Consider the following 193,305-nt stretch of genomic DNA (forward strand, 5'->3'; position numbering starts at 1 on the left):
TTTCGGTGGTATCGTTGTTGTCCCGCCATCCACTTTTCCAGGTGGGTTCGTTGGTTTAACTGGATTTACAACTTCGGTTTCACCTGGTGCTGGTGCGGCTGCCGTTAATGTGATTTGAACGGGTTTCGTCGTCCCCGCCGCTCTGCTCTGCATCTCGCTCGCAAACTGAATCACGCCTTCATAAACGCCAGCTTTCGGTGAGTCCCAATCCAGATTCGCAACCGTCAACGCGATGCCCAAATCATGTTGTTCCGTCTCGCCTTCCAACTGATAGTACCCGTGCGCCGCTAATTTTTCCAAGAGATAGCGTTCCTTCGCGCTTTGCCCCGGTTGTGCAACGAGTTCAGCTAAAGACAGCGAAATTTTATCCAAACTCTCAATCTTATTATGCTGCGGTATCACTTCAAAAATCGCTTCCATCGTATGCCCCGCCGTCAACGCTTCGAATGTGTAAGTGTCTCCTGAAAGCGTCACTGCTTTGCCGTCCACGAGCAGTTGCTGCACGCGATATCCAGCATCTGCTGTCACCTTATAGCTCGGTTTTTCGCCAGCTGCGTACGCCTGTTTCCCGCTCGGCGTAATCGTTCCACCAGCGCCCGCCGATGCTGTAATATCAAACGTTTCCTCCCCGTTTTTCAATACAAGCGTCGATAGTGCGCCAACTTTTACCGTGCTCGTCTCTGCCGTCAAATCGGTCGTTGTTTCGCCAATTCGCGTCCAATATTTATTCGTTGGAATCGCGACTTCTTTTTCCGCTTTATTCGCGTTGAAAAGAACCACATAGGACGTAGCGCCGTCTTTTAGCTCATAGGCCACGACATTCTCGTCTTGCTTGATAATCTTCATTTTTTGATTAATTTCCGCATAGTTCGTCAATCGGAAAAGTGGTTCGGAATTGCGGAGCTGCATCACTGCTTCGATTTCTTTCACCGAATCGATGTTTTCCGCATAGCGATCCCAGTCTAGTTTATTGATCGCATCACTCGATTGGTAGCTGTTTTCATCCTGATTTTTCGTTCTGAAAAACTCTTGTCCAGCATGAATAAAAGGCACACCTTGCGAAAGTAGCACCATGCTCGTCGCCATTTTCTCCATTTTCTTTTTATCCTGATCGGAGTCAGTTGGATTCGAATACGATAGCTTATCCCAAATTGTCAAATTATCATGGGCTTCGGCGTACTGAACCACTTGGCTCGGCTTCGTAAAATCATAAATGCCTTGTCCTTGATCTCGGAGACTCCCAGCCAGTAAATTTTTTGCAATAAGCGATTCTTTTCCTGTTGCTCCATTTACAAAACCAGGCTCTGACTCGTGTCCGCCCCATGTGCTACCTTTAATGGCATCGCGAATCGAGTCATTGAAATGCGCGATTTCTGGCATTTTGGAAGCATTTTTTTGGTTGGCCTTCGCGTCACTTGCAAGCGGCGTCCCCAAATCCCAACCTTCGCCAAGCACGATAATCGATGGGTCAATTTTGTTCAGTTCGGCCTTAATCGCGTTCATCGTATCGACATCGTGAATGCCCATCAAGTCAAAGCGGAAGCCATCCATATGGTATTCCTTCGCCCAATAAGCGACACTGTCGACCATGTATTTACGCATCATTGCGCGTTCCGACGCCGTATCATTTCCAACGCCCGTTCCATTGGCAAGTTTGCCGTCATCGCCATATCGGAAATAATAACCCGGCACCGTCTTCTCAAAAGAATGAGCCCCCGCGTCAAATACGTGATTATACACAACATCCATAATCACCCGCAAACCGTTGCTATGCAAGCCTTGCACCATCTGTTTCGCCTCTTGAATTCGCGTCACAGGATTGTACGGATTCGTGCTGTAGCTACCCTCTGGAACGTTATAGTTTTTCGGATCATAGCCCCAGTTATAAGGTAGCGCGCCCAACTGCTCCGAGGCACTATCATGATTTTCCTCATTCAAAGACGCATAATCAAACATTGGCAAAATTTGCACGTGCGTAATGCCGAGTTTTTTCAAATAATCGATTCCCGTCGGATCACCATTTGCCGTTTTCGTCCCCTGTTGAATCACGCCTAGGTATTTCCCTTTGTTCACCGTGTCCTTATTTGCAATCGAGAAATCCCGAATATGCATTTCATAAATAATCGCGTCAGTCGGATTCGTAAACGCTGGCATCCGATTCGTTTCCCAATTCGCTGGAATCATCACTGCCGGATCTAAAATAACCGAACGATTCCCATTCACCGTCGCCGCTTTGGCATACGGATCTTGAGACACCGTTTTCTTCCCGTCCGCAAAAACAAGATCATACGTGTACGCCGTTCCAGAAGGAATTTTTGCGGTGAATTCCCAAATACCTTGCGCTTTTGGCGTCATATCATAGCTTTGCGCCACCGGGCTGTTCGGCAAATTATCCTGATACGTCGTCAACTTCACGCTCGCTGCCGTCGGTGCCCACAGTCGCCACACACTTTGTTCCGCGTTATACGTTGCACCAAGCGGCTCCGTTCCCGTGTACGCATATTTCGCATCAAATTCCGGATTCCGAACAATGCTCGTCGTATCGACCAATTTCTCGCCAAATCCATCCGTCTTCACCGTCAAAGCCGCCTGAATCGGCAAATCTTGCGTCGTTTCAATATAAAAAACAGCAGGATTCGTCGCATCCCGTCGAATATTTGAAATCGCAACCGCGTTCCCATCCTCAGTAAGCGTCACGTCCGCCATCAAATCAAGCGCCGTCGCATCCCGATTCAGCGTCACTTTCACCTCTTTAAAACCAGTCAAACTCGCCGTCTTTATCTGCTTCGTCGCATCCGCAAAATTCGGATTCCGATACCCAGTAGAATCACCACTTACAATCCAAACCTCCGCCTTGCCATCATCCGTAAACAGATAAACAAAACGATCGTCCTGCGTCCCGTCTTTTTCCCAATTTCCGTTCGCGTTATTCGCAATAATAAAGCCTAGATTCGACAAACTCGCGCCACTAGCAGCGTTAAACGTCGCCTTCACAGACTGCCATGCACCATCCGCTTGCCCATCCGTAAAATTAACCGTCTGCGTTCCCGTCGCACCGTCCGCCCACGAATGAACAAACCAATTACTGTAATCGTTATCATCGCGATGGTAATAAAACGTCACTTCCAAATTCTCATGGCTCGGTAAATCCGCCAAATTCGCCGGTTTTGTCGCAATTTCCTCCTCGCCATAATTCAGCCAAACTTCTGTAATTCCCTCTTTTGTAGAAATATAACGGTCGCTACTAATATCACGATCGCCGCCCCAACCAGAACCATTTTTAATTAAAAAACCAAGCTCCGATTGCACGCCATCCACATCTAAAACCGCTACTTTTGAATAGTCACCATACGCACTCGTGTCCTCAAAAACGACCTCATGCCCTGCAACACCGTCATTGTTCCACACCCACATTTGCCAAGCTTTATTCGCCTGATCTTTCGGGTTGTAATGCACAATAACCTTCGTCTTGCTCTCCCTATTTTCCGATAAAACACTGTCATTCACGCTACTAACTGATGCTACCTGCTGCGTCACATCTGCTTTTGGTGCTACGGTCTCTTCCGCAAACCCTTGAATCCCAAAGCTAAAACTCTGTACAGCAAACAACACAATCATGATGGAGACTAAATACTTACGCCATATGTTTTTCAAATCTCAAACCCCTTTTCTTTTTATTAGAAAGCGCTTACTCAATCTAAAGTATAATCAAGCTGGATGGTGTAAATCAACCTAAATTTAACTGTTAACGATAACAACTTGTAACATCCCCCTATAATTCAGACTTTTCTTCACTCGTTTTAACAGACCAAAAAACCAGACGCAGCGAACACCACATCTGGGAAAAATCTTATTTACTTAAAAAATACACCGTTAACCTGCCAGCTATATTCAGCGTTATCATGATCATCAAAATCGTCCAAATCATCCGAACTGGCCATTGTCTCGGTATCGTTTTGCGATAGTACATCACGCTATAGACTCCAAGAATCAGCAACCCGCCAATCGTAACCATATTTAGAACAACTCCTGTGTAAATATACCACGGCGCACCATCGATTCCCTGATTTAAGTCAGCTTTCATCGTTTTAATAATAGTCTCCCGATTAACCACATCTCCATCCGCTCGCTTCCCCTCTACAACAAGTGCTGCAAAACCAGAAGCGTAAGCCGTCGCATAGGAAACACCAGTATCGAGTGTCAACTTATTATCGAAGTAAGTACTAGTCAAATCCTCCCCTGGCGCGTAAATATCCACTTTCTTTTCCTTAAATTCAGCCGCGTATATTTCCCCCTGCAGATTCAGCATACCCACAGAAATCACGTCAGGATATGCACCCGGATAAGCTTTAAACATATCGCCTTTTGCTCGAATATTTCCAGATGATGCAATGACGATAATATGTTGATTTATTGCCCTATCTATCGCTTTCTTTAATGCCTTATCTCCATCTCCAAACTCCAAGCTAATATTGATAATATCCACTTCTTGTTCCACTGCCCAGTCTAATCCTTTCATGAGCCCATCAAAGCTAACTTTTCCACTATCATTGGCGACCTTACAAATATAAAGGTCGGATTCCGGCGCGATTCCGATGAGTCCCTCCCCATTTTTACGCGCGCCAATAATCCCCGCAATTTTCGTTCCATGCCCATTTCTATCAGCAAAATCAGTCACTTCACCCGATGTGAAATTAATTCCTTTTTTAAATGTAATATCCTCATTCTTTAAATCAACACCTGTATCTAAAATGGCAATCTTGATCCCTTTTCCAGTAATGCCTTCCGTATGATATTTATTCACACTACCAGCCTCGTCCAATTGATTTACTTCTTGATTGACGTGGACTGTAGCAAAACTTTCCTTAGCAAAAATAACTTGACCTAGTAAAATAATGATAAGAATGACTATGGCAAAAGGTTTTAATCTAAACATATTGTTCCTTTCTTGTGCATAATACTTTAAACTTATCATAAACACAATAAGAATTCAAATACAATTAAAAACTCATTTTGTGTACTCGCAAAAAAACAGACGCAGTGATCCATTTGATCACCGCATCTGGTCATTATCTTTTTTAAACTTCCTCTACCTTCTCACTCGGCGTTTCCACCTCAACAACTTCCACAGGCTTCTGTGACTTCACGGCATCCGTCAAATCTTCAATGCTGCTCTTCACATTGCCTTTGCCAGAGAAATTCTCCAACAATTCGCGGATATCAAGGCCAGTCGTTGCTTTCAAACTTTCTTGCGCTGTCGCCATCAAATTGGTTGCATAACCGCTGACTTTATTTGCGCCACCGCCACTTTCACTGCTACCAGTGTCCACAACTGTAATCGAATCGATGTTCCCCATCGGAGCCGCCACTTGTTTCGCGTACTCAGGAAGCATGCTAACAATCATATCGAGCATCGCAGCTTGGCCATACAACTCGTATGCTTCGGCAATTTTGCGTTTCGCTTCGGCTTCGGCAAGACCTTGCAGTTTAATAACTTCGGCTGCTGCTGTACCTTGCGCGCGTTCGGCGTCAGCTTTTGCGATACCTTGCACGCGTACTTGCTCGGCTTCGGCTTTTGCAAGCGTTTCGATTCTGTATTGATTCGCTTCGGCCTCTGCGTACTCTTGACTCTTACGGGCTGCCGCGGCTTGCTCAATCGAGTAACGATCCGCATCTGCTTTTTTCTTCACTTCGGCGTCATATTGACGTTCGCGACGCTTAATTTCGCGATCTTCCAATTCGATTTGCTTCTCACGCTCGATGATTTGCACTTGCATTTGTTGTTCGATAACCTCTTGTTTCGAACGGGCGGATTCCAAGTCATACGCCTGATCGGCAATCGCTTTCGCCGTTTCTTGCTCGCTACGGTATTCCGCGACTTTCAATTGGTTTTGCTTCTCAGCTTCTGCGATTTCGGTCTTGCGCTCGAGTTCTGCACGCGTCGCTTCTTTCTCCGCCTCCGCACGTTTCATCCGAGTTTCTTTTGTCGCTTCGGCTTCGGCAACATCCGCATCACGCTTCACTTGCGCAATCCGCGGCTTCCCTAATGCGTCCAAATAACCATTGTTGTCACGCACTTCTTTTAGCGTAAACGATACGATAATAAGTCCCATTTTCGACAAATCCTGCGTCGCAACACCTTGCACCTCTTGGGAAAATTTATCCCGGTTTTTATAGATTTCTTCCACGGTCATCGAACCTAGAATCGCACGCAGATGTCCTTCCACGACCTCAATCGCTTCATTCTCACGCTCCTGCGTTGTTTTTCCTAAAAATTGCTCGGCTGCCGTCGCGATTTCTGAAATGGAACCACCAATTTTGATGATTGCCGTCCCGTCCGCCGTTACTGGAACACCTTGCTCCGTGTAGATTTCTGGCGTCCGCACTTCCAACTTGCTCGACAATAAGCTTAGCGGTGAAGACTGCTGGAAAACCGGCATCACAAACGTACCGCCACCGCGCACAATTTTCACCCGTTTGCCGCCCTCATCTGTGAAAACATTCTTTCTACCTAAATAACTCCCCGAAACAATCAACGCCTCATCTGGCCCAACTGTTTTGTATTTCGTAATAAATACGATCAAAAACAGTACCAGAATCGCGACCGCAATAATCACGATCATTGTCACACCATTCGTCAGTAAATCCATTTTTAGTAATTCCTCCTTGTCGTCTCTGTTTTTAAAACGAGGCCCTCTTTATTTCAAAAATGGCTCATACGGCACAACCGTCACGAAAGAATCCGTGGCATCGATAATCAACACCGTTTCATCCCGTCCGATTGGCTCATTTTCATCACTTTTGGCAGCCTTGGAAATATTGCCGGCATTCATTTCGACAATCACTTCGCCAAAACCGTCTTTTGGAACAGGTGTAATCACTTTCGCGACCTTCCCCTCTAAATCCTTCGTCTCATACGCAATCGAATCACTCTTTTTCGAAAGCGGCAGGAGAATTCCGAAGTAAAGAATCGATGAAAAAGCAATCCCCACTACAATCGCCACAATCAGAATACTCAGACTGGAAAAGGACGTATACCTCTCGCCACAATATCCCGTCGCCGATGCGAATCCCAGAAAATAAAGTAAAACAGAACCCGGAATTGGTAGTAAATCCAGCACAAAACTGATCATCCCAACAGAAAATATAAGCGCTGTCAAAACATCGATCAAAATAATAATCCCGACAACCACCAGCACTGTGAAATACACCGTCTCGATTGGATATCCAAATAGTGTCATCATCATACCTCCATTCCAATACAAGCACTATAGCCTCATTACTATCTTACCAAATACTCCCCTCACTAACAAGCTAAGTTTTGAGCACCTTCCAAATAAATCAGTAGAAAAAACAACTAAAAAAGCCGAACCATGGAAGATTCGACTCAGAATTTACTATAATAGTGCTTCGATTTTTGCTTTCATTTCAAGTGGGCTGTCTTTTGGTGCGAAGCGTTCGACGACATTGCCATCGCGGTCTAGCAGGAACTTCGTGAAATTCCATTTGATTCCGCCGCCTAGCAAGCCTTTTTTCTGCTTCGTCAGGATTTCAAAGACGGGGTTGATATCGGAGCCTCGTACTTTGGATTTCGCGAAAAGTGGGAAGGTCACGCCGTAATTAATTTTGCAAAATTCCTCGATTTCACCGGCTGTATCGAGTTCTTGGTTCATAAAGCTATCGGATGGGAATCCTAAAACCGTGAATCCTTTCTCCTTATATTCCTGGTACAGTTTTTCCAATTCTTCATATTGCGGGGTAAAACCGCATTTGCTCGCCGTATTCACAACGACCACAACCTCACCTTTATACTGATCTAGCGATACTTTTTCACCGTGAAGCGTTTCTTGTTCTAATTCAAAAATGGACATAGTCTTCTCCTCCTATTTCACTATTTCAGAAAATAAATACGCGTACACTAATTTCTCTGTGTGGTATAAAGAATCGCGGTGTGTCCGCTCGTACGCATGACTCGCGTCGATTCCTGGACCAATTAGGCCGTGCACAATGTCAAAACCGGCCTTGATCGCCGCACTCGCATCGGAACTGTAAAATGGATAAATATCGACTTTATAATCGATGCCATTCTCCTCGCAAAGCTGGACTAGATTTTTCCGCAAACCGTAGTGATACGGGCCGCTACCGTCTTTGGCACAAATCGAAACGGTGTACTCATCGGATGCTTGGCCATCTCCGAGCGCGCCCATGTCGATAGCTAGGTATTCAATGGTTTCTGGTGGGATATTCGAATTCCCGCCGTAGCCAATTTCTTCGTTATTTGAAATCAAAAAGTTCGTTGTATACGGTAACTCCGCGCCGTCTTGTTGTAATTTTTTCAAAAGTGTTAGCAAAATCGCAACGCTCGCTTTGTCGTCCAAATGACGCGATTTAATGAACTCCTCGTTGATAATTTCCACGCGTGGGTCAAGGGAAACAAAATCGCCGACACCGATGCCAAGCTTAGCCACGTCTTCGCGGTTAAACACTTTAGCGTCTAAGCGAATTTCGATGTTTTTTGCGTCACGCGCGGCCGTTCCAGCATCTTGATACACGTGAACCGACGTCTGGTGCATCAAAATAGTTCCTGTGTACCGCTTGCCATCGCTCGTTTCAATCGTACAGTACTCGCCTTCAATCGCGTTAAAGCGGTATCCGCCAATCAGGTTAATCGCCAAACGACCGTCTGCTTTCACTTCTTTAATCATCGCACCAAGCGTATCCACGTGCGCCGTCAACATCCGCTGTTTCGTGTCATCTTTTCCAGGAATGCGAACAAGTAACGCGCCTTTATTATTTCGCGTACTCGCGATTCCCACCTCTTTTAAGTAATTTTCGACGAAGGCCAGTACCTGCTCCGTGTTCCCAGTCGGGCTCGGTATCGATGTCAAATCCTTGATCAAGCGCATCGTCTCTAACGTATTTGGTTCAAACGCCATGCTTCCATTCCTCCTCACACATTCTTCTCACGTTCCATTATACCTCTTTTTCAAAATAATAACGGCTATCCTGCTTTTTCATTTCGAGTTATGTTATAATTTTAACGATGTGTGAAAGGAGTTTTTATCAAAATGGAAACAACGAATACAAAAAGAACAGCCGTCACGATTGCTGTTTTTGTGGCTACTTTTATGGCCGCGATTGAGGGAACGATTGTTAGTACGGCGATGCCTACGATTGTAAGCGCCTTACATGGCATCGAGCTGATGAACTGGATTTTCTCGATTTACCTCCTTACTTCGGCCGTTACTGTCCCAATTTACGGAAAATTATCCGATTTATTCGGCCGCAAAAAAATATTTATCATCGCGACCGTTATTTTCATTATTGGTTCCTCGCTTTGTGGCTTTGCGCAAACGATGGAGCAGTTAATTATTTTTAGGGCAATCCAAGGAATCGGAGCAGGCGGAATTTTACCGACAACGATGACGATTATCGCCGATGTATACCCTTTCGAAAAACGTGCAAAAGTGCTTGGTTTCATGGGTGCCGCATGGGGAATCGCTGGGGTTTTTGGACCATTACTTGGTGGTTTTTTAGTCGACCAGCTATCCTGGCATTGGATTTTCTTCATCAACGTGCCTGTTGGAATCGCCACGATTATCTTGATTTCAATGTACTTAAAAGAACATCTCGTCCGCGTCAAACTACCAATCGATTACTTAGGAACAACACTATTCACCGTCGCGCTTTTGAGCCTATTATTCGCTTTACAACGCGCTGGCGAGACGCTAAATTGGCTAGAACCACTCATCATTGTGTTACTCCTCGTTTCCGTGGCACTATTCATCGGTTTTTACTACGCCGAAAAACGAGCGCAGGACCCAATCATGCCCTTTGTTTTATTTAAAAATCCAGTCGTGCTGATTGGAAACTTGATCGGCTTCCTGGTGAGCGCGTTTTTGATTGGCATCAACGTGTACATTCCAATGTGGGCGCAAGGCATGATGGGGCACGGCGCCATGATTGCCGGTCTGATGATTGCACCGCTGTCGGTGAGCTGGATTATCGGTTCCTTTATCGGCGGACGGCTCCTCATGTCCATTGGGAATCGCCACACGGTTGGGCTTGGCGTGATTATCGCGACGGTCAGCGGACTTTTCTTAGCCCTGTTTCCGAGTACGACGCCGGACCTGTATTTCTATCTTGACAGCGCCTTGATGGGCTTTGGATTCGGAATTATCTTCACGACGACAACCGTCACCGTTCAAGACGCCGTGCGAAAAGATCAGACAGGAATCGCGACGGCTTCCAATACGCTATTCCGAACAGTCGGCCAAACGATTGGTGTCGCTGTATTTGGAACGATTTTCAACTCCGTTTTGGCGAATGGATTTAAGGATGCCGCAACTGGCGTGAATCGAGATAATTTGAATCAGCTTATCAGTCCACAAACATCTGGAAACGTTGACCCCGCCCTGATTGAACCACTGCGAGACGTTCTATACAGCGGACTCCACATGGTATTCTGGGCCATGTTCGCCTGCTGCCTACTCAGCTACGCGATTCATTTTATATTACCGAAAAAACACGTTTCGGGGAATTAAGCAAAAAAGAAGCGCTACAAAATCTAGGTTCAGATTTTGTAGCGCTTTTTTCATAGCACATCTAAAATAAAAGTATATCCTTTATATATAATAAGACCACATACGACAAGTAAAATAACGATAGTCAAAATATTTTTCAGTTTGCCTTTCGCTCTAGGTTTTATTTCCTCTTCCTCTGCTGTATACATGATTTGCAACAATTCATCAAAACTATCGCAAATCAAATCCACTTTTTCCGTTTCCGTACTTATGTATATCACTTTTGGATTCGTTGTTGTTCCTTCATAATCAAGCGCAATAAAAGCATGACCGTCGCCACCAATAATAATGATGTTATCCTTCTCAATGCCCCACTCAGCGCGCAAATATTCGGTTTCCATAATCCCCTCGTCCTGACTAATGCCGTAGAGGTGATCGAAAAGAATATGATCATCCGCCCAATCATTCACAAAATTTACTGGTACCGCATCTTTCTTTAAGTAACCGCCATTTCGTTCCATCAAAACATTCACATAGCTTGCAGGCAATGACACACCAAACGTTGCTTCTGCCATTGCAATATCTTCTTTCGTTAACTTCGGAATGCTTGCTTCATCTTCTCTAAAAATACTAATCTTATTTCCCCCTCAATAAACTGTTCTCCTGTATGATTCACTCAAAAATTGCAAAGCAAATCCCGATAAACCGCTTTTTCATAACGATTTACCGGGATTCCTTCCTTACTTCACCTTATAAATCCAACCTTCAGGCGCTTCTACATCGCCAAATTGGATGCCGCAAAGCTCGTCATATAATTGCTTCGTTACTGGCCCAACTTCTGTCTCACTATAAAACACATGGAAATCATCCCCATTCTGAATCCCACCAATTGGCGAAATAACAGCGGCCGTACCACATGCTCCGGCCTCCGTGAACTCGTCCAATTTATCGATATAGACATCGCTTTCCTCGGCCTTCATGCCTAAACGATGCTCCGCCAAATAAAGCAACGAATATTTCGTAATACTTGGCAAAATAGATGGCGAGAATGGCGTCACAAAACGGTTATCTTTTGTAATACCGAAAAAATTCGCCGCTCCTACTTCTTCAATTTTTTTGTGCGTCGCTGGATCCAAGTAAATGCAATCGCTGAACTCGCGATCTTTCGCAATTTTTCCTGGATAGAGGCTGGCTGCGTAGTTACCGCCAACTTTTGCCGCTCCGGTACCGTTTGGCGCCGCGCGATCGTACTCAGAAATAATGAAGTTCGTCGGATTTAAACCACCTTTGAAATAGGGACCAACTGGGCAACAAAAGACAGAAAACATGAACTTAGGTGCCGTCCGAACTCCTAGATTATCGCCAATTCCGATTAAATACGGGCGCAAATACATCGTTCCGCCTGAACCGTATGGCGGCATGTAAGCTTCATTTGCCGCAACCACCTGTTTACACGCCTCAATAAAGCGATCCTCAGGAAATTCTGGCATCAATAACCGATCACAACTGCGCTTCATCCGTTTCGCATTCTGATCTGGACGGAATAAATTAATCGATCCATCTTTACAACGATATGCCTTCAAGCCTTCAAAACACTGCTGTCCGTAGTGAATCGCCGTGGAGCCTTCTGCGATATGCACGACATTATCTTCTGTTAATGTCCCCTCATCCCACTTGCCATTTTCCCAAATAGACACATAGCGCAAATCCGTTTTAATATATTCAAAACCAAGTGTGCTCCAATCAATATCCTTACTACTCATGCGATTCCCACCCTTTTTCTTCTATTATTTGATTTGTTCATTATATCATAACTCTGCGCGATTTGAAAAAAGACACGCAATCTTTTGAAAAAAAACTGATTATTTAAGCAAAAGTTTCCCCATTGATTTCATTTTGTGGTAGAATGTAAATACGTTATCGAAATATGGTCGCATTGTCTTACTCATAAGTTATTATCTAATAATTCGGACAACGAATAAAGAAAGGGGACTACACAAATGACAGATGCAAAAATGTTGGAACAAAAGATTTGGAGTAATGTTTTAAACGAGGAATTGGACTTATTAATTTATTTACCGCCAACGTTTTCGCCGCTTTCAAAGTACCCTTTTTTCTTAGTACAAGATGGCAAAGACTATTTCCAGTTTGGCAAGTTAGCGCGTTTCGCGGATGAATTAGCGGAGAGCAAGCAGATTCAGGAAGCCATTTTTGTAGGAATTCCTTACAAAACGGTGGAAGATCGACGCGCGAAGTACCATCCTAATGGGGCGCAAAACGAAGCCTATATTCGCTTTTTGGCGCATGAACTCGTGCCTTACATTGAAGCTAACTTTCCGACCTATCATATGGGAGCGAGTCGTTTCTTGATGGGTGATTCCCTTGGTGCCAGTGTATCCTTGAAAGCTGCCTTGAAATATCCGCATACGTTTGGTAACGCGATTTTGCATTCGCCACTGGTGACGGATGAGCTGATGGAACTTGCGAATAAAGCAAACCCCGCACTCGTTAAAATTTTCCACGTGATTGGTAGTGAAGAAACAGAAGTTCCTACGACGGATAATGATGTAGCGAATTTTCTAGAGCCGAATTTGGCACTCCATCGCATTTTAGAGGCGCGCGGTTTTGAGTATTATTTCCAAGAGTTTGAAGGCAAGCATCGCTGGAAGTACTGGCAACCGTTCGTCAAAGAAGCGCTACAATTTATGTTAGATAAAGAGCAATTTGAAACAGAAGATATGACCGTTTAAGGAGGAATAAGGAGCATGGCAGTAAAGCAAGTAACAGATAAAAAAGGGAAACAAGATGCATTTGACATTCGAAATGAGGTATTTGTCCTCGAGCAAAAAGTGGATCCGGAGTTAGAGTGGGACGAGTTCGACGCGCTGGCTTCAACCGTTATGTTTGTGGATTACGACGAAGATGGCACGGCGCTTGCGACTGGACGATTCCGCGCATTGCCTGAATACGGAAAAGTAGAACGTATCTGTGCTCGCAAAGTGGCCCGCAAAAAAGGAAGTGGCCGCCGTATTATCGAAGCCATCGAGCAAGAAGCACGCGCGCAAAACGTTACTTTATTGAAGCTTGGCGCGCAAACAACAGCGATTCCGTTTTACGAGAAGTTGGGCTACGAAGTGTGTTCTGATATTTTTATGGATGCAGGAATTGAGCACAAGGATATGCAGAAACGATTATAATAATGACTATGAGAATTCCTTAGCGGGGATTCTTTTTTTTGAGCAAAATAGTTGAAAGTCAATATTGGTCAGAGTATAATAATGACATAAGGTCAAATAAAGTCAAAGTCAGACCTAATCTCAAAACTTATGGGAGGTTTTCAAATGAAATGTCAAAATTGTAATCAAAACGAAGCTACAATTCAACTATATATGAGCATGAATGGTCAGAAAATGGAGATGCCGTTGTGTCCTGATTGCTACGCGCAATTCCGAGCATCTGCTGGAACGCCTCGTGGACAAAATGATTTTTACTCGCAAATGGATGATTTCTTTGCGAATATCGCTGGTGGTCAACAAAAGGCGCAGCCGGAACGCAAAACAGCTGTGAAAACACAAACGGCTGGCGGCGGACGCGGTGGTTTGTTAGATGAATATGGTACGAATTTAACGGCGATGGCTCGGGATGCGAAGCTTGATCCTGTCATCGGCCGTGATGAGGAAATTCAACGCATGATTGAAATTTTAAATCGGCGCAATAAAAATAATCCGGTGCTTATCGGGGAACCTGGTGTTGGTAAAACGGCGGTCGTTGAAGGTTTAGCCAATGCGATTGTGGCTGGGAATGTCCCTGCAAAACTCCAAAACAAGGAAGTTATTTTGCTCGACGTTGCTTCCCTCGTTTCCAATACGGGGATTCGCGGACAATTCGAAGAGCGCATGAAACAACTGATCAGCGAATTGCAAGCCGATGAAAACACGATTTTATTTATCGACGAAGTGCATACCATTGTCGGAGCTGGCTCTGCGGAAGGTTCGATGGACGCCGGAAACATTTTGAAACCCGCGCTTGCTCGTGGCGAACTTCAAATGATTGGCGCTACTACTCTGAAAGAATACCGCAAAATCGAAAAAGATGCCGCGCTCGAGCGTCGATTCCAGCCGGTACTCGTCGATGAGCCTACGATTGACGAAACGCTTACAATTTTAGCTGGTTTACAGCCGAAATATGAGGAATTCCATCACGTGCATTACGCGCAAGATGCGATCGAGGCGGCTGCGAAACTGAGCGACCGCTATATTCAAGATCGCCATTTGCCAGATAAAGCGATTGATTTGATGGATGAAATTGGTTCTAAATATAATTTAACATTGGAGCACATCGATCCGAATACGATTAATGAGCGCATTATTAAATTAGAGGAGCAAAAAGATGCCGCGCTTCGCAATGAAAATTATGAAGAAGCTGCGTCGGTTCGAGATGAAATTACAAAACTGAAAGAGCGCAAAGCAGAAGGCACTCCGTCCGATATACCAACGATTCATGCGGCTGATATTCAAGCCTTGATTGAAGAAAAAACAGGTATTCCAGTCGGTCGTTTGCAAGAAGACGAGCAATCTAAGATGAAGAACCTCGAAGCGAATTTGAAATCTAAGGTCATCGGTCAAGAAGAAGCTGTTACCAAAGTAGCGAAAGCGATTCGCCGTAGCCGCGTTGGATTGAAGCAAAAAGATCGTCCAATCGGTTCCTTCTTATTCGTCGGTCCAACAGGCGTTGGGAAAACCGAGCTCGGCCGGACACTTGCCTCGGAAATGTTTGGTTCCGAAGACGCGATGATCCGCCTAGACATGAGTGAATACATGGAAAAACACAGCGTTTCCAAACTCATCGGTTCCCCTCCTGGCTACGTTGGTCATGAAGAAGCGGGCCAGTTAACGGAGAAAGTTCGCCGCAACCCGTACAGCATTATTTTGCTCGACGAAATGGAAAAAGCCCATCCTGACGTGCAGCACATGTTCCTGCAAATTTTAGAGGATGGACGTTTAACGGATAGTCAAGGTCGTACGGTGAGCTTCAAAGATACCGTGATTATTATGACAAGTAACGCTGGTGCGACGCTATCTGAAGCTTCCGTTGGGTTCGCGACAACCGCTGCTGAAGCCGTGAAAAAAGAGTCCGAAATCCTCGATAAACTGGGCGATTACTTCAAGCCTGAATTTTTGAATCGGTTGGATGCCATTGTGACGTTCCAAAGCTTGGATAAAGAACATCTCCTCGTTATCGTGGACTTGATGCTCGCTGATTTGAATGATATGTTGGCACCACAAGAAATCGATTTGGTGGTAGACACAGCAGTGAAAGAAAAACTTGCCGAGATTGGTTACGATCCTAATTTCGGAGCAAGACCATTACGCAGAACGATTCAATCACAACTAGAGGACGCGATTGCCGACTTCATGATTGAACAACCAGAAGCAAAAACACTCGTTGCCGTTCTGGAGGATGACGCGATTTCTGTCCAAGCCAAAGCATAATAAAAAGCGCCTTGAGAATCTCAGGGCGCTTTTTTGTGTTGGCGTTTCTTAAAGTAGGAAGCGATTAGTAACACGATTCCAATCAAAATAATCGTCTTTAGCATCGAAAGTCCGATACTTAAGGCACTACTAAAAGGTGCAGCATCAAATAGAAATAGCATGATAAGACTCAGTGCTATCACAATTCGGATACCATACTTTTTACAAAATAGGAGTACGCACCCAGAAGCTAAAACATATATTCCGACAGATATCCATAAAAGCATGAACAACAACTCTCCTAAAAAAATGGTTGATAAGAATCATCCTACCAACCATTTTGACTATCTTAAATTAGAACCCAATGATGTGATAACCACTATCCACATGGATCATTTCGCCGGTCACGCCGCGAGATAAGCCACTGAATAGGAATAACGCTGTATCGCCGACTTCTTCGGCTTGTGTTGCGCGTTTTAATGGTGCTTTTTCTTCTACTACTGCTAGCGATTCACTGAAGCTACCAACGCCACGTGCGGAAACGGTACGGATTGGGCCAGCTGAAATCGCGTTAACACGAACGCCGTGCTTCCCAAGATCCATCGCTAAATATTTCACGCTTGCGTCAAGTGCTGCTTTTGCAACGCCCATGATGTTGTAATTTTTCACGACACGCTCGCCGCCAAGGTATGTCAATGTCACTAAACTCGCATCGTCTGTTAACATTTCCAAATGCTTCGCCGTACGCGCAATCGCCGTGAATGAGTACGCACTAACTTCATGCGCCTGCAAGAAACTTTCACGATTGACTTCCAAATAATCGCCCGCCAAAAAGTCTTTATTAGCAAACGCGATACAATGCGCAATCCCTGAAATTTGGCCAACCTTCGCCTTAATCGTTTCAAAAGTCGCGACAATCGCCTCTTCTTTATTCACGTCACATGCTATGATAAGCGGATTTTGATTGTTCTCATTCAAAGAAGCCACCAGTTCCTCGATACTACGCTTCGAACGATCATCGGCGTATGTAAAAATCAGATTTGCTCCTGCTTCATTTAACGAACGGGCAATCGCCCATGCAATACTTCTTTTATTCGCTACGCCCATCACGACATAGTTTTTTCCCTCTAAAGATAAATTCATCTGTTTCATTTCCTCCTTCAAATTACGCGCTTATGTTCATTTTACACGAATGCTTGCTATTTTAAAACCGTTATTATTTATGCTCTGTCAAAATTGCCGCCAAATCGCTCGCTAATTCGCTGTCCCAAGCCATTTTTTCTTCGGTGAATGGGTGGATTAGCTCAAGATGGCAGGAATGTAGAGCATGGCGCTGCACTAATTCTGCTGGCCCACCGTACATACTATCGCCAACGAGTGGATGCCCAACATGTGCAAAATGAACACGGATTTGATGCGTCCGCCCCGTTTCCAGTTGAATTTTAACATGATCGAATGTTGGGTAACTCGCCAAAACTTCATAGTTCGTCTTCGCATATTTGCCGTCCGCAACAACCGCACGCTCAATCAAACTTTCCGGATTTCGACCAATTGGCGCGATAATACTCCCCGACCGCGTCTCCATATTCCCCGAAACAAGCGCCTGATATTTACGCGTCACATGCCCCGCCTGATGCAGCGTACTAAGCCTGCCGTGCGCATAACGCGTCTTCGCAATCAGCATCAAGCCTGACGTCTCCTTATCGAGCCGCGTCACAATATGAATCGCCGAATCGATTTTATTTTTCAGATAATGCCCCTTCAAGTGATTCGCGACCGAACCACTCGGATGATACTGCGACGGAATACTCGTCATCCCAGCCGGCTTATCCAACACCAAAATAAAATCATCCTCAAAAACAATCGGCAGCTCGCCATATTCCGCGATCAGCCGCTCATTCTCCTGCTCTTTCGGAAAAGTAATCCGAACATGATCCCCCGTTTTCACACGATAAAGCACATTCTCCTCTTTCCCATTGACCTCAATCTTACCATCCTCCGAAAATTTCACCGACGTCAGCAACAATTTCGAAACAAATTTCCCTCGCAAAAAAGTACGCAGCATCAGATTCTCCTCATCCGCCGCGACATTCCATTCTAAATACATATTTATACCTCACATGTTCTGTGTCACTGTTTGTGTTTGTGTTTGTGTTTGTGTTTGTGTTTGTGTTTCGCCTTTTATCCTTATCTTTTCCGCGTAATCTCTAAATTCTGCTACCAACAAATCTAACGAAAGCGTACTAATCCAAGTTTTAAAGATTGGTTTAGCGACTAATCTTAGACTTCTATTTGTTGGTTGACTCGCAATCATGTTTGCGGGAACGCTATGGGTTCAACGTATAAGCTTTTCGCGATCTAGCTTTGTTGTGGCTCTTATGAAGCATTTTTTGCTGATTTAGAGCCTCAATATGCAGTTGAATGTAATGAAACTGCCTTCCTTCTCCTCGCCCGTTCAGCTTTTCATTCTTCAATAAACGAGTCGTGTACCCTCTTCCAAAACGGAAACGATCGGAAACGTGCAAACATCACTTTTTGTTGTGCGACGTCATAGCGGATTTCGCGGACATCGCGATGTAGAATGCTCAAATGATCCATCGATACCTGAAAATCCTTATCGTTCACCGGCTTCAACGTCACCGAATGATGTTTTGGTAAAATGAGTGGCGAGCCAATCGTCCGGTACACGCGGTTATTAATCGATGCCATCTCGGTCAACTGCATCGCTTCAATCGATGGATGCATCAACGCACCACCGAGCGCTTTGTTGTATGCGGTAGTCCCAGAAGGCGTCGACATACACAAGCCATCGCCTCGAAATCGCTCAAAGTGGGCGTCATTAATCGAGACATCGACAACGAACGGGCCACCGGAACTTTTGACAGTGGATTCATTCAAGGCTAAATAAATCTTCTCTTTATTCCCACCATATTTGATTGTCGTTTTCAAAAGTGGATAAGCCGCTGTATCGTATTTCCCTTCGACAATCGCAAAAACCAGTTTTTCGGCCTCAGACGGGCGCCAGTCAGCATAAAATCCTAAATGGCCTGTGTGAATGCCGACGAATGTTACCTTGTCCAATCGGTGTTGATAATCATGAAAAGCCGCCAATAATGTGCCATCTCCGCCGATAGAAATCACAATCTCAGGCTCCGATTCATCATATACCATATCAAAATCATCAAAATAGCCGATCATTTTGAGCCGTAATAGATTGGACTTCTCATCCCCTCTAGAAGTGACTGCATACTTCATCATTACTTCTCCCCTATCCTCTACGCGATCTAATTTTTCGGTAATGTATGATGATTCGCGTTCTTGTCTTTTGGCACCTCTTTATTTTTTGTAAAGTACACTTGCGCTTCCTGTACTTCCTCACGAATCTCGCTCATCTCTTCATCCAACCGAAAAGCCGCCTCAGCCGCGCGTTTCAATCGAACATTGATGTCCTCTGGAAATTCACCTTGATATTTATAGTTCAGCGAGTGCTCAATCGTCGCCCAAAAATTCATCGCCAGCGTTCGGATTTGAATCTCCGCTAAGATTTTTCGCTCGCCTTGCACCGTCTCAACCGGATACTCAATCACCACATGGTACGAACGGTAGCCGCTTGGTTTCTTATTCGTAATATAATCGCGCTCTTCAATAATTCGAAAGTCGTTGCGTTGACGAAGGAGCGACACGACTACATTAATATCATCCACAAACTGGCACATCATCCGAAGCCCCGCAATATCCTGCATTTCTTCGACGAGTCTGTCCAGTGGGATATCCTTCTTGTTCGCCTTATCCAAAATACTCGAAACTGGCTTCACACGGCCGGTCACGAACTCAATCGGCGAATGGTTATTTGCAAGCTGGAATTGCGAACGCATCCCTTTTAATTTAATTTTCAGTTCTTCCACTGCTTGTTTATATGGCGCTAAAAAATCTTCCCAATGATTCAAAACACTCACCTCATATGTCGATTTTCATTATGTGATAAACTTGCTCGCCTTCTATTTTAGCATATTCGCACGCCTTTCTCTCCTATTTACATCTATCTTTTTTGATTTCATGTATTCTGCCAACTTGTGTTAAAATGAAGGAATACACAATCCTAGGAGGAAAACGATGATGAAAACAACAGAAATTCTTGCGTTACTCGAAAATGGACAGTATCAAGATGCCAAAGAATCCGCCAAAAATGCCTTGCTAACAGCGCCCGACAATGCCCTCTTAAACTACTATGCCGCCTGGAGTTGCGACGGTTTAAGCGATGAGACCGAAGCCATTTCCTACTATGAAAAAGCACTCGAAATCGGACTTCCCGAACATGATTTAGCCGACGCTTACATTGGTCTTGGCAGCACGTATCGCGCCATTGGTAATTATGCAAAAGCTAGCGAAACTTTTCAAAAAGCGCGCGTTGCCTTTCCAGAAAATCAGGCAATTACTGTTTTTGCAAGTATGGCCCTTTATAACGAGCAGAATTACAAAGAAGCGATGCAGCTTGCAATCAAGATTATCGGCGAAACATCGAGTGATCCAACCATTATTGCTTACAAAAAAGCGATTATCAACTACTCAGAAGATTTAGATGCAGTCTGGGATTAATAAAAAAGGAGTGCTTATCCATGAGCCAAGAATTAGAAATTGAATTTAAAAACATGCTGACTGCTAGCGAATACGATTTATTAGTGCATGAATTCCGTTTAGAGGAATCTGACTTTTTCACGCAAACCAATTATTACTTCGATACCGCTGATTTCCAGTTGAAGGATCGCCTCGCCGCTTTAAGAATCCGAAAACGAGAATTACATTACGAACTTACCTTAAAAACACCGGAGCAAATCGGCCTACTCGAAACGACACAAATCTTAGCGGAAGAACAAGTCACAGCGATTTTAGACGGTGCAAATATCCCTGTTGGTCAAGTTCGTGACGCGTTACATACGCTTAGCATCGACCACGAAGACCTCGTCATGTTCGGTTCGCTAACAACCACCCGCGCCGAAAAAGAATACAAAAAAGGGTTGCTCGTTTTCGATAAAAGCTTCTATAGTGACACGCATGATTTCGAATTAGAATACGAAGTTGCCGATTTTGAAAAAGGAAAAGTGATATTTCATCGTTTTTTAGAGGAGCGAGAGATTCCGCAGCGTCCGACAAAGAATAAAATATTACGTTTTTATGAAGCTGTTTACAAAGAGAAATAAAGTCATTGCTATCACTGGATGTTAACGCGTTCACTGGTAGACGCCAAAATCGTAATGTATGCGAAATGTTACGGTTTCGTCAAATTTGGGTAAGGAAGTTTTGCTTTTTTGATTGCAATCATTTGTTAATTTAACCTTCCACTGCTAAAATATAGTTATGGTAGTATGAATGATGTCATGACATATCCGGCAAACCTCCCGAGAAAAAATGGATCCATTCGCATATACTTTGTCTAATCAAGAGAGAGATTAGAATCTGAAAAACAGGTGATAGCAATGATAAACCAAAATTTATATCTTCAATCGGTCTGTAATAGCAAGCCTATTGAGATTTATCTATTTTTCGACCCGGCTTGTACGGATTGCTGGAACATGGAACATACGATACGGAGGTTGCAGATGGAATATGGCAACTACTTTAAGTTGCGCTATGTCCTGCATAATAACCTACAAACGGTGATGAATCGGCAAAAGCGAAATGCCTGCACGATTCCCCAACCTGAAATGGCACATATGTCTTATATTTCCTGTTTAGCGGTGAAAGCTGCGGAACTTCAAGGGAAGAAACAAGGCATTGATTTCTTGCGCAAACTCCAAGAATCCCATTTCATCGACGAAAAAGATATTTCTGAATCGAGCGTTCTATACGAAACCGCCAAAATAGTTGGCCTTGATTTGATGGAGTTCAAAAGTGACTTGCAATCCAATCTTGCCAAACGGGCCTATATCGGCGATCAGAAAGTAGCGCATGAAATGGAAATTGATGAGAATCCGACCGTTGTCTTTTTCAATCGGAATATTGAGGACGAAGGTTTGAAGATTAGTGGCTTGCATCGTTATGATGTCTACGTGCACATTCTTTCGGAACTGCTCAATCATTTCCCAGAACCAAAAGAAACGCCGACGCTTGAGGAATACATGGAAGAAGTCCAGATTTCGACAACGAAGGAAATAGCGAATTTATATGCTTTACCAGAAAAACAAGTCGAACGTCAAATGAAGAAGTGGCGTTTACAGCAAAAAGTAACGATGGTTGACTCGAAAGATGGTCAGACACTTTGGAAATACGTTGCCTTATAAAAAATAATCCTTGCCTATCCCACTTTCTGGAATAGACGAGGATTATTTTTTTGACTTCTACATTTAAACCGTTTTCTCTCTAACAGGAACAATCCGATTATTTCCCCAGTTGTTCTCGTACTCCCATCCTGTCAACTCTTCCACGACTTCTCTCGTATGCGGATCGACCGTCTCCATCGAACCACCTTCTTGCAAACGCTCAATTTCATTTAACAGGACTTTGTGATTCGCTCTCGTTAATTTAAACTTACTCGATATATAGAGGCCAAATAGCGCGAAGACAATCGTCCCAATACCAAACACAATGATAATCCCCATAATCGCGCTACTCGATTGCACCGTTTGCTTAGAAATAAAACCAAAGCTTTCTAAAAATGCGCCGACTAAAAGAATGGCTACAGATTGTACGAACTTCCGCGTAAATGTCATCATCCCTGCAAATATACCTTCTCGTCTTTTACCTGTCAGCATTTGATCGACATCCGCCACGAAACTATAAATATTCCAAGGTACATAGAAAGTCCCGCTTCGGCCAATCCCCATCAGAATCGATACCAAATAAAGCATGAGCAAAACTTGAGCGACAACAAAATAGTAAATCGCAATGAATCCCAATATCCCTCCAATAACCGCTGTTAAAGCAATCCTGTACGCAGCGCCATTTCCGAATTTAATACAGAACCACGCGAAAATTGGTACAAATATAATTTGAACGACAGCCATCGTGCTCAAAAGTTTAGACGCTAATACCGCATCTTGGCCAATCGCAAACGCAATGAAAAATGCAAACGTGGCGCCAAATATATCCTGCGCGAGAAAGGCACCCGTATACATAAGGACGTGCAGCCGGAATGTTTTCACTTTAAACGTGGAAATCAGTTCTTTAAACAGGTATCTCATGTCATTTTTAAAGGAATCCTGCTCCTGCTCACTCGCTACAACAGGCTGTTCCCAAGTGAATTTGTAGAGGCAAAACATAATAATCGCGTAAATAATCGAAAAGCAGATCCCCATCAATAGGAAGGACGTAGGAGAATCTTCCCCATAAATTTGGATTAACACGCCCGGCAACCAGGAAGCAAGGAAAGTCGCCCCTTGTGAAAATAGTAAGCGAACTGTTGTTAATTTGGAGCGCGTATTAAAATCTCTCGTCATTTCAGCTGGCAACGTCTCATATGGAACTGTTATGAGTGAAAATACAAAGCCGAACATCACGTAAGTAAGTAAATAGTACCAATAACCACCGAATCCAACCGTCCACATGAGGGCGTAACTCAAGGATAGCGGCATACCAATAAGGAAGAAAAATCCCCTTCTACCGAACCGTTTTCCTAATTTAGTTTTATAAAAATTATCTGTCACATAGCCCATCAATGGATCAAAGAACGCATCGACAAAACGACCAATGGCAACAATAGACGTCGCTTGTACAGGTGTCAGTCCCGCAATATTCGTATAAAAAAAGATTAACCATAAACCGGCGATAGCAAACGCTCCGCCACCAAATACATCGCCCGCACCGTAGGATAATACGGTCTTAAAACCTATTTTTGGATTTGCTGTTTTACTTATCATGTTCATAACTCCCCTTTTGTTTTGATGTGTCCATTAAACACCGGAATATGCTGAAAATCCGCCATCAACTGGAATAACAATGCCCGTTATAAAGCCAGATGCTTCCTCGTTCGTTAAAAACTCAAGCGTCCCTAATAACTCCTCTGGTTCACCAAAGCGTCCCAGCGGTGTATGGGTTACGATTTTTTCCGCGCGATCTGTTAATTGACCGTCCTCAGCGATGAGCATTTTTTCATTTTGCGAGGTTAGGAAGAAGCCTGGAGCAATTGCATTGACGCGAATACCGACTTTTGACATGTGAACCGCTAGCCATTTTGTGAAGTTACTGATTGCTGCTTTGGCGCCACTGTAAGCAGGAATTTTCGTTAGCGGTGTGTCGGCGTTCATGGAAGAAATGTTGATGATGGAACAACCGGACCTCCCAACCATGTCCTTGGCAAAAACTTGTGTCGGCAACAATGTCCCCATATAATTCAGGTGAAAAACCGACTCCACGCCCGCTTCCGTCAAGTCAAAAAACGTTTTTAGCGTAGTATCATGCACATCTTCTTCGGCAAAATATTCTTTCGAGGTCGTGCCGTCTGGATGATTGCCGCCTGCCCCGTTAATTAAAATATCGCATGGCCCGAATGTCTCCAACACTTGCTTGTGCGCTGTTTCCAAGCTCGATCGGTCAAGTACGTCGGCTGCTAAACATAGGACTTGTCCGCCATCTGTTTGGATTTCTTTTGCCAGCGTGTCTGCTTTTGCCAAATCGCGACAGAGAATCACTACTTTTGCACCGCGCGTTGCCATTCGTTTTGAAAAAGAAGCGCCTAGAACTCCTGATCCGCCAGTGATGACGACTACTTTATTTTTTACATTTGCTTGGCTCATTTTATGCCTCCATGTATGTTGAAATTTTGGAATCTAACGCTTTTGTTTTTTGCACGGCTTCCCATAAACCACCGAGATATACAGCTCCGAGTGCGCGATCGTATAGGCCGTAACCTGGTTTTCCGGTCTCGCCCCAAATCATTCTGCCGTGGTCTGGGCGAATCGGGCCTTTAAAGTCAACATCGGACAGGGCCTTCATAATTTCGTACATATCAATCGATCCGTAAGCAGACATGTGCGCAGATTCATGAAAATCTTGATCACCGGTTCGCTTAATATTACGGGCGTGCATAAAATGAATTCTCTGCTTCTCCCCAAAATAGCGAATCATTTCGGGTAAGTCGTTTGTCGGACTCGCTCCGAGAGAACCTGTGCAAAAACAAAGCCCGTTGTGATCGCTATCCACGATATTTAGGAAGCGCGTGAGGTTTTCTTTATTCGTGATAATGCGAGGCAATCCAAAAATCGACCACGGTGGATCGTCCGGATGAATCGCCATTTTGACATCTTCCTCTTCCGCGACAGGAATGATTTTCTTGATAAAATAAGCGAGGTTTTCCCAAAGCTGCTCCTCGTCGACGGAACGGTAATGATCGAATAGTATTTCCAAATCTTCTTTCTGATAGCTTTCGTCCCAACCTGGTAAACTAAGCTCGCCTTGCAGCGGATCCATTTTTTCGACGATTGCTTTTTCATAGCTAAGACATGTCGATCCATCTGGCAATGGGTGCTCTAAGGAAGACCTTGTCCAGTCAAAAACGGGCATAAAGTTATAGCAAATCGTTTGAATACCGCAGCTTGCCAGATTGCGAATCGTTTGTTGGTAGTTTTCAATATAGCGCTCTCTTGTTGGCAGGCCTAGTTTAATGTGCTCGTGTACTGGCACGCTTTCAATGACCGACAACACGAGGCCTTTCTTTGTTATTTTATCTACTAATGCTTGAATTTTTTCGACGGGCCAAACTTCACCAACTGGCACATCGTAAATCGCAGAAACAATTCCTTTCATGCCTGGAATTTGTCGAATATAATCTAGTGAAATCGGATCACTGTCTCCATACCATCGAAATGACATTTCCATCTTGTTACTTCACTCCCGTTCTCTTTTAAATGACATCATCGTTACAGCGCTATCTGAAAATAATTTTTTGCGTTATAAAATGAGATATCCTGCACGATTTGGCCGATAAACGCGTAATCTCTTGGTAACTCACCTGCTTCGATCCAGCCGCCAATGAGTTGGCAGAGAATGCGCCGGAAATACTCGTGTCGTGTATAGGATAAGAAACTGCGCGAATCCGTCAACATCCCGACAAATGTACTGATGAGACCGGCTTCGGCTAGCGCTGTCATCTGCTGAATCATGCCTGTTTTTTTATCGTTATACCACCAGCCAGAGCCGAACTGTATCTTGCCCTTTTGCCCGCTCGCTTGGAAGTTCCCGATGGTGCTCGCAATTAAATCGTTGTGCGTAGGATTTAACGTGTAAATAATCGTTTTTGGCAAGCAATCCTGCATTTCCAAGCTATTTAAAAGCTGATTTAGCGGTTTTGCAAGCTGGAAATCATTGATGGAATCAAATCCACTATCTGGCCCTAATGCGTCAAATCGTTTCGTGTTGTTATTGCGAATCGCGCCGATATGCCATTGCATCACCCAGCCTAACCTGCTATAATGCGCCGCCAAAAATTGTAGCAAGAACGTCTTGTATTGCTTTTCTTCCGTGAGGTTTAACCTGTCTCCATCACAAGCTTTTGCAAACAACGCACTCGCCTCAGCCAATGTGACAGCTTCATAAAAAAGAAACTCAAAGCCGTGATCCGCCACGCGACATCCTGCTTCATGAAAATAGTCGATACGTTTTTCCAGTGCTTCTAAAAAATCTTGGAATTGCGTAATCTTCTTGTTTGATACCGCGCCAAGCTCTTCCACGAACATTAGAAATGTCGGTTTGTTCATTTCCAAAGCCCTGTCTGGACGGAAAGTTGGCAGTACTTTTGCTTCAATAGCTTGATCGGCCGCTATTTGCTTGTGATAGATAAGCGAATCGACTGGATCATCCGTCGTGCAGATCACCTTCACTTGGCTGCGCTGAATAATGCTTTGCGGGCGAAGCTCATCGGACTGTAATTGCGCTTGACAATGCTCCCACAACTGCTCCCAATCCGCCGCCTGAACCACACCGTCAAAATTAAAATAGCGCTTCAATTCCATATGCGACCAGTGATACAGCGGATTTCCTATCGTATACGGCAAGGTTTCAATCCAAGCTCGGAATTTTTCCTTATCGCTCGCATCCCCTGTAATCAATCGTTCGTCAACGCCAAAACTGCGCATCGCTCGCCACTTGTAATGATCACCCGCCAACCAAATTTGAGTAATCGTATCAAAAGCCTTATTTTCCGCAATTTCTTTCGGGCTCAGATGACAGTGATAATCATAAATCGGCATCTTTTTCGCGTAATCATGATATAAAATTTTCGCGCTATCTGAATCTAATAAAAAATCTTCATCCATAAAATGCATCATTTTCCATCCTCACAATCGGATACACGTATGCAAAAACGATCGTCTTCTAACGCTAGTTCTTGCCCATTAACAACGAGTTTTCTTTTCTCATTCGCCGGTAAGTAGAAGGAAATTTGCTCATATGGTAGTTGGTAGCCGCCTGTTTTCGTCACACGTACATCGATTTGCGATTTCGCAACCGTCATCTTCAAATGGATTTTCGCGTTGTTTGTAGGTTTGAGCACAGAAACACCATCGTCTTCGAACAGCGTATACTCACTATGACCCTCGGCCGCGTGTGGAAATAGCTTGATTCCTCTCGTTTCTTTCCTTGTCGCAAATGTTGCAGCGTCATCATTGATTGGAATCATACTGCCCGCTTTTACGAGCAGTGGTGGCTTGTCAAAAGGCGCTGGCAACAGAACGATTTTACCGCCTTCATGCCATGTTTCCGCATGATAGTCATACCAACCGTCTGCATACTCCGGTAGATAGACCTGTCTCGTTGTCGCCCCTTTTTCGACGACAGAAGCAACGAGCATCGCGTCACCTAATAGAAAATCATCACTTGGCTCAAAAACCTTGTCATCCCCGCTAAACTCATAAAATACCGGACGGATAATCGGGCGATAATACGCGTGTGCTTCATAAAGCGCATTGTATAAATACGGCGTCAACTGGTAGCGAAACTTGATCAGATTTTTAATATCTTCCGCGACTTCCGGATACATCCACGGCACATTCACCGTCTGATCCGAATTCCAAGAATGGATTGTGAAACGCGGATGGAAGATCCCATTTTGCACCCAACGAACGAATAATTCGGGTTCCGGCGCAGGACCAGCAAAGCCGCCAACATCATGCCCAATATTATAAATACCGGATAAACTCAAGCCCAATCCCATTTTGATATTATATTTAAGCGCTTTCCATTCGGTATAATTATCCCCGGACCACGTCTGCACATAGCGCTGCATACCAGGACAACCCGAACGAGAAATGAGGTACGGACGCAAATCGGGCGCGTACTCTTTCTGCGCTTCATAGGATGCCTTCATCATCAACAACGGCTGAATCGCACGCAATTTTTCAAAATCAATTTCCGTTCCAAAACCGTTACATTTCGCATCCCTCGTCCAAATCTCGAACTCATTATTATCGTTCCACGTAGAATCAATATTTAACTTCAAAAGTTGCTCTGTGACTTGCTCTTTCCACCACGCAATCGTTTTTTCATTCGTAAAGTCTAAATAGGCGCCAGTTTCATCCCAAAATTGAGCCTTCTCCTCTTGCGTCCCTGCTGAATTTTGAATAAACATGTTCGCATCAGCAAGCGTTTGATACATCGGATGATCCGTTAACAAACATGGTTTGATGTTGGCACAGAGCCGAACTCCTTTGTCATGAAACGTTTGAAAAAGCTGTTCTGGGTCCGGGAATTTCTCTTTATTCCAGTGGAACACATAGCGCTTATCCTCAATCGACGTGTAACCCGATGAGAGCTGGAACGATTCGCAAATAATATCATGTTCTTCGCATAACGCAAGAAACTTATGTAACTGTACCTGCGCATCTGGTGCATCCGTATATGACATCGTTGAGCCCGAATAACCGAGACTCCATCTTGGCGCAAAAATCGTTTGACCTGTTAGCCATGAAAATTTTTCCACGACTTGTTTCATCTCAGGACCAAGGATAATATAATAATCTAAATCACCGTCAACCGCCTGGTAATAGCGATACAAGCCATGATAATTATCCATTTCATTTCCCATATCAAACACCGATTGCGACATATTGTCATAGAAAATCCCAAAAGAAATCTTGGTCTCCGGCTGATACGTCAAATAATACGGGATATGCTTGTAGAGAGGGTCTGTCGTTTCCGCATCATAGCCCATTGGATCTAAACTATGCATCCGGTAACGCTTTCCGTGCCGATCCATCTCCCCACTTTTCTCTCCTAAACCGTAATATTGCTCCTGGCGATTTCTTGCCAAATAATGATACACCCCTTCACCCAGCGAACCATCAAAATTATAAGCCTGTGTCGCCCGATCTTCGGCAAATTGTTTATATTCGCCATTCTGCTCCTCACGCGCGTACCAAGTCATCTGGAAGCCGTCCAAACAAATCACTACTTTTAGCTTCGCCGTTTCAATAGAAAAACTTCCCGCATCTTGCTCCGTTTTATACGCTGGTAAAGAAAATAAGCTCACATCGAAGCGATCTCGGCCCGCAAACGGAACATCCTCTAATCCAGGTGCCACGAGCCATGTTTTATCTACTTTCGGTTGCTCGCCTTCCGTCATAAACACCCGCACGATATCCTCTTCCAAAATATAGACACGCGCATACATATTATCTTCGTCTAACTTAAAAACGAGACAATTATCCTGCTCTTCTGTTAACTGAAATAAATAACTATTTTTTATAGACAAATTATTCACATCCTTCTTTCACTTAGTCATGCACGGCGCTAGCTAAAATTTCTTGCAACTGCTGGCCATATGCTTTCAAACCGGTGACGCCATCTTTTCGGTAAATCCGTACTAAATCACTGCCAATACCCACGCAATCCGCCCCAGCTTCAAACCAATCCAGTATATTTTTTTCATTCACACCACCTGTTGGCATCAACTGCACAGAAGGAATAACCGATTTAACCGCTTTCAAAAATGGTGCCCCAACAATGTTAGCCGGGAATATCTTCACTAAACTGTTTTGATATTTTTGCGTAGCCGCCACTTCCTTCATCGACATCGCCCCTGAAAAAACAGGAATCCCGAGCGCTTGCCCTGCTTCTGCCACTTCGTCAATCAAGTACGGCGAGACAAGAAAATCTGCCTTATTATTAAAACAGGCTGTCGCTTCCTCTTTCGTAGCAATCGTCCCAGCACCCACGAGCACATCCGCTTGGTATTTCTCTTTCAGTAAACCGATCAGTGCCGGCGCTTCCGGTACCGTCATCGTGACTTCAATCATTTTAATTCCAACCTCAATCATCGTCTCACTAATCTGCTGCGCCTCTTCAAAACTATCCGTCCTCACAACGACGACAATTTTCTCACGTACTAAACGCTCCTGTACATCTAACATGCTTTTTCCCCCTATACTTTAGCGATCTACCAATTCTAACTCACCTAAAACAGCTTGTACTTCCTCATAATACGGAAGGCCTTCGTTATCGCCTTTCACACTCACGACGATGGAACCCACAGCATTCGCAACATTTAGCGCCTGTTCAAAAGACTGACCTTTTAGCAAAGACGAAATAAATCCAGCATCAAATCCGTCTCCAGCGCCAACCGTATCGACTACCGCTCTTGGCTTGACGGCTGGTACATCAAAAATCGCTTGCTGATCCGAACCAATCGCGCCCTCTGCTCCTCTTTTGATGACGACTTGCTTCACGCCATACTGATGAAATGCGGCAATATAATCGTGCACTGCCATCTTGCCAAGTAGCATCTCCGCCTCTTCTTCACCCGTTAATAAAATATCCACATCCGGCAAAATCGTTGTAATAAATGCCTTGGCTTCTTCCATCGTCCACATTTTCAAACGAATATTTGGATCGAATGAAATGAGCAAACCGTGTTTTTTCGCGAGTTTCACTGCATATCGGACCATGTCTTGATTATGCCGATGAATCGATGGAAAAACCCCTGTGATATGCAAAACCTTGGCTCCATCAAAATAAGCGCTTTCAAAATCAGCCTCCGTCAACACTTCTGTCGGCGAGTTTTGTCGATAGTAGAACGATTTACTTGAACCATCAGAGAGCACTTCGCGAAAATAAACGGACGTCGCATAACCATCCACAAGCTCGACATGCGTCACATCCACCCCTTCTCCTCTAGCAAACGAAAGGATATAGCGACCAAAATCATCCTTGCCTAGCTTACTAATCCAGCCTGGTTTCACGCCTAAACGAGCGCAACCGATAGCGAAATTCAACTCCGCACCGCCAGCTTTTCTTTCAAATTGAGGACAAAGACGTAACGCTCCTTCCTTCATCGGATACATCGAAATCAACGCATCCCCTAACGTGATAACATCTAAAATAACAAACACCCACTTTTTTCATCATTACTAAACCGGTTTATGAAGTGATTTTACCAGATTTTATTTAGCAATGCAACACAAATAGTAAATATTTTTCATTTTTTCACAGCCATCACATTCTAAAAACAAACAGCAGTTCAATGGCACTTTACGGAAAAACAAAGTATACTAATGGGTAGTGGACTTTAGGAAGAGAGGAGTAGATGCTATGAAAAAAAAGAGCATAACGATTGGCGATGTGGCGAAAAAAGCTGGCGTTTCCAAAAGCACCGTCTCGCAATACTTAAATAAGCGCTACGAATATATGAGTCAAAGCACGCGCGAAAATATCGAACAAATCATTCACGAACTCAATTTCCATCCCAATGAATCTGCCCGCAATTTAAAAAATAAAAAAACGACCATTGTTGGGATTGTCGTCGCGAATATTCGTCATGCCTTCTCAACAGAAATGATTCGAATTATCGAGAATGCGCTGGAGGAACAAGATATAAACGTCATTATTTGCAATGCCGATGATAATCCTAAAAAAGAAGAACATCACATTCGCGCCTTGCTTTCTCGCAAGGTAGACGGGCTCATCATTTTTCCGACTGAAACGAATGCAGCCATCTACCAACAAATACTGGAAGAAGAAATACCCGTCGTATTCATTGATCGGATTGTCGCTGGGCTTTCTGTCGATACGATTCTACTGGATAATCAAATGGCCGCATCCCTAGCTGTTTCAACACTTGCTGCCAGTGGCCACACCAAAATTGCCATGTTAACCTTGCCAACACAGTCTGCGATTTCTCCTCGGATTGAACGTATCGAGGGCTATAAGACTGCTTTAATGGCTTGTGAGATTCCTTTCAATCCAGACTTTATCTGCTCAGCTGAACTACATACCTTACAAGCTGGCTTAACAAACATGTTCCAGCTAGCAGATAAACCAAATGCACTGATTGCAGGGAATGATCTTGTTTTACGTGAGGTTTTGCAGTTTTTAAAAGTGCAGGAACTAACAATCCCCTCGGACGTGGCGGTCATTGGCATTGACGACGTTTCCTATGCCGATATTTACCAGCCTAGTTTAACAACGATTGCGCAACCCACAGAAAAAATGGGGCTCAAAGTGGCGGCGCTTATTTTGAACCGCTTGCAGCATAAAAACAAGGAGGCTCCTCAGATTTATCGCTTTGCACCCGAATTGAAGAAACGAGACTCTTCTTTATAGCGTGCGTTATAAATGGGCTATCCAGTCTGAATTCTAATCAAACTTTCATTGAAATGATGTGGGATTTTCATGCACATGCTTTAATATAGAGAATGTAAAGCAAGGACAGCAATTAGTTTTCCCCCCCCCCCTTTTTCTAATTGTGGTGTCCCTTAACAAACTCCTTTTTTCGACCAGCCTCCCCTAGCTGGTCGTTTTTTTATGTCCACATAGATATTGACATCAATTATCATTCTCAATTAGATTGTTATTTTATCATTTAAGTTGCTTTATTTCTAATTTCAGGCTATACTTTAAGTAATAAATACGCAATAATATCATCTTTTCTCAGTCTATGAGGGCAGATTTTCGTGTTTTTAAGGTTAATGATAATAATTATCAATGGAGAGGAGTGAACTAACATGCTATTTTTAAAGCGTAATATCGAATTAATCGCGGCTATTCTGAGTGGACTCTTGATTCTTGCTGGATGGATGATTCCTGAAACGGCGGGCACACCTTACATTTTCCTTTCCGCTTTCATTATCGGCGGTTTTGCAAAGGCAAAAGAGGGCATTACCAGTACGATTCGCACGAAGAAATTAAATGTAGAATTGCTTATGATTATTGCCGCTATCGGTGCTTCGATTATTGGTTACTGGCTGGAAGGCGCCATTTTAATCTTTATTTTTTCACTGAGCGGTGCTTTAGAAACGTACACGATGAACAAGAGTACACGTGAAATTTCCAATCTGCTCCAAATGCAACCGGTCACAGCCTCCCTACTCAAAAAAGACAATACAACAACGAAAGTTCCGGTTGAAAATCTTGCTTTGGGAGACTATATTCTCGTTCGACCAGGCGAGACGGTTCCAATTGACGGCATCATTTTACAAGGGAGATCCACGCTTGACGAAGCTACTATTTCAGGTGAACCTATTCCAGTGGAGAAAAAAGCCGAGGATCACGTATTTGCAGGAACGATTAACTTGAGTGGCGCTTTAACAGTAGAAGTGACTCAAACGTCTGAAAACACCTTGTTTAGCAAAATCATTCAACTTGTTCAGCAAGCACAAGAAACACCTTCTACTACGGCGAGTTTTATTGAGCGCTTGGAAGACACCTATGTCAAAATTGTTTTGCTAGTGGTTCTACTCATGCTCTTTCTACCTCATTTCGCGTTCGGCTGGGATTGGACAGAGAGCTTTTATCGCGCGATGGTACTACTTGTTGTCGCCTCGCCGTGTGCCCTCGTAGCTTCCGTCACACCCGCCACCCTCGCAGCTATTTCTAACGGCGCACGTCACGGTATTTTATTCAAAGGTGGCGCTTATTTAGAGAATTTATACCAAATACCAGCCATCGCTTTTGATAAAACGGGAACTTTAACCCGAGGAAAACCAGAAGTAACCGATATCCATTTGGAGGCTCATGTTTCACCAGACATCATTGCGACAATCGAAAGTCAGTCCACACACCCGCTTGCACAAAGCATTCTTCATGCGTTAGATGGGGAGATTTTACCTCATGTCACCGTCACCGATGTACCTGGTTGGGGCGTGAAATCGATCATTTCGAATCAAGAATGGCGGATCGGAAAGGCAGATTTTGTAGGCAAAGAAGAGGCGATGCGCTACGTCAATCAATCGAATAAAAGACTCACCTCCCAAGGAAAAACACTCGTCTTCGTTTCCTGTGACTCCCAGGTCGTTGGTGTGCTGGCGTTAAAAGACACGGTTCAAAAAGAAGCACAAAACGCCATTGCATCGCTTCATTCTATGGCCATTAAAACGATCATGATTACCGGCGACTCCCAGCATACCGCAGATACAATAGGCAAAGAAATCGGAATTGGCAGCGTCATCGCCGAGTGCCTTCCTGAAAACAAGGTCACCCATTTACTTGCCCTTCAAAAAAAATACGGCGCTATCGCTATGATCGGTGATGGTATTAATGACGCGCCAGCCCTTGCCAATGCTGATGTTGGTATCGCAATGGGAGAAGGCACCGATATTGCGATTGAAACAGCCGATGTTATTTTAATGAAAAATGACCTATCCAAACTTGCTTTTGCAGTGAAACTTTCAAAGAAATTACACCGTATTGTATGGCAAAATATTATTTTCTCGATAGGCGTTATTCTACTGCTCATATTGTCCAATTTCCTCCAAGTCATTAACTTGCCATTTGGCGTCATTGGGCACGAAGGAAGCACGATTTTAGTTATTTTGAATGGGTTGAGAATGCTACGATTGAAAGTCTAATACCATTTTTCCAAAATAAAAACAGGACTCCGCACATTTTCATGTTGTGGAATCCTGTTTTTTCTGTACTGCTCGGAGTGATACTACGCGTATATTTGCTTATAAAATTGGTACGCTTACTGTTTGGATTTCGCCGCCCAGTGAGTCATAGGCTGTCAGTGAAACGATGTCTGCACGATTTTTAATCAGTGTCTTCGCGTAATATTGGAAGTCTGGTCCTGTTGTCGGGACGTTGATTGTTGTTTGCTTGACGTTATTTACCGTTAAGCAAATGCGTGCCACATCGCCGGTAAACTGGCCTTTAACATAACCGTCCGTTCCAAGCAAGAACGGATTGACCGTCACGTTACCGTTTGCCGATGTTACTGGTACTATTTTTGTGCTAACGACATTACCAGCTGTGTTATAGCCGACTAGTTCGATGATATCGGTCGTTTTTGTGATGTTTGTTTTGGCGTAGTATTTGATGGTGCCGTCTGTTACGTTAATACGTTGTAAGGCTACTTTGTTAATCTGTAGCTCGACTTTCACGACATCGCCAGTGAATGTTCCAGTGACATAACTATCTTTGCCGATTTTGAATGGCGCGATAGTCGTAATACTACCTGGTAAACTGATACCATTTAAAACGGTCACTGCTTTCGTATCAAGGACTTTGCCGACATTATCGTAAGCGGTCAGTTTAACTATATCGCTTACGTTGCGAATGACGTTGTTTGCGTAGTACTTGAAGTCTGGCGCACTCACGATGATTTTCGTACCTTCGACATCATTGACGGTTAAACTGATTTTCGCTACATCGCATGAAAATTGTCCGGTCACATAGTTGTCTTTGCCAAGGTAGAACGGGTTTAATGTGAGTTGTCCGACTGTTGGTTTCTGGACGTTTACTTTCGTTTTTTGAAGCTCATTGCCGTCTTTATCGTAGCCAATCATGTTGACTTGGTCGGTCACCGCGTTGATTTTACCTTTGGCGTAATATTGGTACGGGGAGCCGGTTGCGTTGATGATTTGTTGTAGTGTACCATTGATTTCAAGGGCGATTTTTGCGACGTCGCCAGTGTAGGTTCCTTTGACGTAGCTGTCTGTCCCTATGATAAAGTCGTTTGCTGTGATGGTTCCGGATGTTTTACCTCGGTTGGCGAGTAGTTCTTTGGCTGTGTTTAGATCGTTTTGTAAAACAGCTCTTGTTGCTACATCAGCGACCGCATCTACTGCTTTTTGGGCTACATCTATCGCTTTTTGGTTTGTTTCTTTTTTGATGCTTCCAGATGTAACGTCGTCATTGGTGAATAAGGCTTGGACTGCTTTTGTCGCGGCGTCCTCTTTTTGTGCTTGTTCTGCAAATGCACCGTTATCGATCATCGGACCCCAGTTGTTTGTTTTGAATGCGCGGATGGTCAATTTTATTTTTGCATCAAGAACTGTTCCATCGATATATTTCGTTGCTTGGCTTGATACGACGCCATCTGCTCCCATTGGATCGGTGCCGTCTGTCGTGTAGTATACGTCTGTTCCGGCATTAGGATTTTCTAAAATAACGCCTGTCCCGCTTGATACAACATTGACGCTTTGTAGTGTATGTGCCATGCCGTATTTCGTCCACATTTCTAGGTTGTATCGTACGCGGTCTGGGACTTGCGCTTGCGTTTTTACTTGGGCTGCCAACCAATCTTGGTATATTGTTCTTCGCGCGCCCATGTAAGCAGCATCGAGTTTGTACGCAGCGTCGAGTTGTTTCTGGTTATCTAGAATGAGTTGTCTCACATTTGCGACAGATAATGGAGCTCCGGATGCACCCGCGAAATCACCGTTTGCTGGACCGATTTGTTTCAAAACTTGGTCTTTAACGAGCGTTTTGAATTCGAGGTTTCCTGCTGTTGCAACGGTACTGCTATCTCCTGAAAAATTACCGAATAGCACGCCGGCGCCGCGTCTTGAGTTACCGTCTGCCCATTTGTAGCGATACGTTCCTCCGCCACCAGTAAAGGAAGAAGAACTCGTGCCAGTTCCGCCGTTATTGTAAAACGCGCCATCTGTGTCATTGATATTGAATTTCATCTTCGTACCACCGTTTCCAGTTAACACGCTATTGGAAACGACCGCATCTACTTCTTGCTCGGTATCAGTGAACATGAAGAGGATTTGCGTCTTAATTAAATCTTCTACATCCACATAGTTTTTGAATTCTTGGAAGCTTTTCGCGGCAGATACTGCTTTTACTTTTGTCAAAATGGCGGTATCTCCATCGCCGGTTTCTACGTGACCAGGTACAAAATAGCCATCTTGGAAGCGGATTTTCGTGTAATCATCACCGTCACCGCCGAAGTATTCTTCAAACATGTTTTGGCTGAAATTTTCACGCATTGTTTTGACGCCCATGTATTTGCCGTTGTAGTAGTAATGGACGTAGTTGGTGTGTAAGAAAATCTTGCCCATTTGTTCCGCGAGTGTTCCGGTTACTTTTTCATCGTAGCGATTGTAGCCAAGATTGTAAACGTCATTTTGCGGGCCGTCTTGTCCTTCCTTTAACTGCAATTTGCTGAACTTACCTACAACTGGGTATACTTCGCCAGGTAGTGGATCGAAAAAGTTGTATTTGGCTTTTTTGCCGTTAAAATCGCGGTGGAATTTAATCGCGACTCCAGAATTGAATTGAGATACGCTCGCTTGTCCGAATTTTTTAGAGCCGGCGAAGTTGAAGTAGTTTGTTCCGCCATTTCCCATGTGGGAGTCTAAATATTCGAATGTGCCGGCTGTATCAGTAGAACCATTCAGATTTGTGGCGTCGCCGGTAACAGACACGACTGGGAAATCATCAATGGCTTGGGCGTAATCATCGCTCGTGATGTTAGTCTTGTATTGCCACTGGGATCCTGATGTCACTTCGTTTTTATAGTTATCACGCAGAACGTAGGTGTTCGAAAGTACGCCTGTGTTTCCCGTTGCATCGTAGCCGTAAACTTTGACGACTGTTGTCTTGCCGATCGTGATTGGACCCGTGTATGTGGTACCTTTTGTTTCGCTTGGTGTAGTACCGTCTAGCGTGTATTTTAGTGTAATGCCAGGTTTGGAAGTCATCGTTAAGTCGAAAGCCGTATCATACATACCGCGATTTTTACTGAATTGCACGGCGTAGTTGGTTTGACCGTTGTTGTTTGACTTGCCGAACGTGTCAGAGCTGAATAAAGTGAGATTTTTACTCGCATCTGGCTGGCGTCCGAATGATTGATTGTACGCTTGTTTCGTATATTTGATTGAATCCACTGTTTTGAATTCAGAACCAACTTTTGCGGATAAAATGACGTCGCCGCTACCGCCGATTTCGAAGCTCAGATGATTGTTTCCGAGCTCGGTTGCTTTGTCGGAATACAGGACGCGGTAGCCTTTTGCCGGAATAACTAGGTTTGAAAATTCGAATTTGTCGAGTGTTTTTGCTTTGTCGCTCAAGTACATCCCTTTGTCTAAAATGACGGGGACATCGTTGTCGTTGTAAAGCTCGATCCACGCTTCTTTAGAGCTTGCTGTTCCCTCGGATGACAATTCGTTGATGAAAACGTTTTTGATTTTGTCTGGTGTTGTGAGTGCGCCGTCGATGCTTGGACCTTTGGCGTTGTTTTTGTATTGGATGATGAGTCTAGCTGCGTTTGCGTTTCCGCCTTGATAGACGCTGCCGATATAGTTGTCACCGTCAATGCGGAATGCCATGGATTGCCCATTTTTCCAGCCGGTTAGGCGATTTTCGTCGATGATGTCTTTTAGATTGGCGGTGCGCACGATTTGGTTTCCTGCTGTGAACGCTGGTTGATTGTATTTTACAGCTAACTCACTGTAAGCGCGAGATGTGATGTTTCCTGCTGTGCTTTTGTAAATTTCCGGATTGCCTAGTTCGGCGCGGACTTCCATGTTAGAGCTTACTTTTGCGGCATTGGTTGCATAGGTGGTGAACTCTAAATAGGCGTCTTCAATTTCTGCGGATTCTGGCAGTGTCACGTTGTTGAAACGAAACGCCGAAATGTCTTTGTAACCTGGTGTAAGCGTTGTCGAGTAGTAACCGCCGATTCTTAGATTGTCATTCAGACTCATTGCTTTTGCGGTTCCATATTCTTCGGCATCATCATTTGCTGTCGCGACTTGACCAGCGAAATCACCATCTCCTGAATAATATTCTAAAACTAATTTCGGAGCCATTGCAGCGCTTGACTCATAAGAACGCGCGATGTAGGAACCAGTTTTGTCACCGTCAACGCGAAATACGAGGTTTTTCATATCCGGGTTTCCTGCACGCATCTCATCAATAACTGCTGTCAAATCACCCGTGTTTACAAGATCATTGACGGCTACTTTGTCTGGTGTAGCCGATTTCACTGTCGTTTCTGTCAGTTTGCGGTTGGTAAAAGAAGCGACGGTGGACGCGAAGGCATCACCATTTCCAATTTCCCCAGCTACTGCCAAATTCGTTGGTGTGCTCGATGCTGTCAGTGTCGTGAACGTAAGATACGCTTTTGTAATCACGGCATCGGCTGGAATCGCAACGTTAGCAAAACGCACAAATGTCGCTTGAGGTGCAGCGTTTAGAAGTCCGTGTAAATTAAGCGCAGTACTTGTCAAATTGACAGTCGTTGCAGCTACTGCCGCGTCATCCGTCCCAGCTTTGACGCTATACTCTTTTGTCGCTAGCGGGATTTTGTCGGCATCTTCGCGAATGGCGTACGTGAAGGTTTGGACGCCGCTATTTTGTTTCGCATTGTACGCGAAGGCTTTAACCGTCGTGTTTTTGTTAATGGTGAACGGTTTTGTGTACGTTGTTCCGTTCGTTTCACTTGGCGTGGAGCCATCTGTCGTGTATTTGATTGTATTAACAGCATCGCTCGCAAAGGCTAAGTCGAAAGGTTTCGCGTATAATCCCGTTTTTTGACTTGCTGTAACCGACACGATTTGGTTTGCGTCATTATTCGAACTCTCATAGGTCCCTGGTTTAAAAGTCACCACGTTCGAATCGCCATCATTCAGACGCCCCATTGTTTCGTTAAAACTCATTGGCCGCACATCCATCGTGTCCATCGTGTGGAAGCTATCATCGTATTTTGTTGATAAATAAAGCTTCGTCGCGCGGTCACCTAACGTAAAATGAACGGATGCATTGTTTTGCGTACCATCTGCTTTCACGACACGATACCCTTTTGCGGGGATGTAGAGGTTTTTCAGCTCTGATTTCCCTAAAGTCGTTATGTCGTCTGATAGGAAAACACCATTTTCAAAAAAGACGGGGACATCATTATTGTTGAAAATCTCGATCCAGCCGTTTTTCTCGGCATCCGTCCCCGCACTTGCGACTTCGTTAATAAAGAGGTTTTTCATTTTCGCCGGGTTTTTTACGACATCAGCGGCAACGGCATCCTGCTCACTATATGTGTATTTAATAACAAGTTTCGGTTGGTACGCTACGGCTGAGCCACCTTGATAGATGCTACCGATATAGTTGTCACCATCAACGCGAAAAGCTAGTGCATTGCCGTTTTGCCATCCCATGAGGCGGGTTTCGTCAATGATACTTTTGAGATTCGGCGTTCGGATGACTTGATTTGCTGCAGTGAAACTAGCTTGCTGATATTTCACGGTTGATGCTGTGTAAGGACGCGAGCTAATGTTTCCAGCGACACTTGTATAGCCTAGTGGATTGCCTAGTTCTGAAGCGATAGACATATTGGAAACGCGATTGGCGACTGTACCGTATGTCGTGAATTCCAAATAGGCGTCATCAATTTTTGCGTTTTCTGGAAGGTTGACATTGGCGAATCGGAAAGCGGATATATTTCTATATGCCGGCGTTAATGTGGCAGAGTAATAACCACCGATCTCCATCGCCGAGTTCAGATCCATCGTTTTGTTCGCGCCATACTCTTTTGCGTCATCTGCTGTGTTCGCGATATTGGCTTTGTAATCAGCAGATGGCGACGTATACTCCACGATCAATTTCGGTGCCATGGTTGCGCTTGAATCATACGAACGCATCACAAAAGAACCTTTATTGTTACCGGCTATTTTGAATACATAGTTTTGGATATCCGTCTGATCAGCCCGCATTTCATTGAGCACAGAAGTAATGTCCTCTGTATTAAAAATCGTATTCGTCGCAACGACCGGGGTCGCCATACTCACCGAAGCGTCCGTAAAGTTTCGATTCGTAAACGAAGCAACCGTATTGGAAAATTCCGCTTGACTGCCGCGCTCGCCCGTTATGCTAATCGTTGTAGACTGGCTTGCCGACGAAGCATCACGCGTTGTGAATGAAAGATACGCGTTCGAAATTTTTGCGTCGCTCGGTAAGGTAACATCAGAAAATCGTAAATACGTCGCTTGAGGTACACCGCTAACAACGCCGTGTAAGTCTAGGCCAGTACTCGTTAAGTTCACCGCTGAAGCACTAACTTCCGCATCTTCTGTCCCTTTTTTGATTTGGAATTCCTTTTTCTGTGCGAATGTTGGCTCGCTTTTTAGTGTATTTTCAGTTGTCACCGGTTCAGCCGTTTCCGCAAAAACAGCGATATTCCCGATGGAAGTTGGTACCATTAAGGAAGCAACCATTGCCACCGATAAAATTTTTAATCCAAATTTCTTTTTCTTTTTCATTTTCATGTTTGTAATCACAACTACTTTATGCATAAAATCTCTATGATAAGCAGTTATTTCCTCCTTCTTCTGACTAAAATAATTTCTTTTTCATTGCACAAGTGTTGCACCATTATTTTACAAAAACAGTTTCCGCACATTTTCACTTCTGTCTCTATTTTTTTACGTTGCCACGTAATCCATCACGTATCCGGCTTAGAGTAATACCAATCTGTACACACCTCATTTGTCGTATTTTAATTATGCCTATGCTTTTTGCGCCTAACTATATCTTATCGCCATCTCGCATCAATAGTCAGCAAAAAATCCAACTTTTTTTACATGAAAAATAACTGTTCACAAAAATGCCATCTCTGTTTTTTCAGAAAAAGACGGTTCATCAACATACAATCATATGTATTTTTATTCATTCATCCATATAAAAAAACTAGGAATCCGCAGACTAGCTAGTTTTCACTAACAGTCGCTAAGTTTCCTAGTTTTGTGTTACATATGTTCCAAACGCTCAATTCTGCTTGCAATTGGCGGATGCGAGTCAAACATTCCGGCTTTCTCTTTCTTCTTCTTTTCACCTTTTGACGGCGTTGTGAAGTAGATCGATTCGGACGCTGCACTCGGCTGTTTCATTTTTGTCGTGTCGCCACCAATTTTGCGTAGGGCGTCGGCCAAGCCTTGTGGGTTCCGCGTCAATTCGATCGCTGTCGCATCCGCTAAATATTCACGGTTACGGCTGAGCGCGAACTGAATCGCCGTTGCAATGATTGGAGCTAAAATAACGAAAACGAGGGCTACGATGTAGATAATCGCTTGGGCACCGCCGCCACCATTGTTGTCGTTACTTTTCCGATTGTTGTTGCCACCAGTAATGCTACCCCAGAAGAGCATCCGCATCGCTAAATCGGACAAAATCGCAACGACAGCGACAAGCGCGATGGCAATCGTAGAAAGGCGGATATCGTAGTTCCGAATATGTGCGACTTCATGCGCGATAACGCCCTCTAACTCGTAGCGTTCCAACTTGTCAAGCAAACCTCGCGTGACAGCAACCGAACCTTTTTCAGGCGAGATTCCTGTTGCGAAAGCATTCGGACTTGGATCTTCTACAATGTATACTTTTGGCATTGGAATTCCTGCAACCATCGCCATACTCTCCACGGTGTCCCAAAGCACTGGTTCCTGATCTTTGGATGTGACTTCCTTCGCCCGGTTCATCGTCATAACGACCTTCGAACTTGAAAAAATCATAATCGCGATATAAATAGCACCAATCACAGCCGCCATAATGAGACCGTTCAAATAATTATTATAAACCAAAATCCCGATAGCACATCCGACCAACATCACAAAAATGAAGAATCCTAAAACAATGAACACTGTCTTACGCTTATTAGCCGCTATTTGCTCAAATAACATGGCGCATTCTTCCTTTCAGTGTTTTAGAATTGAACTTTTGGAACCACTTTTTCTTCTTCTGGTGTTGCAAGCATATCACGTTTTGTGAATCCGCCCATTTTAGCAACAATGTTAGAAGGTACTGATTCGATTTTTGTGTTATACGTCATGACTGTTGTGTTGTAAAGTTGGCGTGAATAAGCCACTTTGTTTTCTGTTGTTGCTAGTTCGTGTTGCAATTCGATAAATGATGTATTCGCTTTTAAATCTGGGTACGACTCTGCCAAAGCAAAAACGGATTTCAGCGCGCCAGTCAGCATGTTATCTGCTTCCATTTGTTCGCCACGACCGTCTGCAGGGGCTTGTGTCATCATGTTACGAGCTTCCACCACTTTTGCAAGCGTTTCTTTCTCGTGTGACGCGTAACCTTTGACCGTTTCAATTAAATTCGGAATTAAATCAAAGCGACGTTTCAATTGCACATCGATTTGCGCCCACGTTTCTTCTACTCTGTTGCGATATTTGACAAGGCTGTTATACATTCCAAAATAAATCAGAACAAGTATAACAACGACCGCAATAGCAATAATCCATCCTATCATGTTTATACAACTCCTTTTCGTGTTTAGCTACATTATAACATGTTTTAAGGCAGCTGGCTGGAATTGGCTCACTAAAAATAATTTTATGTGCTATGCTTTCACGCGTTTCTTAGCTTTGCGTTCTTCTTTTTTCTTGCGCATGAAGTAAAATTCTTCTACGGGATGGTCGACAGTCATTTTCACCGTCATCATCGCGTTTGGTGCGCGTTCAATTGGCTCATCGTGTTCGTTCCAGAGATCTTTCACGACTTGTTTAAATCCTACTTCTCCCGGGCCATAAAATTCAATTTCTTCGCCAACGCCAAAATTGTTTCGTTGTTGTAGTGTTGCGATTTTCGTAGCTGGGTCGTAGTCTAATACTTGTGCTGCGAACGCGTATTGTGGAATTTTGCGTGTTTTGCCGAATAGTTGCTCGTCTTCGGTCGGCTCTTGATAGAAGAAACCTGTCGATAGTTCGCGTTGTGCGACTTTCCAAAGTTCTGCTTCCCAAGCTGGATCGAAAACGAAATTATCTGGATCAGCACAATACGCGTCCACGACTTTGCGATACACGCTTGCCACCGTCGAAACGTAATGAATCGACTTCATTCGACCTTCAATTTTGAGACTATCCACGCCTGCTTCGACCATATCGGGAATGAAGCGGATCATCGATAAATCAACCGCGCTCATCGAAAACGGCTCCTCATCCTCATCGACCAAATTACGTGGCACGCCATTATCGATTTCAAAAAGGTCATATTTCCAGCGGCAACTTTGCGCACAGCCGCCACGATTCGCGTCCCGATTCGCCATATGATTCGATAGCGTACAGCGTCCAGAATACGAGATACACATCGCGCCATGAATGAACGCTTCCATCTCGACATCCGTATTTTGACCGATTTCCTGAATCTCGCTCATGCTCACTTCACGCGCCAAAACCACGCGCTCCAAGCCCTGCTGCTTCCAGAATTCAAGCGTCTTGTAGTTCGTCGCCGAAGCCTGCGTTGACAAATGCACAGGAAGTCCCGGCGCATCCGCAAAACAAATACTAATTAGCGCTGGGTCCGACACGATGACCGCATCAATCCCGATATCACGCAACGTCCGGAAAAACTCGCCGGCACCTTCCGTGTCCCCGTCATGCGCGACCATATTCGCCGCTACATAAACTTTCGCGTCACGCGCATGCGCAAATGCCACACCTTCTTGCATCTCCTCATATGAAAAATTCCCAGCACGCGAACGAAGCCCGAAAGCCTGTCCACCAATATATACAGCGTCCGCACCATAGCGAATCGCAATTTTCAATTTCTCCAAGTTACCCGCCGGCGCTAAAACTTCCGGCTTTTTCAAATTTTTTCTTCCAGTCATTGTCATGCCCTCCTCATTTTACCTCATCTGGCTGTTTCAAAAAGAATCCTGTTCCAAGCGTCCGCGTCTCCAGCTGTAATTTTGCTAAACGGTTCACAAATGTCTCCGCAACAAAATCGCCTGCCTCGAGCGCTTCTTTCGCCTGCACGAATAACGTCACAATCGCGACAAAATCCTCGCCCGGCAATAAAACACCATCCAACTTCCAAGTCCGCAAGCCCGCGTTATACACACGCTCCAAATAAGGCATCAACGACAAATCCTCCGTTGAAAAAATATGCGTCCCATTCTCGTCCTCATAAATCGGCAACTGACTATCCGCGTCATTCGGTTCACGCAAATAAAGCCCGCGTTCCTTCGACGTATCATCTTTTATCTCGACAATGTTCTGGTAATTCGTCACGAGTTTGCGCTTCGATTGGTGAATACACGTCGGGCCATACACCTGCACCTCAATCGGCACAGCCATCTTCGCCGTAATTGCTTCCAGCTCAATCAGCGTCAATTCACGAGCCATGACAGCCCCAACTGCCCCCTGTTTCACCCAAAAATCCACCTGTTCCGCGCTCGTCACAAACGTCTGCGCGTCATAGATAAACGGTAAATCAAGTTCCATTTCGTGCAACATAAAAACAACACCTGGATCCCCTACAGTTATGGCGTCTACTTTCATGTTAGCTATTTCACGTAAATAAGCAAGTAAATCCTTCAAATGCTCATTATGCATGAGCGCATTCACGGCCACTAAGACCTTCTTCCCTGCTTCGTGCGCTTTGTTAGTAATTTCACTAATATCGGCGAGCGTCAGTGATTGCGGCATGCGCAGTCCAAATCGACTTCCTCCGACGTATAGCGTGTCTACCCCCGCGCCCAACAACAATTCAGCTTGCAAAACCGACTCTGCCGTGGCAATAATATTCATGTTTTATCTCTCCTTTGATTTTTAAAACCTACTTGAATAGAGTAACACAGATGGCGCAACGCATCAAGCCTCTTTTAGCACAAAAAAAGAACCTATCCCAACTGCGAGATAAGTCCTCTATTCCTGTTCCTCTTCACGGTCCATCCGTTCAATCCGCAAAAGCCGCATCATCGGTCGGTAATTCTGGCTCACAAGTCCTAATACTTCCACGAAAAACTCCACAATCACGAGTAGTACCAAGATCAGCAGGAACGATCCCCAGAATGTCGACATCGTAAAAATAAGGGCAAATAGCGAGAATAACGCCGAAATCGCATAGATTAGAATCACGGTTTGGCGATGCGTAAACCCAAGCTTCATCAAACTGTGATGCAAATGCGATTTATCCGCCATCGCAATCGGAGTCCGGTGCACAATGCGTCTAATAATCGCTAAAATCGTATCGAAAATCGGCACGCCTAGAATAAGTACCGGCACAATCAGCGAGATAAACGTGACATTTTTAAAGCCCATCAACGAAAGAATCGCGATGATATAACCTAAAAACAGCGCGCCCGTGTCACCCATGAAAATTTTGGCGGGGTAGAAATTGTATGGTAGAAAGCCGAGCGTCGAAGCTGCAAGCACCGCCGTAATCATGATAACGAGTGGATCGCCCATCACGAAAGCCATGCCCATAATCGTTAAGAGCGCAATCGTCGAAACACCTGCCGCGAGTCCGTCCAGCCCGTCAATCAAATTAATCGCGTTCGTAATCGCCACAATCCACAGAATCGTCAGTGGAATCGACAGGTAACCGAAGTACACCTCGCCACCAAACGGCAAATTAATAAACGTAATGTTGACGCCACCCCAGAAAACAATAATGCCCGCCGCGAGCAGCTGACCAATCAACTTGTACCGCGCTTTTAATTCCAAAATATCGTCCAGAATACCCGTCAGCGCAATCACGCTCGCCCCAATGATAAGCGGCCATAATAGTGTTTTATCGATTGGAAGCAAGAACATCCCGATGAGAAAGGCGATGAAAATAGCCACCCCACCCAAGCTCGGTATCGGTACGACATTAATTCTTCTTTTATCCGGTTTGTCCGTAATATCAAATTTAAGTACAACGCGTCTCACCACAGGGGTTAACAGCAGCGAGGCTAAAAAACATATTAAAATAACAGTCCACATAATTCCTCGTGCTCCCTCGTGCCAAATTTATGTATAGATTCATACTCCTACAAGTATACCCACAAACCTGAAAAAAAACAATGAAAACCCATAGACAAGATTTCCTGTTCCGCATTTTCTAATCAAATACTCATGGAATTAACAGTGACTTATTTGACAGTTTGTAGTAAAATAGGAGGTGACAGAAATTCCACTAGAGAGGTTGAGAAGCACATGCGCGCTGAAAAACGCACAGCTACAAAGAAGAAAAAACGTACAGGTTTGAAGATTTTCCTATGGTCTGTTTTAGGTATATTTTTAATTTTAGGAGGCATCGTTGGTTATGCCGTATACCAAACAAAATCAACAATGGATAACATATATACGCCCGTCGAAGGTCGAGCGGCGAACCCCGTCAAATTGGATGGCGGCAACCCGTTCTCCGTCCTTATTTTAGGTATTGACGAACGAGAAGGCGATGTTGGTCGTTCCGATACAACCATGGTTGCTACCGTTAATGGGACAACGAACAAAGCACAGATGTTGAGTATTCCTCGTGATACGCGTACCGAAATTATCGGACACGATTCCACAAACAAAATCAATGCTGCCTATGCTTACGGTGGCGTGAAAATGGCCGAAGATACGGTGACTCACTTTTTAAATGGTATTCCGATTAACTACTACATCAAAATGAACATGGAAGGCCTGAAAGATTTGGTCGACGCTGTTGGTGGTGTTACGGTTTATAATGATATGGATATTAGCCTGAAAGATAAAGAGTTCAAAAAAGGCGAAGTGACGCTAAACGGTACCGATGCTCTAGCCTACACTCGTATTCGTAAAACCGATGCGCGTGGTGACTTCGGTCGTCAAATGCGTCAACAAGAAGTGATTCAAGCCGTTGTAGAGAAAATCGCAACGACGGAAACATTATGGAACTTCAACGATATCTTGTCTGCAGTTGGAAATAACATGCAAACCGATTTAACGATGACAGATATGACACGTATCGCTAAGAACTATCTAGGCGCGCGTAAAAACGTTGAGAACATGACAGTTGCCGGCGACGGTGGTAAGATGGATGGTATTTGGTACTACAACGTATCCGATGCAGAACGTCAGAAATTACACGATTCTCTAGCGAAGAACTTAGAATTGAAATAATGGATGAAAGGAGATTCCAATTTTGGAGTCTCCTTTTTGCATAGGACTACCACACCAACTTGAACATAGATCTCTTTGAAATAGATAGCTATTAGGTATTTCTTAATTTTTTCACAATCAGGGGTAAAATAATCATAAAAGCGTATAAACCGATCGCTGTGTAAAATTGCCAATCAAGCCGACCGAGCGAGGAACCGAGGAAATTGAGGACAAACGCGCCTGGAATAATGCCGAGATAAGTTGCCGCCGCATAATCGCGCGTCTGAACGGAACTGAGCCCCATCGAATAATTAATACTATCAAAAGGAAAAAGTGGAATGAGTCGCAAGTATAGTATGACTAAAAAGCCATTTTCGCCGATTTTATGATCAAATTTCTCGATTTTCTTGCCTTGGATGAGCCGTTCGATTTTATCTTTTCCAAGTTTGCGGGCGATCCAGAAAGCGAGAAGTGCTCCCGTTCCAGCGCCAATGACGTCCAGAATCGTGCCTTGAACCGCACCGAATGTGTATCCGCCAAAAAGCGTGAGCGGCGTTGCGGGAAACAGGACGAGTGGACGCAGAATATAGGTGATCACGTAGAGGATTTTGCCCCAGATTCCCATATCGCGCACGACTTGACTGAGCTCCGCGACGTTGAAACTATCCACAATTCCGAGCTGATAAATGACTAAAAAACCAGTGAGGACAAAAGCGACGAATAAAATAATGCCACGCCATTCTTGCCAAAATTTCTTCATGATAACCCCCTCCATTGGATGATTTTGCGTATAAGTCGTTGTAAAAACGGTTTTTCGAGCTTTTCTGTGAGTAATTGATCGGATATGTTTTTAAGAATTTCTGATTTCGTTGGGTACGGATAGATTGGTTTGGATAGGTCTGTGAGCTTGGCGCCTGTGGATTTGAGGAGCGCGACTTGCTGCATGACGGTGGAAATATCCGTGCCGATTGCCTCCGCGTGAACGATTTTCGCCTTGGCGTCGATGCCGATTTTGACGAGTGCTTCTGGTTCGTTATCGGTTTTGAAGCGGTCGATGTTGGCGCCAGATGCGGATAGGATTCGTGTTGCTTTTTGCGTCGCTGGGAGCTGGTAAATTTCTGGTTTTGTATAAATAACCGAAGCAAGCGTGCTGTAGTTTACTTTGCTAAAATTGCCGAACGCGATGTTCGTGAGTGCAGTTCTGGCTTCGGCGCCGCCTGCGTGCGTGAGGCTTGGGCTTTCGATCACGTCCCCGATGGCATAAATATGCGGTGCCGTCGTTTGCAAATAACGATTCGTATCGATTTTCGTGTCGTAAGCGATGCCAGCTCGTTCCAGTTCCAACGTATCGATATTCGCGATTTGACCCGCGGCAAAAAGGATTTTTTCGACGACTAGCGTTTTTTCTACCCCTGATTCTGTGATTTTAAGGCTGATTTCGTCTTTATTAAGTCGCGTCACTTCGATTAGTTCGCTATCTAGATGAATAGCCAAATCTAGTTTTTCCAAAGCAATATCCGCAATATCACGGCTAAAATGTTTTAAAAATTCAGTATTATGATCGAAAATCGTGATTTCAACGCCAATGTTTTGCAATGCCTGCCCGAGTTCGAGTCCCACAGGCCCAGCGCCAATAATCGCCATTTTGCGTGGAAGTTTTGCCATCTGGAATAGCGTCTCGTTTGTTTCATACATCGAAACATCAAGCCCCGCAACATTTGGAACCCTCGGTCGCGAACCCGTCGCAATAACGAATTTTTTCGCGCAGAGTTCCCGATCCCCGACCACAATCCGATGCGCATCCAGAAAACGCGCTTTTCCAATGTAAACCGTCGCGCCAAGCTCCTCAAATCGCGGAACACTGTCATGCACTTGAATCTCCGCAATCACGGCCCTCATTTTTGCCTGAATTTCCGTCCAGTCCGTCGTCTCCTGCGCCATATGTAGCAGCGTTTTTGAAGGGACACAGCCATAATGAAGACAGTCGCCGCCCATATTCGCGTCCGCATTGACCACCGCCACATCGACGCCAAGCCGCGCCAGCCCTGCCGTAGCATAAAGTCCCGCCGCGCCGCCGCCAATCACAATCACCTGATGATCCATTTTCATCGCCCTCATTCCTCCTTATCGAGCTGTCTGTGCGCTTCCATTAAACGCTGTATTGTCGAGATAATTTCGATGATAAAAAACAGTAATGTCGTCCAAAATAAGAAAATCGGCGCTGTTAATACCATCAAACTAAGTAAAATAAATCCTTCCGTCCGTTCCGCGAGTCCCGTTGCATAATGAAACGACTTCACGCCCTTGTTCTGCACAACGTTTCCAATCGTCAAAAATGCCGTAATTCCGAATAAAATCGACGCCATCAAAAGCAGCAAAATAAACTGCTGTTCCGGAAATCGTGCAGCGAGTGCAATAATTATTCCCGCTTCGACGACCCGATCAAACGTCACGTCCATCACTGTGCCAAAGCCACTTTGCTTCGTTTTCCGCGCCATCGTTCCGTCCACCGCATCCAGAAATCCCGAAAACCATAACACCAGAATCCCCGTCCACATCCATCCAAAGCCGACCAAAATCGCAGCGACAACCCCAACCACAAACGCTAAAATCGTCACCTGATTCGCCGAAAACCCGATTTTCAAAAAGAAATCCGCCGTCTTTTCCAATATCGGTTTCACATATGGCCTTGCCTTCGTATCAAGCATCTTTTTCACCCCTTACTGGCGCAATATAACCCTTTTCTATCGCATTATCACCCACGATAATAAACTTTTGCGTCCCGTCCTCTAAAATAACCGACCAATACGCCTGCCCGTAAAGCATCAATTGCCGCTCGACACGCACCGCCACACCAGCATCCGCCATCCCCCAAGCCCCAATCGGATAATATACATCGTTATACAAAAGCCCATCCCCGAAAAAAGCATCGATTGCCGCATCGCTCGCTTCACTCAAAACACCATGATCCATCAACAAAACCTGCTCACTAAACACTTTTGCCTCCTCATAATGATGCGTCACGAACACCGCCGCGATATCCCGCTCCTCAATCTGCGCAAACACCCACTGCCGCATATCGCGTCCTAAGCGCACATCCAAACTACTAAACGGCTCATCCATCAACAATAAATCCGGATTTCCAATCAACGCTCGCGCCACCGAAACCCGTTGCTGTTGCCCGCCCGAAAGCTCATAAGGATACGCATCCGCCCATTTTGCCAGTTCACTTTTCTCCAAGAAAACCCGCCCAATCGCCTCCCGCTCCTTCCGCTTCACCTTCTGGCATTTCAACGGAAAAACAAGATTTTCCAACACGGTCATATGCGAAAATAAGACAGGTTTTTGAGAGATATATGCGATTTTAACCCCTGCTTTCTCATAACTCCCCGAATCAAACGACAATAATCCCGCCAACACCTTCAAAAATGTCGTTTTACCACTTCCCGAGCCACCGAGAATCGTCACCGTCTCTCCGCGCTGCAACTCGAAATTAATCCCTCGCAGAATCAGCTCCTTTTCAAAGCCTTTCGTCACATTTTCAACCCTGATTATCGCCATTCGTCCATCACCCCCACCAATTTCACCATTCCTTTATACATCCATCTGAATAGAAACAACATCGCAAACGCCATGAAAATCGTGAAAAGCGCTGCCGCCGCAACCACTTGCAACTGCGATGAAGCAAAATACGGAAATAAAACCAGCGCCACCGTCTGAATAATCCCGCCACCAATCATCGACGTAATCGCGTACTGCCCAATCGAAATCACGACCGCAAACAATAATATCGTCTCATTCATCGGACGCATAAGCGGCAAATAGACATCCAACACGAGTCGCCACCGCGTTCCACCCATCAAATAAACATACTGATTCATATCCTGATCAAGCGCCAAATAAGCATTTCGCGCAATCCGAATCGAATACGGAAGCGTCGGCAAAAGCTGAATCAGCACCACATCAAGCACCGTTTCCGTCAAATCCATCCGTATAAACCAAATATCAAGCCCCGCTGCAATCACAAGCAACGGCACAATCAGGGGTAGCTGCAAGCAAACATCCAAAAACGCTAATTTCCGCCCCGTCACGCGCGCCAAATAATAGCCCACATAGTTCGCCACGACTAAATTGAGCACGACAACCAAAACCGCGACCACGATCGTCGTCCCAATCGCGGCCCTAAAATTCGGGTCCTCAAAAATCCCAACTTCCCCGCCACGCCAAGCGACAACGCCGAAAACAATAAGCATTATTCCATACTGAATCCCCACAAACTGCCTCATAATTGCCCACTTCCTTCACGCAAGAAGTCCCGATATTTTTGCACAGAAACGAATAAAACAAACGCTACCACAAGCAAAAACACCGACACAACAACCATCCAAAACATCGTCGCCACCTGCACGCTCACGTCCGTCGCATAATATCCTTGGTAAAACACCACCCCGAGAAACGCCGGAAAACTATTCCCCACCAAACTCGGAATTTCATACGCCGTCCAAATAAAAGCCAGCAAAATAATCGCCAATTCCGCGATTTGCGGCGCTATTTTTGGAAACTCCACATGTGCAAAAACGCGCCACGTCCCACCACCAGACAACCGAACCAATTCCACTTCCGCAAAATTGATTTTTCGATACGTCGTGATGAGATAAAAAACAACAAACGGCACTTCTTTCAACAAATACGTGATCAAAATCTCCAAAGTCCCGTAAATTTTATAATACTCACCGATATAAGGATAAATAAAAGCAAAAATGAGATACACATACAGCGCGACAACAAAATGCGGATAGTAAAAACTCACGTTCAACCGCTCTACAGATCGCGTCACCTTGGGATTCAGCAACACTTGACGCACAATCAAAATACCCAGCCCAATCGATAACACCGTCGCCACCGCACTGACCCCAAACGAGTACAACACACTCGTGAAAATCCGTTTTTGACGGCTAACTTCGAGAATCCCTTCCCAATTTGCCCCTAAAAATCGCATTTTCCAAACGAGCAACACAATCGACATCAAGCTAACCACGCCGAGCCCGACTGGTATAAGCCAGGCCACAGCTTTACGGATAGACATAACTGCCCCATTCTTTCTGGATCGCTTCCGCCGTCGTATCTGGGAACTCATTCAACGCCTGCCAATCATTATAAAATTGGTCTCCCGTCTCGCCAGCCGCGTCGAATTTCCCCTGCCAATCCTTCGTCATTTTAGACGTGAGAAGCGTCGTCCCATCGCCCCACACCGACGTTTTCAATTTCTCCGCCTGTGCTTCTTCTGACAGCAAATAATTAATCACGACAAGCGATGCCGCTGGTTGCTGCGTATTAAACGCCACTGAAAGATAATGCGCATTCGTCACAGCCCCATTATCCAGCGAAAAAGTCCGCGTCGATGCTGGAAACGTCCCATCCTTGATAAACGGCAACGCACGACGCTCGTTAAAGCCCATCGTGAAATCAACCTGACCTTGCGCATACAACTGATCCAGCTCCTGCAACGCTTTCGGATACGTTTTCCCGTCACGCCACAAATACGGCCCAATCGATTTCAAATACGCATACGCCTTCTCGCGATCCGCTTTTGTTGGTGCTTCGGTGAATTCCTTGCCCGGATTTTGCGCGTAAATCACCTGTCTCACAAACGCATCCCCCGTGAAATCCGCGACATCAGGATACGTAAACCGTCCTGGATTTGCCTTTACCCAAGCCGTCAATTCCGCTAATTGAAGCGGTGGCTTCGAAACTTTATCCGCATTATACTGGAATACAAAAGACGTTTTTCCCCACGGCGCCTCCATTTTATCGATCGCATTTCCCGCATCCTTTTCCGTCAAAAGTGGGTCAACAAACTTCGCCACATTCGGAATCTGATCGGTAATTTCACCATAAAGCAGCCCACCATCCTTCGCCGTTTTGAAATTCTGTCCGTTAATCCAAATCACATCCACACTGCCATTCTTCTTCCCAGCCTGCTTCTCACTGCTCAGCTTCTGAATAAATTTCTCCGTATCCATCGGCACCCGTTTCAGCGTAATATCCTGCTCCACCTTCAACTTCGGCGCCACAAAATCATCAATGTAAGCGTTAATATTCTTATCCCCGCCCCACATATAGAAATTCACCGTCTGGCCTTTCGCATCCTTCTCCAACTGCGCAAAATCCTTGCCCTTCAAGCTCTCCTGAGAACTCTCATTCCCGCACGCTGCCAAGACCAGCAACAATCCCATCACTACAAAAATCGCCAATCGCTTCATTCCAGTTCCCCTTCTTTCCAAATCGGTATAGCCAAAATAAACGTACTACCAACGTTCAGCGCACTTTCCACACGCAGCGTCCCACCGTGCAACTCCGCCAAATTCTTCGCAATATGCAGCCCGAGCCCCGAACCACCATGCGCCAAATTCCGCGATTTCTCCACACGATACAATCGCTCAAAAATCCGCTCCTGTTCCGCCGCAGAAATGCCCTGCCCGTAATCCCGCACCCGAAAAATAGTAAAAGCCTCCGTTCGCGCAACACCAATCTCAATCGATGTCCCCACATCCGAAAACTTCATCGCATTCTCCAGCAAATTATACAAAATCCGCGTCACAAACGTCTGATCCGCATAAACAAACTGGCATTCCGGCGCGATTTCCACATGCACATTCCGATGCTCCCGCTTCAACTGCACATCAAAAGCCTCCAACACATCGACCAACAGCTGATCCAGCCAAATCCGTGTCCGCTCCATCACAGGCTCCTTCTTATCAATCGCCGCGACATCCATCAACTCATCAACCAAATCCGTCAACCGCATCGTTTCCCGCTGAATCGTCCGCAAATACTGCTGCCGCTCCACATCCGTCGCAATCATCCCGTCCAAAAGCGCCTCTGAAAACGACCGAATCGAAGCAATAGGCGTCTTAATATCATGCGACAAATTCGCCACCAACTCATTTCGCGCCACTTCGCCATCCTTAATCTGCCGAAACATCTGATCCAATTTTGCCGACATCTCATTAAAATCCTCCGCCAACATCCGCGTCTCCAGAGGCCCCGTCACATCCACCTTCCCCGAAAATTCACCCTGCGCGATTTTCCGACTTTCTTTTCCGAGTTTATCAATCGACCGAAACGCCGGGCGCATCAACAAATAATTAATCACAAAAGCAAGCGTACTCGCACCGAGCGTAATCAAAATCGTGAAAATCACCAAATCCGTGTTAAAAATCATCCGATACGCGCTAAAACCAAGCACAACCGTCACAATAATCGCGCCAATCCCATAAGAAAGTAAAATAAGCGTCCGCAATTTCATGACTCCACCACCAATTCAAACTTATAACCAAGCCCCCAAACCGTCTTAATAAACACTGGAGCCTCGCCGTTCACCTGCAATTTTTCCCGTAAATGGTGGATGTGGACATTAATCGTGTTCGCGTCGCCATCATACTCATAGCCCCAAACACGCTCCAACAACTCCGATTTCGAGAAAACCCGTTTATTCTCACTCGCCAAAAGCCACAACAAATCAAATTCCTTAATCGTCAGCTCCAGCTCCTGCCCCGAAACCGACGCCACACGCTTCCCCTTATCCAGAAAAAGCGGGCCATGCGTCAACGTCTCCGGTTCCACAAACCGACGCGACCGCCGCAAAATATTCTTCACTCGCAACACCAATTCACGCGGACTAAACGGTTTCGACATATAATCATCCGCGCCAAGCGTCAAGCCATACAACCGCTCCTTCTCCTGCGTCAAAGCACTCAAATACAAAAATGGCGTATCCTTCCCACGCTCCTGCACCTCCATAATAAACGCGTGTCCATCCATTTTCGGCATCATAATATCGACGACCATCAAATCCACGCGCTGCGTATCATAGATCCCCAACGCCTCCTGCCCATTGCACGCCGTTAGAACCCGAAAGCCCTCCTTCTCCAAATAGCGCCGACACACATCGACAATCGTCTCCTCATCATCCACCAATAAAATCGTGTTCATCCGCGCCTCACCTCGCCTTTATTTTTTCTCAAAAAGATACAAGAAATCCCCGTATCCCGCATCTTTCATCTTCGCCTTCGGAATAAAATCAAGCGCCGCCGAGTTCATGCAATACCGCAAATGCGTCGGCTGCGGCCCATCCGGAAAAACATGTCCCAAATGTGAATCTGCGTGTTTACTCCTGATTTCCGTCCGTTTTTGCACCAAAAAATTGTCCTCTTTTTCATACACGTTATTCGGCACCAATGGCTTCGTAAAACTAGGCCAGCCCGTGCCCGAATCGAATTTATCCGTCGAACTAAACAGCGGCTCACCAGAAACTAAGTCCACATAAATCCCGTCCGCTTTATTCGCATCATATTTATTCTGAAAAGCCGTCTCCGTTTGACCTTCCTGCGTCACCCGATACTGCTCATCCGTCAACTTCGCCTTGATATCCGCGTCCGAATAACTCGCAGGATAACTCGGCAACTTCACATCTCTATCTTTACCCCAATGTTTGTCCAAGAAGGTATCACGCCCCGAACCATTCCGATAATACTCATAGCGCTTCGGATTTTTCTTATAATAGTCCTGATGATACGTTTCCGCTTCATAAAAGGCACCAGACGCAACAATTGGCGTCACCACCTTACTAAACCGATCCGTTTTCGCCAACGCTTTTTTCGAGGCCTCCGCTTCCTTCTTCTGCTCGGCATTCACGTAAAAAATCCCCGAACCGTACTGCGTTCCTCGATCCACAAACTGCCCCTGCGCATCCGTCGGGTCAATCTGATGCCAAAACACATCCAGCAACTGCTCATAAGAAATTAGCTTCGGGTCAAATTTTACCATAACCGCCTCCTTATGTCCCGTATTACCACTAGAAACTTCATCATAGGTCGGATTCCGCGTCGTGCCACCCGTATACCCCGAAATCACATCATTGACCCCTTTTAACTTCTCAAACGGCGGCTCCATACACCAAAAACAGCCACCCGCAAAAATCGCGACCTCCTGCCCAGAACCATCGTCCCCAACATTTTGATACTGTATATTCTCACTACCATGCGATTTCGCGTCCTGATGCGAGACATACGCATAAACACCCCACGCCACGCCAATCACACCAACCGCAATCAAACTATTCCGCAACCACTTCTTCATTTCATTCCGCCTCCAAATCATACGACAGTTACCGATAATATCTAATTCCCGATTTTACCAGATAGGAAACGATATTATCTTTCACACCTATCATACAAAAAAGAAGTTTTCTAACACTTAGCTAATTATTATGTAATTCTTAAGTTTCAAAATAAGAGTCTTGAGCATAACCCAAATAAATCGGCGACAAGCGCTCGCATTCATGGAGTTTGGCGGACTTCCGGTTCTCATGTACAGTCGTACACTCCGCTTCCGGCTTCCACCAAACTCCATGAATACAAACGCTTTCGCTCGATTTGTGTAAAGCATAATTTTCGTCTTACCCCAAAAATAAATGGTAAGGCAATTTTATCTTGTTTGGAGTTTTATCCCAAGAAAATAACTCATTCCGTAATCAACTTCAATTTTTGCCCTGACACGCTCACGCCACCTGTTTCCAAATAGAATTTCGCGCTTTTCTCACTAATTCCGAGCTGGTTCGCCGCTTCCTCCATCGTTGTAAAAACCTGGAGCGGATACCCTTCCTGATCAAATAGCAAAATAGGAACCATTCCCGTTTCCCCGTCCAGATAAATATCCAACGCCTCGCAAAGCTTCTTCCCGTCCCTAGTAAGCCCTTCAAAAACAATCGAGTTATCATCAAATAAAACATGCACTAAATTCGCTGATACGAGTCTTTGAAACGTATCGAACTCCGAAATCTCAAACCGTTTTTTGTTTTTCTTCCCTAATTCCAACAAGAATCGCCACTCTTTTTTCAACTCCGACAACAACGTCGCGTTACTTTCTTTCACCTGCATATTTATCATCCCTCCGCCAAGCATGTCTATAATGTACAGTATAATACAAGACCATAGGAACAATCTGGATATTTAGCGTACTTTTCACGACATTCTGCAAAAAGAACACATTCCACGAAAATCGTTTTACAATGCATCCTATTTCCCCACTAAAAAGCCAGATATGTTATACTAATAATACTTTCTAACCTAAAAGGAGGAACACCATTATGGCGCTTTTTTCAACACATTTCGTTTCAGCATCACTACAATTACGAACATCCCTACAAGTCTTCATACCCGACCAAATCGACACAGAAAAACCAATGCGCTTGCTCTACTTACTGCACGGTTTATCCGACGACGACACCGCTTGGCTGACCAACACATCACTCGTTCGCTACGCCGAAAACCGGAATATCGCGATTGTCATGCCGCAAGTCCATCGCAGTTTTTATACAGACATGCACGTTGGAAATCGGTACTGGACATTTTTGAGCGAGGAGTTGCCAAGCCTCATTCACAGCTGGTTTAAGCTACCTACCGAACCCGAAAATACATACGTCGCGGGCTTGTCCATGGGCGGTTACGGCGCGTTCAAATGGGCCTTACATTATTCCGAAAAATTCGCAGGCATGGCATCGCTATCCGGTGCGCTAGACATCGTTGCCCTGCGTGAAGCCAGACCAGAAGGCGAATCGGAAATGCAAGCAACGTTTGGCGACATCGAGACTCACCGCGGCTCAGACAACGATTTACTCGCCCTGCTCGACAAAGTCACGGCGAAACCTCGCGTCTTACAGCTCTGCGGCACCGAAGATTTTCTATACGACAACAACCTCGGCTTTAAATCGCGAATCGAGCAGACAGATTTACCGTACACGTACCAAGAATCGCCCGGCGAACATAACTGGGAATACTGGAATCGCGAAATTCAGACCGTACTCAACTGGATCGACCGAAAAGGAGATTTTGCATGACACATACGAAAAAAAATGCCCGCATCTTATTCGTGCTTAGCGCTATCACGGCTATAGGTTTCATCACGATGCTGATTGGTGTCGCAACGAACGCTGGCTTCATTCACAACTTCGACAACTACTGGATCGACATCATTCGCGTCAACATTTCGCCCGAAAAAACAGATGTCATCGCGTTTATCACGAACTTCGGCGGTGTCGCAGCGATTGTGATAATGAGCCTTGTGCTTTTATTCATCTTCATCCTGCTAAAACGCTACACCATCGCGATTTGGTTTGGCGGCGTTGTACTGATTGGCGGCGCACTGTTACCGTGGATTATCAAACAAATCATTGCCCGTCCACGCCCGAGCGATATGCTGATTTCCCAAGGCGGCTACAGTTTTCCGAGTGGTCACGCCACAGGCTCGACGGCTTTTTACGGCATGATTGCAGTGCTTCTGATGATTGCTAGCTCTAAATTATGGCATCGCATCCTCATCGGACTGATCGCGTTCGTCATCATTTTGACGATTATGTACACCCGCGTCTATCTCGGCGTGCATTATCCATCCGACGTCACAGCTGGATTACTACTCGGCAGCACCGCCGTTCTTTGCGGAAGCGCCCTGTTTCTATTATATAGCCAAGCCTGCCATCGCTATTTACTAGCGCGAAACTGGAAAGATGTCTATTTGAAAAATTTTAGTTAATACAAAAGAGGCTATACGTTCCAATCCAGATCCGGACAGAACGTATAGCCTCTTTCTATCTTATTTACGCTTATTTCTAGCGCTTTGAATCAAGTTCCAAATAACCAACACGAGAACGACTACCAATAAAATATTGATCAGCGCTCCACCGATATGGAAAATTAGTCCGATCACCCAAAAAGCGAACAGAATAACGATGATTCCCCAAATGATACCAAGCATGTGTAAAAACCTCCTTGCTTTGTGCCATCTATATCTTTACCACAATGAAAAATCGGCAAACATCCAAAAATTAGAAGCTAATCACGATTTTCCCTTTGGCATGGTGGGTTTCACTCAAAGCATGCGCATCATAGACCCCTTGTGCAGAGAATGGGAATGTTGCCCCGACAACCGCTTTAACCTTGCCAGCAGCCATTAAATCTGCAAACGCTTGTAGTTGCTCCCCGTTAGGCGCCAACCAAATGCTTTTCGCCAACACGTTTTTCGCCTTCGCTAATTCCGCGTCAGGTTCCCCAACAATCGAGATCAGACGCCCCGTATTATCTTTCAACACGCGGAAACTATCCTTCTGAATGTCTCCACCCATCGTATCAAAAACAACATCCACACCCGTCAAAACGTCCGCGAAATTCGTTGTTTTATAATCAATCACTTCATCCGCGCCAAGCTCCTTCAAAAAGGCAGCATTCTTCGCGCTCGCCGTCGTAATCACATACGCGCCAGCATTTTTCGCCAACTGAATCGCCAATGTTCCAACGCCGCCAGCACCCGCATGAATCAAGACTTTTTCGCCCGCTTGCAAGTTTGCATGATCAAACAACGCTTGCCACGCCGTCAAACCAGCCAGGGGAATCGAAGCCGCCTCGTCGAACGACACATTATCTGGAATTTTGGCAAGTAATGGTGCATCCACCAAAGCATATTCCGCATACGTTCCAAAACGCGTTGTTTCAGGGCGCGCAAACACTTTGTCCCCGACTTTCCAATCCGTCACGTCCGCGCCAACCTCAGAAATCACACCAGCCGCATCCCAGCCAAGAATAATCGGAAACGGCCAATCCATCATTTGTTTTAAGTACCCTTCGCGAAGTTTCCAGTCAATCGGATTAATCGAAGTCGCCTTCATTTCGACAACAACCTGCCCCGCTCCCGCTTTTGGCGTCGCAACCTCCGCCTCTTTCAATTCCTCTTTACCACCATAATTTTCAATAACAACTGCTTTCATCATTCATTTCCTCCTCTAAATTTAACGCGTGATATTCGCCGACATCCGTTCTAAAATATCCGCAAAACCCGCCAATTCTTGTTTTGATAAACCATCTAGCAACTGCCTCTGAAAAGCCTCTTTTTGCGCGATTAATTCGGTCAATCTCGTTTCCCCAAGTGCCGTCAACCTGATAAAAGTTGCCCGACGATCCGGCGCCCGCTTTTCCCGGATGAGCAGACCATCTTCTTCCAGCTTCCGCAAATGCCTTGTAATCGCCGCAGCATCAAGATTTAGCGTCTGCTGTAACGCCTGCTGATTTTGCTCATGCGCACAAGATATGCGGTACAGCAATTCCACTTTAGTTCCACTCATTTGCAGCGTCGCCTCGAACGTTTGATTCATATTTTTGCATAAACCGTGCATTTTCGCGACTAGCAGCGCACGCTCCGAACAGCCATCATCCATCCCAATCCCCCCGATCCACCAATTAATTGACCCATCAATTGATATATCAACTATCTTACTCCTTTTTGAAAAATTGGCAAGGTAACTGCTCAAATGGTATACTTTCTAATAATAAAGTACTATTTCATACTAAAATGGGGGTGTAGAAAAATGACAACGCAAGATCAAACATTTATTTCACTGATTTCAACAATGGGACGCGTTTTACTCGCCGAAAGTGGCGAAGGAACCATCATGATAGAAAGACAGTTACATCAAGTCGCTGCGACATACGGCTATCGGCTGAACACGCTTTGCTTGAGTGAATATTTAGAAATAAAGACCTACCGTGACGCGGAGCAGATCGATCATTTGATTGTACAAGCAACGCCCGGAATCGCCTCACTGTCCCGCATTTCCGCCGTCAAAACATTACTTCATGCGGTGGAACAAGGCTTGGCATTAAAGGTGGCGGACGACAAAATGCAGGAAATTGCGACGGCGCCCGCGATGTATCCCGGTTGGTTACGCGTCATCGGGACATCCTTTTTCGCGATGGGATTCGCACCGCTCGTGATTGCGACATGGACAGAAGTGTGGATTAGCGGCGTTTTAGGAATCCTTTCGGGACTTCTATGCGTCGTTTTGGAAAAAACACGATTCGGCATCCTGTTCCCACTCATCGCATCCTTTGCAGTCGGCATGATCACGCTAACCTTTTTCCATGACACCGCGATGAGCTATGGGCCAGTCTTTCTGATGATTCCGGCGCTCTTCATCTGCATACCAGGAGACACGATGTCCGCTGCGGCAGGTGAAATTTTTTACGGAAAATTAACCGCAGGATCGGCGCGACTAATCTCCGCATTCATGTGTTTGCTACAAATGGTGATTGGCATTTTGTTAGCGATGGAAGTCGCGAATACAACGCTTCATACACTAGAAAAAGGCGACATTTCGAATACCATGAATCCGTTCGTGATTCTGCTCTTCGTCATCGTTTTCTGCCTCGGATTATGTTTAACATTTAACGTTCCAATGGCCTATTTGACGTGGTTATCCATTTTCGCCATCCTGACTTACGCCGTACAAATCCTCGTGAGCCAGTGGACCGGAGATTTAATTGGCACCTTTGTTGCAGCGATTGTAGCAGGCGTTTTGGCGAATCTTGCCACCCAGTCCCCGTCGCAACCGCCACGCGTCATCCTTTTCATCAGTAGCTTTTTCATTTTGACAGTTGGCGCGAAAGGCATCGAAGGGCTATCGAGCATCATTGGCGGCTACGTTGTGGAAGGCTCGCGCGAAATAATGGCGATGATCATCCTCTTCCCGACCGTGACCATTGGCATAGCACTCGGCTACTTAATTTCGACACAAAAGAAACAATTTCCACAAAAAAACTGAAAATCCGCTTTTCATCTAGCTCGCAATGATTATATAATGGAGATAGCTTCACAAAACAAGGTAAGAGGAGAGATTCAAAGAAATGAAAAAAGGCATCGGGATACTGCTTTTAGGCCTACTATTACTTTTAGCAGCATGCGGAAGTAACGAGAAAAACGCAGAAACCTCCAACGAAAAAATGATGATCCAATTAGATGAAAAAAACGTAGCAGCGGACGCCAATGACATTTTCACAGTCACAGGAAAAACAACACCGAGCGCGACAGTAAGCATCGGCGACGTCTCCATTGACGCAAATAAAAAAGGCAAATTCGAGTTAATGCACGTCTACGAAAGCGATAAATCCTATGAAGTCGTGGCCAGCAAGAAAGGCATGACAGAAGTCCGCGCAACCGTTCACGTGACACAACCGACCGCGATTAAAGAGGAAAAGAAAGAACAAGAAGAAGCCGCGAAAGAAAAAGCCGAAAAAGAAGTAACGGAAAACGCGAAACCGAACGCAGCGAAGATAACTTTTGCGATGTTGAGCGGAAATCCAGATAAATACGCGCGAGAATCGTATTATTTAAAAGGCCAAATCGCAGAAGTCGTGGATGGCGGCGCGACGAAATATTTGAAGGTAAACATGACCCAAGCTGGTGACACGTGGAAAGATACCGTGATGGTGATTTACACAGGGACTACCGACGCTAAAAAAGGCGATATCATCGAGGTTTATGGAACGATTTACGGCACATATGCATTTGATGACGCGAATGGCACGACGATTACGATGCCAGGTATTACGGCTAGTTCGATTAATGTTGTGAAATAAAGCAAATAGAAAAGGCATGTTCCCGATAATTAAGGAACATGCCTTTTCTATAATTTATGGAGCGTAGGGGGATCGAACCCCTGACCTCTACACTGCCAGCGTAGCGCTCTCCCAGCTGAGCTAACACCCCTATGTCATGAGAAGATTGTAGCACAGCGTTTTTGGCTCTGTCAACTGCTTTCCCTTTACAACATAAAAATGGCTCTGTGGGCAGAGCGCGGGTAGAGATGTCGAAATAATAAGTTACCCACTAGTTCAGACACTCATTTAGCCTATCAAAAAAGCTTGCGGTCGTGGCGGAATGACATACGCGCAGGACTCACAAACTTATTGATATTACAGTATTCTTAATCCAAAATGATGCGGCCGAGAGGACTTGAACCTCCACGGGTTTTACCCCACTAGGCCCTCAACCTGCCCTTTTTTTGAAATTAAGATACTGAGCTTATACCAATGAGTTTGGCTAAATGAGCTGAATTAGCAGTATAAGACTATATTAGATTGAGGGGGAGGTTTTGTCAATATAATATTTTTAAAACTAATTTTCAACTTAATACTAAAAAATATAAACTTACTTAACTAGCATTATCATTAGCTAGCTTGTACTTAAGACCGTCGTCAACAGCTTTATTCCCGCATCACACGTTTTAATGACATCTGGTAATAGCCCAAATAATGTACGCGCACGTGATTTCTTTTGACAATCTACAGCTTCGCTAACATTTGCAAGATCTCCCAGAGCCTCTGTCTTTTCCTGATTAGTTAATTCTTTATTATTATTTATAAAATCTCGTAAGTCCCCGAAAATTTTATCATATTCTGAATTAGTACTCATGTTCTGAACAATCATCTTACCATCATTTTGATACGCGATATTTGAATTATTAACTTCAGCATTAAAATGAATATCATTTTTCACAAGTATTGCCCCTTTCATTAAGCCGTCTTCTATAACCCGTTCACAGCTCCTATATTCACCAAGGAAAGATATTCTACCACTTTTTTTTTTTCATCTGTAGAAGCATGTTTCCGAGCATCTTGTTGATAATTGTCGCTAAATGAGAATACAAAAACCCAAAATGGGTCATAGTCTTCCTCCTCACAAAACATACAATCTGTATAAATTTCTGATACATTCGTATCCAAATCTACAACCTGATTTTTATGTCCATCTGGGCATAAAAGCATCTTTTTCAATTCTAACTCATTTCCCACCTTATTGCGTAAAAATAAAAATACAGCTTCATAGTCATCATCTGGAAGGGAAAGTGCTGATAAAATATGCTCTACAGTGAAATTTTGTAATCCAACTTCTCTTTTAGCCCAATCTTCAAGAAGTCCATTCACCTTAACCATAGAGAAATTGCTCATAATTTCCCCTCCTTTCTAAATTAAACGTTTTCTAAAAGATCGTCCTGCTCTTCCTGCTCAGCGAGAGTAAGTGCTTCCCAAAAATAATCAAAGATAAATTCCGGCATCTCTTTATCAAATTTGTAAAAACCTCTTTTATAATTAATATGGAACTTAGTCTTTATGCTAAAACCTGTTGTTGGATCTTCGGAAATGAACATACAAGTCTCGGAATTATTATTATCTGTAGGCAAACCCGCTTCATTCAAAGCATCTGTTACCCTCTTACATTCCTCATTTGAATTTAAATCAGTTCCTTCTGCGCTATTTAAAGTAATGCTACCTATACTAGACGGTGTATCAATATCTCGAGATATTACCCCTGCTGATACCAATTCACATATTCTTTTTGCTGTTCTTTTTGTTGTTTTTGGAAAAGTATATGGCTCTATGTCTGATGATAGTAACATTAAATCTTTAATAAATGATGTATATTTCTTCGTATATGAGAATGCACACCTATGTTGAATCAGTTGATCTGTACCAAAATGAATCACCAAAGAGGTAAGCTTTGCAGATTCAAGGCTCTTTAATCCATATGCTTCCTTTACTTTTCTGGAATTTTTCTCCACCACAGTTATAAAGACATTCTCTCCTACCATGTTAATAGCACAAATTTGAGGTCTATTCAGCAATGGCGGTTCCCATGCTGTGTCTATGTCATCTTTCCCGATTATGCCTCTTTCTACTAAACTATCAATAAATTGTTGCGCTGTTCTTAATTTATCTGGAAAGCCATCGGGAAACTTCCACAAGGAAATATGCTTGCTTGAAAACTGATATTGTTTATTTAAAAATTCTAATTCCTTTTCTTTACCAATTTTATGTATCTCTTCTATGACATCTTCTCGCGTTTTCCGACCCGTTGTCACGCCATGTAACTTAGCAAATCGATTGATAATAGGGGTTTCTAAATAAATGTATTCCATTAACTCTCCTCTATTCTGTATATAATATATTCCATATTTCATTATATACAAAAAAGGAATTTTTTTCAATGTAAATATTTTATATTTGCTATATAGCTATATTAGCACAAAAATTTACTATTGTACAGAACGTACGTTCTTTTTCGATATTTTTTTGTACAAAGTAGCTTTTGGAACTCCTGTCATCCTGACTATATCTAAAACTGATAATTTATTTGCATCCCTGTTCTCCATCAGTTGGATTGCTTTCTTTATCTGCTCTTCTGGTTGTCCTTTGCGTCCTAATTTCTTCCCTGCTTGCTTTGCTCTAACCTTCCCTTCTGTCGTCCTATTTACTATCATATCACGCTCAAACTCAGCAAATGCACCTAGTACATTAAATAGTAATTTCTGCATAGGATTGCTCTCCACGTCCGCCCCAAAGGTCATATTATTATCTATGAAAACGACTGTAACTCCCTTTTGAAGAAACTCGCCCATAACATTATTTAAGTCAATAATGGATCGTGCCAAACGATCTATTTTAGTGATGTACACAATATCTCCTTCACGAGAATGCTTAATTAATTCTTGTAATGCTTCTCTGTTTCTTGTAGTCGTACCAGTCTTCTTCTCTATAAATAAATTATCACTTGCCACTCCGAAGCTGAGTAGTTTTTCTTGTTGGGTTTCTAAATCTTGTCCCACAGTGCTTACACGTGCATAACCTAGTTTCATGTCATAACCTCCGTCTATAATACACAATAATCGATACTTTTATTATAGACTATACAAGAGACTTAAATCAAGTGCTAGTTTAGTAATTCTGAGGTAGAAAAATCGGAGTCTCTATTTTATGAGTTCGAGACTCCAAATTTTAGTATCGTATGCGGAATAATCATACCCGACTATTACATACGTCTTCCAACAATTTTTTTATCCTTTAATACGTCCATATGGTAAATTACTTCCGATAAATCCCTAGATTGATTCAATACCTTATAATATATTTCGCTATTTTTAAGCTTAGATATAATATACTTGCGTTCACCCCATTTTGGATCAAACAAAGCTTCCTTCCTGCTCTTCTGAGCTTCCGCGATTAAATACTCCGTCTTCGCTAAGTACTTAGATTTTAATAGCACTATTTCGAACTCTTCCTCAGACTCTCCTCTGTACTCGAAACTGTTTAAAATAATATATCTACGTAACTTATTGTGTTCAATAGAATTTATATCAGTCCTACTTTTTAATAAAAATAATGAACGTACTATATAACAAAATAAGAACACCAGATTTAATGAGAAAAGATAATCTGCTAAATCTCCACTTTCTATTATTAAAGGATTGGCAAGAAATGCAGTGTAGTGAGATGTTAAGAAGATAGTATTTAAAAAGAAATAATAAACCCAGTAATATGTAATTAAAAGCACAATAATGCTCAATAATCTTCTTATACCACTGTAAATATTCCAACTCTCAGTAGTATTATCTGCAAAATCTCTTTCTTTTGGAGTTACCTTCCACCAAGGTAAATATGATACTAGAGATAACACAAAAAATAAAACAATTAAAGCTCCTAGTATCACTACAAGATTATCATATACATAATTTATTGGAATTAGCACAATGTTTTGTAATTTTTTCGGAATCCATTCTGATACGTTTAATAATTTATTATATTCAGGACAATAAAATAAAATTATTCCTATTAGAAAAATAACATAGGTTAATGGTATATTAACTGTTTTATCCGTATACTCCCTAATCATCTTAATGTACAGAAATACATCTTTCATAATTCACTTCCCCCCATAGTAATCAGATTCTTAAATTTATAGCTTCAACGCCCTTAGTGACTTATCGAACAGTATCGTTGAATTTACAAACGCTCTCTGATTGTATTGTTGTTCTCTTGGTTTTTCAAATTTAAATGCTAGTCCATATAGTATATTTACGAGTGTCCTACTATATAATTACAAAAAAATTGTAAGGCTCATTAACCTTACAATTTCTTAAAAATAACAAAATATAGCAGGATAATAAAGCGCAACTTAAATCAAGGTTAATTAGATTAATTTTCATGCAACATTAAATAAATCATCCCTCACTATTCTTATAATGAACCAAATCGTAAGGATAGAATGGAACGCCTTTTAGTACGTCATCATCTAAATCCATTATCTTAGCTATTGCCCCGCTCTCAAAACTCCAATACCCATAATACAGCTTCTCTTTCTCATTATGAATATCAAACCAACCAGAATCCGCATTTCCCTCATACCATTTTTCTGTCAGGTAATTTTTCAAACTAATCACAGCAGTATTCTGATCCTTGTTTATAACATCTCCCAAATACATATATGGTGCTTCATGTAAAAATTGACTACTCATAAAATCAACATCTCTATCTCGATAATGTATTAAATAACGAAGTAAAAAATCTTGCTCCTCACTTTGCAATACCAGATCTTTCAATAAATCAAAAGAATTGTCATCTATCTCAAGCATAATACCAATCGATAGCATCCATAAAATATCCGAATAACTAGCATCGACATCCCAAAAATCAGCCATATTAGCAACAATTTCCTCATACTGCCCTTTCAAAGTACCAAATCTTTCACCGCTAGAATAGCCTGCAACGAGTATTTGGAATTTTAGCGCCTCTATCTTCTCTTTGACAGCAAATACACGATTTTCTGCTACTTCATTAGCATCCAGCTTTAATTGAAATTTCTCAATCCGCTGCTTCTGCTGTGCAATGTATTCTTTAAAATACAACTCATCTTTAATATAATCTCTAATCATTGCTTAACCACCTCTTCTCACTTTATAGCATTGCCTTTCGAATCGAGCTTAGTAACAGTAATTGAGCCATCTGGTGCAATATTAACTAACTCTCTGTTGTAACCTTCTAGAAGAATATCATCTGCTTTATCAATTCCAACTGATTTTTCGAGTCTAACACCCGTTTTCCCACCGTTAGTCCAACTATCACTCATCTGTTTACCATCTTTTGTTTTTCTTAATTGAGAAGTTCCATACTTAGCTTCCGCAATAACATACTTTGGTGGTGGACTTGAATTCTCATACACGCCATCAATACCTTTGACAATTTTATCATTCAGCCCTGTTACACGATCTCCACTAATTCGCTTGTACGTAGTACTCTCAAAATAAACGTCCATTTTCATCTCGCCGTAGTTACCCTTGCGCTTGTTTGTAACTAACTGCACTTTACCACTTTCCACCTTCTTAATGATATTGAACTGCGTTGTATGGACATTTGGAGGAATCGTATTCATTTTTATCTTTAAATCAGACTTCACACTATTTAGATTATCTTTGGAAAAAACGCGCCCGCGAGCACGCACAGCCACTAGACTTGTTGCTAAACCAGCTATGATAGAAAAACTCTGCGCTCTAGTAATTGGCTCATCTGTGAAATAGTATCTACCTTCTATTGCGGCTTTTATGATTGCTGCATCAATGTCTTCTTGCTCACTCTTCACTTCTTTAACCGAGCCGTCTCTTAATCCGTCATTATACGCAATCGTAGCTTCTGCACAATCCGCATCCGTCTTACCATTCTTCGTTAGTACCCAGTAGTTTCCTTGCAACGTCTTTTCATACTTATCGAAATTAAACGTCTTCTTCGCTTTTTTCGGTGCCAGCGCGCCTAATTTTATCTTAGACGGCTGGAACATATGAGACGAAGCATTAAACGCAACGCCACTCTCAATCTGAGCCAGACTTTGCTTCACTTGATATAAATCTGTCAATACATCACGTAGCATGTTACGATGTGTCGCTTCAAAATGCTCATACTTCTCCAATATCTCTTCTTCTTTACGGAATTGCCCCATCGCTGTCTCCATACCTAATTGTAACCCAATATTTTTCCCAATGGAAGCCATGCTATTGGCCGCGGAATTAGTATCTGCTTTCAACGCCTCTATTTTGTTCTCATACTTCCGCATGTCTGCTTGTAATTCATACATCCGTGCCAAATCCAGCTTCGCATTCATCGAAGCATCTACTTGGGAATAGAAATCCGAGACATACTTTTTCAATCTTCTCTCGGCATCCTGCAGGCTATTTTTCGTAGCCTTAATAAGCGGATAGTAAACGTCTCGATAATATGCCTTCGCTTGATCACCGATTTCTCCTTGAATATCTGAATCTGATAAAAAACTTCCAATTGCCGTTTTACGCAGATCTAATTCTTGTTGTACTCGCTTGGACTCGGCAATAAACACCGACACAAAATTATGTACTTCTGCAATATCAATGCGCGCCATTTTTCGGATTCTCCTTCAACTTATCCAACTGGATTCGAATTTGTCGCTTTTCCTCGATGATTTCGTCTTCTAACGCATTCACGTATTTGCGTGTCTCACGCCATTCCTCTTCTACCGCATCTTCCAGTCTACTCATCGTTTGATCAGCTTTCTGCCCTTGCCACGCCTCACTAAAGTTCACAAGAATATTAGCTTTATCCCGATTCAGCTGAATCAATCCTATCTGAATGTCTTCTAATTTCCGCCGTTTATTGATGCTTTCTTCTAATCGTTTTTCTAGTAGTCTTCTCTCTTTTTCCATCTTCCTTATGCCCCCTACATGATTATTTCTTACTGACAAAATCCAATCCTGATTGCAACATTTGTCCCAGTGCTTTTTCCGATGCCACAAAAGCTTTCTCTACATTCTTCAAGTTCTGTCCGTCCTTTACAAACGCACTCGGAAACGCTTGCAAAAATTGCGTCATTTCCATACAATCATAGACTAACTCTTGCGCCGTGCCTGTGGAATAGGCAACATTCGGACGTAATTTGAATGCCAATGCATCTGGATTCTTTCCCATCGCCGTTGCATGTTCCGATAACCTACCACTTGGTAGCTGTATTTTCTTTGCCACTTGATGCTCATTCCTTCCTTTATCTAGTCTTCATGGAAATATTATACCATAGCTTAGTGATACGGAATAGCCTGTTTTATCCAACTACATTACTTATTCTCAATTTTTACTGAAAAGCACTATTAACTGTATCCCTTCTCAACATACTCACTAAATGTTGCTAGAGAACAATGCAGTTTCATTACTCTATATTCTGATATTCCTGAAACAATTTATTCATTTTATTCAGCAACCTACGCTTCGCTTGTTGATAGCTTTTTAATGTTATACCTGTTTGCATAGCCGCTTGTTCATCTGAATCCACTAAAAGCATAGTACAAAAAATATTAACCTCGTTATCTGTCAACAATTTATTCTCATCAATATGAATTAATGCCGATTCTATAGTCAATATAAGATCTACTTCATTGGCTATATTCCTACCCGGTATCTGATTTATTAGAGCTAAATCAGCATCAAATTTATTTGGTATTTTAACCTTATAGTTATTGTCCACGACGCCCTTTTCTGATTTTTCGTTCTCTCTTTCCTTTTCACTCTTTCGCACCCGTCCAAATTCTTCCTTCAATGTTAATATAATGGTATCTCTTTCCGCGCTCCTCAATATGTTTTCAGTTAGCATTGACCCTGACAGATTTGGTATAGCACTCTTGTTATTAATCAGTAGTTCATAAAACTCATTAATGTTCATTTCTCTTTCCTTAGCTTTATCCAGTTCTCTATGAATCTGATTGTATATCTCACGTTGGAAATCCATTAATAGATTTTCATGTATGTAATAATAACGTTTGCCTTTAAACTTATTTTTAAGCCTTATCTCTAATTTACTAATTCTCTTTTGGTTTTTTTGTAAAAAGTAATCCAAAATTTCTTCCTCTGTATAAATTTTTATATCCTCATTCAAAATTTTTCCTCCTTAGGTGAAGCAATAGGCTATTACAATGTGCATATATACTATGATATAAATAATTCTATTAATAACTTAATTTAAAAATTAATAAATAAATTACTTAATTAAAAAAGGGACTACTTTCTAGGACACAAACGAACGCAGTGAGTTAGTGGAACTAGAAAGTAATCCCCCCCGTTGAGCTGGGTAAGCTCATGGAGGGAATCTTTTCGAGGGCACGACGTGCCCTTGAATAAGAGGGCGGGCATCCGCCCCATTACTTTTACTTACAAGTAAGTAATTTTATTGATACATAAATTAAACCTGTTTTCACTTTAATACTATAATAATCAGATTCCTAATCAAGCTAGTTTAACAGATTCAAATAATCTCTATTAATTATTAATCCCACCTATATAATACCATAATTATGCCCTTTTTTGTCAGAAATAAATTTAATCAGTAAACTATTAAATAATAGGTTATCAGGATATGTATGTGTATTTTCAAACTAACTATTTAATACTATAATTTAGAAAAACACCACTGAATAGTACTGTTTCTACTTTAGTTCATTTTTATCATCAAGGTATATATTGATGATTCTATATCAGGAAAAATAGTATTTTATCTTACTATTCAGTTATTTTTTTGCTATACCTTGATCAAAAAAATTTTAATTATTGTTATAGCTTTTTAACTAAAAACACACCCCTTAAGCTGTATATCAGGAGTATATAAGCTACGGGGGTGGTGTATAGCGCTATATGAACGGGGTGGGGTTAACTAATCAATTCTTTTGTATACGCCCATCTCTTTTTCTGATCCGTCATCATACTGAATCATCATAGTCAGCTTGTTGTTTCTGTCTGACAAAACAAACCTTACGTCTACCACAGAATCAATATAATTATTGTATACATCATCTTGGTCTATAATTAAATTCTTACCTTTCTTTTTATATTTCAGCAAATCGTTACCACTAATTCTCGTCTGTATCAGATTATTATCTTCAATCTTTATTTGATAACGTTGCTCACCACTTAGACTATACTCATTTCCTACCAATTGATTATTTGAGCACTCTTTTACTGTAAAGATTACGCCAACTACAATTAAAATGATCATAAGCACTTGTTTAAGCATTCCCGATGTATACTGATTGATAAGTGTTCCCGCAATAACAGCAAGTGCAATTGTTATAATAATATTCAGCAAATTTATTCCTCTTCTCTCTTTTTTATGAATGCCTCTTATTTTCCGATTTCTCAATTGCATTATTGTAGTTCAGGATCATTGCCTTGTTTCGTTTTAAGTGCATTATCCGCATCCAATAAATACATATCTACATCCTCTTTTACGGATGAAATTTCTATCAACATACCTTGATTATAGTTAAACGCAGCATCTACTACATTCTCTGTAATAAATAATATACCTTCTGATGCTTTATTTAAGTTATCCTGTACAATATCGTAGCCTTTTGCTGGGCGCAAATTCTGAACTTCTAGTGCACATTTCTCTAAATCACTTACTGCCTCTGAAAATGCTTCTTGCCATTCTTTGCTAGTGATAACATTATAAACCAAAAGATCATAGTACCTATCGTAAGCACGCCTTAATGCGCCAACCTTAACAGATACTGCTTCTTCATACACTTCTGGACTAGGTGGCTTATCCACATTTTCATCATCAGAAACTGTAGCACACGCAGTCATATTTAAGATTAGCAAAATCATACCAAAGCTGATTATCCAACGTTTCATAGTTCTATCCCTCCCTCTTCGCCTTTATAAAAAGCATCTTGAAATATTATTTCCTTCTTCACTCCAAAAATACCTTCAATTTTTTGCATGTAATATGGAGATGGGCTTGTTCTCCCTCTCTCCCATGAGCTAACCGTCTGTTGTTTAATATTCAGCACATCTGCCAAGCTTTTCTGAGATAATCCCATGCTTTCTCGTAATTTACCAAGTTGATTCATTCTTTCCCCTCCCAATTTCATTATATAACTACAAATAGTTGTTATCAACTCTTATTAGTAGTATTTAATCTTTTTTATTTTTTTATACAACAATTCGTTGTAATGTATAGTATGAGGTGTTAATTATGAATGTAAAATATAGTGACAAAATTAAACACGCCAGACAAAAGAAAAGGTTATCTCAAGTAGAGTTAGCTCGACTAATCAATGTATCACAACAAGCTGTTGCAAGCTGGGAAGTTGGGCGTACCGAGCCAAAGTCAGAAAACTTTCATGCCCTTTCTAGAGTCCTAGAACAGCCTATCAGCTATTTTGTAGACAATGAAGAGGAATACCGCCAGTTGTCTTTTAACAAGCTCTATGAGTCTTTAAATGCCTCTGATAAGGAATTAGTAATTAACTACATGCGCTTGTTAAAAAAGCAAGAAGAAGAACGTCAAAATTTCCTTAATTAACCATGCTCACTCTGCCTTGTTGGTCATGGAATGTCTTAAAATAATTTGCTATAATCCTTTTTCAGTTTGGACTGCCCTTTTAGATCATTCCCCCATATCTGGACATATCTCTTCGTGACCTCTAAGGATGAGTGCCCTAACAAAGTAGCAAGTGAAAAAGCATCCATACCTGCCAAAATTGCATTTTTAGCGTAAGTTCTCCTACAAACATGAGGACTTACTTGTTTTTGCACCTTGCACGCCTTACCAGCTTCTCTGAGATTCTGCTGAAACGTATTTTTACTATATGGAAGCTGATCTCTATTAATAAATACTTTGGTATGCGAAATATCTCCTCGTATTTTTAAATAGGAGTCTAATTTCTCCTTCATTCCCTTCGAAATATAGACTATTCTCTGCTTAAGGTTCTTTGATTCGACAACAACGATATAATCATTATGAATATCTTGTATATTAATACCGACTGCTTCCGAAATACGCACTCCCGTATCTAATAACAATTGGAAAATAACCAAATCTCGATAAGAACTAAACGTTTCTTTTTTCTTGAAATGGTTAGCTATTTTCTTAATTTCATCAGAATTTAAAGTCTCTCTTATTTCTTCTCTGACTCTTAATAAACTAAGATTTTCACAGGGGTTTACCTTTATAAAACCTTGCTGATAAAGATAGTTATAATACGCCTTAATAGCCTTTATTTTGCTATTAATTGTATTAATCCTCATAAATCCTTTCCAATACATAATCATGTCCTCAAGGTCTCTCTGCGACAGATGCATGACAGGCTTCTCAACCTGAATATAGTCCCTATCTCTTTTGAGAACATTAATTGCATCCACATAGTACTTAATAGTCGTTTCCCGTACATTTCTAATCCTTCTTGATCGTATAAATTCCTCTAATACAAAATTATCGTCAGGCACAATCGTTTGGTAAACGATTGCCTTCTCTTCTGCACTTAATCGATTACTTCTTCTCATAAAAAAAATGACCTCCCCACTAGACTTACCCACTAGGTCAGAGACTCATTTAGCCTATCAAAAAAGCTTGCGGTCGTGGCGGAATTGACATACGCGCAGGACTCACAAACTTATTGATATTACAGTATTCTTAATCCAAAATGATGCGGCCGAGAGGACTTGAACCTCCACGGGTTTTACCCCACTAGGCCCTCAACCTAGCGCGTCTGCCGATTCCGCCACGACCGCTCTATCAACACTAATTAATATTATATTATTGGAACCCCACCATGTCAATGATTATCTCAAAAAACATGAATATTTATTCAAAACCGACACTCACACCACAAAACCAGCACAATCAAATACAAAAAAAACGCCCAACCCATCTCTTTTCTTTTTCAGGTAGGACGAAATCTCCGCTTTACACAAATCGAGCGAAAACGTTTGCATTCCGCCAGTTTTGTGGAAGCCGGAAGCGGAATGTACTTACGTACATGAGAACCGGAAGTCCACGAAACTGGTGGAATGCGAACGCTTGCCGCCGATTCCTTTGCGTATACACAAAATAATGCTATGACCCGTACGGGATTCGAACCCGTGTTACCGCCGTGAAAGGGCGGTGTCTTAACCGCTTGACCAACGGGCCGTGATGCGTAGCTCTAAAGCCAACTTTTTTATTATAGCATACTCCCCAAAACTTGCAATACTTATTTCAAAATTCTCAAAAAAAGTCTCTGCTTATTTCTAAACAGAGACGCTACTCTTTCTTCCTAGGCTTGTCTTCTTTTCCAACGTAGCAGTAGTAGCACACCTGTCATGCTAACGACCAATCCCAACACAATAGCTAAATCCATCGACTTGTCACCGGTTGTTGGCAACATGCCTTTATCTGTACTCGTTTCATCGGGACTTTTCGCTACTTTTTCCACAGATGGTGCTTTTTCTGGCTGGTTTGGCACGATTTCTTTCTCTGGCGGTATCACGATTGTTCCATCTGGTTTTGGTGTTGGATCTGGCGTTGGTTTCGGTTCGGGTTTTGGTGTCGGCTCTGGATCAGGTTCTGTTGGCATGACTTCCTCTGGGTCTTTCGTATAGCTCACAATGACCGTCTGTGCTTGATCTGTGAACGTTCCGCTTGTTTGCGATGCTTTTTGTGTGTAGCCTGCAATCGCTTTTATTTCCGCCGCAAAATTTTCACCGACGTTTCCTTTTAAAATTTCTGGTGACGCGATTTCTCCACCATTCTCATCTTGGTATAAAACGGTCACATCAGCGCCTGGAATTTGGGCGATAACTGGCGCGGATTCATTGCTGGCCGCGTCAAGTGCGGTCACGACATAGGTGCCGGATTCGCTAATTGGATAGCTGAATTCGGATGCGTCGCCGCGCCAAATTTTGGTGACGATGTTGGCTGGGTTGGCAGTGATTTCTGCGGCTGTTCCTGTGCCTTTATAAACGACATAGTAGCGCGCGGAATTGGTGGTTGTGTCTGACCAAGTGAGGGCGTCCGCGGTTTGCTTGACTTCCACCGGTGCGGCAATCGCTTGGTGCGCCAGCCATGGTTTACTCGGTGTTAGAGAAGGTATCGCGAAATAGGTCTCTTTTAAAAGATCAATCGCGTCGTTTTTTGCTTGGTTTGTTGGGGTTGCGATATCGCTTTTTTTGATGTCATTATAGCTGAACAGAACGCTTCCGGAAACTTGGCCTAGTAGCTGATTGAAACGCATCTGATTCGGAATTTCGGCTGGGTTCATCCACGCAGCTTCCCAACCGCCGTTTCCGACGTGTTTATAGTTCGCATGCCCAACGTAAATCTGTACGTGCGTCCCTTCTGCGGCCTTGTTCCACCATCTCGCTAAATCGCCATAAGGTGCGGCTGCTTGGTCAAAACTCCAGTAAATTTGCGGGGTCATATAGTCCACTTTCTCGTCTTTAATCCACTGATAGGTGTCCGCGAAAATGCTTTGTGAATAGGACTGCGAGGAACCTGTCGGCGTGTTGGAACCGAGCGGATTATTCGCTTTGTGCTCCCAAATGCCAAATGGACTGATCCCGAATTGAACGGCGGTTTTCTTAGCATGGTTGCTCGTGTCGATGGTATTTTTCACCTTATCAACGAGCGTCGTAATATTATCGCGGCGCCAATCATCAATCCCTGCTTTTGTGTTCGGATAACCGGCCGGAATGCCGTATTTGGCAAAGGTTGCCGCGTCCTCATCTTTATCGCCGAACAGCACATTTTTTCCATCTACTGTGATGCGATATGGGTAAAAATAATCATCGAAATGAATCGCATCGACATCATAATTAGTTACGACTTCCTCGATGGTTGCGGCTACATGATCTTGCACTTCCGGAATGCCAGGATTGAGAAATAGCTTTTCGTCAAAACGCAGCACGCTCTCCGGATGCAAAACAGCGTAATTCGTATCTGCTAACAGTCCCGCCTTGTTCCATGCTACGATTTGCTCTGGAACCGTCATCGCAAGCGCTTCCTCTTTGGTCGCGCCGATTTTAGTCAAAACGCTTTGTGTCGTCAGCTTCGTATTCGTCACGCGATATGGATTAAACCAAGCGTGATATTCCATGCCGCGTTTGTGTGTTTCCTCGACCATGATTGCGAGCGGGTCATATCCTGGATCTGCGCCCTGCACACCACTTGCGATGAACTCTGACCATGGATTTATTTTAGATGGATAGTACGCGTCAAGGAGTGGCCGAACTTGGAAAATAACCGCGTTCATATTCCACGTTTCAAAATCATCCAACACCGTTTTATATTGTGCACGGAAAGCCGATTCTGATGCCACTTTTGCGAAGTTCAGATTGGCAATCGTCGCAACCCAGGAACTCTTGAATTGTTCCTTATCTTGCGTGTAAGTCGTTGGAATCTGGACTTGCTCGCTGGAACCGTTATAGTAGAAAACTGGTGTGTTGGCGTCATAGCCATAGGTCCCATCCGCTTTTTTGATGAATTTTGTCAGTCCCTCTGTTGTCTCATCCGCCTGTACTGCAACGGAGAAAACGGATACACTTAATATAAGTATGAATAACATTGATGCCCACTTTTTCATTCTTCATCCCCCTTTTTAATATCGCCAAATTTTATAATATTTTCCAGATGACGATTACGGGTTCAATATATCATCTTCACACATGGATTTCAACTTATTTTTTAGAAAAATTAATTATATTCAGCTTTTACACACTGCAAAAAAAAGCCGCCAGACCTCTGATAGCAAGTTATTTCATGTTTCAAACCAACTGAAATAAATTTTTAAATATTTTTTGCAAGCGTTGACATTTTATTTCAAATGAACTAGAATACACCTTGAGAACTATTTTATGCTAAAAGGAGGTTTTTCATCACCATTTTCACAGCAGAGCTAATACATAACTAACTAAATAAAAAGGGAGAATCATTATGCAAGCATTTATGAATTTTTTAGAGAAGTATTTGTCGATTCCAATGGCAAAATTGTCTGAACAGCGACATCTACGCGCGATTCGTGATGGTGTTGTTTCGTCGCTACCGTTTATCATTGTTGGTAGTATGTTTTTAATCGTTGCTTTTCCACCGGTGCCTGAGAGTACGGCGCTTTATCAATGGGCCCAGGAGCACGCTTTTGAAATTTTAATTCCTTATAGGATGACGATGTTTATCATGTCCCTCTATATCACTTTTGGAATCGGTTACAATTTAGCGAAGAGCTACAAACTTGATCCACTATCTGGCGGACAAATTGCTGTTGCTTCGTTTCTACTTACCTTGACGCCTATCGCACTTGATAAAGTCGGTTTTGTTCTACCAATGGCAAACTTAGGCGGTCACGGATTATTCATGGCAATGATTGTTTCAATTTTTTCTGTTGAAGTGATGCGCTTCTGTAAAACGCGTAATATTACAATCAAAATGCCAGAACAAGTTCCACCTAGCGTAGCAAGATCGTTTGAAGCACTTATTCCCGTAGCTTTTGTTGTTGTATTTATGACACTAATCACGGTTGTCCTTGGCATCGACCTGCATTCACTCGTCGACCAAGCCGTTTCACCTATTGTAAAAGCTGGCGATACCTTATTCGGTGTCCTCTTACCAGTATTTTTAATTGGGTTCTTCTGGTCCTTTGGTATTCACGGAATTTCCGTTATTGGAGCCGTTGCAAGACCTCTTTGGGAGAAATATTTGGGCGCCAATGCGGAAGCTGTCGCGGCTGGTAATCCACTTCCTCACGTTGCTCCTGAGACGTTTTTCCAATGGTTCGTATGGATTGGCGGTTCTGGCGCGACACTCGGTTTAGTCCTTGCCATGCTGTTCTTTGCCAAATCGAGTTATTTGAAAGCGCTTGGCAAAACAACACTGGTTCCGAGTCTTTTCAATATCAATGAGCCCGTTATCTTCGGGACGCCGATTGTACTCAATCCGATGTTGATTATTCCGTTTATCTTCATTCCGCTTATCACAACAACGATCGCCTATTTCGCGACTACGCTTGGTTTCATTTCACCAACCTATGTCATGGCGCCGTGGACTTTACCCGCCCCGATTGGAGCATATCTGTCTACAGGTGGCGACTGGCGAGCCATCGTTCTCGTCCTCGTCAATATCGCGATATCGTTTGTCATCTACATCCCATTCTTCAAAATGTACGATCAAAAACTACTGGATGAAGAACAAGCACAAGCAGATGAAAATAAAGAAACGCACAGCAATGAGCCGAATTTGGCTTAACACGAAACACAAGGAGGGGCAGCATCGTTGTCCCTCTTCATTTAAATAGGAGGTTTTACCCGCATGGAAACGAATAGTAAATGGATCAAGTTTAACTATAAAAGCGCGATTATCTTTTTCGCAATCACGATTTTAGCCAATCTTATTTTCCTTCCTGTACTTACCGGCCTTGGCGTCTCTAAGGCTCTCGCTTTGTTCCTACTTACGAGCCTCGGTAGTAGCGCTGGGCTATCTTACATTTTACTCGCGAAACACGGTTTTTATAAATCCAAGAAACAGGCGGCGATTTTTACAACGGTCGTTACGCTGGTCTGCACGGCGAGTTGTTACTTTTTAATGTATCTGAGCTAAAATGAGGAGGTTCAAACGATGTATGTTGTTGGATTAATGTCTGGTACGTCACTCGATGGCGTGGACGTGGCTTTGCTTGATATCAAAGAGCTTGATGGGAATTTGTCGACAAAACTGATCGATTTCAAAACGGTGCCCTTTCAACCTGGAATCGTGACGGAAATTCGTAAAAGTTTGAGTATAGAGGAATCGGATTCACAGCTGATTTGTAGTTTAAATTTCAAATTAGGTGTGCTTTTTGCGGAAAGTGTGAAAATGATTTGTAGTAAAAACGGGATTGCGGCGTCAGAGCTTGGCGTGATTGGCTCGCATGGCCAGACGATTTTTCATCAGCCAGAGCAAGTCGGTGATTTCGCTGCTTCGACATTGCAAATTGGGGAGCCTGCGGTGATTGCGTATGAAACGGGCGCGACGGTTGTCTCGAATTTCCGCACGATGGACATGGCTGCCGGTGGTCAAGGCGCGCCGCTCGTGCCGTTCACGGAGTTACTGCTCTATCGGGACACGCACAAAAATCGCTTATTGCAAAATATCGGCGGGATTGGGAACGTGACAGTTTTGCCTAAAAATGCGACGCTGGATCAAGTTTTTGCGTTTGATACGGGCCCTGGAAATATGATTATCGATGATTTGATGCAGCGCTTATTCGGGCGTGGCTACGATGATGGTGGCGAAATGGCGGCGCACGGCGTGGTGAACGAGGAGTTGCTCGCCTATTGTATGGATGACCCTTTTATCACCGCTGCGATTCCAAAATCCACTGGGCGCGAGCTTTTTGGGAAGGAATATACCGATGAATTGCTGACTACATACGGGCATTTGGCGCCGGAGGATTTGATCGCGACAATGACCATGTTTACAGCCAAAACCATCGCTTCCAACTACGAACAATTCGTCTTTTCAAAAATGGCGATCGATGAAGTGATTGTCAGCGGTGGCGGAAGTTATAACAAGACGTTATTGCGCTATTTGGCGGAACTTTTGGAGGGGCGTTGTGAGGTATTGACGCAGGAAGACATTGGCTATTCCTCCGACGCAAAAGAGGCGGTCGCGTTTGGCTTGCTGGCGTATGAAACATTGCATGGTCGGCCGTCCAACGTTCCGATGGCAACCGGCGCTCGCGAACACGTCATTCTCGGTAACGTCACGTATCCCCCGCTAAAATATAAGGAAGAAGGTACGATTCATGCATAAACTTGGCATTTCGATTTATCCAGAACACGCGACACCTGAAAAAGATAAGGCTTACATTAGTTTGGCGCACAAATACGGTTTTACACGGGTGTTTACGTGTTTATTGTCGGTGAGCGGCGATAAAGAACTGATTTTACGCGAATTTAAAGAAACGATTAGTTATGCGAACGAGCTCGGCATGGAAGTCTTGGTTGATATTTCGCCACGCATTTTCGAAGCGCTTGGCATTTCTTACGATGATCTGTCCTTTTTCCACGAGCTCGGCGCCTACGGGATTCGCCTAGATATGGGCTTTACGGGCAATGAAGAAGCTGCGATGACGTTTAATCCGTACGGTCTCAAAATCGAGATTAATATGAGTAACGACACGAATTACTTGAATAATATCATCGATTTTCAGCCGAATCGTGATAATTTGATTGGTTCCCATAATTTTTATCCACACCGTTATGCTGGTCTTTCCTATGATTATTTTGTGAAATGCAGCGAGCGTTTCCGCAGTTTTCAGATTCGCACCGCCGCGTTTGTTCATTCGAATGACGCGACGTATGGTCCTTGGCCAGTGACGGAGGGCTTGTGCACGCTTGAGATGCACCGCGGTTTGCCGATTGATACGCAGGCAAAGCACCTTTTAGCGACCAAGCTCATCGATGATATTATCGTCGCGAATGCCTATGCTTCTGAGGACGAACTAGCGCGACTGAGCGCCGTGCTCCAAGCAGAGAAATTCGGCTTAAAAATACAACTTCACGACACCATCACTCCATTAGAGCGCAAAATTGTCACGGAAGAGCCTCACTTCTATCGCGGCGACGTATCCGATTATTTCATTCGCTCGACACAATCACGCGTCAAATATCGCGGCGAAGATTTCAAACCTACCTTCACACCAAATATCAAACGTGGCGATATCTTGATTGAAAATGAGCTATACGGCCAATATAAAGGCGAATTACAAATCGCTCTAAAAGACATGGAAAACCGCGGCAAAACCAATGTTGTTGGACGGATTCTGGATGAGGAAATTTTCTTGCTGGACTACATGGAACCGTGGACGAAGTTTGAATTTTTTGTGGAGTAACTATACAAGCAGGCTGGTCATCTAGACTGGCCTGTTTTTGTGTATGAAAAAAACGATACATTTCTGCATCGTTTTGAAAGTTTATAATATGGCGGAGAAGGAGGGATTTGAACCCTCGCGCCGCGTTAACGACCTATACCCTTAGCAGGGGCACCTCTTCAGCCACTTGAGTACTTCCCCATATTTGAATCGTCAGCTCGCATAAAAAGAACTCCACAGGCAAGACTCGAACTTGCGACCGATCGGTTAACAGCCGATTGCTCTACCAACTGAGCTACTGTGGAATAGCGTCATTTTGTTTTGCTGACTCTTTACATTATAAGCAGGAATACTGAAAAAATCAAGCTTTATCTGGTTATTTCACTAAAACAATTTTTCACCTGTTCACAAGTTCTTCATTCTTATACGCCAATCGTCCATTACAGCGGCCACAACGGTATTTTTTCACATCGAAGCGGCGCTTGCGTAGAAATTCTGTTTGGCATGATAAACACGTGTAGCGGTGCATTTTTTGCGTCGTCGGAATCGCTTGGCAAAACCGCGGGGCATCGACTTTTGCAAGCAGTGCTCGAAAATCCGCATCACGATGTTGGTAGCCTTTTCCCTCAAGGTGTAGGTGATAGTGACACAGCTCGTGTTTCATAATCCCGATGAAATAATCCAAGCCGAAATTCTCCAGATACCGCGGATTCATTTCGATATCGTGACTCTGTAACAAATAACGCCCACCAGTCGTGCGCAGGCGCTGATTAAAGCGGGCTTGGTGCTGGAACCTTTTTTGGAAAAATTGCAACGACACGCGTTCCATATGCCGCTGCAACTCTTGTTCTGTCATCATCTGCTTACTTCCCTTGATCTGGACTCAGCATCGTCAGCGAAATCCGGCCTTTTTTCTGGTCGACATCATCCACCCAAACCGTCACAATATCGCCCACCGAAACAACATCCATCGGCTTGCGGACGAAAGAATTGCTCAGCTTCGAAATATGAACGAGCCCATCCTGCTTCACTCCGATATCGACAAAAGCCCCGAAATCAACGACATTCCGCACCGTTCCTTGCAACTCCATCCCGCTTTTCAAATCTTCCATCGAAATAACATCTTGCTTCAAAAGTGGTGCATCGAGCTCATCACGCAAATCGCGTCCTGGAGCCACGAGCGAATCCACGATATCCTGAAGCGTCTCTTTTCCGACTTCAAGCTCTGCTGCCATCTCGGTTAGGCTGAACTGCTCCAATGCTTTTTTCAGCTCCTGTGAACCGAGATCTGTCAATTGGAATCCAGCCGAAACAACGATTTTCTCTGCTGTCGCGTAGCTTTCTGGATGGATTGCCGTGGCGTCAAGCGGGTGCTTTCCTTCCAAAATACGCAAGAATCCGATACTTTGTTCATATGATTTAGCGCCTAGACGCGGTACTTTTTTGAGTTCTTTGCGTGATGCGAACGGTCCATTTTCCTCGCGGTATTTGCGAATGTTCCCCGCCACCGTTTTATTCAAACCAGCGACATATTGCAAAAGAGACGCCGAGGCCGTGTTCACGTTGACACCAACTTGGTTTACCGCTGTTTCAACGACAAATGTCAGCGTGTCATTGAGTTGTTTTTGCGCCACATCATGCTGGTATTGCCCTACACCGACGGATTTCGGATCGATTTTTACGAGTTCGGCAAGTGGATCTTGTACGCGACGTCCGATGGAAACCGCGCTTCGTTGTTCGACTTGGAAATCTGGAAACTCTTCGCGCGCAATGTCACTCGCGGAATAAACGCTAGCCCCAGCTTCATTCACGATACAATAATACGCGTTCAAGCTCTCTTCCTTGATTAGTTCGGCGATAAATTGCTCGGATTCGCGTGACGCCGTTCCGTTTCCAATCGCCACAACTTCGACATCGTACGCCTTCATCAACTGCAATACTTTTTGCTTCGCGTCTGCTTTTTTATTTTGAGGCGGATGTGGATAAATCACGTCGATCGTCAACACTTTCCCCGTTTTATCAAGCAATGCCAGCTTACATCCCGTCCGATACGCCGGGTCCAGTCCTAAGATGATTTTTCCCTTCAACGGCGGTTGCAAAAGTAATTTACGCAAGTTCTCCGCAAAAATATGAATCGCCTGCTCCTCCGCGGCTTCCGTCAATTCCGCACGAATTTCACGCTCAATGGCTGGGCCGATAAAGCGCTTGTATGCATCCTCTAACGCCGTCACCACATAGCTTTCCGCGATTGATCCAGGTTTCTTAATCACCTGTTTGCGTAGATATTCGATGATTTTAAGCGGATCTACCACGACCGAAACGCGTAAGATGTCCTCTTTTTCGCCACGATTGAAAGCCAACACGCGGTGACTCGCCACTTTTCCGATGATTTCTTGGTAGTCGTAATACATCTCGTACACCGATTTCTCATCCAGTTCGACCTTTTTACCGACCGATTGCATCATGCCAAATTTCCGAGTAAATTCGCGAATCCATTTTCGGTATGTCGGCTCGTCTGAAATGACTTCCGCGATAATTTCATGCGCCCCTAAAAAGACATCCTCGATCGTCGCTACTTCGTGTTCCGCGGAGATATATTTTGCCGCTTCCGCCATCACGTCCCCTGACTGCGGGAATGTCAGCAGCCAAGTCGCGAAGGGTTCCAAGCCTTTTTCTTTAGCAATCGTTGCTTTCGTACGCTTCTTCTGTTTGTACGGGCGATATAAATCCTCCAACGCTTGGTGTTTCTCCGCCTTCGTAATCGCCGCCGCCAAATCCTCCGTAAGCTTGCCCTGCTCCTCAATCAATCGTAAAATTTCTTCCTTGCGCTGCTCCAATTTTTCCACATACGCGTAACGTTCTTCAATATTTCGAATCTCGACCTCATCCAGGCTACCAGTCATTTCCTTCCGGTAACGCGCGATAAACGGCACGGTATTTCCCTCGTTTAGTAGGCCAATAACCGCGTTAATCTGGTTTGGGCGATATGGTAGTGATTTATGTACTAGTTTTAAAATTTCTTCCATTTTTATCTTTGCCTCCATAAAATTCATCTGTTTGTATTGTACCATAGAAATTGGGGTTGAGGGGGAATCACGAGCATAAGGAAATAAGGATTTATCGACTGGGTTGAGTGGATAAATCCTTAGAGTATCAGTATGTTGTAGCTCTTATGAGGCATCACTTGCCAATTTAGAGCCTCAATACGAGTACGAACAGAGTGAGCATTCGTTCCTTGCATTCTGTCGAGGTTAAACGGGCTCTTTCAGCACTTCATTTGATCCGGCTTCGGAAGCCAGACCCTCGAAATTTTCGTGCCCTCCGCAAAAACCAAGAACGGGTTTTCACTGCGGCCCCTAACAAATTTTTTCGGGTCTAACGGGCTTCCTCAGCACTTCATTTTCCCCATCAAAAAAGTCACATCATCTTCCGGCACTTCAACAACATTGCTCTCAATGCAGTGGCCTGTGTTTTCTATGTTGGCGCTCGCGTAGAGGTATTTCTTTATCCCTGCTAATGTCAAGCCATCGGAGTGCATCAAGAATCTGGAGCCTGGGCGGTAGCTGAATTCTTGTGTCCGAATTTTTTGCCTTCTTCCAGATAGAAATCCTGTCGATGATATCGGATAGACCAACTCGTCGTCTTCTCCTACCATAAAAAATCGGATATTCCCAATTCCGCAATAAATCAGTTTTTGCTTAGCCCAATCTGTTCGCCAAATCGCAATCGCGGCGCCTCGTAGTCCAGCTACTGCTTCGTTAGAGCGCGCCACGATGTCCGCTAGTGACTTTAATGAGCTATTCGCATCAATAGCTTCCACAACCGCTTTTGCGGCCTTCTCGGCTTCCTTACCGCTTCCAAGGCCATCCACTAGTGCGCAGAGAATTCCCGACGCGTCTTCTTTTATAAAAAATTGATCACCACAATGTCGCTGTAAGTGTTTTGCACGCTGGAAAACATAGATTTCCGTGTCTAAATCCGACTGCCACATCGCCTGCATCTATTCTAAATCCTCATCTTGCAATGCCGCGCGTAACTTCTTAATCGCTTGGCGCTGAATCCGCGAAACGTGCATCTGCGAAATATCCAGCAAGTCACCGGTCTCTTTTTGACTGCGGTTCTCAATGAACGTATATTGCAAAATTTTCTGCTCCCGCTCATCTAGCGCTGGCAATACCTTCTCCAGCAACATCCGCTGATTCACTCGTTCAAAACCATCGTCCTCGCCGCCAACAACATCCAGCAGCGTGATTGTGCTTCCGTCCGAATCCGCCTCAATCGAATGATCCACAGACAAAGCCTGATAACTTTTGCCCATTTCCATAGCTTCTAAAATTTCCTCTTCTGTCGCACCGATAAAATCCGCGATATCGCTAATTTGTGGTGAGCGTTGCAGTTCGCGCGTCAACTCTTCCACCGCGTTTTTTATCTTCGGACCCAGTTCTTTAATCCGACGTGGCACGTGAACACTCCAAGTTTTATCTCGTAAAAAGCGCTTGATTTCCCCGACAATCGTTGGTACCGCAAACGCTTCGAAACTCTTACCGAACGTTGCATCATATCTGCGAATCGCACCTAGCAAACCGATATTTCCAACCTGCACTAAATCTTCATGAAATGATTTACCTTGAGAATACTTGCGGGCAATGGATTCCACCAAATTCTTATAGTGAACAACAAGCTCATATTGCGCTTCCTCATCGCCGGTTTCTTGGTAATCACTAATCCATTTGTAGACCTTTTCTTTGGCCTTCTCACGGGCTTCTTCTCTTGCCGCTAGTTCCTCAGGTCGAGATAATTTTGGCATTCCCCTCCACCTGCTTTTCCTCTATATATTTAGTCATAACAACCGAAACTCCGTTATCATAATGCAGCTCGACATCATCCATCAATGCCTCAATTAAAAATAAACCTAACCCTCCAACGCGCAACATATCCGCATCGCTTTCCTCTTCATACGGGCCAATTTCAGCCTTGCGCTTCTCGAGATCAAAGCTCTTGCCTTCATCCGTGACACGCACCTCTAACTTATCTTCATAAATGGAGAAAGTAATCTGAATTTCACCACTATCCTCTTCACTAAAAGCATGTTTTACAGCATTCGTGATCGCTTCACTAATCGCAATCTTCAAATCTTCAATTGCTTCAAAAGAAAATCCGATTCGGCTTGCGACGCCTGATACTGCTAATCGTCCTAAGCTTACGAACTCAGGTTTTGCCGGAATTTTTAGCTCAATCGTGTCATACATTGTTGCCATTCATTTCACCCTCTACATTTTTGATTTCAATAATATCAGTCAAACCAGTAATCTCGAATAAACGATAAATACGATCCGACAATCCAACCAATTCCAATTCACTCTTCTTCGCACGCAAGTTTTTAAACAGGCCAACAAAAACGCCTAAACCCGTGCTGTCCATGTAACTCACACCAGCTAAATCAATCTGTAACTTGAAATTATCTTGATCCACAAACTCGCTCAAGGCCTCTTTTAATTTCGGTGCCGTGTACGCGTCAATCTCGCCACCCACAACTACTTTCGCATGATTACTATCAGTTTCTCTGATCTCTACTTTGATATTCATCATTTCACCTCGCCCATTTTGTATATCCAGAATACTTACCCTGAATACCATTACCCTAAACACGTTTTAAACAAATGAGTGTAAAATCGTCGCGCAATTCATAGTCCTGGACTTTACACAAGTGATCATACACCTCCTTAACCAACCTCTGAGGCGGCAAATCAATGCGCTCTTCAAAAACAGCAATCAAATCCTCACGTTCAATGAATCCATCCGCTGTCCGCGTTTCCGTCACACCATCCGACATAATAAAAATCATATCGTCCAACTCCACTTCCTTCTCAAAAGCACGATACGTAGCGCTGCGATCAATACCAAGCGGTAAACCACGCGCATACAAATCGGTAAACTGTCGCGTTTTTGCGCTAAAATACAGTCCCACTTCATGCCCCGCCGACGCAAATTCAAACAAGTGGTGCGCCGTGTCATACAACCCATAAAACATCGTAATAAACATATTATCCGCAATGTTCGTTTCCGCCACTGCATTCAGATTCTGCAACATCTCACTCGGCGTCTTCGTATCACCGCCATAGCTATCCGCTGCATATTTCAGCATCGACATACTAAACGCCGCTGGAATACCTTTTCCAATCACATCCGCAAGCGTCACACTGATTTTATCCTCGCCCTCATTCGTAAAACTGTAAAAATCACCACTCATCTGACGCATCGGCACGCTCACCGCACCAACCTCAAGGCCTTTAACCATCGGGATGTCCGATTTCATCATCGTTTTTTGCATGTCCTCAGCCTGCGCAATTTCACGCCGAAGCGCTATCTGCTCCGTCCGCAAGCTAAGATGCTCCATGTGCGCCAGCCCGTAGCCGACCATCATCTCAAGTAACACGTCAAACGAAGAAGAGACATATTCCGGCAAATCCGCATCATATTCCTCTAAAATCGAGCGATGCAGATTCACCACTTCCTCTGGCGCCACCCGATTTTCCATCGCTTCACGCGTCAATCTTTCGCATGAATACAATATTTCTTCATCTTGATGTTCTAAGTATTTCAGCATAATGTCACGATATTTCTCTTTAAATTCCTTAATCTCCCTATCTTCCATCTAGCGTCGTCCCCCCTAGCGGACCCACTTATGTGTTGTAATAATGGTTCCCTGTGCCCCTTCTTCCACGTTAGATACTAAATCAAACGTGTCCATCAACCGCTTCACGCCTGGCAAACCTGCACCCAGACCACCAGATGTTGTGTAACCATCTTGCATCACTTGTCTGACATCTTTTATTCCTGGGCCTTTATCTTTCGCTATAATTTTCAGCCCGTCTTTTCCTGCTTCTGCTACCTTTTCAATACATATCTCTCCAGTTCCCGCATAGAGAAAAATATTTCGCGCAAGCTCACTAATTGCCGTCGTGATTCTTGCTTGGTCCACCGTACCAAAACCGATTTCCTTCGATACTTTTCGTCCTAACTGGCGAGCGGCGACAATGTCCCACTCATTGATAATCTTGACACAGGATTGGAATTCCATCTCTATTCCCCCAATTCCTGTTTTAATTTTTCCAAACCGCTTTCTAGATCCATCGCGGAAAGGACACCTTCGAATGTAATACCAAGCTCAATCAATGTAATCGCAACTGCCGGCTGGATTCCCGTCACAACCACTGTCGCTCCCATCAATCGAGACATGCTGACAACATCGCCTAAAATTTTTGCAATGAAGGAATCAATAAAATCAATCGACGTAATGTCAATCACGACTCCCCTTGCAGATGTTTCATGGATTTTGGCAAGCAGATCCTCTTGGAATTCTACCGCCGTATGGTCATCGAGTTCACTCTGGATGGAAATTAATAGACATTCTCCCAATTTCAAAATCGGAATTCCCATTCTCTCACTCCTCTTTTTCTACAATCTCTCTATTCGTCATCGCGAGTGCCTTCTCCATGCCTTTTTTCATCGTGCTCGTCGTGATAACTTGATCTAATTCTATCCCTAAATTCACAATCGTCTGCGCAATCTCCGGTCTGATTCCAACGAGCATCGCTTGGCATCCCACCAACCTGACCGCATCACTGGCTTGAATAATGTGATGCGCCACCATCGTGTCCACAATTGGAACCCCGGTAATGTCAATCAGCACAACATCCGAGCGATTCTTCACGACGCCAATCAGCAAATTCTCCATGATCAGCTTCGCCCGCTCCGTATCAATCGTTCCAATAAGCGGCATCACCGAAATCCCATCAAAAATCGGTAAAAGCGGTGCCGAAAGCTCCTGTAACGCCGTTTTCTGAATCGACACCGTCTTCTCCCAAGAATCGGCATACGCGTTCACAACCACATTATACATCGAGGATAACCAATTCTCAAAATGATAATAAATATCCTCATCCGCATTCTTTTTCACAGTACTAAACAACCCTTGCCGCTTCATTTCGCTATACACCAGAAGCCCAAACGTTCGCAAGCCCGCCGTCACAAAATGAACCGACCAACCGAGATGCACCACTTTTTGCGCGAAGTCATCCAGTTTTTCATTAAAGGAACCATCTTTCGTCCCCAGCACATTAGCAACAATCAAATCTAAAAATTCGCGACTTGTATCCTCATATAGAATATCACTCGTCACCAGTAGAATTGCTGGGTCCGCCTGCTCCTTCATCTGTTCCATCCACTTACCTAGCAACACATCTTTGTTTGTATGGATAAAATTCGCAAAATCTCTATACATATCTCTATTTCCAACCTTTCTCCTTGATTGAAGCCTAGTCTAATCTTTCTAAAAAAAAGAGACACAAGAAAAGCAAGGGGGGGAGCAAAATGGGGTTTGCCACAGCCTAAGAAGCTTTTCTCATGTCGGGTACTAAAAGCCAGACATTATATTCTAAACTCAAGTAACATCTAATATGTAATTCTTTTTTTGTTCCTTTGAATCTTCGCGAAACCTTCACGTACTGACTCATCATTCACCTAGTAAAGCCGTCCCTAATCATCAATTATGTAAAAGATACATCCGCTCTACTACTCATAAATATTCGCAATTTTAAAAATCTACTAAGCCCATGCTAATTTCTAACGCCTTGTTTACCTGATTCATCAAGTTATCGTCCAAATGCGTAATCTTGTCCGTCAAGCGTTGTTTATCAATCGTTCTCACCTGTTCTAACAAAATAACAGAATCACGATCAAAACCATGTTTTCGAACTGCCTCAACGTGAGTCGGCAATTTGGCTTTAGAAATCTTTGCCGTAATTGCCGCCACGATGACAGTAGGACTAAATCGATTGCCAATATCGTTTTGAATAACGAGAACAGGCCGTATTCCCCCTTGTTCACTTCCAACAACAGGAGATAAGTCCGCGTAGTAAACATCCCCACGCTTCACCATCGGCTCATTCATCCTCCTAAAACTTGTAAATTTTTATCCTCGGCTTCCGATTCTACATGTGTACATTCACATGCAATCGAAAAGTTAATAGAAGCCATTTCAGTATACCCACGTTCCATTTCGTCACGCAAATCGCGTGCTTTTCTTTGACGTAAAAACTGTTGTGTTGCTTCCATAATCATTTCACTCCGCCCCATTTTTTCTTTTGCCCGAGCCTCATCTAAGTCGTCCAATACCTGCTGCGTCATTTCTACCCAGATTTCTGTCGTGTCTGTCTTTTCTAACACGCGTCACACCCCCAGCTGTGTATTACTCCATAACATGTATATCGTAACACTATAGACGCGCGATTGAAAGGCTTTTCGGAGTGTTTTTCACTAAAAATACGCTATTAGACCTGATTCCCTATCTTTTAGGCTAGACTGAATACCTAAGGGTTAGGAAATATGGTGTGTACTTTCTCATTATAATTCCTAATCAAAAACTATGCACGTAAAAAACCCTCAATTGATGTATTTTTTTGGTACTCGTTCCGAAATAAGGCATGTAATTTCATAATTAATCGTGTTCAAGTGGCTTGCCGCAACGTCTGCCGAGTTTGGCCCACCAATGAGCGTCACTTTTGTCCCAACTGGATATTCGCGCGGTAATTTAATGATACACTGATCCATACAAACCCGACCAATAACCGGCATCAAAACACCATCCACCGACACCTGAAATCCTGAATACGCACGTATAAAACCGTCCGCGTAACCAACAGGCAATGTCGCAACCCATTCACGTTCTTCCGCTTCATACGTGGCGCCGTAGCTCACATGATCTCCAGGCATCAATTCCTTCACCTGCACCATTTCCGTGTATAGCGATAAAGCTGGGCGTAGCTCAAACGGTAAAGCAGGAACAATTTCCGGTGACGGCGTTAATCCATACATCGAAATCCCGAAACGCACCGCATCAAAATCCGCCTGCTCATGCAATAAAGCCGTAGCGCTATTCGCACAATGTACTAAAGTCGGGCGTACCTCCATCGAACCTACAACCTCCCGAAAACAAGCCAGTTGCTTCTCGAAATAGGATGTTTCCAATTGATCCGCCGTCGCGAAATGTGTAAAAATACCTTCTATCGTGATGTCCTCTCGTTTAGCGATCTCCGCCTCTATCTCACGCACTGCTTCCATAGAACGCAATCCTAACCGTCCCATGCCCGTATCCACTTTCAAATGAACATCCAGATTCGTTGGTAACGGCGCTAATCCGGTTAACCATTCGATGTCAAAAACTGTAACGGCAATCCGTTTTTGCGCGGCAACTCCTGCAAACGCCTGCGGAACTGCCCCCATCACCAAAATAAAATCATCAAATCCCGCTTCTCGCAACGCCAAAGCCTCATCCAAAATCGCAACACAAAAACCTTTGGCACCAGCTTCCTTCGCTGTTTTTGCGACTTCCACCATCCCGTGCCCGTACGCATCCGCTTTAACAACAGCGAACAAAGCTACATTCTCTGGTAAATGCGTCCGCTCATTCTGAATATTAGCCCTGATCGCCGCACGATCCACTTCCGCCCAAGTCGGGCGATGCCATCCTGTTACTGCCATTCTTTCCGCCCCCGATCTATTTCTTCAATGATGACTTGCGCTGCAGCACTTCTCCCCGTATGCGTAATGCTGACAAAAACCTGCTCATCCAAACGCTTTGGCTTCGTTAAAATCGGCCGCCCATTCGGCAATGTCAAAATTTCCACATCCGTAAAACTGAGATCCTTCCCAAATCCCGTCCCGTTCGCCTTTGCATAGGCTTCCTTCGCAGAAAAACGTCCCGCCAAAAACTCCACCTTGCGCGAACCACTATACTTAGCGAGCAACTTCTGCTCCTCATCCGTCAGAATGCGTTCCACAAACCGCGGATTGTGCTCCAAAACCTTCTCCACACGATCTAAATCAATCATATCTAACCCGACACCCTTTATCATGGCATCACCTGCTCCAAAAGTTGACACGCCTCATCTGCCGCTGCTTTCCCAGCCTGAATACAGTCTGGAATTCCTACGCCACGATACGACATCCCCGCTAAGAACACAGTCGGATGGCTATGCTTCAACTCTTTCTCCACAAACGCGAGTCGCTCTTGATGTCCCACCGTATATTGCGGCATTGCTTCCTTCATTCGGCTTACTTCATAAAATAGTGGTTCCCCTGTGAGCCCAATCATTTCTCTCAGGTCCGCCTGCACTTTATTTGCCATTTCCTCATCTGTTTGGTCTAATAACCCAACTTGTCCTGCTTTTCCCAGAAACCCGCGAAGCAAAATTTTCCCTTTTGGCACCATATGCGGCCATTTTTCATGTACCCATGTGCAAGCCGTAATATTATAATCCCCCGTTCTTGCTACCAAAAAGCCCGTGCCCTCTGGAATCTCCGGAACTGCGGCCTTATCAAAAGCCAGCGAAATCGTCGCCAAACTTGTCATCGGTTGCTCCGCTAGTGGTTTAACAGCCGGCGTATCAAGCAAAGAAAGCACCACATCATGCGTCGCAGCAATAATAATCGCATCTGCAACAATCCGCTCGCCACTCTCCAAAACAACCGTCGTATTCTCAATCGCCTTCACTTTCGTACTCGCATGCAATCGCTCCGCTGGAAGAGAATCCACCAAAGCGTCCGTTAGCGTCGATAAACCACCAGAAAGCGTCCGAAAAGCCCCTATTGTTTTAGCCGTTCCAGTCGTATTCACCGTCTCCGGTCGATGACTCTTCAACCCATACATCAAACTCCGATGTTCCTTCGCCACCTGCTCAAACTGCGGAAACGTAGCGCGCAGACTCATCTCATAAATGTTTCCCGCATAAATGCCAGCAAGTAGCGGCTCAATTAAGCGAACAACCATCTCTTTACCAAAACGTTGCTCAAAAAAGTCACCAATCGACTGGTCCTCATCTGTCACGTTCGAATCCAGCATCAATTCCTCTAACGCTCTGATTTTGCCGTCTTGCGTTAATAAATCACTCTCTAAAAGCGCCCGAATATCTGTCGGAATCCCCATCACAGAACCTTCTGGAATCGGGTGTAACGCCGCGTCATGATAAATATACGATTTTCCCGTCGCATTCGTAATCAATTGATCCGTCAATCCCAATTCCTCAACAAGCGCCAGTCCCGCAGGCTTACGTGCTAAAAAAGAATCCGGACCTTTTTCAATGATAAAACCGTCGCGATGCACCGTATGGAATTTCCCGCCAAAATGGTCATCTGACTCGAATAACTGCCAGTCCACCGCTTCCTGACTTGCCTGCTTATTGATATAATGCGCTGCGGATAATCCAGTGAGACCGCCGCCGATAATGATGACTTTTTTCATAATAGGTTCCTTCTTTCTAAATAAAGCTTTCTTATTTTGATGGCTGATACCAATGATACAGTCGGTTCGCATCTTGCTGAGCAATGTAGTGCACGCCTGCATTCAAATGCGTTTGCCCCGACTTCAAAAGTACTGTAAAGTGAACAACATTCCCTTTTTTCATCCAAATACTTTGCGCGTAGTCCACCGATTGAACGCGACGCTTTAGCATGAAATTCGTCTGTCTAGAAATGAAAGCACGCCCTTGCATCACAAGCTCGGTCTCCGTCGTGTAAAAGCCTGTGGCACGATACGCCGCGTACGCTTTCCAAGTAAACAATGGCACCAATAACAAGCTGAATAATCCCCATGGGAACAGTAAAATGCTGACGAGTAAAATGACAGGAATCGTCCAGATCAGATTAATAAAGAAAAACCGTCTCAAGCTCGTTTTTGGCGCTCGCTCTAGCTTTTCTATTGGGAATTGATAATCCTCCAGAAACTGCGGTAATATCTCAAGTGCCTTCGCTTTTTTCACAATCGGCAAAATCAGAATGTCACCAGAATGCTCATCATCTCCCGAACTTCCTGCTGTCACAACACGCACCGATGCCAACTTGAGCATTTGACGAAGCGGCGACTCGATTAATTTAACAGATTGAATCCGCTCAAATGCAATCGACGTATGCTCCCGTTGCAGTAGTCCTTTTTCAATGACGATATGGTCGTCGAACTTCATGAGCTTGAACTGGAAATACTTGAATAGCGTAGCGACAATCGCGACTCCCCAAAGAATAAGTAACACGACAAATCCAATGATAACAAGGATTAACACGCCATAACGAAGTATCGTATCGAACTGCTCTTCCACAAAATCGGCTGGAATAAGGTCACGGAATTGCTGACCGAATGCCAAGATGATGAAGAAAATCCCAAAGACGCCACCCGATGTTACCGCCATAAGCAATAACTCCTTGACCTCTAACTGAAATGTAAGCAGTGGTTTCGCATTCTTTTCCTCGACAACAGGAATTTCTGCCGTTTCTACGCTCTCCTCTTCCGCCAATTCCGCGACTTTTCCAGCGCGTAAATCCTTCAATTCCTGTGCCACGCTTGCCGGAACTGCGCTCAAATCTGCCTCGGCTTTCCCACCACCAGCTGTTTCAATTAGAATTTGAACGACATGAAACGGCATATAGAAAAACCATTGCTTCTGCTGAACCGTCTGAATTCGCTCGTATGGGATAAAAATATTTTTCTTAAAAAACAGGCCGTACTTCACGCGAATCCCCTTATCATCCATGCGATAACGGTATGTAAAATACTTGATCAAGGCAGGCGCTAATAACAAAATAATCAAAGCAATCACGAGTAGCGGATACATCCACCACGATAATATCCCCGTGTCATTCAAATTCCGAAACACCGCAAAAATAACAACAGCAATCGGGATAATGCTCTGTCTCACACTAACAATTAATTCCTTAATAAGCGCAATCGGATGCAGACGTCTATCTTCATACATCTTCTTTCGCCACCTTTACAAGCTCTAAAATATGGTGTCTGAGCGCATCCGATTCCTCCGCTTGGACAGCCTCAATCGTATGTACCGTCGCCGCAGTGGAAATGGACACACTAACTAACTTCTGCTTCCGTAGCAATGGTCCCTGATCCGTCTCCACATGCTGCACCCGAATCATCGGAATCAACACCCGACTTCTAAAAATAATCCCATGTTGAATCTCAATCTCGTCGTGTCGAATTTGATAACTCCACCTTGCCCAACGAAAAGGTACAATCAAGAAAAATGTCAACACAAAATATAAAATCGTAAACGCAAAGCCAATCGCGCTCCACCAAAGTGACACATCAATGGCATAAAATAAAATCGCCGCTCCAATCGATATCGCTAAAAATATCAAAATGGCAATCGCATACCCTTGACGCCACACTGTTTTAATCTTCTCTGGTAATTTCTGCGCTAAATTCTCAAGTTCCATAAAACGCCCTCCCTTTTCTTTTAATAATACCTGAAACCCGTTGAAAAATAAAGCTTTATCCCCTGCTATTTTGCATAGGAACCAAGCATATTTATCCCCTTATTTCTCGATTTTGTGTATACTTAGTTTCCAATCAAAACTTCTTAAACTAGTCGTTTTTCGTTCACAGTTTGTTCATTTATCCGTTTTATAATGAGAGATAGAAAGGTGGTAGTAAGCATGAAAAAACGATTTTATGGATTCCTATTATTTATTTTATTCTTTTCAACGAGCATACATATGCCAGTAAACGCGGCCACAACAAGTCCTACTACTTCCGATGACAGCGCCAATGACTTCATGGAAATGTTCGAAATTGACACATATACAGCGGCAAACCCATATATTTTAGTGAGTGGAAATACGGCTACTATCATGTTCACCACGGATGAAGACGCCAAAGTGAGCATTCGCAGCGGTTCTATCTATGTGAAAACAACAGACTACACGCGCGATCAAGAACTATCTATCAATCCATTACAAGAGACAAATCAGCTCATTTTAACCGTTACAACAAAAGCAAGCGTCAGTACTTCCTATCCAATAACGATCAAAACAACACCGGAACCCAAGCATAAAGTCGTGCCAAGAATCACCGAAACATCACTTTCCTCCTCAAGAAGAACACATTCTTAGAAAACTCTCCCACGATTTTCATTTTCATCTCACCTTTATCCTGTAGTATGGACTTAACCACTACTGGAGGGATGGACAGCCTTGAAAAAGAAAATCGGATTTGGTGCCTTATGTTTCCTGATTGCATTGGGTGTCAGTATCTTACTCACACGACCTGATGTAAAAGACACGGCCAGCAAATTAAAAACGGACTATATAGAAGCAACTACCGTCGAAAATGTAAGTGATCCGTTCTCAGAGCTCGTAGAAGAACAGAAAGATTGGTTTATTAAGAAATTAAGCGGATCATAAAAAAAGCATGATAACAGTCGCGATTTAACGACTTGTCATCATGCTTTTGACGTTCTAATTGATAATTTTCTTGAAATCGATGCGTTTGTTGATGTAATACATAATCGGTGCACCGACAGCTAAAACGATGAATTCGCTGATAGCCAGTGTTAGCCACGTATACAAAAACGGAAATTCTAAAACTAGCGCCAGTTCCCAAGCAATGATAAACATCGTCACAGAGAAAACAAGCGTCGTCAGGACCATTCGTACCTTCACATTCGCCACATAGCGACTTAGCAAAATAACGATGGCTAGCGAAATCGCGGACTGCCCGACACCAAATACCCAGTCATACCAACCGAGTGGCGAGAAGAAATTCGCAATCAATACCCCAACTACAATTCCAAAAAAGTATTTCTTATCAAACACGATTAAATGATTGAACATCTCCGACAAACGAAATTGAATATTCGTAAACCCGAAAGGTGCCACAACCAAAGTCACGACAACATAAAGCGCCGCAACGATCGCATTTACCGTCAACGTTTTTATTTTCATTTTATATGAGCTCCCCTTAGTTTTTTTACGTAGGATGGTTTCGAACTACGTTTTCTCATCTATGTTACCTTAAAAACCCCGCTATATCAAGGTCATTTCAACTTTTTTCGCAAGTAAGCGATATCTTATGATAAAGTACTTGCTTTTTTTCGTAAATGGGTGTAAATTCAATTATAGACTTTGGTTGTCCATGATGAATTTATTTTCAATAGCGATAAACTATATCCATAATGAAAGGGAGGTGAACTCGAGTATGCAATTAACGAAAGGCGTAGAGCAAGCGATTTGTATTATCGTTCTGCTGTCAACCCAGGATAACCACAATCCGCTAGCATCCGACGCGATTAGTGAGCATTTGCAAGTATCTCCTTCCTATTTAAAGAAGATTATGCGCAAACTCGTTGTCCAGAATATTATCCGCTCCGTGCCAGGCAATAACGGCGGTTTTTCACTAGCGAAAAGCCCGGAGCAAATCACGTTGCTGGAAGTCGTGGAATCGATGGAAGGCCCAATTTCGATTTATCCAGATACAGGCCTAATCAACAAAGTTTTCCGCGATGGCGAGCACACTTCTAAAGGGGAAGCGGTGTTACATGATGTTTTTAACGGCGCCAACGACCTGATTCGCGACTACTTATCTAAACAAACAGCCGCAGACTTACTGAAACGCACGATGGAACAATCCGAAATACCAGTACTTAACTGGAACACAATGAATCTAAGCAATCAAAAGGAGAAAGAGTGAGTTTTATGAATATGTTAAAGCAAGAATGGAAACGACTTTTAAACAACAAAATCCTGCTCGTTTCGACGATCGTTATTATGTTTATCCCGATTTTATACGGCGGCGTTTTCCTGAAATCTGTTTGGGACCCGTACGGCAAAACAAGTGAGCTTCCTGTTGCGGTCGTCAATGAAGACCAAGTGGCGAATTACGAAGGCCAAGAGCTCGATGTCGGGAATGAACTCGTCAAAGAACTGAAGAAAAATAACGATTTAGACTGGAATTTTCTTGATGCGAAAACCGCCAATAAAGGTTTAAAAGACGGCAAGTATTACATGGTCATCACGATTCCGAAAGACTTTTCCAAAAATGCCTCTACCGTTCTTGATGCGACACCTAAAAAAATGAATCTTTCTTATGAAATCAACCCCGCGCAGAACTATATCGGGGAAGTCGTCACTGGCCAAGGCGCATCAGCCGTCAACGCCAAAATTTCGAAAAAAGTAACGGAAAGCTATGCCAAAGCCATTTTTTCACAGATAGCAAAAGTTGGCGATGGCTTCGAAACAGCCGCGGACGGTTCTAAAAAAATCGACGACGGCACGATTCAGTTGAAAGACGGCAGTAAAACACTGACTGCAAAACTAAACGAACTCGCAGCAAGTACGCCGAAACTGGCAGATGGCGCGAATAAAATCAACGTAGCGCTCGGCACAACGGTAGCAGATGGCGTGGACAAATTAAACGCCGGCGCTGGCAAACTAAACAGCTCACTCGGCCAATATACGGCTGGCGTGTCACAAGTCCAATCAGGTCTGGGAAAATTGCAAGATGGAACGGCGCAACTAAACGCGAACTCCCCTGCCCTACTTGCCGGAAGCGGTAAATTAGCAGAAGGACTCGGCACGCTAAACGCAAGCACAGAAACACTTGCCGCCAAAGTTCCCGAACTAAACAACGGCCAACAATCCCTAAACAACGGTTTGCAAAAATTACAAGCCGGAAGCACCAAGTTAGACGCTGGTCTTAACAAATTGGCGAACGGACTTCCAACCGCGGACAACGTTAAAGAACTAACATCCGGATTAAACGCGATGAAAGCCGGCATCAACACGATTAACTCGTCCCTACAAGCAGGCGGCGACCTAAGTGCTTCGATGAAAACATTACAAACCAATTTAAAAACAATGGAAACAGCCATCACCGATCTAGGCACTTCCATCCAAAATAACGGCAAAAACACAACGACCGCCGTTGCTAGTACGAGCGCGTTCCAAAGCCTAACACCAGCACAACAAAAAGAAATCACAGACGCGCTCGGCACAGAATTAACGAAACAAGCTGGACAACAAGTAGCTATTGCACAAAAACTCGGCGCTAATTTATCCAGTACCGCAGACATTTTACAAAATAAATTACAACCCGTGGCAGGAAGCTTAGGTACATTAAAAGCTGGCGTTGCGGAACTAGATAGCAAAGCATCGGTCGGCATCCCTGTCGCAGTCCAAGCAATCCAAGGCTACGACACCATCCGCAGCGCGTTCGTTGCTAACAATAGCATTTTAGACGGATCAGCAGCCTTAAAAGCAGGTCTTGATTCAGCCGTATCAGGAAGCAACCAACTCGCATCCGGAACAGCCACGTTGAACAATAGCGTTCCCGCCCTAGTCGGTGGCGTATCGCAACTCGCAGCAGGTTCTGACACATTAAACAGCGGTTTGCAAACCTACACGAACGGCGTTGGCACCGTGCATGACGGCATCAACCAAGCGAGCAGCGGCGCAACCCAATTAGCCGAGAACAACCCAGCCTTACTCGCAGGTTCATCCGCTCTCGCAAACGGAACAAACACACTAGCAGGCGGTTTACCAGAACTCATCAACGGAACCAATGCCCTTGCAAGTGGCGCGACACAAGTAAGCGACGGCTCAGGCAAACTCGCAACCGGATCAGCAACCATCGCCTCTAATCTCGTGAAACTAAACGACGGCACAAGCGAACTAGCAACCAAACTAAAAGACGGCGCAGCGGAAGTCGGCAAAATCGATCCTTCATCGAAAACGTATGACATGATCGCACAACCAACCGACCTCACCGAGAAAAAACTAAGCAACGTACCAAACTACGGACACGGTTTAGCTCCTTACGTCCTATCACTTGGCCTATATGTCGGCGCATTGGTATTTAACTTTATCTTCCCAATTCGTCGCCCATCGATGACACCATCATCTGGCGTATCATGGTGGTTAAGTAAATTCTCGATTGGCTTTGTTGCCGCGATTTTACAAGCATTGATTCTTGATTTCGTGATGTTAGCGCTCGGCCTTGAAGTGGCACATTTAGGAGACTTCTTCCTAATCTCGATTTTGACGTCGCTCACTTTCATGTTCCTTGTTATGCTACTCGCAACAGCATTCGGAAACCCAGGTCGCTTCATTGCGATGGTCATCCTCGTGCTACAACTCGGCGCAAGTGGTGGAACATTCCCAATGCCACTCACAGACGGATTCTTCAACGCGCTTAACCCATTCCTACCGATGACACATTCCGTTTACGGCTTCCGTCAAGCGATCTCATCAGGACTAGGAAATCATCTTTTCGTCGTCAGCGCGTGGGTATTAGTCGGCTTGATTGTCCTATTCAACGCCCTACTCATCCTGACACTAACGATCAGAAAAAACAAACGCTTCCCAGTGACAACATTACAAGAACAAACAGTATAACCCAAAATACCGCGAAAATCCGGCTCTTTTAACATGCCAGGTTTTGCGGTATTTTTTGCGTATCGGAGGTTCTTCCTTGCCTTTGTCCTAACTCCAAGGTTTATAATGAAAGTATCATTCGGAGGTGAACAAAGATGAATATTAAGCAAGCGGCGGATATGTTTGAGTTAACCGTCGATACGCTGCGTTATTACGAACGAGTTGGCGTTATTCCCCCAGTTCATCGCAATGCGAGTGGCTATCGGGATTATGCGACGAGCGATTTGAACTGGATTTACCTCGCGAAAAATTTGCGCAGAGCCGGTCTTTCCGTGGAATCCCTCATCGAATTTGCTACGCTCGCCCAATTACGTGAAACGCAAAATGTCGAAGAGGCTCAAAAACAAGTTTTGCGAGATCAGTTGAAAGAACTGGACGACAAACTAGCCGAAATGAACCAAGTGCGCGATTTGCTCGTCTATAAAATCGAAACGTACGACGAACATATCGCGAAATTTAAAACAGGTGAACTGAACGCGGAGAACATCGAAAAACTCTGGGAACGAAAACAGGACTAAAATATTTGCTATGGAGTGCACTTCAGGGTTTATAGTTAGCATGAGAGCTATCACTAAAATCTAGGAGGAGTTATGCATGAAAACTGTTACATTGAACAATGGTGTGGAAATACCGATTTTAGGATTTGGAACGTTTCAAATTACGGACCCTGAGCAAGCAGAAACGGCTGTGCAGGAAGCGATCCAAGCCGGTTATCGTCACATCGACACCGCGCAAAGTTACATGAACGAAGAGACGGTTGGTCGTGGCATCGCTAAATCCGGCGTCGCACGCGAAGAGCTGTTTATCACAACAAAAATTTGGGTCGAAAACGCTAGCTACGACGGTGTTCTTTCCTCATTTGATCGCTCGTTGCAACGCCTTGGCTTGGACTACATTGATTTACTGCTGATTCACCAACCGTACAGCGACGTTTACGGTGCTTGGCGAGCCATGGAAGAATTACAAGAACAAGGAAAAATTCGCGCCATCGGGATTTCCAATTTTGCAGTGGATCGGGCTGTGGACTTAGCTGAATTCAACAAAGTTACGCCACAAGTCAACCAAATCGAAATCAATCCATTCCAACAACAAACGCAAAATATCGCGGCGCTAAAAGCAGAAGGCATCATGCCAGAAGCCTGGGCACCGTTCGCGGAAGGTAAAAACGATATTTTCCACAACCCAATTCTCGTGAAAATCGGTGAAAAATACGGCAAATCCGTCGCGCAAGTGATTACTCGCTGGCTGGTGGAACAGGACATCATCGTCTTAGCGAAATCCGTGAAACCTGAACGAATGCAGGAAAACCTCGATGTCTTTGATTTTGCGTTGACAGATGCGGATAAACAGGAAATCGCGACGCTAAATGAAGGAGAAAGCCAGTTCTTCTCGCACGCCGATCCAGAAATGATTCGCTGGATGGCGAGCCGGAAAATGGGCGTTTAACAAAGAAAAGCTTAGTATCACATGATTGAGGCAAAACCTCACCGTGGTACTAAGCTTTATTTTTAGTTCTCAAGTTCTTCTAATTTTGATTCGCTTATTTCAATACTAGTTTCAGCCTGCTCTGGCGCTACGTATGCCCCATTCTCTTCCACATACATTCCTTGTGTAGGGTTGACAATACTAGAAGGTGAGCCCTCATAATCTTGTAAAAAAAGTAAATATTCATTCCCAGTTTCAAGCAACACTATCCCAGATTCCGAATAGGGGTAGAACCAGCATCTCCGAGTAAATCGGACATTACGTAATATTCTGACTATAATACTTAGAATCTTTTGTAAATCGAGTTTCTTCTATGATATATTTCACCATAATAAAACACCCCTAAATTTAGATTTTTGGTCTAACTTTTGGGGTGCACATCAAGTTTGGGAGGAAATTTTTTTAGGTAGTAAAAATATATCCCATTTCAAGTTTAAGGTACTCTACCCGCGTACTTGTACTTTTACATACAAAGTATTTATTACTGGACCATTCTTTCTACAGATGCAATCTCCTTAAACGGTACATAAACACCATCACCCTCTGTTCTAGCGACAACTTTTACAACATCGCCAGCATTTAATGATAAAGGCTTGGTATACAATGTTTTTGTTGTATAGCGGTCTGATAATGGAGCTGGAACTTGCTGAATATACCTTCCGTTTACATAAATAGCATAGGATGCTGCTCCAGGTAGTTGATTACCAGAAATATAATGAATTCCTGAAATTAATGGATCGATTGAAAAATCGGTTCCGGGCTCTGGCAATGGAGCTACTACACCCTGTGTTACGGTCGTTTTAGCAGAACCAATTTCTTTAAAAGGAACATATACTCCGTCCCCTTCTGTACGAGCTATCACTTCCACAACATCGCCAGCATTTAATGATAAGGGATTGGTATACAATGTTTTTGTTGTGTAGCGGCCTGATAATGGAGCTGGAACTTGCTGAATATACCTTCCATTTACATAAATAGCATAGGATGCTGCTCCAGGTTGTTGATTACCAGAAATATAATGAATTCCTGAAACAAGTGGATCAATTGTCAACTTGTCACCTGCTGAGTTTGTTTCTGCCTTTACTGAAAGTGTGCTTGAAAACAAGGATCCAGAAAACATTAAAATTACTAGTAAAGATTTAAATATTTTTGTCATCTAATTTACCACCTTTCTTCTTAATACATCTTAGTATACCTAGAAAATATTAACTGGTCCTTAAGCCAATATTAAAATTTTTGTAACTACAAGTATTAAATTTTAGTACGATATCTCATTACTTATTATAATCTTACTCTGTTTTTTGTTTATTTATGAGCAACAGGTATGACTACTTTACCATACACATATGAAATCACGTTTGTTACTCACTACTTCTCTATATTTCTATCAACTCGTACAAGACAAGCAACTTCCAGAATTCATCCAAGCTATCGGCACTTTTCAACGCTGGGAAACAGAAATTATCAATGCCTTACCCACACTTATCCAATGGCTTCGTAGAAGGCATCAACAACCGAACCAAGGTTATCAAACGTACTTCTTATGGCTACCGTGACTTTTCACGATTCCGCGCCAAGATACTTGCCCAGCACTTTATCAAAAATTTTGACATTTCTGTAGGCTAAAAAGAGGCACAGGCTATTGTTTCCCTAGCTTGGCCTCGATATTTTACCTCAACAATTGACAAAGAGCCATAAAACATTCATAATCCATATAGTTTTGTTACAAACATATTTCTAAGAAGGTATTTCTCTAACGAAAAACATACAAAAAAAACTCCGAATCAGCTGATAACAACTAATTCGGAGTTTGGTTTTATTATTTAGCGTTGCCGCCTTTGTTTCCGCCGCCAGAGCCAGCTTTGCGATCGTTGCTGTAACGACGTCCGCCGCCATTTCCAGCGCCTGAACCGCCTTTGCCGCGATAACCGCCGCCTCCGCCTTTGCGATCTCCACCGCCAGAGCCGCCACGATAGCCGCCTTTGCCGCGATAGCCACCGCCACCTTTGCCTTTACCGCCTCCGCCTTTTCCTCCGCGATGAGGTAATGGACGTTCTTCGGAAATGTGGACTGGTGTTTGGTCTGGTTCTTTTGATAACAGTTTCAACATTGCTGCTGCGATATCTGTTGGATCGTATTCTTCTAGTAATTTCGTTGCTACTACTTTATAGTCAGCTAGGCTGTCTTCGCGAACAATATCGCTAATTTTTTCAGTAGCTACGCGCAATTGACCTTCGAATGCTTCGTCCCATGTTGGTGGTTGAAGTGGTGTCATGCGTTTTTTCGTAGTATCTTCCACGATTTTTAGGTAACCCATTTCACGTGGTGATACGAATGTTACTGCCATACCTTCTTTGCCGGCACGACCAGTACGTCCAACACGATGGACATATGACTCTGGATCTTGCGGGATATCGAAGTTATAAACGTGTGTTACGCCAGAAATATCTAAACCACGTGCTGCTACATCTGTCGCAACAAGGATGTCGATTTTTCCTTCTTTAAACTTACGCAATACGCTCATACGTTTCGCTTGGGTCAAATCACCATGAATACCTTCTGCAACATAGCCACGCATGTCAAGCGCGCGAGATACTTCGTCAACACGGCGTTTTGTACGACCAAATACGATCGCAAGTTCTGGTGCTTGTACGTCTAAAAGTCTTGAAAGAACGTCGAATTTCTCTCTTTCGTTCACTTTTACGAAGAATTGCTCGATTAATAGAGCTGTCATTTCTTTTGCTTTTACTTGTACCAATTCCGGATTTTTCATGAAACGTTCTGCGATGCGTTGGATTGGTTTTGGCATTGTTGCTGAGAATAGCAACGTTTGACGCTCGTCTGGAACTGTTTTTAGGATCGACTCGATATCATCGATGAATCCCATGTTTAGCATTTCATCTGCTTCATCCAATACTAATGTTTCCACGTTTTCTAGACGCAACGTTTTACGGTTGATATGGTCTAAAATACGTCCTGGCGTACCAACAACGATTTGTGGATTTTTCTTTAATGAACGGATTTGGCGACTGATGTCAGAACCGCCATATACCGCTAAAACGTGAAGGCGTTTGTCAGATGCTAAGCGATATAGCTCTTCTGAAACTTGAATCGCAAGCTCACGTGTTGGCGCGATAATTAGCGATTGTACGCCTGTTTTTTTAGTGTCAATTTTGTTGATAAGTGGCAAACCGAATGCTGCCGTTTTACCTGTACCTGTTTGTGCTTGTCCAATAATGTCTTTACCTAAAAGACCTAGTGGAATCGTTTTTTCTTGGATTGGGGTCGCTTCCTCAAATCCCATTCTGTTTACTGATTTAACAATTAGCGGATCTAAACCGAACTCCGAAAACTTTGTCAATGTCATTTCTCCTTTAAAAATAAGTTTTTTTGGGAGAGCACTTTCTCATCTTCATCATCTTTACTCATCGTTTTAATTCATCTGGTTAATGCAAGCAAGTTGTTATACTTCGAAACTAACGCCCGCATATTTCATTTTTCTGCAATAGAAAAGCTTGGATAAACCAAGCATATGATTCACGACATAATGGAGGCTGGGAGCAAACATCAACGCCGACAAGCGATCGATTCAGTCCACAGTCTCTTACGCAAAAAATAAAAAAGCCCTCTAATAATAATGTAGGCTTATCGTAAAAACCTAATTAACTTCCACAAACCATCATAACATGAATTCCTTGTGTTTTCAATGATTATACTCGATTTAAGCGTGATATTTGCTTTTTATTTTCAAGTATGCGCATACATATGAAGTAGCTACACAAAGTTGCCCAGAAAAAAAAGTAGCCTCCAACATCCGAAATGGTTGAAAGCTACGATCTGATTAGTTTGTCGTATATTTTTTTATCATTTTGACTAGAAGTATGATGATTAGTACTCCTGTAAAAACAATCAGTGACTGGATGGCGCCTAAGAACAGAGCTCCCAGTATATCTGAAACTTTAGTATCCATGAGTAGCATTATATCTACAAAGCTAAACACGACAAAAAGAGAAATGAATAGTATCCACATGCTTTTTTTCATATAGTTTCGCTCATCAACGCCTCTACAATATCCTTTAATCCCATGCCATAAGAGCCTTTGACCATGATGTATTCTTCGCCGGTAACTTGAGCTAGTAGTTCTGCTTCGAGCGCGGCTTTTGTTTCAAAATAGAATACGTTCTCTTCGCCAATTTGTTCTGCGGCAGCTTTTGTGAAGGCTTCGATATGATTTCCATATGCAAAAACTTTATCAATGCTACCTTTTCCGATGGATTTTCCAGCGTTATAGTGGAAAGTGTCTGCGTCTGCTCCAAGTTCTAACATATCTGCTACGACGACGAATTTCTTTTTGCTCGGTGCTTCTAGGTGCATGAATGTTTTTAGAACGGCCATCAAGGCGGTTGGGCTCGAATTGTAGGCGTCATTTAAAATATCGCTACCTTTCGCGCCGACAAGCCATTCGAGACGGCTATTCGAGCGTTCCATATTCGCCAAAGCTTCTTTTACATCGCTCGCCGAAATGCCGAGTTCTTGTGCGGCTAACATTGCGGCCATCGTATTAAACACGTTATGTTCCCCGACAATCGGCACGAAAATTTCCACATCTGGCGCGGCATTCGTCGTGAAGGATGTACCTTCCATCTCGGTTCGCATCATTTCAGGACGCAAATCGCCATCTTCCCCAAAAGTAGCTACGCGATAGTTGTCCGTTACGAGCGGTTTTAGAAGTTCTTCCTCACTCGGATAAATGAGCAGACTCGACGCATCAAGCCCAATCGCGATTTCCATTTTTGCCTTGGCGATCTCTTCTCTGGAACCTAAATGCTCCAAATGCGCCTCGCCGATGTTCGTAATTAGCGCGATATCTGGCATCACAATCTTCGTCAGCACCTCGATTTCGTGACGATGATTCATCCCCATCTCAAGCACCGCAACCTCTGTATCCGCGGGCATGCTGAGAATCGTATACGGCAAACCGATATGATTGTTAAAATTCCCACCGGTTTTGTGCACGCGATATTTCGACGCCACGATCGCGGCCATGATATCCTTCGTCGTCGTTTTCCCGTTGCTTCCGGTAATCGCGATTGTTTTTGGATGCACCTCTTTTAAATACGCCTTCGCCAAGTCCTGCAGCGCAGTCAACGTATCTTCCACCATCAAAACTGGCACGCCCGCAGGAGGATTTGGCACATCTTTTTGCCACAGCGCCGCACTGGCACCAGCATCGTACGCATCCTTGACAAACGCATGGCCATCACGCGATTCGCCGACAAAAGGAACGAACAAATCTCCCGCTTGGATTTGGCGCGTATCGAAGCAAACACCAGTCAGCACAACGTCCCGCCAAGCCTCCACATCATTAAAAACCGAAATCATTTCTGCCATTTCTGCTACTGTCTTTTTCAAATCTTGCTCCTCCTAAAAATCCCGAGAAAAAAGCAGCCCGCATTTGGCACTGCTTTCCTAACTCGCTTAGTCCTAGTCTTCTAATGTATATTTTAAGCTATTCTTCGCTTCATGGCGTTCTTTTGCAAGATCTACCAATTTCACAATCAACTCGGAATATGGCAAACCACTTTCTTGCCAAAGTAGCGGGTACATGCTGTATGGTGTAAATCCTGGCATCGTGTTGACCTCATTTAAGAAAATCTGGTTATCCCCCGTCACAAAAAAGTCTGCACGCACGAGACCGCTACCGGAAAGCCCCAGGAAAGCCCGTTTCGAGTAGTCTACCAATTGCTCGTACACAGCGGGATCAAGCTCCGCTGGAATCGCCATCACCGTGTCATTATCTTGGTACTTCGCCCTGTAATCATAAAAAACCGCCTCCGCACCTTTTGGAATAATCTCACCCGCAACAGAACAAGCCGGCGTGTCATTTCCAAGAACCGCAATCTCCACCTCACGAGCTACAACGCCCTGTTCTACAACGATTCGGCGGTCATAACGAAGCGCCTCCACCATCGCCGCAACAAGCGTCACACGATCCGTTGCCTTACTGATTCCCACACTCGAACCAAGATTCGCAGGCTTAACAAAAACCGGATACACAAGCGCCGTCTCAATTTTTGCAACAATCTCGTCTTGCGTTTCTTGCCACTCAATCGCGCGAACTGGCACAGCTGGAACCTGCGGAATGCCCGCATCAGCGAACACCATTTTCATCACAATTTTATCCATTGCCGCTGCCGAAGCCAAGACTCCCGCGCCAACGTAAGGCAAGTTCAGAACCTCTAGCAAGCCCTGCACTGTGCCATCTTCGCCGTTTGGTCCATGCAATAATGGGAAAACAACCATCTGATCCATATCGCCCTCTTCACGTAAAGAAGCCGGACTAACCGCCAAGCCATGGGACGCCGATTCCTTCGTTTCCGTGAGCCGCAAAACATCCTTCTGTTCAAAACGCAACTGCTCCACAAAATCCAATTTTCCAGTCAAATCCGGGCCTTGCACCCAGTCACCCTCGTTCGTTATGTAAATGGGTTTTACTTCAAATTTATCAAATTCCAGCGCATTAATCACCGAAAAAGCAGTCTGCAAAGAAATCTCGTGTTCCGCCGATTTCCCACCATATAACAGCACTAATTTTGTTTTCATGATACCCCTCCGTTTACTACCTAAATCAATACAATCTATTTTAACACGTTTTTGCAGGAATAACAGAAAAAGCACTGAAAAATTTCTCAATGCCCAAATCTTTTATATATAGGTTTTAGGTTTTAGGTTTTAGGTTTTAGGTTTTAGGTCTAATCCCTAAACCCCCGATGGCCCGCCGAGTCCTAAACGTGGCGACAAATGCTTAGATTCTAGGCAAAGCCGAGCATCGGAGCAGAATGTACTAAAGTACATGAGCACCGAAGCACAGGCTTTAACGACGAAGATGAGCGTTTGTCGCCACGTTTAGAGACCACTGGTGAGTTTTAGGCCAATAACCCCAGCCACAATCAGCGCAATAAAGAATAATTTCAACACACTCTTCTTCTCCTTAAAAAGCACCATCCCCATCACAACAGAGCCGACTGCACCAATCCCGGTCCAAATCGCGTAACCCGTCCCAATCGGAATCGTCTTTAAAGCAAGCGAGAGCAAGAAGAAACTCGCAATCATAAACACGACCGTATAAATAGAATAATTCAGCTTTTTAAACCCTTCCGAAAGCTTCATCATCACGACAAAAGCCATTTCGCAAAGTCCAGCAATCAATAGAAAAATCCATGCCATCATGCGTCACCAGCCTTTTCATCCGACTTCGCGCCGCCATCTACCAATTTCAGACCGATAATCCCTGAAATCAGAACAATCAGCGAGATAATTTTCCAAAGGTTTGCCGATTCATCCAAAAATAACATGCCAATAATCGCCGTTCCAGCCGCACCAATCCCCGTAAAAACAGCATACGCCGTCCCAATCGGAATCTTGCGCATCGCCCGCGCGAATAAATAAAAACTGACAATCAAAAACGCAATCGTTAACAGACTCCATCCTAACCTACTGAAGCCGTGCGCTTCCTTCAAACCGAACGCCCAAACGATTTCAGACAATCCAGCGAGCATTAAATAAATCCATGCCATCACTATTTCCTCCTAGATACTGGGCTGTCCCAAATTTGTTAAAAATACGAGCTATCACGTATCCGAAAGGTCATCCTCTCTCGTTCTTACAACAATGCTGCCAGTGCTTCCCATGCTGCGTCGCGCCGTTTCGCAAAATCCTCGGTATCATAGATTTCATGCTCCAAGCTCAAACCATCGAGCAAACAATAGAACACATAAATCCACTTCTCCTTCTGCGCCGCGTCTAGCTTTTGGCCTAAAATCTCACCAATAGATTCAGACGTCATCGCTTCATACGTCGTCATTTCTTCACGCATCTGCTTTGCCAGTGACTGTGGCGGAAAGAAAATCGCCCGCTGGAAAAATCGTTTCACATCAGGATCCACACCGAAATCAGTTACTCTTATAGAAGAAAGCGCGCAATTCCGCCTCCATCGTGCCATGCTTTTCCTTCGCAACTTCCTCCAACATCACCAATTCATGTCGCATCACATCGCGATAAATCTCCAAAAACAACGCTTCCTTCGAGGCAAAATGTGCATAAATGGATGGTGTCTTAATCCCGACTGCCTTCGCAATCTCCGACAACGCCGTACCTTCATAGCCCTGCTCCGCAAAAAGTGGTAATGCCGCCTCTTTCAAACGCTGACTTGACATAAGAAACCTCCTAACTAACATTCATTAGTTTTATTATAGCAAAAAAAATAGCTCACGTAAACCTAGAGAACCTAGTTTTACGTAAACTGTTTCATAATTATTCAAAAAATCATATTAGCCGTCAATAACAGACCATTCATTTTGCTTCATATCGTAGATTAAATGCGCGACCACGTGCTCATATTCGATTAAATCACTCGAGCGCAGCAACTCCTGCATATCATCTTTCAAATTCAAACCAATCGGCACCTCAATCTGATTCCGCGACTTCACCGCATCATCAAACGAAATACACGCGCCTTCTCGGAAATATTCCGCGAACTTCTTCAGCAAGTCCACTGGAATATCCGCAATTTTTTTCCGTTTTACAAAAGGAAGCACGATTTTCTCCGTCGTCATCTGCATCATATTTTTCCAAATCGCATAACCAAGCACATGATAAAACTGGTCCAAATTGCGATAATAAACCTTATTGTAGCGCCCATCTTCCTTCGTTAAGTAGACGAAATTATTTTGTAGTTTATAGTAAAATGGGGAGCGTAAATGTCTACCAGTATGCGCCAAATAAAGCAACTCCGCCACTTCCTGCGCCGTTAGCTGATTGACCAAATCGATATCTTCAAAATCCACCCAGCAAAAATCAGCGTACTGCGAAACCGGAGCCTTCTTCAATTCCGATAAATCACTCACTTCGCTATAGTGGAAAGACGTGTGCGCATTGAAAGACGCTTCTGGAAATTGATGCTTTAACAACAAAACATTTTGAGGCGGAGACATCACACCGTTCATAAAATCGCAAAATGTAATACCACTCGTCACAACATTATTTATCACATTATCCATATGTACATAAATCGTTTGCTGCTTCAATATCTCTTTTTTCATTGCCTCACTCACCCAATTTCTCATATTTCTGTCCACTTTTGCACAACCTTATGTCTATCATACAACACTTATGCCAAAATGTATGTGTCAATTGATTCAAATATTAGTTACTAATTGATGACAATGTTGTGGGACTTATTGTTGTGGCTCTTATGAAGCATCCCTTGCTGATTTAGAGCCTCAATATGCATGCGAACGCAGTGAGCATGTAATCCACCAGCGGCTCTTCTACGCCAAGCTCTGAATCATCACGACTCAAATATTGAAACGCCCTGTTTTAAAGCATCTGATCATGCGTAACGTCATGTTTCACGCTTCTGATCCAGTTTTTTTCGGAGCTGAACGAGCCGTTTCAGCTTTTCATCTGATTTAGTTTCAAGAGCCAGACTAATAATAATTCAGTAGTTATTCCTAATATAGCAATCACGTCTACGGGAACGCGCCGATTTTTGACGTATCGTCGTTTCCAGATCTAGCTTTGTTGTGGTTCTTGGAAAGCGTCGTTTGCTTTTTTAGAACCACAATATGAGTGTGAGCAAAGTGAGCATTCGTTCCTTATACCCTGCCATGACTTGCACATCTGTATTTAGCTCCAAGAGCCAGACTAATATTAATTCGGTAATTATTCCTATCTTAGCAATCACGTCTGCGGGAACGCGCCGATTTTTGACGTATCATCATTTCCAGATCCAGCTTCAACGGCCAGACCCTCGAAATTTTCGTGGCCTCCGTAAAAGTCAAAAGAGGACTTTCACTGCGCCCCCTAACAAATTTTTTCGGGTCTAACGGGCCGTTTCAGCTTTTCATATAAAAACGCCAGCATCCTCAGATACCAGCGCCAAAAAGTGTCTATGTAATTTATCGTATGCCTAGCTTTACAATGTTCAAATTGTTTTTTTGTAGGTTGTGCCAAATGTCGTTTCTGGATTTGGTCTTCTCTACAAAAATACCTTTCTTCTCTAATTGTTGGATTACCTTATTCAATACATCTTTATTTTCTTGCAAATGGTATCACTCCAATCGCTTTTTACAAATTATCCCGTTTGTATTTTCTCTATAGGTTCACTTTAACACAAAACGGCTGACAAAAATACCCCTTTTTCAAAAAATATCTCTTATTTACGAATTATTTTTTATTTCTAAGTCCTGTAAACGGTTTAAAACCGAATATTATACGCCAAAAGAGACTATTTCAGGAAATTTTGTTACAATTAGAAAATACGAAGGAGTGATGAACATGGCAATTTCACAGGCCAAGAAAGCGCGAATGAAGCGTGTTAGAGAAGGAAAACTCGATCCAGCGGTTCATAGAAGTTCTTTTGCGACATTGGATTTACGCACGAAACGAACAAAAACCAAGCAGGAGAAATTGAATCAGAAAAAATACAAGCCCTCTTATTCCAATGCGGAACAGGATAGCTTGTATTTTTTATTTATCTAGCCTTTTAGATGGCCGTCTTCTATTCTTACTACGCGGTCAACTAAGTCCAGTACGCGTTCGTCATGCGTTACCATAATGGCTGCTTTGTTGTTGCGCTTCACTTCTTCGGCGATCATTTGTACCACTTTGTGTCCTCGATTCGCATCTAGACTGGCTGTCGGTTCGTCGGCCAAAATTACATCCGGATTATTCATTAGCGATCTGGCAATTGCGACACGCTGTTTTTCACCACCCGATAAGCTTTCCGGGTAATTATGTTGGCGAGCCGTTAGTCCTAAATCGCGGAGCAATGTATCGGCTTTCTGCTTCGCCTCGCTACCTCGATGACCCGCCAACTCGGCAATGAGTAAGAGTTGGTCGCGGACGTTTAAATAAGGAATCAAGTTCGCGCCTTGGAAGATAAAACCGACTTTTTCAAGCCGAATTTCTGTCAGCGCTTTGTTGGAAAGATCGCTTAGTTCTACGCCACCAATCGTGATTTCTCCTGCTGTCGGTGATAATAGCGCGCCGGCAATCGATAGAAACGTGCTTTTCCCGGCACCCGATGGACCGACAATCGCGACGAATTCTCCTTGTGCGACTTCCAGAGATACATTTTTCAAAACTTCTACAATCTGATCTCCGTCTTGATAACTTTTTGAAATATTTTTCATCGTTAATGTCATTAGATTGCCCTCCCAATTGCTTCTAGTGCGTCTACTTTAGCCACGCGGTAGAGTGATAACATCGATCCAGCTACGGCTACGACAAGGAATAGGACCGAGCAACCGATGGCGAGTAGTGGGCTGAGTGTGAACGGCATGCTGGCTGGTAAAATCGCTGCGAGCCCAAATGTTAGGGCGTTACCAATGAGCAAGCTTACAACCGATAGAAAAATGACTTGGCTCACGATGCTGCGTCCAAGATAGGCGGTTCTCGCTCCGACAGCTTTTAAAACGCCAAATTGGTTGATTTTTTGAATCGTGATGACGTAGAAAAAGGCGGCTAGAACAAAGGCGGCGATGACGAATAAAAACGCGATCATCATGAGTAGCGAGCCTTGCTCTTCGGAATATCCTGGAATGCCTTGAAGTACCTCTTTGCTCGATGCAAGTTCTAGTTTTCCGAGCGATAAACTCTCGGCTTTACTTTCTGAAACGTTGAGCGCGACTGCTGTATATTCGCCTTGCGCTGCTTGATTTGTTTGGTGAATCAGTTTCCAAGCGTCCCAATCGACGAAAATAACCGGTGAATGGCTGAATGTATTGTTTTTCGTAAACGCCGTGATGGTGAATATGTTTCCTGTTGCGCTGTCTTTAATCTCACTTTTCAGCTTGTAACCGGATTCTTTCAATGAAATATCCGCTATCACCTCATTTTTGCTCTGAGGCGCTGTTCCTTCTGTGATTTCTGGTTTCATGAAGCTATTCTTATCGATGCCAAAATAAGTAATGTCTGTTTTCTTGTCTTTTGCGGGTGGCGTGACCGTCCCCATTTGTACGCCGAGATTCGTACTAGCCGATTTCCCGACTTGTTTCGCGATTCCTTCCGTCTCTGTCGCGGTCAAATTCGACCTCGTTAAGCGGTTATCCGAGTCTTTTTGCAATACATAATAAGTTGCTTGGTTCGATGAAATCGCGGCTCCGTTATCGTTTGCGAGCCCATTTGCTAAACCCGTGACAAACAAAACAAGCCAAGCGATCAACACCATGATGAGTCCTATTAAAAAATAGCGTAGTTTTGCGTGTTTCAATTCTCTTAATGCCAAAAACATTCCGTCCAACTCCTCTATAAGATCTTACACTTAGTTTAGAGGAGTTTTGTAAACGGAATGTGAATCGGATTTTACAAATTTAGTTTTTCGGAAGGATCACGGTGAATGTTGTGCCTTTTCCTAGTTTGCTTTCGACAAAAATGGTGCCGTGGTGCAGGTCGATAATTTTTTGGCTGATGGATAGGCCGAGACCGCTAGATCCTTCTTCGCGCGACCGACTTTGATTGGCTTTATAAAATCGACGGAAAATGTTCGGGATTTCTGCGTCGCTTATTCCGATGCCGCTATCCTCGACTTCCACACGTACCTCGCTGGCTGTTTCATGCAGTCGAATCCGGATGGTGCCTCCTTTTGGTGTAAACTTGATCGCGTTCGTCAGCAGATTCGACCAAACTTGATATAGCAATTCCGCGTCGCCGGTGTAGGTTACCTCTGCTAGCTCCATGTCCATCGTCAACTCCTTGGCACGCCAGCTCCATTCCGTCATTTGCAATAGTTGTCGCCACTGCGTTTCCAATTGGAACACGTCTTTTTTGCGCAATTCGGCTTCTTGATCTAGTGACGCGAGGGTTAGCAGTTGCTTCGTCAAGGATGATAAGCGCTTCGTTTCCTCTGATAAAACGGCTAAATATTCGGCTCGTTCTGTGGCAGTCAGCGTTTCTGAGCCTAGCAATGTCGCGAAGCCTTGCATCGATGTAAGTGGTGATTGCAGTTCATGCGAGACATTGGCCACGAACTCTTGGCGCGCAGCCTCCGATTTTTCCAGTTCCCCAGCCATTTTTGCAAAGGAATCGGCGAGCTGGCCAATCTCGTCTTTACGCCGCACTTGTAAGCCCACATCATAGTTCCCCTTACGAATCTGCTTCGTCGCGTTCGTCAGTTTCACAATCGGGTTCACGATGTACCGCCCGCTAATAAGCACGAGCAAAATGCTGATAATCGATGTAAACGTTAGAATCATCGCAAAAAAGATTCGCAACTCGCCAAATTGCCGTTCTGGGTCTTGCCGTAAAAACAGCGCCATCGTTTTCCCATCTGATTCGACCGGTACACCAATCGTATTTCGAACATCATTATCGAAAAATCCCGTGATAAAAAGGCCTGTCTGAAATGTATCGATGCCGTGATATGTTTCACCGGCCAGCACCTGTTGCACCGTTTTCTCCGGCAAATACGTTTCGCGGAATTCCCCGCCAAAATAACGAGAGTTCCCGTCACCATCTGTGAGATATAACTCGTAGCCAAGCGTGCCAACGTTCTCAAGGTAGCTGTCTAGGGGCACCGACTCATTCGTTTGATAGAACTTTTGCACCGCTTTTGCCATCTCCGTTATTTTCTCGTCGTTGAACGGTTTTAGCTTCACTTGATAGTAAATATTCGCGAAAAAGAAGCCCAGTAAGCTGCTGGAAAGAATGACGACAAGCATCGTGATGACGATTCGCGTGTATAGCGACTTCATGTTATCTCCTCCAATTTGTAGCCGACACCGCGCACCGTTGTGATTCGAATGCCGTCTTTTTCTTCGTCAAAATGGTCTCGTAACCGCTTAATGTGCACATCTATCGTGCGGTCACTGCCATCGTAATCTCGTTGCCAAATCCGTTCTAGCAGTTCTTCCCGCGTGAAAATACGCCCTGGATAGCTCGCAAGTTGGTAAAGTAGCTCGAACTCTTTGACCGGAATCATTCTTTCGCGATTGCCAATCGTGATGCCGTAGCTTTTTTGGTCGATAGAAATGTTGCCAATCTTAATTTTCACTTCGCTTGATTGGTTGGAACGCCGTAACAAAGCGCGAATCCGAAAAACGAGTTCTTGGGGTTCGAATGGTTTCGTGATATAATCATCGGTCCCGACCTCAAATCCGCGTGCTTTATCGGCGAGCGCGTCTTTGGCGGTCAGCATGATGACAGGGATATCTGGATAATTCGTATGCAGTTTTTGGCACAGATCGAAACCGTCCATGTTGGGCATCATAATATCGATTACCGCCAGATGGACTTGCTGCTTTTCGACCATCGCCGCCGCTTCCGAACCGTCCCCCGCCTCCAATACGTGGAACCCTTCCGCGCGTAAGCAAAGCCCCACCAATTGGCGAATATTCCGATCATCATCTACTACTAAAATTTGTTTCATCGTCTTCCTTCACCTATCCCGTCCTACTTTTACTGCATCATATCAAAAAATCCGCGCCAATGCCAAAATTTCGCGAAAAAAAACCATGCCCCGCTGTATCGAGACATGATTTTCAAGCTTATAATACCTTTTCTAAAAAGCTAATCGTACGTTCATGTTGTGGCGCGTCAAACACTTGCTCTGGCGTGCCTTCTTCGACGATATAACCGCCGTCCATGAATATAACGCGGTCACCAACTTCTTTTGCGAAGCCCATTTCATGCGTGACAACCATCATCGTCATGCCTTCTTTCGCCAAATCCTTCATAACGCCCAAAACTTCACCGACCATTTCTGGATCGAGTGCGGAAGTTGGCTCATCGAAAAGCATGATATCAGGATTCATCGCGAGCGCTCGGGCAATCGCGACACGCTGTTTTTGCCCGCCGGAAAGTTGACTTGGTAGCGCATCTGCTTTGTCAGCTAAGCCGACACGTTGCAAGAGCGCCAGACCGGTTTTACGCGCTTCTTCTTTGGATTGTTTGCGTAATTCGGTCGGAGCAAGCGTGATGTTTTTCAACACCGACATGTGTGGAAAAAGGTTGAAATGCTGGAATACCATGCCAATATTTTCGCGTACTTTGTTGATGTCGGTTTTTTTATCGGTGATTTGGAAGTCGTCCACAATCACGTCGCCTGCTGTGATTTCCTCAAGGTTATTCATGCAGCGCAAAAAGGTACTTTTCCCGGAACCAGATGGGCCGATGACGCAAACTACTTCGCCTTCTGCCACTTCGAGATTGATTCCTTTTAAAACTTCATTGGTGCCGAAACTTTTCTTCAAATCGGTTACTTTTAGTTTAGTCATTGTTTACCCTCCGTTCCATCACGTTCGATAGTTTCGTCAAGGCAGTGATAACAATCAAGTACATGATTGCAACGATCAGCCAAATAGTAGACGATTCGAATGTACGCGCGATGATTATTTTACCAGATTGTGTCAGCTCAACAAGACCGATAACACTCATGATCGACGTATCTTTCAAAGTGATAACGAATTGATTGATGAACGACGGAATCATGACGCGAATCGCTTGTGGCAGAATAATTTTGATCATCGTTTTGCCGTACGGTAAGCCAAGGGAACGACCTGCCTCCATCTGACCTTTATCGACCGCTTGAATTCCGCCGCGGATGATTTCGGTAATGTAAGCTCCCGCGTTTAGACTCAAGGTGATGACGGCGGCGACGGTAGCGTCCATTTTAAAGCCCATTGCTTCGGGAATTCCGAAATAGATGAAGAAGGCCAGAACGATTAGCGGAATACCGCGGAAAATGTCGACGTAAACCGTTGCGATACCGCGCAATACTTTGCTGCGACTCACTTTTAGGAAGCCGAAAACCAGTCCTAGAATCGCTGCGAAGACAAGCGAGATAAGGGTTAATTTAATCGTATACCAAAGACCGAGTAGTAAAGCTGGCGCGCTTTCAATGAGTAAATCCCAGAATGATTGGGGTTTAACGTCGCTACCAATGTACCGATCGATGATTTCTTTGTATTCCCCGCTTGCTTTGATGTTCGTTAGCCCAACGTTGAATTTCTCAAGGAGTTCTTGGTTTTTGCCCTTGTTGACTGCAAAACCGTATGAGTTTCCTTTTTCTTTTTCTGTGACGATATCGAGGCCATTGCCTTGTTTGACGCCGTAAGCGAGGACAGGATAGTCATCGAAACACGCGACAGAATTGCCGGTTCTAACGTCTGCATACATGCTCGCAGAATCGTCGAATGGCACGAGTGTGTAGCCGTATTTTTCTTTATTGGCATCTGCAAAAGCATAGCCTTCCGTTCCCGTTTTGACAGCGACTTTTTTGCCGCGTAGGTCTTCATAGGATTTAATCGAATCGTCGCCTTTTTTGATGGCCATAACGATGCCGGATTCAAAATAAGGATCCGAGAAATCGAATTTTTGCTTGCGTTCATCAGTGATACTCATGCCCGCGATGACGCCGTCCACTTGGTTACTCGTCAGCGCTTGAACCGCCGCATTAAAACCGAGTGGCTTGACATTGTACTGAAAATCTTGATCTTTGGCGATGGCTTTCAGGATGTCCATATCGATCCCGACTAGCTCGCCTTTCTTATTTTGAAATTCAAACGGAGCAAACGTCTCGTCTGTCCCGATTTCATACACTTTCTGTTCTGCTGCCTGCGCCTGTGGTACAAAACTACCTGCAACCATTGCGAATACTGCCATAAATGACAAAAGTAAAAATAGTATTTTCGTCTTTTTCATTGTTTCCTCCCCATTTTGCAAGTATGTATATCGGTAAATTCCATCTGTAAAAATTGCTTTCCAAAATTAATATGTGCTCCATCTTCAGGAGAAGTCACGCATTGATAAGGATGACAGGCTCACTTTCGTTCCCCTACATATTGGTGATGTATCTCGTTCTACTTCGAACAACACCAACAAACATGACACATTCTCGATTTTATCATAATGTAACCTTATTGAAAATACCCAATTCGGATAAGGTTAGTAGAAGACAGCAGAAAACCTCGGAATAATCGCGCTATTCCAAGGTTTTTTATGGCATTTCGACTTTATAAATTTTATTAGGCTTCGTCGCCCCATACATCTTTTGCAATCGCTACAACGTGTGCTAATTTTGCCCATTGTTCGTCTTCGGTCAGGATATTTCCTTCTTCTGTCGATGCAAAACCGCATTGTGGGCTTAGGCAAAGTTGGGAAAGTGGGACGAACTCGGATGCTTCTTTGATTCTTGCTTTAATGGCTTCTGGGTCTTCTAGAACGCCATTTTTTGATGTGATGAGGCCGAGGATGATTTTCAAATCTGGACGTTTGACGTAGCGCAACGGGGCAAAATCGCCGGAACGATCGTTGTCATACTCTAGGAAAAAGCCGTCGATGTTTAGGCCGCCAAATAGCGTTTCGGCAACGGGTTCATAGCCACCCGAAGCAATCCAAGTCGAGCGGAAATTACCGCGACAAATGTGCATCGTGATCACCATGTCTGCTGGTTTTTCGGAGATAGCTTCGTTGATTAAATGTTTGTATGTTTCTTGCAGAGCATCTGGGTCAAAACCGCGCGAACGAACGACTTCCCGCTGCTCATTGGAACATAAATAACTCCAAGATGTGTCGTCGAGTTGCAAATAACGGCAGCCCGCATCGTAGAAAGCCTGAATCGCTTGTTTGTAGGCATTCGCCAAATCTTGAACGAACAGCGCGTTGTCTGCCAAATATGGCGCATACTCCATGTCCCCGCGGTAATGCAACATTGCTGGGCTTGGAATCGTCATTTTCGCAATGGCATCGTCTCCCGCAATGCTATGTAAAAACGCATAATCTGCGAGCATCGGGTGATTTCCGAATTGGATCGGAGCTACAATTTTGACAGAATGTGTCTTCGTTTGGACGTTAGCAAACTGAATGCCGTCCTGCGCGTCGTACCCTTCTACGCCATCCAACCCTTCCAGAAAATCGAAATGCCACCAAGCGCGGCGGAACTCGCCATCCGTCACCGCTTTCAAGCCCGCTTCTTTTTGCTTCGCCACGATGTATTTAATTTCTTCGTCCTCAATCGCGCGCAGTTCCGCGTCATTTATTTTGCCCGCTGCCTTGTCCAGACGTGCCTGTTTAATCGCTTCCGTTCTCAAAATACTGCCGACCTGATCTGCTTTAAATGGTGCTTTCATCATGATTTCCACTCCAATCCTCAAATTTGAAAAAACCGAACCCTTTTTACGAGGCTCAGTTTTCTAATCTTATGCTTCCGCGATTACTTCGATTTCGATATCCGCGTCATTCGGCAATTTAGCCACTTGAAAAGCGCTACGTGCCGGGTAATCTCCTTCGAAAAACGACGCATAAATTTCATTGACCGCGATAAAATTACCAAGATCTTTGAAAAGTACCGTTGTTTTAACGATTTTATCAAGGCTTGAGCCGCCAGCTTCTAGCACCGCTTTGATGTTTGCGAATGCTTGCTTCGTTTGCGCTTCCACGCCTTGTACCATTTCACCCGTCGCTGGATCGATACCAAGTTGCCCCGATGCATAAATAAAACCGTTTACTTTCACCGCTTGGGAATATGGCCCCAACGCTTTTGGTGCTTGATCTGTGTGTATAATTTCTTTTGTCATGTTTAAATCCTCCTAAATTATGTTTATGTTAGTATTGTATGCCAATTCAGATAGTTTTGCAATTTTCAGCGTCGGAGCCTCGATTTCAACGTGTCTAGCCAGTTGACGACGGCTTGGTGAATTTCTTGCGTTAAATCGTGGATATTCGATGTGAAAATTTGGACGAGCAGAATCATTCCTTCAATCGTGATAAACGCTACTAAAACAAAGACGAGTAGGCTAATCCAATACACGTCCACTCGCGATTTCTCGTAGTGTCCAATGATAAAATACATCATCGAAAACGGTAAAAATAGCAGAGCGACAATGCATAATAATACAGAAACAAGCGTCGAAATATACCATGTTGCCAGTAGCGAAAGTATCATTAGAACGAGCGGAAACGTCATCATCCCGCCGACACCTGCCGCACATTTTAGAAAACTGACTTCTTTTATGCCCATGACATAGCGCACTGCCAGCCAAACGACCGTGACATTTAGCAACATCATCACCAAAATATAAAGCATCACCTGTCCCGATGAAACAAAAATCGTCACGATAATCCGTTGCAATATCGGGTAATCTTGAAGTGAGTTTAAGATTAAGTCTCGCATATTCCACGCATATTGAAGTGTTAGCCCAAACACGAATAAAAGCATATGTATCAATCCAAACGCCCCATGTCGCTGTTTTTCCGCTTGCATACTTGTTCTCACTGGTCGCACAATCGTCATCCCAACAAAGGTTGCATAATCCCGAATCATTTTGTAAAACCTCCCTTATTTTTAATATGCTATAATTATAACGTGTTGCCATCCATTTGGCACTTTTAAAATGTTTTTTGAAATGAACAGGAGGATTTTATGCTTATTTTACTCGCCTCGGCGTATTACTTAATGATGAACGTCATTGGCTTTGCAACCATGGCTATCGACAAAAATAAAGCCGTCAAACACCAATGGCGCATTCCAGAAGCGACACTTTTGCTCGTTGCCTTTCTCGGCGGTGGTATTGGTTCCTGGCTCGGTATGCACACCTTTCACCACAAAACGCATAAATGGAAATTCAAATTCTGCGTCCCTTTTTCGATTGTCCTGCACATCGGAATCATCCTCTACCTCATCACTTATTTTAAGTAGCTTTATCACAAGCGCGGAAGTTGTTTCTGCCCCCGCTATCCTTTAAAATAAAACTATTCGAGAGGGGTTTTTAGCTATGAGTTTTAATCTTATTTCCGTGGAAGAATTAGAAAATCGTTCGGCAGAAAACATTATCGACGTACGCGACACGGCCGATTTCAATGCCGTTCATATCGAAGGAGTCCGCAACATTCCGCTGATTGGCTTGCCAAATTTTGTAGAAGAACTGGACCCAAACACGATTTATAGCGTGATTTGTTATTCTGGTAATCGCTCCACGCAAGCTTGTGAATACTTGAGTGCCCGCGGTTTCCAATGCGAAAATGTCGTTGGTGGGATGAACGCTTGGCTGGAAAAAGAAAACTAAAAAGAGGTACGCCAAATCCACAGAAAAACGGGTCTGGCGTGCCTCTTTATTTTGCGTTATTTTCCTTTTCCAATTCGACTCACTAGTTTGCCGAGTTCCATCAAAATCACAGCTCCTAGTGCTAGTCCCGCCGCAATTCCCCACTCATTTAAACCGAATGATGCTGGAATCGAGAAGACTTCACGTGCGCCTGGAAGAATTGTCACGCCATAAAGCACGAAACATACCAACACAGCGTAAATCACATATTTATTGCTGAAAAATCCTGCTTCGAACGCGGTTTGTTTGTTAGAACGCGCCGCAAATGTTTGCAATGTACGAGCCAAGATCAACGTCGTAAATGCCATCGCCACACTGATTTCAGGCGAATGTTGCAACCCGATATATTGCGAAATAATAACCGCAACCCCAATCAAAGCACCACGCGTAATGACCGCCTGCATCGTTCCACCCGCAAAAATACCTTCTTTAATATCCCGCGGTTTGCGCTCCATCACGTCTGGTTCCGCTTTTTCCATTCCGAGTGCAATCGCTGGTAAAGAATCATTGACCAAGTTGATAAACAAGAGTTGCAACGCTGTAAACGGATTAATCCAATCAAAAATTAAGGCAAATAAAATCGCAATAATCGCGCCTAAATTCCCAGCAAATAGGTACGCAATCGATTTTTTTATGTTATCAAAAACAGTTCGGCCAACTTCCACCGCGCTCACAATCGACACGAAATTATCATCCGTCAAGACCATCGCCGAAGCATCTTTGGCAACATCGGTCCCACTTCCCATCGCGACACCAATATCGGCTTGTTTCAAGGCCGGCGCATCATTCACACCATCACCCGTCATCGAAGTAACTTTGCCTTTTTTCTGCCACGCCTTTACGATTCGAATTTTATTTTCAGGAGAAACACGGGCATAAACCGAAATATGTTCCAGTTTTTCATCCAATTCTGATTCCGATAACGCGTCCAGTTCTTGCCCTGTAAGCGCAATGTCATCCGGTTCCATCAAGCCAATATCGCGACCAATCGCCTGCGCCGTCGTCTTGTGATCCCCCGTAATCATTACCGTGCGAATCCCAGCCTTTTTCGACTCCTCAATCGCCGCATACACCGCTTCACGTGGCGGATCAATCATCGCTGTCAAACCAACGAGCACCAAATCATGCTCATCGTCCAAATCCACATCTGCCTGCGAACCGTCCAAGCGCTTATACGCATACGCCAAAACCCGTAACGCCTGATTCGAAAAGTCCTCATTCGCCTGCATCAAAGTCGCCTTCAATTCATCCGTCAGCGGCTGCTCCTTGCCATCCAAAAACACCTGGCTACAGCGCGCAAACACGACATCCGGTCCACCTTTTGTCAGCATCGCTTTTTGCCCATCAAACGTATGCACCGTCGACATCAACTTCCGCTCCGAGTCAAACGGAATCTCCGCCTCCCGCAAATAACGCTCCCGAATCTCGTTATAATTCTTATTGTTCTTATTACTAAACGCAATCAGCGCAACCTCCGTCGGGTCACCAAGCTCAAGCCCCTCCTCATTGATGTTCGAATCATTACAAAGCACCGCGATATGAATCAAACGACGCTCGCCCTCCGACCACGTATCCGGCGTATTCGGAAAAACTTCCTGCGTCCCGTCCGGCAAATAATAATCCACGACCGTCATCTTATTCTGCGTCAACGTCCCCGTTTTATCCGTACAAATCACGCTCGTCGAACCAAGCGTCTCAACAGCCGGCAGTTTGCGAATAATCGCGTGCCGTTTCGCCATCTTGTTCGTCCCAACCGACAACACAATCGTCACAATCGACGACAACGCCTCCGGAATCGCCGCAACAGCCACAGCCACCGCAAACATAAACGCGTTCAAAATCGCCTTCGTCATGTCTCCACTTCCGCCGCCAAGCCAGGCACGCCCAGCCTCAATCGCGAAAATCAAAATACACAACAGCAAAATCCCGACGCCCAGTTTCTTACTAAAGCTCTCCAATTTTTGCTGCAATGGCGTCTGTTTCGCCTCCGCACTCTCCAACAAACCAGCAATTTTACCGATTTCCGTGCCGCCGCCCGTTCCCGTCACGACAAAAGCACCACGGCCGTAAACCGTCAGCGCACCACTGAAGACCATGTTTTTCCGATCCCCAAGCGCCACATCCTCCGAAATCGCCCGAACGTGTTTCTCAACCGCCTCCGATTCCCCCGTCAGCATGCCCTCATCCACTTTAAGCGAACCACTTTCAAAAATCCGTCCATCCGCCGGAACAAAATCCCCAGCATCCAGTAAAACGATATCGCCAACAACGAGTTCCCGCGCCGCAATCGTCAACTTCTCGCCGTTCCTGATCACCTTAGCCTCAGGCGCCGACATCTCCTTCAAGGCATCGAGCGACCCCTCCGCCTTGCGCGTCTGCACCACACTAATCACCGAGTTCAGAATCAGCACCGCAAAAATAATCAACGACTCTACAACCTCGCCAATCAAAATCTGCACAAGCGCTGCGGCAAGCAAAACGATGACCATCGGATCCTTAAACGTCTCTAAAAACAGTTTCCACAACGGATCCCGCAACTTATCTTTCAGCTCATTATAACCATCCCGATCCAACCGTTTCGTAACCTCCGCCGTCGTCAAGCCAGTTTTCGCAGAAGTTTCTAACTCTTCTAAAACCTTATCCGCTTCCTCTTGATATCTCTGCATCCCTAAACACCTCTTTTTTCCCAATATACTATCCATTATACCCGAAAAACCCCATTTTCAAATCAAAAAACCACGAAATCCAAAAAAATCAGGATTTCGCGGTCCATTTTCTATAAAATCATACTCTACCACTGAACCTCAGCGGAGCGTACCGAGGTACGATGACTGAAAACAGGGAGGGAGTCGTATCCCCGACCATGTGAGAAGTTATGCGAAACGTAGTGTAGAAGAGCACTGGAACGGAGCTTTTAACGACGAAGATGAGCGTTTGTCGCCACGTTGAATTACTCGCGTAGGTCGGACATCTTCGCCTTGCCCATCAACAGCATCGTAAAGAATGCCAAGCTTAGCGGAATCAGCGTCCACAAGAATGTTTGCGCGATCGAGCTACACAATACGTCGGTCACCTTGTCCAAAATGTCAGTTGGAATTTTTGCACGTAGTTCTGGAGATAAAATCGCGCGGCTATCGATGTGCTTAAACATAGCCGGAACCCCGTCTGCAAACAGGTTCCGCTGCACCACGCCATAAATTGTAATCCCAACGGTCATCCCGAACGAGCGGATAAAGTTGTTCGTCGCACTCGCCGTTCCGCGCTCACTCGGATTAATTTTATACAGGCTCGCCGTCCCGAGAATCGAGAACGATGGGCCAATCCCAACGCCTAGCATCACCATGTAAATCGTCAACATGTAGCGCGGCGTATCCGGCGTCAGCGTCCCGAACAAAATCGTCGTGACAAACGTCAAAATCCCAGCGCAAATCATAATCGAGCGGAAACTAAAGCGGTTCGCCAAATTCCCCGAAACGGCCGCCATCACGCTCGTCCCAACCATCATCGGCAGGAGTAACAAGCCCGAATTCGTCGCCGTTCCACCATCCACACCTTGCACATAAAGCGGAATATAAATCGTCGCCACCATGAAGACGCCACCGTACAGCATCCCCGTCAGCACCGTCCCCAAGTAAACGTTTCGCTTAAACAAGTAAAACGGTAAAATCGGATCCGACGCGCGGCGCTCCACGAAAATCAGCACAATCATCGCGACCACAAACAACGCAAACAGACTCAAAATCTGCACAGAATCCCATGCATATGTCTGCCCACCAAGCTCTAGCCCGAACATCAAAGCAACCGTTCCACCAACAAGGAAGAACGCGCCCAGCCAATCAATTTTAGCTTTATTATGTTTCGGCGATTCTTTATAAAAAGTACTAATTAAAAATAAGGCCACAATTCCAATCGGTATATTGATATAGAAAATCCAGTGCCAGCTAATGTTATCCGTGATGAACGCGCCAAGTAGCGGTCCAACAACGCTTGATAGTCCGAATACCGCACCAAACCAACCGCCGACGCTCGCTCTTTTTTCTAGCGGCAATACGTCCCAAATAATTGTGAACGCAATCGGCATCAACGCACTACCACCGATACCTTGAATCGCTCGGTAAATCGCGAGCTGCGTCATCGATTCCGCCGTCCCACATAAAATCGATCCAATTAAAAATAAAGTAATCCCGAACACGTAGAACCGCTTCCGTCCATACATATCCGATAATTTCCCGAAAATCGGCATTCCTGCCATTTCTGCCACTAAGTATGCCGACGTAATCCAAACATACTTATCAAGTCCCCCTAAATCCCCTACAATTGTGCCCATACTTGCCGCAACAATCGTGTTATCAAGAGAAGAAACAAAGATTCCGAGCATGAGCGCTACCAATACCGGAACTATTTTCGTTTCTGTTTTTGCCATTTTCCTCACCCTTCTTGACCCCAACCATGTATAATAGAGTTATCACAGTTCGCCTTCTTAATTTAACACTGTTAAATTATATCCCTATTCCCCTGAAAATAAAATCAGTCTAAAGGAGTATTTTTAGTGAGCAAAAAAAGGAATCTGACCAAAGAAAAGATCATTCTGGCCTCATTAGAAGTTTTACAGAAGCATGGTATACAAAAATTGTCGATGCGTAAAGTGGCCGAAGCGATGAACGTCCAAGCCCCTGCGATTTATTGGCATTTTAAGAACAAACAGGATTTGCTTCAAGGGTTGGCGAGCTACATGTCATCCCAGATTGAGCTCCCTGATTCGACGCTCTCTTGGCAGGAAAAAGCGCGTATTATTGCGATCCGAAGCCACGATATGATGCGCGAAATCCCAGACGGCGCGGAAATCATGATGAAAACTGTTCCTGTGGATATCCACCGTTTGACGCTGATTGATTGCTTGTTCCGCGCTTTTTCGGACGCTGGATTCAGTGAAGATCAGACGCTTGCTCTATGCAATTTGATCGATAATTATGTGACGGGCATTGCGCTGGATGAAACGTCACAGGACCGGACGCTGAGCGAAGTTGGGCCGGATAAAATACATGGACTTTTTGCCTCGATGTTCGAACGGGAAGATACGCAAAATCTCAAAGTACTGCCAGCTATGAAAAAGCACGCTGCATCTGGCAATCGTTTTGATTTGAATTTTCTATTTGGACTGGACGTTATTATCGCTGGTGCTGAGAAGTTGCTGGCGTCAAATGAAGGAGTGTAAACTATGCGCAAAGATAAGATATTACAAGGGGAACGCGTTTTCTTGCGTCCATTGAATGCAGACGATCAAGATACATACTATACGTTATTTTTTGACAAGGATGTGCGCCGCCTAACGGGAACAAAACAGGCTTTTACGTACGCCCAAATCGAGCAATACATCGCGAATAAATGGCAGGACAGTAGCGCGGTGTTGTTGCTGATTTGCTTGCAAGATACGGAGGAAGTGATTGGCGACATTGCGCTACAGGATATCGACACGACGAATCGCAACGCCAACATACGGATCGCGATTGGAAAAGCGGAACATCAAAGTAAAGGCTACGGCTCAGAGGCGATGCGACTCATGCTCGATTACGGCTTCGGAATTTTGAATTTGCACCGCGTCGAACTAAACGTATTTGCCTACAATAAACAAGCCGCCCGCGCCTATGAAAAAGTCGGTTTCACAATCGAAGGCGTGCAACGAGAAGCCTTGTTTTACGACCACGCGTATCACGATTCGATTGTGATGAGCATACTCGCTCGGGAATATCGCGAAAAATATCTAAAATAACCTCAAAAAAGGATGGAAGCTGATGTATTTGAGTCAGCCTCCATCCTTTTCCTATACTATTAACGTTTTCTGCGTGTGTATAACATCGTGCTCAGAATCAAGAATCCACCAGCAAACAAGAATAGCCATTCCTCTGCCTCCCCGGTATGCGGCAATGTCTGATTCCCTTTTTTCACACCTTTTATCGTCGTGTCACTGCCATGATTCATCGGTGTTGGTGTATTCGTGTCCGGCTTATCTGGCGTGCTTGGTTTGTTTGGTTTATCTGGTTTATCTGGATTCGTTGGTGGTATCACAATTTTCGCATCGGTTACGACAACTGTGATTGGCTTCGTACTAAGCTCTGGAATCGCTACCTGCTTCGGTTCTGGGTCAACTGTATACCCTTTTGGCGGCTTCAGTTCCTTGACATAGTACTTACCTGGAATCAATTTAGGGAAATGCACTTTACCGTCTGCCTGCGTGATTCCTTTGGCAACCATTTTTTGATTTGCGTCTAGAATGCTGTAAGAGGCGCCTTTTAGCGATATCTTCTCGTCATCCCGATCGACTTTATGAACGATGATGCTACCATAATCTTTTTGGTTTGTAAATGTTACTTCTTTCACCGTGGTTTGGTTTTCATCAATCGTGAACGGTATTTTTGTGGTACCCAACAGATAACCTTTTGGCGCTGTTTTCTCTTGGAAATAATAATCCCCTGGTGCTAAATCCGTCGCGCCTAACTCACCCAAATTATTGCTCACGAGATTTTCTTGAATGCGCGTTCCACCATCTGTATATAAGTCAAAAATGGCACCCGCTAGCCGTTCTTTCGTCTCGCTAGCCGTTTTCGTCAATTTGACCGAGCCCGGAATAAGCGTATTTGGCATCGTTACCTCTACTTCTTCTTGTTGAGACGGAACAATCGTGAACGGTACTGGCGTTGGATCGAGTTCATAGCCAATCGGTGCACTCGTCTCGATAAACTGATAATCCCCTGGCAATAAATCAGCCGTTTCAATTTCACCATCCGCATTCGTCGTTAAATCCGTCTGAATAACGTTGCCGTTCATGTCCTCTACCTTGAAAACTGCTCCAAACAAGTGATCATCAGGATTGACGCTATCTTCCTTCATCAGCATCGCCTTACCACGTATCATCTCGTTCGCATAATTAATCGTCAAGGTTTGCTGCTGCCCTTTCACCACGGTAAATTTGAGCGGAATCGTCGGTAAGCGATAATGCGTCGGCGCTTGTGTTTCCATCAATTCGTACTCACCCGGCGCTAAGTTATCGATGTAGATATCTCCCGTTTCATCCGTTGCAGCCGTTTCTCCAAGCGAGATATTCAAGCCCAACGATTTCAATCTAAATTTAGCACCCAACAAACTTTTCGATGGATTCACGCTATCCGCTTTATGCAACCGAATCGATCCTGTCAAAAGTGTATTCTTCGCTTCCAAATACAGCCCCTCTTGTTGCGCTTTTACAATCGTAAACGGTATTGGCGTGCTATCTAACTGATAAAATTCTGGTGCTTGCGTTTCTTGCAAAATATAATCGCCTGGATCAAGATCCGGTATCGTTATCTTCCCGAAGACGTCCGTCACTAGGTTTTCTTGCAACGTCACACCTTCACCATCTGTCAGCTTAAACACTGCTCCCGGCAATGCTTCGCCAGACACACTATCTACTTTATCCAACGATACAGTACCCGGAATAATCTTATTCAGCGCTTGAACCGCCACAGCCTCCTGTTGTCCTTTTGCAATCGTAAAGTCTACTGGCGTCGCGTCCAAATAATAACCATATGGCGCGGCAGTTTCAATAAACTGATAATCTCCCGGCGCCAAATCGTTCACCCGGATAAGCCCGTCTTCGCTGCCAGTCAAATTATCCTGCACCAAGTCACCGTTACTATCCACCACTTTAAAAGTAGCACCATCAATCGGCGTTCTTGTTTTCTGATCCAGCTTCGTTAAGACTGCACCACCTTTTGTCAGCGTATTCGTCGTCGCAACACTCGCCTTCGTTTGTTGCGATTTAACAATTGTAAACGGAATTGGCGTCGCATCCAGCATATAGCCAAATGGTGCCGCGGTTTCCACAAACGTATACGCGCCCGGCGCCAAGTCTTTCGTTGTGATTTGACCACCTTGATTCGTCACTAAGCCCGATTGCACCACTTCTCCTTGTGAATTTTTCACGTCAAAAGTCGCGCCCTCAATCATGAGCAGTGGATTCACGCTATCCGTTTTCGTCAACATCGCCTTCCCAGTCAATAACGTATTCGTGTAAGCAATCTCCAAAGCCGTCTGCTGTCCTTTCACAACCGTGAATGCAATCGGCGTCGTTGGCAGTTGGTAATCCGTTGGTGCCACCGTTTCCATGAGTTCATAATCCCCCGGTGCCAAATTATCGATCGAAAGTTTACCATCTTGATCCGTCGCTACCGTTTCGCCAAGGTCTGTATCCGTCGTCACCGATTTCAGTGAAAACTTCGCCCCTGCCAAATTCACAGCCGCATCCACATCATCCGTTTTATGCAAGGTCACAGCACCCGTTTCCAGCGTATTCGTCGCCGTTAACTGCACCGCCTCCTGTTGTGCCTTCACAATCGTAAACGGAATCAGCGTACTATCCAATTGATAATATTGCGGCGCTATCGTTTCCTGCAACGCATAATCACCTGGATCCAAGTTCGGAATCGTTATTTTACCAAACGCATCCGTCGTCAAGTCTTCCTGCAACACATTATCATCGCCGTCCAGCAACTTGTAAACCGCGCCCGGCAAAACTTCTCCCGACACATCGTCCGTTTTCGACAACGTCACGGTACCCGGTATAATTTTATTTGGAGCACTCACCGAAACAGGTTCCGCCTGCCCTTTTGTAATCGTAAATGGAATCGGCGTTGCATTTAAATAATATCCCGTCGGTGCCGCCGTCTCGATAAACTGATAGTCCCCCGGTGCCAAATCATTCACGCGAATCACACCATCAGAACCACCAACCAAGTCCTCCTGCACTAGGTCGCCGTTACTATCCACCACTTTAAAAGTAGCACCATCAATCGGCGTATTGGTTTTCTGATCTACTTTCGTCAATATAACATCGCCCGGCGTCAGCACATTGCTCGCGTCCACTTTCACCGCCGCCACTTGCGACTTACCAATCGTAAACGGAACTGGCGTCGCGTCTAGAATATAGCCAAATGGCGCGCTCGTTTCCACAAACGTATAATCACCCGGCGCCAAATCCTGCGTCGTAACCACACCATCAGCGTCCGTCACTAAGCCCGTTTGCACCGTGTCACCATCCGCATCCAACACATCAAACGTCGCATCCGGAATCGTAATCAGCGGATTCACACTATCCCGTTTCGTCAACTCCGCCTTGCCTTTAATCAACGCGTTCGCATAATTCACATCCAGCGCCGTCGTCTGATTTTTAACAATCGTAAAATGATACGGCGTCGTCGGCAACTGATAATGCGTCGGAGCCTTCGTTTCCATCAAGTCATACTCCCCAGGCGCCAAACCATCGATGTACAAATCACCATTCGCATCGACCTCAAGCGATGCATCGACCACATTCCCCGTCGCGCTATCCGTCAACGTGAACTTCGCGCCAGCCAATTTCTGCGCGGCATCCACACTATCCACCTTATGGAACATCATCGCGCCCGTTTTCAGCGTATTCTTCGCCGTCAACTGCAAAGCATCCTGTTGCGCTAGCGTAATCGTAAATGGAATCGGCGTACTATTCAGCTGATAAGCAACCGGCGCCCCCGTTTCCACCAAAGCATAATTTCCTGGATCAAGGTCTGGAATCGTCAACTTCCCGGACGCATCCGTCACAAGCCCCGTTTGCAGCTCATTCTGATTCCCATCCAATAATTTAAAAGTAGCACCAGCAAGCGTTTCCCCACTCACATTATCCACCTTCGTCAAAACAACCGTCCCCGGAATCACCTTATCAAGCGCGTTAACCGTCACTTCCTGCAACTGCGATTTCACAATCGTAAACGGAATCGGCGTACTATCCAAATAATAACCCGTCGGTGCCGCCGTCTCCACAAACTGATACGTTCCCGGTGCCAAATTCGTCACATGCACTTTCCCAGCCGAGTCACTCGTCAAGTTCGCCTGCACCAAATCACCGTTACTCTTTTGCAACGAGAAAACCGCTCCTGCAAGTACCGCTCCCGACTTCTTATCCTTCTTCGTCAACGTGATCCCGCCCGTTTTCAGCGTATTTGTCATCGTTTTAGCAACAACATTCGTGCTTCCCGTCGCTTTTGAAATCGTAAACGGAATTGGTGTCGCATCCAACTTGTAATCCGTCGGAGCCACCGTTTCCACCAATGTATAATTTCCAAGCGGCAAGTTCGGAATCTCCAGCTTCCCTTGAATATTCGTCGTCAAATTCGATTGCAACGTCGTCCCCGCACTGTTCAGCAATTTAAACACCGCACCAGCGAGCGGCACATGCGTCACACTATCCTCTTTCGTCAGTGAAATCGTGCCCGGAATCAGCGAATCGTAAGCACTCACCGCAACCGCCGTCGTCTGTTTTGCCGCAATCGTGAACGGAACTGGCGTCGTGTTCAGCTGGTAACCCGTTGGCGGCGTAACCTCCACAAACGAATAACTGCCCGCCGACAAATTCGACACTTTAATTTTCCCGTTACTATCTGTTGTCAAATTGTCCTGAACCACCACATTGCCCTTTTTCAACTGATAAACCGCACCAGCCAAGGCCGTCGTCGTACTCGTTTGATATTTCGTCAGCGTCACTTCTCCAACAAACAGCGCATTTTTCACTGTCACCGCTTTTGTCGTCGCCGCAATGTTCACCGCCATCCCCGTTTCCAACGAGTCTGAAATAACATAACCAGTTGGCGCCACCAGCTCTTTTATCAGGTAGTTCCCGTACCGCAAAGCACCAAAAACAACTTGACCATTGCTATCCGAGACGCCCGAACGCAACACAACCGTTCCCGTCGAATCATAAAGCGCGAGTGTAGAACCAGCAAGCGGCGTCGTTCCACTATCCGTTTTCGTCACCGTAATCGTCCCACGAACACCGGTACCACTACCGCCACCGTCCGTCACTTTTACAACAACATTCGAAGTCGTTTCCACTTGTTCCGTCGTGATATTCGCACCGGCTAGTTTAATCGAATTACTAGCAGTCTCTTGGTTATTCGCATCGATAAAAGAACTGTACTTCAAGATATAAGCCGTTGAAATCGTATTAGCAAACGTAATTTTAAAAGTTTGGGCACCCGTCGTATTATTCGTTGTAATCGCTAATGTATAGTCCTGTCCCTGCACGAGTTCCGCTCCTTGTGTAAAGGTCCCGTTCACAGCCTCCACTGTCTTATACAAATGGAACGAAGCTGGAATCAAAACTTGGTTACTCGTTGGCGTATCTATAAGCGTCGCATTCGAAACCGTTGACTGCCCTGCATTAACAGTAGCCGTCCAATCAATATTGGCTCCATTTTGAACACCCGTTTTTCCGACATAACTACCACCACTCGGAATATTCACGTTACCTGTCCAAGAACCAAAATCCTGCGTCCCGTCTTTTAACGTCGCCGTATTGGTGTACGTGGACACGATGAGTTTATCCGCCAGACTCGTTTTATACGTAATATAGTAAGCCGTTTGAATACTATGATTGAAATGTACCGTAATAATACCGCCCGTTGTGTCTAGCGTGTACTCACTACTCGGTACAATCCCACCATCCGAATAGCTATTCTGCCCCGTGCCAAGCGTCATTTTATGCACTTCAATCGAACTCGGTATCAACGCCTGATTCGCTGTCACGGTATCTGTAAAAATAGGATCCGCCACAGGTAGTAAATTATAGTTCATGCCAACCGTCCACGTGATAAGCTTCTGCTGCGCGTCATACGTCCCCGATTTAAAACCATTATTTTTCGTATAATCACCCGGATTCACATTAACAACGACCGAACTCGTATCATCACCATTAATTTCCGTCCAAAAAATTGAAGCCACATTTTCAAAATTGTTTGGCGCCGTTACCTCCGAATAATTAAACGAGGTACTGTATGTCAATCGCAGCGTATGTGTCATATTTTGTTCGTAGTTTCCAATTAACTCAATCGTGAAGCCTTTTCCGTCCCCGTATTGCGTTAATATATAATCAACACCCGCCACTAAAACACTATTCGCATTATTTGTGTCCACAAGTCTCACCGTACTCGGAATCAGTGTTAAACCATCCGATGTAAAACGGTCCTTGATGAAAACATTGTTCATAATATAATTGTTATTGTTGATAACCTGTTGCCACTGCATAACCTTCGTATTATAATTCGTACTCGTCACCGTTTTGCTAATATTTCCTTGGGTGACACTTCTCGTTGATGATGCAGTACTCGTTGTCGAACCATTTGGCGTCGTTACGGTATTCGCAACACTAAGATTTGTTGTTATAATATTCGTCGGCGTCGTATCATACGTAATCACATACGCCCCAGTGATCGCTTGATTAAACTGCAAATTAAAACCATTTTGTGTCCCCGTTGATGTAGGCGTCACCGTATACGCACTAGCCGGTACTGTACTACCAACCGTCGCCACGCCTGCCCCATCAATACTTACATTTTTAACAACAATCGATCCTGCCACAAGCCCGTATGTGTTTGTAAATAAATCACGAATAATGGCATTGGGTTGCGTGATAGGCGCCGTATCGTAGTTATAATTTATCGTCCATGAAATTTTTTGCGTTTTAGAATCATACGTACTTGATTTATTCAGACGTTTCCCGCGATTAACCGGCACTGTAGAAGAGGCAGTAACCGTAGGATTATTCGTACTCGTCAGATTCGCCGTATTCGTGAAAGTTGTCTTCGTTAAATCCGTAATATTAGTCGAGTACCTAACCTCGTACGCCTTAATACTACTATCCGCAAAATCAATTTCTAGCGTATTGTTCGCATTTGGCACAATCGTGTACTCAGAAGGATCCGCTAAAGCTCCCACCGCGTTTGTCCCATTCGTAAAAACATTCAACTTGTAAACTTGAATAGACGTTGGATCAAGTGACAGCCCTGTTGGAATCGGGTCTCTCAGAATACTCTTTTTAAGGAGCTTCTGATTTCCGTTCACCTGGACTCTCCAGTTAATAGAGGTCGGGTTATACGTAGCATTCGCTGTCCCCGCTTTCGTAATACTACTCCCACCACTCGGTATGAAATTCAATGTAAAAGTAGCACCTTCATCTACCGGAAAAGTCACTGTCTTCGTTGTAATACCAATGATCTGCTGCTGATCAAAATACGTGGTAAAATGCTCTTCCCCCTGCACATTAGAAGATGTTTCTGCATTTTCATTGAACGTCATCACGACAGTATGATCTGTATTCACAACAAACGTTCCATATTCGCCAAATGTTCCCGTAATTGGGCTAGTAACCGCAAAAAGGGTTGGAATCGAGAACGTATACGTATCTCCGTTCTTTACATTTAAAGAATCAGGAAGTTCCCAATTAATCTGAATTTTCGCCTGTGAATCTATCGTTGGTCGGTTTTCATCTGTAAACGGATTCCCATTAAGGTCTGTTAACACGACACTTGTTAAAATATTAGAAGTAATCGCGGTTCCTTCAATCGACGCCACAGATGCATTCGACTTCGCTTTTGATTTTACCGTTGCCTCTTTCTTTGTGTCTTTCTCAGGCTCTTTTGTAACCTGCGTTCCATTATCTGTCTTTTCATCCTGTAAAAGCGGCACATCAACCGTCACTAACTGCGTACCAAGATTAAATTTCAGCGGCAGAAGCTTCTCTTTCGTATCACTCTTAAGCGTCGCATCTAAAACGATTTCCCCCTGTTTATCCTCCGTAAATCCCGTTGCCTTCTCATTAAACGTCAAATGCAACGTATGCTTCGCGTTATCCATTACCAATGTCCCGTACGTCACACCATCAATTTGGAAATCCTCACTCAAATTCTTCTCCAAATTCACGTTTTCCGGCATCGTCAAATAAACCTCTTTGCCAGCCAAATTTTCCCCACTAGCAATCGTCCAGCCGTACCGAATAGCCACCTTGCTTTTCTCCAATTGCAGCGGTTCCGAATCCGCCGTTATCGCCTTACCAGCCCCATCCTCCACAACAACACCTGTAAAAAAGTCCTTTTCCACAGCGTCCAGATTCTCAGATTGAGCCGGAATCGCCGTCAAAACCGTGAACGCCACCAACATGAAAGTAAGCACCGAAGCCAGTATTCTCTTCATCATTCTCTCCCCCATTTTCTAATACAAAAAAAACAGCTACTTCTATCTCTCCGAAAAAACCGAACTACTTTCCTATCGGATTATATATGTACCTAAAGTAACCACAAATTTCGCATTATAATTATCTAATAAGTAATTTTTTTTACACAAAATTACTCTAGAAGTATTTAATACCACTATCTACTATTTCCAAACACGATAAAATTCTAAATATGGGAAATAAAGCTACATATAAAGAACAAAAGATTTACAAAACAGCGTCAAATAAGACACAAATACACATTATTCCCGTTTCAAAAAAATTTTTTCACTATAGTTAATACACCCTTTAATATAGATTTATTTTCCATTATTAGATGAAAAAAAGGTAAGGACTCTAACAATAAAATCCCTTACCTCTAAAGCTAGTATTATTCATTTCTTGAAAACTGTGCATCATGCAAATTACGGTACGCGCCATTCCTTGCCAGCAACTCCGCATGCGTTCCCTGTTCCGCAATTCCAGACTCGTTCACCACAATAATCCGGTCCGCATGTTTAATCGTCGCCAATCGATGCGCAATAATCAACGTCGTCCGCCCCTTCGCGAGCTCGTCTAACGACTGCTGAATCACCAGTTCCGTTTCCGTATCAAGCGCTGATGTCGCCTCATCCAAAATCAAAATCGGCGGGTTTTTCAAGAACATGCGCGCAATCGCCAGCCGCTGCTTCTGTCCACCAGAAAGCTTCACACCCCGCTCCCCGATAAGCGTATCCAAACCATTCGGCATCTCATCCACAACTTTCTCCAAATGCGCCAGTTTCACCACATATTGAATTTCCTCATCCGTCGCATCCAATTTTCCGTACGCAATGTTCTCCCGAATCGATCCCGAAAACAAGAACACATCCTGCTGCACCACACCAATTTGCGCCCGTAAAGAAGCCAGCGTCATCGCCTGAATGTCCATCCCATCGATCGTAATCGCGCCCGCCGTCACATCATAAAACCGCGGCAACAAGTTACAAATCGTCGTTTTCCCAGCACCAGAAGGCCCAACAAACGCAATCGTCTCGCCCGCCTTCACCTGCAAATCAATCCCATCCAGCACCATTTTTCCTGAATCATATTGGAACGACACATTCTTGTACGAAATATCACCATGCAAATGCGCCACGTCCACTGCATCCTCCCGGTCCACAATCGCCGGCTTCGTGTCAATCACCTCAATAAACCGCTTAAATCCAGCAATCCCTTTCGGATAACTCTCAATCACCGAATTAATCTTCTCAATCGGCCGCATAAACACATTCGTTAGCAAAATAAAGCTCACAAACTGCCCGTACGAAATCTCATCATTAATCACAAAATACGATCCAAAAAACAGCGCAAATAACGTAATCAAGCGCATCAAAAAGTAGTTAAACGAGAAACTAAATCCCATCACCTTATAAAACATCAATTTCGATTGGCGATACGTCTGATTCAGCAATCCAAAACGCTCCCGCTCAAAACCTTCATTCGCAAACGCCTGCACCACACGCACACCACTAATCGCGTTCTCCACGCCCGCATTAAAACTACCCAAATCCTTAAAGATCTGCGTATTCACACCCGTCATCTTTTTGTTAAACAGAATAATCAAAACGCCTAAAATTGGCACGAGCACAATCGTCATCACCGCAAGCTTCACATTAATCGTCATCATCAACAAAAACGCCCCAACAAGCGACATAATCGAAATGAAAATATCCTCCGGTCCGTGATGCGCGACCTCTCCAATCTCAAACAAATCCGTCGTCATCCGCGACATCAATTTCCCTGTTTTCTGATTGTCATAATACTCAAACGGCTGCTTCTGCAAATGCGCAAACAAATCCCGGCGCATATCCGTCTCAATATTGAGCCCCAACATATGCCCCCAATACGTCACAATATACTGCATAAACATATTCAAAAAATAGAAAAACAACAACGCCAAAGCCGCCGTCACAATCAATCCCCAGTCTTTATTCGGCAACAACTTATCAATCACCTGATTCACAGCCACCGGAAACGCCAACTCAAGGAGCGCCGCAATAACCGCACACCCAAAATCAATTATAAATAAAAGCTTATAAGGCTTATAATAACTAAAAAATCGTCTCAACATCATCTTACCTCCCCTTTCTGTCACGGAAATTCTATTATAACAAACAAACGCGCACCTGCCTAGTTGAGAATCTTTCTCAATAAAAAAAGTTCCCGCTACACGCAAGAACCTCCCCCTCAAAAAATCACATTTTCCTGAATCACATCGAGCTTTTTAATAATAATATACCGATTCTGCATCGCTATAACGCCCTCCGCCTTCAACTGCTGAAAAATCCGATTCACACTACTCGCCGAATTAATCCCGCAAAAATGCCCAATTTCCTCATTGCTCACCAAAAAATCAATCAAAAACTGATCCTGTTCTATCTCCACACCAAACAATTTATACAACTCATAAAGCTGCGTACAAATAGCCCCTAATTTGCCATTCATCAACATTTGCTGCATCTTCTTAATCGACTCCAAAAGCCGCGTCCGGTAGTAATCCTTCACATAAATCTGCAAATCACCATTCCCATTCACATCCCTCCAAAACTGAACCCGATCAATCCGATATAACTCCGCACTATCCGACTCCACCCGAATATTAAAAGGCGCATTCGCAAACTGAGAATACTCATCTTTTAGTAGCGACACAATATCCATCTTATTAATATAACCCAGATTAAATTCGCGACCATCCCTTGAAATAATACTCGTCTTGATAATCCCACTTTTTAAAATATACACATACGAATCTTCCAGTCCCTCATACGTTAAATATTTGCGGCGCGCCCTCGTAACAATCGGAAAATCATTGGCACTGACATATTCACTAAGAATATCCTGATTCATTATTCCATCCCCTTTATCCAAAATCCCGCTTATCTATCTCCATCATACAGAATCCCTCCACATTTATTCACAACATTTGTTATACATTTTTGTATATATCATACTAGATTACCAAATTAAAAAGTACGCGGACAAAAAAAGCTCTATACTAATGCTTGTTATCAAGAAAGGGAGTTTTATCGCATGAAAGAAAAATTATTCAACAAAGGTTTCATTTTAATCACACTCATTAACTTCGTCGTGTACCTCGTCTATTACTTATTAATGGTTATCATCGCCGTCATCGCCCAAGAAAACTTGAACGCATCACTTGGCGAGGCTGGTTTTGCATCTGGCATCTACATCATCGGTACATTGCTAGCCAGACTCTATATGGGAAAGAAACTAGAATTACTCGGTCGACAACGCGTTCTGAGATACGGTATCTTGTTCTTTTTATTCACCACAATCGCTTACATATACATGCCCTCTATTTCCGTCATGTTCCTCATTCGCTTTTTAAACGGCTTTGCTTACGGAACTACCTCCACAGCCACCAATGCCATCGTCACATCCTATATCCCTAAATCAAGAAACGGGGAAGGCATCAATTATTACGGACTTAGCACAAGTTTAGCCGCAGCAATTGGTCCCTTTATCGGCATGATTATGCTCAGTCAAACAAGTTTTTATACCATCATTCTTTTCTCCAGCATCCTTGTACTCCTAACAACCCTTCTCTGCTTCTACCTCCCTGTGAAAAATATCGTTTTAACAGACGAACACCGCAAAGCATTGAAAACCTGGACTCTATCAAGCTTCGTGGAATTGAAAGTACTGCCAATCGCTTTCGTCGCCTTTTTGATGGGCATCTCTTATTCCACCGTACTCACATTTCTTGCTTCTTACGCCAGAGCCATCGATCTCGTCAGCGCCAGCACCTTTTTCTTCGTTGTTTACGCCTTAGTCATAACCTTCACCAGACCCATGTCCGGCAAACTATTCGATGTCAAAGGTGAAAAATTCGTTATGTATCCAAGCTATTTCTTCTTAGCCGTGGGATTATTCGTTCTAAGCACCGCCTCGACCAGCTTTGTCTTGCTTCTTTCCGGCGGCTTAATCGGCTTAGGCTACGGAACATTTATGTCCAATGGGCAAGCCGTCAGTTTAAAAGTTTGCGAACCACACAGAATCGGCATCGGCTTATCCACCTACTTTATCGGGCTTGATCTCGGCTTAGGAATCGGACCCTACATCATGGGCGAAATCCACCACGTCCTATCCTTCCAAGGCCTCTACATCATTGCCGGAATCATCGCCTTCGCCTGCATTTTCGTCTATATGTACTTTTCAAAAAGATATGTCACCATGCCCGCACCAAAAAATTTAAAAGGAAGTGAAGAAATATGAACCATCTACTTTTAGTAACAGCAGCCGGCTACATCATCGGCCATCAACTTGCAGATAACGAAAAAAATCAATCCATCACGCTCGGAGACGTTCATATCAACAATACCGCGCAACGGTTGATCGACCATTTTGAAAGCTTAGAAATCGCGAAAGAACACATTATCGGCTATAAAGCCCTATCCACCGACGACACACAAAACCTCATTGCAAGATGGCAAGCCGATTATTTTACCACTTCATAATAGACGAAAGGTTTAGGATATAACTCCAAACAAGACAAAATCGCCTGCCCCTTTATTTTTGGGTAAGACGAAAATAATGCGTTACACAAATCGAGCGAAAGCGTTTGTATTCAGGGGATTTGGTGGAATGAGGATGGCAAACTCATTCCATTCTTTTGCATATTGAGGTTCTAATTCGCCTTGCTTCAAAGAACAACAACAAAGCGGAGCATACTGGTGTATGTGATGACTGAAAGCAGGGAGAGGGTAGTTTCCTCGACCATGCAAGAAGTTAAGCGAAACGGCTCTTGTATAGCAGAAACGTAAAGATGTACCGCATCCTTGTTTTAAATAGCTAGAAGGAACGCCTATTTTCGATGCTTATAGGTACAACTCATTTCGAACAGCCGGGAAGGATTACATGCTCGCTTTGCTCTCATGCATATTGGGGCTGTAACTCATTACATTTCGAACAGCCCCAACAATGCGAACGCTTGTCGCCGATTTATTTGGGTTATGCATCAGACTCTGTATTCTTGGTTCGCCGTCCAAATGGTATCATCGCAATCGCGCCGAAAATCGTGCAACTATAATACGTAATCAAGCGCCATAAAATCAGTCCAATCACCAATTTATCTGGGCTCAGCACCATTCCAAAAAACGAGGTAAAGCTATATTCCGCGCCACCACTACCACCAGGCGTTGGGATCGAGGACGACAATTTCATCACAAATGCATGATATGTCATCACTGTCATCAAACCAACATCCGTCACGCCCATGCTAAGTAACACAAAATAAGGAATACTCAAATAAAATAGGAGCTGAACAGTCGTGTACCCGACACATTCCCAAATCAATCGTTTATTCCCACTAAAACGCACACTCTCCTCATGAAACGAGAAAATCTTGCTATCCGCGCTTTCACGAATCCCCTCACGCTTTTCCTTTTTAACGAATAAAAGCGCTGGCTTCAACAGAAGATGTACAATTGCCGCAGCCACACGTTCGCTTTTAGCCACCGTCATCAGAAAAACAATGACTCCTAAATTAATCACAAATCCAATCAAAATCAAGTACTTAATTTCAAATGTCGTGTGTCCAAGCAACGGAAAACCGACGATCAAAAAGAAAATAAACGTGCCGACAATCACCGCTTGATAAATAATAAACTTGATGAGTAAGACCGAGCTCGCAAGTCCGATATCGATTTTCCGTCGCGTCAATAAATAAAGCTGCGCGGGCTGTCCACCACTCGCAAACGGCGTCACCGAATTAAAAAACTGCCCAATCATCGTGATTCGAAACGATGTTCGAAGCTTCAATGTAGGATCTGCTTGCTTTCCAAAACGATGCAACACAACCGCTTCCAGCCACCAATACAAAAACATCGCCAAACAAGCAATCCCAATATAAACTAAATTCACATGCTTCAGAACATCGAAAACCGTACTCCATTTGACATCACGAAATTGGAAATAAATAAATCCAACACTAATCGCAACGACTAGCAAAATACTAATCAGATGCCGGCTCGTATTTTTACTCATCTGCCTCTATCCTTTCAAAAGCCCATCATAAAATTCCTGCCACAATCCTGTCAGTCTGGCTTCTGAATAATACGCCGCACCTTTTTTCGCGCCTTCTTTGGCCGTTTCTAAGTAAGCCTTATCGGTCGCCATCCGTTCTAATTGTGCTTTAAACCCAGCCACATCAGACGCTTCCATGTAATTCCCCGCGAGAATCCCTTCGTAAAGCTCTAAATCGCGAAGCAATACCGAAAGCCCGCTACTCATTCCTTCAAGAATCGCCATCGGGAATAATTCGTTAAAAGACGGCAAAAAGAGCACATCCGCCATATTATAATACGCATTCATATCCGCACGCTCGACAATCCCAGGAAACTGTACATTCGCAGGCGGATTATCATAAATTTCTTTCAATTCCTTGTAGCCCGCCGTGATTTTCCCAAACGAAAAACCGCCAGCCCAAATAAACTGCATCTCCGGCAACTGTTTCGCGACCTCAATGAAATCCAGAACGCCTTTACGATGCTGTACTTGCCCAACACCAATCGCCACAAACGCGTCCGGCGCAATACCATGTTCCTTGCGCAGCGCCATTTTTTCAGTCGTCTCCATTGGGTAAAACGTATTCGCGGACACGAAATTCGGAATGTACTTAATTTTCTCTTCTGGTATACCGTACGCCACCAATTGCGGAATAAACGACGGATTCACCACAACAAGCACGTCCATCCGCTTATAAAATAGAATCACATATTTATAAAAAACTTTTTTCGCAATCCACGGAAGCTCTAGACTCTCATCTAGCGTCTCCGGCAAAAAATGCACATAACCGACCATCACGCCGCGCCGTTTCTTCGCAAATGTCGATAAAAAGAACGGGAAATCAATCGTATGATAGTGTGTTATCTCAGATTTGCGATATGTATTAATAGCCACGTCGTACTTATCCGCATGGTGTGTCGTCATTAAATTAATTAATTCTCGGTAAGCAGAAGCTACCCCCTGTCCTTTTACTTTTTCCGCAGAGGATAGCATCGTAATTCTATTCATGATATTTTCTCACTTTCTTCTCTCGTTTTTGGAGAACCGCCGACGGAATGCTTAAAACATAATTGCTCACCGTATACTGATCAAGCGGCTCATACGTTCTTTGCCCATCGACCCAGCCATAATTCTCGCATACTTCCATGTAAATTTGTTCAATATTAGCACCAAACCGTTCCGCGGAAAAACTACCAATATGTTGTAGCGCATTCGCTGCCAAACGTTCTGCCACCTCAGGCTGTTGCAACATATCACACATCACCTCAGGCAACTCCCAATCCGCTCTAAAACTACGACCCGTTTTCCGATTCAAAATCAGATTCTCATTACTGCGATCCGCTTTTGCAATCACCGGAATTCCCGATGCCATCGCTTCAATATATGTCATACCTTGCGTTTCCGATGTAGACGCGCTCACAAACACATCGCCCAATTGATAAAAACGACCAATTGTTTCCCAGTCTTGTTCTCCCGCAAAGATAACCGATTTCGAAATATCTTCCGTAAACGCGAGTTCTTCAAGCTCCGCACGCGCAGGTCCATCACCAACAATCAGCAATTTCGCATTAGGAACCTTCGCCAAAACACTTGGAAAAGCTCTCACGATAATGTCGATACCTTTTTCTTGCGCTACACGTCCCACCGAAACGACCACTTTATCATCAGGTAAAATACCTAAATCCGCCTTGGTCTGCGCTAAATCTGCTTGCTTAAATCGATCCGGTTCAAACGATTTAAATTCCGTACCAGTCGGGATAATCCGAATATGATTGGCGATGCCGTAACTTCTAAGCGACGTCTGTACTTTCTCCGTTGGCACGATGACCGTATCCATCGAATCACAGAACGCACGACTTAACTTCTGCACAACGCCTTGCCCAATCAGTTTCCCCTTACCAATATAGTGTAAATAATCTTCATACATCGTGTGATACGTATGCAAAACAGGAAGATCGAATTTTTTTGCCATCTTTTTCCCGATTAGCCCCATCGAAAATTCCGTGTGGGTATGAATAACATCAATTTCGAGACGCTTAATTAAACGGGCCACCTTTTGCGTTCCAGCCATTGCGATTCGTCGCTCAGGAAAAAACACAAACGGAATGCTTGAAAAACGGAATACTTTTCCTCGTTCCGCCTCCAAGTCAGCCTGTGGGTCTGAAGTTGTAAATATATACACATTGTGTCCTCGTTTGGTTAACTCTTTTTCCATCGTCTTAATTGATGTTGCTACACCGCTAATCTGCGGAAAAAAAGTATCTGTAAAAATACCTATGTTCACTGTTTTCGCCTTCCCTCCACACCATGATACAATACCATCGTGCCATTACCCAAGCTTGTTTTCCAGCATATTTTCGTCATTAAAAGCTCCGTCCCATTGCCGTGCACCCTAGTACATCCCGCTCTGGTACTCACTTTCGCCTAGAAACTAAGCATTTAGCGACGCGCTGGTTTTTCTTGTCCATCCTTATTATAACAAAAATTCAGCCAAAAAATCATTTTATTTTTCTACAATGTCGACACATTTGGTACTTATAATTACATTATGCTACATTGGTGCCTAAATTACCTAGGCCTATGGTTTGATTTTTCCTCATACCTACGTCTTTATTATGAGAAGATGACTTTTTCGATAATCTCGATTTTTGGATCTAAGGACATCGCAACTGGGCATGATTTTTTCACGAGATGTAGCGCTTTTTCCGCCTTTGCTTGGTTTTCTGGCGCGACTTTTAAGGTGAAGGTTACTTCGATTTTCTTTAAAACACGGACGACCGCTTCTTGATCTTGCTCAAAATCAGCATGGATATTCTCAATTGTGTAGTCAATCCGCTTTTTTTCTAAAATAGAATCATATACATAACCGCTGCATGCTGCTACGGCCGCGACCGTCGCTTGTGTTGGCGAAAAACCTGTATCGCGATTTAGCTGCCAATTTCCGTTCTCATGAATCACGTCAAAACCGTTTGTACCTCTTACTATATCCATTTTCTAATTCCTCCTAATACACTTCGTAATTCTGACCAGTTTGGCCTCCAAGGATACTTTTCACAAATGCTTGCGCCACTCGCTCGGCAGGAACTGGGTTGAAACCTACGAAAAAGTCTGCGTATTTATCCCAAGATTCTTGCAATACGTTTGGGCTTACACTGTTAATTCGAATCCCTCGTGGCATCTCAATCGCCGCTGATTTGACGAATGAGCGAATCCCACCGTTCACCATGGCAGCAGAGGCGCCTTGTTTAATTGGATCATCCATCATGATTCCCGTGACAAGTGTAAAACTACCACCATCGTTCAGATATTCGAGTCCCAACAAGACGAGATTCATTTGTCCTTTTAGCTTGCCGTCGATGGATTGCTCGTTGTTTTCCGGCGTCATCGTCGTGAGCGGTCCGAAATAAGCAGCACCCGCAGCAACGACCAGCGCATCGATTTTTCCGACTTGCTCATACATCGCTTGGATGCTCGCGGGAGACGTCATATCCACCGCCACATCCGCACCCTTACGACTCGCCATAATCACCGTGTGTTCCTGCTCTAATTTTGCGACAATCGCTTTGCCAATCGTCCCCGTTGCGCCGACTACTACTATTTTCATCTAACATTCCTCCTAAACCTAATTCGTGTCCCGCCGCAGCGTCTTCGTATTAGCAACAAAAAGGGATATCAAAAGTACAAGAATCGCGCCGGACAAAAACAGCGTCGCCAGTGCACTTTCATGATCGATAATAATGTAGCGAACAATCGCTGTAATCCCGATGTAAATAAAATAACGTAGCGGGAAATGGTACTCCATCTCAAAATATTTAATAATCAAGGCTAAAAACTCAAAATAAAGAAAGAATACCAAAATTTCTTCGGTAATCTGATAAAAACTCTCGGAAGTATCATAAAAAATGCTGTGAAAAATTTCCCAAATCTCTTTAAACATCGCAATGACAAGTATCACCGCCACTAGAATCAATGCTAGATTTAACGCAGCCCGCAATAACCGTGGTGTTTTATCCGACCATTTTTTAATGGATTCTATCATCTGTTTGCCAGCTCCTCTCGTGTGTTTATCTATTGTACCAGATTTTGCCCTAGAATTCATTTGCTGTACTCAATTATTCGCTTCTACTTTTTGAATGAAGGTTTCGAATAAGGCGCACATTTCATCATCCTGCTTCACCATAATTTCAGGATGCCACTGAACACCAACGACGAATAAATCTCCTTCGCGTTCCAGCGCCTCAATCACACCATCCGATGCCCAAGCCGTCGCATGAAATTCTGCCGCCACGTTTCTAATCACTTGATGATGTAGCGAGTTCACCATCGTCTTCTCACCAAAAATGGCCCTCAACTCCGAATTCTCTTTTGTGGTGACAGAATGAATCGGAAAAGCCGGATCGGTGTGTTGTAAATGTTGCCGCTCAATGCCTGGCGCGTAACTAATATCTTGATAAAGCGAACCACCAAACGCCACATTCATCAGCTGTACACCGCGGCAAATCGCTAACACCGGTTTATTTTGCGCAAGTGTTTCTTTCAATAATTCCATCTCATATAAATCGCGATCTGGTAGCGTCCCACTCAGTCGTGCCAATGGTTCTTCCCCATATAAGAACGGCGAAATATCATCACCGCCTGTAAGTATCAAGCCATCGATATGCGCAACGATTTCCTTCGCATAACCCGTTTCTGTCACCGGCAAAATAATCGGTGCGCCTCCTGCTTTTGCAACAGCTTTGACATACGTATCATTCACTGTCGCGCGGTCCTCAAATATATTTTGTGGGAACTCCATACTGCGGCGTGTCCCCGAAATTCCGATAATGACTGTCATTTTCCATCGCATCCTCTCAAAGCTTACTTTCTACTATAGTACATAACCGTTTTTCAAAATTCGAATCATCTGCCTTGCGAAATACGTCTTCGTTCTCTATAATGAACTATACCAATTAATATTATATGGCTTTTATAAAGGGAGGAATTATATTTATGCAAGCAGACCAATTTAAGTATTTACGTTTGTTGTCTCGTAACTATCCTACCATCGCAAGCACAGCCACAGAAATCATTAATTTAGAGGCCATTCTCAATTTACCGAAAGGCACGGAGCATTTTCTGAGCGATTTACACGGGGAATATGAAGCTTTTGAGCAAGTCATCCGCAACGGTTCCGGTGTTGTCAAACGAAAAATTCATGATGTGTTTGGGAATCGGCTGACCGACGCCGAGATTAATAGTTTGGCAACTTTAATCTATTATCCGGAACAAAAGCTCGATTTGGTCACCGAAACGACGGAGAATCTTGATTTGTGGTATCGCAGTACGCTGTTCCAATTGATTGAGCTCTGCGTCCACGTCTCTTCTAAGTATACCCGCTCCAAGGTCCGCAAAGCAATGCCTGCCGATTTTGAATATATTTTGCAAGAATTACTGCACGAAAATCATCTCGTCATGGATAAATCGCTCTATTATCAGGAAATTATCACGAGTATTATCGCGCTTGATCGTGCCGCTGAGTTCATTGGCGCGCTTGCCCGACTGATTCAGCGCCTCGTGGTGGACCATTTACATATTGTTGGCGACGTCTATGACCGCGGACCTTATCCTGATAAAATTATGGATTCCTTGATGTCCTACCATTCCATCGATTTTCAGTGGGGCAATCATGACATGCTCTGGATGGGTGCTGCGAGTGGATCGCGCGTTTGTTTGGCCAACGTTTTGCGGATTTCGAGTCGGTATTTGAATCTGGATATTATCGAGGACAGCTACGGCATCTCGATTCGTCCGCTTGCCCTTTTTGCCGAGGAAAATTATGGTGAAGATCCTTGTACCGCCTTTTTGCCCCAGAAAACCGCGATTACCGAGCAAAGTACGACCGAGATCAATCAGATTGCGCGGATGCATAAAGCGATTGCGGTGATTCAGTTTAAGCTGGAAGGTGAAATCATTGCTCGCCATCCTGAATTCGAGATGGAGCATCGGTTGTTGTTGGATATGATTGATTATGAAGCTGGGACGGTGACCATTAAAGGAAAAACCTATCCGCTCAAAGATCACCATTTTCCAACGATTGACCCAGCTAATCCATACGCCCTTACGCCTGAAGAGCACGAACTGATCGACAAACTCGTCTCCTCTTTCAAAAATTGTGAAAAACTGCAGCGTCATGTTTCGTTTTTATACGCCAAAGGAAGCATGGTTTTGACTTACAATAGCAACCTGCTTTACCACGGCTGTATTCCGTTGAACGAAGATGGTAGTTTTATGGAGATGACGCTAAAAGGGCAGAAATACGCTGGGCGGGCTTTGCTGGAACAATTTGAGCAAATCGCACGCGAAGGCTATTTCCGAACAAGTGGCACCCCTGAAAAGAAATATGCACTCGATATCGTTTGGTATCTCTGGACCGGCGCCGCCTCTTCCTTATTTGGAAAAAGCGAAATGACGACGTTTGAACGCTATTTTGTGGAGGATAAAGAAACGCATATTGAAAAAAAGAACGCGTATTATAAACTGCGAAACGAAGAAAAGGTTTGCCATCAGATTCTAGCGGAATTCGATTTAGATTCCAGCGGGCACATTATCAACGGCCACACACCTGTCAAAGAAGGCAAAGGCGAGAGTCCGATTAAGGCGGGTGGCAAGATGTTAGTCATCGATGGTGGTTTCTCCCCTGCTTACCAAAAAACAACAGGTCTGGCGGGTTACACGTTGCTATACAACTCCTTTGGCCTGCAACTCGTGTCCCATCAGCCGTTTACTTCGACAGAGGACGCGATTCAGCAAGAAACCGACATCCTCTCGACACGCCAAGTGATTGAAACCGAAACCGAGCGGAAACTCGTTCGTGATACGGATATTGGGAAGGATTTATTGCAGCAAATTGATGAATTGAAATGCTTATTGGGCGCGTATCGGCAAGGCTTGATTAAAGAACGGCACGGATAACTAGACCAAAAGTAGAGGTTCCTTTCCACGGAACTTCTATTTTTTTCATCTAAATAAATTCCAATAATTCTAAAAACATATTGTTTTTTCTAGCAAAAACGGTCATAATGGATAGATAATACAGGCTAGGCGTTTTTAGGAATCTCGTTAACAGAATACTTAGCCAAATGAATGAAAGCAGGAGTGTGAAAAATGAAAGTTATTAAATTCGGCGGAAGTTCGCTGGCTTCGGCTACGCAACTACAAAAAGTATACAAAATCGTGGTAGAGGATTCGAAGCGAAAATTCGTTGTTGTATCAGCTCCTGGTAAGCGTTTTGCAGATGATGTGAAGGTAACGGATTTATTAATTGATTGTGGCGCGAAACATCTTTTAGGGGAAACGGCGTCGGATTTGGAGCAGGAAGTCTTGGCTCGCTATGCCTCGATTGCGGATGAGCTTGGACTAAGTGAGGAAGTGATGGCGCGAATTACGCGAGATTTCAAGGAGCTTCTGAACTCGGATAAAGCGAACCCCGACCGCTACATGGACCGGATTAAAGCGAGTGGCGAGGATAATAATGCGAAATTAATTGCCGCGTTTTTCCGCAGTCAAGGCACGGAGGCGCACTATGTGAATCCGAAAGATGCGGGATTGTTTGTGACCGATGAGCCAGGAAATGCCCAGGTTTTGCCGGAGAGTTACGATAACTTGTATAAGTTGTTGGAACGCGACGGGATTGTTGTTTTTCCAGGGTTCTTTGGCTATACGAAGGACGGCGAAATCAGCACATTTTCGCGCAGTGGCTCGGATATTACGGGGGCGATTGTGGCGAACGGTGTGAAGGCGGAGGTTTATGAGAATTTCACGGATGTCGATGCGGTTTATGCAGTGAATCCATCGATTGTGCATAAGCCGAATGCGATTGTGGAGCTGACGTATCGGGAAATGCGCGAGCTGTCTTACGCTGGTTTTTCGGTATTCCATGATGAGGCGCTCGTTCCGGCCTTCCAAGCTGGGATTCCTGTACAAATTAAAAATACGAATCGTCCGGAATTGCCTGGTACGCGTGTGATTCATCATCGTGAAAATACGAATGGACCTGTTGTCGGGATTGCGAGTGATGGCGGTTTTTGCAGTATTTATATTACGAAATATTTGATGAACCGCGAGATTGGATTTGGCCGCAAAGTGTTGGAGATTTTGGAGGATGTGGGCTTGACGTATGAGCATATGCCTTCTGGGATTGATGATTTAACGATTATTTTGCGAGAAAACCAGATGGATCGCCAGACGGAAACGACTGTGTTGGATCGCTTGAAAAATGAGTTGGCATCTGATGAAGTCATTATCGAACACGGCATCGCGCTTGTGATGGTCGTTGGTGAAGCCATGAAGCATAACGTCGGAACTACGGCGCGCGCTTCGAAAGCTCTGTCCGAAGCTAAAATCAATATTGAGATGATTAACCAAGGTTCGTCGGAGGTCAGCATTATGTTCGGCGTGAAGGAAGAACAGGAGAAAAAAGCAGTACGTGCCTTATATAATGAGTTTTTTGACGCAAAATGAGCAAATGGATCGACCCGAGATTACGGAGTCGATCCATTTTTTTGTGTGCCTTAATCTCTTGCGCCAGCCCAGCCAAAACGCATGATGGTATGGCGAATGAACCAATAAAGTGGGCCACATGATACCAGTAGTGGTACATAGATAAGCATCATTTGCCAATCGAAAATCGATACGAGTGAGAAGAATTTGCCGCCGAATAAGAATAAGCAGACAAATGCGGCCATCATCGTTGCTACAAGTACTTTTGTTTTGCGTCCGAATGGGTGTCCAACGCTGATTAAGGCGACGAAACATGTTGCGCCTGTTAGCATCACGTTCATTGTCGATGTTTGCGCGAAACTTAGACCTAGCATGTTTCCGAACCCAAGGATAAGCATAATATACGTGATAACGCATGTCGCTGCGGGCACGGATGTTTGTAGTACTTTGTGTAAGAATTGTCCTTTAATGCGGTCGTAGTTCGGTTTTAAGGCTAAGAAGAAGGACGGAATCCCAACAGTTAGCGCCGAGATTGGGCTAAGTTGAATCGGTTGGAATGGGTACGCGCCGGCTAGAAAAATGAACGCGAGCGCGAGTACCGTCGAATACATCGTTTTGATGAGGTAAAGCGATGCCACACGCTCAATATTATTGACAACACGCCGACCTTCCCGCATAACGCCAATCATCGAGTCGAAATTATTCGATAGCAGGACAAAATCGGAAACGCTACGCGCGGCGTCACTACCTTCTGCCATCGCGATGCTACAATTGGCTTCTTTTAAAGCGAGCACATCATTGACACCATCACCCGTCATCGCAACGGTATGTCCCTGATTTTTATACGTGTTAATCAAATCTTTCTTTTGATGCGGGGTTACGCGACCAAAAACCGTATACGCTTCGATAATCGGCAAGAGATCGGCGTCTTCCGCGACTTCGCTCATATCAATGTATTTATCACCATTCGCAATGCCCGCACGAACCGCGACATTGGAAACCGTCACCGGATTGTCTCCCGAAATAACTTTAATCGACACACCTTCCGCCGCGAAAAATGCGAACGTATCTGGCGCCTCCGCACGAATATTATCCGCAATCAAAATGAAAGCCAACAACTCACATTGCTCCGGCAAAACGCTTTCTGTCAATGTTTCCAACGAATGCGCCACGGCCAAAACTCGAAAACCTTGATGCGCATAATCATCCAATTCCTGCCGATTTTCCGCAGATAAATCTCTGAAAATAAACTCTGGCGCACCGATCAAAAACGTTCCTTTTTCCGTAAAACTACAACCGCTCCATTTGCGCGCGGAAGAAAACGGGATACGCTTCTCGATTTGCCAATCTGGATTCTCCGTGAAGTGCTTTCCGAGCGCGATACTGGTCGCGTTATTATCCGAAAGCGAACCAACAATGGCACCAACACTAGCGTCGATTTGCGAAGACGTCACACGCGGATGCTTCAACACGATATCCGTCACGTCTAATTTTCCATCTGTAATCGTCCCCGTTTTATCCAAACAGAGCACATCCACACGCGCCAATGTCTCAATACACGGCATCGATTTCACGAGCACTTTCTGCTTCGCCAAGTTAATAACCCCAACAGCCAGCGCGATACTCGTCAAAAGCACGAGCCCTTCTGGAATCATCCCAATCATCGCAGCCGCCGTCCCGAGCACCGATTCCTTCAGCGGCAATCCTTGAAAATACTTCGAGAAAAATAGTGCCAAACCAATCGGAATAATGATAAACGTCAACACTTTGATAATCTTCTTAATCGAGCGAATTAACTCGCTATCTGGCCGCTTCTCCTGCTTCACTTCCATCGAAATTTTCGACACAAAGCTGTGCTCTCCGACAGCGGAAACCTTCACGTACGCCTGCCCACTGACGATATAGCTGCCCGACATCACGTAGTCATCCGCACGCTTCACGACTGGCTCAGCCTCACCCGTCAACTGCGATTCATCGACCTCCAAACCATCCGTCTGAAAAATCATGCCATCCGCACAAATCTGATCTTCGCGATTCAGAACCATCACATCCCCAAGCACGAGCTCGTCCTGCTCCAGTTCACAAAGCTTGCCATCCCGCATGAATTTCACCTTCGCCTGCGTCAAAATTGTCAACTTATCGATATTCCGCTTCGCCCGGATCTCCTGAAAAATCCCCATCGCCGTATTGCAGAGCGCGACGCCCAAAAACAGCAAGTTTTGATAGCTTCCCACAAGAATAATGAAGCTCGCGATGACCACATTTATCATATTAAAAAGCGTAAACGTATTATCCCGTATAATTCCAAGCACACTACGCGTTAGTGGCTTCAGCGCGTGATTGACCTGTCCATGTTTTACTCGCTCGGCAACCTCACTAGAAGTTAAGCCTGCTGGTGTTTTCATTTTATTTTCCATCTCACCAGATCCTTTTCGCTTTAGAATGACACTCTCTTAAAACTAGCAAATGAAGCAATCACTCCATCTATTTAATTCATCTCCAGATTATATCAGAGAAAAATAAAAATATGATGAGATTCTTGGCTTTTTTCATAATTTCTCCGACTTTTATCACCTATTATATACTACCCTTTTTTTCGACATTAGATTCCATAAAAATCAATTTTTTCATTTCTGTCCATTTCGATGACAATAATGAATGTCGCAAAAATCGTATTCATGGTTTAATGGTTATAGAGGCAGTTAACGAAACGCCAAAAAAAATCATAGGAGGAGATAATATGAACACAAATACATTAGATACAAAGATACAAGCTGGGAAGTTTCTTACGTCATTACTCGAGTCAGATATCGCCAAGGAAAGATTGGAATTAAAAAAGAACGACAAAATCGAATTGACTGCAACGAACAACACGCCTTATATCTTTGTGATTGTAGCTGGTGTTGCCGGTATTTTCTCCAATAAAAATGTAGCGATTGATTTTGCTGGCGAAGGTGATTTACTAGATTACAACGTCTACTCTAGCCAACTATTCGGAAAAGCTTTGACAGACGAATTAACGGTTTGGAGATTTGCACAAAGCGATGTATTTAACAAAATTGCAGAGAACGCAGAGATTCAATTACAGCACTATCACATGTTACAAACGATTCAACGTCGTTTAGAGAAGAAGCAAATCCAAGCAACTTTAGACACGAAAAATATGATTGCAGCGTTCATCCACACCTTGGCGACACGTTATAACCCGAAAGCCGATGACCAAGGTATGATTGAATTACCAAGATATTTTTCAAGAAAAATGATTGCGAACTATGCTGGCGTTAGTCTTAGTACGCTGATGGCTCATTTACAACAATTGATGGAAGAAGGCCGCATTATCTTTAATGCCCGCGTACTTCTTATCGGTGAAGAGAACGAAGCCTAAAAAATAAGTCGAATAAAAAATCATGCCTAGCGCTGGACTAAACATGACTTTCTATTCGACCTATTTATCTGTTACTACAATATACGTAACGCTAATCGGGCCATGAACACCGACAACAAGCTGCATCTCGATATCGCCGGAGTTTGACGGGCCTGAGATGAAGTTGATGGAAGAACCGATTTCCTGACCGCTCGCAATACGCGCATCATAATAGTCTGCGGCTTGTGTGGAACGCGGTACAATCTTGCTTTTTGGAACAATCGCGATGTAATGCACTGGTAAAAAATGAAGCGTCCGGCCTTGTTTCGGACTCGACTCCACAACGACCGATCCACTCTCAGCAAGGAGAAACTCTGCGAAGGCAATCGCAATATTCGCGTCTGCCGCCGTCGCAATATTCGCCGCACGATTCTCACGCCCTTCTTTCCAAATCGAAACCGCGCAATTGTCCCATGCATTATCCGCTAAATTTTGCAATCCGAATTCCGCGAAACGTGGATCATCCGCAATAAGCACCGACTCGTTACCATAATTGGTAGCGATTTTTTCGATGTGCGCCGCAAGTTCTGCGACGGGCGTTTCCACCACATCGGTATGAATCCGCGAACAAGCTTCTTTCGCAATCGCAAGCAACTCGTCCTGCGGTTTCCCAGTGAGCGTCGTATCTGCAATCGTGTGCACGCGCTCTGGTCTCACCACACCTGTCCGACGCCGTTCCCGGCCTAATTTCTCCGCAATCCCATTCAAAAATGCTTCCCGATTATCCGTCGCTGTCATTTCGCTGCACCTCCCTGCTCCCGATTTTTATACCATGATCGGAAATTATCGCGCTCTTTCGGCGGTCTCGGCAAATCGCGCACACTCGTCCAGCCTTTAATCAAACCAAATCCACCGTTAATAAAACCGCCATACTGATACAAATTTTCCGTCGTAGTAGACGGTTTCGCACCAAGTACACCCAGACCAACATGTCCAAATTTGAGCGCCTGCTTAAACAAGAACGGCGACGAGGTAGCCTTAGCGATAAAGCGCATTTGCTGATCCACGAAACCGTGTCCCATTTTCAGCTCATCCGTCATCACCCGCCGATGCTCGATCAACAAACCGTGAAGTGGAATTTTGACAGGGCACGTATCCGTACAAGCACCGCACAAACTCGACGCGTAAGGCAACTCGCCAAACTGTTCGTAACCGCCAAGTACAGGCGAGAGCACCGCGCCAATCGGACCCGGATAAATCGAGCCATAACCATGTCCGCCAATCGTCCGATACACCGGGCACACATTCAAACACGATCCGCAGCGAATACATTGCAACACCGACTGAAACTCCGTACCCAGCGCCTCCGAACGTTTATTATCCAAAATCACCACATGAAAATCATCTGGTCCATCCGATTCCTCCGTCAATTTTGGCCCCGAAAAAGTAATGTAACTCGTCAAACTCTGCCCGACCGCACTGCGCGACAACAAGTTATCCATTACTTCCGCGTCCGCCATATTCGGCACAATGCGCTCCATCCCCATCAACACAATCTGCGTATCCGGAATGCTCTCGCACAAATCCGCGTTCCCCTCATTCGTCACCAAATTCACCATGCCACTGCTCGCAATCGCAAAATTACAACCCGTAATCCCGACATCCGCATCCAGGAAAAATTCCCGCAACACCTCACGTGCAAACCGCGCCATATGCTCCGGCTCATTGTCCCCGTCATACCCCAGCTTCTCCTTAAAAACCAGCCGAATCTGCTCCCGGTTCTTATGTATATCCGGAAAAACAATATGCGACGGCTCATCCCAATCATCCATCTGCAAAATAAATTCCGCGAGATCCGTCTCCATCACCGAAACCCCGTCCATCTCAAGCAGCAACCGATCCAAATCAATCTCCGTCGTCACCATCGATTTCGACTTCACGATTTTCTTCGCATTTTTCTGCCGAATCACGTCTTTCACATAATCCGTCGCCTCCTGTTCTGTCGACGCAAAAAACACTTTTCCACCGTTCTTCGTCACATTATCACTAAACTGCTCCAAATAAAAATCCAAGTTCTCAAGCGTATGCTGCCGAATCTGCTCCCCGAGATCACGCCACTCTTCCCAGTTGCCCAAGTTCTCCCGCGACGTTTCCCGTTTCACCCACTGGTCATCCTGCGCCTTGGCAACCGCTTTTTGCATAAACGCGTCGTCCAGACTCTCCTTCACCCGCGTATCAAAATCCTTCGTACTCGTCGATAGTCCCATTTTCAAAAATCCCCCTTAAACAGTCGCCCGAACAGGCTTTGTGACGTTACTATTCAACACTTCCGCGATATGCATAATCTTGATTTCCTTACCCTCACGATTAAACTTTCCGCCAATATTCATCAAGCAACCCATATCCGCGCTGATCAAAATCTCCGCATCCGTCGCTACAACATCCGCCATTTTTTCCTCCACCATCTGCTCCGAAATCGCCGGCATCTTCACCGAAAAAGTCCCGCCAAACCCGCAACAATTTTCCACGTGTGGTAACGGTACTAATTCCAATCCGCGCACCTCCGCAAGCAACGCATACGGCGCCTCTTTCTCACCCAAAATCCGCGTCATATGGCACGAACGATGATATGTAGCCTTGCCCTCAAGTGTCGCGCCAACATCCGTCACGCCCAACACATGATATAAAAACTGCGAAAATTCATAGGTTTTTTCGCCCAGTTCCCGCGCCGCATCCGCATATTCCGGATCACCCTTAAAAATCTCCGCATACTCACGCATCATACCAACGCACGATCCCGATGGTCCAACGACATATTCCGAATCCTTAAACGCCTTCAACTGATTAATCAACGTAGCCCGCGTCTTCTCCATGTAACCGCTGTTATAAGTAGGTTGCCCACAACACACCTGCGACTCAGGGAAATCCGTCTCACATCCCAGCCGTTCCAAGCATTCCACCATCGCAACCCCAACATTCGGAAACATCATGTCCACAAGACACGTCGAAAAAATACTGACTTTCATCTTATACGCCTCCATTATCTTTTACATCTTCTTCTACCATTAAATTCTAGCATAAAAAATAGCGAAAAACGAATGGAAACCCTTGAAAAATAACGACTTATCGAACACTTGCGATAGAAATCCAGTCAGGAAGCCACTTCCCAATACATTCATTACCAAAACAAAAACCACTAATATGTGAGGTTTAAAAGTGGTTTCCCCTGTATTTCATCCAATTTTCCCAACATCAAAAAACAGCTTTCCAATGCAGTCCTCCCACATCAAAAAGCCGTTTTATCTCCAAATTAAATTTTTCCTAACAAATCGAATTTTTTAATGGCATTATCTCGCCGAAAGCGCTACTATTAAAAGGAGCAAGCCTAATCGACCAACAAGGAAATATAATAATGATACAATTGCTGCACAACACTGATTGCCCGCTCGTAATCGCGATCTTCCAGCGCAACCAAAATAAGTTCCACAGCTTCAACCGTACACATAGATGACGTCAACAAAAACTTCTTGCCAAATATGTCATCAAACGCGGTTAACTGCTCATTGATTGTTCTCAAACTTTTACCTAAAATGCTCATACTCGCCTGTTTGCAAAGTTCTAAATAGAATCCCTCACATGCATCAATATAAGCTGTATAATCGCGATTCTGAACCCCGTCCTTCATCGCCTCCACATGTATAATGAGTGGACTTTTTACAATCGGAACATTCGTTTCTTTCAATCGCTGGATAATATATTCCATATTCAAAAACATGATTTGGAACCGACCTGAGTAATAAAATTCTTTGGTATGCGTTTCCTTCACGTCATACATATCGGTCGTAAGCTGATTCAGCAGTCCTCTTTGACATAATAATTGGAGTGCCTGCTCTGCAATATGACTCGACACGCCAAATTCAGCTGCCAAATTCTGCACCTCAATCGTGTCACCAATTTTATATTTTTGGCAAAGAACCGCCGTTTTTATAGAAGCATAAATCTCATCTGCTACGCGATCATTGTTTAAAATCATAGTTATTACCTGCTTTTTTCGCTTATTGGTATCTCTATTCATTGTAAACCATATAAACCAACTAAAAAAGAGGATACTCTCTCAAAGTTGACTTTGAAGAACAGCAAAAATAAGAAGTTTGATAAACCGAGGAAGGATGATGTCACCATGAACGGTATTTTAGAAAAAGATAAAGAACGCCAATTACGCATCATTAAAGTCCTTTTATCTGACCATAAAATCTGGGATCGCCAAGAAATTTGCAAAATCGTGCGCTGTTCCAAAAAACACTCGCTCGCGATATTAAAAATCTAGAAAACACGCTACCCGAAAAATGGCAACTTATCAATACAACCGAGGGCATCCTATTAGAAAAACCAATAGATGAGAACTTTATTCACCTATTTTCCGCCTTCTTCTCAGAAACCTATTTATTCCGGCTTTGCTATGATATTTACGATGAAAAAGAGATTTCACTCGCGGCTTGGTGTCAAGAAAATTTTGTAAGTCCAGCAACCATCTACCGTAAATTAACGCCTGTTCACCGCTATTTAAAGTCGATTCACCTCCAACTCGAGAATAAGCCACTCCACCTCATTGGCAAAGAATCGCAAATCCGTTTCCTATTTTACGACCTATTCTTTAACGCCTACCCCGCCCAAGACTTGTTTTTCATGGGCATCCACTGGGAAATTATCGATGGCTTTATTGAAGATATTATGCGAAAATTAGATATCTATTTCTCCCCCGCTGCCAAAATTCAATACGCGGCTTGGGTGGGACTTTCCTTGACTCGCATCAAACGCGGTTATCCCATCGACCCGCGCGGTGAAAGAACGACGCGCACGTGGGAAGCATATAATAAACGCAACAATCTCGCGGAAGCTTTTCAAATCTTGGCCGATACGACACATATCGAGATTTCAGAATCCGAATCGATTTTCATCTTGTCCTGCATTTTCTTTTGTTCTAAATCCTACAATTCTGAAAAATCTAGAACAGCGCGCATCGAAACATGCAAAGAAATCAATCCAGTAACGTATCGGCTTGTGGAAACAATTTTCAATATTTTGCCGAAGATTGGCTGGGATGCGGACGATTTAATGGTTAGTCTCATTGATACCTTTTCCATGTTTCATGCCGTCGAAAGTCCGCTTTTCCTAGCACAAGAGCGTTTTTTGATTAAGGAAGAGCACATTTTATCCCCTGATTTAGAGAAGCAGATTGCGACTATTTTTCAAACGTTTGCCAAGGAATCCATTTACGCCTATTTACGCGAGAACCATGATGTCCTGATGTATCGCATTGGAATTAGCATCCAAACCGCCATGGAACGCACCACGCGGCCAGCAAGTTTAACCGCGAAAATTTTCTCACAGAACGGTTTTTTATGGGAGGATCTTGTGAAGAAAACGATTCGCTCACGCTATTCCGCGCAGCAACTTATCATCGTTGGTAGCGGGCATCCACAAGCCGATTTCATCATTACGGACCTGCCGCTACCTCATAGCACCGTCCCACAACTCGTCTGGAATACCAACCCGACATTGCGCGACTGGCAGATGCTCGACGCCTATATTAACGAAAGAACACATCAAAAAGAAGAACTACTGTAAACCAAAAAAGGAGCTGATATCCACATGCTACAAGTCAATAACGTGTCCAAACAATTCGGCGCAAAAACAGCCGTCGATGATTTACATTTCCAGATTAATGAAGGCGAAATTCTCGGTTTAATCGGCCAAAACGGAGCTGGAAAAACAACCACATTCCGCCTTATTCTTAATTTTTTACGTCCAAATAGCGGCGAAATTCTCTGGGACAACCAGGACATCACCAAAATAAACACCGACATCATCGGCTATCTTCCAGAAGAACGCGGCCTTTATCCAAACGTCACGATTGAGGATCAAATCACCTTTTTCGCAGAGTTAAAAGGCTATTCTCGCGCTAAAATCAAGCCAGAAATCGATCTTTGGATGGAACGCGCGGAAATCGTCGGCAAAAAGACCGATCTCGTCAAAACGCTATCCAAAGGGAACCAGCAAAAAATTCAACTGATCAGCACAATTATTCACCGTCCCAAGCTAGTTATTCTCGATGAACCATTCAGCGGCCTCGATCCTGTCAACGCCGAAATCCTGAAGAAATTCGTTTTCGATCTCAAAGCAGACGGCGCAACAATTATTTTCTCAAGTCATCGCATGGAAAATGTCGATGAATTATGCGACTCGCTCGTGATGCTAAAACAAGGCAAAACCGTGTTACGCGGCAAATCCAAAGACGTCAAAAACAGTTTTGGGCGCAAACGCATCATGCTTGACGCACCGCATCCAACAGAAGCGCTAGCCGCCTTACCTGGCGTCACGCAAATCGAGAACCACAAAGGCATTCGAATCGTCCACTTAGCAGAAGAATCCGATGCCAATACCGTGTTCGATTTTGTCACGAAAGACGGCTTCATTCCAATGTTTAGCCTAGAGCCACCAACACTCGAAGAAATTTTTAAATGGAAAGCAGGTGAGACGAATGAGTAAATTCTGGGTCATCACATCACAAGTCTACAAACGCCGCGTCAAAACGAAATCATTCCTAATCTCCCTACTTCTCCCACTACTTATCGGCGCGGCAATCTTTGCCCTGCCAAAAATCGTCGACTACTTCGGCGGCGGTGACGAACCTACAAAAATCGCCGTCATCTCTGAAAATCCAGCTTTCTCCATGGCCATTGCCGCAGATAAAGCCAATTTCAAAGTCGACAAAAAAATCGAAACCGAGAAGGCAGCAAAAAAAGCACTGACAGCTGGTGATATCGAAGGCTTCGTAACGATCGCGCCACTGGGCAACGAAGTCAAAGCCGTTTACACATCCCAAGAAACCGCAGGAAACGCCCTCATCACCGCCTTACAAAACGACATAACCAGCGTGACCTTGCAGCAGAAAATCAAAGAATACAACATTACAGAAAAACAACTCGCGAGCCTCACCACACCAGTTCCAGTCAAGAACGAGTTGCTATCCAACGATCAATTAACCAACAGCCAAAAAGAAGCGATGAGCGCAGCGATTTTGATGCTGACACTCGTGATTTTTATCTTCGTGATGAGTTACGCCAGCATTGTGGCAGCAGAAATCGCGAACGAAAAAGGCACACGGATTATGGAAATCATTTTATCCAGCGTCTCGTCAACCACCCATTTAATGGCGAAATTGACCGCGATTCTACTCATGTTGCTCACCCAGATTGCCTTTTACGGACTCTGTATTGCGGTCGTCATGATTGGCGGTAAAAACACCGAGATGATTCAAGGAATTCTGGACCAACTCGCCCAGTTCCCGACGTATTATCTCATTCTAAACCTGCTATTCGTCGTCCTTGGCTTGCTACTCTATATCCTGCTCTCTGCGATTATCGGCTCGATGGCACCAAATGTCGAAACCGTATCGCAGTTCATGTATCCGATGACAATGTTTGCCATCATTGGCTACTGGGGCTCGATTGCAGCCGCTAATGCACCGAATAACATGCTCGTCGTGATCGGTTCTTACGTGCCGACGTTCTCACCGATGATGATGCTTGCCCGGATGGACCTGCTCGCCGTTGATGCCACTGGTATCTTCATCTCGCTCGGCATCCTTGCCCTAACCAACGCCCTCGCGTTCTGGCTAGCGATCCGACTTTACCGCGGCAACGTACTTCTTTATACAAACGACGGCCTATTCAAAACTTGGAAAACATCCTTAAAATATGCGAAACGCGACTAGAAAAGAGGTTTTATTATGTTAATCAGAAAATCAACGAAACAAGATGCTGCGGGAATGATTGAACTCGAGCATCTCGTTTGGACAGCCGAAACAACACCCGGTGAAACCCATTACAATACCGAATCCGAATACCTACTAAAAAACCCACCAGCATCCAAAGTCGTTGCCGAAATCGATGGAAAAATCGCGGGCATTCTAGGCTATCACTCACCGATTCCACTAAAAAGTAACGAACATGTTTGGACACTGGACATCGCTGTACATCCCGATTTCCAAAAACACGGCGTCGGCTCTGCACTCATGAAAGAACTGTACCGCATCGCCAAAGCCGAAAACAAGAAAAAAATCTCTTTACGCGTCCTATCGACAAACGAGAAAGCCATCCAATTTTATACGAAACATGGTTTCCAAAAAGAAGGCCAGCTTCACAACGAATTTATTATCAATGGTGAGTATGTAGATGACATTTTTATGGCGGTTTTCCTCTAATTTCGATTACTTTCGTCCATAAAAATTAGCTCATTTTTCCATCCGTAATCACTTTAGCATATTCCGAATGTATCATTTTTTACTATTTATGTTTTAACTTTGCGAAAAGCGGTTAATGTATAGTATCAAAGCGATAGAGGGTGATTGGATGACAGAATCGCATAGACTGAAAGAAAAGCTTATAGGTGAAAAGGACAAATTAGCCACACGAGCCAAAGGTCAGTTTAGTAAGTTAACCAATGACATTGTCGGAGCAGCCCGTATTTAAGATGGATGTTTGAAACGTAGTAAGAAATTCGATTATCCAACGATTATTGTTTGCACAAGTTATTCGTTTCTCCTTTTTCCCTATTCTCGTTAACGAAAGCGGTATTTGTTTTCAATGAATATCGTGCGAGAGAGTCTATATGTTTTGTCTCACTTTTAGTGCATATAGACGGTATGGATGGAGTTACCATAACTTTGCTATAGTCGGATATCGTCTGGTGAAGGAAGTTTTTAAGTAATTGGTCAGTTTTACGGGAGCTTGAGGAAGACCACGGTAAATGAAAAGGTCGCGTCAAGAGATTTATCCACTCGTAAGGCAAGGAATACGGAATCTCGATACGTCGCTCCAACTATATTAAAATATTGTTTTACCTCACTTTTTAGTATAGCTAGCGAAAAAGTTTCGTATTCAACCATTGAATTCTAAACTTAGTTACACGGTAGTCATATCTACTAGTCCAAAGTTGTCTAGTAAATATCTGGATTTTCCAATTCTATCTACCAACTATTTTTAGATATTCTATCGTATTCCGATTTATTTAAACCAATTACTCAGGCAAATTCCGGCACATCACGAGGAAAGAGGATGAATAGGTTCTGGCCCTTTAACAGGTCACTTCCTATTTCATCCTCTTTTTTTGTTATTCTAATTCGACTCGTAAATCCCCGCTCCGCAACCAAGACGAACGCAAAAGGAATGGCCGAGCAACGAGTGCAATCACTGCTGGTATCACAACAGCGACGATTAAGAAAGCACCGAAAGACAACCAACCGTAATTCGCAATCAAGAAAAGTGGTGCAACAAAGGCGCATAAACCAAGCCCTGCCACCTCTGCCGATGCTTGCAAATGGAAAACAAGGACGCCGATTGGGCTCGCAATCACCGCCGAAATAAGTGGCACAATCATCACCGCCGGCCGCTTAATAATGTTTGGCGTCTGCAATTTTGGCGTGCAAATCAATTGTGCAAAAAACGCGCCCCAATTATTATCCCGGAAGCCTAGCACTGCAAAAGAAACAAACTGTACCGAACAGCCTATCAATGCCGCTGCACTCGCCGTCGGATCGAGCTGCAAAGCAATCGCCAGTGCCGCCGATGAAGCTGGACTCAGAATCAAAATCGCGAACACTAACGCGATTACCATCGACGAAAGAATCGGTGACCCGTCCACAAGCGACGTAATGCCACCACTCACCGACGTCAAAACCGGCGCCATAATCTTTGAAAACAACAATCCGCTAATCCCGCCCGAAAGCAGAGCCGCCGCAGGAATTAAAATCATATCGAAATTCGTTTTCCCAGTCACACGTTTACCGACCCAAACCGCCACAATAACAGCCAGAATCGCGCCAATTGGCTCCCCGCCAATAATCGAAAAACCACCATTTTCAAGCGCCAATATCGCGCCTCCACCAATAACCGACGCAGCAGCCGCGCTAATCACGACAAGCGTATTCGCACCAAGACATATCGCAATCCCCACGCCAAGCCCAGGAATCAATAATAATTTTCCGACAGCTCCAATTTCTGTTAACCATGTAAAACCGATCATCTGCCCAATTGTCTGCAATAATAAACCCATGCCAAGTGTTACTAAAACCGCGTTCGCTATCCCCATCGACGCCTTGTAAGAGCGGTCCACAATATAATCCTTCATGCCTTATCCCCTTTTCTCGTTTAATCCTTTCCATCTTACCGAGAATACAGACTGAAAGCAAAGAAAGTTTTAATTACTAAACAAAAATGAGGAAGAATCGCTTAAACTAACACCGAAAGCTTTATTATAGACAAAATAGCTAGCCCCTGTTTAATATCTTGTTTAGTCTATTAAATTTTTGATTTCATGACAAAAGTCTCTTAATAATTCTTACTTTTTTCGCTATAATAGATTACATACCTACATAAAGAAAGGAGTTTTTGAATGAAACTTATCGGTTTAATCCTGCTTGTTTTAGGCATCGTTGGTGTTGGCGTATCGTTCAGTATCGTTGGAATCATTGGCTTTATCGTTTGTCTCGCATCCATTGTTCTCTTCGTGCTAGGCATCCTATTCATGATTCGTTCCAAGAGAAAAAATAATCGTTCTTATTCATATAGATAGTTTATCGCATCACCAAATATTGTTTGCTACGGAGGATTACGATGATTGATACACGCTTTATTGTTTGGGATAATCAGTATCTTGAGGATGCAATCCAGTTATATATCGATGTTTTTACCGATGAACCTTGGAATGATGTATTGACCTACGAAGAAATAAAGCTTTATTTTGATCGCTTACTCGCTATGAATACCTTTGAGGGCTATCTTACGCTCGACGCTACTGGTGCAGTTATCGCGGCCTCCCTCGGCTTCATTCGTCCGTGGTTTCGCGGTGTACAGTATCATTTAGATTCCTTTTATATTGCTAATGCCTTTCAGAGTAAAGGGATTGGTGGCGCCTTTTTGGATTTTGTAAAGGCTGATTTGGCGCAAAAGGATATTCCAAATATCGCATTGGATACTGAGATTGGCTATCCATCTGACTTTTTTTATCGCAAACATGGATTCAGTAGTAATCCAGATTCCGTCACTATGTATGGAAATACGAAACTAAAAAAATAACAACTCTACATCTAAAAAACCGAGAGATTGTATAAAAAATCTCCCGGTTTTTCTTATGTTTCAATTCCTTTTTTATCGTGCCGTTACTTTTTCAATATTTATCAGTCGATCTAAATGTTCTCCTGCCATGCTCGTTCCAAGCGCTACGGACTCGAACGGTGCTGGTGCCATATGAACCGGCACCATAATTTGGCTATGCAACCAATCGGATAAACCTTCCAGTAGTGAGCCACCGCCTGTCAGCGTTACGCCACTTGCACGGATATTACCGCTCAGTTCAGGAGGACTCGTTTCTAGTGTCGATTGAACCACGCTCAAAATGCGTTTCAAAAATTCATCAATCTCTTCTTGGAATTCAGTAGCTGGTACTTCAATCGTGATTGGAAAACCTGTCACTAAATCACGCCCCTCAATCTCGATCGACTTCTCTGCCACCAACGATGTGTCGCAATGCAACTGCCACTTCACCTGTTCCGCCGTTTCTAAACCAATCAATACATTATATTTATTGCGAACCAGTTGGGCGATATCACGGTCGAGTTCGTCACCCGATTTGCGCAATGTGGCACTCGTAACGATGCCGCCATAGGAAACGAGCGATGTTGAAATTTTGCCAGCGCCGATGTCTACAATCACGTTTGCAATCGGTTTCTCGAACGGTAAACCCGCGCCCATCGTTGCAGCGAGCGATCCTTCTATAAAATAAAGCGACTTGACTCCCAGTGAAAACAAGATGTCTCCAATCGCTTGACGTTCAATATTCGTAGCCCCAGGAAGTAGTGCTACAATCAAATCCATTTGTTTAAAACGCTTACCGGTAACCGCGCTAACACGGCCTTCCACTTTCTTCATCAATCGTAATGTCATATCAAAATCGGCAATAATACCACCTTGTAACGGACTAAGCACAACAATCGAGCCCGGTGTCTTTTCTGCTAACTCTTTCGCTTCATGGCCAATTTCCAGAACTTTATCTTTTTTCGTATCATATGCTAAAACTGTAGGCTCATGAAAAATCATTTTCTCCATGTCTGAGTAGATACTAATATTAGCCGTGCCAATATCAATACCAATTGTTACTTTCCCCATATTTCTTTTCCCACTTTCCTAAATGTTGATTTTCAGATTCGCCTTATCGTTTATAGCTATCCTCTTCTAGTATATCAGGTCTAAAAAATATAATCCATGACGAAGCCGTGAACATTTCCAAAAAAAAAGTAAAAAAAGACAACAAAGAGTACCTTTTTGAGTCAGATACTCTTTGTCGGATATTTCCTTGCATTTTTCGCCAGCTTATCCTGTACGATTGTTTCCACGCTGACATCCATCGCATCAGCCATCTGAATCGCATAAATAAAAACATCTGCCAACTCGTCTAAAATTTCCGCGCGATTCGCCGTCACAGCCTCCTCACTCGTTTTCCATTGGAAACATTCGAGTAGTTCGCTTGCTTCTAGCGTCAGAGACAAGGCTAAGTCTTTTTGCAAGGCATATTGCCCTTCCCAGCCACGCGCTTCGACAAATTGACGCACTGTTTGCTTTAATTGCTCCACTGTTGCCACCCCCTCTTTTAAAAAGAGTGTATCATATCGCACAATATCAAGCTAATTTTAAATACGAATCTTTTACTTTCTCAAATAATTTGGAGTAACTCTCGATTCCTGTCACGTCCGCAATCGCTTTCTCAAGTCCTACAGCGGCAACAAGTGCTTGTAACTCTACAGCTTCCGTATCATCTGGATCGTTGAATCGCAGAGCCGCTGCAATCGCATCTGCGAGTGCTTTTGGTGTTTCGTTAAAAGCTTCGACAAATTGGCGCGCAGGCTGCACAAAACGGTCATTTGGGCCTAATTTGCGCATTGGCGAACGACCAACACGGGATACATAGTCCGAAATGTGAGGATTTTTGAATCTTTCAATAATTTTGTCAATATAAGCTTGATGTTCTTTATGCGCAAAGTCGAATTTCTTTTCTAGTAACGCACCAGTTTCTTCGAGCGCGCTCCGAACAGCGAATAGCACTTTGTCGTTATGAATGGCCGCTTCAATGGAATCAATATTTTTCATATGACCGATATAGGCCGTTACCGCGTGACCCGTGTTTACCGTGAACAATTTGCGCTCAATATACGGCGTTAAATCGGCCACGTAAGTGATTCCTGGAACGTCTGGCGCCGCGCCTTTAATCGCACTTTTCTCAACAACCCACTCATAAAACGGCTCTACTAGGACAGTCAGCGGGTCATCGTGCGTTTGGTTCGGCACAATCCGGTCCACCGCAGCGTTCGGGAATGACACGAATTCGTCCGCATATTTTTTCTCAGCATCCGTCAACTCCGCGTAAACACGCTCTTGAAGCGACGCCGAGGCACCGATCATATTTTCACACGCCATAATAATCAATGGTTTTTGAATCGCCGTTCTTGCTTTTATTGCAACCACCAAAGTCTTCGCAATAAACGGTAAAATCGTTGGTCCAACCGCCGTCGTTACAAGCTCTGTTTCCAAAATGGCAGCGATGACCTGCTCCGGATTTTCCTGGCTATTAATCGCGCTCACATCTGTGATCAAATCCACTTGCTGCGAATCATCCGCTAAAATCACATTGTATTGCTTTTTCTCGTTCAGCGCGTTCACAACCGTCTTGTTCACGTCCACAAACGTGACATGGTATTTCGCCTCATGCAGCAGTTGCCCAATAAAACCGCGACCAATATTTCCAGCTCCAAAATGTACAGCGATCATGCGCTTTCGCTCCCTTCAAAGAAGTCAATAATCTCCTGCTTCGACTCCGCAGCAACGATTTGCGCCACGTTTTCTTCCTCCGAGCACACAATCGCGATACTGCTCAGTAAATCCATATGCTCGCCGTCCGCACCCGCAATACCAATCAAAACCTTCACCTCATTGCCATCAAACGAAACACCATCCGGCACCTGCAAAATCACGATTCCCGAATTTTTTATCATATCCCGCGAATCATCCGTACCATGCGGAATCGCCACCATATTCCCGATAAACGTCGTCGTCATCGCGTCACGCTCTTTCATCTTCTCAATATAAGGCACATCCACGTAACCCTGATCCACCAACAATTGTCCCGCGGCCGTAATCGCCTCTTCCTTCGTGCTAAACGCCTGTTTCAACGCAATATCTTGATTATTCAATGCTACCATCCCTATTTCCTCCTCATATCATCTAAAAATTGGTTCAATCTACTAATCACAAAAGCCGTGATTTCCGCACCATTCCCCGATTCCAACAACCGCGTCGTGTCCTCATTTTCAATCGCCATCGCACTGATAAAACTCATCACTTCGAGTCCCTGCGGCGCCAATTTTTCCGGTGCTAGCAAAACAAGTAAGGTCGTCGCCGCCACATTTCCGCCACCCATCGCCGGTACATCGACCGCATCCTGCAACGAAAAAATCTGAAAAACCGGCTGATGCACAAACTCATTTCGGACATGAAACAACGCAAGCCGCGTCTCTGGAATGCCGAAACCACTCCACTTTTCCCGTTCCAACAAAGACCGGAGCAATATCTCGACTTGGATATCCCGCTCCTGCTCAAACATCGCCATACAAACCGCGCGCAACGTATCTTCCAAATCGTGTTGCGTCTCCTCCATTTTCGCGACCTGAAACCCTTTCAAAATCGCCAAAACCGTGTTCACATACTCCTGCTGACTTTCCAAACGATGCACCGCCTCAAGCAACGTCATCTGCTCCTCTTGCTCGCGCGGCGCCTTTTGTGGCACAAACATTTCCTTCTGCTTCAAAAAAACCTCGACCTGCGAAATTTCCCGATCCGTCAACATTGGACTCACTAAGAAATATTCAAAATCCACTTTTCCTAAATCAATCGTCGACACAATCACATCAAAATGGCGCGTATTCCGCTGATTCAACACCTCAAACAATGACACATTCTGCAAATCCTTGAGCTGCGGTAACGCCTGTTTCAAGCGCGTCGCCAACATTTTGGACGTTCCAATCCCGCTCGAACAAACGACCAGTCCAGAAAATACCCGATTCTCATTTTTCTGCAACAACGCCGCCCCGAAATGCAACACCAAATAGCCAATTTCCTCATCCGGCACCTCCGCTTGCTGGTAAATCTCACGAAACGCCACCCGCACAATTTGGAAAAGTGACGGATAGTCGTGCTTAATCGTTTTAATCAATGGATTGTGAATCCGCATATTCTGATCCAGTCTGCGTAACGCCGGCCGCAAATGCGCAGTCAAGCCACTTAGTAACGCCGCTTCCTGAAACGTACTACCAAGCTCAGCCTCCACTTTTGAAATCAGTCGTTTGGCAATCGTCACCGCCTGCACATTCTCATTCCCCGAGAAAATCCCCGACTCATCCTGCGCCTTGGCCCCGCGAATATGCATCGTCACGTAAAGCGCTTCACCATCCGGCACGACAAACGGCTCCATTCCCAAGCAAGCCGCCAGCAATTCTTTCGCCACTGAAAATTCTGGAAAATTCCGAAAATACTCCTGTTCCGGCTTCATCTCCTGCAAATAATTCCCGCTAATCATCCGTTCCACCGAAATCGAAATGTGCACGACGAGCGTCAAATACGCCTCATCCGTAATCTCATACGCCAAATCCTTGCGCCACGTCCGCACATTCTCCTCCACTTTTTGAATCAACGCATTATCAATCACACCAAGCAAACGATCATCCGCCAGCGTTTCGATTTCCCCCTGCTTTTGTTGCTGAAACAATTGGAACAGTGAATTTTTAGAACCCGTCGTCGCGATTAAATCACTAAGAAGCGCCCGTTTTATCACTTCATCCGCCATCAATTTCACACCGTATCCACGTTTGCGCTCAATCTCCGCACGCCCAATTAGCTCGTCCTCTAACTTCGTCAAATCACTGCTGACCGTCGATATCGTCACATTGAGATCATTTGCCAACGCGATCAATTTTACCGGTTCATTTTCCTTTAATAACGTTTTTAAAATAAACTGCTGCCGTTCCATCGGTGTGAATTCATTGTAAGAAAGGTCGAGCAATTGCCACTTGAAAGCTTGGCGACTAGATTCCGAGCCAAACACCGAAAGCTTCGCATCCTTGCGCTCCAAAGCCAACTGGTACGACCCAAGAACAGCCTCCACTTCTTTCAAATCGCGCCTAATTGTCCGCTCACTCACATCCATATATTCCGCCAAATCCGCCGTTGCTACAGGTTCATGGCTCATTAAAAGCTGCTCCAAAATAAGTCTCGTCCTTGCCGAAATATACATCTAAATTCCCCCAGTTATTTCTGGTCAGCCAAATTCTGCACTAGCTCATCGTATTTATGACTATTCAAGAAATTGTCCACCGAAATATGATAGGCCTTTGGTAGTTTTTCCGTCGCACGAGCCGTCAAATCTTGATGCGTCACGACAATATCAGCGTCCGGAGGCAACTGCGCAATCGCAAAATTCACAACTTCGATATCCAGCCCCGCCTTCTTCACCTTATTCCGCAACACCGACGCGCCCATCGCACTCGAACCCATACCAGCATCACACGCAAAAATAATTTTTCTAGTGCCAACCGGAATCCCGTCCGCAGCAAGTTCCGCATCCGTCGTCCCAACAACCGCACTAGCTACCATCGCCTTCTTACCTTTCATTGTAGCCATTTTTTGCTCCGCTGTCCTCAGTTCCGCATCATCTGTCTCTTTCGACGTTTTCAACACCACCGCAGACACCGTAAACGAGACAATCGTCGCGAATAGAATTCCTGCGATAATACCGATATAATCCCCTTGGGGCGTCAATGCAAGTATTGCGAAAATACTACCCGGAGAAGCCGTTGCAACCAAACCGACATCAAATAAGTTAAATGTAATAATCCCTGTCATCCCACCAGCAATAGCACCTAAAAGTAACGCAGGTTTCATTAGAACATATGGGAAGTAAATTTCATGAATCCCACCTAAAAACTGAATAATAATAGCGCCAGGAGCTGTTTGTCTCGCAGTTCCTTTACCAAATACCGTATAAGCAAGCAAAATCCCTAATCCCGGTCCTGGGTTTGTCTCGATCAAGAATAATATCGATTTCCCCGTACTTACTGCCTGATCAATACCTAGCGGAGATAATACACCTTGATTAATCGCATTATTCAAAAACAATACCTTGGCAGGCTCTACAAAAATACTAACCAGTGGCAAAAGATGATTATCAATTAGGAATTGAACACCCGAAGCCATCGCCTGATTCACGGTTTGCAATGCAGGCCCAATCGTTTTTAAAGATATAATGGCCAAGGTACCTGCCAAAATACCTGCTGAGAAGTTATTAACTAACATTTCAAATCCAGCTTTTATTTTTCCTTCGATTAATTTATCAAATCGCTTAATCAACCAAGCCGAGAATGGTCCTAATATCATCGCACCAAGTAACATTGGCATTGATGTTCCCACAATAGCCCCCATGGTCACAGCCGCACCAACGACACCACCACGAGTCTCATATACCAATTTCCCTCCAGTATAAGCAATTAGAAGGGGCAATAAATATTTAATCATTGGATCAACAAGTTTCGCAAACTCCGCATTTGGAATTCGACCAGTCGGAATAAATAATGCCGTAATAAGTCCCCATGCAATAAACGCCCCAATATTGGGCATAATCATACCACTTAAAAAACTACCAAAATGCTGAACCTTCACACGAAAGCCAGACTTTTCTTGTTGTTGCTCCATTTTTATGTCCTCCTCCATTCTCTCCTAATCATCCAGAAAAGAATCCCTTTGTTTTCTGCTCCAAAGCAATGCCTCGCCCGTTCCACTACTAGAAGTGCGCCCTTCCAAACCCTAGCTTCACATATCGACTCAGCTCTTAACTACATTGTATGATAGCGGTAACAACATAGCAATACAATCAAAATTGGAATTTGTCCTCGAGGTGTGGACAAGATTGGAGAACGAGAAATTGATTATGTAGTAAAACTTAAACAACCATTCCAGCAAGTAAAACTTAGCTGAAATGGCATTTATAACAGATGATACCGTTTAATAGGATTAACTTAAATGATTTATTTACTATCTTTAAATAAAATTTTACTATTCACGATAGGGGAAAATTTTCTTCTATTCTCTCGGCTAACATCGCCCTTATGACAGAGTAATTCATCCTGCACTACCCGTTTATTTTGAAGGTACCTATTATGATTTCCTCTATTTAATTCAAATTTACCTTCTGCGTCATAATAATGCAATATTACGTGGGTACTTGTCTCTTCTGCCTTTGTAATAATACTTTCCCACCACTTCTTATCGGTAGCTCCAAAAGACATTCCAAACACAATAATTATAGAGCTATCCATAATTATTTTCTCAATTTCCGCTATTCGTTCATCGTCGTATTCTTCTATACTTCTGGGCTTTATTAAAATATCTAATTGTACCTCATTAAACTTTTTTTCATCTAATTGACTCACATCATTAACCCCTAGAAACATTCCCCCAGCGAGCGTCTCATGTATGTGAATATGCTTTCCCATCTCAGCATTGATATTAATTCCTCGGCCCCCTGTGACGGTATTAGATATACCTTTTCCCACACAATCCCAATCAACTTTCTCTAAACTTTTTGCCAAGGTGTCAGTATAGTTAAAGTTAATAAAATTATAAGTAATTGGTGTCAGAGCAATTTTCCCTCCGCCTTGACCCATTTTATAACCTCTTGGTTGCAAGGTTTGCTTTATTTTATCTTGTGCCTTATCGTCTAACTCAGAATGAAACTCACTAAGAGTTCTTTCAATTGAAGGAATTTCGAATTTACCGATTTCTTTTTCTATGTATCCCTTAAAATCTCTACTAAATTCTTCCAGACATAATAAAAATTCTTCACTGGTTAGCGACCCCTCTGCTATTTCATACGTTGCTTGTCCCATTTGAAGTTCGAAATCGGACCATTTCTCCGTATCCATTTTTATTTGATTATATAAAAAGTTATTTTTGTCAAATCCACTACTATTTATCCAACTATAGAATTGAGAATACGATGTATTTAAACCGTGCATTTTATCAAACCCGTTACCTACTAAAAATGTTATTTCCATTCTCTAGTCCCCTTTGTTAGTTTTGCAACACCACAATACAATAATACTTTTTTATTTGGAGTAAGGCCTAAACTTATGCTTCACACAAATTGAGCGAAAGCGTTTGTATTCGGCGGATTTGGCAGAAGCCGGAAGCGGAGCATACTTGTGTATGTGAGAACCGGAAGTCTGTCAAATCCGCTGAATGCAAGCGCTTGTCGCCAATTTACTTGAGATAGGCATCTATTCTTAAGCCTCTTGAGCCACAACTGCTTCCTCAATATGCTCCGGCGGAATAAATCCATTCAATCGTGAAACCTCTTCGCCACCCTTATACAACACCAATGTCGGCGTTTGACGAATATTCCGATCAAAAAAGAAATTTTCCCCAACTTCTTCTAATTTCACTTTCAATACCTTCACCTTATCTGCCATCGATGAATTTTTAAACTCTTGGAATGAGAGATCTAACATCTTGCAATTTGGGCAGTTGTCTTTCCAGTAATCCACGTATACTAGTTCTCCAGCTGCTATATGTTGTTCGAATTCTTCCATTGATTTAATTTCGATACTTGTCATTTTACTACCCCTTCTCTCATGGACAATACTTCCGCGACCCATTCCTGAATCGCCACATGGTCCCGTTCATTATTCGGCATTTGCTCAATCTTCAACCGCGGATACTCCGATGCAAAATACGTTGCCATCCGATCGACTGCCCCGCAAAAATAGGCCATGCTCCATTGTGTCTCACCCGTCCCAAAAATCGCGACGTGTGGCGGTTTCGTTCCTAATTCTGCGATAAAATCCTTCATGTCTGGCGGTGTCCTACCTAAATCAGCTGTCCATGCCCCTAAAATGAACAAATCGTAGTCCGTCTCAAGTGGATACTGGGCTCCGGGATGAACGCGGAAACTTGTCACATCATGCTGTGCTCGTACAAGTTCCGCCTCCACTTCCTCTGCGACCATCTTCGTATTACCACTCAAAGAATCATACGCCAAGAGGATTCTCATAGATCGTCAAAACCGTTGTCAACATTTGTTTTTTTGTAACTACTATTGCGCATTTCGAAAAAGTCCGTTTTCGTCTCGGTAAAATTATCTGCATACGCCTTAATCCACGACATCTTATTCTCGCTGTGACCTGGATAAAGTTCAGGAATCCCAAGCATACCAAGCATCTTATTGGCGCGATATTTCACGTAATCCACCATTTCCGATACATCGATACCTTCAATTCCGTCCAACACTTCCTCCGACCAAATCGTCTCAAGTTCCACGGCGTGGCGGAAGGCCTCATGCGTATATTCCACAAGCTCATCTGTTTGCAATTCCGGATTTTCACCAAGAATCGCGCGAATAACTTCTGAGATAAACTTAGAATGTGCCAATTCATCACGATTGATAAAACTAATAATTTTCCCAGTTCCCGTCATTTTATTTTGACGAACCAAGTTATAAAAATAAGCAAAACCACTATAAAAATTAATACCTTCTAAAATAGAAGATTGAATCAACGCTTTGACTAAATTCTCGCCCGTCTTATTGTTCATAAAATCATCATAAGACTTCATAATCGGCTCATTACGCTTCACAATCGTCGGATGCGTCCGCGCCAGTTCAAAAATACGTTTCTGCTCTTGCAAATTCGTAATCGAAGCAAGCACGTAAGAATAACTCTCATTATGAATTACTTCTTGCTGTCCAATAATCGCGGTATTCGCGTGCACTGCTGGATCTGTAATATATTCCGCGACATTATAAATAAACCTTGTTTGCGGAGAATCAAGTGTCGCAAGCAAACCAATAATCGCATCAAAAGCATATTTCTCTTCTTCTGAAAGCAACGGATATTGCTTAGCATCACTCTTCATATCGACCTCATCAGGAATCCAATAGTTCGTCGATAACTCTTTATACGCACGATAAAACGATGGATACGGAATATCATTCCAATTCAAAATGCCACTCGTGTCACCATTTATAATTGCAGTTGAGCGATTCGGGCTCAACGGTTCCAAAATTTTAATACGGTGCAATTCTTCTTTTTGATCCGTCATATAATAACCTCCTTCAAGATATGTAAAACACGAGCAAAGACAATCGCTTTGCTCGTTTCGCTATTTAGTTATCAGCTTGAGCACCATTCGCACTCTTCTACATCGATGTCATTCGAACGGACATAATACGTCGTTTTCAGACCTTCACTCCAAGCCAACATATGGAGTTCTAGCAATTTACTTGCTTTAATTCCACTTGGCACATAGAAGTTGAAGCTTTGTGATTGATCGACATGGCGTTGACGGCGACCGTTTTGGCGGACACTTGCGAATTGGTCCACTTGATACGCGCCTTTGCCATAGTATGGGTATGTTTTAAGTGAAAGATCCGGCGCAATAACTGGACGGCGATAATCTTTCTTCTCTTCATAATAAAACGGACTGAAAATTGGATCGATGGATGCCGTTGAGCCCGCGATTTGTGCTGTACTCATGTTTGGAGCAACAGCTAGCAGATACGCATTCCGGATACCATTTTTCGCAACGTCTGCTGCAAGTTCTTGCCAAGCATCTGATGTGTAACCGCGACGTTCGAAGTATTCGCCAGTATTCCAATCACTGCCTTTAAAGACGGAGTACGTGCCTTTTTCTTTCCCTAAAGCCGCGCTCGCTTTGATCGTTAGGAAATTGATTTGCTCATATAATTCATCGGCAAAAACTTCCGCTTCTTCGCTATCCCACGCGATATTTTTAAGGGCGAGCAAGTGATGCCAGCCAAAAGTTCCAAGACCAATCGAGCGGTATTTCTTGTTCGTAATCGTTGCTTGTGGTACTGGAAGCTCGTTCAAATCGATAACATTATCCAGCATCCGAACTTCGATTGCAATCAAGCGTTCCAACGTATTTGGATCTTCCGCCGTAACAGCGCGACCTAGATTCACGGAAGACAAGTTACAAACAACGAAATCGCCGGCTTGCTTCGTAATCACGATTTGGTCGCCACTAATGATTTCTTGAATCATCCGTGTCGGACTCATATTTTGCATAATTTCGGTACATAGATTACTCGAATAAACCATTCCCGCGTGTTTATTAGGATTCATCCGGTTGACTTCATCGCGGTAGAACATGAACGGATTACCGGTTTCCAGTTGACTCACCATGATGCGTTTCATGATATCAATCGCCTTCACGATTTTTCTGCTCACCGTTTCATCCATTACTAACTCTTCATATTTCTCGCGGAACGAACCGTCACCTTTTTGCTCATCGTAGAAATCTTGTAGGTACCAGCCTTTTTTCTCTTTGACTTCATGTGGATCAAATAAGTACCAGTCGCCACGACGCTCGACAGCTTCCATAAATAGGTCTGGCATACAAACAGCTGTGAACACATCATGTGCGCGTAAACGTTGGTCTCCGTTGTTTAGACGAAGATCTAGGAACGCTTCGATATCTTTATGGAAAACGTCCAAGTAAACCGCAATCGCGCCTTTACGTTGGCCTAATTGATCGACACTAACCGCCGTATTGTTCAGTTGCTTAATCCAAGGAACAACGCCACCACTAGCGCCACGCACGCCGCGAATTGCAGAACCCGAAGAACGTACATAACCAAGATAAGCACCAACGCCGCCACCATGCTTACTTACCCGCGCCACATCAGTATTACTATCGTAAATCCCTTGCAAACTATCATCCACCGTATCAATGAAGCAACTAGACAATTGTCCGCCGACTTTACCAGCATTGGCAAGTGTTGGCGTCGCTACTGTCATATATAAATTGCTAAGCGCCCAATAAGCTTCGCGAACTAAATCCATCCGCTTTTCTTTCGGCTCATCTTGCATCAAATAAAGCGCGATGGTAAGCCAACGTTCTTGCGGCAACTCATACACATTACGCGCTTGATCCGTCGCTAGGTAACGCGTTGCCAATAAGTACAAACCATTATATGTGAAAAGTTTATCTTTCTCTGGATCAATCATGTCACCAGCTTCGATTAACTCATCTTTCGAATAGTTTTTCAAAATGCTACCAGAATAAATGCCACGTTCGCCAAGGCTTTCTTGCAAGCCAACATACGAACCATATTTGTCATCGTCATTATAAAAACGATTTTTACTCGCTTTCTTGTATAACTTGTTCAAATAAAGTCGTGCCGCGAATAATTCCCATGCAGGAAGGTGAACATCCGTACGCGCCTCTGCTTCGCGAATCAAGTAATCCACAAGCTCATCCGCCGCGTAGTCCTCTTTCTTCTCAATAAACGTAAACACTTTACGCTTGTAATCTTCCATCTCAAGTGCTGGAAATTCTGCATGAATCGTATCCAGATATCTGTTTAGTCGTTCCTTGTCGAAAGGTAGTTTGCGATTCCCTCCGTCTTTCACTATGTAAGTCGTCATTTGTAATCCCCATTTCTTCCCAATATTTCAAGTTATACCTGGTCTCATTCATCCATCGAAACGAGCCTCATCCGAACAAAAAAATTAACTTTTGCAAAAGTCTGATCCTTTGTAAAAGTTAAAATAGCATTTCATGTTTTAACGGCTTTCGATACTATATATAGTACCTCGTTTCGAATGTGAATGCAAGATATTGTGTCTCGGCTTTTTTCCTAGAATCGATACGAAGCGTTTCATTTCAAAGGTTTTCGGATTTTAAATTTATTTTTAAGCAAAATTCTTTGTGAATGAGACCACAAAATTCACGTTTGTCAACCACTACAAGTTGTGATTAGAGCAACATCTTATACCACATTTAGTAGCAGGATTTTTATGGTTTATTTATTTCACAAACATTAGAAAATCCATGCCGATAAAGACACGGATTTCCTAACTTTATTATACTTTGCCGAAAATATGCTTGCGTCTCGCGTATATCACGATCGACAAGGCCACCACAGCTTCTGAAAGTGGAATCGATGCCCAAACACCTTCTGCTCCGAAAAACGGCGGTAAGATGATCAGGAAGGCTACCATGAACAGCATTTCGCGCGCGACCGTAATCCAAATCGCCATGCCTACGCGGCCACTCGTTTGGAAATACGTCATCATCACGAAGTTGAAGCCCATAAATAGGTAACCCGCAAAGAAAACCCGCACAGCGACCGTCGCCAAATCCACAATCTCCTGGCTAAATGTACCGAACATCGCTACGATATGGCCTGCTCCGAAAAAGCCACCGACGAAGAAAACAAGCCCTGTGCCAATCGCCGTTATAATCGCAAGCCGCATTGTTTGCTGCTCCCGATCTTGTTGTTTCGCGCCACGATAGTAACTGATCAGCGGTTGAATCGCCGAACTCATCCCGAGGAACAACATCAAAATCACACTATGCGTATAGTTCAGCACAGAGAATGCCGCGACGCCAGCCGTTCCCGCCACCGCTGCAATTGCGATATTGTAGCCCATCGTGAACACCGACAAGCCAAGCTCCGACAAGAAACTCGGCAATCCAATCGAGAACGTTTTGGCAAGCGAATTTTTCGTAAAGCGGAATTTCACGAATTTTAAGCGCGAGGTTTTTTTGAAAAAGTGTATCGATAATACGCCGATTCCAACCGTAACCGCAATGATTGTTGCGCCTGCTGAACCGCTCACACCCCAGTCCAAAATAAACAAGAAACAATAATTCAAAATCACATTCACGATCGCCGTCACAATTAACGCGATCATAGAAAGGTTCGGATCACCATCATTACGTACGAAAATACTCAAAATGTTTTCAATCGTAAACGCAAAACCGAACATCAGCAAAATCGTCATATAATCCATCACGTACGGCAACGTCTCCGGATTCGCACCCAGCACATTCGCCAGTGGCACCCGGAACACGAATGCAATCGCCGCCAGCGTAATCGTGATGACAAACACCATTATAATAGAACGAGTAAAGATGCGCTGCGCCTCCGGAATGTTCTTCTCACCTAGAGCGAACGAGTATTGCGTCGCGCCACCAATCCCAATCCAAAGCGAGATCGCCGTGAAGATCGAGAACACCGGCACCGCAATATTAATCCCAGCAAGCGCTACCCCACCGAGTCTATGTCCTACAAAAATCCCATCCGTCACAATATTCACCGACATCAGCAACATCCCAACGAGCGAAGGAATTAAATACCTCAGAAAAACCCTCAAAACCGAGTCCGTTTCCATTCTTGTGTCCATTTCTTTCATAACTTCTCACTTCCTAACCTAACGTTAATTAGTCAACTATACCATTTAATCACATTATCGTAAAAATTGCAACATGACAGCCAACATTGCAAAATTGTAAGGTTCGGCATCCCTTTTGTTAGTTAAGAAGCGGGAACCAAATCTTTTTGCACGCTATAATAAATGTATCAAGTAAAGGAGTTGACATCCCATGAAGAAAGCAATGATTGCACTCATCGTTATCGTTATTATCATCGGCGGCGGATTGCTGGCCATGCGTTTTGTGAATTTTAATCGAATCGGCGCTGATACCTATTATATAAAAGTAGAAACAGACGGTAAAAAAACAAGCGGCCAAGCAAGCGATGGTTCCACTTATACAGACTATAATTACGATTTCACCGGTTACAACGAAGATGGTAAAGAAAAACAACTCGAGCTTATCGCCCAAAAGAACTTACGAAAAGGCGCCTACCTCGAAGTATTTGTAAAAGGTGATAAAGGCGTGACGTCCTATCAAGAAGTTAAGCAGGCGGACGTTCCAAAAAAAGCCGCTGATCAATTAAACAAGTAAAGAAAGGTTGAGGAAAATGAAAAACAAAAAAGGATTATTACTCGTGTTAGCAGGATTATTGATTGCACTATGTGTCGTATTTGAATATGGTATGCCCTCAGATGCTGCTGCCAAGGCCTATTTTGTAGATGTGAATACGAACGGGGAGAAAATCCAGAAAAACCATTTTTCCGGCTATAAATACACATTGAAAGCCTATAAAAAAGATGGAAGTTCGGAAAACATCACATTTTACTCACCTGATAAACTAGCGAAAAACAAGAAATTCAAAATTCATGTTGCGAATAACCAATTTGTCGCGAACTACAAACAAGTAAAAAAATTACCATCCACGATTCAATATTATGCAGAGCAATAAAAAATGGTGTTACATTGGAGGGCAGTCGCCTTTTATGTAACACCATTTTTATTTTGATATGCTCCTATCCAGTGATAATGTCAGCTAATTTCTTCTGAATACCGATTAATTCCGTTTCATTTAATCTCGCAAAAGTCAGTCTAATCGACGGCTCTTTAATACCAAATAAAAAGGCTGGCATCACTAGTAATTTATGTTCTAAGAAAATATCAAAATCCCGATTCATCCACATTTTAGTGTCAGGTAAATGGCACCATAGATGAAATCCGCCTTCTGGGATATGGTACGTGAGTCCCTCCGGTAAATGCGCAATAAGTGTATCCCTTTGCCTCCTTAATGTTTCTTGTAACCAAACAATATGTTTGTCAAAACCAAGATCATTCAAAACGTGATTCGCCAAAACTTGCGGGAAAATACTGAGTCCAAAATCCATTTCTTGGCGCGCTTCGGCAAGCCTCGTCACGACAGCCGCAGGGCCAAGAAGCCAACCAATACGCGTCGTGGAGCCCATGACTTTTGATAAAGAACCGATGTATAGAACGTTGTCAGGGTCTAATTTTTTTAGAAGTGGCGGCATCGGCTGGTCGGTGAAGGCTAGCATACTGTATGGATCGTCCTCTACGATTGGAACTTGGATTTTGGCACATAATTTCACGAGTGCTTCCCGGCGTTCTGTGCCCATTGTCAAACTTGTTGGATTTTGAAAAGTTGGATTGACAAATACCATTTTGATGCGATGTTTGCGGTAAAGTTGCTCCAGTTCGTCTAATTTCACGCCAGTTTCGTCCATCGGTAACGCATAGATTCGTAAGCCAGCCGACTGAAATATCGAAAGCGCATAAAAATAAGATGGTGATTCAATGGCAATCGCATCCCCGCTCGTTAATAGGCATTGCGTAATTAGGAACAAGGCTTGTTGCGCACCAGATGTGATAAAAATTTGATCTAGGCTCGTTTTGACATCGTGATCTCGCGCAATCATGTCGCGAATCGTTGCTTTTAGTGGTTGATAACCTGCCGTGTCTTCGCTATCTTCTTCCGCTAAGAAACTTTGCCAAGATAGGGCTGGGGTCGAGATTTTTGGAATGAGGTGAACTGGGAGCTCTCCAGAAGCAAGATCGATGACGTCATCCGGCGATTCGCGCAGGAGTTGCTTCATTTTATCCATGTAGGGCGTTGCTTGCAAAAAGGAACCTTGCGTGACGTAATGACGCCAGTTAGTTTTCTGACCGGTGAAAACGCCCCATTTATCCTCGCTGATTCGGGTGCCACTGCCTTGTTTACGCGTGATAATACCACGTGCGCTGAGTTCGTCGAGAGCTTTGACTAGCGTGGAACGATTGACGTTTAGCATGGCTGCGAGTTCGCGCTCTGCTGGGATTTTGTCGCCGGGGAGTAATTGGCCTACTTCGATGCAGTCTTCGATAAGCGTTATGATTTGTTGGTAGATTGGGAATGATTCTGTTTTTGTGATTTTCCACATGGCGATTCCTCCTTGTTTTGTTGTGGCTCTTTGTTGTGGCTCTTATGAGGCATCACTTGCCGATTTAGAGCCTCAATATGAGTGTGAGCAAAGCGAGCATTCGTCCCTTGTTCTGCCTCATGACTTGTGCCTCTAGATTTAGTTTTAAGAGCCGGACTAATAATAATTCGGTAGTTATTCCTCATCTAGCAATCACGCCTGCGGGAACGCGCCGATTTTTTACGTATCATCGTTTCCAGATCTAGCTTTGTTGTGGTTCTTGAAAAGCGTCGTGTGCTTTTTTAGAACCGCAATATGCAGTGGAATGTAATGAGACTGCCTTCCTTTTTCTGCGTCATGACTTGTGCCTCTGGATTTAGTTTTAAGAGCCGGACTAATAATAATTCGGTAGTTATTCCTCATCTAGCAATCACGCCTGCGGGAACGCGCCGATTTTTTTACGTATCATCGTTTCCAGATCTAGCTTTGTTGTGGTTCTTGAAAAGCGTCGTGTGCTTTTTTAGAACCTCAATATGCAGTGGAATGTAATAAAACTGCCTTCCTTTTTCCGCATCATGACTTGCGCCTCTAAATCTAACTTCAAGAGCAAGACTAATAATAATTCGGTAGTTATTCCTCATCTAGCAATCATGGTTGCGGGAACGCTCCGATTTTTGACGTATCATCGTTTCCAGATCCAGCTCCAACAGCCAGCCTCTCGGAATTTTCGGTGCCTCCGCAAAAACCAAAGGAGGGTTTTCACTGCGCCCCCTAACAAATAAAAGGTTGTCAGTTTCACTTTGTTCAACTGCCTATTGATTCACTAAATCAAACCAAACAACGGTTTGAAAGTTCATCAACATAACGGGCTTCCTCAGCTTTTCATAATTGGACCACCATTTTCCCCTCCAATTGGCTGTTTCTTAAAATTTGGTTTTAGCTTACCATAAGGTGGACAGGTTTCCAAGGCAGAAGTTCTACATATATAAAGGAGGAATGGATCAAATGGAAAAGCAAACTGGTAGTGATTTGGTAAAAAGAGGTATGGCGCAGATGCAAAAGGGTGGCGTTATCATGGACGTTATTAACGCGGAGCAAGCGAAAATCGCGGAGGATGCTGGTGCTGTGGCTGTTATGGCGCTGGAACGGGTGCCCTCTGATATTCGTGCCGCGGGTGGCGTCGCTCGTATGGCCGATCCGCGTATTATCGAGGAAGTGATGAATGCGGTTTCGATTCCAGTCATGGCGAAAGCTCGGATTGGTCATATTTCTGAAGCTCGCGTATTAGAAGCGATGGGCGTCGATTATATCGATGAAAGTGAAGTTTTGACCCCTGCTGATGATGAATTCCACCTTCTAAAAAGCGATTTTACCGTACCTTTCGTGTGTGGTTGTCGCGATCTTGGCGAAGCGCTCCGTCGTATCGGCGAAGGTGCCTCAATGCTTCGTACAAAAGGTGAGCCTGGAACTGGTAATATCGTGGAGGCCGTTCGCCACATGCGCAAAGTGAACAGCCAAATTCGCAAAGTAAGCGTGATGAGTGACGATGAACTAATGACCGAAGCGAAACTTTTAGGCGCTCCTTATGAACTTTTAAAAGAAATTAAAGCGCTTGGTAAATTGCCGGTCGTGAATTTCGCGGCTGGTGGTGTCGCGACGCCTGCGGATGCTGCCTTGATGATGGAACTTGGCGCGGATGGTGTTTTCGTTGGATCGGGTATTTTCAAATCGGATAATCCGGCTAAATTTGCGAACGCGATCGTGCAAGCAACGACGTATTACACAGACTATGAACTGATTGGCAAACTTTCCAAAGAACTCGGTGCAGCAATGAAGGGAATCGAGATTTCTCGTTTAAACCCTGAAGATCGTATGCAAGATCGAGGCTGGTAACATGAAGAAAATTGGTGTTTTAGCACTTCAAGGTGCTGTATCGGAACACTTAGACGCGATTTCACGGACTGGTACCACTGCAGTTGCCGTGAAGCATCCCGATCAGTTGCAGGATCTCGACGGGCTCATTTTACCCGGTGGCGAAAGTACTACGATGCGCCGGCTCATGAAGAAGTACGATTTATTCGAAACGATTCAGGCATTCGCGAAAGCTGGAAAAGGTGTTTTTGGGACATGCGCGGGATTGGTTTTGACGGCACGCGAAATCGACGGTAGCGACGACGAAACGCTCGGTTTAATCGATACCGTTGTAATGCGAAATGGTTTTGGTCGGCAAAAAGATAGTTTTGAAGTGGCGATTGCGATAAAAGGTTTGGAGGGCGAGCCGTTTCCAGCGGTTTTCATTCGAGCGCCTTACATCGCCTCGATAGGTGAACAAGTGGAGGTTCTCGCGACTGTTGATGATACATGCGTCGCGGCAAGACACGGAAAAATTCTCGTCACCGCATTTCATCCTGAACTAACTGGTGACACACGCTTACTAGAGCTTTTCATTGCGTCACTCTAAATAAAAAATACCGATTGCGAAAATAAGTCCGCAATCGGTATTTTTGTATGCAATTATTCTGCTACAGCTTGTGCCGCAGTGATTAGCGTTAAATTGTAAACATCTTTCGTATTACAGCCACGAGAAAGATCGTTCACTGGCGCGTTCAAGCCTTGTAAAATCGGGCCAACCGCTTCAAAATTACCGAGGCGTTGCGCAATTTTGTAACCAATGTTTCCTGCTTCTAGACTTGGGAAAATAAATACGTTCGCGTCTCCTTTAAGAACGGAGTCTGGTGCTTTGCTCGCTGCTACAGAAGGAACGAACGCTGCGTCGAATTGGAACTCGCCGTCAAGTACTAGATCAGGCGCTTTTTCTTTCGCGATTGCCGTTGCCTCAGCCACTTTCTCGGTTTCCTCAGACTTAGCCGAACCTTTTGTCGAGAAGCTAAGCATCGCAACGCGTGGGTCGATGCCGAATACAGATGCTGTTTCCGCACTGACAATTGCATTTTCTGCCAAATCTTGCGCAACAGGTGCAATGTTGATCGCTACGTCACTGAAAACATATTTTTCGTCGCCGCGTACCATGATCATCGCGCCCGCTACTTTTGAAATGCCAGGTTTTGTTTTGATAATTTGTAGCGCTGGGCGAACCGTATCCGCTGTAGAATGCGCTGCGCCACTCACAAGGCCATCCGCTTTTCCAGTATAAACCAACATCGTGCCGAAATAGTTCGGGTCAACGAGGATTTTGCGCGCGTCTTCTTCTGTCGCCTTGCCTTTACGACGTTCCACAAACGCTGCAACCAACTCGTCAAAAAGTGGATCTGTTGCTGGCTCATGAATTGCGATGCCATCAAGCGATACATTCAGTTCCTTCGCAGCCGCCGCAATCGCCGTTTTATCGCCTAAAAGAATCGGTGTTACAATACCATCTTTCAAAAGCTCCACCGCTGCGCCAACAATACGCGCATCTTCGCCTTCTGGTAAAACAATGCGTAAACCTTTTCCTGCTACTTGCGCTTTTAACGTTGTAAATAAATCACTCATAATTTCCTTTTCCTCCAATTAAATAATAATATGATATCTCTATTCTACTATGAATCCGAGCACTTTGACAGCAATACAAACCGACTGATACAGTTTAAAATGAGTAGCCTTTGTATCAATACAGTAGCCCACTGTTATTCAAATTGCTTTATCGAACTGTAGCGGTCAACTAATTTCCGCGACTAGTACAGTTTACTTTTCAAATGTCGTCAAAGCGGCTAACTCATCCAGCGTTAACGGGCGGTATTCTCCGAGTGCAAGCGTTTCGTCTAAATGCAACGCCCCCATCCGCAAACGTTTCAAGTACACGACCTGTTTATCGACTGCCTCAAACATCCGCTTCACTTGGTGGAACTTCCCTTCTTGAATCGTCACTTCCACATCAGAAAAACCATTTTCGACCTGCAAAATAACTAATTCCGCCGGTTTACACGTGTAATTATCCGAAATCGTAACGCCATCCATAAAAATCGCGATATCCGCTTCCGTCACAACGCCTTCGATTTTCGCAAAGTACGTCTTATCCACATGCTTTTTAGGAGACAATAAATTATGCGCCAAAACACCGTTATTCGAAATAAGCAGCAATCCTTCTGTATCTTTATCCAAACGCCCGACTGGAAAAAGTTTTTTCAATCGATCCCGCTCCTCTAACAAGTCAATGACCGTCTGATCCCAATTGTCCTCTGTCGCACTGACAACGCCCGGTGGTTTATTCATCATCAAGTATGTAAATTCTTCGTACACGACCGCTTCCCCGTAAACTTCTACCGAGTCTTGTACCACATCCACCTGAAATTTCGCTTCTTTTTGGCGCACATCATTCACTGTAACCGCGCCATTTTTCAGTAGATGTTTCACTTCTGTTCTACTTCCAAAGCCACTGTTCGCAAGCAGTTTATCTAATCTCATTCCCTCAAACGCCTCCATACCCGATTTTGCATTTCTTCTATATAACCCATTCTACCGTTTATTTCGAATCCTGACAATTGCGCTCGTTCTGGTTTTACTTTTCAGAGTGGATTTTATATGCTAAAATAGAACCAATTGATAATGATAATCATTATACATACGATCGGAGGCACCAGTCAAAATGAAACAACTAAATGAAGTAGCTATTGGGGAGCACGTTACGATTACGCAACTAAATATCGCAAATCCTAAGCTTGAAAAACGGCTTTTATCGCTTGGTTGTAAAATCGGTTGTGAAGTTTGTATCAAACAAAAAGGTTTATTTGGTGGGCCTTGCACATTTGAGACGAAAGGGCAGTATATTAGTATTAGAAACTGTGATGCGTGCGCTATCATGGTCGAGATACGATGACGACGGTTTGTTTACTTGGAAATCCTAACACAGGGAAAACCTCGCTTTTTAACGCGCTTACTGGTTCGTATGAAACGGTCGGCAATTGGAGTGGCGTGACCGTGGAGAAAAAACTCGGGACGCTGCGCCAAAAAGCTGGTAAGATTATTGATTTGCCAGGCATCTATGATTTGAGTCCGCTCTCACGTGACGAAACCATTGTCACCCGTTTTTTGCTTGAGGAGCGTTTTGATTCGATTCTAAATATTGTGGACGCCTCGCAATTGGAGCGTAATTTACAGCTCACCGTACAACTACTCGAGCATGGCGCGCCAATCGTGATGGGGCTAAACATGGTCGACGTCGCTGCTAATCGCGGTATTCGCATTCAAATTCCTGCCATTGCGCGCAAACTACATATTCCAATTTTGCCTGTCGTTGCTAGAACTGGAAAAGGCACGGATGAAATTCTTGCGGCTATTACCGAAAAAAGCCCAGCGCCCGCACGTGGCCTCATTTTGCCATATGGAGAAGCAGTGGACAAAGCGATTTCGGAGTTAAAACACATCATTGAGCCGCATATAAAACCAAAACAACAGCGCTGGTTTAGCGTCCAATTTTTCAGTGGAAATGAGGCGATGACTGATTTCTTGAAACGCCATAACTTGCTCACAGATGCCCTCATTATTCGGGGTCGCTTGCAAGAAAAGCTGGAAACGCCGCTAGAACTGCATTTCTATCAAATTCGCGAAGCTTTTATTGCAGATATTTGTTTGGAAACCGTCGAGTATACGAAAAAACATAATATCCCGCTTTCCGATAAGCTTGACCGCGCGTTTACGCATCCATGGCTTGGCATTCCGTTGTTTCTGCTCGTGATGTATCTCATTTTTCAAGTTACATTTACGTGGATTGGCGTGCCCCTTTCCGATTTGCTGGATGGCTTTTTTGGCGGTACTTTATCCGATTGGGTGACTTCTGGCTTGACGTTTATCGGCGCTTCCCAGTTCATTATCGACCTCATTGTTAGCGGAATTATCGCGGGTGTTGGCGGCGTCCTTGTTTTCATCCCGCAGATTTTGGTGCTGTTCTTCTTCATTTCACTATTGGAGGACTCCGGCTACATGGCGCGGATTGCGGTCGTGATGGATCGCGTGATGGAGTTTTTCGGTTTAAATGGCAAGGCGTTCATACCGATGATTATCGGCTTCGGCTGTAACGTCCCAGGAATCATGGCCGCGCGCTCCATTGAGGAATCCAAAGAACGAACCTTGACGATTCTCGTGACGCCGTTCATGTCCTGTTCCGCGCGACTTCCCGTTTACGCGCTTTTTGCCGGTGTATTTTTCGCCCAAAATCAAGCGCTCGTCGTACTTTCCTTTTACGTGATCGGCATCGTGCTCGCCCTACTCGTGACAAAAATTCTGTCCGTGACACTGCTCAAAAAAGACAATTCGGTATTCGTGATTGAGCTCCCGCCTTACCGCGCCCCGTCTTTCCGCACATTGTGGCGCAGCACATGGGAAAAAGGCCGCGGCTTCTTGCGAAAAGCTGGAACCTTCATTTTCGCAGGCTCCGTTATTATCTGGCTGTTAAACTACACTGGCCCAACCGGATTCAACGTCCCAATGGGTGAAAGTTTTCTCGCCATGTTCGGCAGTCTGCTCGCTCCAATTCTCGCACCACTCGGATTCGGAACTTGGCAGGCCGGCGCGACACTCATTCCCGGTTTTTTAGCGAAAGAAGTCGTAATTTCCACCATGTCGATTATTTACGCAACAAAAGAAAGCACGCTCGCATCCGTGGTCGGCATGCATTACACACCGCTATCCGCCTACTGCTTCATGCTTTTCATTCTATTATACATTCCTTGTTTGGCGACAGTTGCAGCAATTCGAAAAGAAATCGTTTCCTTCAAATGGACAGCTTTTGCGGTGATTTATCCACTCGTAACCGCCTATGTCCTAACACTTTTAGTCTATCAAATCGGACGTTTATTCTTATAAAAGGAGGCTGTGAAAAATGATAAATATTGTAATCGGTGGCCTCATATTCGGCTACACAATCTATGCGCTCGCTCGCTACATCAAGAAAAGCAAACAAGGCAAATGCGGCGGCTGCGATCTGGAAAAATCCTGCGATAGCGACAAGTCAACACCATTCTGATACGAAAAAAGTCCACCTAATTTGATGTGGAATTTCGTTATGTATACGGTCGATATTTTTTCCGAAGCGACACTTGTTCATTCTTCCGCGCTTCCAAATCATCTCTAAAAAACAAACTAACTTGCCCCTTTTCCACGCGCTCTATTTTCCCGCGCTTCACTAGTGATGACAGGGCTTGTTTGGAAATTCCTAAAAACATAGCGGCTTCTTCCGTCGTAAAAAAATAGTTTTCCAGTAGGACGATGGCTTTCTTTTTATCCATGCGCGCTCACCTGCTTTCTATCGTTATTTTACTGGAAGTCGGATGCTTTTTTCAACTCTTAGCCTAAAAATACTTTCATCTAATTCTAAAAAAGGCTATACTTAGTCTGTTAACAGTATCGAAATGGAGGTATTTCCTATGAATCCAATCATAGACCATCTGCGGAATCACCGTTCTTTCCGTAAATATCAAACGGATAAAACGATTCCAAAAGCGCAATTAGACAGCATTATTCGTTCTGCTCAAAGTGCCCCATCGTGGATTAACGGTCAGCAATATTCGATTATTGCCATCCAAAATCCAGAGCGCAAGGCTAAAATAGCGGAGCTCTGCGGCAACCAACCTTACATAGCGGAAAGTTCGGTTTTTCTCGTGTTCGTCGCTGATTTCTACCGCACACATCTGGCGAGTGAACAACATCAAGGTTCTCATTCCGCGGTTCAAAATGTGGACGCTTTACTCGTTGGGGCGACCGATGTTGGACTTGCATGTGAAAATGCGATTATCGCGGCAGAATCCTTTGATTTAGGCGTTGTTTGTATCGGCGGTATTCGTCGCAACATGGCAGAAGTCATCGATTTTCTAAAACTGCCAAAACACGTTTTTCCGGTTGTCGGGCTTTGCATCGGTTATCCTGATGTGGAAATGCCGATTAAACCCCGTTTCCCGAAAGAAGCCGTATACTTTGAGGAGACATATCAAACAGACGTTGCGGACTTGATGGCGGATTATGATGAAACGATTATCCTTCAATCGCAGAAACGCTGAAACAACAAGGTTTTTTGATGAAAGATGTATAAAAATTAGGAGGCAAATACAATGACAAAAGCTTTATTTTTAGATTCGGTTTTTCAAGATCGCATATGGGGAGGCACGAAATTACGTGATTTCTTCGGCTACACGATTCCAACAGAGACGACTGGCGAACATTGGTCGATTTCGGCACATCCGCACGGCCCTTCTACAGTGAAAAACGGTGAATTTGCTGGAAAAACGCTGATTGAATTATGGGCGGAACAACCTGCTTTATTCGGCAATCCGAAAGAAGCCGTATTCCCATTGTTGACGAAGATTTTGGACGCGAACACGGACTTATCTGTGCAAGTTCACCCAAATGATGCTTATGCGAAAGAGCATGAAAACGGCGAACTTGGCAAAACGGAATGTTGGTATATCATTGATTGCGAGCCAGGCGCCGAGCTTGTTTATGGACATAATGCAACGTCGAAACAGGAGTTGATTGAGTGGACGCGTGACGGCAAATGGAGCGAGTTGCTTCGTAAAGTCGCAATTAAACCCGGCGATTTTTTCTATGTGCCGAGCGGTACGATTCACGCGCTGTGTACCGGGACGCTCGTTCTGGAAACGCAGCAAAGCTCTGATACGACTTATCGTGTGTACGATTACGATCGCGTTGACAAAGATGGCAACAAGCGCGAACTTCACTTGGAGAAATCCATCGATGTGACGACCGTTCCTCATCATGACGCCGTTTTAAATATCACAACAAAAACAACTGGTGCTCTAACAGAAACCACGTTTGTAGACAGTGAATTTTTCGCGGTGTATAAATGGGACATCAACGGAAAAGCAGATTTCACGGCTACCGCTCCCTACACATTAGTCAGCGTCCTATCAGGCGAAGCAACGCTAACCATCGACGGTGAAGCAACACCCATCAAAAAAGCAGACCACTTCATTCTACCGTCCACATGTAAAAACTGGACCATTGATGGTGATGTGAGCTGCATCGTTTCGACACCTGCAAAATAATCTTTTGACTAGCCTTCACATCTTTTGTGGAGGTTTTTTTCACAAACAAGTTGCCAACAAATTTTACGTTTTTATGTTACAATTCAAGTAATACATAGGAAGGAAGTGCTTTATGATGAACGAAGCTGTTAAAACATTAGATGGTTGGTTTTCGTTGCATGATTTCAGAACGATTGACTGGCCTGCTTTAAGAGAAGTTTCCTCCACTGAGCGCGATGCTATGCTCAATGAATTACAAAATTTCTTGGGCGATATGGACATTACGAAAAAAATGGGGGAAGGCGAGCATACGATTTATTCCATCGTTGGGCAAAAAGCGGATTTGCTATTTTTCACGCTGAGACCAACACTTGAGGGCTTGAACGAAGTCGAGAATCAATTAAACAAACTCCGGATTGCGGATTACTTACTGCCAGCCTATTCGTATGTTTCCGTTGTGGAACTTAGCAATTATTTGGCGAACCATATGGCAAAAGGCGGAGATCCTTACGAGAATAAGCATGTGCGTGAGCGTTTGTATCCAGAGTTGCCAGCACGCAAGCATATTTGTTTTTATCCGATGACAAAACGACGTAGTTTATCCGATAACTGGTATATGTTGCCGATGGAAGAACGCCAAACGATGATTCGTGACCATGGCGCGATTGGCCGTACGTATGCTGGGAAGATTAAGCAAATCATTGGCGGGTCGATTGGTTTAGATGATTTTGAATGGGGCGTGACGCTGTTTGCAGATGATGCGCTTGATTTCAAACGCATTGTCACAGAGATGCGATTTGATGAGTCCAGTGCTCGGTTTGCAGAGTTTGGCTCGTTCTTGATTGGGAATTATGTTGCAGCAGACGAGTTGCCGAATTTTTTTAGGATTTAATGATGGTAAAATAAGATTTAGAGCCCACCCCCTTGTGATGAGGGGGTGGGTTTTGTTGTTGTGGCTCTTATGAAGCATCCCCTGCTGAATTAGAGCCTCAATATGCATGAGAACGCAGTGAGCATGTAATCCACCAGCGGCTCTTATCCCCGAACCATCACAACTCAACTATTGAAACGCCATGTTTTAAAACACCTAATCATGCGCAGCGTCATGTTTCACGCCTCCAATCTAACCTCAATATACAGTGGAATGTAATAAGACTGCCTTCCATTTAGCCAAACCCTCGAAATTTTCGTAGCTGAACAGCGGACTAATAATAATTCAGTAGTTATTCCTAACCTAGCCATCACAATTGCGGGAACGCTCCGAATTTTGACGTATCATCATTTCCAGATCCAGCTTTGTTGTGGTTCTTGAAAAGCGTCGTGTGCTTTTTTTGGATAGGTTATACTAAATTGGACAATTAAATAAGGGTCTTTATAATAGATACTATAAAGAAGTAAAGGATGAAGTTTACAATGACAAAAAGAACGACGCGCACCTTCACACCCGAATTTAAAAAAC

Annotated in this window: 176 protein-coding genes, 5 tRNA genes, 2 pseudogenes and 1 riboswitch (1 of these 184 cut by a window edge); of the genes and pseudogenes, 52 read left to right on the forward strand and 131 right to left on the reverse strand. The window is 44.1% G+C overall.

What is annotated here, in order from left to right:
* The 6 genes from pulA to DUK53_RS07635 all read right to left on the reverse strand — a co-directional run.
* Positions 1–3,654: the 5' portion of a type I pullulanase gene (pulA, locus tag DUK53_RS07610; RefSeq protein ID WP_052165004.1), read on the reverse strand. The gene continues 180 nt to the left of window position 1, outside the view; only the first 3,654 of its 3,834 coding nucleotides appear in the window; its start codon is at positions 3,652–3,654; the stop codon falls past the left edge of the window.
* Positions 3,655–3,850: 196 nt separating this feature from the next.
* Positions 3,851–4,936 (reverse strand): S8 family serine peptidase, encoded by a 1,086-nt coding sequence (locus tag DUK53_RS07615; protein ID WP_052165005.1) that lies wholly within the window; start codon positions 4,934–4,936, stop codon positions 3,851–3,853.
* A gap of 142 nt (positions 4,937–5,078) precedes the next feature.
* Positions 5,079–6,623, reverse strand: coding sequence for a flotillin lipid rafts scaffold protein FloT (locus DUK53_RS07620; protein WP_483306205.1), 1,545 nt, complete (start codon positions 6,621–6,623; stop codon positions 5,079–5,081).
* A 75-nt stretch (positions 6,624–6,698) separates the two neighbouring features.
* Positions 6,699–7,241, reverse strand: coding sequence for an NfeD family membrane protein (locus tag DUK53_RS07625; protein ID WP_036091504.1), 543 nt, complete (start codon positions 7,239–7,241; stop codon positions 6,699–6,701).
* Positions 7,242–7,397: 156 nt separating this feature from the next.
* Positions 7,398–7,871 carry a glutathione peroxidase gene (locus tag DUK53_RS07630; RefSeq protein WP_036132843.1) on the reverse strand — a complete coding sequence of 158 codons (474 nt, stop codon included), beginning with the start codon at positions 7,869–7,871 and terminating at the stop codon, positions 7,398–7,400.
* A gap of 12 nt (positions 7,872–7,883) precedes the next feature.
* Entirely contained in the window at positions 7,884–8,936 is a 1,053-nt protein-coding gene (locus tag DUK53_RS07635) for a M42 family metallopeptidase (RefSeq protein ID WP_036091501.1), read from the reverse strand.
* 132 nt (positions 8,937–9,068) lie between these two features.
* On the opposite strand from DUK53_RS07635, the gene DUK53_RS07640 reads away from it, so the two are divergent.
* Positions 9,069–10,544 (forward strand): LM6179_1298 family efflux MFS transporter, encoded by a 1,476-nt coding sequence (locus tag DUK53_RS07640; protein WP_036091499.1) that lies wholly within the window; start codon positions 9,069–9,071, stop codon positions 10,542–10,544.
* 50 nt (positions 10,545–10,594) lie between these two features.
* On the opposite strand, the gene DUK53_RS07645 is transcribed toward DUK53_RS07640, so the two are convergent.
* Complete coding sequence (locus DUK53_RS07645) at positions 10,595–11,158, reverse strand: SMI1/KNR4 family protein (RefSeq protein WP_368665718.1); 564 nt, start codon at positions 11,156–11,158, stop codon at positions 10,595–10,597.
* A 105-nt stretch (positions 11,159–11,263) separates the two neighbouring features.
* Positions 11,264–12,286, reverse strand: a complete 1,023-nt coding sequence (locus DUK53_RS07650; RefSeq protein ID WP_036132844.1) for a branched-chain amino acid aminotransferase — start codon at positions 12,284–12,286, stop codon at positions 11,264–11,266.
* Between the two features lie 237 nt (positions 12,287–12,523).
* Here DUK53_RS07650 and DUK53_RS07655 point away from each other — a divergent pair, with 237 nt between their 5' ends.
* From DUK53_RS07655 to DUK53_RS07665, 3 genes are all read left to right on the forward strand, one after another.
* Positions 12,524–13,273 (forward strand): alpha/beta hydrolase, encoded by a 750-nt coding sequence (locus DUK53_RS07655; RefSeq protein WP_036132845.1) that lies wholly within the window; start codon positions 12,524–12,526, stop codon positions 13,271–13,273.
* 15 nt (positions 13,274–13,288) lie between these two features.
* Positions 13,289–13,720, forward strand: coding sequence for a GNAT family N-acetyltransferase (locus DUK53_RS07660; protein WP_036132846.1), 432 nt, complete (start codon positions 13,289–13,291; stop codon positions 13,718–13,720).
* Between the two features lie 144 nt (positions 13,721–13,864).
* On the forward strand, positions 13,865–16,015 hold the full coding sequence (locus DUK53_RS07665; protein ID WP_036132847.1) for an ATP-dependent Clp protease ATP-binding subunit: 2,151 nt from the start codon (positions 13,865–13,867) through the stop codon (positions 16,013–16,015).
* Positions 16,016–16,035: 20 nt separating this feature from the next.
* Here the strand turns inward: DUK53_RS07665 and DUK53_RS07670 are convergent, their stop codons facing one another.
* From DUK53_RS07670 to yjbM, 5 genes are all read right to left on the reverse strand, one after another.
* Complete coding sequence (locus DUK53_RS07670) at positions 16,036–16,281, reverse strand: hypothetical protein (RefSeq protein ID WP_036132848.1); 246 nt, start codon at positions 16,279–16,281, stop codon at positions 16,036–16,038.
* Positions 16,282–16,348: 67 nt separating this feature from the next.
* Entirely contained in the window at positions 16,349–17,137 is a 789-nt protein-coding gene (gene fabI, locus DUK53_RS07675) for an enoyl-ACP reductase FabI (protein ID WP_036091487.1), read from the reverse strand.
* A 73-nt stretch (positions 17,138–17,210) separates the two neighbouring features.
* A complete protein-coding gene (locus DUK53_RS07680) occupies positions 17,211–18,101 on the reverse strand; it encodes an RluA family pseudouridine synthase (protein WP_036132849.1) in 891 nt (296 codons plus the stop codon).
* Between the two features lie 356 nt (positions 18,102–18,457).
* Positions 18,458–19,249 (reverse strand): NAD kinase, encoded by a 792-nt coding sequence (locus DUK53_RS07685; RefSeq protein WP_036091482.1) that lies wholly within the window; start codon positions 19,247–19,249, stop codon positions 18,458–18,460.
* 29 nt (positions 19,250–19,278) lie between these two features.
* Positions 19,279–19,941, reverse strand: a complete 663-nt coding sequence (gene yjbM / locus DUK53_RS07690; protein ID WP_036091480.1) for a GTP diphosphokinase — start codon at positions 19,939–19,941, stop codon at positions 19,279–19,281.
* Between the two features lie 166 nt (positions 19,942–20,107).
* Here yjbM and DUK53_RS07695 point away from each other — a divergent pair, with 166 nt between their 5' ends.
* The 3 genes from DUK53_RS07695 (at position 20,108) to yjbH (ending at position 22,272) form a co-directional block, all read left to right on the forward strand.
* Entirely contained in the window at positions 20,108–20,590 is a 483-nt protein-coding gene (locus tag DUK53_RS07695; protein ID WP_036091478.1) for a tetratricopeptide repeat protein, read from the forward strand.
* Positions 20,591–20,610: 20 nt separating this feature from the next.
* Positions 20,611–21,192 carry a CYTH domain-containing protein gene (locus tag DUK53_RS07700; RefSeq protein ID WP_036091476.1) on the forward strand — a complete coding sequence of 194 codons (582 nt, stop codon included), beginning with the start codon at positions 20,611–20,613 and terminating at the stop codon, positions 21,190–21,192.
* A 276-nt stretch (positions 21,193–21,468) separates the two neighbouring features.
* Positions 21,469–22,272, forward strand: a complete 804-nt coding sequence (gene yjbH, locus DUK53_RS07705; protein WP_036091474.1) for a protease adaptor protein YjbH — start codon at positions 21,469–21,471, stop codon at positions 22,270–22,272.
* Between the two features lie 63 nt (positions 22,273–22,335).
* Here yjbH and DUK53_RS07710 read toward each other — a convergent pair whose 3' ends face one another.
* Genes DUK53_RS07710 through DUK53_RS07740 form a run of 7 tightly spaced genes read right to left on the reverse strand, consistent with a single transcriptional unit; the run spans position 22,336 to position 31,308 of the window.
* Positions 22,336–23,847 (reverse strand): MFS transporter, encoded by a 1,512-nt coding sequence (locus tag DUK53_RS07710; protein ID WP_036091472.1) that lies wholly within the window; start codon positions 23,845–23,847, stop codon positions 22,336–22,338.
* 33 nt (positions 23,848–23,880) lie between these two features.
* On the reverse strand, positions 23,881–24,723 hold the full coding sequence (locus DUK53_RS07715) for an SDR family oxidoreductase (RefSeq protein WP_036091470.1): 843 nt from the start codon (positions 24,721–24,723) through the stop codon (positions 23,881–23,883).
* A gap of 1 nt (position 24,724) precedes the next feature.
* Positions 24,725–25,804 carry a mannonate dehydratase gene (gene uxuA / locus DUK53_RS07720; RefSeq protein WP_036091468.1) on the reverse strand — a complete coding sequence of 360 codons (1,080 nt, stop codon included), beginning with the start codon at positions 25,802–25,804 and terminating at the stop codon, positions 24,725–24,727.
* Between the two features lie 41 nt (positions 25,805–25,845).
* On the reverse strand, positions 25,846–27,252 hold the full coding sequence (gene uxaC / locus DUK53_RS07725; protein ID WP_036091466.1) for a glucuronate isomerase: 1,407 nt from the start codon (positions 27,250–27,252) through the stop codon (positions 25,846–25,848).
* Entirely contained in the window at positions 27,249–29,672 is a 2,424-nt protein-coding gene (locus tag DUK53_RS07730; RefSeq protein WP_036091464.1) for a glycoside hydrolase family 31 protein, read from the reverse strand. The genes uxaC and DUK53_RS07730 overlap by 4 nt, the downstream gene beginning before the upstream one ends.
* A 22-nt stretch (positions 29,673–29,694) precedes the next feature.
* The gene (locus DUK53_RS07735) at positions 29,695–30,330 is read right to left on the reverse strand and encodes a bifunctional 4-hydroxy-2-oxoglutarate aldolase/2-dehydro-3-deoxy-phosphogluconate aldolase (RefSeq protein ID WP_036091462.1); all 636 of its coding nucleotides are present in this window, start codon (positions 30,328–30,330) and stop codon (positions 29,695–29,697) included.
* An 18-nt stretch (positions 30,331–30,348) separates the two neighbouring features.
* Positions 30,349–31,308 carry a sugar kinase gene (locus DUK53_RS07740; RefSeq protein WP_308738472.1) on the reverse strand — a complete coding sequence of 320 codons (960 nt, stop codon included), beginning with the start codon at positions 31,306–31,308 and terminating at the stop codon, positions 30,349–30,351.
* A 199-nt stretch (positions 31,309–31,507) separates the two neighbouring features.
* Here DUK53_RS07740 and DUK53_RS07745 point away from each other — a divergent pair, with 199 nt between their 5' ends.
* Positions 31,508–32,518, forward strand: a complete 1,011-nt coding sequence (locus DUK53_RS07745) for a LacI family DNA-binding transcriptional regulator (protein WP_036132850.1) — start codon at positions 31,508–31,510, stop codon at positions 32,516–32,518.
* Positions 32,519–32,919: 401 nt separating this feature from the next.
* Positions 32,920–34,761 (forward strand): heavy metal translocating P-type ATPase, encoded by a 1,842-nt coding sequence (locus tag DUK53_RS07750; protein WP_036132851.1) that lies wholly within the window; start codon positions 32,920–32,922, stop codon positions 34,759–34,761.
* Positions 34,762–34,860: 99 nt separating this feature from the next.
* Here DUK53_RS07750 and DUK53_RS07755 read toward each other — a convergent pair whose 3' ends face one another.
* From DUK53_RS07755 to DUK53_RS07780, 6 genes are all read right to left on the reverse strand, one after another.
* Positions 34,861–41,427, reverse strand: coding sequence for an immunoglobulin-like domain-containing protein (locus DUK53_RS07755; RefSeq protein ID WP_036132853.1), 6,567 nt, complete (start codon positions 41,425–41,427; stop codon positions 34,861–34,863).
* A gap of 453 nt (positions 41,428–41,880) precedes the next feature.
* Positions 41,881–42,807, reverse strand: a complete 927-nt coding sequence (gene htpX, locus DUK53_RS07760) for a zinc metalloprotease HtpX (protein ID WP_036132855.1) — start codon at positions 42,805–42,807, stop codon at positions 41,881–41,883.
* Between the two features lie 23 nt (positions 42,808–42,830).
* The gene (locus DUK53_RS07765; RefSeq protein WP_036091453.1) at positions 42,831–43,388 is read right to left on the reverse strand and encodes a LemA family protein; all 558 of its coding nucleotides are present in this window, start codon (positions 43,386–43,388) and stop codon (positions 42,831–42,833) included.
* 90 nt (positions 43,389–43,478) lie between these two features.
* On the reverse strand, positions 43,479–44,744 hold the full coding sequence (locus DUK53_RS07770; protein ID WP_036091451.1) for a peptidase U32 family protein: 1,266 nt from the start codon (positions 44,742–44,744) through the stop codon (positions 43,479–43,481).
* Positions 44,745–44,757: 13 nt separating this feature from the next.
* Positions 44,758–45,666 carry a peptidase U32 family protein gene (locus tag DUK53_RS07775; RefSeq protein WP_036091449.1) on the reverse strand — a complete coding sequence of 303 codons (909 nt, stop codon included), beginning with the start codon at positions 45,664–45,666 and terminating at the stop codon, positions 44,758–44,760.
* A 117-nt stretch (positions 45,667–45,783) separates the two neighbouring features.
* On the reverse strand, positions 45,784–46,845 hold the full coding sequence (locus tag DUK53_RS07780) for a glycosyltransferase family 4 protein (RefSeq protein WP_373862719.1): 1,062 nt from the start codon (positions 46,843–46,845) through the stop codon (positions 45,784–45,786).
* Between the two features lie 213 nt (positions 46,846–47,058).
* Here DUK53_RS07780 and DUK53_RS07785 point away from each other — a divergent pair, with 213 nt between their 5' ends.
* Positions 47,059–47,991: an LCP family glycopolymer transferase gene (locus DUK53_RS07785; RefSeq protein ID WP_077917858.1), complete on the forward strand. Its 933-nt coding sequence runs from the start codon at positions 47,059–47,061 to the stop codon at positions 47,989–47,991.
* A 91-nt stretch (positions 47,992–48,082) separates the two neighbouring features.
* On the opposite strand, the gene DUK53_RS07790 is transcribed toward DUK53_RS07785, so the two are convergent.
* The 11 genes from DUK53_RS07790 to DUK53_RS07840 all read right to left on the reverse strand — a co-directional run bounded on the left by DUK53_RS07790 (position 48,083) and on the right by DUK53_RS07840 (position 57,911).
* Positions 48,083–48,730 (reverse strand): TVP38/TMEM64 family protein, encoded by a 648-nt coding sequence (locus DUK53_RS07790; protein ID WP_036091445.1) that lies wholly within the window; start codon positions 48,728–48,730, stop codon positions 48,083–48,085.
* On the reverse strand, positions 48,727–50,079 hold the full coding sequence (locus DUK53_RS07795) for a dihydrolipoyl dehydrogenase family protein (RefSeq protein WP_036091444.1): 1,353 nt from the start codon (positions 50,077–50,079) through the stop codon (positions 48,727–48,729). Before DUK53_RS07795 ends, DUK53_RS07790 begins: the two co-directional genes overlap by 4 nt.
* Positions 50,080–50,084: 5 nt before the next feature.
* Positions 50,085–50,678: a CDP-alcohol phosphatidyltransferase family protein gene (locus DUK53_RS07800; protein ID WP_036091443.1), complete on the reverse strand. Its 594-nt coding sequence runs from the start codon at positions 50,676–50,678 to the stop codon at positions 50,085–50,087.
* Positions 50,671–51,531 (reverse strand): ABC transporter ATP-binding protein, encoded by an 861-nt coding sequence (locus DUK53_RS07805; RefSeq protein WP_052165007.1) that lies wholly within the window; start codon positions 51,529–51,531, stop codon positions 50,671–50,673. Before DUK53_RS07805 ends, DUK53_RS07800 begins: the two co-directional genes overlap by 8 nt.
* Positions 51,522–52,256: an ABC transporter permease gene (locus tag DUK53_RS07810; RefSeq protein WP_036091442.1), complete on the reverse strand. Its 735-nt coding sequence runs from the start codon at positions 52,254–52,256 to the stop codon at positions 51,522–51,524. The genes DUK53_RS07805 and DUK53_RS07810 overlap by 10 nt, the downstream gene beginning before the upstream one ends.
* Positions 52,253–53,056 (reverse strand): ABC transporter permease subunit, encoded by an 804-nt coding sequence (locus DUK53_RS07815; protein WP_036091440.1) that lies wholly within the window; start codon positions 53,054–53,056, stop codon positions 52,253–52,255. Before DUK53_RS07815 ends, DUK53_RS07810 begins: the two co-directional genes overlap by 4 nt.
* Positions 53,043–54,233 (reverse strand): ABC transporter substrate-binding protein, encoded by a 1,191-nt coding sequence (locus tag DUK53_RS07820; protein ID WP_036091439.1) that lies wholly within the window; start codon positions 54,231–54,233, stop codon positions 53,043–53,045. Before DUK53_RS07820 ends, DUK53_RS07815 begins: the two co-directional genes overlap by 14 nt.
* Positions 54,230–55,279, reverse strand: a complete 1,050-nt coding sequence (locus tag DUK53_RS07825; protein ID WP_036091437.1) for a sensor histidine kinase — start codon at positions 55,277–55,279, stop codon at positions 54,230–54,232. Before DUK53_RS07825 ends, DUK53_RS07820 begins: the two co-directional genes overlap by 4 nt.
* Complete coding sequence (locus DUK53_RS07830) at positions 55,276–55,965, reverse strand: response regulator transcription factor (protein WP_036132858.1); 690 nt, start codon at positions 55,963–55,965, stop codon at positions 55,276–55,278. Before DUK53_RS07830 ends, DUK53_RS07825 begins: the two co-directional genes overlap by 4 nt.
* 18 nt (positions 55,966–55,983) lie before the next feature.
* Positions 55,984–57,111 carry a peptide-methionine (S)-S-oxide reductase MsrA gene (msrA, locus tag DUK53_RS07835; protein ID WP_036132860.1) on the reverse strand — a complete coding sequence of 376 codons (1,128 nt, stop codon included), beginning with the start codon at positions 57,109–57,111 and terminating at the stop codon, positions 55,984–55,986.
* 383 nt (positions 57,112–57,494) lie between these two features.
* Positions 57,495–57,911, reverse strand: a complete 417-nt coding sequence (locus tag DUK53_RS07840) for a hypothetical protein (RefSeq protein WP_036091431.1) — start codon at positions 57,909–57,911, stop codon at positions 57,495–57,497.
* A gap of 209 nt (positions 57,912–58,120) precedes the next feature.
* Here DUK53_RS07840 and DUK53_RS07845 point away from each other — a divergent pair, with 209 nt between their 5' ends.
* Both DUK53_RS07845 and DUK53_RS07850 read left to right on the forward strand, forming a co-directional pair.
* A complete protein-coding gene (locus DUK53_RS07845; RefSeq protein ID WP_036132862.1) occupies positions 58,121–58,870 on the forward strand; it encodes an alpha/beta hydrolase in 750 nt (249 codons plus the stop codon).
* Complete coding sequence (locus DUK53_RS07850) at positions 58,867–59,562, forward strand: phosphatase PAP2 family protein (RefSeq protein WP_077917855.1); 696 nt, start codon at positions 58,867–58,869, stop codon at positions 59,560–59,562. The genes DUK53_RS07845 and DUK53_RS07850 overlap by 4 nt, the downstream gene beginning before the upstream one ends.
* A gap of 60 nt (positions 59,563–59,622) precedes the next feature.
* On the opposite strand, the gene DUK53_RS07855 is transcribed toward DUK53_RS07850, so the two are convergent.
* The 3 genes from DUK53_RS07855 to DUK53_RS07865 form a co-directional block, all read right to left on the reverse strand.
* Positions 59,623–59,784 carry a lmo0937 family membrane protein gene (locus DUK53_RS07855; RefSeq protein ID WP_103034833.1) on the reverse strand — a complete coding sequence of 54 codons (162 nt, stop codon included), beginning with the start codon at positions 59,782–59,784 and terminating at the stop codon, positions 59,623–59,625.
* A 70-nt stretch (positions 59,785–59,854) separates the two neighbouring features.
* Positions 59,855–60,790 carry an NADP-dependent oxidoreductase gene (locus tag DUK53_RS07860; RefSeq protein WP_036091777.1) on the reverse strand — a complete coding sequence of 312 codons (936 nt, stop codon included), beginning with the start codon at positions 60,788–60,790 and terminating at the stop codon, positions 59,855–59,857.
* Positions 60,791–60,811: 21 nt separating this feature from the next.
* Complete coding sequence (locus DUK53_RS07865; RefSeq protein ID WP_052165008.1) at positions 60,812–61,237, reverse strand: MarR family winged helix-turn-helix transcriptional regulator; 426 nt, start codon at positions 61,235–61,237, stop codon at positions 60,812–60,814.
* A 150-nt stretch (positions 61,238–61,387) separates the two neighbouring features.
* On the opposite strand from DUK53_RS07865, the gene DUK53_RS07870 reads away from it, so the two are divergent.
* Positions 61,388–62,620, forward strand: a complete 1,233-nt coding sequence (locus tag DUK53_RS07870; protein WP_036132864.1) for a threonine/serine exporter family protein — start codon at positions 61,388–61,390, stop codon at positions 62,618–62,620.
* 82 nt (positions 62,621–62,702) lie between these two features.
* Complete coding sequence (locus DUK53_RS07875; RefSeq protein ID WP_052165009.1) at positions 62,703–63,434, forward strand: hypothetical protein; 732 nt, start codon at positions 62,703–62,705, stop codon at positions 63,432–63,434.
* A 57-nt stretch (positions 63,435–63,491) separates the two neighbouring features.
* Here DUK53_RS07875 and DUK53_RS07880 read toward each other — a convergent pair.
* From DUK53_RS07880 to DUK53_RS07945, 14 genes are all read right to left on the reverse strand, one after another.
* Positions 63,492–63,564: transfer RNA gene (locus DUK53_RS07880), tRNA-Ala, on the reverse strand.
* A gap of 465 nt (positions 63,565–64,029) precedes the next feature.
* Positions 64,030–64,353 (reverse strand): hypothetical protein, encoded by a 324-nt coding sequence (locus tag DUK53_RS07885; RefSeq protein ID WP_124892670.1) that lies wholly within the window; start codon positions 64,351–64,353, stop codon positions 64,030–64,032.
* Positions 64,354–64,382: 29 nt separating this feature from the next.
* Positions 64,383–64,805 (reverse strand): hypothetical protein, encoded by a 423-nt coding sequence (locus DUK53_RS07890; RefSeq protein ID WP_052165010.1) that lies wholly within the window; start codon positions 64,803–64,805, stop codon positions 64,383–64,385.
* Between the two features lie 20 nt (positions 64,806–64,825).
* Positions 64,826–65,773: a hypothetical protein gene (locus DUK53_RS07895; RefSeq protein WP_036132866.1), complete on the reverse strand. Its 948-nt coding sequence runs from the start codon at positions 65,771–65,773 to the stop codon at positions 64,826–64,828.
* Between the two features lie 117 nt (positions 65,774–65,890).
* Positions 65,891–66,490 carry a recombinase family protein gene (locus DUK53_RS07900; RefSeq protein WP_036091421.1) on the reverse strand — a complete coding sequence of 200 codons (600 nt, stop codon included), beginning with the start codon at positions 66,488–66,490 and terminating at the stop codon, positions 65,891–65,893.
* A gap of 173 nt (positions 66,491–66,663) precedes the next feature.
* The gene (locus tag DUK53_RS07905; RefSeq protein WP_036091419.1) at positions 66,664–67,551 is read right to left on the reverse strand and encodes a hypothetical protein; all 888 of its coding nucleotides are present in this window, start codon (positions 67,549–67,551) and stop codon (positions 66,664–66,666) included.
* Between the two features lie 301 nt (positions 67,552–67,852).
* Positions 67,853–68,563: a PoNe immunity protein domain-containing protein gene (locus DUK53_RS07910; RefSeq protein WP_036091417.1), complete on the reverse strand. Its 711-nt coding sequence runs from the start codon at positions 68,561–68,563 to the stop codon at positions 67,853–67,855.
* Between the two features lie 17 nt (positions 68,564–68,580).
* On the reverse strand, positions 68,581–70,056 hold the full coding sequence (locus tag DUK53_RS07915) for a T7SS effector LXG polymorphic toxin (protein ID WP_052165011.1): 1,476 nt from the start codon (positions 70,054–70,056) through the stop codon (positions 68,581–68,583).
* Entirely contained in the window at positions 70,043–70,357 is a 315-nt protein-coding gene (locus DUK53_RS07920; RefSeq protein WP_036091415.1) for a hypothetical protein, read from the reverse strand. Before DUK53_RS07920 ends, DUK53_RS07915 begins: the two co-directional genes overlap by 14 nt.
* Positions 70,358–70,379: 22 nt before the next feature.
* Complete coding sequence (locus DUK53_RS07925; RefSeq protein WP_036091413.1) at positions 70,380–70,673, reverse strand: hypothetical protein; 294 nt, start codon at positions 70,671–70,673, stop codon at positions 70,380–70,382.
* 181 nt (positions 70,674–70,854) lie between these two features.
* Entirely contained in the window at positions 70,855–71,577 is a 723-nt protein-coding gene (locus tag DUK53_RS07930; protein ID WP_036091411.1) for a hypothetical protein, read from the reverse strand.
* A gap of 771 nt (positions 71,578–72,348) precedes the next feature.
* On the reverse strand, positions 72,349–72,780 hold the full coding sequence (locus tag DUK53_RS07935) for a hypothetical protein (RefSeq protein WP_036091409.1): 432 nt from the start codon (positions 72,778–72,780) through the stop codon (positions 72,349–72,351).
* Positions 72,781–72,839: 59 nt separating this feature from the next.
* Positions 72,840–73,328, reverse strand: a complete 489-nt coding sequence (locus DUK53_RS07940; RefSeq protein ID WP_036091407.1) for a hypothetical protein — start codon at positions 73,326–73,328, stop codon at positions 72,840–72,842.
* Complete coding sequence (locus tag DUK53_RS07945) at positions 73,325–73,546, reverse strand: helix-turn-helix transcriptional regulator (protein WP_036091405.1); 222 nt, start codon at positions 73,544–73,546, stop codon at positions 73,325–73,327. The genes DUK53_RS07940 and DUK53_RS07945 overlap by 4 nt, the downstream gene beginning before the upstream one ends.
* Before the next feature lie 125 nt (positions 73,547–73,671).
* Here DUK53_RS07945 and DUK53_RS07950 point away from each other — a divergent pair, with 125 nt between their 5' ends.
* Positions 73,672–74,001 carry a helix-turn-helix transcriptional regulator gene (locus DUK53_RS07950; protein ID WP_036091403.1) on the forward strand — a complete coding sequence of 110 codons (330 nt, stop codon included), beginning with the start codon at positions 73,672–73,674 and terminating at the stop codon, positions 73,999–74,001.
* Between the two features lie 35 nt (positions 74,002–74,036).
* Here DUK53_RS07950 and DUK53_RS07955 read toward each other — a convergent pair whose 3' ends face one another.
* The 4 genes from DUK53_RS07955 to DUK53_RS07970 form a co-directional block, all read right to left on the reverse strand.
* Entirely contained in the window at positions 74,037–74,981 is a 945-nt protein-coding gene (locus tag DUK53_RS07955) for a tyrosine-type recombinase/integrase (protein WP_036091401.1), read from the reverse strand.
* A gap of 144 nt (positions 74,982–75,125) precedes the next feature.
* A tRNA-Leu gene (locus DUK53_RS07960) sits at positions 75,126–75,209 on the reverse strand.
* Between the two features lie 328 nt (positions 75,210–75,537).
* Positions 75,538–75,609, reverse strand: a tRNA-Glu gene (locus DUK53_RS07965).
* 124 nt (positions 75,610–75,733) lie between these two features.
* Complete coding sequence (locus DUK53_RS07970) at positions 75,734–78,037, reverse strand: family 10 glycosylhydrolase (protein ID WP_052165012.1); 2,304 nt, start codon at positions 78,035–78,037, stop codon at positions 75,734–75,736.
* Positions 78,038–78,387: 350 nt separating this feature from the next.
* On the opposite strand from DUK53_RS07970, the gene DUK53_RS07975 reads away from it, so the two are divergent.
* The 4 genes from DUK53_RS07975 (at position 78,388) to DUK53_RS07990 (ending at position 82,318) form a co-directional block, all read left to right on the forward strand.
* Positions 78,388–79,692 (forward strand): PTS sugar transporter subunit IIC, encoded by a 1,305-nt coding sequence (locus DUK53_RS07975; protein ID WP_052165013.1) that lies wholly within the window; start codon positions 78,388–78,390, stop codon positions 79,690–79,692.
* 63 nt (positions 79,693–79,755) lie between these two features.
* Complete coding sequence (locus tag DUK53_RS07980; RefSeq protein WP_036091312.1) at positions 79,756–80,043, forward strand: hypothetical protein; 288 nt, start codon at positions 79,756–79,758, stop codon at positions 80,041–80,043.
* A gap of 18 nt (positions 80,044–80,061) precedes the next feature.
* Positions 80,062–81,237 (forward strand): anhydro-N-acetylmuramic acid kinase AnmK, encoded by a 1,176-nt coding sequence (anmK, locus tag DUK53_RS07985; RefSeq protein ID WP_036091310.1) that lies wholly within the window; start codon positions 80,062–80,064, stop codon positions 81,235–81,237.
* Positions 81,230–82,318 (forward strand): DUF871 domain-containing protein, encoded by a 1,089-nt coding sequence (locus DUK53_RS07990; RefSeq protein ID WP_036091308.1) that lies wholly within the window; start codon positions 81,230–81,232, stop codon positions 82,316–82,318. Before anmK ends, DUK53_RS07990 begins: the two co-directional genes overlap by 8 nt.
* An 89-nt stretch (positions 82,319–82,407) precedes the next feature.
* Here the strand turns inward: DUK53_RS07990 and DUK53_RS07995 are convergent.
* From DUK53_RS07995 to DUK53_RS08085, 19 genes are all read right to left on the reverse strand, one after another.
* A tRNA-Ser gene (locus DUK53_RS07995) sits at positions 82,408–82,498 on the reverse strand.
* Between the two features lie 31 nt (positions 82,499–82,529).
* Positions 82,530–82,602: transfer RNA gene (locus DUK53_RS08000), tRNA-Asn, on the reverse strand.
* A 92-nt stretch (positions 82,603–82,694) separates the two neighbouring features.
* Entirely contained in the window at positions 82,695–83,153 is a 459-nt protein-coding gene (locus DUK53_RS08005; protein WP_036132949.1) for a SprT family protein, read from the reverse strand.
* A 7-nt stretch (positions 83,154–83,160) separates the two neighbouring features.
* Positions 83,161–85,323, reverse strand: coding sequence for a Tex family protein (locus DUK53_RS08010; RefSeq protein ID WP_201740721.1), 2,163 nt, complete (start codon positions 85,321–85,323; stop codon positions 83,161–83,163).
* A gap of 362 nt (positions 85,324–85,685) precedes the next feature.
* Positions 85,686–86,288: a PP2C family serine/threonine-protein phosphatase gene (locus DUK53_RS08015; RefSeq protein WP_036091703.1), complete on the reverse strand. Its 603-nt coding sequence runs from the start codon at positions 86,286–86,288 to the stop codon at positions 85,686–85,688.
* A gap of 9 nt (positions 86,289–86,297) precedes the next feature.
* Complete coding sequence (gene sigB, locus DUK53_RS08020; RefSeq protein ID WP_036091304.1) at positions 86,298–87,104, reverse strand: RNA polymerase sigma factor SigB; 807 nt, start codon at positions 87,102–87,104, stop codon at positions 86,298–86,300.
* Positions 87,082–87,555 (reverse strand): anti-sigma B factor RsbW, encoded by a 474-nt coding sequence (rsbW, locus tag DUK53_RS08025; protein ID WP_036091302.1) that lies wholly within the window; start codon positions 87,553–87,555, stop codon positions 87,082–87,084. Before rsbW ends, sigB begins: the two co-directional genes overlap by 23 nt.
* Positions 87,539–87,883, reverse strand: a complete 345-nt coding sequence (locus DUK53_RS08030; protein ID WP_036091300.1) for an STAS domain-containing protein — start codon at positions 87,881–87,883, stop codon at positions 87,539–87,541. Before DUK53_RS08030 ends, rsbW begins: the two co-directional genes overlap by 17 nt.
* Positions 87,884–87,938: 55 nt before the next feature.
* Positions 87,939–88,952, reverse strand: a complete 1,014-nt coding sequence (locus tag DUK53_RS08035) for a PP2C family protein-serine/threonine phosphatase (RefSeq protein WP_036091299.1) — start codon at positions 88,950–88,952, stop codon at positions 87,939–87,941.
* A 15-nt stretch (positions 88,953–88,967) separates the two neighbouring features.
* Positions 88,968–89,378: an anti-sigma regulatory factor gene (locus DUK53_RS08040; RefSeq protein WP_036091297.1), complete on the reverse strand. Its 411-nt coding sequence runs from the start codon at positions 89,376–89,378 to the stop codon at positions 88,968–88,970.
* 2 nt (positions 89,379–89,380) lie between these two features.
* Positions 89,381–89,737: an STAS domain-containing protein gene (locus tag DUK53_RS08045; protein WP_036073255.1), complete on the reverse strand. Its 357-nt coding sequence runs from the start codon at positions 89,735–89,737 to the stop codon at positions 89,381–89,383.
* A 4-nt stretch (positions 89,738–89,741) separates the two neighbouring features.
* On the reverse strand, positions 89,742–90,581 hold the full coding sequence (locus DUK53_RS08050; protein ID WP_036091295.1) for an RsbT co-antagonist protein RsbRA: 840 nt from the start codon (positions 90,579–90,581) through the stop codon (positions 89,742–89,744).
* 312 nt (positions 90,582–90,893) lie between these two features.
* Positions 90,894–91,238, reverse strand: coding sequence for a type II toxin-antitoxin system PemK/MazF family toxin (locus DUK53_RS08055; protein WP_036132951.1), 345 nt, complete (start codon positions 91,236–91,238; stop codon positions 90,894–90,896).
* Positions 91,239–91,246: 8 nt separating this feature from the next.
* Positions 91,247–91,525 (reverse strand): hypothetical protein, encoded by a 279-nt coding sequence (locus DUK53_RS08060; RefSeq protein WP_036079655.1) that lies wholly within the window; start codon positions 91,523–91,525, stop codon positions 91,247–91,249.
* Between the two features lie 216 nt (positions 91,526–91,741).
* Positions 91,742–92,839 carry an alanine racemase gene (alr, locus tag DUK53_RS08065; protein ID WP_036091292.1) on the reverse strand — a complete coding sequence of 366 codons (1,098 nt, stop codon included), beginning with the start codon at positions 92,837–92,839 and terminating at the stop codon, positions 91,742–91,744.
* Entirely contained in the window at positions 92,830–93,213 is a 384-nt protein-coding gene (gene acpS / locus DUK53_RS08070; RefSeq protein WP_036091290.1) for a holo-ACP synthase, read from the reverse strand. The genes alr and acpS overlap by 10 nt, the downstream gene beginning before the upstream one ends.
* Positions 93,210–94,598, reverse strand: a complete 1,389-nt coding sequence (hemG, locus tag DUK53_RS08075; protein WP_036091288.1) for a protoporphyrinogen oxidase — start codon at positions 94,596–94,598, stop codon at positions 93,210–93,212. Before hemG ends, acpS begins: the two co-directional genes overlap by 4 nt.
* A gap of 31 nt (positions 94,599–94,629) precedes the next feature.
* The gene (locus DUK53_RS08080; protein ID WP_036091286.1) at positions 94,630–96,102 is read right to left on the reverse strand and encodes a PH domain-containing protein; all 1,473 of its coding nucleotides are present in this window, start codon (positions 96,100–96,102) and stop codon (positions 94,630–94,632) included.
* Positions 96,095–96,577, reverse strand: coding sequence for a PH domain-containing protein (locus DUK53_RS08085; protein ID WP_036091283.1), 483 nt, complete (start codon positions 96,575–96,577; stop codon positions 96,095–96,097). The genes DUK53_RS08080 and DUK53_RS08085 overlap by 8 nt, the downstream gene beginning before the upstream one ends.
* 219 nt (positions 96,578–96,796) lie before the next feature.
* Here DUK53_RS08085 and DUK53_RS08090 point away from each other — a divergent pair, with 219 nt between their 5' ends.
* Together DUK53_RS08090 and DUK53_RS08095 are read left to right on the forward strand one after the other, a co-directional pair.
* A complete protein-coding gene (locus tag DUK53_RS08090; protein ID WP_036132870.1) occupies positions 96,797–97,252 on the forward strand; it encodes a hypothetical protein in 456 nt (151 codons plus the stop codon).
* 81 nt (positions 97,253–97,333) lie between these two features.
* On the forward strand, positions 97,334–97,543 hold the full coding sequence (locus DUK53_RS08095) for a hypothetical protein (protein ID WP_036091278.1): 210 nt from the start codon (positions 97,334–97,336) through the stop codon (positions 97,541–97,543).
* A 54-nt stretch (positions 97,544–97,597) separates the two neighbouring features.
* Here DUK53_RS08095 and DUK53_RS08100 read toward each other — a convergent pair whose 3' ends face one another.
* A complete protein-coding gene (locus DUK53_RS08100) occupies positions 97,598–98,083 on the reverse strand; it encodes a QueT transporter family protein (RefSeq protein WP_036132873.1) in 486 nt (161 codons plus the stop codon).
* A gap of 10 nt (positions 98,084–98,093) precedes the next feature.
* Positions 98,094–98,138: riboswitch (PreQ1 riboswitch) on the reverse strand.
* A gap of 198 nt (positions 98,139–98,336) precedes the next feature.
* On the opposite strand from DUK53_RS08100, the gene DUK53_RS08105 reads away from it, so the two are divergent.
* The 4 genes from DUK53_RS08105 to DUK53_RS08120 all read left to right on the forward strand — a co-directional run bounded on the left by DUK53_RS08105 (position 98,337) and on the right by DUK53_RS08120 (position 103,015).
* Positions 98,337–98,828: an RrF2 family transcriptional regulator gene (locus DUK53_RS08105; RefSeq protein ID WP_036091275.1), complete on the forward strand. Its 492-nt coding sequence runs from the start codon at positions 98,337–98,339 to the stop codon at positions 98,826–98,828.
* Positions 98,829–98,833: 5 nt separating this feature from the next.
* Positions 98,834–101,530, forward strand: a complete 2,697-nt coding sequence (locus tag DUK53_RS08110; protein WP_036132875.1) for a YhgE/Pip domain-containing protein — start codon at positions 98,834–98,836, stop codon at positions 101,528–101,530.
* Positions 101,531–101,664: 134 nt separating this feature from the next.
* Positions 101,665–102,087: a MerR family transcriptional regulator gene (locus DUK53_RS08115; RefSeq protein WP_036091271.1), complete on the forward strand. Its 423-nt coding sequence runs from the start codon at positions 101,665–101,667 to the stop codon at positions 102,085–102,087.
* A gap of 76 nt (positions 102,088–102,163) precedes the next feature.
* Positions 102,164–103,015 carry an aldo/keto reductase gene (locus tag DUK53_RS08120; protein WP_036091269.1) on the forward strand — a complete coding sequence of 284 codons (852 nt, stop codon included), beginning with the start codon at positions 102,164–102,166 and terminating at the stop codon, positions 103,013–103,015.
* Between the two features lie 520 nt (positions 103,016–103,535).
* Here DUK53_RS08120 and DUK53_RS08125 read toward each other — a convergent pair.
* Positions 103,536–104,210 (reverse strand): hypothetical protein, encoded by a 675-nt coding sequence (locus tag DUK53_RS08125; RefSeq protein ID WP_036091265.1) that lies wholly within the window; start codon positions 104,208–104,210, stop codon positions 103,536–103,538.
* Between the two features lie 230 nt (positions 104,211–104,440).
* Between DUK53_RS08125 and DUK53_RS08130 the strand changes: the two genes are divergently transcribed.
* Positions 104,441–104,680, forward strand: a complete 240-nt coding sequence (locus DUK53_RS08130) for a transposase (RefSeq protein WP_236637288.1) — start codon at positions 104,441–104,443, stop codon at positions 104,678–104,680.
* Between the two features lie 193 nt (positions 104,681–104,873).
* Here DUK53_RS08130 and cshA read toward each other — a convergent pair whose 3' ends face one another.
* The 8 genes and pseudogenes from cshA to DUK53_RS17925 form a co-directional block, all read right to left on the reverse strand.
* Complete coding sequence (cshA, locus tag DUK53_RS08135; protein WP_036091262.1) at positions 104,874–106,415, reverse strand: degradosome RNA helicase CshA; 1,542 nt, start codon at positions 106,413–106,415, stop codon at positions 104,874–104,876.
* A 677-nt stretch (positions 106,416–107,092) separates the two neighbouring features.
* A complete protein-coding gene (locus tag DUK53_RS08145; RefSeq protein ID WP_036132878.1) occupies positions 107,093–108,466 on the reverse strand; it encodes a UDP-N-acetylmuramoyl-tripeptide--D-alanyl-D-alanine ligase in 1,374 nt (457 codons plus the stop codon).
* A 72-nt stretch (positions 108,467–108,538) separates the two neighbouring features.
* Positions 108,539–109,657, reverse strand: a complete 1,119-nt coding sequence (locus tag DUK53_RS08150; protein ID WP_036132880.1) for a D-alanine--D-alanine ligase — start codon at positions 109,655–109,657, stop codon at positions 108,539–108,541.
* Between the two features lie 303 nt (positions 109,658–109,960).
* Positions 109,961–110,281, reverse strand: coding sequence for a DMT family transporter (locus DUK53_RS08155; RefSeq protein WP_036132953.1), 321 nt, complete (start codon positions 110,279–110,281; stop codon positions 109,961–109,963).
* On the reverse strand, positions 110,281–110,631 hold the full coding sequence (locus tag DUK53_RS08160) for a DMT family transporter (RefSeq protein ID WP_036091253.1): 351 nt from the start codon (positions 110,629–110,631) through the stop codon (positions 110,281–110,283). Before DUK53_RS08160 ends, DUK53_RS08155 begins: the two co-directional genes overlap by 1 nt.
* Before the next feature lie 86 nt (positions 110,632–110,717).
* Positions 110,718–111,270: pseudogene (locus DUK53_RS17715) on the reverse strand (TetR/AcrR family transcriptional regulator).
* A gap of 114 nt (positions 111,271–111,384) precedes the next feature.
* Complete coding sequence (locus DUK53_RS08175; protein ID WP_036091700.1) at positions 111,385–112,155, reverse strand: hypothetical protein; 771 nt, start codon at positions 112,153–112,155, stop codon at positions 111,385–111,387.
* Between the two features lie 858 nt (positions 112,156–113,013).
* On the reverse strand, positions 113,014–113,160 hold the full coding sequence (locus tag DUK53_RS17925; protein WP_308738464.1) for an Lmo0850 family protein: 147 nt from the start codon (positions 113,158–113,160) through the stop codon (positions 113,014–113,016).
* Positions 113,161–113,392: 232 nt separating this feature from the next.
* Between DUK53_RS17925 and DUK53_RS08180 the strand changes: the two genes are divergently transcribed.
* Positions 113,393–113,596, forward strand: coding sequence for a hypothetical protein (locus DUK53_RS08180; protein WP_036091249.1), 204 nt, complete (start codon positions 113,393–113,395; stop codon positions 113,594–113,596).
* Here DUK53_RS08180 and DUK53_RS08185 read toward each other — a convergent pair.
* From DUK53_RS08185 to DUK53_RS08225, 9 genes are all read right to left on the reverse strand, one after another.
* Entirely contained in the window at positions 113,593–114,261 is a 669-nt protein-coding gene (locus tag DUK53_RS08185; RefSeq protein WP_036091247.1) for an ABC transporter ATP-binding protein, read from the reverse strand. The two genes, DUK53_RS08180 and DUK53_RS08185, sit on opposite strands and share 4 nt — an antisense overlap.
* The gene (locus DUK53_RS08190; RefSeq protein WP_036091245.1) at positions 114,261–115,349 is read right to left on the reverse strand and encodes an ABC transporter permease; all 1,089 of its coding nucleotides are present in this window, start codon (positions 115,347–115,349) and stop codon (positions 114,261–114,263) included. Before DUK53_RS08190 ends, DUK53_RS08185 begins: the two co-directional genes overlap by 1 nt.
* A gap of 79 nt (positions 115,350–115,428) precedes the next feature.
* Positions 115,429–116,808 (reverse strand): sensor histidine kinase, encoded by a 1,380-nt coding sequence (locus tag DUK53_RS08195; protein ID WP_036132882.1) that lies wholly within the window; start codon positions 116,806–116,808, stop codon positions 115,429–115,431.
* The gene (locus DUK53_RS08200; RefSeq protein ID WP_036132884.1) at positions 116,805–117,482 is read right to left on the reverse strand and encodes a response regulator transcription factor; all 678 of its coding nucleotides are present in this window, start codon (positions 117,480–117,482) and stop codon (positions 116,805–116,807) included. The genes DUK53_RS08195 and DUK53_RS08200 overlap by 4 nt, the downstream gene beginning before the upstream one ends.
* Before the next feature lie 118 nt (positions 117,483–117,600).
* Positions 117,601–118,329 carry an amino acid ABC transporter ATP-binding protein gene (locus DUK53_RS08205; protein WP_036091240.1) on the reverse strand — a complete coding sequence of 243 codons (729 nt, stop codon included), beginning with the start codon at positions 118,327–118,329 and terminating at the stop codon, positions 117,601–117,603.
* The gene (locus tag DUK53_RS08210; RefSeq protein WP_373862715.1) at positions 118,322–119,716 is read right to left on the reverse strand and encodes an amino acid ABC transporter substrate-binding protein/permease; all 1,395 of its coding nucleotides are present in this window, start codon (positions 119,714–119,716) and stop codon (positions 118,322–118,324) included. Before DUK53_RS08210 ends, DUK53_RS08205 begins: the two co-directional genes overlap by 8 nt.
* 362 nt (positions 119,717–120,078) lie before the next feature.
* Positions 120,079–121,188: a 5-methyltetrahydropteroyltriglutamate--homocysteine S-methyltransferase gene (locus tag DUK53_RS08215; protein WP_124892682.1), complete on the reverse strand. Its 1,110-nt coding sequence runs from the start codon at positions 121,186–121,188 to the stop codon at positions 120,079–120,081.
* A 63-nt stretch (positions 121,189–121,251) separates the two neighbouring features.
* Complete coding sequence (locus DUK53_RS08220) at positions 121,252–121,629, reverse strand: RidA family protein (protein WP_036091235.1); 378 nt, start codon at positions 121,627–121,629, stop codon at positions 121,252–121,254.
* Between the two features lie 65 nt (positions 121,630–121,694).
* Complete coding sequence (locus tag DUK53_RS08225; RefSeq protein ID WP_036091234.1) at positions 121,695–122,375, reverse strand: hypothetical protein; 681 nt, start codon at positions 122,373–122,375, stop codon at positions 121,695–121,697.
* A 99-nt stretch (positions 122,376–122,474) separates the two neighbouring features.
* On the opposite strand from DUK53_RS08225, the gene DUK53_RS08230 reads away from it, so the two are divergent.
* Positions 122,475–122,750, forward strand: coding sequence for a DUF1294 domain-containing protein (locus DUK53_RS08230; RefSeq protein WP_052165015.1), 276 nt, complete (start codon positions 122,475–122,477; stop codon positions 122,748–122,750).
* Between the two features lie 76 nt (positions 122,751–122,826).
* A complete protein-coding gene (locus tag DUK53_RS08235; protein WP_036091232.1) occupies positions 122,827–123,117 on the forward strand; it encodes a rhodanese-like domain-containing protein in 291 nt (96 codons plus the stop codon).
* A gap of 56 nt (positions 123,118–123,173) precedes the next feature.
* Here the strand turns inward: DUK53_RS08235 and DUK53_RS08240 are convergent, their stop codons facing one another.
* Both DUK53_RS08240 and DUK53_RS08245 read right to left on the reverse strand, forming a co-directional pair.
* Positions 123,174–125,822 carry a cation-translocating P-type ATPase gene (locus DUK53_RS08240; protein ID WP_036132886.1) on the reverse strand — a complete coding sequence of 883 codons (2,649 nt, stop codon included), beginning with the start codon at positions 125,820–125,822 and terminating at the stop codon, positions 123,174–123,176.
* Between the two features lie 284 nt (positions 125,823–126,106).
* Entirely contained in the window at positions 126,107–127,579 is a 1,473-nt protein-coding gene (locus DUK53_RS08245) for an MDR family MFS transporter (RefSeq protein WP_036132888.1), read from the reverse strand.
* A gap of 126 nt (positions 127,580–127,705) precedes the next feature.
* Between DUK53_RS08245 and DUK53_RS08250 the strand changes: the two genes are divergently transcribed.
* Positions 127,706–128,371: a TetR/AcrR family transcriptional regulator C-terminal domain-containing protein gene (locus tag DUK53_RS08250; RefSeq protein ID WP_052165016.1), complete on the forward strand. Its 666-nt coding sequence runs from the start codon at positions 127,706–127,708 to the stop codon at positions 128,369–128,371.
* 3 nt (positions 128,372–128,374) lie between these two features.
* Entirely contained in the window at positions 128,375–128,926 is a 552-nt protein-coding gene (locus tag DUK53_RS08255; protein WP_036132890.1) for a GNAT family N-acetyltransferase, read from the forward strand.
* Positions 128,927–128,985: 59 nt separating this feature from the next.
* Here DUK53_RS08255 and DUK53_RS08260 read toward each other — a convergent pair whose 3' ends face one another.
* From DUK53_RS08260 to DUK53_RS08270, 3 genes are all read right to left on the reverse strand, one after another.
* Positions 128,986–137,193, reverse strand: a complete 8,208-nt coding sequence (locus DUK53_RS08260) for a SpaA isopeptide-forming pilin-related protein (RefSeq protein WP_161564227.1) — start codon at positions 137,191–137,193, stop codon at positions 128,986–128,988.
* 407 nt (positions 137,194–137,600) lie between these two features.
* On the reverse strand, positions 137,601–139,322 hold the full coding sequence (locus tag DUK53_RS08265) for an ABC transporter ATP-binding protein (RefSeq protein ID WP_036091222.1): 1,722 nt from the start codon (positions 139,320–139,322) through the stop codon (positions 137,601–137,603).
* Positions 139,323–139,438: 116 nt separating this feature from the next.
* Positions 139,439–140,098 carry a Crp/Fnr family transcriptional regulator gene (locus DUK53_RS08270; RefSeq protein WP_036132892.1) on the reverse strand — a complete coding sequence of 220 codons (660 nt, stop codon included), beginning with the start codon at positions 140,096–140,098 and terminating at the stop codon, positions 139,439–139,441.
* 183 nt (positions 140,099–140,281) lie between these two features.
* On the opposite strand from DUK53_RS08270, the gene DUK53_RS08275 reads away from it, so the two are divergent.
* Complete coding sequence (locus DUK53_RS08275; RefSeq protein ID WP_036132895.1) at positions 140,282–141,487, forward strand: MFS transporter; 1,206 nt, start codon at positions 140,282–140,284, stop codon at positions 141,485–141,487.
* Positions 141,484–141,729, forward strand: coding sequence for a hypothetical protein (locus tag DUK53_RS08280; protein WP_036132897.1), 246 nt, complete (start codon positions 141,484–141,486; stop codon positions 141,727–141,729). The genes DUK53_RS08275 and DUK53_RS08280 overlap by 4 nt, the downstream gene beginning before the upstream one ends.
* 493 nt (positions 141,730–142,222) lie before the next feature.
* Here the strand turns inward: DUK53_RS08280 and DUK53_RS08285 are convergent, their stop codons facing one another.
* The 7 genes from DUK53_RS08285 to DUK53_RS08315 all read right to left on the reverse strand — a co-directional run bounded on the left by DUK53_RS08285 (position 142,223) and on the right by DUK53_RS08315 (position 148,112).
* Complete coding sequence (locus DUK53_RS08285; RefSeq protein WP_052165018.1) at positions 142,223–143,257, reverse strand: lysylphosphatidylglycerol synthase transmembrane domain-containing protein; 1,035 nt, start codon at positions 143,255–143,257, stop codon at positions 142,223–142,225.
* A 6-nt stretch (positions 143,258–143,263) separates the two neighbouring features.
* The gene (locus DUK53_RS08290; protein WP_036091215.1) at positions 143,264–144,286 is read right to left on the reverse strand and encodes a glycosyltransferase family 4 protein; all 1,023 of its coding nucleotides are present in this window, start codon (positions 144,284–144,286) and stop codon (positions 143,264–143,266) included.
* Positions 144,279–145,562, reverse strand: coding sequence for a glycosyltransferase family 4 protein (locus tag DUK53_RS08295; RefSeq protein WP_036132899.1), 1,284 nt, complete (start codon positions 145,560–145,562; stop codon positions 144,279–144,281). Before DUK53_RS08295 ends, DUK53_RS08290 begins: the two co-directional genes overlap by 8 nt.
* A gap of 329 nt (positions 145,563–145,891) precedes the next feature.
* On the reverse strand, positions 145,892–146,269 hold the full coding sequence (locus DUK53_RS08300; protein WP_036091211.1) for an OsmC family protein: 378 nt from the start codon (positions 146,267–146,269) through the stop codon (positions 145,892–145,894).
* 13 nt (positions 146,270–146,282) lie between these two features.
* Complete coding sequence (locus tag DUK53_RS08305) at positions 146,283–146,882, reverse strand: short chain dehydrogenase (protein ID WP_036091210.1); 600 nt, start codon at positions 146,880–146,882, stop codon at positions 146,283–146,285.
* Between the two features lie 18 nt (positions 146,883–146,900).
* The gene (gene psiE / locus DUK53_RS08310; RefSeq protein WP_036091692.1) at positions 146,901–147,314 is read right to left on the reverse strand and encodes a phosphate-starvation-inducible protein PsiE; all 414 of its coding nucleotides are present in this window, start codon (positions 147,312–147,314) and stop codon (positions 146,901–146,903) included.
* A 72-nt stretch (positions 147,315–147,386) separates the two neighbouring features.
* Positions 147,387–148,112 carry a gamma-glutamyl-gamma-aminobutyrate hydrolase family protein gene (locus tag DUK53_RS08315; RefSeq protein ID WP_036091208.1) on the reverse strand — a complete coding sequence of 242 codons (726 nt, stop codon included), beginning with the start codon at positions 148,110–148,112 and terminating at the stop codon, positions 147,387–147,389.
* Positions 148,113–148,267: 155 nt separating this feature from the next.
* Here DUK53_RS08315 and DUK53_RS08320 point away from each other — a divergent pair, with 155 nt between their 5' ends.
* Positions 148,268–150,229, forward strand: coding sequence for a fructose-1,6-bisphosphatase (locus DUK53_RS08320; RefSeq protein ID WP_036091206.1), 1,962 nt, complete (start codon positions 148,268–148,270; stop codon positions 150,227–150,229).
* Positions 150,230–150,421: 192 nt separating this feature from the next.
* Positions 150,422–151,777, forward strand: a complete 1,356-nt coding sequence (locus tag DUK53_RS08325) for an aspartate kinase (RefSeq protein ID WP_036132901.1) — start codon at positions 150,422–150,424, stop codon at positions 151,775–151,777.
* A 50-nt stretch (positions 151,778–151,827) separates the two neighbouring features.
* On the opposite strand, the gene DUK53_RS08330 is transcribed toward DUK53_RS08325, so the two are convergent.
* A complete protein-coding gene (locus DUK53_RS08330) occupies positions 151,828–154,173 on the reverse strand; it encodes a cation-translocating P-type ATPase (RefSeq protein ID WP_036132903.1) in 2,346 nt (781 codons plus the stop codon).
* Between the two features lie 323 nt (positions 154,174–154,496).
* Here DUK53_RS08330 and DUK53_RS08335 point away from each other — a divergent pair, with 323 nt between their 5' ends.
* A complete protein-coding gene (locus DUK53_RS08335; RefSeq protein WP_036132905.1) occupies positions 154,497–155,141 on the forward strand; it encodes a cyclic nucleotide-binding domain-containing protein in 645 nt (214 codons plus the stop codon).
* A 60-nt stretch (positions 155,142–155,201) separates the two neighbouring features.
* Here DUK53_RS08335 and DUK53_RS08340 read toward each other — a convergent pair whose 3' ends face one another.
* The 4 genes from DUK53_RS08340 to DUK53_RS08355 form a co-directional block, all read right to left on the reverse strand.
* The gene (locus DUK53_RS08340) at positions 155,202–155,918 is read right to left on the reverse strand and encodes a LutC/YkgG family protein (RefSeq protein WP_036091197.1); all 717 of its coding nucleotides are present in this window, start codon (positions 155,916–155,918) and stop codon (positions 155,202–155,204) included.
* Entirely contained in the window at positions 155,915–157,387 is a 1,473-nt protein-coding gene (locus tag DUK53_RS08345) for a LutB/LldF family L-lactate oxidation iron-sulfur protein (protein ID WP_036132907.1), read from the reverse strand. Before DUK53_RS08345 ends, DUK53_RS08340 begins: the two co-directional genes overlap by 4 nt.
* Positions 157,388–157,402: 15 nt before the next feature.
* Entirely contained in the window at positions 157,403–158,146 is a 744-nt protein-coding gene (locus DUK53_RS08350) for a (Fe-S)-binding protein (protein ID WP_036132909.1), read from the reverse strand.
* Between the two features lie 359 nt (positions 158,147–158,505).
* On the reverse strand, positions 158,506–159,153 hold the full coding sequence (locus tag DUK53_RS08355) for a GntR family transcriptional regulator (protein ID WP_036091190.1): 648 nt from the start codon (positions 159,151–159,153) through the stop codon (positions 158,506–158,508).
* Positions 159,154–159,392: 239 nt separating this feature from the next.
* On the opposite strand from DUK53_RS08355, the gene DUK53_RS08360 reads away from it, so the two are divergent.
* The 4 genes from DUK53_RS08360 to DUK53_RS08375 are packed head-to-tail and all read left to right on the forward strand — an operon-like array spanning position 159,393 to position 163,386.
* Positions 159,393–160,748, forward strand: coding sequence for an AcpB/EbpR/MafR family transcriptional regulator (locus DUK53_RS08360; RefSeq protein WP_161564228.1), 1,356 nt, complete (start codon positions 159,393–159,395; stop codon positions 160,746–160,748).
* A gap of 24 nt (positions 160,749–160,772) precedes the next feature.
* Positions 160,773–161,669: an ABC transporter ATP-binding protein gene (locus DUK53_RS08365; RefSeq protein WP_036091185.1), complete on the forward strand. Its 897-nt coding sequence runs from the start codon at positions 160,773–160,775 to the stop codon at positions 161,667–161,669.
* Positions 161,662–162,897, forward strand: coding sequence for an ABC transporter permease (locus DUK53_RS08370; protein WP_036091183.1), 1,236 nt, complete (start codon positions 161,662–161,664; stop codon positions 162,895–162,897). Before DUK53_RS08365 ends, DUK53_RS08370 begins: the two co-directional genes overlap by 8 nt.
* Before the next feature lie 15 nt (positions 162,898–162,912).
* Entirely contained in the window at positions 162,913–163,386 is a 474-nt protein-coding gene (locus DUK53_RS08375; protein ID WP_036091180.1) for a GNAT family N-acetyltransferase, read from the forward strand.
* Between the two features lie 908 nt (positions 163,387–164,294).
* On the opposite strand, the gene DUK53_RS08380 is transcribed toward DUK53_RS08375, so the two are convergent.
* A complete protein-coding gene (locus DUK53_RS08380; RefSeq protein WP_036091177.1) occupies positions 164,295–165,311 on the reverse strand; it encodes a PTS sugar transporter subunit IIC in 1,017 nt (338 codons plus the stop codon).
* 264 nt (positions 165,312–165,575) lie between these two features.
* On the opposite strand from DUK53_RS08380, the gene DUK53_RS08385 reads away from it, so the two are divergent.
* Together DUK53_RS08385 and DUK53_RS08390 are read left to right on the forward strand one after the other, a co-directional pair.
* Positions 165,576–165,755, forward strand: a complete 180-nt coding sequence (locus DUK53_RS08385; RefSeq protein WP_036091175.1) for a hypothetical protein — start codon at positions 165,576–165,578, stop codon at positions 165,753–165,755.
* Positions 165,756–165,796: 41 nt separating this feature from the next.
* The gene (locus DUK53_RS08390) at positions 165,797–166,258 is read left to right on the forward strand and encodes a GNAT family N-acetyltransferase (RefSeq protein ID WP_052165019.1); all 462 of its coding nucleotides are present in this window, start codon (positions 165,797–165,799) and stop codon (positions 166,256–166,258) included.
* Positions 166,259–166,330: 72 nt separating this feature from the next.
* Here DUK53_RS08390 and mreB read toward each other — a convergent pair whose 3' ends face one another.
* The 12 genes from mreB to DUK53_RS08450 all read right to left on the reverse strand — a co-directional run bounded on the left by mreB (position 166,331) and on the right by DUK53_RS08450 (position 180,498).
* Positions 166,331–167,347: a rod shape-determining protein gene (mreB, locus tag DUK53_RS08395; protein ID WP_036091172.1), complete on the reverse strand. Its 1,017-nt coding sequence runs from the start codon at positions 167,345–167,347 to the stop codon at positions 166,331–166,333.
* A 161-nt stretch (positions 167,348–167,508) separates the two neighbouring features.
* Positions 167,509–167,811, reverse strand: coding sequence for a nucleotide pyrophosphohydrolase (locus tag DUK53_RS08400; RefSeq protein ID WP_036091170.1), 303 nt, complete (start codon positions 167,809–167,811; stop codon positions 167,509–167,511).
* 46 nt (positions 167,812–167,857) lie between these two features.
* Positions 167,858–169,003, reverse strand: coding sequence for a mannitol-1-phosphate 5-dehydrogenase (locus DUK53_RS08405; RefSeq protein WP_036091168.1), 1,146 nt, complete (start codon positions 169,001–169,003; stop codon positions 167,858–167,860).
* The gene (locus DUK53_RS08410) at positions 169,000–169,434 is read right to left on the reverse strand and encodes a PTS mannitol transporter subunit IIA (protein ID WP_036091166.1); all 435 of its coding nucleotides are present in this window, start codon (positions 169,432–169,434) and stop codon (positions 169,000–169,002) included. Before DUK53_RS08410 ends, DUK53_RS08405 begins: the two co-directional genes overlap by 4 nt.
* 2 nt (positions 169,435–169,436) lie before the next feature.
* Entirely contained in the window at positions 169,437–171,521 is a 2,085-nt protein-coding gene (locus DUK53_RS08415) for a BglG family transcription antiterminator (protein ID WP_036132912.1), read from the reverse strand.
* Between the two features lie 14 nt (positions 171,522–171,535).
* Positions 171,536–172,975 carry a PTS mannitol transporter subunit IIBC gene (locus DUK53_RS08420; protein ID WP_036091161.1) on the reverse strand — a complete coding sequence of 480 codons (1,440 nt, stop codon included), beginning with the start codon at positions 172,973–172,975 and terminating at the stop codon, positions 171,536–171,538.
* A 332-nt stretch (positions 172,976–173,307) separates the two neighbouring features.
* Positions 173,308–174,336 (reverse strand): AbiH family protein, encoded by a 1,029-nt coding sequence (locus tag DUK53_RS08425; protein ID WP_036132914.1) that lies wholly within the window; start codon positions 174,334–174,336, stop codon positions 173,308–173,310.
* Positions 174,337–174,564: 228 nt separating this feature from the next.
* Complete coding sequence (locus DUK53_RS08430) at positions 174,565–174,894, reverse strand: thioredoxin family protein (RefSeq protein ID WP_036081872.1); 330 nt, start codon at positions 174,892–174,894, stop codon at positions 174,565–174,567.
* Positions 174,891–175,331 (reverse strand): flavodoxin, encoded by a 441-nt coding sequence (locus DUK53_RS08435; protein WP_036091154.1) that lies wholly within the window; start codon positions 175,329–175,331, stop codon positions 174,891–174,893. The genes DUK53_RS08430 and DUK53_RS08435 overlap by 4 nt, the downstream gene beginning before the upstream one ends.
* Positions 175,328–176,377, reverse strand: a complete 1,050-nt coding sequence (locus DUK53_RS08440; RefSeq protein ID WP_036091151.1) for a ribonucleotide-diphosphate reductase subunit beta — start codon at positions 176,375–176,377, stop codon at positions 175,328–175,330. The genes DUK53_RS08435 and DUK53_RS08440 overlap by 4 nt, the downstream gene beginning before the upstream one ends.
* A gap of 71 nt (positions 176,378–176,448) precedes the next feature.
* Positions 176,449–178,725 carry a ribonucleoside-diphosphate reductase subunit alpha gene (locus tag DUK53_RS08445; protein ID WP_036091150.1) on the reverse strand — a complete coding sequence of 759 codons (2,277 nt, stop codon included), beginning with the start codon at positions 178,723–178,725 and terminating at the stop codon, positions 176,449–176,451.
* A gap of 438 nt (positions 178,726–179,163) precedes the next feature.
* Positions 179,164–180,498, reverse strand: a complete 1,335-nt coding sequence (locus DUK53_RS08450; RefSeq protein WP_036091148.1) for an MATE family efflux transporter — start codon at positions 180,496–180,498, stop codon at positions 179,164–179,166.
* Positions 180,499–180,688: 190 nt separating this feature from the next.
* Here DUK53_RS08450 and DUK53_RS08455 point away from each other — a divergent pair, with 190 nt between their 5' ends.
* Both DUK53_RS08455 and DUK53_RS08460 read left to right on the forward strand, forming a co-directional pair.
* A complete protein-coding gene (locus DUK53_RS08455; RefSeq protein WP_036132915.1) occupies positions 180,689–181,051 on the forward strand; it encodes a YxeA family protein in 363 nt (120 codons plus the stop codon).
* A 16-nt stretch (positions 181,052–181,067) separates the two neighbouring features.
* Complete coding sequence (locus tag DUK53_RS08460; RefSeq protein ID WP_036091143.1) at positions 181,068–181,409, forward strand: YxeA family protein; 342 nt, start codon at positions 181,068–181,070, stop codon at positions 181,407–181,409.
* A gap of 64 nt (positions 181,410–181,473) precedes the next feature.
* Here DUK53_RS08460 and DUK53_RS08465 read toward each other — a convergent pair whose 3' ends face one another.
* Entirely contained in the window at positions 181,474–182,892 is a 1,419-nt protein-coding gene (locus DUK53_RS08465) for an aminotransferase-like domain-containing protein (RefSeq protein WP_036132916.1), read from the reverse strand.
* 984 nt (positions 182,893–183,876) lie between these two features.
* On the opposite strand from DUK53_RS08465, the gene pdxS reads away from it, so the two are divergent.
* Together pdxS and pdxT are read left to right on the forward strand one after the other, a co-directional pair.
* Positions 183,877–184,764 (forward strand): pyridoxal 5'-phosphate synthase lyase subunit PdxS, encoded by an 888-nt coding sequence (gene pdxS, locus DUK53_RS08470; RefSeq protein WP_036132918.1) that lies wholly within the window; start codon positions 183,877–183,879, stop codon positions 184,762–184,764.
* A gap of 1 nt (position 184,765) precedes the next feature.
* Positions 184,766–185,332: a pyridoxal 5'-phosphate synthase glutaminase subunit PdxT gene (pdxT, locus tag DUK53_RS08475; protein ID WP_036132919.1), complete on the forward strand. Its 567-nt coding sequence runs from the start codon at positions 184,766–184,768 to the stop codon at positions 185,330–185,332.
* A 53-nt stretch (positions 185,333–185,385) separates the two neighbouring features.
* Here pdxT and pta read toward each other — a convergent pair whose 3' ends face one another.
* Both pta and DUK53_RS08485 read right to left on the reverse strand, forming a co-directional pair.
* Complete coding sequence (pta, locus tag DUK53_RS08480) at positions 185,386–186,363, reverse strand: phosphate acetyltransferase (RefSeq protein ID WP_036132920.1); 978 nt, start codon at positions 186,361–186,363, stop codon at positions 185,386–185,388.
* Positions 186,364–186,555: 192 nt separating this feature from the next.
* Positions 186,556–187,275 carry a pseudouridine synthase gene (locus DUK53_RS08485; protein ID WP_036132921.1) on the reverse strand — a complete coding sequence of 240 codons (720 nt, stop codon included), beginning with the start codon at positions 187,273–187,275 and terminating at the stop codon, positions 186,556–186,558.
* 181 nt (positions 187,276–187,456) lie between these two features.
* Here DUK53_RS08485 and DUK53_RS08490 point away from each other — a divergent pair, with 181 nt between their 5' ends.
* Genes DUK53_RS08490 through DUK53_RS08500 form a run of 3 tightly spaced genes read left to right on the forward strand, consistent with a single transcriptional unit; the run spans position 187,457 to position 189,832 of the window.
* Positions 187,457–187,687, forward strand: coding sequence for a FeoA family protein (locus DUK53_RS08490; protein ID WP_036091126.1), 231 nt, complete (start codon positions 187,457–187,459; stop codon positions 187,685–187,687).
* The gene (gene feoB / locus DUK53_RS08495) at positions 187,684–189,672 is read left to right on the forward strand and encodes a ferrous iron transport protein B (RefSeq protein WP_036132923.1); all 1,989 of its coding nucleotides are present in this window, start codon (positions 187,684–187,686) and stop codon (positions 189,670–189,672) included. Before DUK53_RS08490 ends, feoB begins: the two co-directional genes overlap by 4 nt.
* 16 nt (positions 189,673–189,688) lie before the next feature.
* On the forward strand, positions 189,689–189,832 hold the full coding sequence (locus DUK53_RS08500; protein WP_059141181.1) for a FeoB-associated Cys-rich membrane protein: 144 nt from the start codon (positions 189,689–189,691) through the stop codon (positions 189,830–189,832).
* Between the two features lie 37 nt (positions 189,833–189,869).
* Here the strand turns inward: DUK53_RS08500 and DUK53_RS08505 are convergent, their stop codons facing one another.
* Entirely contained in the window at positions 189,870–190,094 is a 225-nt protein-coding gene (locus DUK53_RS08505; RefSeq protein WP_036091121.1) for a helix-turn-helix domain-containing protein, read from the reverse strand.
* A gap of 138 nt (positions 190,095–190,232) precedes the next feature.
* Between DUK53_RS08505 and DUK53_RS08510 the strand changes: the two are divergent.
* From DUK53_RS08510 to hemQ, 3 genes and pseudogenes are all read left to right on the forward strand, one after another.
* Positions 190,233–190,856, forward strand: a pseudogene (locus DUK53_RS08510) (NADPH-dependent oxidoreductase); the annotation flags it as partial.
* Between the two features lie 57 nt (positions 190,857–190,913).
* Entirely contained in the window at positions 190,914–191,867 is a 954-nt protein-coding gene (gene manA, locus DUK53_RS08515; RefSeq protein WP_036132925.1) for a mannose-6-phosphate isomerase, class I, read from the forward strand.
* Between the two features lie 115 nt (positions 191,868–191,982).
* Positions 191,983–192,738, forward strand: a complete 756-nt coding sequence (gene hemQ / locus DUK53_RS08520; RefSeq protein WP_036132963.1) for a hydrogen peroxide-dependent heme synthase — start codon at positions 191,983–191,985, stop codon at positions 192,736–192,738.
* A 386-nt stretch (positions 192,739–193,124) separates the two neighbouring features.
* Here the strand turns inward: hemQ and DUK53_RS17795 are convergent.
* Positions 193,125–193,305 (reverse strand): hypothetical protein (locus DUK53_RS17795; RefSeq protein WP_236637287.1); only part of this gene is annotated, 181 nt, incomplete at its 5' end.

Origin of the sequence: Listeria sp. SHR_NRA_18, from assembly GCF_003856515.1 — a bacterium.
In the GTDB taxonomy this organism is placed as follows: Bacteria; Bacillota; Bacilli; order Lactobacillales; family Listeriaceae; genus Listeria_A; species Listeria_A newyorkensis.

Bases quoted from the DNA above. Each gene is read 5' to 3' on its own strand.
- DUK53_RS08175 (WP_036091700.1), bottom strand. From the start codon at position 112,155: ATGAAAAAAGAGATATTGAAGCAGCAAACGATTTATGTACATATGGAT.
- DUK53_RS08325 (WP_036132901.1), top strand. From the start codon at position 150,422: ATGAAAGTTATTAAATTCGGCGGAAGTTCGCTGGCTTCGGCTACGCAA.
- DUK53_RS07915 (WP_052165011.1), bottom strand. From the start codon at position 70,056: ATGGCGCGCATTGATATTGCAGAAGTACATAATTTTGTGTCGGTGTTT.
- DUK53_RS07765 (WP_036091453.1), bottom strand. From the start codon at position 43,388: ATGATAGGATGGATTATTGCTATTGCGGTCGTTGTTATACTTGTTCTG.
- DUK53_RS08240 (WP_036132886.1), bottom strand. From the start codon at position 125,822: ATGCAGAGATATCAAGAGGAAGCGGATAAGGTTTTAGAAGAGTTAGAA.
- DUK53_RS07655 (WP_036132845.1), top strand. From the start codon at position 12,524: ATGACAGATGCAAAAATGTTGGAACAAAAGATTTGGAGTAATGTTTTA.
- DUK53_RS08225 (WP_036091234.1), bottom strand. From the start codon at position 122,375: ATGATTCGGGATTATGCAACCTTTGTTGGGATGACGATTGTGCGACCA.
- feoB (WP_036132923.1), top strand. From the start codon at position 187,684: ATGACGACGGTTTGTTTACTTGGAAATCCTAACACAGGGAAAACCTCG.
- DUK53_RS08090 (WP_036132870.1), top strand. From the start codon at position 96,797: ATGAAAAAACGATTTTATGGATTCCTATTATTTATTTTATTCTTTTCA.
- DUK53_RS08265 (WP_036091222.1), bottom strand. From the start codon at position 139,322: ATGTTGAGACGATTTTTTAGTTATTATAAGCCTTATAAGCTTTTATTT.
- DUK53_RS08035 (WP_036091299.1), bottom strand. From the start codon at position 88,952: ATGGAAGATAGGGAGATTAAGGAATTTAAAGAGAAATATCGTGACATT.
- DUK53_RS08245 (WP_036132888.1), bottom strand. From the start codon at position 127,579: ATGGCAAAAACAGAAACGAAAATAGTTCCGGTATTGGTAGCGCTCATG.
- DUK53_RS08180 (WP_036091249.1), top strand. From the start codon at position 113,393: ATGGCAATTTCACAGGCCAAGAAAGCGCGAATGAAGCGTGTTAGAGAA.
- DUK53_RS07670 (WP_036132848.1), bottom strand. From the start codon at position 16,281: ATGCTTTTATGGATATCTGTCGGAATATATGTTTTAGCTTCTGGGTGC.
- DUK53_RS08110 (WP_036132875.1), top strand. From the start codon at position 98,834: ATGAATATGTTAAAGCAAGAATGGAAACGACTTTTAAACAACAAAATC.
- DUK53_RS08390 (WP_052165019.1), top strand. From the start codon at position 165,797: ATGATTGATACACGCTTTATTGTTTGGGATAATCAGTATCTTGAGGAT.
- msrA (WP_036132860.1), bottom strand. From the start codon at position 57,111: ATGAAGAAGTGGTTGCGGAATAGTTTGATTGCGGTTGGTGTGATTGGC.
- DUK53_RS07680 (WP_036132849.1), bottom strand. From the start codon at position 18,101: ATGTATTTAGAATGGAATGTCGCGGCGGATGAGGAGAATCTGATGCTG.
- DUK53_RS07795 (WP_036091444.1), bottom strand. From the start codon at position 50,079: ATGAAAATGGATCATCAGGTGATTGTGATTGGCGGCGGCGCGGCGGGA.
- DUK53_RS07830 (WP_036132858.1), bottom strand. From the start codon at position 55,965: ATGAACACGATTTTATTGGTGGATGATGAGGAGACGATTGTCGATGTG.
- DUK53_RS08230 (WP_052165015.1), top strand. From the start codon at position 122,475: ATGCTTATTTTACTCGCCTCGGCGTATTACTTAATGATGAACGTCATT.
- DUK53_RS07845 (WP_036132862.1), top strand. From the start codon at position 58,121: ATGGCGCTTTTTTCAACACATTTCGTTTCAGCATCACTACAATTACGA.
- DUK53_RS08255 (WP_036132890.1), top strand. From the start codon at position 128,375: ATGCGCAAAGATAAGATATTACAAGGGGAACGCGTTTTCTTGCGTCCA.
- DUK53_RS07770 (WP_036091451.1), bottom strand. From the start codon at position 44,744: ATGACTGGAAGAAAAAATTTGAAAAAGCCGGAAGTTTTAGCGCCGGCG.
- DUK53_RS08010 (WP_201740721.1), bottom strand. From the start codon at position 85,323: ATGGAAGAAATTTTAAAACTAGTACATAAATCACTACCATATCGCCCA.
- DUK53_RS08285 (WP_052165018.1), bottom strand. From the start codon at position 143,257: ATGAGTAAAAATACGAGCCGGCATCTGATTAGTATTTTGCTAGTCGTT.
- hemG (WP_036091288.1), bottom strand. From the start codon at position 94,598: ATGAAAAAAGTCATCATTATCGGCGGCGGTCTCACTGGATTATCCGCA.
- DUK53_RS08210 (WP_373862715.1), bottom strand. From the start codon at position 119,716: ATGGCAGTATTCGCAATGGTTGCAGGTAGTTTTGTACCACAGGCGCAG.
- DUK53_RS07920 (WP_036091415.1), bottom strand. From the start codon at position 70,357: ATGGAAAAAGAGAGAAGACTACTAGAAAAACGATTAGAAGAAAGCATC.
- DUK53_RS08015 (WP_036091703.1), bottom strand. From the start codon at position 86,288: ATGTGGCAGTCGGATTTAGACACGGAAATCTATGTTTTCCAGCGTGCA.
- DUK53_RS07710 (WP_036091472.1), bottom strand. From the start codon at position 23,847: ATGATAAGTAAAACAGCAAATCCAAAAATAGGTTTTAAGACCGTATTA.
- DUK53_RS07990 (WP_036091308.1), top strand. From the start codon at position 81,230: ATGCATAAACTTGGCATTTCGATTTATCCAGAACACGCGACACCTGAA.
- DUK53_RS08350 (WP_036132909.1), bottom strand. From the start codon at position 158,146: ATGAAAGTCAGTATTTTTTCGACGTGTCTTGTGGACATGATGTTTCCG.
- DUK53_RS08455 (WP_036132915.1), top strand. From the start codon at position 180,689: ATGAAGAAAGCAATGATTGCACTCATCGTTATCGTTATTATCATCGGC.
- DUK53_RS08050 (WP_036091295.1), bottom strand. From the start codon at position 90,581: ATGTATAGAGATTTTGCGAATTTTATCCATACAAACAAAGATGTGTTG.
- DUK53_RS07850 (WP_077917855.1), top strand. From the start codon at position 58,867: ATGACACATACGAAAAAAAATGCCCGCATCTTATTCGTGCTTAGCGCT.
- DUK53_RS08155 (WP_036132953.1), bottom strand. From the start codon at position 110,281: ATGGCATGGATTTTTCTATTGATTGCTGGACTTTGCGAAATGGCTTTT.
- pdxT (WP_036132919.1), top strand. From the start codon at position 184,766: ATGAAGAAAATTGGTGTTTTAGCACTTCAAGGTGCTGTATCGGAACAC.
- DUK53_RS07800 (WP_036091443.1), bottom strand. From the start codon at position 50,678: ATGCTTGATACGAAGGCAAGGCCATATGTGAAACCGATATTGGAAAAG.
- DUK53_RS08235 (WP_036091232.1), top strand. From the start codon at position 122,827: ATGAGTTTTAATCTTATTTCCGTGGAAGAATTAGAAAATCGTTCGGCA.
- DUK53_RS07735 (WP_036091462.1), bottom strand. From the start codon at position 30,330: ATGTTAGATGTACAGGAGCGTTTAGTACGTGAGAAAATTGTCGTCGTT.
- DUK53_RS08260 (WP_161564227.1), bottom strand. From the start codon at position 137,193: ATGATGAAGAGAATACTGGCTTCGGTGCTTACTTTCATGTTGGTGGCG.
- DUK53_RS07635 (WP_036091501.1), bottom strand. From the start codon at position 8,936: ATGGCGTTTGAACCAAATACGTTAGAGACGATGCGCTTGATCAAGGAT.
- DUK53_RS07790 (WP_036091445.1), bottom strand. From the start codon at position 48,730: ATGAAGAAATTTTGGCAAGAATGGCGTGGCATTATTTTATTCGTCGCT.
- DUK53_RS08440 (WP_036091151.1), bottom strand. From the start codon at position 176,377: ATGACGGATCAAAAAGAAGAATTGCACCGTATTAAAATTTTGGAACCG.
- DUK53_RS07640 (WP_036091499.1), top strand. From the start codon at position 9,069: ATGGAAACAACGAATACAAAAAGAACAGCCGTCACGATTGCTGTTTTT.
- DUK53_RS08410 (WP_036091166.1), bottom strand. From the start codon at position 169,434: ATGGTAGCATTGAATAATCAAGATATTGCGTTGAAACAGGCGTTTAGC.
- hemQ (WP_036132963.1), top strand. From the start codon at position 191,983: ATGAACGAAGCTGTTAAAACATTAGATGGTTGGTTTTCGTTGCATGAT.
- DUK53_RS08115 (WP_036091271.1), top strand. From the start codon at position 101,665: ATGAATATTAAGCAAGCGGCGGATATGTTTGAGTTAACCGTCGATACG.
- DUK53_RS08375 (WP_036091180.1), top strand. From the start codon at position 162,913: ATGTTAATCAGAAAATCAACGAAACAAGATGCTGCGGGAATGATTGAA.
- DUK53_RS07895 (WP_036132866.1), bottom strand. From the start codon at position 65,773: ATGGAATACATTTATTTAGAAACCCCTATTATCAATCGATTTGCTAAG.
- DUK53_RS08430 (WP_036081872.1), bottom strand. From the start codon at position 174,894: ATGACAAGTATCGAAATTAAATCAATGGAAGAATTCGAACAACATATA.
- DUK53_RS08290 (WP_036091215.1), bottom strand. From the start codon at position 144,286: ATGAATAGAATTACGATGCTATCCTCTGCGGAAAAAGTAAAAGGACAG.
- mreB (WP_036091172.1), bottom strand. From the start codon at position 167,347: ATGGGGAAAGTAACAATTGGTATTGATATTGGCACGGCTAATATTAGT.
- alr (WP_036091292.1), bottom strand. From the start codon at position 92,839: ATGGCAGTAACAGGATGGCATCGCCCGACTTGGGCGGAAGTGGATCGT.
- DUK53_RS07620 (WP_483306205.1), bottom strand. From the start codon at position 6,623: ATGATCGTGATTATTGCGGTCGCGATTCTGGTACTGTTTTTGATCGTA.
- DUK53_RS08340 (WP_036091197.1), bottom strand. From the start codon at position 155,918: ATGACAGCGACGGATAATCGGGAAGCATTTTTGAATGGGATTGCGGAG.
- DUK53_RS08420 (WP_036091161.1), bottom strand. From the start codon at position 172,975: ATGGAGCAACAACAAGAAAAGTCTGGCTTTCGTGTGAAGGTTCAGCAT.
- DUK53_RS08380 (WP_036091177.1), bottom strand. From the start codon at position 165,311: ATGAAGGATTATATTGTGGACCGCTCTTACAAGGCGTCGATGGGGATA.
- DUK53_RS07975 (WP_052165013.1), top strand. From the start codon at position 78,388: ATGCAAGCATTTATGAATTTTTTAGAGAAGTATTTGTCGATTCCAATG.
- DUK53_RS07810 (WP_036091442.1), bottom strand. From the start codon at position 52,256: ATGAGGCAGTTTGTGGGGATTCAGTATGGAATAATGCTTATTGTTTTC.
- DUK53_RS07700 (WP_036091476.1), top strand. From the start codon at position 20,611: ATGAGCCAAGAATTAGAAATTGAATTTAAAAACATGCTGACTGCTAGC.
- DUK53_RS08330 (WP_036132903.1), bottom strand. From the start codon at position 154,173: ATGGAAAATAAAATGAAAACACCAGCAGGCTTAACTTCTAGTGAGGTT.
- DUK53_RS08125 (WP_036091265.1), bottom strand. From the start codon at position 104,210: ATGACAAAAATATTTAAATCTTTACTAGTAATTTTAATGTTTTCTGGA.
- DUK53_RS07665 (WP_036132847.1), top strand. From the start codon at position 13,865: ATGAAATGTCAAAATTGTAATCAAAACGAAGCTACAATTCAACTATAT.
- DUK53_RS08465 (WP_036132916.1), bottom strand. From the start codon at position 182,892: ATGTGGAAAATCACAAAAACAGAATCATTCCCAATCTACCAACAAATC.
- DUK53_RS08335 (WP_036132905.1), top strand. From the start codon at position 154,497: ATGAACACAAATACATTAGATACAAAGATACAAGCTGGGAAGTTTCTT.
- DUK53_RS07805 (WP_052165007.1), bottom strand. From the start codon at position 51,531: ATGGCGATAATCAGGGTTGAAAATGTGACGAAAGGCTTTGAAAAGGAG.
- rsbW (WP_036091302.1), bottom strand. From the start codon at position 87,555: ATGGCAACAATGTATGACACGATTGAGCTAAAAATTCCGGCAAAACCT.
- DUK53_RS08345 (WP_036132907.1), bottom strand. From the start codon at position 157,387: ATGGGACTATCGACGAGTACGAAGGATTTTGATACGCGGGTGAAGGAG.
- DUK53_RS07745 (WP_036132850.1), top strand. From the start codon at position 31,508: ATGAAAAAAAAGAGCATAACGATTGGCGATGTGGCGAAAAAAGCTGGC.
- DUK53_RS08185 (WP_036091247.1), bottom strand. From the start codon at position 114,261: ATGACATTAACGATGAAAAATATTTCAAAAAGTTATCAAGACGGAGAT.
- DUK53_RS08485 (WP_036132921.1), bottom strand. From the start codon at position 187,275: ATGAGATTAGATAAACTGCTTGCGAACAGTGGCTTTGGAAGTAGAACA.
- DUK53_RS07905 (WP_036091419.1), bottom strand. From the start codon at position 67,551: ATGAAAGATGTATTTCTGTACATTAAGATGATTAGGGAGTATACGGAT.
- DUK53_RS07775 (WP_036091449.1), bottom strand. From the start codon at position 45,666: ATGAATATTATTGCCACGGCAGAGTCGGTTTTGCAAGCTGAATTGTTG.
- DUK53_RS07660 (WP_036132846.1), top strand. From the start codon at position 13,289: ATGGCAGTAAAGCAAGTAACAGATAAAAAAGGGAAACAAGATGCATTT.
- DUK53_RS08365 (WP_036091185.1), top strand. From the start codon at position 160,773: ATGCTACAAGTCAATAACGTGTCCAAACAATTCGGCGCAAAAACAGCC.
- DUK53_RS08195 (WP_036132882.1), bottom strand. From the start codon at position 116,808: ATGAAGTCGCTATACACGCGAATCGTCATCACGATGCTTGTCGTCATT.
- DUK53_RS07860 (WP_036091777.1), bottom strand. From the start codon at position 60,790: ATGAAAGCAGTTGTTATTGAAAATTATGGTGGTAAAGAGGAATTGAAA.
- acpS (WP_036091290.1), bottom strand. From the start codon at position 93,213: ATGATAAAGGGTGTCGGGTTAGATATGATTGATTTAGATCGTGTGGAG.
- DUK53_RS07945 (WP_036091405.1), bottom strand. From the start codon at position 73,546: ATGAATCAACTTGGTAAATTACGAGAAAGCATGGGATTATCTCAGAAA.
- DUK53_RS08105 (WP_036091275.1), top strand. From the start codon at position 98,337: ATGCAATTAACGAAAGGCGTAGAGCAAGCGATTTGTATTATCGTTCTG.
- DUK53_RS07970 (WP_052165012.1), bottom strand. From the start codon at position 78,037: ATGAAAAAGTGGGCATCAATGTTATTCATACTTATATTAAGTGTATCC.
- DUK53_RS08200 (WP_036132884.1), bottom strand. From the start codon at position 117,482: ATGAAACAAATTTTAGTAGTAGATGATGATCGGAATATTCGCCAATTG.
- DUK53_RS08385 (WP_036091175.1), top strand. From the start codon at position 165,576: ATGAAACTTATCGGTTTAATCCTGCTTGTTTTAGGCATCGTTGGTGTT.
- DUK53_RS07865 (WP_052165008.1), bottom strand. From the start codon at position 61,237: ATGGATGATGGCTGTTCGGAGCGTGCGCTGCTAGTCGCGAAAATGCAC.
- DUK53_RS07820 (WP_036091439.1), bottom strand. From the start codon at position 54,233: ATGAAGCGATTGGCGATTTTTGTAGTGATGGGATTGTTGCTGGTCTTG.
- anmK (WP_036091310.1), top strand. From the start codon at position 80,062: ATGTATGTTGTTGGATTAATGTCTGGTACGTCACTCGATGGCGTGGAC.
- DUK53_RS08370 (WP_036091183.1), top strand. From the start codon at position 161,662: ATGAGTAAATTCTGGGTCATCACATCACAAGTCTACAAACGCCGCGTC.
- htpX (WP_036132855.1), bottom strand. From the start codon at position 42,807: ATGTTATTTGAGCAAATAGCGGCTAATAAGCGTAAGACAGTGTTCATT.
- DUK53_RS08080 (WP_036091286.1), bottom strand. From the start codon at position 96,102: ATGTATGAAGATAGACGTCTGCATCCGATTGCGCTTATTAAGGAATTA.
- DUK53_RS07840 (WP_036091431.1), bottom strand. From the start codon at position 57,911: ATGCAGGTGAAAGAAAGTAACGCGACGTTGTTGTCGGAGTTGAAAAAA.
- DUK53_RS08505 (WP_036091121.1), bottom strand. From the start codon at position 190,094: ATGGATAAAAAGAAAGCCATCGTCCTACTGGAAAACTATTTTTTTACG.
- DUK53_RS07950 (WP_036091403.1), top strand. From the start codon at position 73,672: ATGAATGTAAAATATAGTGACAAAATTAAACACGCCAGACAAAAGAAA.
- DUK53_RS08190 (WP_036091245.1), bottom strand. From the start codon at position 115,349: ATGTTTTTGGCATTAAGAGAATTGAAACACGCAAAACTACGCTATTTT.
- sigB (WP_036091304.1), bottom strand. From the start codon at position 87,104: ATGCCAAAATTATCTCGACCTGAGGAACTAGCGGCAAGAGAAGAAGCC.
- DUK53_RS07715 (WP_036091470.1), bottom strand. From the start codon at position 24,723: ATGAGCCAAGCAAATGTAAAAAATAAAGTAGTCGTCATCACTGGCGGA.
- DUK53_RS08085 (WP_036091283.1), bottom strand. From the start codon at position 96,577: ATGGAACTTGAGAATTTAGCGCAGAAATTACCAGAGAAGATTAAAACA.
- DUK53_RS07955 (WP_036091401.1), bottom strand. From the start codon at position 74,981: ATGAGAAGAAGTAATCGATTAAGTGCAGAAGAGAAGGCAATCGTTTAC.
- DUK53_RS08280 (WP_036132897.1), top strand. From the start codon at position 141,484: ATGAACCATCTACTTTTAGTAACAGCAGCCGGCTACATCATCGGCCAT.
- DUK53_RS08220 (WP_036091235.1), bottom strand. From the start codon at position 121,629: ATGACAAAAGAAATTATACACACAGATCAAGCACCAAAAGCGTTGGGG.
- DUK53_RS07615 (WP_052165005.1), bottom strand. From the start codon at position 4,936: ATGTTTAGATTAAAACCTTTTGCCATAGTCATTCTTATCATTATTTTA.
- DUK53_RS07695 (WP_036091478.1), top strand. From the start codon at position 20,108: ATGATGAAAACAACAGAAATTCTTGCGTTACTCGAAAATGGACAGTAT.
- DUK53_RS08205 (WP_036091240.1), bottom strand. From the start codon at position 118,329: ATGACTAAACTAAAAGTAACCGATTTGAAGAAAAGTTTCGGCACCAAT.
- DUK53_RS08055 (WP_036132951.1), bottom strand. From the start codon at position 91,238: ATGGTGAAGCGTGGGGATGTTTACTACGCGGACTTATCTCCTGTTGTT.
- DUK53_RS07785 (WP_077917858.1), top strand. From the start codon at position 47,059: ATGCGCGCTGAAAAACGCACAGCTACAAAGAAGAAAAAACGTACAGGT.
- DUK53_RS08490 (WP_036091126.1), top strand. From the start codon at position 187,457: ATGAAACAACTAAATGAAGTAGCTATTGGGGAGCACGTTACGATTACG.
- uxaC (WP_036091466.1), bottom strand. From the start codon at position 27,252: ATGATGCATTTTATGGATGAAGATTTTTTATTAGATTCAGATAGCGCG.
- DUK53_RS08450 (WP_036091148.1), bottom strand. From the start codon at position 180,498: ATGAAAGAAATGGACACAAGAATGGAAACGGACTCGGTTTTGAGGGTT.
- DUK53_RS08160 (WP_036091253.1), bottom strand. From the start codon at position 110,631: ATGGCATGGATTTATTTAATGCTCGCTGGATTGTCTGAAATCGTTTGG.
- DUK53_RS08405 (WP_036091168.1), bottom strand. From the start codon at position 169,003: ATGATCGCTGTACATTTTGGAGCTGGAAATATTGGTCGCGGTTTTATT.
- DUK53_RS07825 (WP_036091437.1), bottom strand. From the start codon at position 55,279: ATGAAATTGCGGACGCTTATTTTACTTTCTTATGGGATTGGCGCGATT.
- DUK53_RS07910 (WP_036091417.1), bottom strand. From the start codon at position 68,563: ATGATTAGAGATTATATTAAAGATGAGTTGTATTTTAAAGAATACATT.
- DUK53_RS08305 (WP_036091210.1), bottom strand. From the start codon at position 146,882: ATGAAAATAGTAGTAGTCGGCGCAACGGGGACGATTGGCAAAGCGATT.
- DUK53_RS07980 (WP_036091312.1), top strand. From the start codon at position 79,756: ATGGAAACGAATAGTAAATGGATCAAGTTTAACTATAAAAGCGCGATT.
- yjbH (WP_036091474.1), top strand. From the start codon at position 21,469: ATGATAAACCAAAATTTATATCTTCAATCGGTCTGTAATAGCAAGCCT.
- DUK53_RS08445 (WP_036091150.1), bottom strand. From the start codon at position 178,725: ATGACGACTTACATAGTGAAAGACGGAGGGAATCGCAAACTACCTTTC.
- DUK53_RS07875 (WP_052165009.1), top strand. From the start codon at position 62,703: ATGAAAAAAGGCATCGGGATACTGCTTTTAGGCCTACTATTACTTTTA.
- pdxS (WP_036132918.1), top strand. From the start codon at position 183,877: ATGGAAAAGCAAACTGGTAGTGATTTGGTAAAAAGAGGTATGGCGCAG.
- DUK53_RS07855 (WP_103034833.1), bottom strand. From the start codon at position 59,784: ATGCTTGGTATCATTTGGGGAATCATCGTTATTCTGTTCGCTTTTTGG.
- DUK53_RS07870 (WP_036132864.1), top strand. From the start codon at position 61,388: ATGACAACGCAAGATCAAACATTTATTTCACTGATTTCAACAATGGGA.
- DUK53_RS07630 (WP_036132843.1), bottom strand. From the start codon at position 7,871: ATGTCCATTTTTGAATTAGAACAAGAAACGCTTCACGGTGAAAAAGTA.
- DUK53_RS07780 (WP_373862719.1), bottom strand. From the start codon at position 46,845: ATGTGGACTGTTATTTTAATATGTTTTTTAGCCTCGCTGCTGTTAACC.
- DUK53_RS07940 (WP_036091407.1), bottom strand. From the start codon at position 73,328: ATGAAACGTTGGATAATCAGCTTTGGTATGATTTTGCTAATCTTAAAT.
- DUK53_RS08100 (WP_036132873.1), bottom strand. From the start codon at position 98,083: ATGAAAATAAAAACGTTGACGGTAAATGCGATCGTTGCGGCGCTTTAT.
- DUK53_RS08275 (WP_036132895.1), top strand. From the start codon at position 140,282: ATGAAAGAAAAATTATTCAACAAAGGTTTCATTTTAATCACACTCATT.
- DUK53_RS08270 (WP_036132892.1), bottom strand. From the start codon at position 140,098: ATGAATCAGGATATTCTTAGTGAATATGTCAGTGCCAATGATTTTCCG.
- DUK53_RS08005 (WP_036132949.1), bottom strand. From the start codon at position 83,153: ATGACAGAACAAGAGTTGCAGCGGCATATGGAACGCGTGTCGTTGCAA.
- DUK53_RS07815 (WP_036091440.1), bottom strand. From the start codon at position 53,056: ATGTCTATCCGTAAAGCTGTGGCCTGGCTTATACCAGTCGGGCTCGGC.
- pta (WP_036132920.1), bottom strand. From the start codon at position 186,363: ATGAGTGATTTATTTACAACGTTAAAAGCGCAAGTAGCAGGAAAAGGT.
- DUK53_RS08500 (WP_059141181.1), top strand. From the start codon at position 189,689: ATGATAAATATTGTAATCGGTGGCCTCATATTCGGCTACACAATCTAT.
- DUK53_RS07685 (WP_036091482.1), bottom strand. From the start codon at position 19,249: ATGAAGTATGCAGTCACTTCTAGAGGGGATGAGAAGTCCAATCTATTA.
- DUK53_RS08435 (WP_036091154.1), bottom strand. From the start codon at position 175,331: ATGAGAATCCTCTTGGCGTATGATTCTTTGAGTGGTAATACGAAGATG.
- manA (WP_036132925.1), top strand. From the start codon at position 190,914: ATGACAAAAGCTTTATTTTTAGATTCGGTTTTTCAAGATCGCATATGG.
- DUK53_RS08150 (WP_036132880.1), bottom strand. From the start codon at position 109,657: ATGAAAACAAAATTAGTGCTGTTATATGGTGGGAAATCGGCGGAACAC.
- DUK53_RS08120 (WP_036091269.1), top strand. From the start codon at position 102,164: ATGAAAACTGTTACATTGAACAATGGTGTGGAAATACCGATTTTAGGA.
- DUK53_RS07650 (WP_036132844.1), bottom strand. From the start codon at position 12,286: ATGAGTAGTAAGGATATTGATTGGAGCACACTTGGTTTTGAATATATT.
- DUK53_RS08415 (WP_036132912.1), bottom strand. From the start codon at position 171,521: ATGTATATTTCGGCAAGGACGAGACTTATTTTGGAGCAGCTTTTAATG.
- DUK53_RS08300 (WP_036091211.1), bottom strand. From the start codon at position 146,269: ATGGATATAGTAAGAGGTACAAACGGTTTTGACGTGATTCATGAGAAC.
- DUK53_RS08460 (WP_036091143.1), top strand. From the start codon at position 181,068: ATGAAAAACAAAAAAGGATTATTACTCGTGTTAGCAGGATTATTGATT.
- DUK53_RS08030 (WP_036091300.1), bottom strand. From the start codon at position 87,883: ATGAATATCAAAGTAGAGATCAGAGAAACTGATAGTAATCATGCGAAA.
- fabI (WP_036091487.1), bottom strand. From the start codon at position 17,137: ATGAATTTATCTTTAGAGGGAAAAAACTATGTCGTGATGGGCGTAGCG.
- uxuA (WP_036091468.1), bottom strand. From the start codon at position 25,804: ATGGAAATGTCATTTCGATGGTATGGAGACAGTGATCCGATTTCACTA.
- DUK53_RS08425 (WP_036132914.1), bottom strand. From the start codon at position 174,336: ATGGAAATAACATTTTTAGTAGGTAACGGGTTTGATAAAATGCACGGT.
- DUK53_RS07900 (WP_036091421.1), bottom strand. From the start codon at position 66,490: ATGAAACTAGGTTATGCACGTGTAAGCACTGTGGGACAAGATTTAGAA.
- DUK53_RS07755 (WP_036132853.1), bottom strand. From the start codon at position 41,427: ATGCATAAAGTAGTTGTGATTACAAACATGAAAATGAAAAAGAAAAAG.
- DUK53_RS08040 (WP_036091297.1), bottom strand. From the start codon at position 89,378: ATGGAATTCCAATCCTGTGTCAAGATTATCAATGAGTGGGACATTGTC.
- DUK53_RS08045 (WP_036073255.1), bottom strand. From the start codon at position 89,737: ATGGGAATTCCGATTTTGAAATTGGGAGAATGTCTATTAATTTCCATC.
- DUK53_RS08315 (WP_036091208.1), bottom strand. From the start codon at position 148,112: ATGACAGTCATTATCGGAATTTCGGGGACACGCCGCAGTATGGAGTTC.
- DUK53_RS08355 (WP_036091190.1), bottom strand. From the start codon at position 159,153: ATGATTTTAAACAATGATCGCGTAGCAGATGAGATTTATGCTTCTATA.
- DUK53_RS07750 (WP_036132851.1), top strand. From the start codon at position 32,920: ATGCTATTTTTAAAGCGTAATATCGAATTAATCGCGGCTATTCTGAGT.
- DUK53_RS08320 (WP_036091206.1), top strand. From the start codon at position 148,268: ATGCAAGCAGACCAATTTAAGTATTTACGTTTGTTGTCTCGTAACTAT.
- DUK53_RS07625 (WP_036091504.1), bottom strand. From the start codon at position 7,241: ATGACACTATTTGGATATCCAATCGAGACGGTGTATTTCACAGTGCTG.
- DUK53_RS07890 (WP_052165010.1), bottom strand. From the start codon at position 64,805: ATGAGCAATTTCTCTATGGTTAAGGTGAATGGACTTCTTGAAGATTGG.